Source organism: Mesorhizobium sp. WSM4312 (genome assembly GCF_002294875.1).
Classification (GTDB): domain Bacteria; phylum Pseudomonadota; class Alphaproteobacteria; order Rhizobiales; family Rhizobiaceae; genus Mesorhizobium.
Genome location: NZ_NSFU01000010.1, coordinates 110556 through 305094, shown reverse-complemented (window position 1 = coordinate 305094; position 194539 = coordinate 110556). Strand labels below are relative to the sequence as shown.

Here is a 194539-nt window from a genome sequence, read left to right as displayed (position 1 = left end):
TTGGAGCGCCAGATGGCGCGCGGAAACTTGCCCGCGATGCGCTCGAGGTCGGCGAAGACACGATAGCGCCGCTCCGCGTGGAGCTGGTCAATCGCTTCTTCGAAGAACCGCTGGTAGTTCATGTCCGAACTCCTTTTCTGTGGAACGATCGCAGGTGTCGCCGCACCGGTTCCTCGCTCATTTGGCGGGGCTAGACGTAACCCCTTGCGGGAAGGGGCGACCTTGATTCAGGTCAACTTCAGGGGCGAAGGTGTTTTTGCTCAGTTCGATATGAATCGATGCAGCGATCCGCTGCGCAGCACAGAATGCGTCACGCCGCCAAAGGCCATTTCACGGACACGGCTGTGGCCGTAACCGCCCGCAATGATCAGATCAGCCGTAAATCTCTCGACCAATCTGAAGGGCTGCCTACCCGGCAAAGGTCAAAGGGCTTGATCCTGATCAACGACCCCGAGGCGAATGGCATTAGCGTTGCGGCATCTCGCAACGGAGCAGCCGATCATGCACAGCTATCCAGGACCGCCGCGATCCGGCACGCAGCTGCTGCCAATGGCGGAAAATGGCCAGAAGGCGGTTCTTGCCGCCGTGTCACTCCAGGCGCACGCCTTCAAGGCGATGATGCGTTATCAGGTCGAAACGCTTGCCTTTCTGAGGCATCGTTGCGAGCAGGATATCAAGCTGGCGGACGATCTCATCGGTGGTCCTGAATTCAATGATGCCTTCGAGGTCGTCTCCACCTTCCTGCAGAATGCGGCCTCGGACTATGTCACCGAAGCCGGCAAGGTTGCGACACTGACGTCCAAGCTTGCATCGGAATCGGCCGGGCTGGTGCGCAAGGAAGCCAGAAACGCGATTGAAGGCATAGCGGCGAGGACAGTCGCTTGAGCGGAAATGCGGAGGCTGGCAGCCATGAACACCCGTATGGACAATAGCAGCCGCAGATATTGCGCGTGGATTTCCGTGTTGGTGGCGGCTTGGCTTGGCTGCGCACCGCCAGCCTTGGCAAATAGCACGGTCGAACGCGGCAAGGCATTGGTTGAGTTCAATTGCGCCGGATGCCACGCGGTTGGCAGAACCGACAAGAGCAGCCATCCGGATGCGCCCGCCTTTCGCACCTTGTCGAAGCGCTATCCGATCGCGGATCTCGAGGAAGCTCTCGCGGAAGGCATCTCGACGGGACATCCGGACATGCCCGAGTGGGTTGCGAGGCCTGACCAGATCGAGGCGATCATCGCCTATATCAGCAGCCTGCAGCAACCGTGATCGAGACACCAGCAGAATAGGCACAGCCGGGGTGGATCCGATCAGGAGCGGCAAGAACGACCTCATTCCGACGGCGATCGGGGCGATTCCAGAAAATGATGCAGATCAAAGCGCGGCCCATCGTTTACGGACATCTTGATACGATGTGGAAGCCAATCCTAAACGCTCCGTTTGGTCGCGATCTCGAACTTGCCGTCCTTGACGAGGACGGCGCGCACGCGCTTGTATTTCCCTGCCAAAGGGTGGGGGAGGGTTGGAAGAATGTGACCACCGGCGCGCGTGTCGATATCCGACCGACCCATTGGCGCGATTGGGTGATGGAGAAAACGCTCAACGAGGACGATGGACTTCAGCCTGGCCGATAAGTCTAGGATTTGGACTCCACGATAAGTGCCATGCGCACGAGGTGTGACAGGCTGCCTGCCGCCATCTTGCTCATGACATTGGCCCGGTGGATTTCGACGGTGCGCGGGCTGATGCCCAGATCATATGCGATCGTCTTGTTCGGCAGGCCGGACACCAGCCCATCCAGCACCTGGCGCTCGCGCTCCGACAAGGTGGACAGGCGATCGCGGATATCCGCCGACCGGGGATGCGCCGCATGCGCCTGGTTGCGGTTGGCCAATGCGGAACGGATCGCTTCGATCAGCATCTCGTCATCGAACGGCTTCTCGATGAAGTCGGCGGCTCCCTCCTTCATCGCCTGGACGGCGAGCGCCACATCGGCATGGCCTGTCATGACAATAACCGGAATCGTATGGCCGCCGGCTCTGAGCTGCCGCAGGAACTCGATACCGTCTATACCCGGCATGCGTACGTCGGTGACGATGCAGCCCTCGAGCCTGCCCGTTGCCGTTGACAGAAAAGCGGTGGCCGATTCGTACAGGCGCACCGCAAAATCCGCTGTCGCCAGAAGAAAACCGAGCGACTTGCGAACATCCACATCGTCGTCGACCACGTGCACCAGATCACTATCGGCCATTTGAGACCTCTTCCTTCTCCACGATGCGCAAGGTGAACCGGAAAGCCGTCCCGCCGGTCGGCATTGCCTCGGCCCATATGTGACCGCCATGCGATTCAACGATGGTGCGGCAAATCGAAAGCCCGACGCCCATGCCGTGCTTCTTGGTGGTCACAAAGGGCTGGAAGAGTTGCGCCGAGACCTCCGGGGCAAGGCCTGGGCCAGTATCGATCACGCTCACTTCGGCCATTCCATCATCGCGGGCGACAGTTGTGACCGTCAATTCGCGGCGCGGCGAGCCTTGCATTGCCTCTACGGCATTGCGCATCAGGTTGAGCAGAACCTGCTGGATCTGGATGCGATCGGTCAACACCAGTTCGGCGGCACGGTCGAGCTTGTAGCTGACGAGGACGTTTATCTCCCGTGCTCCGACCAGTGCCAGGGACGAAGCTTCCTCGATCAGCGTCGGCAGTCGTTCGACCTGGCGCTCGCTTTCGCCTCTTGCAACGAAATCCCTCAGATGCCTGATGACGTTTCCCGCCCTCAGGGCCTGCTCGGCGGCTTTATCCACGGCATCCCGCAGCATGGGCGCATTTTCTTCCTTGCTGTTCTCGAGAAGTCGCCGGCTGCCTTTCAAATAGTTCGTGATCGCCGTAAGCGGCTGGTTGATCTCATGGGCCAAGGTCGAAGCCATTTCGCCGAGAGCGGTAAACCGCGCCATATGGAGAAGCTCCTGCTGCTGCTCCTGGATTCTCGCTTCCGCCCGGTGGCGTTCGGTCAGGTCGCGGCAGAAGCCCGTGAAGAAGCGTCCGGTTCCCGGGTGCATCTCGCCGACGGAAAGCTCCATCGGGAAAGTCGTGCCGTCCTTGCGTGCCCCGGTAACGGTGCGGCCGAGCCCGATGATCCGACGCTCTCCTGTCGTCAAATAGCGAAGCAGATAGGCATCATGCTCGTCGCGATAGGGCGAGGGCATCAGCAGATTGACGTTTTGCCCGATGACCTCGCTTGACTGGTAGCCGAACAGCGTTTCGGCAGCGGTGCTGAAGGACTGGATCCGCCCCTGTTCGTCGATGACGACCATGGCGTCGGGCACAGTGGCCAGGATCGAACGCAAATGATCCTCACGCAACCGAAGGGCGGCGTTGGCAAAGGAGAGTTCGCTGACATCCGTGCCTTCAATGAAGATCGCGGTGATCCGCCCGTCATCGCCCTTGATCGGCTGATAGACGAAATCAAGGATGCGCTCTTCGATCGGCCCGTCTTCATGGTTGCGGAGGCCGACCTTCACACCTTGTCCCCTGTAGGGCACGCCGGTCTTGTGCACCTGATCCAGATGTTCGAAAAATTCGTGTCCCTCGAGTTCCGGAAAGGCATCGCGGATGGACTTTCCAATGACTTGCCGGTCTCCGATAAGCCTTTGGTAGGCCGCATTGGTCAGTTCGAAGACATGGTCTGGTCCTTGCAGCAGCGCCATGAAGCCCGGGGCCTGCTCGAACATCTGCGACAAGACGGATTTCAGCATCGTCCCGTCGGCCGACAAAATAAGCGCTTCGTCTTGGCTCACCTGCTGACGCCCCTGGATTCGAAAGACTTGCCGAAGGCGTAGTTATCACTTCTCGCCACACACGCAAAACGGATCGGGGCTTCCGCGTGGAATGCCAGCGTCGGGCCATTTGATGCGCATCAAGGTGCCGGGCGCCCGCGAATGCAATTCATCGCGCATTCCTGCGTTTCAGAAAAGAGGCCGGCAATGTGCTACAAGTCGATCATCGTAAACCTTGCGGTGGATGCACCTCCCGCACCGATCGTAAACGTTGGGGTCGAACTGGCGGAACGGTTTGGAGCCCGTCTCATCGGTCTGGCGGCAGCGGATGTTCCGCCCCTGGTCGCGACTGGCCAGGGCATGGTCTACGAAGGCGAGATCATGCAGATCCAACGGACGGAAATCGAAAAGCGGCTTGCAGAACTGCGAGCCGAGTTCGAAAGGCTGGTTCCGGCTTCGATCTTCAGCGAATGGGGGCAAGCTGTTTGCAGCCCGACCCGGTTCCTCTGTGTTTCCGCCAGAGCGGCCGACCTCGTCGTTACCGGCCAGGCAGGAGACAATGTGTTTCGCGCCGTGGATGTCGGCAGCCTGACACTGGGCACCGGGCGTCCGGTCCTGGTCGCCGCAACCAACGTCGAGCACGTCCTTGCAAAAACCGTTCTTGTCGCGTGGAAGGACACCAGGGAGGCGCGGCGGGCGATGGCTGATGCGTTGCCTTTCCTGGCCAAAGCCAGCGAAGTCGTGATTGCCACGATTGACACCGACCGCGACGAAAGCATTCGCGACAGCCTCGCCGATGTCGCGGTCTTTCTCGAGCACCATGGCATCAAGGCGCGAACCGAGCTGATCGCCGGTGAGGCTGATGGCGACCGGTTGCTGACATTCGCACGCTCGATCCATACGGACCTCATCGTCTCGGGCGCCTATGGCCATAGTCGCTTGCGGGAATGGGCGTTCGGCGGCGTTACCCGCACGCTGATCGAAGCGAGCGGCATCAACCGCTTCATGTCGTATTGATGATAGGCGAGGCTGACCAGCAATCCGTCTCACCAGAGGACGGTGCCTATTGGTCGATCGAGACCAATGACCTCCTGCTACGCCTTGAGACCTCAGTCTCGGGGCTTGCTTCGTCCGAGGCGGCATCGAGGCTCGCAAAATTCGGCCGAAACACACCCGCGTCGACGTCAAGCGCGTCGGCCTTGGCAGTGTTTGCCCGCCAGTTCCGCAGCCCGCTGGTCCTAATCCTCATTTTCGCGGCGTGCGTATCGGCCTTCGTCGGGGATGGCCAGGAGGCTGCGATCATCGGCGCGATCGTGCTGGCAAGCTGCGTCCTGAGCTTCACCCAAGAGTACGGTGCGTCGCGGGCGACCGAAGCACTGAAACAGCGTATTTCGCGCAAGGCTATTGTGTTGCGCGACGGCGCCGAGTGCTCGGTCGCCGCCGACGACATCGTGCCGGGCGACGTGATCCGGCTTTCGGCCGGAAACCTCATCCCTGTCGACGGTATCATTCTGGAAGCGCGCGATTTCAATGTCAGCGAGGCCGTGCTGACCGGCGAGACCTTTCCCGCCGTGAAGACACCGGGACGCTCGGCGCCGGATGCCGCGCTCACGCTGCGCACCAACGCGGTCTATACGGGAACATCCGTCCGTAGCGGCACCGCAACCGTGCTTGCAGCAGCAACCGGCCCCCGCACGGAATTTGCGTCGATCGCCGCGGCCCTGGAGCGACAAATCCCCGAAACAGGGTTTGCCCGGGGCATCAGGCTGTTCGGCTATCTGATGACTGAGATCATGCTGGCGATTGTCATTCTGGTGTTCTTCGCCAACCTGATGCTGCATCGGCCGCTCATTGAATCGCTGCTGTTTTCGCTGGCACTGGCGGTTGGTCTTACGCCCGAACTTCTCCCGGCCATCATCAGCGTGACGCTGGCTCGAGGGGCTCGCGCGATGGCAGTCAATGGCGTCATCGTGCGCCGTCTCGATGCCATCGAGAACCTGGGCAGCATGGATTTGTTGTGCACCGACAAAACGGGGACGCTGACTGAAGGCGTTATCCATCTGGATGGATGGCTCGATGTCGACGGCAATCCATCAACCGATATCCTGCTCTGGGGACGTCTCAACGCGACCCTGCAGACCGGACTGAAGAATCCACTGGACGAAGCAATCGCCGGTGCGCCAGGCGAGGGCGCATCATTGGCGGCCTTCACGAAAGTCGACGAAATCCCCTACGATTTCATTCGCAAGCGACTATCGGTCGTGGTGCGGAACAAGGACGCCCAGGATCTTCTGATTACCAAAGGTGCCGTACAAAATGTCCTCGAAACCTGCAGCTTCGTCCGAACAGCCAAGGGGCTGGAACCTCTCAATGAAATGGACCGGGCGGCAATCGAGGAAAAATTCCGACGCTGGAGCGCGGACGGCTACCGCGTTCTGGGCTTGGCAATCCGTCGGTTTGAGCGCCAGAAAACGTTCAGCAGGAAAGACGAGATCGATCTCGCCTTCGCGGGCTTCCTGCTTTTCCTCGACCCGCCAAAGAGAGGCGTCAAGGAGACGCTTGCCGAACTCGCCCAGCGCGGCATCGCGGTAAAGGTCATTTCTGGCGACAACCGTTACGTTGCCGCGCATCTCGCCCAGGCGATCGGCTTGCGGGCCGACAGGATCATGACCGGCGAGGAGCTTTCGAAATTGACGAAGAGCGCGCTCTTCGCAGGCGTGCAGCACACCGACCTCTTCGTCGAGATCGACCCCAACCAGAAGGAGCGCATCGTTCAGGCGTTGCGGAGCAGGGGCCGTGTCGTTGGTTACCTGGGCGACGGCATCAATGATGCGCCCGCCCTTCATGAGGCAGACATAGGCATCTCGGTCGACAGCGCCGTCGATGTCGCGCGCGAGGCGGCCGATATCATCCTTCTCAAGCAGGATCTCGGCGTGCTGGTGCGCGGCGTCGACGATGGCCGCAAGACCTTCGCGAACACGATGAAGTACATTTCCATCACCACCAGCGCCAATTTCGGCAACATGATCAGCATGGCTGTCGCCTCGCTGTTCCTGCCTTTCCTGCCGCTTCTGGCCAAGCAGATCCTGCTCAACAATTTCCTTTCCGACGTTCCTTCACTCGCCATTGCAAGTGACAACGTCGATCCCGACCAACTGCACAGACCTCGCCACTGGGATATCCGTTTTGTGCGGCGGTTCATGATCAGCTTTGGCTTGGTCAGTTCGCTGTTCGACTTCGCGACCTTCGCATTCCTTCTGTTCTTCGCGCATGCCACGGAGGCCGCATTCCAGACCGCCTGGTTTGTCGAGTCGTTGCTGACGGAGCTTGCCATCGTGCTCATTGTGCGCACGCACAGGGCTTTCTGGGCGAGCCGTCCAAGCCCGTTGCTTGCCTGGCTTACATTGGCTGTCGGGATTATCGCGATCATGATCCCCTATCTGCCGTTTGCGGCCTGGTTCGGCTTCGTGCCCTTGCCTCTGCCCGTACTTGCCGGACTTATCGCAATTACCGCGCTCTATCTACTCGTCTCGGAGGCGACCAAGCGCTGGTTTTTCGGACAAGAGAGTCAGGCCCGCAAGAAGTTGCTTGCCCGTCAGCGGTCCTTTCTCGATCGCCTTGTGGCCAAGGTTTAGCGCCATGCTTCCTGTTGGGGGCTCAGGGATCGGCAACGATGCCGCCTGTTGATCGAGATCAACGCCGCCTGCCGCCAACATGCCAATGATGGCCAGTAGGCAGGAGTGATCACCATGACCTTTCTCGATTACCTGATTTCAATTGATGCCAGAACCACCTTGATGGACCGCATGATGCGGAAGCTGGGCGTCGACAGACAATTGAAGGTCGTGGCAGACCATACCGCCGTCACCAACCGGGCGGTGGACCGCTGCCAATCCTGCGGGCACCAGGACGAATGCTCGGTTTGGCTCGACGAACATCAGCAAGCCGATAACCCGCCAGACTATTGCCGCAACAGCGACCTGATCGCTCGGTTGCGGCATGCGGCCGGTCAACGGTAATCATTCGAATACTCAGCCTGGACGATGTCGTGCTGTCCGTGTTTTTGACGAGAGTCAACGCGAGCCACGTGTTGCAGTTGATAGGTTTACGTTCCACCGGGTGTGGCTTTTGCTGGGGCGGCGCTTCTGCGGAGGCAAAACACTGGCAGAAAAAGTTGCGGGCGCGGCGCTTATTGCCTTTGCCCTGTTGCTCCTTCGACCATTGATACCCATGGTCGCGCCCTAGGCGCGGCGAAGCCTTGGGCGAGGACTGGCAACACAGAGAGGCAATGGTGCCTTGCTGCGGATCAATGTCAGCTCCGCTACGAAACAAGGACGACCGACACGGGATCGGCGCAGAAGAGATTGTCCTTGACTGCATTGACGCCGGCGACGTTTTCGGCGGCGACTATCGCTGCCTGGCGCTCGCGTTCGTCGAAGATGGCGCCGCTCAGTGTCACCACGCCCTTGTCCACGATCACGTTGATCAAATCGTTGCCAGCCCATTTCTGCCTCGCAAGCTCGGTAGCGATGTTCTGCCGAATCTGTTCGTCATCGATGACCGTAGCGCCTCCATCCGGAAGGACGCCGAGCAATGCCCGCAGAAGATCAGAGCGGGTGATGATGCCAACGACTTTCTCAGCTTCTACGACGGGAATGCGTTTGACATGGTGACGCGTCATGAGCTCGACGACTTTCGCGAGTGATGCCGCAGGGGATGCCGTCACGACATCCTGCGACATCACCTCTTCAACCCGTCGACCATTGGCGCGGACATATTCGTCGGCGGCCTTTCCTGGGCTGACGAGAAATTCCAGCCAGCGCGAGCGCTTGCGCTCCGTGCCCAGTTCCCCGCGTCGCAGGAAATCGCCCTCGCTGACGATCCCCACCAGCCTGCCGTCGTTGCGAATGACGGGGAGGCCGCTGAGCTTTTTGGAGAGCATCAACCCGGCGGCCTCGGCGATCGATGCTGACGGGCCTATGCCGACGACTGGCTTGCTCATTATGGCTTCGGCTTGCATCTTCGCTCTCCGGAGTTTCTCCAACGTCCGGCTTCTTTAGCTTTCATATGCACGAAGCGCCTTGATCTGAATCATTTGTCGGTGGAGGCAAATGGTCCAAGGCTGGAGCCGTGAATGACAGGGCGCGAACCGGTCAACCAGCTATCGCGGTCTTGGCGACGTTCACGCCAAGTTCGTAGACAAGCAGTCCACCGTGGTAGGCCGTCGCAGTGACCAGAAATGCACCGCAAATTTCGATCAGAGGAATGGCGATCGTTACAACCCGCGTGTCACGGTTCCGCGTCCAAAGCCAAGGCGCACAACCAGGCCGCGCTTGTGGCATTGCTGCGATCAAAGCCGGCCGGCACGTGGTTCACATCCCAAAGCGTGCTACTTGGTCTTTGGAGATTGTGGACTCGATCTTCGACACGAAGTCCTCCACCAGAAGCGAATTGGCATAGGCCGTGACATGATCGCCGTCGAAGAACAACGGGTGTCCGTTCCTGAATGCCGAACATGTAACTTGTGGGCACAGCGTAGGCAAAGGGTCCCAGACGTGAACATTCGGCACAGCCGCTGATATCTCAGCGTAGCCCTTCAAAATTGGTGATCGAAGATTTTCTATCAGCTTTCGATCGATGTCGAATCCGTTGGTACAGGACGGGTTCATTGAATTGAACCAATCACTGCATCGAAAGGCCGGGGCCCTGAAGATTGGCTTTGGGCCTTCGAAAACAATCGACAGTCCCGCCTTGGAGAGGGGGGTAAGTTGATCGATAGCGTTCTTGACGGCTTGTTCCCTCTGCTGCTCGCTGCTCTGCGGGCTGCTGTCGGGGCCAGAAGCCCATTGAAGGCTAAGTCGAGTCAGCCGGAGCGAGGGCAGGAACAGCAGGTCGCGAGGCTTGGCAAGCTTGGCTATGTAGGCCGCACCGGCAGCCGTGGCATGAGCGCACGTCGGCTCAGTGTCGTGGCGAAGATCCAAGCTGACAAACGGGCAACCGGCGGTCGACACCACCACTGTTCGGATACCGGTTTCGAGCGTGAAGCGCTTCAGGAGAGGAATGTAGGCTCCCGCGTGAGAGTCGCCCAGCACGAACATGGTCTCGCTACGCTCTTCGGCCGGGCACCCACCTTTGGTGAAGAACAGCGCTTCTTCCACAGTTTCCGTGACGACGGCGCAACCAGGAGACTGGGGAGAGGTGTCTGGTGAGGTCGCATACCATTCGCCTCGATTCCTCATGACCGTGCTCAAGGCGACTTCATATCGATTGTCGCGCATCAGTTTGAAGCTAAAAAATGCAGCAACGATGACAGCCAGAAAGAGGGCGACAACGGCTATGTCGGGGGCGGTTCTCAGAAGCCGCATTCGACGCGTCGGTGTTTCGATCCAGAAATACGAGCCGAGGCTGAACGCCACGGCGACCAGCAACGCCGCCAATTTTGTGGCGGTGGTTTCGGTGCCCATCGTCCATCTTGCGATCACGAAGACTGGCCAATGCCACAGGTAGAGAGAATAAGAGATCCATCCGACGAACCTGACGGGCTTTATTTCCAACACCGCAAAGTGTGGCGCACGGTCGCTTCCCAGGTAGTAGAGGCATCCGATCAAGACTGTTGTGCAGGCAACCGCAGCGATGTTCTCAAGCCCTTCGGAGCCCTGGCCAAAGTCGAGCGCGAACGTTGCCACGAGTCCTATCAACGCGGTCGTGGCTGCAAGATTGCAATGCCTTTCGAAGCCCGTCCGTTCCCCTATCCGGCTGACAAGCTGAAAGCACAATATGCCGCATGCCAACTGCCAAAAGCGAGCATGGGGCATATAGAAGGCCTGAAGCGGATTCGCATCCAGTAGATGAAGCCATATCGCCACCGACGCGACGGCGAGCGCACCGTATACAAGCGCCGAGAATCTCTTCCCGCGCGGTCCCATGACCCAAGGAAAGAACAGCAGCGGGAAGACGACGTAGAATTGTTCCTCAACCCCAAGAGACCACGTGTGGGTGAATGGGTTAAACTCGGTCACGGGTGAAAAATAGTCGGTTCCCTTGGCCAGGAAGATGTTGCTCAGGCCGACGAAGGCCGAAGAAGCGGTTTTGCTGATTGATGTGCTCAGCCATGCGTCCGGAACAAACAGAAAGGTGGCGAGTGCACTGACCAATAAGCACAGCAACAGGGCCGGCATGATTCTTGTGAATCGGCGCGCATAGAATTCCAAGACAAAATGAAAAGCGGACTGGCCGCGGTAGCGCCTCGACACGGTATAGCTGACGACGAAACCAGAAATTACGAAGAAAACATCAACCCCTAAAAAACCATTGGGGAAGCGGTCGCCATACAGATGGTAGAACACTACTGACAGGATCGCGATGGCCCGGAGCCCGTCAAGGAAAGCCAGGTAGTCCTTCGACGAGCGTTCCGACGTCGAACCAAAATTATCGGCCATTGGACGAAACACACGTTCTTGCAGGTAAGAAATCCGATCGGATAACGTTCCGGTTAAGGCCAGCCAGACGCCAGTTGAAGCGCGGCAGCCTGAACCTGCGGGCAATTACAGGATGTGCCGATCATGGGAAAGGCCGGACACAGGATTTGTTTCGTTCGAGGGCGTTGTGGGGCCGGTCCGTGGCTTTCGGCTGCAACCGAATGTCGCGAGGGAGGACATTCGCCTCGCTCGCAGGCCTCCGCAGCGCGTTGCGACCGACCGTTCAGCCGTTCCGCGACAAATGCACGTCCAGGACGGCAGCCTTCTTGGCGATCAGGCCTTCCAGATCCGCGTCCGATCGCTTGGTGCCGGTTCGTTCGCGCAGCAACGAGATCACTGCGTTCATTGAAAGCGGGGTAATTTGGGAAAGCGGGGTGTTTTGGGAAATCGGGGCGGTCTGGGTGGCCAGAATGGCATCCACCGCGCCGGCAACATCGGGAGTCTCCCTTGGTGCTCGCATGGTCGGTTCCTTTCTGCTCAGGTCGGCCACGGTGCCATCGGTCGGTGCTCTGACGCCACGATCGAAGACGACCGCAAGGCCGTTCTTGACGGCGACGGCGGCGACCATATCGTCGAGCTTACGGTCGGAGAGGGCTGGGTCCGCGGGTTTCAGGACCTTGCGGATCACCCTGGCGGCCAGATCCGTCGACACGAAGTCATAACTCCGTTTTCTGGCCTCGACATATTGTTCGATGATCATCCTCAGGCGGCGGGCTGCAATGTCCCTGGGTTCCTGCACATCCTTGGGTTCCACCGGAGCCTCCCTGGCCTGCCGTGCGCGCAAATTCGGCGGCCAAAAGGAAATAGGGCGGCTTGATCGGACATCAAACGTCCTTCGATCATTTCGTCGCACCCGCCAATGGGCCGGAACGATCCTGCGGCTGAAGCATTTCGTTCCATGACCAGTGCATTGAGGGAAGGCCGGGCCATGAAGATCGCTCATGTCGCGCCGCTGTACGAATCCGTTCCGCCAAGGCTCTATGGCGGCACCGAGCGCATCATCTCCTACCTGACCGAAGCCCTCGTCGACCTCGGCCACGACGTGACCCTGTTCGCCAGCGGCGACACGAAGACCTCCGCCAAACTCGTGCCATGCCGCGAGCGGGCGCTTCGTCTCGATCCGCGCCCGCTGAAGTCCGAGATCGCGGCGCATCTGTCGATGCTCGACGAGGTGAGGAAACGCGCCGACGATTTTGACGTAATTCATTTCCACCTCAGCCATTTTCTGCATTTCCCGTTTTTCCGCGACATGCCGCAGCGCACGGTGACGACGCCGCATGGCAGGCTGGATTACGCGGATCTCGCGCAGGCCTATGACCGGTTCCCACGCTTCCCGATGGTTTCCATATCGCGCAGCCAGCGGGCGCGGTTTGCGTCCGCCAACTGGCTTGCCACGATCCATCACGGCCTGCCCGTCGATCTCTACGAACCCGATTTCGAGGCAGGTTCGGATGGCGGCTATCTTGCCTTTCTCGGCAGGATGTCGCGCGACAAGCGGCCGGACCGGGCGATCGACATCGCCCGCCGCACCGGGCTGAAACTCAAGCTAGCGGCTAAGATCGGCGATGGCGACCGCGCCTATTTCGAGGAAGTCGTGCAACCGATGATCGATGGCGACCGGGTCGAATATGTCGGCGAAATCGGCGAGGACCAGAAGAGCAGGTTTCTTGGCAATGCTGCCGCCCTGCTGTTTCCGATCGATTGGCCCGAACCCTTCGGTCTTGCCGTGATCGAAGCCATGGCCTGTGGAACTCCGGTCATGGCCTGGAGTTGCGGCGCCATGCCCGAAATCGTCGACTATGGGGTTACCGGCTTCGTCGTCGAGACCATCGAGGATGCGGTCGCCACGATGCCGGCTCTCCTGCAGCTCGACAGGCGGCGCATAAGGGCGGTGTTCGAAAGGCGGTTTTCAGCCGACAGAATGGCCAGGGACTACGTCGAGGCTTATTCCCGGCTGCGCAACGGCCATGAGCAAAGCAGAGCTTCGTAGGCCTTCACCCGTCCGAAAAACCCAGCACGGGACAATCCTGTTGACCATCACCCAACTCGACGAGCGCAAGCTTGATCCTGCCATAGCTCTGGCTTCCCTGGACGAAACCGCGCCGAGGGAGCCGCATCGGCTGTTCGCCCTCAAGCATGGCGATTGCTTTGCCGTAGCCGATGCCTATGGCGACATACGCGGTGTCGGCGATGGGTTCTTCCGCGACGACACGCGCGTGCTCTCCGAATTTCGCCTCACCGTCGGCGGGCGGTCGACGTCGTTGCTGGGCGCGTCGCTCAGCCAGGACAACGTGCTCTTCACCACCAACCTCACCAATCTGCCGATCGAGAGCGCCGCTGGCCGCCAGATTCCCCAAGGCGCTATGCATATCGAGCGCGTGCGGCTGTTGTGGGAGGAAAGGCTGTATGAGCGCATAACACTGTCCAACTACAGCCGCGAGCATTCGACGATCCTGCTATCGCTGCGTTTTGCCGCCGATTTCCGCGACATGTTCGAGGTCCGCGGTTCGACCCGCTCGAAGCGTGGAACCGCCCATACGGCCGAGATCACAGGGAATGCGGTCGTGCTTCGCTACGAAGGCCTGGACAAGGTCGTGCGGACATCGGCGATTTCCTTCTCACAGACGCCCGATCAACTGACTTCCGAGCGCGCCGATTTCGTCATCGCCGTCACCAAGCGCAGCAGCCAGACGCTTTATGTGGAAGTGGGCAACGCGACGGACGATCGCCCCGAAAGCCGCCGGTTTCGCGCGGCTGCCGCCCGCGCTCGCTTCGGCATGCGCGCCAAGCGCCGGCATGGCGCGACGCTGCACAGTTCCGGCCGCGTCTTCAACGACTGGATGGAGCGGGCGCGCGCCGATGTCGCGCTGCTCACCACGGAACTGGCGACCGGGCCCTATCCCTATGCCGGCATTCCCTGGTTCTCCACAGCCTTCGGCCGGGATGGCGTGATCTCCGCCTTGCAGATGCTTTGGCTCAATCCCGGCCTGGCGCGCGGCGTCCTGGCGTTTCTCGCTCAGCACCAGGCGACCGAAACCTCTCCGTTCAGCGATTCCGAACCTGGCAAGATCATGCACGAGACCCGCAAGGGCGAGATGGTGGCGCTGAGCGAGTTGCCGTTCGGCCGCTATTATGGCGGCGTCGACACGACGCCGCTCTATATCCATCTTGCCTGCGCCTATGCTGACCGCACGGGCGACACGGCCTTCCTTGATACGCTGTGGCCCTCACTGTGCGCCGCGGCCGAATGGATCGAAACGGCGAGCCGTTCGACTGGATTCCTCACCTACCAGCGCGCCGCGGAATCCGGCCTTGCCAACCAGGGATGGAAGGACAGTTTCGATTCCGTCTTCCACGCCGATGGCCGCATCCCGAAGGGGCCGATCGCGCTGGTCGAGGTGCAGGGCTACGTCTTCGCAGCGTTCCAGGGGTTGGCGAAGCTGGCACGGCTGCGTGGCGAGGCGGAACGCGCCGAGAGCTGGGAAATACGCGCCGACGCCATTCGCCAAGCAGTCGAGCGCCATTTCTGGATGGAAGACCTCGGCTACTATGCGCTCGCGCTGGACGGCGATGGTCAACCTTGCAAGGTGCGCACGTCCAATGCCGGTCACCTGCTCTACGTCGGCCTTCCCGACCCGGATCGCGCGCGCATGGTCGCCGACCAGCTGCTGTCGGCCTCGTTTCATTCCGGCTGGGGGCTGCGGACGCTGGCGGACGATGCGATCTTCTTCAATCCGATGTCCTATCACAACGGCTCCATCTGGCCGCACGATACAGCGATCTGCGCTGCCGGACTGGCGCGGTACGGCAGCCGCGACAGCGTCGTGCGGCTGATGAGCGGCACCTTCGAATCCGCCGTCCATTTCAACATGCGGTTACCGGAACTGTTTTGCGGTTTCACGCGCGCGGCCGGCGAAGCGCCGATCGCCTATCCGGTGGCTTGCCTGCCGCAAGCCTGGTCCGCCGGCTCGGCCTTCATGCTCATGCAATCGTGCCTCGGCCTGCAGATCGACGGCTGGACAGGCGAGATCCATGTGACCCGGCCGCGCCTGCCGATCGGCATCGACAACCTCGTCATCCGCCATCTTTCGGTGGGGCAGGCGGCAGTGGATCTGACGTTCCAGCGCGTGGGAGATCGCGTTGGCGCCTTCCTTGCCGAACCGCATGAGGGGCTGGTGCCACTCGTGGTCAGGAGCTGAAAAATCGGAACCATCCTGCACCGTGAGCGTTGGACCACCACGCCATGGGATGCCGAAACTCCAGTCCATAAAGCCGCAGCAGTATCCCATTGAAAGGTAATCGATTTCAATGCCCGATAACAGTTCGTATCTAGTCGTTCCCGTATTCGCATTGTGGCTCTTTGTTGTTGCAGCCCTCGGCGTCCTGGTTATTGTGCTGGTGACGATGGTGTTGCGGGCGCGCAAGGGCGGCAGGTTGGCCGCTGCGGAGGTTGACCCTGCTCGCGGCCCATTGCCGGAATTCGCGAAGAACGGGCAGTCGGCGGCCGCGGCACTGGTACAGTGGTCGCCCGAAACGCTGCGTCACATCCTGGCGACCGAACTTCCCGATGCCCAGGTGATCGTCGTCTCAAACCGCGAGCCGTATATCCACAACCGCGAGGGCGACGACATCCAACTGGTCGTACCCGCGAGCGGGCTCGTCTCGGCCCTGGAGCCGATCACGCGCGCCTGTGCGGGCACGTGGATCGCCTATGGCGGCGGTTCGGCCGACAAGCTGGTGGTCGACAAGAACGATCGGATCGAGGTGCCGCCGGACAATCCTTCCTACACGCTGCGCCGTGTCTGGCTGAGCGAGGAAGAACAGCAAGGCTATTATCTCGGCTTTGCCAATGAAGGACTCTGGCCGCTGTGCCATATCGCCTTCACCCGGCCGATATTCCGCGCCTCGGATTGGGAGGCCTACGAGGCGGTCAACCGCAAATTCGCCGACACCGTCATCGCGGAAGCCCGCAACGAGCGGCCGATCGTGCTGGTCCAGGATTATCATTTCGCGCTGCTGCCGCGAATGATCCGTGAGCGTCTGCCGGAGGCGATCATCATCACCTTCTGGCATATCCCGTGGCCGAATTCCGAAGTGTTCAGCATCTGCCCATGGCGCGAGAGGATTCTCGAGGGCCTGCTCGGCAGTTCGATCGTCGGTTTCCACACCCAGTTCCATTGCAACAACTTCATCGACAGCGTCGACCGTTTCCTGGAAAGCCGGATCGAGCGCGAGGATTCGGCCATTTCCTATGGTGGCCAGATCAGCCTGGTCCATGCCTATCCTATCTCAATCGAATGGCCGCCGGCGCAACTGGGCAAACTGCCTGACGTGGCGCAGTGCCGCCGGCAGGTTCAGGAGAAATTCGGCCTGGCCGAAGATGTCAAACTGTGCGTGGGCGTTGAACGTCTCGACTACACCAAAGGCATCCTCGATCGCTTCAATGCACTTGATGAACTGCTGACGCTTCATCCCGAATGGATCGGCAAGGTGGCGTTCCTGCAGATCGCCGCGCCCAGCCGGGGCACCTTGCCAGCCTATCAGCAACTCTACGAGGAGTGCCTGCGCCATGCCGGGGATCTCAACCGGCGCTATGGTCGCGACGGCTACACACCCATCCTGATGATAACGGAACATCACTCGCAGCAGCAGGTCTACGAAATCTACCGTGCCGCCGACGTTTGCATGGTCACCAGCCTGCATGACGGCATGAACCTGGTCGCCAAGGAGTTTGTCGCGGCGCGCGAGGACGAACAGGGCGTGCTGCTGCTCAGCATGTTCGCCGGCGCCTCCAAGGAGCTTCTGGACGCACTGATCGTCAATCCCTATGACGCGGCGATGATGGGCGATGCCTTGCTGCAGGCCTTGACCATGTCGCCGGAAGAGCAAAGCCAGCGCATGCGACGCATGCGCGAAATCGTGCGCGACAACAATGTCTATCGGTGGGCGGGCAGCATGCTTCTCGATGCGGCGCGCTTGCGCAAGCGCGACGCCGTCGATCGCGCCGTTGCCACCGCTCCAACGGCCCCAGGCAATGTGATATCGCTGCTCGATCGCAGACGCGTGGCGGCGCTATGATGTCGATCTCGCCGAACCTCGCCGTGCCTGTCGTTCCGCAAGGGCCATGGAGCCTGTTCCTCGATATCGATGGCACGCTTCTCGAACATGCCGCGCATCCCGATGCGGTGGTCGTCGGTGACGAATTGCGCACGCTGCTGGTGCGGCTCGAAGCGCAATTGGATGGAGCGCTGGCGTTCATCACGGGACGGTCGATCGCTGCCGTCGACCATCTCTTCCAGCCTCTCAGATTGCGCGCCGCGGGGCTTTATGGCCTCGAGCACAGGCTGGCGCGCGATGGTCCGGTCGAGGCGGCCGACGAACCGGCTGATATTGCCGCGCTCGCCAACGAAATCGCTACGGAACTGGACAATGCGGATGTCTATATCGAGCGCAAGGGACCAATCCTGGCCATTCATACGCGCGCGGCACCGCATCTGCTGCAGCGAGCGACCGAGTTGGTCGAACAGGCACTGGACAGATTGCCTGCGGGATATCGGATCCTGGCCGGAAATGCCGGTGTGGAACTGATGCCGCTGGAGGCGGCGAAGGGAGCGGCCATCCGGCGCTTCCTGCAAGTTCCGGCCTTCAGGGGACGGCGCCCGGTGTTCCTTGGGGACGATACATCCGACGAGAACGGGTTCGAGACCGTCAACGAATTGGACGGCATTTCGGTTCGCATAAAGCCGCAGGGATCGACAGCGGCGCCTTTTTCGCTGGCTGGCGTGGATGCGGCCCTGGCCTGGCTGAACGAGATGAGCAGACGCGAGACCGCGAAAGCGGCGACGCTTGCCGCAACGTCCAAATGAACCGGACTGCCCTAATTGCCGGTTCACGCGCATGGAAGAAGTTGCAATGACCCAACTGACCAGCCTCATCGAGGAAATCATGCCCGTCTGGCTCCGGCGGCAATCCAAGACGAACAGCCGAGATCGCCAGGCGACAGCTGAGCCGCTGCGTCCCGAAGATGCGGACGCAGTCTGGCGCAAGGCCGTCGAAAACGATCTGTTTGGAGCCAACACGCCGGATTATGCCGACACCGGGGAGAAGAAGCCTAACCGTCATTGACGGCTGTGCTCAGCCTTCCCCGAAAATCAGCGAAACATTACCGCCGGCATGGCGTTCGAGCCGGCCAGCGAGGTCGAGTTCCAGCAGAACCATGAAGACCTGGGCCGGGTGAAGGCCGGTGTGGCGGATGATCTCGTCGACTGGCACCGGTGTCGGGCCTAGCGCTTCGATGACCTTGGCGCGGTCGCTCTCGCCGGGTGGCGGTGTGGCCGAAAAGTCGGGCGGGTCCTCGAATGGTGGCACGGCAGGCGCCCGCATGCCGGTCAGCGGCGCGATCGCCCTGGAAATGTCCGATGCCTCGGTGACCAGCGTGGCGCCGTCCTTGAGCAGGCCGTTGGTGCCTGCGGCGCGCGGATCGAGCGGGGAGCCGGGCACGGCAAAAACCAGCCGGCCCATTTCGCCGGCAAGCCTGGCGCTGATCAGCGAGCCCGAACGCTGGGCGGCCTCGACCACCACCAGCCCGAGGGCCGCGCCAGCGACAAGACGGTTGCGGCGTGGAAAATCCTGGGCGCGCGGCTGCCAGCCGAATGGCATTTCGGAGATGATGGCGCCACGCTCGGCGATTTCCGCGCACAGGCCGGCATTTTCGGGCGGGTAGGGAAGGTCGAGGCCTCCGGCCAGCACACCGACTGTGCCGGTTTGCAGGCTGCCCTGATGCGCCGCCGTGTCGATGCCGCGCGCCAACCCCGAGATAATGCCATAGCCGTCGCCGCCAAGCTCGGCCGCCAACATGCGCGCCATCTTGATGCCGGCAAGCGATGCGTTGCGGGCGCCGACGATGGCGACCCCAGGTAGCCGGAACACAGCGGCATTGCCCTTGACCGCCAGAAGGGGCGGAGGATTGTCCATGCTTCTCAGCAGCGGGGGATAGTCGGGCTCGCCGATGCCGACAAAACGCGCGCCTACCCGGCGGGCCGCCTCGAGTTCGGACTCGGCCTCGGCGATTGACGGAATGCGGGCGATCCGGCTGGCGCCGCCCGAAATCATCAGTTCCGGCAGGATTTCCAGCGCCACTTCGGCCGACCCGAAGCGGTTGATCAGGTCGCGAAAGGAGGCGGGGCCGACATTCTGGGTGCGGATCAGCCGCAGCCAGCTCAGCCGCTGCCGGTCGCTGAGGCGCGGCCCGGCGGCCGGCTCGCTCATCCCTTGGCTCCGATCTTGCCCTCTGTGCCGGCAAGCAGCCGCGAAATGTTCGCCCTGTGCTTGATAAAGACGATGATGCTCATCACCACGAACAGAACGGCAATCTGCGGTGCGCTCATAAAGTAGAGGGCTATCGGCACGACGACGGCCGCTGCAAGTGCCGCAAGCGACGAGTAACGGAACAGGAATGCCATCGCCAGCCAGATGACGGCGAAGATCAGCGCCACCTGCCAGGCAAGGCCGATCAGCACCCCGAGATAGGTCGCGACGCCCTTGCCGCCCTTGAAGCCAAGCCAGACCGGGAAGAGATGCCCGAGAAAGGCGCCGAGGCCGGCCCAGACCGCCGTTTCCGGCGCGAAATGGCCTGATATCACCACGGCGGCGGTGCCCTTCAGCGCATCGAGCAGCAAGGTCGCGGCGGCCAGGCCCTTGTTGCCGGTGCGCAGCACGTTGGTGGCGCCGATATTGCCGGAGCCGATCTTGCGCACATCACCAAGGCCGGCGGCGCGGGTCAGCAGCAGCCCGAAGGGAATCGAGCCTAAGAGGTAGCCGAATACCAGCGCCAGGATCAGGCCGTAAGTCATTGTTTCCCCCGCATTTCCCCCAACTAAACCCGATCGGGCGCGACGCCCGTTGCCGGTCTATGCCGAGAACACTGTGCGGCCCGCCACCAGCGTTTGCAAGACCTTGCCTTGCAGGCGCGCGCCTTCGAAGCAGGTGTTCTTCGAGCGCGAGCGGATGCCGCCTTCACTGACGATCCAGGGTTCGTCGAGATCGACGAGCGCGAGGTCGGCGACTGAGCCCGGCTTCAGCGCGCCGCCGGGCAGTCCGAACAGCCTTGCCGGCGCGGTGGACAGCGCTTCGACCAGCCGCAGCAAGGGCACGTCGCCATTGTGGTAGAGCCGCAAGGCGGCACCCAGCAGCGTCTCCAGCCCGATCGCGCCGGCCGCGGCATCGGCGAAGGGCAGGCGCTTGGTGTCGACATCCTGCGGATCGTGCGAGGAGACAATGATGTCGACCGTGCCGTCCCTGACCGCCTCGATCATCGCCAGCCGGTCTTCCTCGGCGCGCAATGGCGGCGTCAGGCGGAAGAAGGTGCGGTACTCACCGACATCGTTTTCATTGAGCGACAGGTTGTGGATCGACACGCCCGATGTCACATCAGCGCCATCGGCTTTGGCGCGCGTCACGGCGTTTGCGGCCATCGCCGTCGAAATCTTAGCCGCGTGATAGGAGCCGCGCGTCAGTCGCGCCAAAGCCAGATCGCGCTCGAGCGGGATCGATTCGGCTTCACGCGGAATGCCGGAAAGGCCGAGCCAACTGGCGTAGAGACCTTCATTCATCACGCCGGACGAACCGAGATCTGCATCCTGCGTCTCGTGCACGATGGTGGCGCCGAAATCGCGGGCATAGGTGAGCGCCCGGCGCATCACCAGCGAACTGGCGATGGTGTGGCGGCCATCGGTGAAGGCGACGGCGCCGGCCTCGCGCAGCAGGCCGAACTCGGTCATCTCGCGGCCGTCGAGCCCCTTGGTGATCGCCGCCGCCGGGAAGATGTTGACGATCGCCGTGTCCTTGGCGGTGCGCAGCACGAACTCGACCAGCGCGACATTGTCGATCACCGGATCGGTGTCAGGCATCATGACGACGGAAGTCACGCCGCCGGCGGCTGCGGCGACGCTTGCCGAGGCGATGGTTTCGCGATGTTCGCCGCCCGGCTCGCCGATAAAGACGCGGCCATCGATCAGTCCGGGAATGATCGCCTTGCCGGCGCAATCGATTGTCGTGGCGCCATCGGGCGCGCCCTGGTTCAACGCCGCTTTGCCGGCGGCAACGATCTTGCGGCCCTCGACGATGACGGAGCCGACTTCGTCGAGGCCGCGCGAGGGGTCGACGATGCGGGCGCGTTCAAAGACTGTCGTGCTCATGCGCCGCGACCCTCTTGATTGCGGCCCTCTTGGTTGCGACGGGGGTCGAGCAGTGCTTCCATCACCGCCATGCGCACGGCGACGCCCATCTCCACCTGCTCCTGGATCACGCTTTGCGGGCCGTCGGCTATTTCCGAGGCGATTTCGACGCCGCGGTTCATCGGGCCGGGATGCATCACCAGCGCGTCGTCCTTGGCTGCTTTCAGCTTTTCGGCGTCGAGGCCGAAATAGCGGAAATATTCGCGCACCGAAGGCACGAAGGCGCCTTCCATGCGCTCGCGCTGCAGGCGCAGCATCATCACCACGTCGGCGTCCTTGAGGCCTTCGGCCATCGAGCGCGTGACGATAACGCCCATCTTCTCGATGCCGGACGGCAGCAGCGTCGAAGGCGCCACCACGCGCACCTGCGCGCCAAGCGCGTTGAGCAGCATGATGTTGGAGCGCGCCACGCGCGAATGCAGGATGTCACCGCAGATCGCCACGATCAATTTCGACAGCGGCCCCTTGGCGCGGCGGATGGTCAGCGCATCGAGCAGCGCCTGGGTCGGGTGTTCATGCGCGCCGTCGCCGGCATTGACCACCGAACAGCCGACCTTCTGCGCCAGCAGGGCGGCGGCACCCGCCGACTGATGGCGGATGATCAAGATATCGGGCCGCATGGCGTTCAGCGTCATCGCCGTGTCGATGAGCGTTTCGCCCTTCTTCACCGAAGAACTCGCCACCGACATGTTCATGACATCGGCGCCGAGCCGCTTTCCAGCCAGCTCGAACGAGGACTGCGTGCGGGTCGAGGCCTCGTAGAAGAGATTGATCTGGGTGCGGCCGCGCAGCGTCGAGGTCTTTTTCTCGGACTGCCGCGAAATCGCGACGGCCCGATCAGCCCGGTCGAGCAACAGCTCGATGTCGGCGGGCGAAAGATCGCTGATGCCTAGAAGATGGCGGTGAGGGTAGAGTGGCAGGGACGAAGCGTCGGTCATCTCAAGGCGCTGCTATAGGGTGCGGATTTTGCGCCCGCAAGCACCAGCTTTGGATTGGCGCCTTTCTCCCCGGTATTTTCGTCGCGCACGCGGCAACGCTTGGCTATATCTAGCCGGTGGCCCCGGATTCGAGGCTTTCCGACGATAGGGACGAATTGTGACCGACGACGTGACGAACCAGCCGCCGCCGCTGACGGGCGGCAACGCCTGGCGAGGCGATCCGTTGCTGATCCAGCTTGCCGAGCGCTTTTCCGACCCGGTGCGCAAGGACCTCGACGGTCTCGGCCGTTTCGTCCTGACGCAGGAGGCGCAGGAGCTGGCGCGCCTGGCCAATGTCGAGACGCCGAAGCTCAGGACCCATGACCGCCAGGGACGGCGCATCGACCTCGTCGAGTTCCACCCCGCCTACCACGCCTTGATGCGCCGCTCGGTGGCGAACGGGTTGCATTCCTCGGTCTGGGAAAATGGCGACGCGGAGATCGGCCGCCGCCACCAGGTGCGCGCCGCCCGTTTCTACCTGACCGCCGAACTCGAGACCGGGCATCTCTGCCCCATCACCATGACCAGCGCCTCACTGGCGGCGTTGATGGCCAGCCCAAAGCTGTTTCGCGAATGGGCGCCGCGCGTGACGACGCGCAAATACGACCAGAGCCAGAAGCCGCCGGTCGAGAAGACCGGGCTGACGCTCGGCATGGGCATGACCGAAAAACAGGGCGGCACGGATGTGCGCGCCAATGTGACGAGGGCCGAGCGCGCCGGCAGCGGCTTCTATCGCCTGACCGGCCACAAATGGTTCATGTCGGCACCGATGTCGGACGCCTTCCTGGTGCTGGCGCAGGCGCCGGAGGGATTGTCGTGCTTCCTCGTGCCGCGCGTTCTCGGCGACGGGTCGGGCAACGGCTTCCGATTCCAGCGGCTGAAGGACAAGCTCGGCAACCGCTCCAACGCCTCTTCCGAGGTCGAGTTCGTCAACGCCATCGGCGAGATGGTCGGCGAGCCCGGCGCCGGCGTGAAGACGATCATGGACATGGTGACCTTGACCCGGCTCGATTGCGCCGTGGCGTCCTCGGCGATCATGCGGGCAGGGCTGGCGGAAGCGGTTCATCATGCCCGCCATCGCCAGGTGTTCGGCTCTACCTTGATCGAACAGCCGCTGATGCAGCGCGTGCTGGCCGACATGGCGCTGGATGTTGCGGCCGCAACCGCTCTGTCGTTCCGGCTGGCGCGCTCGTTCGACGAGGCGGCGAGCGATCGCGGCGAAGCGGCGTTTGCCCGCGCCATGACACCGGTCGTCAAATACTGGGTGTGCAAGCTCGCGCCGCCGCTGATCTATGAGGCGATGGAGTGTCTCGGCGGCAATGGCTATGTCGAGGAGGCGCCGCTCGCCCGCTATTATCGCGAAGCGCCTGTCAACGCGATCTGGGAAGGGTCGGGCAATGTCATGGCGCTCGACGTGCTGCGCGTGCTCGGGCGCGCGCCCGGCCTGTTCGAAGAGGTGCTGGCCGGCATCGACCGCGACCTCGGCGCCGGCGGGCGGGGAACGATCGGCGTTCTGAAGGCGGCGATGCAGGTGGCTTCGACCGACGAGGGCTCGGCACGGCTGCTGACCGAACAGCTGGCTTTGTCGGCCGCCGCGGCGGAGCTGCGCCGGCTGGGGGCAGGGCGGATTGCCGATGCCTTCGTCGAGACCCGCCTGGCCGGCCAGTGGCGCAACACCTACGGCATGATCGATTCGCGCCATGACGCGCGCATGATCATCGACACGCTCTATCCGCCGGTGACCTGAGCCGGGAGCGGCCGCATCGCCCGATTCTTCGATGAGTTGAGCGCATCTGAGAACAGGGGGTGCGTCCTGTGGATCGCCGTTAACCTTAACAAATGGTTTCCATTGCGGCGGCGGGCGGCAAAGCCCACTGTCATTCCTGCCGAAGCAGGAACCACGATGCGACACGTACTGACCTCCTTTCTGTCTGTGCACTGGGCGATCGTCTTCGCCCTGCTGGCGCTGATCTGCATCGATGGAGACCGCGGTGTGACGGCAGCCCTCGGCGTGCTTGGAGTGACCGTCGAGAGCGCCCGGTTCGTCGATCTGCAGAACGTCGTCGTGGTCGCGCCGCTGGCGATCGCCTTGCTGGTCGTGGCGGTGCTGTTCTTCTGGGCCTTTGTCGATACGTTGATCAACGATCCGGCCAGCCCGGGCGCCGACAGCGTCGTTCGCATCGCCTTCATTTCCGCGTCCGGCGTCCTGTCGATGATCCTGATCGGTGGCGCCGCGCAAGGCATCAACGGGCTGTTCATGGTCGTTGCGGTGCAATTGGCGGCGCTTCTGGCCTCCTATGTCGCGATGCTCGCCGAGCGGCGCTCCGCGGCCGCGTCGGATGACGCTGATTTTCGCGCCACGGCGCACGGCATGGCGAAGGCAGCGGCGCATAATTCGCTGCTTTCCCTTATATCGGGCCGGACCGGGCCGAACGGGAAGGGAGGCCGCTGATGCGCTATATCTTCGCATTGTGGGCGGCCCCGATGGCGCTGTTCTGGGGCTGGTTCTACCTGTCGCTCAACGACATGAATTTCGGCTATGTGATGCTGACCCGGCAGCTGCACGATTTCGTATTCCAGCTCTATGGCCAGATGCTCGGCATCGATCCGGCAATCATCCCGGGGATGGTGGCGAAGGCCTGCATCTTCGACGGTTTTTTGCTGATGGCGATATGGGCTTTTCGCCGTCGCCGCGAAATTCTGGACTGGGTCAGGCGGCGTCGGTCGGGCCCGGTCCCGCTTGACCGCCCAATTCCCTTCGATCGCCTGAATCGAGCGACTGAAGCCGGTCCAAGACTCCCTGCAGAATAAAGGCCGCGGCCGCCGAATCGATCTTGCCGGCACGTTTGGCGCGCGAGAAATCCATTTCGATCAGCGTCCGCTCCGCCGCCACAGTCGACAGCCGTTCGTCCCAGAACACGAAGGGCAGGTCACTCAGCTGCGCCATGTTGCGCACGAAGGCGCGCGATTTCTGCGCACGCGGACCTTCCGACCCATCCATGTTGATCGGCAGTCCGATCGCCACCGCGCCGACATTCTCCTTCTTCAGCAAGGCCAGAAGCACGGCGGCATCGAGCGAGAATTTCTTCCGCATGATGACCGGGCGCGGGTGAGCGAAGGCGAATCCCCGGTCGGAAACCGCGACGCCGATCGTCTTGTCGCCGAGATCGAGCCCCGCCAGCGTCCTGCCGTCGGCGAGCCATGCCGGCAATTGCTCAATCGTGATGATAGCCAACGGTTTTTCCTTGTCTTTTTCAGCAGCATGCGTCCTTCCGGATGCGCGGCGGACACTATACCCTTTGATATCGGGGTCATCGGCGTTTTAACCTCTGGCCCGGCAATAATCGAGGAATGCATTTCATGAAACTGACCTGGTACGGCCATTCGGCCTTCCGTATCGAAACCGGCGACGCCAAGATCCTCATCGACCCCTATCTGATCGGCAACCCGTCCTGGACGGGCGGCTGGGAAGGGCCGGCGGAAGGGATCACGCATGTCCTGCTGACGCATGGACACAGCGACCACATCAGCGGCGCGCTGGAAGTGCTCGGCAAGAGCGGCGCGCAGCTGGTCGCCAATTTCGAGATCTGCATGTATCTGGTCGGCAAGGGCGCCGACGGCAGCAAGATCAATCCCGGCAATATCGGCGGCACGGTCGATTGCGGCGGCTTCACCACCACTTTCGTCCAGGCGCTGCACTCTTCCTCGTTTGGCGAAGACGGCGGCAAGAACGTCTATCTCGGCAATCCGGGCGGGCTGGTCCTGCATTTCCCGGAAGACCCGACGCTCTACCATATGGGCGATACCGACATCTTTTCCGACATGGCGCTGATCAACGAATTGCATGAGCCGAAGATCGGCATCGTGCCGATCGGCGATCGTTTCACCATGGGCGGCGCGGTGGCGGCACTTGCCTGCCGGCGCTTCTTCAAGTTCGACACGGTCGTCCCTTGCCATTTCGGCACGTTTCCGATGATCGATCCGACGCCCGAGAAATTCGAGGCCGGCCTCGAAGGGTCCGGTGTGAAGGTCGCGTTGCCGAAAATCGGTGAAACGATTACGATCTAGAAACAGCCAAAGCGGAACAAATCCATGGCGTTGGGGCGATCTCTTTGTGTATCGATGTTTGTCGCGGCATCGCCCGCGCTCGCCGCGGATGACTTCATCGAAGGCGTCTACCTGCAGTCCGAGGAGCTTTGCACGCAGGCCAGGAAGGACACGCTGCAGACGCTGATCGATGCCGGCAACGTCGTGCTTTCCGTGCATGGCCTGCAGGGCGTTGAATATAATTGCGAATTCGTGCAGGTCAGCAAGGCGACACGCTCGCCGAGCTGGGCGGTGACGGCCATCTGCCAGGAACCGGGCTATGTCTTTCCCGATGTCCTGTCGGTGACGCGGATCAGCCCGACGCAGATCGATCTCGTATCGGTCCGGCCGATCGATGACGAAAGCGAAGCGAGCGGCAACAGCGGCAGCTATTATCTGTGCGAGGGCGTTGCCTTGCCATAGACCTGTCCTTGGACCGATGGCCGAGACCAGGCCGCCATCACGCCTGGTCTCTCGCATGATGCATGTTGCGCCGCGCGCGCGGCGCCGCTATAGCCCGGACTGGTTTTCCCCGAGGCAAAATCTATGTCCGTTGATCTTCAGACAGTGAAGCGCGTCGCGCGTCTCGCCCGCATTGCGGTGAGCGAGGAAGATGCCGAACGCATGACCGGCGAACTGAACGCCATACTGGGCTTCGTCGAGCAGCTGAACCAAGTCGATGTTTCCGGCGTCGAGCCGATGACCTCGGTGACGCCGATGGAGATGAAGAAGCGCCAGGACGTCGTCACCGACGGCAGCAAGGCGACCGACATCGTCGCCAATGCGCCTGCGACCGAAGAGAATTTCTTCCTCGTGCCGAAGGTCGTGGAGTAGGGCGCCGATGGCAATCGAGATCGCCATCGAGACACCGTTGCAGGACGATGTGCGCGGCCTGGTCAAGGAACTCAACGAGACCTTGCTCGAATTGACGCCGCCGGAGCACTGCTATCATCTGACCGTCGAGCAGATGGCCGGCCAGGACACGACCGTATTCATCGCCCGCGACAATGGCATCGCCATCGGTTGTGGCGCGCTGAAGCGCCATGGCGGTGCCATTGGCGAGGTCAAGCGCATGTATACGCGGCCTTCGCATCGCGGCCAGAAAATCGGCGCCAGCATCGTTGAGCGCGTCGAGGCACTGGCGAGGCAGGAAGGGCTGAAGCGGCTGGTGCTCGAGACGGGCGACCGCCACCCCGCCGCCTGGACCGTCTACGAACGTGCCGGGTTTTCGCGCTGCGGCCCGGTGCTGGATTATCCCGATTCCAAGTGGTCGGTGTTTTACGAAAAGAGCCTTTGATGAGCGACCTGACCAGACTGACGATTTCGCAGGCCCGCGCCAAGCTGCGTGGCAAGGAAATCACCGCGACCGAGATCACCGAGGCCTATCTCTCGGCGATCGATCGCGCCAATCCGGCGCTCAATGCCTATGTCGCGGTGACCGGCGACAGGGCGCGCGACATGGCCAAGGCGTCTGACGCCAGGCTGGTCAAGGGCGAGGGCGGTGCGCTGGAAGGCATTCCGCTGGGCATCAAGGATTTGTTCGGCACCGAAGGTGTCCATACCCAGGCCTGCAGCCATGTGCTCGACGGCTTCAAGCCACGTTACGAATCGACCGTCACCGCCAATCTGTGGGCGGATGGCGCGGTCATGCTCGGCAAGCTCAACATGGATGAGTTCGCCATGGGCTCGTCCAACGAGACGTCCTATTATGGCCCGGTCATCAACCCGTGGCGGCGTTCGCGGCTCGACACGGTGGTGATGCCAACGACGCATCAGGGCGATGGCGGCTTCGTGTCGGCCGGCGGTACGAAAACCCAGCGCACCCTGGACAATGCGCAGTTGGTGCCAGGCGGCTCTTCCGGCGGCTCTGCGACCGCCGTCTCGGCGTTCCTGTGCGCCGGCGCGACGGCGACCGATACGGGCGGCTCGATCCGCCAGCCGGCCGCCTTCACCGGCACCGTCGGCATCAAGCCGACCTATGGCCGCTGCTCGCGCTGGGGCATCGTCGCCTTCGCCTCGTCGCTCGACCAGGCCGGCCCGATCGCGCGCGACGTGCGCGACGCCGCGATCCTGCTCAGGTCGATGGCCTCGGTCGATCCGAAGGACACCACTTCCGTCGACCGGCCGGTGCCGGACTACGAGGCTGCGATCGGCAAGCCGATCAAGGGCATGAAGGTCGGCATTCCCAAGGAATACCGCGTCGACGGCATGCCGGAAGAGATCGAGGCGCTGTGGCAGAAGGGCATTGCCTGGCTCAGGGATGCCGGCGCCGAGATCGTCGACATTTCCCTGCCGCATACGAAATACGCGCTGCCGGCCTACTACATCGTGGCGCCCGCCGAGGCTTCGTCCAACCTGGCGCGCTATGACGGCGTCCGCTACGGCCTGCGCGTGCCGGGCAAGGACATTGTCGAGATGTATGAAAAGACCCGCGCCGCCGGTTTCGGCCGCGAGGTCAAGCGCCGCATCATGATCGGCACCTATGTGCTGTCGGCAGGCTATTACGACGCCTACTACCTGCAGGCGCAGAAGGTGCGCAATTTGATCAAGCGCGACTTCGAAAATGTGTTCGCCGCCGGCGTCGATGTCATCCTGACCCCGGCGACGCCGTCCGCCGCCTTCGGCATCGCGGATGAGGACATGGCCGCCGATCCGGTGAAAATGTACCTCAACGACATTTTCACGGTCACCGTGAACATGGCCGGCCTGCCGGGCATCGCCGTGCCTGCCGGCCTCGACCCCAAAGGGCTGCCGCTCGGGCTGCAGCTCATCGGCCGGCCGTTCGAGGAAGAGACGCTGTTCCAGACTGCCGCCGTCATCGAGCAGGCGGCTGGCACATTTCAGCCTGAGAAGTGGTGGTAAGGGTATCGATCATCTGAAGGGGTGCGATGTTCTTTCTTCTTTCCAAGGTCTTCTGGTTCTTCATCCAGCCGCTCAACCTGACGATTTTCCTGCTTCTGGCCGGGTTGATCGCCGGCCTGATCGGCCGGCGGCGGCTGGCCGTCACCGGCAGTGTCCTGGCGTTTCTGATCCTGGCGCTCTCAACCTGGACGTCGCTTGGCGCTATGATGCTCAACCCGCTCGAGGAGCGCTTTGCGCGCCCGCCGCTGCCGCAAAAGGTTGACGGCATCGTCGTGCTCGGCGGCGGCTTCGAGGGCGCCATCAACTTCGCGCGTGGCGGCTATGAACTGAGCAGCAGCGGCGATCGCATGGTCGAGACCGCAATCCTCGCCCGGCGCTTCCCACAGGCCAAGGTGGTTGTATCAGGCGGTCACGGCGCGTTTTTCATCGACGCCGAGGGGGACGCCGACACCGCGTCCCGCCTGCTCGTTCCGCTCGGTGTATCGGCCGATCGTCTTGTCCTGGAGGACAAGTCCCGCAACACCTATGAAAATGCCGTCTTCAGCCGCAAACTTGTCGACCCGAAGCCGGGCGAGACCTGGCTGCTGGTGACCTCCGCCTTCCATATGCCGCGGGCCAAGGCGCTGTTCGACAAGGCTGGCTTTCCAACCATCCCATGGCCGGTCGATTATCACACCTCCGGCAAGGAAGGTGTCGGCTTGTTTCGCGACAATGCGATCGATTCCGTGCAAAACACCACCATAGCGCTCCGCGAATGGATCGGGCTTTTCGCCTATTGGCTTTCCGGCCGTATCGATCGGCCTTTCCCAGGACCGGGCGGCTGACCGATGACGGCGCGCCGCGCCGCCGAGAAGAACTGGCGCCGCACCAGCACGGCCAGCAGCAGAAGCGTCGACAGCACGAACACCACCGGATCGACGAACCAGCCGAGATAGCCGATCGAGAAGAACACGCCGCGCAGGCCCGAGTTGAAATGCTTGCCGGCCAGCATGTTCATCTGCGCCGCGCGCCACACCGCGGTTTCCGTGACCGGATTGCGCGAGGCTTCGCCATGCGGGATCGGCACCGCGCCGATCAGGATCGAGCAATAGTTGAACAGCCGGTAGGCCCAGCCGAATTTGAAGAAGGCGAAGGCGAGGATCAGCACCAGTCCCAGCACCTTGATCTGAAAGGCCGGGCGCGATGGCGCGCCGCCGAGCGGTAGGTTGCTCAGCACTTCCAGCACCCGGTCGGACGCGCCGAGCAAGGCAAAGCAGCCGCCGAGCGCGATCAGCGAACTTGAGGCGAAAAAGGCGGTTCCTTGCTGCAGACCGCTCATGATGGCGGTGTCGACGATGCGGATTTCGCGCTCGGCCATGGTGCGCATCCAGGCCTCGCGCTGTGCATTCATCGCCGTCGTCAGCGACATGCGGCTGACCAGCTTGCCGTCCGAGGCGAGCGTGTGCAGCAGCCACGCGATCAGGAAGAAGGCCAGCGCCCCGAAATCAGCCATCGAAAGATAGAAGGAATCGCCCATGGCTGAATTTATCACATCCAGCGTGGTTGCTTCGATGCCGGCTCCCGCGATCGGCAGCAATGTCGCTGCCGGAGCAAACAAGGTCGGCAGATGCTGCGCCGCGACCGTCAAAAGAGCGGAAACATTCCTTGGAATTCCTATATGTAGGATCCTCGACGCGACTCCAGGAGACAGCGTGTTCCTTTCGGTTTTCGACCTGTTCAAGATCGGCATCGGCCCCTCGAGCTCGCACACGATGGGGCCGATGACGGCCGCGCGGCGGTTTCTCGACGAGGTCGCGGGCGACGACTGGCCGCGTCCCGCCGGCGCCAAGGTCGCCCGCATCTGCGCCAGCCTGCATGGCTCGCTCGCCTATACGGGCATCGGCCATGGCAGCGACCGCGCCGTCATCCTCGGCCTTGCTGGCCAGACCCCGCAGACGGTCGATCCGGACCAGGCCGACGGCATCATCGGCCGCATCACCGCCGACAAGATGATTTCACCGCCAGGTCACCCGTCCTACCATTTCGACCCGGCCACGGATCTGGTGCTCGACCGCAAGACACCGCTTACCGGCCACGCCAACGGCATGGCGTTCCATGCCTATGACGCCGGCGGACGCCTGCTGCTCAAGCGCATCTACTATTCGATCGGCGGCGGCTTCGTGGTGTCGGAAGAAGAGCTGCAGCGCATGAAGGCCAAGGGGTCGGTGACATCGGAAGGCAAGAAAGTGCCTTATCCCTTCAAGAACGCCGTCGAGATGCTGAAGATGGCGGCCAAGAGCGGGCTTTCCATCGCCGAAATGAAGCGCGTCAACGAGGAAACGCAGATGTCGCGCGAGGAGCTCGACGCCGGCCTCGACGCCATCTGGGGGGCGATGAAGAGCTGCATCGACCGTGGCCTGTCGCAGGACGGCATCATGCCGGGCGGGCTGAAGGTGCGGCGCCGGGCCCGGCAGTTGCACGACAAGCTGCAGGAACAGTGGCAGCAGAACCGGCCAAATCCGCTGCTCGCCAATGACTGGCTGTCGATCTACGCCATGGCGGTCAACGAGGAGAATGCCGCCGGCGGCCGCGTCGTCACCGCGCCGACCAACGGGGCGGCCGGCACGCTGCCGGCAGTGCTGCGCTACTGGCTGCATTTCCATCCCGAGGCCGACCAGCCCAGTATTCGCGACTTCCTGCTGACGGCTGCCGCCGTCGGCGGCATCATCAAGACCAATGCGTCGATCTCGGGCGCCGAGGTCGGCTGTCAGGGCGAGGTCGGATCCGCCTCGGCGATGGCCGCGGCCGGCCTGTGCGCCGTCATGGGCGGCACGCCCGAGCAGGTCGAGAATGCCGCCGAAATCGCGCTCGAACACCATCTCGGCATGACTTGCGATCCGGTCGGCGGGCTGGTCCAGGTGCCGTGCATCGAGCGCAATGCGCTCGGCGCGGTCAAGGCGGTGACGGCCGCGTCGCTGGCGATCAAGGGCGACGGCGTCCATTTCGTGCCGCTCGACGCGGCGATCGAGACCATGCGCCAGACCGGGCTCGACATGAACGAGAAGTACAAGGAAACCAGCCTCGGCGGTCTCGCCGTCAATGTCGTGGAGTGCTGAGCAACGCTGGCCACTGTGGAGAAGCCCCTTCATGCCGTTGACGTCCCGGCGCTCCGGACTAACCTTAGCGAATGGCTCTCAATCTCCTAAAACTGTGCGTCGGCTGCGACAGCGTCGAGGATCTCGAGGAATGGATCGAGTTCCGTCTCGACGAACGGCGCCGGGCCGGCGAGCCGGCCGAACACTGGCACACCACCCGCATGGTGCCCACGCGTGGCGCCGAGATCACCGATGGCGGTTCGCTCTACTGGGTGATCAAGGGCAATGTGCAATGCCGGCAGCTGATCACCGAGATCCGGCCGTTCATTGACGACGAGGGCATCGGTCGCTGCCACCTTATGCTTGATCCGCATGTCGTGCGCACCGACTGGCAGCCGCGCCGGGCCTTCCAGGGTTGGCGCTATTTGAAACCGTCGGATGCACCACCTGATCTCGGCAAAGGCAAGGCGGGACTGGTCGAGATGCCGCCGAAACTCAGGCGCGAGCTTGCCGATCTCGGCTTGCTGTAGGCCGTCGCACGCAGGCGCTGCCTGTTTTGGCGCGGGCTTTTCTGGCCCTCCATCTTGCTTCGCACTGGACTTGCAAGCGGCGCGACAACGCCACATCTTGAAATTCATGCGCAATGAAAAGCTGACGAAGCCGACAAGGGCCAATGGGCTGGAGAGCCAGCCCGCGTGGCGGTTCTCGTCCTGTCCAGGTGAAAGCCATCATTCCGGCGCAGAAAAAGTGTTGGATGACATCACGCGGCTGTCCAGGCGGACAGGGCATCTGCGGGGCGGTGGGAAATGTTAGCAGCAATTATCGGTCTGGTCGCATTGCTGCTGGTGCTCCTGGGCATAGCCTCGGCCTTCCTGCGGGCCGATCCGGCCCGGCTGGCAACCGGCATGAGAACACTGGGACCGATCCTGCTGGCGCTGGTAGGCACCGCCGTGCTTCTGGTCGGCCGAAGCGGAATCGGCAGCATCATGCTGTTCGTGGCGATCGGCTGGTATGCCGCCACGCGCACGAACCGGCCTGATGCCAGGCCGGCGCCGGGAAAACGCTCAACGGTGCGGACGGCAGCGCTCGAAATGGAGCTGGATCACGATACCGGCGGCCTCGAAGGGCTGGTTCTGGCCGGCCGCCATGACGGCAAGATGCTTGGCGCTATGGGCCTTGCGGAGTTGCAGCATCTCTACCGCGAACTCTCCGCCGATGCGGAGAGCCGCCAGCTGCTAGAGACGTATCTTGACGGCAGATTTCCCGTCTGGCGCAAAAACACTGAGACGAACGGTGGCGAAGGGCTGGGTGTTGCGCCAGGTCCGGGCGCCATGACTAAGGAGGAGGCCTACAAGGTCCTTGGTCTTGAAGCGGGGGCCGCCGCGGCGGATGTCCGCAAGGCGCACCGCCGCCTGATGCAGCGCCTGCACCCCGATATCGGCGGCACGTCTTTCCTGGCGGCGCGAATCAACGAAGCCAAGGACGTCTTGCTCTCCAATCACAACTAGTCTCCTTCGACGCGAAAAATTTTCCGGGAGATGCTTCCACGCCGCCCTATTGCTGGACGGCGTAGCACTCGATTTTCTTCTTCTTCAAAGCGGTACAGGCCTTCCAGGCGGCGTCTTTCGAGCCAAAGCCGCCGAAACGGGCGCGGTAGTAGGTGACGCCGTCCTTGTCGAACGCGACGGTGAAGCCGGAAGCATCCGCCAGCGCTTTTGGTGCCTGCTTGCTGGTCTTGTCGAGGACGGCCTGGGCTTCCGACTGCTTCGGTGAAGAGGCGACCTGGATGGCCCAGCCCGACGGCACTGAGGCGGTGTTGACCGGATCGACGCTTGACGCCGGCTCGGCAGCCTGCGTCGGCTCGGCATAGGCGGCCACGACCTGCGCCGTGGCGACCTTGGGGGCGGAGACGATGACCGTCTTCACCTTCTTTGCCGGGGCGACCAGCGTGGGCGCTTCGGCCTGGGCATTGCTGTCGGCGGTGTCATCCTCGGCAACCGTTGCGTCGTCGGCGACGGCGTCATCGGCGCTGGCCACAGCGACCGGCTTCTCGTCCGGGGTCGGCGCGTCGTGCTTGGGCAGGAGAACCTTGGCAAGGGCCTTGACCGGGTTGCTGCCGTCGGCCTTGGCGACCAGGTCACCGCCGCCGCGGGTCGAGGCCCTCGGCAGGTAGGTGTTGATCAACGATGCCATCTGGTTGTCGCGGCTGCCGCCCGACGTGCCGCCCATGACAACGGCGACGAGGCGACGGTTGCCGTCGGCCACGGATGAAACGAGGTTGAAGCCGGAGGCGCGGGTGTAGCCGGTCTTGATGCCGTCGACGCCCTTGATGCGTCCGAGCAGACGGTTGTGGCCATTGATGCGCTGGCGGCCATAGAGAAAGGAACGCTGCGAGAAGTAGCCATAATACTGGGGGAAATGCTCCCTGAGCGCGATGCCGAGCGTCGCCATGTCGCGCGCGGTGGTGAACTGGCCAGGGTCGGGCAGGCCGTTGGCGTTGCGGAAGACGGTGCCGTTCATGCCGAGCTGCCGCGCCTTGGCGGTCATCATGCGGGCAAAAGTGGTTTCATCGCCGCCAATCATTTCACCAAGTGCGGTGGCCGAGTCGTTCGCGGACTTGGTGACGATCGACAGGATCGCGGTTTCGACCGAGACCGAACCGCCCGGCTTCACGCCGAGTTTCGTCGGCGCTTCGGCGGAGGCCTTGGCGGAAAACACGACAGGCGTGTTCCGGCTGATCTTGCCCTTCGCCATCGCTTCGAAGGTCAGATAAAGCGTCATCATCTTCGTCAGCGACGCCGGATAGCGCCTGCCGTTGGCATCCGCGGAGTAGAGCACCTTGCCCGTCTTAGCGTCCACGACGATGGCGGCCGGCCGTGCTGCCAGCGAGGAGGTAACGTCGGCGCAAACGAACGTCATCGCCAGGGCGAAGACCATCATCGCTTTGAGGGGGGAGGTGGATTTGGAAACGATGCCCAACAACGCCTTACGCACTGATATTTCCCTTGAATTCTTCGTTGCGTTGGAGGCGGCAAAGGGTCCTGCCTCACTTTCAGCCAAGCTAACGGGGCAGCGTTACCAATCCGTTTATGGTAACCGCCGCGTTCACCATTTTCTTCGGGCTTGAAACGCACTTTATTTGATTTTTAGCCATTGCCTGCGCAGGCGGCGCCGCTCGCCGGCGAAATATTGACTTTTGTGCGGCGCACAATATACTCTAGTGCATTGCACAAGGGCGCCCCGAAGAAGGACGCCTCAACCGTCAAGGGAATCGTGAAATGACCCAGACCTATGAGGACTTCAGCAAATACGGTAAGGAATTCGCCGACACCGGTTTGAAGAGCTTCGCTTCGCTCTCCAAGGGCGCTCAGGCGATCGCCACCGAAGCCGGTGAATACACCAAGAAGAGCTTCGAAGCCGGCAGCGCCGCTTTCGAGAAGCTGTTTTCGGCCAAGTCGCTGGACAAGGCGATCGAGATCCAGTCCGACTACGCCAAGCAGTCCTACGAGGCGTTCGTCGCCGAGGCCACCAAGATCGGCGATCTCTACGCCGAACTCGCCAAGGAAGCCTACAAGCCGTTCGAATCGATCGTTGCCAAGGCGAAGTAATTTCGGCCAATAGTTTTAGATCCGGCCCCCTTTGGGCCCGGGGCAAAACCCGGTCGCGGAAACGCGGCCGGGTTTTTTCGTGCTAATTTCCGGTTTGCGGCGGCGTGGCGCTTCACGATTGCGAAAATCCGCCAAGTTTGGTCACCTAGCCATATTGTCAGCTAACCAGAAGGGCTTAAAATCGTCCATCGAACACCTACATGTTGAACTCGCATGGGGATTCGAAAGAGGCAGGATTACGTGACGATCGGTTTGACTGCCATGAGACAAGTGGCGCGGATGCAAAACGGCGGCGGCGACGGCAATGAGGCCGGCCGCGGGACGGCCGTCATCACGCGCACCAAAACCAAGACCAAGAAGCCCAGCCTTTATCGGGTCCTCATCCTCAACGACGACTACACTCCAATGGAGTTCGTGGTTCACGTGCTGGAGCGTTTTTTCCAGAAGGACCGCGAAGCCGCCACACGCATCATGCTTCATGTTCACAATCATGGAGTGGGCGAGTGCGGGGTCTATACATTCGAGGTGGCCGAGACCAAAGTGTCTCAGGTCATGGATTTCGCCCGACAGAATCAGCATCCGCTGCAATGCGTGATGGAGAAGAAGTGAGGTAACATGCCGGCTTTCTCCCAAGGCCTGGAAAAGGCGCTTCACCAGGCGCTGACGCTCGCCAATGAGCGGCACCATGAATACGCAACCCTTGAACATCTGCTGCTCGCGTTGATCGACGACACCGAGGCGGCCGCCGTCATGCGCGCCTGCAACGTCGATCTCGACGAGCTGAAGCACACTGTTCTGACCTATATCGACACCGAGCTCGACAATCTGGTCACCGGCTACGACGAGGATTCCAAGCCGACCGCCGGCTTCCAGCGCGTCATCCAGCGCGCGGTGATCCATGTGCAGTCGTCCGGCCGCGAGGAAGTGTCGGGCGCCAACGTGCTCGTCGCCATCTTCGCCGAGCGCGAAAGCCACGCCGCCTATTTCCTGCAGGAACAGCAGATGACGCGCTACGACGCTGTCAACTACATCTCGCACGGCATCGCCAAGCGTCCGGGCGCATCGGAGACGCGCTCGCCGCGCGGTGCCGATGACGAGCAGGGCGGCCAGAACGGCGCCGAGCCGCAGGAGGAAGGCGGCAAGAAAAAGCAGCAGCAGGATGCGCTGACCGCTTATTGCGTCAACCTTAACAACAAGGCCAAGGCCGGCAAGATCGATCCGCTGATCGGCCGCGAGTCGGAGATCAACCGCACCATCCAGGTGCTGTGCCGCCGCTCCAAGAACAACCCGCTCTATGTCGGCGACCCGGGGGTCGGCAAGACGGCGATCGCCGAAGGTCTGGCCAAGCGCATCGTCGAGGGCGACGTTCCCGAAGTGCTGCACAACGCCACCATCTTCGCGCTCGACATGGGCACGTTGCTGGCCGGCACGCGCTACCGCGGCGATTTCGAGGAACGGCTGAAGCAGGTCGTCAAGGAGCTCGAGGATTATCCGGGCGCGGTACTGTTCATCGACGAGATCCATACGGTGATCGGAGCAGGGGCCACCTCGGGCGGCGCCATGGACGCGTCGAACCTGTTGAAGCCGGCTCTGTCGTCGGGTGCGATCCGCTGCATCGGCTCGACCACCTACAAGGAGTTCCGCCAGTTCTTCGAGAAGGACCGTGCTCTGGTGCGGCGCTTCCAGAAGATCGACGTCAACGAACCGACCATCGAGGATGCCATCGAGATCATGAAGGGCCTGAAGCCCTATTTCGAGGAGTTCCACAAGGTCCGCTACACGAGCGAAGCGATCAAGGCCTCGGTCGAGTTGTCGGCGCGCTACATCAACGACCGCAAGCTGCCGGACAAGGCGATCGACGTGATCGACGAGACCGGTGCCTCGCAGATGCTGGTGCCGGAAGCCAAGCGCAAGAAGACCATCGGCATCAAGGAGATCGAAGCAACGATCGCCACCATGGCGCGCATCCCGCCGAAGACGGTTTCGGCCGATGACGAGAAGGTGCTGCAGGGCCTCGATATCGAGCTGAAGCGCGTTGTCTATGGTCAGGACACCGCCATCACGGCGCTGACCTCGGCGATCAAGCTGGCCCGTGCCGGCCTGCGCGAACCGGAAAAGCCGATCGGCTCGTATCTGTTCTCGGGTCCGACCGGCGTCGGCAAGACGGAAGTGGCCAAGCAACTCGCTGCCTCGCTCGGCGTCGAGCTGATCCGCTTCGACATGTCGGAATATATGGAACGCCACACCGTTTCGCGGTTGATCGGCGCGCCTCCCGGCTATGTCGGCTTCGACCAGGGCGGCCTGCTCACCGACGGCGTCGACCAGCATCCGCACTGCGTGCTGCTGCTCGACGAGGTCGAGAAGGCGCATCCGGACCTGTTCAACATCCTGTTGCAGGTGATGGACCACGGCAAGCTGACCGACCACAACGGCAAGCAGATCGACTTCCGCAATGTCATCCTGATCATGACCACCAATGCGGGCGCATCCGATGCGCAGCGCGCGGCGATCGGTTTCGGGTCGACCAAGCGCGAAGGCGACGATGTCGAGGCGATCAACCGGCTGTTCACGCCGGAGTTCCGCAACCGTCTTGATGCGATCATCCCGTTCGGTTCGCTGCCGGTGCCGGTCATCCATCAGGTGGTGCAGAAGTTCGTCATGCAGCTCGAGGCGCAGCTCTCCGAGCGTGGCGTCACCTTCGACCTGTCGCCGGATGCGATCGCCTGGCTGGCCGACAAGGGCTATGACGAGCGCATGGGCGCGCGGCCGCTCGGCCGTGTGATCCAGGAGCACATCAAGAAGCCGCTGGCTGACGAGGTGCTGTTCGGCAAGCTCAAGAAGGGCGGCACGGTGCGCGTCACCGTCGAGAAGAAGGAAACCGGCGAGACCGGCCTGAAGCTCGAATCGCTGGCCGACGAGGCGCCTGTCAAGCCGAAGAAGGAAGAGCCGGAAGACGCGCCGAAGCCGCGCAAGGCCGCGGCCAAGAAGCCAGCCGCCAAGAAGGTCGTGGCGCAGAAGCCGGAGCCCAAGGGCAAGGATGGCGGCAAGCGCAGCCTGGTCCCGCAACTGCCCCGCAAGGGCTGATCGGCACGCACCCGAAAAAGCCCCGGCAACGGGGCTTTTTCATTTTGAGCAATGGGGTGGCTATGCCCGGCCAGATCGTCATCCTCAACGGCGCGCCGCGGTCGGGAAAATCGAGCATCGCTCGCGCCATTCAGGAAAGCTTCGATGGCGCATGGATGAATCTGGGCGTCGACAGCTATGCCCAGATCATACCGCCGCGACTTCGCCCGGGAATAGGGCTGCGACCCGGCGGCGAACGCCCCGACCTCGAAGTGTTCGTGCCACGCCTTTATGCCGCCCTTTACGAATCGATCGCGGCGCATAGTCGGCTGGGGCTGAACGTCGTGACGGATGTCGGCCATCACGATGCCTATTCGAGGCCGCTCGATTGCCTGGCCGATTGCGCGCGCCGTCTCGCCGGCCTGCCGGTGCTGTTTGTCGGCGTTCTCTGTCCGATTGAAATCATCATGGAAAGGCGAGCCGCCAGCGAGGCGGGCAGGGGGTATGTCACCGGCTCTTCGGACGATCCCACCCCTTTGCCCGTGCGTCTGTGGCAGGAAGCGGTGCACCGGCCGGGCGTGTATGATCTTGAGGTCGACACCTCGGTCCTCAGCCCTGAACAGTGCGCCCAAGCGATCCGCCGGCGCCTGCGTGATGGCGCCCAGCCGGGCGCGATCGAGCGGTTGGCTCGAGCCGCCAGCTAGACTTTCTCCTGCCCGCGAAACGAGTTGCGGCTCAGCTTCCCAGCGCCGCCCGTATTTTCTCGGCATTCCCGGCAAGCACTTCGGGTTTCTCCATCACGCCGCTATGCGGCTTCAACGGGATGCCGTCGAAACGCGGAATGACATGGACGTGCAGGTGATAGACGGTCTGGCCGGAGGCCGGCTCGTTGAACTGCAGGATGGTAACGCCGTCGGCATTATGCGCCTTCTTGACTGCCCGCGCCACTTTCTGGACGACGTTGAAGAGCGGGCCGAAGGTCGACGGGTTGGCGTCGAGCAGATTGCGCGACGGGGCTTTTGGCACCACCAGCGTATGGCCGGGCCCTTGCGGCATCACATCCATGAAGGCGACGACGGCATCGTCTTCGTAGACGCGGTGCGAGGGAATTTCTCCGCGCAGGATCTTGGCGAAGATGTTGTCGGTCTCATAGGCGGTTTCAGCCATGGCGAACACTCCGGATTGTGCCTCGCGTCCCGTGTAGCGAAGCTGTCCCGGACCGGCAAGACGATGGGACGGGCGATCGGGCGAGATCGGCCATGCCAGAAGGCCTGCTACTCGTCGAGATCCTTGCGAAACGGCGTGTGTTCTTCGAGATAGCCGCTCATCCGCTCCACCTCGCGCCGCTCGCGCTGGAGATAGTCGGCCACCGCATTGCGCAAGCCGGGATGCGAAATGTAGTGGGCCGAATGCATCGTTACCGGCCGGTAGCCGCGCGCCAGCTTGTGCTCCCCCTGGGCGCCCGCCTCGACCACCTTCAGCTTGCGTTCGATGGCGAAGTCGATGGCCTGGTGATAACAGACCTCGAAATGCAGGAAGGGGTGATCCTCGATGCAGCCCCAGTTGCGGCCGTAGAGCGCGTCGGAGCCGATGAAATTGATGGCGCCGGCAATGTAGCGCCCGTTTCGCCTGGCCATCACCAGCAGGATGTCGTCGGCCATGCGTTCGCCGATCAGCGAGAAGAACTGGCGGTTCAGATAGGGGCGGCCCCATTTGCGGCTGCCGGTGTCCATGTAGAAGGCGAAGAAGTTGTCCCACGCCTTTTCCGTCAGGTCCTTGCCGGTCAGCCAGTCGATGGTGATGCCATCGGCGAGCGCCTCGCGCCGTTCCTTCTTCATCGCCTTGCGCTTGCGCGAGGCAAGCGTGGCGAGAAAGTCGTCATAGGTCGAAAAGCCTTCGTTGAAGAAGTGGAATTGCTGGTCTGTGCGGTGCAGGAAACCGGCGGCCTCGAGCGTTGCGACATCGCTCTCCCGCGCGAAGGTGACATGCGCCGAGGACACGCCGAGCTTGTCGGTCACCATTTTGAGGCCAGCGGCAAGCCCGGCCTTCACCGCATCCGGATCCTCGCCCTTGCCGACCAGCAGGCGAGGACCGGTGACCGGCGTGAACGGCACGGCGCATTGCAGTTTTGGATAATAGCGGCCGCCGGCGCGCTCGAAGGCGTCAGACCAGCCGTGGTCGAACACATATTCGCCCTGGCTGTGCGATTTGAGATAGCAGGGGACGGCGCCCAGCAGCCTGCCTTGCGCGGTCTCCAGCCGCAAATGATGCCCCTGCCAGCCGGTGCGTCGCACGGCGCAGCCGGAATCTTCCAGCGCGCTTAAAAAAGCGAATGAAACGAGCGGGTTATAACCATTTTCCGCATCGCCGCGCGTGGTGCCGGCAAAGCCGTTCCACTCATCGCAGGTGAACGCGCCGATGCCTGCGGCGATACGGATCGAATAATCCGCATTTGCAATTTGCCCGTCGCCATCGTCGCCCTGATCCATGAGGCTTATTTAAGCTCCATCCGGGCCGCTACAAGTCACATTTCAGACACCCCGCTCAAGCGACCTTGACCAGCTCGGGTTCGAACCCTTCGAATGTCATCTGATCGGCATATTTGAAGGTCAAGTCGATCGCTGGCTGATCATGCACCGTCCAGGTGATGACAGGCATTTTGAGCTTTTCACGCACGAAGCTGACGAACGGGTTCGGCAGGTCGCCGGCGGCGTAGGAGGTGAAGGATAGCTCATGCGCCAGCATCGAAAAATGCGCCTCGATCAGCTTGAGGTCCTTGCCGTAGGCGGTCAAGCCAGCGGGAATGCCGGCTGCATGTTTCGGGAAATCGCGGATCAGCCAGTGATCGAACGACATGATCGCCGCCTTGCCCTTGTAGCGCTTGAGCATCTTGCCGACGCGCGCCACCAGGCCTTCGTCGCGGCCGGGAACCCCTTTCAGCTCGACGACCATGGGCACGCGGCCGTCGACGAGGTCGAGCGCTTCCTGCAGCGTCGGCACACGGTCGGATGTGCCGCCAACCTTGAGCGCGGTCAGTTCGGCCGCGCTGCGCTGCCAGACGAAACCGTCCTCGCCGGTCAGCCTTTTCAGGTCGCCATCATGGATGATGACGGGAACGCCATCAGACGACAGATGCACGTCGCATTCGATGGCGTAGCCCCGTTCGGCCGCGGCGGTGAAAGCGGACAGCGTGTTTTCCCAGCGCGTCTTGTTCATGTCGTGGAAGCCGCGATGGGCAACGGGCCGGGCAGTCAGCCAGGATAGGTCGGTCATGTCAGGCCTTCGTTCATTCGACTTCGAAGATGGCTTCGATTTCCACTGCGGCATTAAGCGGCAGGGAGGCAGTGCCGACGGCGGAGCGGGCATGCTTGCCGCGCTCGCCAAGGGCGGCGACCAGGAAATCGGAAGCGCCGTTGGCTACCAGATGCTGCTCGACAAAGTCGGGGGCAGAGGCAACGAAGACGGTGATCTTCACCAGCCGGCGGATCTTCTCCAGGTCACCGAGCGCGGCCTTGGCCTGCGCCAGAATGTTGATCGCGCAGTATTTCGCCGCGTCCTTGCCGCTTGCCGTGTCGACGTCGCGGCCGAGCAGGCCGCTCGCCTGCAGCTTGCCGTCCTTGAGCGGCAATTGCCCGGCGGTGAACAGCAGAGTGCCCGACCTGCAATAGGGGACGTAGTTGGCGGCAGGTGCGGCGGCGACAGGAAGCGTCACGCCGAGATCGCTTAGCCGCTTTTCGATTGTTTCACTCATTGCTTTTCCCTATTGCTGGAAGGCGCCGCGCTGGCGGGGCCGAAATTGCTATTTTTGCCTCGCTTCCGCCACGACTTTTTTTAAGCTGGACCATCTTTCCCTGCGGCCTGCCATCAGCCGCGACGATCGGAGTACCCCATGCGCGCAGCGCGCCTTGCATTCCATGCCGTTCTGTTGTCGGCGGTGTTCCCGATAGTTCCCGCCTTCGCCGTACCGGCGCTGCAGGCGCATCGCGCCGTGTATGACCTTACCCTCAAAAAGGCCTCAGACCGCTCCGGCATAACAGGCATATCCGGTCGCATGGTCTACGAATTCAACGGTTCGGCCTGCGAAGGCTATACGGTGAAATTCCGGTTCGTCACCCAGATCGTCACCAACGACAATACGCGATTGACCGACCAGCAGACGACGACTTTCGAGGATGCCGAAGGCAAGACCTTCTCATTTGTGACCAAATCCTTTGTCGACCAGAACCTCGACAAGGAGGTCAAGGGTATCGCCACGAAAGATCAGAAGGGGCTCAAGGTCGATATCGACAAGCCCGAGAAGAGCAGTCTGGAACTCGCCGCGACCCAGTTTCCGACCCAGCATTTGGTCGAACTGATCGGCAAGGCCGAAAAAGGCGAGAATTTCTACCAGACGAACCTGTTCGACGGGTCGGAGGACGCCAACAAGGTAATGGCGACCACCGTCGTCGTCGGCAAGAAGACCGAAGCCGACAAGGCCGATCCGGAGGCTCCGGCGCTGGCCAAGCTCGCCACCGACAAATACTGGCCGGTCGACATCGCCTATTTCGACGACAGCGCCCAGAACGGCGAAGAAGTGCCGGAATACCGGATCAGCTTCAAGCTGCACGACAACGGCATCACCCGCGATCTCACCATGGACTATGGCGACTTCTCGATGACCGGCAAGCTGGTCAACCTGTCGCTGTTCGACCAGACCAAGCCTTGCCCGGTCTCGAAATAGCAGGGTTGCGCAATTGAACTGGCCGCGGCGGGCTTGATGGCGGTCTACGTCGATGCGGCGATCTGGAAATGGGCCGGCCATCGCTGGTGCCACCTGATGGCCGACGACACTGACGAACTGCATCGTTTCGCCGCGGCGCTTGGCGTCAAGCGTTCATCCTACCAGGGGCCGCCCAAGACATCGGCTCCGCATTATGACATAACCGGCTTGGAGCGCGACCGCGCGGTGCGGCTCGGCGCCATCGAATGCAGCCGCGAGGAGATCGTCGCGATCTTCCGGCGGGTGCGGGTGCCCAATGGAAAGGCCAAACGATGACACCAACGGCATTTCTCGCGTATTGCGCCGCCGTCACACTCGCTGCCGCCACGCCTGGGCCTGCTATGTTCACGGTCATCACCAATGGTGTGTCGCGCGGTTTCCTGCGTGCCTTCATGGCCGGCGTCGGGGTCGCCGCCGGCGATGCCGTGCTGGTCACCCTGGCGCTGCTCGGCCTGGTGGCGCTGGCGCAAACCTTCGAATGGATCTTTCTCCTGCTGAAATATGCCGGCGCCGCCTACCTGATCTTTCTCGGCATCAGGATGTGGCGCGCCTCGACCGCGCAATCGAATGGGCCGCGGACGGCCGAGGCGAGATTGTCCCGGTCTTTTTTCCTTGGCGCGTCCATTGCGCTGGGCAACCCCAAGGCGATCCTGTTCCACGCCTCGATCATGCCGCTGATCCTCAACCTCGACACGCTGACATTTGTCGACGGCCTGCTGGTGGTGGCCACCGTCATCAGCGTCAATATCCTGACCATGGGGGTCTATGCGGCGCTTGCCGGCCGGGCGTCTAGCTGGTTCAGGACACCGAAGCGCATGCGGCTGATGAACCGGTTTGCCGGCAGCGCGATGATCGGCACCGGAGCGCTGATTGCCGCACGTTGAGCGGTAAAACGCCGCCCCGCTTGCGTTTGTCGCGCTTCCCCTCTATATGCGCGCTCATTCCACACACGGACTTTGGTGTCTGCCCGGGAGAAATCCGGCTGAAACCCCCGGTGGCGTTAGAGGACATCGTCCAAAAATGCCTGTGTCCGTGGAGGCTAACCGGAAAGGAAAATGAGAATGGCTCTGCCTGATTTCAGCATGCGCCAGCTTTTGGAAGCTGGCATTCACTTCGGCCACCAGACCCACCGCTGGAACCCGAAAATGGCGCCCTACATCTACGGCGCCCGCAACAACATCCACATCATCGACCTCTCGCAGACGGTGCCTTTGCTGCACCAGGCGCTGAAGCAGGTTTCCGACACCGTTGCCAAGGGCGGCCGCGTGCTGTTCGTCGGCACCAAGCGCCAGGCGTCCGACATCGTCGCCGATGCGGCGCAGCGTTCGGCCCAGTACTATGTCAATTCGCGTTGGCTCGGCGGCATGCTGACTAACTGGAAGACAATCTCGAATTCGATCCAGCGCCTGCGCAAGCTCGACGAGATGCTGGCCGGCGAGGCCCAGGGCCTCACCAAGAAGGAGCGCCTGAACCTCGACCGCGAGCGCGAGAAGCTCGACAAGGCTCTGGGCGGCATCAAGGACATGGGCTCGACGCCTGACCTGATGTTCGTGATCGACACCAACAAGGAAGCGATCGCCATCCTAGAGGCCAAGCGTCTCGGCATCCCGGTCGTCGCCATCATCGATTCGAACTGCGATCCGGACAAGATCGACTTCCCGATCCCTGGCAATGACGACGCGGCCCGCGCCATCCAGCTCTATTGCGACCTGATCGCCAAGGCTGCGATCGACGGCATCGCCCGTCAGCAGGGCGCGCTCGGCGTCGATATCGGCGCTTCGGTCGAAGCCCCGGTCGAGCCGGCGCTCGATCCGGCTCCGTCGACCGAGACCCCTCAGGCGTAAAACGGCGAGGCCGGTTCCGGCCTTCATCTTTCTAATATTTTGGCACGCTAAACGGACGCATCATCGAGTAGCGGTGGTGCGTCGGTGCATTTAAAACAAAGAGGCGACAATGAGCATTTCGGCTGCACAGGTCAAAGAACTCCGCGACTTGACCGGCGCGGGCATGATGGACTGCAAGGCGGCGTTGAACGAGACCAACGGCAACATGGAAGAAGCCGTCGACTGGCTGCGCAAGAAGGGCATTTCCAAGGCTGACAAGAAGGCCGGCCGCACCGCGGCCGAGGGTCTGATCGGCGTCGATGCCGGCGTGCGCGAAGCTGCCGTCGTCGAGGTCAATTCCGAGACCGACTTCGTCGCCCGCAACGCCGCGTTCCAGGAGATCGTCGCCAACGTTGCCAAGGTTGCTCTCGCCTACGGCACGACGGAAGCCGTGGCTGCCGCGAAGTATCCGGGTTCGGACAAGTCGGTCACCGACACCATCAAGGATGCGGTCGGCACCATTGGCGAGAATCTGGGCTTCCGCCGCTCGGCCAAGCTGACGGTTCCTCACGGCGCGGTTGCGACCTATGTCCACAACGCGGTCGCCGACGGCCTCGGCAAGCTCGGCGTGCTGGTTGCGATCGAAACCACCGGCAACGAGCATGCCGCCAATGCTTTCGGCCGTCAGGTCGCCATGCATGTCGCCGCCACCAACCCGATGGCGTTGACGGCGGAGCAGATCGATCCGGCAGCGGTCGAGCGTGAGAAGGCGATCTTCTCCGATCAGGCGCGCCAGTCCGGCAAGCCGGAAGCGATCATCGAAAAGATGGTCGAGGGCCGCATGCGCAAGTTCTACGAGGAAGTCGTGCTCCTGAAGCAGGCCTTCGTGCTCAATCCCGACATCACCGTCGAGAAGGCGCTGAAGGATGCCGAGAAGGAAATCGGCGCGCCGGCCAAGATCACGGCCTATTTGCGCTTCGCGCTCGGCGAGGGCATCGAGAAGGAAGAGACCGACTTCGCGGCGGAAGTCGCGGCGGCGGTCAAGAAGTAGACTTCCTACCGCTTTATTCCGAAAGCGTTTTTCGGCCGGATATCCGCAGGGATGTCCGGCCGATTTCTTGTGCGCTGTCGATAAAGGCCCGCAGTTTCGGCGCCATCGCCGCACGGCGCGGGAAATAGAGGAAAAGGCCGGGTTCCTCGATTGCCGATTGCGGCAGGACCTGCACCAGGCGGCCGGCCGCAAGATCGGCGCGCGCCAGCGGTTCGAACATATAGGCAAGGCCCACTCCGGCTAGCGCCAGGTCAATCGCCGCGAGCGAATCCGTGACGACGACCGTACCGCCGGTCTGCATCACGACATCCTTGCCGTCTTCGGTCAAATCCCAGCGATAGAGGGCACCGGAGCGGACAAGCCGGTAGCCGATGCAATTGTGGTTGGCGAGATCGGCGACGCTGCGCGGACGGCCGCGGCGCCCGATATAGGCGGGAGAAGCGACGATGACGGTTTTGAACGGAGGCGTGAGCCGCACGGCCACCATGTCCTGCGCGATCATCTCGCCCAGCCGGATGCCGGCGTCAAAGCCTTCGCCGACGATGTCGACCAGCCCCTGATCGGCGAAAATCTCCACCGTAACGTCCGGATAGCGCTCGGCCATCGCCGCGACGACAGGTGTCACCGCCAATGGAATCGCGATGGTGGAGGCGTTGATCCTGAGCAGGCCGGAGGGCCTGCCCTTGACGCTGCGGATTCGATCGATCCGCTCGCAAATATCCTGAAGGGCAGGAGCCGCGGTCTCCACCAGCGCCTTGCCGGTTTCGGTCAGTGAGACGCTGCGCGTCGTGCGCGCGAACAAGGGCTGGCCGATGCGCTCCTCGACCAGCCGCACCGCATGGCTGACCGCTGACGGGCTCATGCCAAGTTCGGCGGCGGCAAGCGCGAAGCCGCCACGCCGGGCAACGGCCACGATGACTGGCAGATGCGTGAGGAGATCCCGATCCATTCATGCACGATATCGCATGGTGTTTGCAGACAATGCAATCTTATCGATGCCGACGCGGTGATCCACATTGTCGCCAACACGTCGGCGCCCCCACACATCGGCAATCGGCCGATGGCATCAAGGAGAAGAGACATGAATGCATTGAAGCACGTAACGTTCGCGGCAGGCATGGCGCTGGCGCCGATCGATGCCGGCGGGGCCGAACCTTCCGGCTGGCAGGCGCTCGCGGACGAACGCGCGGTCATCCGCATTGCGGACGCCATCGACCGCGCCGTCGACGCGCAGGACTGGAAACTGGCGCGCAGCTACTTCGCGGATCGGGTTATCGCTGATTTCAGCAGCCTGTCCGGGCAGCCTGCGGCCAACATCGCCTCCGACGAGCTGATCGGCACCTGGGCCGGCAATCTCAAGGGCTCGAAGAGGAGCCTGCATTTGCGCACCAATCACCAGGTCGTTCTCAAGGCGGACACGGCGACCGTCTGTTCGAATGGCTATGCCTGGAACCGGATGGAAGGCAATGGCGACCCGCTTTGGGAAGTCTGGGGCACCTATGAGCATCACCTGACGCGCTCCTCCTCCGGCTGGAAAGTCGACGGCTTCACGTTCCGCATGACGCATGAGCGCGGCAATCCTTGGGTCAAGGCGACCCCAGGCCTGTGAGGCCACAGCTTTCACCAGCAAGTATTGGAAAACGATCATGACCATGACCTATTACACCCTCGGCAATAGCGGCCTCAGGGTCAGCCGGCTGGCGCTCGGCACGATGACTTTCGGCAAGGAATGGGGCTGGGGAGCTGACAGGGAGACAGCCCGCGCGATGTTCGACGCCTATGTCGAGGCGGGCGGCAATTTCTTCGACACGGCGGACCTCTACACCGGTGGCACGGCCGAAGCCTGGCTTGGCGAATTCATCGCCGAGCGGGGCTTGCGCGACACCGCGGTAATCGCCAGCAAGTTCACCATGAACATGCAGCCGGGCAATCCGAATGCCGGCGGCAACGGCCGCAAGAACATCATGCGGGCGGTCGATGCCTCGCTGAAGCGGCTGGGCACCGACTATATAGATCTCTATCTCATGCATGTGTGGGACAGGCTGACGCCGGCCGAGGAGGTCATGCGCTCGCTGGACGATCTCGTGCGCGCGGGGAAAATTCGCCATGTCGGCCTGTCCGATGTGCCGGCCTGGTATGCGGGACGGGCACAGGCGATCGCCGAGCTGCGCGGGTATGAGCCGGTTTCTGCCCTGCAGCTCGAATACTCCCTGGCCGAGCGCTCGATCGAGAACGAGTTCGTGCCTTTCGGCACGCGCCATGGCGCCGGCATCATGGTCTGGAGCCCGCTCGCCAGTGGGCTGCTCAGCGGCAAGTATCGGCCGGCCCAGGCCGGAAATGCCGGCCGGCTCGACGGTTTCCGCAATTCGGCTCATCCGGGATTCCAGAAATTCACGGAGCGCAACTGGTCCATCGTGGCCGAACTCGAAAAGGTCGCGTCCGAACTCGGCCGCAGCATGCCGCAGGTCGCGCTCAACTGGGTGGCGACGCAGCCGGGGATCGCCACGGTCATCCTCGGTGCGACGACGCTTGCCCAGATCAAGGACAATCTTGGCGCGCTGGATTTCGAGATTCCGCTAGGGCTTCGCGACCGCCTGGATGCGGTCAGCAGAACGCCGGCGCCGTTTCCCTATTCCTATTTCGGATCGCTGATACAGGCGCGCGTCACCGGTGGTGCGGCAACCGGCGACAAGCCCTCCGGCTACGCAACGCCGGTGCTTGTCGAGGGCGAGCCGGCCAGCGTGTCGACCGACTGATCGATCCCGCAGCTTGCCACCAATTTGCCGGTCGGGCGCCGCGTGACATCGCGGCGCCCTTCGTGTATCGGAACTCGGCATCATGCCAATGTTCGGGCGCGGCGCCTGCGCGAGGGCGGCCAGCCCAGGCGCGACCACATGAAAAATGACGAGGACCAGATGACGGTGAAGCCCCTCTACCGACGTGTCTTGCTGAAAGCGTCGGGCGAAGCGTTGATGGGCGAACAGCATTTCGGCATCGATGTCTCCGTCGTGGATCGCATCGCCGCTGACATCGCCGAGGCCCGAGCGCTTGGCATCGAGGTCGGCGTCGTCATCGGCGGCGGCAATATCTTCCGTGGTGTGGCTGTCGCCTCCAAGGGCGGAGACCGCGTTACCGGCGACCACATGGGCATGCTTGCCACGGTCATCAACTCGCTGGCGCTGCGCACCTCGCTGAACAAGATCGGCGTCGACGCCGTGGTGCTGTCCGCGATCGCCATGCCGGAGTTGTGCGAAAGCTTTTCGCAGCGCCAGGCCACCGCCTACATGAACCAGGGCAAGGTGGTGATCTTTGCCGGCGGCACCGGCAATCCGTTCTTCACCACTGATTCGGCGGCGGCGCTGCGCGCGGCCGAAATCGGCGCCGATGCGCTGTTCAAGGGCACGCAGGTCGATGGCGTCTATTCGGCCGACCCAAAAAAGGATCCGAATGCGACGCGTTTCGAGCGCATCAGCCATGCCGAAGTCATAAATCGAGGCCTTTCCATCATGGATACGGCTGCGATTGCACTTGCGCGCGAAAACAACATTCCGATAATCGTCTATTCGATCCACGAAAAAGGTGGTTTCGGCGATATTCTGAGGGGCGGCGGCCGCTGCACGGTCGTCGCGGACGGTTGATCCGGAGCCTGATCCCTGGAAAGGGAGACCGGCTTTTCGAAAATCAGGCTCGAACGGGGCCTTGCCCCGAGGCAGTGAACCCGCGGCAGACGGGTCGAGGAGACTAAGATGAGTGGTGAGTACGACGATCTCAAGCGGCGCATGGATGGGGCAATCGCCGCGTTCAAGCATGATTTGGCTTCGCTGCGGACCGGCCGCGCCTCCAGCAATCTGCTCGATGCCATCCAGGTGCAGGCCTATGGCACCACCATGCCGATCAACCAGGTGGCCAACGTCACGGTGCCGGAGCCGCGCATGATCTCGGTGTCGATCTGGGACAAGTCGATGGTCGGCGCCGTCGATCGCGCCATCCGCGAATCCAACCTGGGCTTCAATCCCATCGTCGACGGCACCAATCTGAGGATTCCGCTGCCGGAGCTCAACGAGCAGCGCCGCAAGGAACTGGTCAAGATCTCGCACGGCTATGCCGAGAATGCGCGTGTCGCCGCGCGCCATGTGCGCCGCGACGGCATGGACTTCCTGAAGAAGGCCGAGAAGGACGGCGTTATCAGCGAGGATGATCAGCGCAAGCGTTCGGATCAGGTCCAGAAGCTTACAGACGAAACGATCAGCACCATCGATCATCTGCTTTCCGACAAGGAAGCTGAAATCATGCAGGTTTAGGGTTGGCGGCCGGCTGACCCGAAAGCGAGATCATGACAACGCCCGCGCATGTCGCGATCATCATGGATGGAAATGGACGCTGGGCCAAGGCGCGCGGCATGCCGAGGCTTGCCGGTCATCGCGCCGGCGTCGAGGCATTGCGCAAAACGGTGCGCGCGGCGCCCGATCTCGGCATCTCCTACCTGACCGTCTATGCGTTCTCGTCGGAAAACTGGTCCCGGCCGAAGGCCGAGGTCAGCGACCTGATGGGACTGTTGAAGCTGTTCATCCGCCGTGATCTCGCCGAACTGCACCAGAGCGGCGTGCGGGTCAGGATCATCGGCGACAGGGCAGGGCTGCAGGCCGACATCCGAGGGTTGCTCGAAGAGGCCGAATCGCTGACCGCGCGTAACGCGTCCCTGACGCTGGTGATCGCCTTCAACTATGGCGGGCGCGACGAGATCGTCCGCACGGCGCGCAAGCTTGCCTTGGCCGCGGCGCGCGGCGAAATCGACGCCGAATCGATCACAGCAGAGAGCTTTGCCGGCTGTCTCGACACGCAAGGCATTCCCGATCCGGAACTGGTCATACGCACCAGCGGCGAGCTTCGCCTGTCCAACTTCCTCTTGTGGCAGGCCGCTTACAGCGAGCTCGTCTTCCTGCCTTGCTATTGGCCTGACTTCAGCCGCGAACACCTTGCCGAGGCGTTGCGCGAATTTGCCGGCCGCGAGCGCCGTTTCGGCGGAGTGGGCCCGCAAGACGTCGCTTCGCGACCGGCCGCGGGATGAGCAACCTTCAGCTCCGCGTCATTTCAGCGGTCGTGCTTGCCGTCATCGCCCTCGGCCTGACCTGGCTTGGTGGCCTGCCATTCCGACTGCTGTGCGCGGCCATGTCGGCGATGATCTTCTACGAGTGGACACGCATGTCGCGGCCAGCCGCGGCCCATGGGCTGGGCTTCCTGCCCGAGGCGCTGGCCGTCGTTTTCATCGGCGCGTTGATTGCCGGGCTTGCCGCATCGTGGCTGGTGCTGCTCGTCGCGATTCTGATCGCCGTTACGGCGACTGCCGCCCTGGTTCGCCAGGCCGGGCAGTGGGAGGCAAGCGGTCTTGCCTATGCCAGCGTGTCCGGCCTGTCGCTTGCGTTGTTGCGTGATGGCGACCATCCGGGCCTCGTCGCCATCCTGTTCCTGTTCGCGGTCGTCTGGGCGACCGACATTTTTGCCTATTTCGTCGGGCGCGCCGTCGGTGGTCCCAAGCTGGCGCCGTCGATTTCGCCCGGCAAGACGCGCAGCGGCGCGGTCGGCGGCGCGGTTGGCGGCGTTGTCGCCGGGGTCGTGCTGGCAGCAGCCGCCGGTGCCGGCAATCTGGCCTTGCTTGGCCTCGTGGCGCTTGTGCTTTCGATTATCGCTCAGGCTGGAGACCTGTTCGAATCCTGGGTCAAGCGGCGGCATGGCCGCAAGGATTCGGGCGTGCTCATTCCAGGCCATGGCGGTGTCATGGACCGTGTCGACGGGCTTGTCGCGGCGGCTCTTGCCCTATACGTCATTGGCTGGATTTCGGCGGGCGCCGATCATCCGGCGCAGGGGCTATTTCCGATTTGAACGGTGTCGTTTCACGATCTGGTGCGGGCGTGCCTTGGATTCGCCTGGATTGATGTCACAGTCACCGCGACAGCGGAAGAATTTGAGGACATGAGTTGAACGGGATTCTTCACGCGATTTTCAGCACCGAAGGCTTTTTTCTCGGCACGCTCGTGCCGTTTCTCTTCGTGCTGACCGTGGTCGTGTTCGTCCACGAGATGGGCCACTACCTCGTCGGTCGCTGGTGCGGCATCGGGGTCAGGGCCTTCTCGATCGGCTTCGGTCCCGAACTCATCGGCTTCAACGACCGGCATGGCACGCGCTGGAAGCTTTGCGCCATACCGCTTGGCGGCTATGTCAAATTTGTCGGCGACATGAACGCCACCTCCAGCCAGCCCACCTCGCAAGAGCTCGAAACGCTGACCGACGAGGAGCGCAAGGTTGCCTTCCACACCCAGGCCATCTGGAAGCGTGCGGCGACCGTGGTGGCTGGACCCCTGTTCAATTTCCTTCTGGCGATCGTCGTCTTCTCCGTGCTGTTTGCGTCCTATGGGCGTTATGTCGCAGAGCCCATGGTGGCGGAAGTCACAGCGGACAGTCCGGCGGCAAAGGCCGGCATCCAGCCTGGCGATCGATTCGCCAGTGTCGACGGCAGCAAGGTCGAAACCTTTGGCGATGTGCAGCGGCTGGTCTCGGGCCGCGCCGGCGATACCATCACCTTTGTCATGCTGCGCGGCGGCAAGGAAATCACGGTGACCGCGACGCCGCAGTTGATGGAGCAGCAAGACGCGCTCGGCAACAAGGTCAAGGTCGCAGTGATTGGCGTTGTCAACAACAAGGAACTCGGTCAGCCGCGTCTCATCACCTACACACCGGTCGGGGCGGTTGCGGCGGCAGTTGAGGAAACGGGCCACGTCATCGAACGCACCGGCCAGTTCTTGCAGCGTTTCGCCGTCGGGCGCGAGGACAAGTGCCAATTGGGCGGTCCCGTCAAGATCGCGGACATGGCCGGCAAGGCGGCGAAACTCGGTTTCGAATGGCTCGTGCAGCTCGTCGCGCTGCTCTCCGTTGGCATAGGTATTCTAAACCTTTTGCCGATTCCCCCCCTCGACGGCGGCCATCTGTTGTTCTACGGGGTGGAGGCCGTCATTCGCCGGCCGGTGTCGGAACGGATGATGGAAATGGCCTATCGGGCCGGTCTGCTCCTGGTCTTGTGCTTCATGGGTTTCGTATTCTGGAACGATCTGTTTGGGTGCTGAAATCATGAAGAAATTTGGCTTTGGCATGGTCGATGTTGAGACGCCGTTTACCATGCACGGGGATATGAGTGACGCGAAAGCCACGCACCAGGGTTAAGTAAATACAAATTAACCAGAAGCCTTGCGTGTAGGGAAAATCCGGTTAATACGGTAGGGGAAATTACCGCACGTCCGGTTTTCTCGCCGTGGGGACTACGAGAAAAGGTTATTAAGCCCGATGAAGGCAGCATCCAAGTTTCTGAGCGCCGCGTCAGCGGCGGCACTGTCCGCCGCTCTGGTCGTGCCAGGTGCGCTCGCAGTACAATTCGTTGCCACATCGGCGGCTGAAGCCGCTGTCGTCAGCAGGGTCGAGGTGAGCGGCAACCAGCGTGTCGACGCCGATACCATCCGCAACTACATCACCATCAAGCCCGGCAAGGCCTTCTCCAGTTCCGATGTGGACGCGGCCGTCAAGGCGCTGTTTGGCACTGGCCTGTTCTCGGACGTGCAGATCAATCAGGTCGGCTCGACGCTGGTGGTCAAGGTTGCCGAATACAAGGTCGTCAACCAGGTGCTGTTCCAGGGCAACAAGAAGCTCAAGGACAACGCGCTCCAGGCGGCGGTCCAGCTGAAGCCGCGTGGCACATTCTCGCAGGCGACGCTCGATTCCGACGTCGAGGCCGTGAAAGCCGCTTATAGGCGCATTGGCCGCGATGATGCAGGCGTGACCACGCAGATCATGGAACTCGGCGACAACCGCGTGAACGTGGTGTTCCACATCACCGAAGGCGACCGTACGCAGATCGCGGCGATCAATTTCGTCGGCAACAGCGCCTATTCGAGCCGCCGTCTGTCGGACGTGATCAACACCAAGCGTTCGTCCTGGGTGTCGTTCATCCTGCGCGACGACGTCTATGACGAGGACAAGCTGCGCGCCGACCAGGAGCTGCTGCGCCGCTTCTATTACAACCACGGCTACGCCGATTTCCAGGTCGTGTCGGCCGTCGGCGAACTCGACAATGCGACGAACAAATACACGGTCACCATCACCGTCCAGGAAGGCGAGCGCTACAATTTCGGCGATATCAGCGTCGAAAGCACGATCCCGGAAGTCGACTCCAAGTCGCTTGAATCGGTGGTCGAGACCCACAAGGGCGATGTCTACAACGCCAAGGATGTCGAGGACTCCATCATCGCTCTCACCGAGAAGGTGGCCGGTTCAGGCTATGCCTTCGCGCAGGTAACGCCGCGCGGCGATCGCAATTTCGAGAACCATACGATTTCGGTGGTCTATACGGTCGACCAGGGCACCAAGGCCTATATCGAGCGCATCGAGATCCGCGGCAATGACCGCACGCGTGACTATGTCATCCGCCGCGAATTCGATGTCAGCGAAGGCGATGCGTTTAACCAGGTGCTCATCCAGCGCGCGAAGAAACGCCTGGAAGACCTGAATTATTTTGACAAAGTCGAAATCTCGACGGTGCCCGGCTCGCAGCCCGATCAGGTCGTGCTTGTGGTCGACGTGGTCGAAAAGTCGACGGGTGAATTCTCCGTTGGCGCCGGCTATTCGACCGGCGGTGACTCGGCAGGCCCGTCCGTCGAAGGATCGATCACCGAGCGCAACTTCCTCGGCCGCGGCCAGTTCATCAAGCTGTCGGCGGGCGGCGGCAAGAATTCGCGCGACTACAGCGTGTCATTTACCGAGCCGTATTTCCTCGGACGGCGCATCGCCGCCGGCTTCGACATCTACAAGTCGACGAGGCAATACAACGACAACTATGACAGCGATACCGTAGGTGCGACGGTTCGCTTCGGGCTGCCGATCACCAACAGCATCACGACCCAGCTGGCGTATAATATCTCTCAGGAGAAGTATAAGGTCGACGACAGTTGCGGTCCTACCAGTGTCGGAGACCCAGACGGCGCCTGTACGATTTCGCCAGCCATCCTGGATGGCATCGCAGAAAGCCCCTGGATCAAGTCTTCGGTCAGCCTGGGATTGGTCTACAACACCATCGACGACATGAAGAACCCGCATGAGGGTATCTATGCCAACACGACGGTGGAGGTCGCGGGTCTCGGCGGCGATGCCAAGTTCGTGAAGATCACCGGTCGCGGCAGCGTCTATCAGACTCTGTCCGAACAGCTCGACCTTGTCGGCCTCATTTCAGGTGGCGCTGGCCACGTCGAGGGTTACGGCAACGAAGGTGGTCTGCGCATCTTCGATCAGTTCCAGAGTACCGACCGCATGATCCGCGGCTTTGCCTATGGCGGCATCGGTCCGGTCGACTCCTCCGGTGTTGGCGACCACCTGGGCGGCACGACCTATTTCAACGCCTCTGCCGAGGCCCAGTTCCCGCTGCCGGTCGTTCCCGAGAGCTTCGGCCTGCGTGGAGCGGTCTTCGCCGACGCTGCAACGCTCTACGGCAACAAGATTGCTGATCAGACACTGGTCGATCAGGACTCGACCGGCATGAAATTGCGCGCTTCGGTCGGCGTCGGCCTAATGTGGGCCTCGCCGTTCGGTCCGATCCGTATCGACTATGCGATCCCGGTCAAGAAGGAAGCGAGCGACGACGTGCAGGAATTCAACTTCGGCATATCGACCCGCTTCTGATCGGCGGCCAACGATGCTCCCGGATTTCTTTGGATCCGGGAGAAATGTTCCGACCTAGCTGGATATAGCTTCTGGAATGACCGATCCGGTGTTCTTCGCGCCATCACGCCGGTATACGGCGGCCGAAGTCGCGAATCTGACCGGCTCGGTGCTTGTCGATTCCGGCCAATCCGACGTTTCGATCGAGGCGCTGGCGCCGGCCCACGAAGGCGGCGCAAATGCGCTCGTCTTCGTCGACGGCAGGCGCAATTCCGCGCTGATGTCGTCATTGCGGGCGGCTGCGGTGCTGTGTCCGGCGGAATTCGCCAACAAGGCGCCGTCCGGCGTCGCCGTATTGATCCATCCGCGTCCGCAACAGGCATTCGCGCTGGTCGGCCGGCTGCTGTTTCCGACAGCCGCCACGCCGGGCCCAATGACCGGTGAAACCGGTGTTTCAGCGCATGCCCATATCGATCCGACCGCCCATGTCGAAGCTGGTGCTATCATCGAGGCCGGTGTGGTCATCGGGCCAGGCGTCTCGATCGGCAGCGGCACTGTCATCGCGCCAAACGCGGTCATTGGACAATCCTGCCAGATCGGCCGTGACGGCTATGTCGGCCCGGGCGCCAGCATCCAGTATGCGCTGATCGGCAACCGGGTCATCATCCATGGCGGCGCCAGGATCGGCCAGGACGGCTTCGGCTTTGTCGGCGGTGCCAAGGGCCCGGAACGCGTTCCCCAGATCGGACGGGTCGTCATCCAGGATGATGTCGAGATCGGCTCCAATTCCACCGTCGACCGCGGCGCCATGTCCGATACGATCATCGGTCAGGGCACCAAGATCGACAATCTCGTGCAGATCGCCCATAACGTCCGCATCGGCCGCAATTGCATAGTGGCGGGGCTTTCAGGTATTTCCGGTTCCGTGGTCGTGGGTGACAACGTTACGATGGGCGGTGGCGTCGGGCTCGCGGATCACTTGACCATCGGCTCAGGGGCCAAGCTTGCCGCCAGAAGTGGATTTATGAGCAATGTTCCCGCCGGCGAGATCTGGGGCGGTTATCCGGCACAGCCGATGGCGGAAGCCATGCGGGAGATAGCCATGTTGCGCACGATGGCCAGGGCACGCAAGCAGGGCAAGGACAATGGCTGATATGGTGGCGGCGACGACGCTGGAAGCGGTCGACATACTGGGGCTGATGAAGCTCCTGCCGCACCGCTATCCTTTCCTGATGATCGACCGCATCGTCGACATCGATGGCGACGATTCCGCCGTCGGCATCAAGAACGTCACCATCAACGAGCCGCATTTTCAGGGGCATTTCCCGGAGCAGCCGGTGATGCCGGGCGTGCTGATCGTCGAGGCCATGGCGCAGACGGCAGGCGCCATCTGCATCCGCAGCCTTGGGGCGTCGAAGCCGTCGCTGGTCTATTTCCTGACCATCGACAACGCCAAATTCCGCAAACCGGTCGTTCCCGGCGACCAGTTGAAGATTCACGTCAAGAAAATCAAGAAGCGCGGCAACCTGCTCAAATTCGCCTGCGAAGCCCTGGTCGATGGCACCAAGGCGGCCGAGGCCGAGATTTCAGCCATGATGGTCACCGGCGACTGACGATCGAGTGCTTATGAAAATCAAGACTTCAATCCATCCTTCCTCCGTCGTGGAAGAGGGCGCTCAAATCGGTCAGGGCGTGCGCATAGGGCCGTTCTGCCACATCAGCGCCGAGGCCGTGATCGGCGATGGTGTCGAACTGGTCAGCCATGTCTCCGTCATAGGCGCGACCACCATCGGCGCCTTGACCAAGGTCTATCCGATGGCGACATTGGGCGCACCGCCGCAGAACACCAAACACAAGGGCGGCCGCACGACGCTGGTCATCGGCGCCAACTGCACCATCCGCGAAGGCGTCACGATGCATGTCGGCACCGACACCAGCCGCGGCGAAACGACAGTGGGCGACAATGGCAATTTCCTTGCCTACGCCCACATCGCCCATGATTGCGTTGTCGGCAAGAACGCCACCTTCGCCAATGGCGCGACGCTGGGCGGCCACTGCGAGATTGGCGACAACGTCTACATAGGCGGCCTCAGTGCCGTTCATCAATTCGTGCGCGTCGGCGACAATGCCTTTCTTGGCGGGTGCTCGGCCTTCGTTGGTGACGTCATTCCCTATGCCATTGCCGTCGGCAACCGCGCCAGCTTGCGCGGTTTGAACATCATCGGCCTCAAGCGCGCCGGTCTGCCGCGTTCCGAAATCCATCTGTTGCGCAAAGCCTACAGGACGATTTTCGACCGCTCCCGCACCGTCGGCGAGAACATCGAATTCGCCAAGGCCGAGTTCGCCTCTTCGCCGACCGCCATGAAGATCGTCGACTTCATCAGCAGTCGCGGCAAGCGGCACTATGCAGTGCCATCGCTAAAAGGCAGCGATACCGACGATGAAGACTGAGGCCGCTTCCGCCGGTCTTGATCTCCCGCCAGATGCCAGGGTCGGCATCATCGCAGGCGGCGGCAGTCTTCCGGTCGAAGTCGCGGCCGGCTCGGCTGGGCAAGGTTATCCGCCCTTCATCGTCCTCATGGAGGGCGAAGCCGACCGTCTGCCGGAATTGTGCCGGTACGAGCATGAGACCCTTGCCCTGGAGGCGATAGGCTCGCTTATTCCTTTGCTCAAACGCCACCGGATTACCCATCTGGTGCTTGCCGGCGAGATCAAGCGCCGGCCAAGGCTGACGCACCTGCGCCCAAGCCTTAGCCTGCTGGCGGTGATACCAATTGTTGTCATGGCGCTGGCGCGTGGCGACGATGGCTTGCTGAAGGTGGTGGCGCGCGGTCTTGAGGCGCGAGGGATTAAGGTCATGGGCGCCCACGAGATCGTGCCGAGCCTGGTCGCCGCCGAAGGCGTCTTGACCAAACCGGCGCCGCAGAAATCGGATTGGCGCGACATCGAGGCAGGCTTTGCGGCGGCGAAGGCCATCGGGGCGCTGGATATCGGCCAGGCGGCGATCGCGGTCGGCGGCCGGGCCATCGCGCTCGAGGGTATCGAGGGTACGGCCGGATTGCTCGACCGCGCCAAACTGCTGCGTGGCCACGGCCGCATCGCCGGCAAGACCCGCGGCGTCCTGGTCAAATGCGCCAAGCCTGGCCAGGAACTGCGCGCGGACCTTCCGTCCATCGGGCCGCAGACGGTCGAAGCCGCCCATGCGGCGGGGCTTGCCGGCATTGCCGTCGAAGCGGGGCGCTCGCTGATCCTCGAAGGCCCCGCGACTCTGTCGTGCGCCAATGAACTTGGCCTGTTCATCGTCGGCCTGGCCGCAGCGGAGCCCACGCATGGCTGACAAGGGCCTGAAGATCGCGATCGTCGCCGGCGAGGAATCGGGTGACCTGCTTGGCGCCGACATCGTGCGCTCGCTCCGCCAGATAACAGGTCGCGAGGTGCAGCTTGTTGGCCTCGGCGGCCGGCATCTCGGCGAATTGGGCCTGGTGTCCCCCTTTGATGCCGGTGAGATCGCGCTGATGGGTTTCAGTGCCGTCCTGCGCGATCTGCCGCGTCTCATCAGGCGGATCGGTCAACTGGCCAAAACCATCGCCGAGGAAAAGCCGGACTGCCTGGTCACCATCGACAGTCCGGACTTTTCCTTGCGCGTCGCCAGGAAGGTGCGGGCGGCCAATCCGTCGATACCGATCATCCACTATGTCTGCCCGAGCGTCTGGGCCTGGCGGCCGGGCAGGGCGGTGGCGATGAAGCCCTATGTCGACCACATCCTCTGCATCCTGCCGTTCGAGGTGAAGGAGCTCGACCGGCTGGGCGGCCCGCCGGGCACCTATGTCGGGCATCGCCTGACGCATGATGCGGGCGTTCTTGCCGCCCAGAAGGCGCAGGCCTTGCCGCGCGATCTTACCCAGGACCGGATCAAGACATTGCTCGTCCTGCCGGGCTCGCGGCGCGGCGAGGTACGGCGGCTGATCGAACCATTCGGCGAGACCGTGTCGATGCTGCGCGCGCGCGGGAATCGGCTGCGACTGCTGCTACCGACGGTTCCGCATGTCGCCGATCTCGTCAAATCCTCGGTCAACCGTTGGGACGAAAAACCCGAAATCATCGTTGATCCGCAACGCAAATGGCAGGCTTTCGGCAAGGCCGACGCCGCGCTGATCGCATCGGGAACCGTATCGCTGGAACTGGCTTTGGCTGGTGTGCCGATGGTGTCGTCCTACAGGCTCGATCCGGTCGCCCGTGCAGTTGCGCCGTATCTTGTTTCGGTCTGGTCGGCGCTGCTGCCCAATCTCATCTCGGATCGCGCCCTTATCCCGGAGTTCTACAACGAGTACGTCAAGCCGAACAATCTGGCTCGCCAACTGGAAGCGTTGTTCGCCGACAGCGGCATGCGCGCCTGGCAGAAGGACGGCTTTGCCGAGATCGCGCGGCGCATGGCGACGGACAAGCCATCGGGTGAGATCGCGGCGGGCGTGGTGCTGCGCCATCTAAAAAAGGCGCCCTGAGAGGCGCCTTTTTTATGATCTAGACAGCTTCGGTCAGCGCTTGGCGATCGGCACGTAGTCGCGCTCCGGCGCACCGGTGTAGAGCTGGCGCGGGCGGCCGATCTTCTGGCGCGGATCCTCGATCATCTCCTTCCACTGCGCGATCCAGCCGACGGTGCGGGCGACCGCGAACAGCACGGTGAACATCGTGGTGGGGAAGCCCAGGGCCTTCAGCGTGATGCCGGAATAGAAGTCGACATTCGGATAGAGCTTCTTCTCGATGAAATAGGGATCGGTCAGCGCGATCTTTTCCAGTTCCATGGCGATGTCGAGCAGCGGATCGTCCTTGATGCCGAGTTCGCCCAGCACCTCGTGCGCCGTCTTCTGCATGATTTTCGCTCGAGGATCGTAGTTCTTGTAGACGCGGTGGCCAAAGCCCATCAGCCGGAACGGGTCGTCCTTGTCCTTGGCGCGGGCGATGAACTCCGGGATGTGATCAACATGGCCGATCTCGCCCAGCATGTTCAGCGCCGCTTCATTGGCGCCACCATGGGCCGGGCCCCACAGGCATGCAATGCCGGCGGCGATGCAGGCGAACGGGTTGGCGCCCGAAGAGCCGGCGAGGCGAACCGTCGAGGTCGAGGCATTCTGCTCGTGATCGGCGTGCAGGATGAATATGCGCTCCATGGCGCGCGCCAGCACCGGGTTGATCTTGTACTCCTCGCACGGCACGGCAAAGCACATATGCAGGAAGTTTGCCGCGAAACCGAGATCGTTCTTCGGGTAAATGAAGGGCTGGCCGATGTGATACTTGTAGGCCATGGCCGCGATCGTCGGCATCTTGGCGATCAGACGCATCGACGCCACCATGCGCTGGTACGGGTCCGAGATGTCGGTGGAGTCGTGATAGAAGGCCGACAGCGCGCCGACCACGCCGCACATGACGGCCATCGGGTGCGCGTCGCGGCGGAAGCCGGTGAAGAAGCGCGACATCTGCTCGTGCACCATGGTGTGGCGCGTCACGCGGTAGTCGAAATCGTCCTTCTGCGCCTTTGTCGGCAGTTCACCGTAGAGCAGGAGGTAGCAGACTTCGAGGAAGTCACCGTGTTCGGCCAGCTGGTCGATCGGATAGCCGCGGTGCAGGAGAATACCGGCATCGCCGTCGATGAAGGTGATCTCGGACTCACAACTTGCCGTCGAAGTGAAGCCGGGGTCGTAGGTGAAGGCGCCGGTCGTGCTGTAGAGCGAGGCGATGTCGATGACGTCGGGTCCGACGGAGCCGCTTCGCACCTTGAATTCATGGGTCTTGCCGGCGAATTGAAGCGTTGCGATAGCCTCTTGGTTCGCGCCGCCCACATCCAGTTTTTTCGCAGCTTCGGTCATTGCAAACTCCTTGTTGTTTCCTCATGCCGGCAAAGGCAAATTCTGCAGAGCGACACGTCGAAATCACCGCAATGCGCGTATTCGCCACCGCATTTTAGGAGGTGCGTGCCAGATTGGGCCAAGGCCTAATGTTGCACTGCGAAACGCCCCTTTCAATGCCAATCTTCTTGGGCCAGTTTGCTCCTAATCGATTTGATCCGCTATGCGCGCCAGGCTTTCCTCGCGCCCAAGCACGGCAAGCACGTCGAACACGCCGGGCGAGGTGCTTTTGCCGGTCAGCGCGGCCCGCAACGGTTGGGCCACGGCGCCAAGCTTGTGGCCACCGGCCAGCGCATAGTCGCGGATCGCGGCTTCCGCCGCGGCCGCCGTCCAGTCGCTCGACAGCCCATTCAAAGCTTCGTGAGCGCCGCGCAGGATTTTGCGGGCACCGTCATTGAGCAGGAGGGCCGCCTTCTCGTCGACCGGCAGCGGGCGCGTAGCGAACAGATAGGCCGCGCCATCGACGAGTTCGACCAGCGTCTTGGCGCGCTCCTTCAGGCCCGGAAGCGCCGCCAGCAACTGCGCCTTGTTGTGTTCGTTGAGGCGCGCGGCCATCGCCGGGCCGCCCTCGAGATAGGGCAGGGTGGCGATGAAGATGTCCAACAGCTCCGCGTCGGCCATGCGCCGCATATGCGCGCCGTTGATGGCTTCCAGCTTGGCGAAATCGAAGCGGGCAGCGCCCTTGTTGACGTCGCCGATATCGAACCAGGAGATCATGTCCTTGATCGACATGATCTCGTCATCGCCATGACTCCAGCCCAGTCGCGCCAGATAGTTGAGCAGTGCCTCCGGCAGGTAGCCCATGGCCCGATAGGCTTCGACGCCGAGCGCGCCATGGCGCTTCGACAGCTTGGCGCCATCGGCGCCATGGATCAGCGGGATGTGCGACATAGACGGCACGTCCCAGCCCATGGCGTTGTAGATCACGGTCTGGCGGGCGGCATTGGTCAGGTGGTCGTCGCCGCGGATGATGTGCGTGACACCCATGTCATGATCGTCGACGACGACGGCATGCATATAGGTCGGGTTGCCGTCCGAACGCAGGATGATGAAGTCGTCGAGATCCTTGTTGGGGAAGCGCACCTCGCCCTGGACGCGGTCATGGACGATCGTCTCACCTTCGGTCGGCGCCTTGATGCGGATGGCGCCCTTGACGCCCGCAGGCGCCTCCGAGGGGGCGCGGTCGCGCCACTGGCCGTTGTAGCGCGGCGGCAGGCCCTTGGCCCGTGCTGCCTCGCGCATGGCTTCGAGCTCGGCCGGCGTTTCGTAGCTGTAATAGGCCTTGCCCATGCGAACGAGTTCTTCGGCGACCTCGCGGTGGCGCGGCGCGCGCTCGAATTGCGAGACCGCGTCGCCGTCCCAGGTCAAGCCGAGCCAGGTGAGGCCGTCGAGGATGGCGGCCGTCGCGGCGGCGGTCGAACGCTCGCGATCGGTGTCCTCGATGCGCAGCAGCATCGTGCCGCCGGTGTGTTTGGCATAGAGCCAGTTGAACAGCGCCGTGCGCGCGCCGCCGATGTGCAGATAGCCGGTGGGCGAGGGGGCAAAACGGGTGACGACCTTGTCGGACATGAAACTCTCGGAAACCATCTGAAGCGGGGTGCGGCTGCGCGGACTTTCGCGCGTCGCGCGTTCATGTAGCATAGGGCGTCAGCGGTGCAAGGGGCAGACCCGATGGCTGGACGAGGCCGGGGCTCGGAACAGGGCGAGGACGCTGGTGTTGGCGTCAGCGAACGGTCCCTGTTTGCGATTCCGCCGCCAGTCTCGCAGCCGCTATCGCCTCTGGTGCCGGGCTCCGATCGTCAACCGCCGCAGGCGGATATGCCGGCGACACTTCCGCCGCCTGCTTCAGGCCGGATTGTGCGTGTCCGGCGGCGACTCGCCCGGGTTTCCTGGCCTCGCCTGCGCCATGGTGCGGCGACGGCAGCGGAGCTCGAGCTTGACCGGGGCATCGCCTTCCTGCTGGTGCCGGTTTGTCTGGCCGCTGGAGCGATCGGCTATTATTCGCTCGCGGCGGAGCCTGATTTTGCAAAGCCTGTCGCGGTCGTCGTGCTGATGGCGGTCTGTGCGCTTGTTTCGCGCTCCTGGCCGAAAACCCATCTGGGCTTCATGGCGGCATTGTTGTGCGCGCTTGGCCTGCTTGTCGCCAAGGTCGAGACATGGCGGGCGGGTACCCAGATGCTGGGTTCGGAAATCTCGACGCAAGTGACCGGCCGCGTCGTTTCGCTCGACCGGATGGAGACCGGCCGCATCCGGCTGACCATCGACGTGACGTCGACCGCACGGCCGAAACTGCGCTATGCGCCGGAAAGGGTCAGGCTTTCGGCGCGGGATATCCCGGCGGAAATGACCGCCGGCTCCATGGTCACCGGCTACGCCAAACTGTTGCCGCCGACCGGCCCGGTGCGGCCGGACAGCTACGATTTCTCCTTCGACAGCTATTTCGCCGGTATTGGCGGCAGCGGCTTCTTTCTCGGCAATCCAAAGCTTGTCTCAGCCACGGACGACGAGGTGCCGCTCACGGCCCGCCTTTTCTCCGGGATAGAAAATGCTCGTGAAGCCATTGCCGACCACATCAGGGCCAGGGTTGGCGGTGCCGAGGGTGAGATCGCGGCGGCGCTGATCGTCGGTGTGCGGGCCGGCATTCCCGATGAAATCAACGAGGCGATGCGGCGCACCGGCATCTATCACATCATCTCCATTTCCGGGCTGCATATGGCGCTGGTCGCCGGCACCATTATGGGGCTGCTGCGCGGTGCCTTTGCGCTGTTTCCGGACTTTTCCGCGCGTCGGCCGGTGAAGAAATATGCGGCCGCCGCCGCCCTGTTCTCGATCGCCGCCTATCTCGTCATTTCCGGTGTCGTCGTTGCCGCCGAACGCAGCTTCATCATGCTGGCGGTGATGCTTGTTGCCGTCCTGTTCGATCGCGCGGCACTGACCATGCGCAACCTCGCCATCTCGGCGATCGCCGTCATTGTGGTGTCGCCGCATGAGGTCGTCGGCCCAAGCTTCCAGATGTCGTTCGCTGCGACCGCCGCGCTGGTCGGCGCCTATGCCGGCTGGGCGGATCACCATGCGGGAAAAGCAAGACCGCCACCGCCAAAGCGAACTCTGCCGGGTTTTCTCACGCGAAAATTCCTGCTGGCGACGGGCGGGCTGGCGATGACCTCCATCATCGCCGGCTGCGCCACGGCGCTGTTTGCCATCTGGCATTTCCAGCGTGTGTCGCCGCTCAGCCTGTTCGCCAATCTGGCCGTCATGCCGATCGTGTCACTGATTGTCATGCCTTTCGCTGTTCTCAGTTCTCTTGCGATGCCCTTTGGTGCCGACGGCCCCTTCCTTTACGTGATGGGCAAGGGCCTGACCGCAATGATCGCCATATCGGCGTGGATATCGGAACGCTCCCCGGTCGATGCGGTCGGGCTGATTTCGCAGCGATCCGTGCTGCTGGTGACCATCGCCCTGGTCATCGCGACGATGGCGACGACCTGGCTGCGGCTCGCGGCAGTGCCATTCGCGCTTGCCGGCCTGCTGACAGTATCGGATACGCGCACCCCGGATGTGCTGATTTCCGAAGATGCGCGGTTGGTGGCGCTGCCGATCGGCGGTGGAGAACTCGCGGTCAGCCGGGCTCGCCCGAACGAGTTCACCGTCGACAATTGGAAACGCGCGCTGGTGTCCGAAACCATCGTCGTGCCGGAGATGTTCGACAGGGCGGACGGGCAATTCGACATTGCCGATGCCGTCAATCTGCCGCCGGGAGCACCGTTCTACTGCACGGATGGCGTCTGTCTTGCACGGCACCCGTCGGGTGCGATCATCGCGCATGTCGAAGACCGCAAGGATACCTGGAAAGCCTGCGGTTTCGCCGACCTGATCGTCGTCAATGACGCGACGGGCTATGATGCCTGCCACAATCCGCTGGTTCTTGTCGTCACCAAACGGCAACTTGCCCGCAAAGGCAGTGCCGCCGTGTTCTTCGACCGCCAATCGGCAACTGGCCCGCCAACCGTCAGCTTCGCGGTGGACGGGCCGTATCGGCCTTGGCACGAGCAGCGAAAATTTTCGCGTGAGGCGAGGGGGCTGGCGCCCTATCAAAAACCCGAAAAGACGGCCGCTCCTGCTCAGTAACGCCGGATCAGCCCGACAAGCTTGCCCTGCACCTTGACCCTGTCTGGCCCGAAAATGCGCGTCTCGTAGGCCGGGTTGGCGGCTTCAAGGGCGATCGAGGCGCCCTTGCGGCGGAACCGTTTCAGGGTTGCTTCCTCCTCGTCGACTAGCGCCACGACGATCTCGCCCGGGCTCGCCGTGTCGGCGTTGCGGATGATGACCGTGTCGCCGTCGAAGATGCCGGCGTCGATCATCGAGTCGCCCTTGACCTCCAGCGCATAGTGCTCGCCACCCATGATCATGTCCGGCGGCACCGAGATCGAATGCGTCTGGTGCTGGATGGCATCGATCGGCACACCGGCGGCGATGCGGCCCATCACTGGGATCGACACGGCGGAAACCGCATCGTCATCATTGCCGGCCGCAGGCAAACGCGACTGCGCCGGCTTGATCTGGCGGCCAAGACCGCCCTGGCCGAGGCTGCCCTGGATGACGCTTGGCGAGAATTTCTTTGCCGCGTTAAGGCCGGGCGCGATCGAATCCGGCAGCCGCAGCACTTCCAGTGCCCGCGCCCGGTTGGGCAGCCGGCGGATGAAGCCGCGTTCCTCCAGTGCCGTGATCAGGCGATGGATGCCCGACTTGGAGGCGAGATCGAGCGCTTCCTTCATTTCGTCGAAGGACGGCGGAATGCCGCTTTCCTTGAGCCGTTCATGAATGAACATCAGCAGTTCATGTTGCTTGCGTGTCAGCATGGCGGCCCCCCGAGGCGTTGAACGACGGATTTGAATCAGAATCGAAAAACAAACCCAGAACAAACACTATCTGTTCCAGTTGTGTTCCGCAACTGTTTAAAGTTTAATGAATTTGTTAACGCGCCTGAAATTTTTTGACCGGGGCAGAGGCTCGCGATCAATCGTTTCCCTGCCGGTGCACGCATTGAAATCGTTTCGGTTAATGGCCTGTGGCCTAGCCTGAATGCCGTTTGGCATCAGGTATCTGGGAGGCGTCCACGGGGCGGATTTGAGCGGTGTATCGCTCCATTTCCGGCAGAACGAAACGAAACCAAAACGCCAACGATCGTGAGTTCAGGGTCGGCACGGCCACGTGGATCCGGACGCGGCGGAAGCATCATCCGGAAACCGCTTTCAGGCTGCCGGCGCGCGCGGTGTAAGTGTTGGCGCCGTTGTCTTCGCTGTGGACATAGACATGCAGCGTGTAGCCGATATGCCCCGTCATCAGCGCCTTTGCCCGCTCTACATCTCGATCGAGCGCCGCTTCCATGATCGCGGTGTGATGTTCTATGGCGATCGCCTCGCGCAGCGCGTCCATTGCCTCGCCATAGCCGTCCTTCAGGCCGGCCGCCGCTCGCAAAGTCGGCGCCAGGCCGAGAAACCGATGATGCCGGCGCAGCTGATCGGCGATCGTCGAGCGGAAGCGCAACAGCCAGTTTGACGTCGCCGCGCTCAGCAGCGCCGCATGGAAGGCCTCGTGGCTCTCGTCCCATTTGTCGACGGCGGCATCGGAAGGGTCATCGACCGCGGTCTTGCAGCGGGAGAGCCGGTAATGAGCGGTAACGACCGCGTCCTCCCATTCCCTGCCGCCGTTCGCGATCGATTCCAGGAACAGCGGCATTTCGACAACCATCCTGGCGCGCGCCAGGTCCTCGAGCTCGGCGCGTGACACGGGAGCGACGGCAAAGCCGCGATTGCTGATGGCGGTGACCAGGCGTTCGGCTTCAAGTCGAGACAAGGCTTCACGCAGCGGCGTCCAGCCGACGCCGTATGTGCCACGCAGCGCGCTCAGCTTGAGCGGCGCCCCCGGCATGAGGCGGGTGGTCAGGATATCGCGCCGTAGCAGCTGATAGGCCGCTTCGGTCTTCGTGGAATTGTTCTGATCCTGCATCGCGGTCGGTCCATCATCAGCCTGTGAAAATTATATATGAAGGGGAAGTATGGCAAGAATTATATATAATGTTTGACACGCGGCGAGGGACTGACCATGATCGCCGCAGTTGCCGTCCTTGAGAGCGGCGCTGATCAAATCTGGGAGGAAATGATGTTGAAGTCGAAATCCGCTTGGCTGTCGGGATTGGCCCTGGCAGGCGCGTTGATGGTCAGCGTCGGCAGCGCCGCGGCCGATCAGATACGCATCGGCATCGCCAATTTCGGCGAGCATCCGCAGCTCAATGCCGCCATAGCGGGCTTCAAGAAGGCACTGACGGACAACGGCTTTGTCGAGGGCAAGGACGTCGTCTACACCGAAAGCCATACCAACTTCGATGCATCTCTGGTGCCGCAGATGATCGCCAAGCTGCAGGCGGAGCAGCCCAAGCTGATCTACACCATCACCACGCCGGTCTCGCAGATCGCCAAGAAGGCGCTCGCCGGTTCTGGGATTCCGATCGTCTTCGCCGCGGTCACCGATCCGGTGGCGGCCAAGCTGGTGCCGTCGTGGGAAGCCGGAGACGAAGGCATGACCGGCGCCAGCGATCTGCAGGATGTCGCCGCGGTGATGGCCTTCACCAAGAAGCTGCTGCCGAACGCCAAGCGCTTCGGGGTGCCCTACAATCCGGGCGAGGCCAATGACGTTGCCCTGATCGAAAAGATCAAAGCGGCGGCACCCGCCGCCGGCTTTGAGGTCGTCGAAGTCGGCATCGACAACGTCAATGACATCCAGCAACGCATCGCTTCGCTCGCCGGCAAGGCCGACGTGATCTACGGTCCGGCCTCGAACCTGATCCAGCCGGCGATCGCCGCCGTCTCCGCGGCCGCGCGCCAGGCGGGAATCCCGGTCGTCAACTCCGATGACAGCGCGGTCCGCAACGGTACCGTGCCGGCGAGCTTGGCGGTCAATTACACGCAGGTCGGCATGAATGCCGGCAACATCGCGGCCGAGATTCTCAAGGGCAAGGATCCCAAGACGATCGCGCCGTCGCGTCCGGCCTATAAGGACCATATGGCAACGATTTCCCGCAAGGCGATGGCCGCGTTCGGCATCGAGATACCGGCTTCGATGGCCGATTGCGGCTGCATCGTCGACTGATATCGGGCTGGACGGGCGACGGCGCCGTCGCCGTCGCCCATCAGGCCAGGGAGGAACGATGCTCGATATCCGATCCGCGCGCAAAGTATTCTACAAGGGGCAGGCCGACGAGAAGGTCGCGCTGGACGGCCTCAGCCTGTCATTGGCCACCGGCGATTTCGGCATCGTCATCGGCTCCAACGGGGCCGGCAAGAGCAGCATGCTCAACGCCATTTCCGGAGCTCTTGTCCTGGATTCCGGCAAGATCCTGATCAACGGCGCGGACGTGACGGCCATGCCGGTGCACAAGCGCGCCACGCGATTGGCGCGCGTCTTCCAGGATCCGATGCGCGGCACCGCCGCCAGCATGACCGTGGCGGAGAACATGCTGCTGGCCGATCTGCGCAGCCGAAAACGCACGCTGCGACAAGGGCTGAACGCCGCGAGGCTCGCGTCCTACAAGGAGCGCCTGTCGATATTGGGCCTCGGCCTTGAAAATCGTCTCGACACCCGTGTCGACCTACTCTCGGGCGGGCAGCGTCAGTCGCTGTCGCTGATCATGGCTGTCGGCGGATCGCCGGACCTGCTGCTGCTCGACGAGCATACCGCGGCACTCGACCCGCGCACGGCCGAGATCGTCATGCAGGCGACGGTGCGCGCCGTCAACGCGCTGAAACTGACCACGCTGATGGTGACCCACAACATGCAGCACGCCGTCGACTATGGCAGCCGGGTGATCATGCTCGATGCGGGCCGGGTCCTGCTGGAGGTCACTGGCGAGGAGAAGGCCAGGGTCACGGTTATCGATCTGATCGGCCATTTTTCCATCAAGACCGACCGCATGTTGCTGGCGAGCTGATCACCATGGGCTTTATTCAGGACGTTCTCACCAGCTTTGTCGCGATCATGCCGGTGACCCTGGCGCAGAGCCTGATCCTGGCCTTTGTCGTGCTCGGCATCATGATCCCGTTCCGCATGCTGAATTTTCCCGATCTGACCAGCGAAGGCGCCTTTCCGCTGGGCGGCTGCGTCTGCGGCGTGCTTCTTGCCGCCGGCGTATCGCCGCTGACCTGCATCGTCGTCGCATTCGCGGCGGGCTTCGCGGCGGGCTGCTGCACCGCCTTCATCCATCTGCGCTTCCGCATCCACACGCTGCTGGCGGGCATCCTGATGATGACGATGCTTTACAGCATCAACCTGCGCATCATGGGCAAGTCCAACCTCTCGGTTTTCGGCTCGCCGACCGTGTTCGACTGGGTCCCGTTCGCACGGCCGGGTTTTCCGGCCAGCAAGATCGTTGTCGCCGGCCTTCTCGCGCTCATCGTCTTCGCGGCGCTCTACATGTTCTTCAGGACCGAGAAGGGGACTGCCGTGCGCGCCGTCGGCGCCAATCCCGACATGGCCGAGGCGCAAGGCATCAATGTCTGGGCGGCGACCATCGGCGGTGTCGGGCTGGCGAGCGCGTTTTCGGCGTCGAGCGGCGCACTGATGGTGCAGTCGCAGGGATTTGCCGACGTCAATATGGGGCTGGGCATCCTCATCAACGGCCTGGCCGCGCTGATGATCGGCGAGGCGGTCGTCGGCAAGCAGACGGTCTGGCGCCAGCTGCTGGCACCCTTTGCCGGCGCGATCATCTACTACCAGCTGGTGTCGTTCTGCCTCGCCGCCGGCATGCCGCCTCCCGACCTGAAGCTTGCCACGGGCCTGTTCGTGCTCGCCATGCTTGCCCTGCCGAGCCTCAAGCGCGGCCGGGGATCCGCGCCGGCCCGCGAAGCCATCCGTGAATAATCAGGACCTAAACAACCAGGGAATGTCACAAATCATGCGTGCACCGCTCGATCTCGCAGCAGTCGAAGCCATGGATGCGGCCGATCCGCTGCGTGCCATGCGCGACCGCTTCATTCTGCCGGAAGGCGTGATCTACCTCGACGGCAACTCGCTGGGTGCGGCGGCGCCCGCCGTCTTCAACGAACTGCAGAAGGCGGCGACGCAGGAATGGGCGCAAGACCTCATCCGCGCCTGGAACACCGCCGGCTGGTTCGACATGCCGGTCGCGCTCGGCGACCAGATCGGACGGCTGATCGGCGCCGCTTCCGGCCAGACGGTGGTCTGCGACACGACCTCGATCAACATCTACAAGGTGCTGCATGCGGCCCTCGGCATGCGGCCGAATCGCTCGGTCATCGTCGCCGAGGGCGACAGTTTTCCAACCGACCTCTACATGGCCGAAGGCGTGGCCTCGACGCGGCCGGGCACGGTGCTGCGGCTCGAAGGCGTCGATGCGCCCACCATCGAGGAACTGATCGACGAGCGCGTCGCCGTCATCCTGGTCAACCACGTCAACTACAAAACCGGACAATTGCGCGACATGGCCGCCCTGACATGCAAGGCCCATCAGGTCGGCGCGCTGATCGTCTGGGATCTCTGCCATACGGCCGGTGCATTGCCGGTCGAGCTCGATGCCGCGAACGCCGATTTCGCCATCGGCTGCACCTACAAATATCTCAATGGCGGTCCGGGTGCGCCCGCCTTCATCTATGCCGCGAAACGCCATCATGATGATGTCCACCAGCCGCTGAGCGGCTGGTGGGGCCATGCGCGGCCCTTCGCTTTTGAACAAGGCTACACGGCCGGCACCGGTATCCGCCGGTTCCTGTGCGGCACACAGCCGGTGCTGTCGATGCGGGCGCTGAAAGGGGCGCTGGATATCTGGGATGATGTCGACATGGCGGCGGTGCGCAAGAAGAGCATCGCGCTCACCGACCTGTTCATCCAGCTCGTCGAAGCCAGATGCGGCGCCTACGGCCTCGAACTCGAAGGCCCGCGCAACGGCAATGCGCGCGGCAGCCAGGTGTCGTTCCTCCACCCGCACGGCTACCAGGTGATGCGGGCCTTGATCGAGCGCGGCGTGATCGGCGATTTCCGTGCGCCGTCGACCATCCGCTTCGGCTTCACGCCGCTCTATGTCGGCTACAAGGACGTCTGGCAGGCGGTCGAGGTGCTTGAGGACATCCTGCGCACCGGCGCCTGGCAGGAAGCCCGTTTCGCGGTCAAGACGGCGGTGACCTGAGAGGTCAACGCGATTCCAGGAAAAGTGTTGGCGGTTTTCCCACAGGAAATGCGCCAAAGCAAAAAGTCAAAGTCGGGTGCGAACCGTCCACAGTTCGGGAAACAGCACAACCTCGAGCATCTTCTTCAGGTAGGAAGCGCCCGAGGTGCCGCCGGTGCCGCGCTTCAGGCCGATGATGCGCTCGACCGTGGTGACATGGTTGAAGCGCCAGCGGCGGAAATAGTCCTCGAAATCGACCAGTTTCTCGGCCAGTTCATAGAACATCCAGTAGCGCTGCGGATCGCGGTAAACGGTCTGCCAGGCGACCAGGACTTCTTCGTTTTCGCTGCGCGTCTCGCGCCAGTCCGTGCGTCTGGCGTCGGCGCCGATGTCGAACCCATTGCGCGCCAGAAGCAGCAATGCTTCATCATAGAGCGACGGCTCGGCCAGGATTGCCTCCAGCTTGCCGGTGAGGTCCGGCCGGTGCTTGTGGGGTCCGAGCATTGCGAGGTTGCGGTTGCCCGCCATGAACTCGATGGCGCGGTACTGCCAGGACTGAAAGCCCGAGGACTGGCCGAGCGCATCGCGGAATTCGGTGTATTCGCTGGGCGTCATCGTGCGCAGCACGTCCCAGGCATTGTTCAACTGCTCGAAAATCCGGGCGACGCGCGACAGCATCTTGAAGCTCGGCTCGAGCCGGTCGGCGCGAATGGAGCGGATGGCGGCGCCGATCTCATGCAGAGCGAGCTTCATCCAGAGTTCCGAGGTCTGGTGCTGGATGATGAACAGCATCTCGTCATGCGCCGACGACAGCGGCGTCTGTGCGTCGAGCACTTTTTCCAGGTGCAGATAGTCGCTGTAGGACATGCGTTCCTTGAACGACATCTGTGCGCCTTCGGACGCCGGATCGTAGGGCTCGCTCAATTGATTTTCTCCGTGCGCAGCCGGAAGCGCTGGATCTTGCCGGTCTGGGTCTTGGGCAGGGCGGCGATGAATTTGACCGAGCGCGGATATTTGTAGGGCGCAATCGTTGCCTTGACGTGGTCCTGCAGGCGCTTGACGGTTAGCGCGTCCGCCGCCACGCCTTGCACCAGCACGACATGCGCCTCGACGATCTGGCCGCGTTCGCCATCCTCGGCGCCTATCACGGCGCATTCGGCGACATCGGGATGCGACAGAAGTGCCGCCTCGACCTCGGGCCCGGCAATGTTGTAGCCGGCGCTGACGATCATGTCGTCGGAACGCGCGGCGAAATGGAAGAAACCGTCCTCGTCCTGGGTAAAAGTGTCGCCGGTGAGGTTCCAGCCGTCGCGCACATAATCCTTCTGCCTGTCGTCGGCCATGTAGCGGCAGCCGGTCGGGCCGCGCACCGCCAGCCGCCCGGTCTCGCCGCGCGGCACCTCGCGCATCGTGTCGTCGACGATGCGCGCCTCATAGCCGCCCACCGGCTTGCCGGTCGATGCAGGCTTCATGTCGCCAAAACGGTTGGAGATGAAGATGTGCAGCATTTCGGTGGCGCCGATGCCGTCGAGGATCGGCTTGCCGGTCTTCTCGGTCCATTCTTCGAAGACCGGAGCCGGCAGGGTCTCGCCGGCCGATACGGCGACGCGCAGCGACGACAAATCGGCACCTTCATCCATGGCTTTCAGCATGGCGCGATAGGCGGTCGGCGCCGTGAAGGAAATGGTCGCTTTGTAGGTCTCGATGATGTGGACCATGTTGGGCGGCGTCGCCTGTTCCAGCAACGTCGCCGCGGCACCGAAGCGCAAGGGGAAGATGGCGAGGCCACCAAGGCCGAAGGTGAAGGCGAGCGGCGGCGAGCCGACGAAGATGTCGTCCGGCGTCACCTGGAGAATCTCGCGGGCATAGGCATCGGCGATGATCAGGAGATCGCGGTGGAAATGCATCGTCGCCTTCGGCACGCCCGTCGTGCCCGAGGTGAAGCCGAGCAGCGCGACATCGTCCCGGCCGGTGTTGACGGCGGTGAAGGTGACCGGCTTGTCGAGGGCGGCGCGGTCGAGTTCGGCATCATGGTTGGCGGTGCCGTCGAAGCCGATCACCTGCTTCAGGAAGGCGCTGTCCTTGGCGCAGGCGGTCATCTCGTCCATCAGCCTGGTGTCGCAGAGCGCGGTCGTGATCTCCGCCTTGTCGACGATCTTGGTGAGTTCGCCGGCGCGCAGCATCGGCATGGTGTTGACGACGACGGCGCCGACCTTGGTGGCGGCCAGCCAGCAGGCGACCATTGCGGGATTGTTGGCGGAGCGGATCAGGACCCGGTTGCCCGGCTTGATGCCGTAATTCTCGACCAGCGCGTGGGCCAGCCTGTTGGTCCAGTCCGACAGTTCCTTGTAGGTGCGGCGGCGGCCGTTGCCGATCAAGGCGGTGTGGTCGCCGAGGCCCTTCTCGACCAACCTGTCGGTCAATTCGACGCCGGCGTTGAGATGCTCAGGGTAATCGAAGCCGTCGAGCAGGAAATCCGGCCATTGATCCGGCGGCGGCAGATGATCGCGCGTGAACGTGTCGATATGCGCTGAAGGCCCAAGCATGTCGCCGCCATCCCATTTGCTTGCCTGGCCAGTGCGCGAAGCATCTGGCCGAGGTGGTAGATATGAAGTTCCCGTCGTTCGCGAGAGGCTTCGTGCAGCCAGCTACACCTGTTTGTCGACGCCACGGAAGGGTGGCATCCGCAGGCTTGGACAGCACAGCAGACCTCCCATTGTCGGCTGTTCTTCGGGCAGGATCGCACCAGTCGAAATTTGTTTCAAGCCTAAAATGTTTTTGCCCTGGAGCATTGACGCATGGCATGGTGGCGGCCATTGCTAGCGCCAAACGGATGCGCTTTTGAGGGAGGGTACGGATGCTCGAACATCGCATTGCCGATTGGAACAACGCCTACGCCAATGGCGCGAATATCGCCGGCAGCGACCGCTGGCCGGCTGCCTGGGCGGAGCCGGCGCAGGCGTTTCGCGACGCGCTTTCGGCGGCGGGCCGGGCACGACTGGACATCGTCTATGGTGAGCGACCGCGCAATCGCTTCGATCTTTTCCTTCCCGACGCCGCGCCCAAGGGGCTCGTCGTGTTCATCCATGGCGGTTACTGGCTCGAGTCCGACAAGAGCGACTGGTCGCATCTGGCCAAGGGCGCTGTCGGCAGCGGCTTTGCCGCGGCGATGCCGTCCTACACGCAGTGCCCGGACATACGCATCGCCGGCATCGTCCGTGAAATCGGCGCGGCGATCGAAGAAGTGGCGGCGATGGTCGACGGACCGCTGATCTTGACCGGACATTCGGCCGGTGGCCATCTCGCCAGCCGCATGGTGACCACATCAACGCCGCTGCCCACCGATGTGGCAAAGCGAATACGTCATGTCGTTTCGATCTCGGGCCTGCACGACCTGCGCCCGCTGATGCGCACCGCTATGAACGCCGCTTTGGCAATCGACGAGGCCGAAGCCCAGGCCGAAAGCCCCGCGCTGCTGCGGCCCCTCGATGGCACGCGCATCACCTGCTGGGCCGGCGGCGGCGAGCGTTCGGAGTTCCTGCGGCAGAATGCGCTGCTGGCCAATATCTGGACCGGACTTGGCGCCGCCACCAGCTGCGTGGTCGAGCCCGACCGGCACCATTACGACATTGTCGATGGCCTCGCCGATCCGGCGCATGCGCTGACGCAAACCTTGATCTCGGAATAGGTGAGATCGTTTTTGTCCTGTTATCAGTCAGTTATGGGATAACTCTTCAGCGCAACATTAGAACGCTGCAAGAATCCCCGGCGGCGGATGCGGGGGCAAATGGCGCCCGTACGATCAGTCCGTTGGCGTCGGCCAGCATCCTCAGCATGGACGAATCCTGGATGCTGAACGGCGTCGCCACCAGTTCGCCGTCGTCTTCCCTGACCACCGCCCGCACATAGTCCTGGCGCAGATCATTGGCCGGCATTGCGGCGTCCAGCCGCGCCGGACGGATGTCCTGACGATGATTGCGGCCGCCGAGCCTCGCCAGAAGCGGCTTCAGGAACAATTGCGAGCAGACGAGGCTGGCCACCGGGTTGCCGGGCAGGCCGATACATCTGATAGCGCCGAGGCGTCCGAACATCAGCGGCTTGCCGGGGCGCATGGCGATCTTCCAGAAGCCGAGCGTCATGCCTTCGCCGGTCAGCACGTCATGGATCAGGTCATGGTCACCGACCGAGGCGCCGCCAAGCGTGACGATGACATCCGCACCGGCCGCGACCGCCTTTTTGACCAGCGCTGCGATGGCTTCCTTGCGGTCGGCGGCAATGCCAAGATCGAGCGCGCGGGCGCCGACCGATTGCGCGGCAGCGACGACGCCATAGGCGTTGGACGAGATGATCTGGTCCGGTCCGAGTTCGCTGCCGGGCGGCAGCAGCTCGTCGCCCGTAGCGATGATGGCGACCAGCGGCCGTTTGACCACGTTCACTCTGGGATGGTTGGCCGATGCCGTCAGCGAGAGCGCCGCCGCATCGAGTAGCCGACCTCTTTCAAGCAGGACATCGCCTTTCGAAAAATCGAGGCCGATGCGGCGGATGTTGCGCCACTCCGCCGTCGGTTCGATCACCTCGATGCGTCCGCCGCCGAGATCGCGGACGTTTTCCTGGATGACGATGGTGTCGGCGCCCTCGGGCAGCGGCGCGCCGGTGAAGATGCGCACCGCTTGGCGCTCGCCGACGGAACCGTCAAAGCCACGCCCGGCCGGCGCCATGCCGATCACCGAGAGTTTCGACGGCACGGACGCAACATCGGCGGCGCGGACTGCGTAACCATCCATGGCCGAAGCGTTGAAGGGCGGTTGAGTGCGAAGTGCCGCGACCGGTTCCGCCAGCACCCGATCGACTGCCTCGAACAGAGGCACGCTTTCGCCGGCCAGCGGTGCTGCACCATCCAGCAGGCGCTCAAGCGCCTCGGTCACCGGAACCAGCGCCATCAGGCGCCAACCTTGTAGTCGCCGGACTTGCCGCCGGTCTTTTCCACCAGGCGGACACCGGAGATGATCATGGCGCGGTCCACGGCCTTGGCCATGTCGTAAATGGTCAGGCAGGCAACGGAGGCAGCCGTCAGCGCTTCCATCTCGACGCCGGTCTTGCCGGTGACGCGCGCCAGCGCGGTGACTTTCAGGCCGGGCAACGCGTGGTCGGGCTCGATGTCGACGGAAACCTTGGTCAAGAGCAGGGGATGGCAGAGCGGGATCAGCTCATGCGTCTTCTTCGCCGCCATGATGCCGGCGATGCGGGCAGTGCCGAGCACATCGCCCTTCTTGGCGTTTCCGGCGAGGATGGTCTTCAGCGTCTCGGGCTGCATCGAGACGAACCCTTCGGCGATCGCCGTGCGCGTCGTCTCTTGCTTGTCGCCGACATCGACCATATTGGCCTCGCCCTGCGCGCCGAGATGGGTGAGGGCGGCCTTCATCGTCAGACGGCCTCGGCCAGAGCCTTGCCGGTCAACAGAATGCGGGTCGCCGCGGTGACATCGTGTTGCCGCATCAGGCTCTCGCCGACAAGGAAGGTGCCGATGTCCTTCTTCTGCAGCCTGAGGCAATCATCATGTGTGAAGATGCCGCTCTCACTGACCAGCAGGCGGTCGGCCGGCACCATCGTTGCCAGCCGCTCGGAGGTTTCGAGGCTGGTCTCGAACGTTCTCAGATTGCGGTTGTTTATGCCGATCAGCCGCGACGACAGTTTTAGCGCTCGTTGCGTCTCGGCCTCATCATGCACCTCGATCAGCGCATCCATGCCGAGTTCGAATGCGGTCGCTTCCAATTCGCTCGCCAGGGCATCGTCGACGCTGGCCATGATGATCAGGACGGCATCCGCGCCCCAGGCGCGCGCCTCGTAGACCTGGTAGGGGTCGAACAGGAAATCCTTGCGCAACGCGGGCAGGGCGACGGCTGCGCGTGCCCTGGTGAGGAATTCCGGCGCGCCCTGGAAGGACGGCGCATCGGTCAATACCGAAAGACAGGCGGCGCCGCCCTTCTCATAGGCCTGCGCCAGTGCCGGCGGATCGAAATCGGCACGGATCAGCCCCTTGGAAGGACTTGCCTTCTTGATTTCGGCGATCAGGGCAAAGCGACCCGATCTGCGCTTCGCCTCAAGGGCTGCAAGAAAGCCGCGTGGCGCGTCGGCGTCCTTCGCTCGCACCTTGATCTCGGCCAGCGGCACGCGTGCCTTGGCGGCGGCGATCTCGTCGCGCTTGTAGGCCTCGATCTTGCGCAAAATGTCAGACACGGTTCACCCGTTCGAAATTTCGACCAGCCGGTCGAGCACCTGCAGCGCCCGGCCGCTGTCTATGGCTTGCGCTGCGAGCGCGATGCCATCGCCAAGCGTCGTCGCCTTGCCCGCGATCACCAGCCCGGCGCCGGCATTCATCAGCACGGTGTCGCGATAGGCGCCGGCAGCACCACCCAGCATGTCGCGCAAGGCCTTGGCATTGTAGGCGGCGTCACCGCCGCGCAGCTCGTCCTTGGTGTGGCGCTTCAATCCAACCTCTTCCGGGGTCAGTGTGAAGCTGCGGATCTCACCGCCGATCAGTTCCGCCACCTGCGTCTGGCCGGTGGTGGTGATTTCGTCATAGCCGTCGCCATGAACGACCCAGGCATGCTCGGTGCCCAGCGCCTTCAATGTCTCGGCCACCGGCATGATCCATTCCGGCAGAAACACACCGACCATCTGCCTGACGACGCCAGCCGGATTGGAGAGAGGCCCGAGCAGATTGAAGATGGTGCGGGTTCCGAGCTCAACGCGGGTCGGGCCGACATGTTTCATGGCCGGATGGTGCGCCGGCGCGAACATGAAGCCGACGCCGGCTTCATGGATGCAACGGCCGATCGTCTCCGGCGGAATGTCTATCTTGACCCCAAGCGCGATCAGGACATCGGCAGCGCCGGTCAGCGAGGACAGGCCGCGATTGCCGTGCTTGGCGACCGGCACGCCGGCGGCGGCGATGATGAAGGCCGAGCCCGTCGAAATATTGACGCTATGGGAATTGTCGCCGCCCGTGCCGACGATATCAATGGCGCCCGCGGGCGCCTCGACGCGCAGCATCTTGGCCCGCATCGTGGCGACAGCGCCCGAAATCTCGCTGACCGTCTCACCGCGTACGCGCAGCGCCATCAGGAAGCCGCCGATCTGCCCGGGGGTCGCGTCGCCCGACATGATGATGTCGAAGGCCTCGCGCGCTTCCTCGAAGGAAAGCGCGGTGCCGGCCGCCACCTTGGCGATATGGGTTTTCAGCGCGCTCATCTTGTCGAGGCTTGGGCAACGGCGGCCTGGTCGATGCGGACGTCATACTGCGTCTGCAACTGCGCCACCAATTGGTCGAGCAGATCGTCCGACATGCCGGAAGTGAAGGATTTTTGCGCATCCTCCGGCACTGAGCTGGCATCGGCTCCGGCGGGCTCGAACACTTCGGCGACCTTGAACAGGATCTGCCCGTCGCCGGTGGGCGAGGGGATCAAGCCGGTGCCGCCTTCGCCGACGCCGAACATCACGGCAGCGCCTTCCTTGCCGAAATCGGCATCGTCGGCTTCGCGCTTCAGGCCGCGCTTGGTCTGCTTCTCCAGCTTGAGATCGCCGGCGATGACGTCGAGCGTGGCGCCCGCCTTGAGCCGCTTGTCGAGCTCGCTCGCCTTGGCGGCAAGCCGCTTGGTGGTCTCAGCCGCCGTCCAGTCGGCGACTACTTTCTGGCGGACCTCGTCAAGTGTGCGGTCGCGAGCCGGCGTGATCGAAGCGACCTCATAGAAGATGAAGCCGTTGTCGGCCGTGGTCAGCGCTTCGTTTTCGGTTTTGGGTTCGGCGTCAAAGACCGCCTTGATCAGCGCCGGCGATTCCGGCAGGTCCTTGACGATGGAGCCGTCCGGCCTGAGGCCGCTGCGATCGATGGCGTCGATGGTGACGTCCTTCAGCTTCAGCTTGGCGGCCGCCTCGGCCAGCGAACTGCCGGAGGCGCGGGTGTCTTCGTAATTGTCGTGCACATCCAAAAGGATACGGCTTGCCTCGCCCAGCGCCAGGTCCTTGCGGATCTGGTCGGACACTTCGGCGAGCGGCTTCACCACCTCGGGCTTGATCTCGGTAACGCGCAGCAGCACCGGACCGAAGGCCCCCTGAACGACCTGGCTGACTTCATTGGCGTTGAGCGCAAAGGCGGCATCGGCAACCGCCTTGTCGGCGATCTTGTCCTTGGCCAACGTTCCAAGCAGCGTGTCGGCCGGGGTCTTGCCTTCGGCTGTCACCAGCTTTTCGAAAGTGGCGCCGGCCTTGAGCGAATCGAGCGCGGCCTTGGCCGCATCCGGTGTCTTGAACACTAGCTGCTCGATCGTGCGCATTTCGGGCGTCGTGTAGCGCGCCTTGTTCTTGTTGTAATCGTCATTGACCTGCTGATCGGTGACGGCAGTCGGATCCATGATGTCCACCGGCTCGAGGCGGACATAGGAGAATTTGCGGTACTCGGGTGCGGCGTAGCTCTTCTTGTTGGCCTCGAAATAGGCCTTAAGCACGCTGTCGCTCGGTGCCTCGATCGGCTCGACGAGCTTCTTCGGCAACACCAGATAGTCAACGGTGCGGTCCTCGCCGCGATAGAGCGCGACCGCCTTGAAGAAAGCGTCCGGCGCCTTGAGGCCGTCCGAGACCGCCTCGACGATCTGCTGGCGCACCGCCACCTGGGCGCGGTTCTTAAGGTAATCCTCGGGCCGCATGCCGACCTGGCGCAGCATGTACTCGAATGTTCTCCTGTCGAACTCGCCGCCTGGGCCCTTGAACGCCGGGTCCTCTCGCGTCAATTCGGCCAACCGGTCCTTGGACAGGCCGAGGCCAAGCTTGCGGGCCTGTTCGTCGAGAACGGCGCCGGAGACAAGCTGAGCCAGGACCTGGTTATCGATGCCGAGCGCCTTTGCCTGTTCGTGGGTGAGGCGCTGACCGAACTGCTGCGACATGACGGCGAGCTGGCGATCATAGGCGAGGCGGTATTCGTTGATCGACACCTTGGTGCCACCCGCTGTTATCACCGAATCGTGGCCGGCAAAGCCGCCCATCAGCCGCCCGGAGATGCCCCAGGCGGCGAAACTGACCACCAGCAGCGAAAGCAATGTCTTCGCGACCCATGTACCCGCCGCGCTTCTCAATATACCAAGCATCGTTACTTCCGATTTATGCGCATTTTCGCATGCGCCGAGTCTGAAACAAGCGCAATAGCGCCCTTCCGGCCCACTGTCGATTGCTTTGTGGCCTGATTTTGGTAGTGAGGGCCAGAGCCTGATATTGCCCGGAGAAGCAGACCATGACGCCAGGAATTCGCCCGCTTGTCGCCGGCAACTGGAAAATGAACGGCACCAGCGCTTCGCTGAACGAACTCAGGATGATCGGCAACGGGTTCATGAGCGGGCTCGACGCGGAGACCGAGGCCCTGGTCTGCGTTCCCGCGACGCTGCTCTCTCATGCAGCGGAGATTTTGTCGCGCACGCCGGTCCATGCCGGCGGCGAGGATTGCCACACCAAGGAAAGCGGCGCCTACACCGGCTGCATCTCGGCGGAGATGCTGAAGGATGCCGGCGCGAGCCATGTCATTGTCGGCCATTCCGAATGCCGCGAACAACGCGGCGAGGACGATGCGACGGTCCAGGCCAAGGCCGCCGCGGCATGGCGTGCCGGGCTCGTGGCCATCATTTGCATCGGCGAGACACAGCAACAGCGTGAAGCGGGCGCCACGCTCGACGTGCTGTCGCGCCAGGTCGCCGGCTCGGTGCCGCCGAGTGCCACGCCATCCAACACCGTCATCGCCTATGAGCCGGTATGGGCGATCGGCACCGGCCTGACGCCGACCGCGGCCGATGTGACCGAAGCGCATGCGCATATCCGCGAAAAGCTCTCCGAGAAACTTGGTGCCGCTGCCGCCAGGATGCGTATTCTCTACGGCGGCTCGGTCAAGCCGTCCAACGCGGTGGAACTGCTGGGCGTCAGGAATGTCGATGGCGCCCTGGTCGGCGGCGCCAGCCTGAAAGCAGCCGATTTCCTCGGTATCGCCGAGGCTTATCGCAGCATTTCAGGCTAAGTTTCACGACGAAGGACGGGGCTCGTCCCGTTCAAATTCGTTGCAAAGGGCGCGTTGCTTCCCATATTCCGGCCACGGGCTTGGAAATGCCGTGAAAGCATTGTATTGAGCCGCCTCCAATTCACCGGTCGTGTCCGCGGCCGGGCAAGGCCTTGCCAGGATAAACTATGCAAACCGTACTGATCGTCATCCATCTCATGGTCGTGCTCGCCCTCGTAGGCGTGGTGCTGCTGCAACGCTCCGAAGGCGGCGGCCTTGGCATTGGTGGCGGATCGGGCTTCATGACGGCGCGCGGCGCCGCCAACGCGTTGACCCGGGCAACGGCGATCCTGGCGGCGGCCTTCTTCGTCACGTCGCTGACCTTGTCGATCATTGCCCGCTACGGCGAAAAGCCGATCGATATTCTCGATCGCGTCCCCGCCGGGAAGGGCGTGCTCAACCAGTTGCCTGGCACGACGACTCCGGCACCGGCCGGCAGCACCACCCCGACCCCGCCTTCGGGCAATGGCGCGGCGACGACGCCTGCGCCGGCAGCTCCGGCCACCGCGCCCGCCTCTGGTGCGACGCCGCCGGCAAAGAACGGCACCAACAACACGGCGCCCGCGGCACCGCAGGTCCCGAACCAGTAACCTCCATCTGGTCCAAAACGCGACCTGTGATCGTTTGAACACAGTCGCGGCAAATGCTGCGCGATCACGAAGATTCAACGGGCAGCAGCGTGGTCTCGTGCTTGAGGCATCCGCGCTTATTCGACTATAGATTGCGCGCGGCATTTTCGGTGTCCTTGGGGGACGCCGGGCGACGCCGTGGGCAACAAGCATTGAACGATCGGATCTTCGCCATGCAGCTTCGCAGCTTCATTTTCCTGGGACTTTGCGCCGTACTCGGCTTGAGTTCCCCGGCTTTCGCCGGCGTACCGGCCAATTTGGCCGCCAATCAGTCGGTCGACAAAACCGACGCAATCAACGTCGCAGTCAAGAGCGATGCGGCGCAGTTGAAGGCTCTCAAGAAGAAGAAAAGCCCGACACCGGACGATCTCGCCCAGATCAAGAAAATCGAGGCCAAGATCGCCGCCGACAAGGAAGACGCCAAGGCCAAGGCGCTCGAAGCCAGGAAGCTGGCGATGCGCGAGGCGGCCAAGGCCAAGGCCGACGCCGAACGGCAGGCCTTCCTTGCTAAGAGGGGGAAGAGCGCTTCTGCAACCGCCGAAGTGACTGACGCCAAGCCCGCCAAGAAGACCACAAAGGTCATCGAGCCGATCGAACCGATCACACCAATCCAGTCAGCCGAGCCGCTTCCGGCAGAGGCGATGAATGTCGCTCTGAGCGGCAACAATGGTGAGCTTCGAAGCGAGGTCATCGGCCAGAAGCAGCCGAGTCGCGGCCTGTTCGCCGGCCTGTTCGGCGGCACCTCGTCCGGCTCGTCGATCAGCTATCTGCCCGAGACGCGGGCTCTCGACCAGGCTCTCGCCCAGAAGGACGCCAAGAAGCCGTTCAAGGTGAAGCCGGAATTCGTGCCGCAGGATGTGGAATTCACCGGCTATGAGCCGGGCACCATCGTCATCGACACCAGCGCGCGCCGGCTCTATCTCGTCGAATCGTTTTCGACCGCGCGTCGCTACGCGATCGCGGTCGGCCGTGAAGGCCTGCAGTTCAAGGGCACGGTCGCGGTCGGCGACAAGCAGGAATGGCCGCGCTGGATCCCGACGCTCGACATGCAGAAGCGCGAACCCAAGCATTACGGGCAGTACAAGGACGGCATGCCCGGCGGCGGCCAGAACCCGCTCGGCGCCCGCGCCATCTACCTCTATGACGGTAAGAAGGACACGCATCTGCGCATCCACGGCACCATCGCGCCGCAGTCGATCGGAACCAGCGCTTCCAATGGCTGCTTCCGCATGATCAACGAGCACGTCATGGATCTCTACAGCCGCGTCCGGGTCGGCACCAAAGTCGTCATCATCTGACGGTTCCATCATCCTGCCGAAAGGGCCGGCTCAGCCGGCCCTTTTGTTTTGCCTCGTTCACGACCAAGCCTGTCCGGTCGTGATCCCTGGACAAACGGAAACCGTTTGTCCGAGAAACCGGGTTCCACTCTTCGGGATCATGGTCCGACGCCTTTTTGGGAAAAAACCTTCGCGGTGGTTTTTTCTCTGGCGGAATCAATCCAGCCGCGTTAAGCGATGACTCCCATGGCGCGATATGTATTCATCACAGGCGGCGTGGTTTCCTCACTTGGAAAAGGCATAGCCGCAGCGGCCCTTGGGGCTCTCCTGCAGGCGCGAGGCTATCGCGCACGCATCAAAAAACTTGACCCCTACCTCAATGTCGATCCCGGCACGATGTCGCCGTACCAGCATGGCGAGGTGTTCGTCACCGATGACGGTGCGGAGACCGATCTTGACCTTGGCCACTACGAGCGCTTCACCGGCCGCTCGGCCAATCAGCAGGACAACATCACCACCGGCCGCATCTACAAGAACATCATCGAGCGCGAGCGGCGCGGCGACTATCTCGGTGCCACTGTGCAGGTCATTCCGCACGTCACCGACGAGATCAAGAATTTCGTCCTCAACGGCAATGACGACTATGATTTCGTGCTGTGCGAGATCGGCGGCACGGTCGGCGACATCGAGGCGATGCCGTTCCTCGAGGCGATCCGGCAACTCGGCAACGACCTGCCGCGCAACAATGCCGTCTACGTGCATCTGACCTTGATGCCCTACATCCCGACGGCGGGTGAGCTGAAGACCAAGCCGACCCAGCATTCGGTCAAGGAACTGCGCGGCATCGGCATAGCGCCCGACATCCTGCTGGTCCGCGCCGACCGCGCCATTCCCAAGGAAGAGCGCAGAAAGCTGTCGCTGTTCTGCAATGTCCGGGAAAGTGCCGTCATCCAGGCGCTCGACGTGCCGCACATCTACGACGTGCCGATGGCCTACCACAAGGAAGGGCTCGATTCGGAAGTCCTGGCCGCCTTTGGCATCGACCCGGCGCCGAAGCCGCGCATGGAGCCCTGGCAGAAGGTGTCGGACCGCATCCACAGCCCCGAAGGCGAGGTGACCATCGCCATCGTCGGCAAATACACCGGCCTCAAGGATGCCTACAAATCGCTGATCGAAGCGCTTTCGCATGGCGGCCTGGCCAACCACGTCAAGGTCAAATTCGACTGGATCGAATCGGAGATCTTCGAAAAGGAGGATCCAGCGCCGTGGCTGGAAAAGGTGCATGGCATTTTGGTTCCCGGCGGCTTTGGCGAACGCGGCTCCGAAGGCAAGATCCTTGCGGCGAAATTCGCGCGTGAGCGCAAGGTGCCGTATTTCGGCATCTGCTTCGGTATGCAGATGGCTTGCATCGAGGCGGCGCGGTCGCTGGCGGGTGTCGAGCATGCCTCCTCGACCGAGTTCGGTCCGACCAACGAGCCCGTCGTCGGCCTGATGACCGAATGGCTGAAGGGCAACATGCTGGAGAAGCGGCGGGAAACCGGCGATCTCGGTGGCACAATGCGTCTGGGCGCCTATCAGGCCGACCTCGCCAAGGGCTCCAAGATCGCAGAGATCTATGGCGACACGCAGATTTCCGAACGCCACCGCCACCGCTACGAGGTCAATATCGACTACAAGGAGCGGCTGGAGGATTGCGGCCTGGTGTTTGCCGGCATGTCGCCAGACGGCGTGCTGCCGGAGACGGTCGAATATCCCGACCATCCCTGGTTCATCGGCGTGCAGTATCACCCTGAGCTGAAGAGCCGGCCGCTCGATCCGCATCCGCTGTTCGCCAGCTTCATCGAGGCTGCTGTGGAACAGTCTCGCCTGGTGTAGGCGCCCGCCAGGGCGGAGCCTGTCATGCAGACCTATGTCGCGCTCCTCTACAGCATCATCCTGGGCGAGGGGCGCCGGGTCGTCATGGCAGACCTCAAGGCGATGGCGGAAGGCCTCGGCTTGAGGAATGTTCGCACGCTGGTGGCGACGGGCAACCTGGTCTTCGAGGCTGAGAGGACCGCGACTGCTACGCTTGAGAAGCGGCTGGAGGCCGCCTTCGAAACGGCCTTTGGCCGCCACGTCGACATCATTGTCCGTGGCGCTGGAGATTGGCGAAAACTCGCTTCGCGCAATCCGTTCCCAACCGAATCGGAGGAAGCCGGCGATCAGGTCGCGGTGCGTGTGATGCGCAAGCCTGTGGCCGAAGATGTCCTGTTGGGGCTTCAGGCCTATGCCGCCGAGGACGAGAAGGTGCTCCTGATCGGCGGCGACATATGGCTTGTGTTTTCGCGCGAACGGCCAAGCTCGCGGCTGCTTGCGGCCGCCAATCACAAGCGCCTTGGCAAAGGCACGTCGCGCAACTGGAACACGGTGCGCAAATTGGCTGAGATGGTAGGGCAGTAGGGCAGTATTTCCCTACTCACCTACTGCCCTATTGCCTTATTCCCTTGTTTAGGCCTTCGCTATCTTGGCGCCCGCACCCACGGCGGCGGTGCGCAGCACGTAGTAGATGATGCCGGCAATCGCGACGCCGAAGAACCAGCCATAGACGCCCCACCAGGACGGCAGCCAGTTGGTGAAGTTCGGCAATATCGACGAGAAGACAGCACCGATGCCGGCGGCGATGAAGGCATTGACGTGCCAGCCGCCCTGGAAGCGGAACTCGCCGTCCTCGCGATACAGCGCCTCGACGTCGACCTCGCCTTTGCGGATCAAGTAATAGTCGACCATCATGACGCCGAAGATCGGCCCCATCGTCGCTCCGATGATGCCGACGAAATGCGCGGCACTGCCTTCCCACGGCGCGAAGGGATAGAGCACAAGTGCGATAAGTGCTGCAATGTAGCCGCCCTTCTTGAAGTCGATCTGACGCGGGAAGACGTTGGAGAAGTCGAAGGCTGGCGAGACGAAGTTGGCGACGACGTTGATGCCGAGCGTGGCAACCGCGAAGGTCAGGGCGGCGAGCGCCGCGAGGAACCAGCTGTCGAATTTGGCCGAGATCTGGTCGGGATGCAGCAGCACTTCGTGGTAGACGTCGTAGGCGGCAATGGTGGTGACGCCGGCGACCAGTGAGAACAGGATCAGATTGACCGGCAGCCCCCAGATGTTGCCTTTGCGCAGTGCGGCCTTGTCCGGCGCGTAGCGGGCGAAGTCGCAGAAATTGAGATAGAGCGCTGAGAAATAGGTCACCCAGATCGCCGCGACCCCGAAGAGCGCCGTCCACGATCCGGGATCGCCCGGAATGCCGGCATCGGCGGTCTTTTCGCGCAGCACGTCCATCGGAATATCGCTGGTAAAGGCGAAGCTCCCCGATTTGACGCAGAGATAGATGGCCAGGAGCAGCATCATCACCCAGACGGCAGGCCCCGCCCAATCCTGGAAGCGGCGCACTGTCTCCATGCCCTTCTGGATGATCAGCAGCTGCAGCGCCCAGATGATGACGAAGCAGATCACCTCCAGGGTGGAATGGCCGAGAAGATGCGAGGTCTTGTTGAATTCGTCGAACCATTGCAGACGGGTCAACAATGCCACGATGGCGCCGGAGGCGGCGGCCGTTTGCGCGCCGTACCAGAAGCAGGCGACGATGGCGCGCACCAATGCCGGGATGTTGGCGCCCCAGATGCCGAAGGACGCGCGAGCAAGCACGGGGTAGGGCACGCCGGTCTTGACGCCGGCATAACCGACCATGTTCATCAGCGCGTAGATGATCAGCGAGCCGATGCCGATGGCGATGATGAAATTGACGAAGCCGCCGCAGAACAGGAACAGGCTGGCGGCGAGATAGTAGCCCCACAGGCTGTGGACGTCCGATGTCCAGACGTTGAAGATCGAGAATGGTCCCCAGTTTCGAACTTTGGCCGGAGCGAGATCCTCGTTGTACAGGTCAGGCGATGCGCCTTGTATGGTCACTGCAATGTCCTCCCCTTGATTGGCCACGCGCCTCCACGCGATAGCCGTGCAGGTTAAGCCTGACGTTGGGGAACCGGCAACCGATCCATTTGCCGGCTTTGGCCTTAAAGATATTCAATGCGAACCGCGATTATCGAGGGGGCGCAATGGTGGGCCGCAGTTGAATACCAACAGTTCTGGTGATTCGAATTCGGGTGCCGCTTCTCCGCCTAGGCGATGGCCATGACCCGCTTGTGGTCCTCGACTTCGGACAACAACCAGTCCTGAAACAGGCCGGTGCCGGGCTTGTTGCCGATGCTGCGGCGCTGATGCAGGTAGATGCCGGCCGGATAGGTATGGCGGGCCTGAAACGGCGCAACAAGTTTGCCTTGCTGCAGAAGATCCTGTGCCATCATCGTGTCGGCGAGCGCTATTCCGGCACCATTGATCGCCTCGCGCATGATCAGCGTGCAGTCATCCAGCGTCGTGCTGGACTTCGGCGTCGTGTCCAAAACGCCTTCCTGCTCCAGCCAACGCTTCCATCTCATGCTCTCGCATTCGTGGATAAGATGATGGTTGACCAGATCGGCGGGCGATCGCAGCCGCACAGGCCCATCCAGCAATGAGGGTGCACAGACCGGCGTCAGAACCAGCGGGATCAAAAGCGTCAAGGCCGGGCCGGCCTTGTAGACGAACTCGTCGACAATGGCCAAATCGAAGTTGGCGCGCTTGCCTGACGTCGAGATCTCCAACTCCACGGTCGGATGCAGCTTGCGAAAGTTCGGCAACCGGTCCGCCAGCCAAAGGTTCAGGACCGCCGGGACGCACAAGACCCGGACGCGCTGGGTCCTGCCGTGGCTTGGGCCATCGGCGAGGCTGACGTCGTCGGTGGCGCGCCAGATGGCCTCGAACGCTTCGGAGAGGCCGCGTGCATAGTAGGAGCCCCTGATGGTCGGCGTTATCTGGCGGAAGCCGCGTTCGAACAGATCCTGGCCGAGATTTCTTTCGAGCGCACGGATATGGCGGCTGATGGCCGAGGGTGTCAGGTGCAACTCTTCCGCTGCATCCTTGATGCTGCCGAGACGTGCGGCGGCTTCGAAAGCGCGCATGCCATTGAGTGAAGGTAGGGCCATTGGCCGATCATGAATTGTCAGTTGAGTTTTTGTCAATCGACTTGGGCAAAATTGGCGTTTGATCGCCTGGCCTGTTCGGCGCTACCCAAAAGGCAAGAGCGGCTAAGTCGCCATCGGAAAACGATTTTTTGGGGCCTCCGGCACCATTCACCAACGGCAGAGACTGGCAACAGGTTTTCGCCATTGGCGGGCGAAGCGATGCACGCTGAGCCGAGGCCGGAGTCGTCAGCGAATGGGAGAATGCCAGCCTATGCCTCAATCGCCAGTGCCGGTCTTTGAAACGGCGGACGGGATTTCCGCGGAAACCGCAGTCGTCGTGATCTTGCGAACTGCCCAGGCAGGCTTTGGCCCGCGGGCAGCGGCACTGGACGCCGAGATGAGCGGGATCCTGTCGCGTGCCTGCTCCGATCCGGCCACCCTGGCCGAATCCGGCGCCTGTATCGATCTCATCGCCCCCCAGGGCCTATCGGCCCGGCGGGTGATCGTCCTGGCCCTTGGCAAGGCCGAGGCCGTAACCGCCCTGTCACTGGCGCGCGCCGGCGGTTTGCTTGCCGCGCATCTGGAAGGCAAGTGCGAGTGCGCCGCGACGCTTGTCCTCGACCCCATTGATGGCATCGACCTGCCCGCAGCCGAGATCCTGGCTCGCGTCGCGCTGGGCATGCGGCTGCGGCGCTATCGTTTCGACATGCGCAACCGGCGCCAGGGGGCGGGAGCGGACCGGACCTTGCGGGTACAGCTGGTCGGACCAAGCAGCGCGGAGCTGACCCCGGCACTGGCGCGGATCAATGCCATAGCGGACGGTGTCGAATATGCGCGCACGCTGGTCAACCTGCCGCCGAACCATCTCCATCCCGACAATTTCCACGATCATCTGGAGCCGCTGCGCGAAGCCGGCATCGATGTCGAGATACTCGATCCGGCGCGGCTGAAGGAACTCGGCATGAACGCGATCCTGGCCGTAGGCTCAGGGTCGGTGCGGCCGCCGCGCGTCGCGGTGCTGCGCTATCGCGGCAAGGGGGCTCCTTCCCAACCGATGGCTTTCGTCGGCAAGGGCGTGTGCTTTGACTCCGGCGGCATCTGCATCAAGCGCGGCGAGCAGATGTTCGACATGAAGGCCGATATGGGCGGCGCGGCTGCCGTGGTCGGCCTGCTGATCGCGCTTGCCCGGCAAGGCAGCCCTGTGCATGCCGTCGGTGTTCTCGGCATTGCCGAGAACATGCCGTCCGGCACCGCGCTCAAGCCGCGCGACATCATCACCACGGCGTCAGGACAAACGGTCGAGGTGTTCGACACGGACGCGGAAGGGCGCCTGATCCTGGCCGATTGCCTCTATTATGCCGCCTCGCGCTTCAACCCGTCGGTGATCGTCGATCTGGCGACGCTGACCTATTCGGTGATGCGCGGCCTGGGATCGGTCTTTGCCGGTCTTTTCAGCACCGACGATGCCATGGCGTCGCAGATGATCGCTGCCGGAGAAACGGTTGGCGAGCGGTTCTGGCAACTGCCGCTCGACAAGGCCTATGACGAGGGCCTGCAATCGCCCTTCGCTGACATCCGGCACCACGCCAAGGACATGGAAGACGGTGACGCGCCTTACGCGGCGGCGTTCCTGCGCCATTTCACCGAGGATCGTCCCTGGGTGCATCTCGACATCGCCGGCAAGGAAATGGCCGACGCGGATCGTCCGCTCGGCCGCGAAGGCGCGACGGCGTTCGGCGTGCAGATGCTGGAAGAGTGGGTGCAGACCAGGCTGAACTAGGCGCCTGCTGTCGGGGACGGAAACGAAATGCGTTCAAACGTGGTGGGAACCGGGATGTCGTCAGAGGTCGCTAGCAAGGAGGGACGAGCCGCGTTCGGCAGTTACGAGACCTGGTATCGTATTTCTGGCGATCTCGATGCCGACAAGGCCCCGGTGGTGGTCCTGCATGGCGGGCCGGGCGCCGCCCACAACTACGTCGATGCCTACAAGCATCTCGCCCGACGGGACCGCGCCGTCGTCCACTACGACCAGTTGGGCTGCGGCAATTCCACCTTGCTGCCGGAGAAAGGCGCCGATTTCTGGACGCCACGGCTTTTCATCGACGAGCTTGAAAACCTGATCGATCATCTCGGCATCCGCGCGGGTTTCCATGTGCTGGGTCAGAGCTGGGGCGGCATGCTGGGCGCCGAGTATGGGGTGACGCGGCCGAAAGGCCTGAAGTCGCTGACCATCGCCAACTCGCCGGCTTCCATGAGGCTTTGGGTCGAAGAGGCCAACCGGTTGCGCGCCGACCTGCCTGGGGACGTGCAGGAGACACTGACCCGGCACGAGCAGGCCGGCACGACGGAAGATCCGGCCTACCAGGCTGCGACGATGGTGTTCTACGAGCGGCATGTCTGCCGGGTCGTGCCTTTCCCACCGGAGGTGACGGAGACCTTCGACCAGGTCGTGCGCAACCCGACGGTCTATCATCTGATGAACGGGCCGAACGAGTTCCATGTCATCGGAACGCTGAAGAACTGGAGCATCGTCGATCGCCTGCAGGCTGTCGATGTTCCCACGCTGATCATCTCCGGACGCTACGACGAGGCCACGCCCGCGACCGTGCAGCCCTTCAAGGACGGCATCAAGGGATCGCGCTGGGAGATATTCGAGCATTCCAGCCACATGCCGCATGTCGAAGAGCAGGACGCGTGCATGCGGGTGGTGGGCGACTTCCTGGACGACAACGACAACTGAGAAAAGGGGAACCAAGACATGAAGAAACTGCTTTTGGCCGCATCAGCCGCGGCACTGCTGGCCGGCACGTGGCTCGCTCCGGCACAGGCTGAATATCTCAAGGAGCACCGAGGTGGCACCATCCGCCTTCTGGCCCGCTCCGCGGCGGGAACGCTCGATCCGCACATCAACTATACCGACCAGGGCTGGCAGATGTACCAGCCGATCTATGACGGCCTGGTGGCCTTCCGCAAGGCCGAGGGCATGGACGGCTTCACCATCGTCCCCGATCTGGCCGAGGCGCTGCCGCAGGTCAGCGATGACGGCAAGACCTTCACCTTCAAGCTGCGCAAGGGCATCAAGTTCTCCAACGGCCAGGATATGGGCGTCAAGGACGTCGTCGCCTCCTTCCAGCGCATCTTCAAGGTTTCCGGGCCGACTTCCGGCACCTTCTATGCCGGCATTGTCGGCGCCGACAAATGCCTGGCCGATACCAAGAACTGCACGCTGGAAGGCGGCGTCGTCGGTGATGAAGCGGCCGGTACCATCACCCTCAATCTCACCAAGCCGGACGCAGAGATCCTCTACAAGCTTGCCTTGCCGCATGCCGTGGTGCTGCCGGCGGATACGCCCGCCGAAGACATGGGCTCCAAGCCGATTCCCAGCACCGGTGCCTACATGATCTCCGCCTTCGACCCCAACAAGGGCATGACGGTGTCGCGCAACCCGAACTTCAAGCAGTGGAGCGAGGAAGCGCAACCGGACGGCTACCCGGATGTCGTCCAGTATGATTTCGGCCTCTCCGAGGAAGCGGCCGTGACGGCGATCCAGAACGGCGAAGCGGACTGGATGTTCGACGCGCTGCCGAGCGACCGCCTGGGCGAACTTGGCAGCAAGTCCATGGACCAGCTGCACATCTCGCCGCTTTCGGCATGGTGGTATGCACCCCTCAACAACCGTCTCGCGCCGTTCGACAACGAAAAGGCGCGCCAGGCCGTTGCCTATGCGATCGATCGCAACACGCTGGTCAAGCTGTTCGGCGGCAAGGTGCTGGCCTCGCCGGTCTGTCAGGTCCTGCCGCCGGATTTCCCCGGCCATGAGGACTATTGCCCCTTCACCAAGAACCCCGGTGCCAAATGGTCGGCGCCGGATCTCGACAAGGCAAAGCAACTCGTCGAGGAGTCGGGCACCAAGGGCCAGAAGGTGACCATTATCGTCGAGGACACCGCCATTTCGCGGTCGATCGGCGTCTACCTGCAGAGCGTTCTGACCACCATCGGCTATGTCGCCGACGTCAAGCCGATCTCGTCCAACATCCAGTTCACCTACATCCAGAACACCAACAACAAGGTGCAGATGTCGGTCACCCAATGGTACAAGGACTATCCTGCGGCTTCCGACTTCCTGAACATCCTGTTCAGCTGCGCCTCCTTCCGTGAGGGTTCGGATGCCTCGATCAACATCGCCGGCTTCTGCGACAAGGACATCGACGCCAAGATGCAAAGGGCGCTGGATCTCGGCGTGACCGACCAGAAGGCCGCGGACAAAATGTGGGCCGAAATCGACAAGCAGGTCACCGACAAGGCACCGGCAGTCGGCCTCTTCACGCCGAAGCGGCTTGACTTCGTCAGCAAACGGGTTGGCAATTTCAAGTTCAACCGGCAGTTCAACTGGATGATCACCCAGTCCTGGGTGCAGTAACGAACTGCGGAGGGGCACGTCCGTGTCGAACCAAGCCGTCGCCATGCCACGCAAGACGCGAGGGCCCTGGGCCGTCGCGTTTGCGAAGCTGGCAAGGGACAGGGCTGCCATGGCATCCCTGACCGTGTTCCTCCTCATCGTGCTGGCCTGCCTCAGCGCGCCTCTCTATGCGAAGTGGGCCGGCGTGGACCCCTTCGCCTCGACGCTCGACGCCGTCATCCAGATCGACGGCGCCGACGTTCCGGTGATGGAACAATCGACCGAGGGGCTGGGGCTCGGCTACACGCCGCTCGGTCCGACCTGGCGGCTCGGCAATTATTTCCTCGGCGCCGATAGCCAGGGGCGCGACGTCATGGCCCGAATGCTCTATGGCGGGCTGAGCTCGCTGCTGATCTCCGGGGCGGCCACCATCTTCACCCTGATTATCGGCACGGCGGCGGGATTGATCGCAGGCTATTTCGGCGGCATCACCGATACGGTGCTGTCGCGCCTGCTGGATGTCCTGTGGGCGTTCCCGATCTATCTGCTGGCGATTTCGCTTTCCATCGTCACCATCGCGCAAGGCATCAGGATCGGGCCGATCGATATCGAGTCCGGCAGCCTATGGTTGCCGGTCATCATCATCGGCATCGTCTATGTGCCCTATGTGGCGCGCCCGATACGCGGGCAGGTGCTGTCGCTGCGCCACAGCGAATTCGTGCTGGCCGCGATCAATCTCGGCGTGCCGGGATGGCGCATCCTGTGGCGCGATATCCTGCCCAACATCACCACCACGCTCATCGTCTTCGTACCGTTGATGATGGCGCTGAACATGCTGACGGAATCCGCACTTTCCTTCCTGTCGATCGGCGTGCAGCCGCCCGCCGCCAGCTGGGGCACCATCATCCAGGACGGACAGGCGCTGCTCTACACCAGGCCGCTGGTGGCGCTGGTGCCGGGCCTGGCCATCGCGGTGTCCGTCATGGCGCTCAATGTCTTCGGCGATGGCCTGCGCGACGCGCTCGACCCGCGCTCCAAGGTTCGGTTGGGGCGCGACTGATGATCTACGCCATCCTGCGCCGTTTCGGTCAGATGCTGTTCGTGATGTTCGGTATCTCGGTCATCGTCTTCCTGATCTTCTTCGCGACGCCGGGCGCCGACCCGGCGGCGCGCATCGCCGGGCGCAATGCAACGCCCGAAGTGCTGGACGCGGTGCGCCACAATTTCGGCTTCGACCGGCCACTCTACGTGCAATATGTGAAGATGATGGAGAAGATCTTCGTCACCGGCGACCTGACCTCCTTCGTCAATCGCGGCTGGAAGGTGGTGCCGGCGGTCATGGATTCGATCCCGGTCACGCTCTCACTGGTGTTCGGGGCGGCGATCCTTTGGGTGGTTGTCTCCATCATCATCGGCATCGTTGCCGCCGCCACCCGCGACAGCTGGCTGGACAAGCTGTTGATGGCTTTGGGCCTGCTCGGCATCTCCATGCCGGTCTACTGGCTGGGCGAGGTGATGAACCTGATCACCCAGAGCCGCTACCACGACAGCTGGGCATTCTCATGGGTCCCGCCGCTTGGCTACAAGAATTTCTCCGACGATCCCAAAGGCTGGTTCCTGACGCTGATCATACCGTGGATCACGTTGGCCATTCTCTACATAGGCATTTACGGGCGGGTGCTGCGCGCCGCCATCATCGAATCCCTGCAGGAGGACTTTATCCGCACGGCCCGGGCCAAGGGCCTGTCGGAGACGCGCATCCTGCTCCGCCACGCCTTGCGCACATCGCTCATCGCCTTCGTCACCTTGTTCGGCCTGGACTTCGGCGCGCTGGTGGGCGGCTCGGCCCTTTTGACCGAGGTGGTGTTCGGGCTGCACGGCATCGGCAAGCTCACCTATGACGCGCTGCAGAATCTCGACCTGCCGATGATCATGGCAACGGTGATGTATGCGTCCATGTTCGTGGTCATCGCCAATGCGGTCGTCGATTTCGTCTACATCCTTCTCGATCCGCGCCTGAGGACATCATGATACTGTCGGTGCGCGACCTCAAAGTATCCTTCCGCACCAATGACGGTCTGGTCCGGGCCATCGATGGTGTTTCGTTCGACCTCGATGAAAGCGAGATTCTCGGCGTCGTCGGCGAATCCGGGTCCGGCAAGACGGTGTCGCTGCTGGCGGTGATGGGCCTCATCACCGATCCCAACGCCAGCATCGAAGGCTCGATCCGCTACAAGGGCCGCGAGCTCGTCGGACTGCCCGCGCGGGAGCTTCGTCGTTTACGCGGCAACGAAATCGCGATGATCTTCCAGGATCCGATGACGGCGCTGACGCCGGTCTACACGATCGGCTGGCAGATCGCGGAACAGATCCGCGCGCACCAGAATATCAGCAAGGCCAAGGCGATCGTGCGCGTAGAAGAACTGCTGGCCGAGGTGAATTTTCCCAATCCGCACGAGGCGATGTCGCGCTACCCGCATCAGCTTTCGGGCGGCATGCGGCAGCGCGCGGTGATCGCGATGGCATTGTCCTGCAATCCGGCGCTGCTGGTGGCGGACGAGCCGACCACCGCGCTCGACGTCACGGTGCAGGCCGGCATACTCGACCTCGTGAGAAAACTGCGCGCGACGCACAAGTCGGCGGTCGTGTTCATCACGCACGATATGGGCGTGGTCTCCGAACTCGCCGACCGGGTGATGGTCATGTATGCCGGCCGCGTGGTGGAACGTGGCAGCCGCACGGATCTGTTTTCCGACCCGCGGCATCCCTATACGCGGGCGCTGCTGGGTTCGATCCCGCCGCTGACCGGCGAAAAGCCGCGCCGCCTGCCGGCCATTCCCGGTTCGCCGCCATCGCTGCTGCGATTGCCGCAGGGTTGCGCCTTCGGCCCGCGATGCCCGGTGCACTACGAGCCCTGCGTGGCCGGCAAGCCAGAGCTTGGCATCGGCACCCATGCCGCGGCGTGCTTCCGGGTGGCGCGGGCATGAGCGGACCTATGATCGACAGCCCTATCCTCGAAACGCGTTCACTCGGCAAGCGCTTCTCGATCGGCACCCGTTTCTCCGCCGACGGCAAGCGAACCGTCCATGCGGTCGACAATGTTTCGCTGATCGTGCGGCGCGGCGAGACGATCGGCCTGGTCGGCGAATCCGGCTGCGGCAAGTCGACGCTGGCGCGCTGCCTGGTGAGGCTCTACGACATATCCGACGGAGAGCTGCTGTTCGAAGGCGAGGACATCACCTCGAAATCGCTGTCCGAGTTGAGGCCGCTGCGCCGCCGCCTGCAAATGGTCTTCCAGGACCCGTCGGCCTCGCTCAACCCGCGCCGGCGCGTCGGTGATCTGGTGGCCGAGCCGCTGCGCATCCATGGCAAGCTTTCGTCGCGCGAGATCACCACACGCGTCGCGGAATTGTTTGAGCTCGTCGGCCTGCTGCCGGACCATGCCATCCGCTATCCGCACGAATTCTCCGGCGGCCAGCGCCAGCGGGTCGGCATCGCGCGGGCCATCGCGCTCAATCCCGATCTGGTCGTGCTGGATGAACCGGTCTCCGCGCTCGACGTCTCGGTGCAGGCGCAGATCGTCAACCTGCTGGCCGACCTGCAGGAGAAGCTGAATCTCACCTACATCTTCATCGCGCATGACCTGTCCGTGGTACGCCAGGTGTCGACCCGCATCGCCGTCATGTATCTCGGCTCGATCGTCGAGGAAGGGCCGGCGGAAGATGTGTTCGCGACATCAGCCCATCCCTACAGCCAGGCGCTGATCTCGGCGGTTCCAGTCGTCGAGACCATGCCCAGCGGGACGCGCAAGCGCATCATCCTCACCGGCGACGTGCCGAGCCCGCTCAAGCCGCCATCAGGCTGCCGTTTCCATCCAAGATGCCCGATCGCGGTCGAGCGATGCCGCACCGAGCGGCCGGAGCTGAGGGAGTATCGACCCGGCCGCAAAGTGGCCTGCCACTTCCCCACGGTTTAGCTGGCGACCATCGACCAAAAGATTTTTTAAAGGTTCCGCTTTCTGTATGGAACCAACCGCAAGACTGTGCGTTTCATAAGGTTCGATCGGGCGGCATCGCGATCGACCGGGAGGAAACGATGGACTACCTGCATTTCTTTGCGCCCGTGCGGATATCGCGCGGGCAGGGGTACCCTGTAGAAGAAGTGGATAGTGTCGCCGAGGCGATGGTTTTCTTGCGTAAATGGCCGACGGGACGACGTGGGCCAGTGTATCAGTGCGCGCTGAATTGCTGCGCGGCAGCTTTGGCGGGGCAGATGTCGGCGGAGGAGGCCAGGAAGGCATTCACCGGCTTTGCCCGGATCACGCGACTCCTGGACGACGACACGGCGCTGCCCGTCCCCGGCGAACCCATGGCGGGCGTGTACGCGCTGCGGCGCTAGCCGCACCCGGATTGCCGAACGCAAGGACTGCGGCCATGACGGCCGCAGTGTGTTGACGTGCCCGGGGCGACGTGGCCGGCCGGTTTCCCGGAAGGCCTAATCCCAAGCGACCGAATAGCGATCGATCACCCAAAGCCAGGAGCCGTCGGCCTGCCGCCGGGCAACCTCGCTGGTGACGTCGCCGTCGGCAAGTCGGGTCGAGGTGAGGGCAAGTTTGCCGCAAATAAGCGCCGGCCGCTGTCCTCCGACCGCAAACTTTCGTCCAGACGCAACGATCTCCGCATAGTAGTCACGAATGGCTTCATGACCGCGCAGAGAACGTCCACAGCCGCAGTCGATCACGGCATCCGCCTCGAAAAGCGCGACCATGCCATCGATGTCGCCCGCATGCTGTCTCGCTACCAGCATGGGCTCCAGCTGCTGCGGGTCGGAGGCGGGCTCTCCCGCGCTCGGATCGTTCATGGCGCGGCCTATGACGCGCTGATCGCTGGTCAGCCGCGACGAGACGTTTGCTTGTGAATGTCGGCGCGCCAACCGGCGGAGTGATCCCGGAAACTTTGCCTGTTGACGCCTCGCGAATATCGTATCGTGAGGAAGACCGGATGGCTCAGGGGATGAGCAGAAGCTTTCCCGTCGTGCCACGGCTTTCCAAATCGGCATGTGCGCATGCTGCTTCGGCGAGCGGGTAAACGCCGCCGATCCGGATCTTCAGGTCGCCGCTGGCGATCCAGTCGAATAGTTGTCCGGTGCGGGCGCGAAGCAGTGCCGGCGTGTGGATATGATCGAAGAACCTTGCGTAGCCGATCTTGATGCTTTTCGGCAGGCTCATGATGTCGAGCGGTCCGGGACCGCCCAGCACCGGGCCGTACCAGCAGAAGGTGCCGGAGCGGCGCAAGGAGTCGAGCGAAGCCTGAAAGGTCTTCGGACCGGAACCGTCGTAGACGACGTGCACGCCTTCACCGGACAGGCGAACGACTTCCTCGGCGAATCGCCCCTCGGTGTCCACGATCACATGGTCTGCTCCGGCCTCTCTTGCCACGGCGGTTTTGTTTGCGGACGAGACGCGGCCGATCACGTGCCCGCCCCTCAGCTTTATGATCTGGGTGAGCAGCAATCCGACGCCGCCCGCCGCCGCATGGACCAGCGCCACGTCGCCGGGTTGAACGGGATAGAAGTCGGTGGCGAAGTGGCTGGCAGTCAGCCCCTGCATCATCACGGACGCCGCCGTACGATCATCGATCCCGTCCGGAATCGGCACGAGCGCGTCCGCCGGTACCATCGCTCGATCTGTGTAGCTTCCAGGCGCGTACACCCAGGCAACCCGTTGTCCGGGCCGGAAATGCTCGACTCCATCGCCCACGGCGAGTACCCGCCCGGCACCCTCTACGCCCAGAACCTTGGGATTGGGCGTTTCCGTCCAGGCCATGCCCTGGCGGACGCCGATGTCCATGAAGTTCACGCCCGCCGCGGCGACCTCGACCAGAACTTGTGCGCTCGCGGGAGCAGTTTCGGGGCGCTCGACGATTTCGAGCGCATCAGGTCCCCCGGTGCGGTTCATGACGACGGCTTTCATCGCGATATCTCCCTGGCGGCATTCTCGATCAGCCGCGCTACGGGCCCAGGATTCGACACCATCACCACATGCGAAGCACCCTTAATCGCGATCGTTTCGCGGGCGTGAGCCCGTTCAGCCATGTAGGCAGATGCTCGCGGCGGGATGTTCTTGTCCGCGTCGCCGTAGATGAACCAGCTTGGAATGCTCTTCCAAGCAGCCTTGGCCTGAGCTTCGTTGAGGGCGGCTTCCGCGATCGGCCGCTGCGTTGCGGCCATCAGTCTGGCTTGCGCTTCGGGAACGTCGGCGGCAAACTGATCGTGGAACTTGTCCTGCTGAATGTAGAGATCCTTTCCACCGCCTGACAGCGCGACAGGAGGAGCAAGTGTCGGACCCAGCGTGCTGCCTGGAAACTTTCCGGCAAGTTGCGCAGCGGTTTCACCCGCCTCCGGCGCAAATGCGGCTACATAGACCAGCGCCTTCACATTGGCATGACCATCGGCAGCGTCGCTGATCACCGACCCGCCATAGGAATGGCCGACGAGAACGACCGGGCTTTTTATCGAGGAAAGCACGCCGGCGACATAGTTTCCGTCGCTTCTGACGCCTCGTAGCGGATTGGCTGCCGCCACGACGGAAAAGCCGTCCTTTTCAAGAATCTCAACGACACCGTTCCAACTCGAAGAGTCGGCGAAGGCGCCGTGAACCAGGACGATGGTGGGTTTGTCGGGCTGCGCTTGTGCGTTACCGAACGTGGCCGCGATAATTGCGAGGCCTGCGAGCAAGATTTTCATTGGAACATCCTTTCGTTGTGGGGTGCGGTCTTCACCGCGTCGAGCGCAGGGGAGGGGCTGGGATGCCGCAAACTCGCCCTCGTGTTCGCCCTGCGTTTCTCTGCGTGGGAACCGAGTTACGGCGCGTAGCGGGTAAAGACGTAGTCGTGTCCCTGGACACGCGCCTCGTGGCAGGCGAAGCATGTGTCGTGCTGCGCTTCGTCGACTGGCTTGCCATTAATGAACCGCGCGAAACCCCAGCCGCCGCTCGACGCGTATTTCTTCGAATCCTTGACCATGACCTGCACCGTTGTGGCGGCGCCAGGAACCGAAGCGGGTTCGAACTCGGCCGACTGCATGCGCTTCCAAGCGAGCTTGACCAGCACGCTACCGTCCGGGAACGGCAGCGTGCTATTTCGATAGGCATCCATTGCGACTGTATTTCCCACGACAGCGCGAAGCTCGTTCAGCGGGTCGCCTTCCAGGGCTGGCGCGATGAGCTCCCACCTGCGGTAACCGTCCGGGATCGTCACGCCATAGATCGGCGAGGCTTCCGTGTTGTTCTGAGCTCGAACGATGTCGATCTCCACGCAGCCGATAGCGAGAGCGATCGACACGGTGATGACGGCTGCAATTACAAGATTGCGTCTCATGCGCTCGCTCCGTCCGCACTCAGAACTTGTCGACGTCGATGACGGCCTTTGCGAACGCCTCGGGCGCTTCCTGCGGCAGGTCGTGCCCGATGCCGCCAGTGATCAGCCGATGCTCGTATTTGCCAGAGAATTTCTTCGCATAGGCCGTGGGAACGGGATGTGGGGCGCCGTTCGCGTCGCCCTCGAGCGTGACCGTTGGCACATTGATCACCGGGCCTTTGGCGAGCTTTTCCTCTAGCTCGTCATAGCGGCGCTCGCCTTCTGCAAGGCCGAGCCGCCAACGGTAGTTGTGGATAACGATATCGACGTGGTCGGGATTCCGGAACGCGGCGGCGCTTCTGGCGAAAGTCGCGTCGTCGAAGTTCCAGTGCGGCGAGGCGAGTTTCCAGATCAGCCTGGCGAAGTCATCCGTGTATTTCGCATAGCCGGCGCGGCCGCGGTCTGTCGAGAAGTAGAATTGATACCACCATTGCAGTTCGGCCTGCGGCGGCAACGGCGCCTTGTTGGCCGCCTGGCTGCCGATCAGATAGCCGCTGACTGACACCATGGCCTTGCAGCGCTCGGGCCAGAGCGCGGCAAGGATATTTGCCGTCCGTGCGCCCCAGTCGTAGCCGGCGACGATCGCCTTTTCGACGCCCAGGGCATCCATCAGGTCGATGATATCGACCGCCAGCGCGGCCTGCTGCCCGTTGCGAAGCGTGGCATCCGACAGGAACCGCGTCGTGCCGTGGCCGCGCAGATAAGGGATGATTACCCGATAGCCGGCTCCCGCAAGCAGTGGCGCGACATCGACATAACTGTGGATGTCGTATGGCCAGCCATGCAGCAGTATGACGGGAGGCCCATCCGCTGGGCCATCCTCGGCATATCCAACGTTCAGCAGACCAGCATCGATCTGCTTTAGCGCCGCGAACGCGGTGCGCGATCCTGTTGCGCTGACCACAGCGGTCTGCTCTCCGTCCTGAGCATTCGAGCTTCGGACCGCCCCTAGCTGAGCTAGGGCGACGGTAGCCGCAGCGATGCCGAACAGGCGCCGGCGGTGATGGTCTATGACTTCCGGAATCTTGATTGCGTTCATGGGAGTATTGCCTTTGCTTACGGGGCAGTCGCGGCAGCGCGATTGCCAAGACCGAGGGACTAGATCAGGTTGATTTCGACTTCGATGTTGCCACGCGTGGCCTTTGAATAGGGACATGACTGATGCGCTGCATCGACGACCGCCCTGGCGTCATTGGGATCCATCCCTGGCAGGCTCACATTGAGCCGGGCGCTGAGAAAGAAGGCGCCGTCGTTGCTGTTGAGATCGACCTCCGCATCGATCGCAAGATCCGCAGGCAACACGATGTTCATCTTGCGCGCGGCGATCGCCATCGCGCCTTCGAAGCATGCCGACCAACCTGCAGCAAAAAGCTGCTCGGGATTGGTGCCGCCGCCCGCACCGCCAGGCGTCGAGAGCCTGATGTCCAAGCGGCCGTCGGAGCTGCGTGAAGCACCGTCCCGACCTCCTGTGGTACGCACTTTCCCCGTGTAGAGTCGTTTCGCTTGAGTCGTCATGGTATGCATTCCCGTTATGAAATCGGATGTTCGATCAGCGCAATGATCTGAAGGCCGCGCGGACTTCCTCCGTGAAGAGCAGGGGCTGCTCCCATGCCGCAAAGTGGCCTCCATTGTCGGCTTCGTGGAAGTAGATAAGGTTGTGGTAGCAGCGCTCGGCCCAGCTTCGCGGCGCGCAGTAGATTTCGCCTGGAAACACCGTCACGGCGACGGGGAGATCGGCAATGTCCACGGCATTGAAATTGTTGGAGTGGTCTTCCCAGTAGATCTGCGCCGCCGACGCTCCGGATTCAGTGAGCCAGTAGAGCGAGATGTCATCGAGCATCTCGTCCTTGCTCAGAACCCGCTCCGGCTCCCCGCCGCTGTAGGTCCACTGCGCGAGCTTCTCGTAGATCCATGCGGCTAGGCCGACCGGCGAATCCACTAGGGAGTAGCCGATGGTCTGCGGCCGTGTGACCATCATGGCGGCATAGCCGGAACTGTCCTTGTAGAAGGTGTCGAGCGCATCGAACGCCGCGCTTTCCTTCTCGGTCAGATCACTTGGCGCTGGTCCGCCGGCAGTGAGGATCGCCGCGATCTCTTTCGGAACGGTACCTGGCATGTTGACGTGTATGCCAATGAGCCCAGGCACGTTCTGCTGCGCCATGCGATGAGAGATGACCGAACCGCAGTCGCCGCCCTGTGAGACATAGCGGTCGTAACCCAGCCGCCCCATCAGCACGCCCCAGGCACGGCCGATATGGTCTGAGCCCCAGCCGGTCTCCGTCGGCTTCCCGGAAAAGCCGAAGCCGGGGATTGACGGTACCACGAGATGGAAGGCGTCTCCGGCAGCACCGCCATGAGCGGTGGGATCTGTCAGGGGACCGATGACCTTCATGAATTCCAGGATCGAACCGGGCCAACCATGCGTCATGATCATCGGCATAGCATTCTCATGGCGGGACCGGACGTGGATGAAGTGGATGGCAACGCCATCGATTTCGGTGACGAACATAGGCAGAGCGTTGAGCTTCGCTTCGACCTTCCGCCAGTTGTAATCGGTCATCCAATAGCGAAGGAGATTCTGGAGCTTTGCGAGTTGCACGCCCTGCGACTGATCCGTGACGGTTTCCCGCAGGGGCCAGCGCGTCGTTGCCAGACGTCGACGAAGATCGACGATTGCCTCTTCCGGAATGTCGGCGCGAAAGGGATGGACGGCTTCGATGTCGGCACTCGCGCGCGCCCTCGCGGGAAGCAGGCTCAAGGCGCCTGCCACCGCTGATGCGGCAAGCAGGCTTCGCCGCGTGAGCGATGACGATGATGCGGGCATGGTCGTTCTCCTTGGGTCCGTCGGCAGAGAGGTTCTTGCTGTTTTCGACACATAGAAGGAGATCGCCCGAAGCGCCCGTTATGCATTATGATGCAACGTTAGCGCTCGTCGGCGAATGCAGGCTTGCAGCGAAGCCCCCACTTTTGTTCTTCTCATAGGTGAGTGGTCGCCTGCATGAGCAGGCCGCCAAGGGAGTGTCATGATAGGACCTGCAAGCGACACGATATCATTTGGTCCCTTTACGCTTGCCGTCCGCGAACGGCTGCTCTTGCGGCAAGGCACCACCGTCGATCTGGGCGGGCGCGCGTTCGATATCCTGGCTACTTTGGCTGCCCGCTCCAACGAGGTGATCAGCAAGAAGGATTTATTGGCGAACGTCTGGCCCGACGTGACCGTCGAGGAGGGTAGTCTGCGGTTTCACATGGCTAATCTCAGAAAGGCGTTGGGCGATGGCAAGGACGGCGCGCGCTACATCGCTACCTTGAAGGGCCGGGGCTATTGCTTCGTGGCGCCGGTCTCGCGATCGGGTGGTCGCGACGATGCGCGAAGCGAGGCCGCCGCCAGCTACCCGCAGGCCAACCTCCCGAGCCGACTAGCCCGCATGGTTGGGCGAACCGACGAAACGGCCGCGCTTTCCGCGGAGCTGGCGGCCGCGCGCTTCGTCACGATCGTCGGCACGGGTGGGGTCGGCAAGACCACCGTTGCGGTGGCGACCGGGCATCACGTGGTCGATGCGTTCTCGGGCGCCGTGCATTTCGTCGATCTTGGGGCGCTGAATGATCCCAACCTGGTTGCGCCGACTGTAGCCTCGATGCTGGGGCTGTCGCTTCAGTCTGACGACGCCACGTCCGCTCTCATTACATACCTGGCTGACAAGAGAATCCTCCTGATCCTGGACACCTGCGAGCATGTCATAGTCGCGGCGGCGGACCTGGCCGCCCGTATCTTCGCTTCCGCGCCGCAGGCCCACATCCTGGCGACGAGCCGGGAGGCTCTCCAGGTCGAAGGCGAGCATGTCTATAAGCTCGCGCCGCTTGCTTACCCGCCAGACGATCTGGAACCCACCGCGGCAGTCGCGCAAGCGTTCCCTGCGACCGAGCTGTTCTTGGAGCGCGCAGCAGCGAGCGGTGCTCGTCTTGACCTCGACGATTCGGAAGCAGGGGTCGTGGCGCACATCTGCCGGAAGCTTGATGGCGTACCGCTTGCCATCGAACTGGCAGCAGGACGGGTTGCGAGCTACGGCCTGCAGAAGACCGCAATGCTTCTCGACGAACGCCTGGCCCTCGTGTGGCCGGGGCAGCGCAGCGCACCGCCGCGCCAGAAGACACTTCAGGCCACTTTGGACTGGAGCTTCGGACTTCTGTCCGAATTCGAGCGCCTGGTGCTTCGCCGGCTTGCCGTTTTCGTTGGTCATTTTTCGATCGATGCCGCGCTGACAATAGTAACAAGCCCGACCGTGGACGATACGCTCGTATTCAGCGCCATCGACAGCCTCGTGGCGAAGTCGATGGTCGCGGCGAGGCCAGCCGGTGCAACGATGCGCTACCGGCTGCTCGATACGACGCGGGCTTATGCCCTTCAGTTCGAGGTCCAGGATGCGGAACTCACGGAACTGGTCGCCCGGCACGCGACCTACTGTCTGCGATGGCTGGAGGATACGGGGAATGAGTGGCCTACGTTGTCGAGCGCGTCGCAACGATCACAGCACCTCGCCGGCCTTGCCAATGTGCGTGGTGCTCTGGATCGGTGTTTCGGATCCAACGGGGATGCCAGGCTCGGCATTCGTCTTGCCGCCGCCGCTGCTCCGCTTTTCCTATCGATGTCCTTGCTCACCGAGTGCCATCGCTGGACCTCCCTCGCAATTTTCGCTCTCCACGACTCCATGCGCAGCGGACGCGAGGAGATGCACCTTCAGGCGGCCCTCGGGATCTCCCTGATGTTCACGCACGGGGGAAGGGATGCAGCACGCGTGGCGCTGAACAGAAGCTTCTCCATTGCCGAGCAGCGCGGCGATGCGCTGGATCAGATTCAGGTTCTCGGGCCACTGCAGATGTTCCATTTGCGTACGGGAGATTTCAAGACCGCGCTCCGCTACGCGGAGCGTTGCGCCGTTATTGCCGGCGCGCTGGAAGACTCCGTCTCCACGACATTGGCGCATTCGTTGATGGGAATATCGCTTCACCTCAAAGGAGAACTAGGCCGCGCACAGACCTCGCTTGCGGCAGCATTGCGATACGGGCCGAATTCCGGCCGGACCACGACCAACTATCTCGGTTTCGACGGAAGAATCCTCGCCGGCGCGATCCTGGCAAGAACGCTTTGGCTGCAAGGCCATCCGGATCGGGCGGTGGAACGTGCGCTGCTGACGATCAAGGACGCCGAGATCCTGAACCATCCGCTGACGCTTTCGATCGCTCTTGTTTGGGCCGTTTCCGTGTTCATTTGGGTCGGCGATCTCGACCGCGCGGACGAGCATATAGACCGTCTCTTCTTGCGTGCGGAACCCCACTCGCTCGGACCGTATCTGGCGCTAGGACGAGGCTTCAAGGGAGAACTGGCCATTCGTCGAGGCGATGCGGAGAAGGGAATCGAGAGCCTGCAACGCAGTCTCGCGGAGCTCCACGCAGCGCCCTACGAACTGCTCACCACTCCGCTCAACGTCGCCCTCGTTCAAGGCCTTGCCGCCACGGGCCGGCTCGCGGAGGCCCTCCCACTGCTCGACGACACGATTCTGTCGGTCGAGGCAAACGGAGATCTCTGCTATATGCCGGAGTTGCTGCGCGTGAAGGGCTGCCTTGTTTTGGCGTCAGTGCAGTCTGGCACCGACGAGGCTGAAACCTGCTTCACGCGGTCACTCGAAATGAGCCAGGGTTGGGGCGCATGGGGATGGGAGCTGCGCGCCGCGATCGACCTGGCTACCCTTCTGATCGATCGCAGACAACACGAAACCGCCCGGGCGCATCTCCAGCCGCGGTTCGAGCGCTTCGTTGAGGGTTTGGATACTGCTGATCTGAAGTCAGCTGCACGTCTGCTCGCGACGCAGAGTTAATCTGGCTGCGCTACAATCGGAGCGAGAGCGCTCCGGAGGTCACATAGCCATACGTGATGCAATCGGCGAGTCAAGCGATGCCGAGTCCTGCCGCCGCGGCAGCGGCAAGCGCCGTAGCGTTATCGGCCTTGAACCTGCCCTGCGGCTGAATCGCAACGATCTTGTCGCCATCCATGAACTGCCAGGCTTCCGCCCTGCATGAGTACCTGATAGGTGACGAGTGCACTCAGTTCCAACCGCTCATCTCCCTCTGGGCCGCCTGTCTGCGCTTATCAAGGTAGTCTGCCAAATCCTGCAAATGGACACCCTTGGCAAATTTCTGACTTGTTTCTATTCGCATGAGCGGCAGGGCGATGTCGCCTGAACTGAGCTTGCGGAGAAATTTCGGGAGCGTCAGGTGGCAAAGAAATCGCGCCGAACCTCATCGAGCGGAATTATAGCCTTACCGTTGTATTGCGCCATGAACAGAAAAGCGGTGTTGAGTGACATTGGTGGTTACGCTTTGAAAAATAGAATGAAACGAGCCACATATCATAGAGGCCGGCAATGTCAGTCTGCCCAACCTAAATGCAGTTTAAATAATGCTGATAAATGATTGACAAGTATATGAAATTTGCCATTGCGCCTATGATGGACTGGACATATAGATAAATGAAATCAGATGTTCACGGGGCAGTGTGTGCAAAAATCGCACACGAAAGTTCTGCTTCTCTTCTTTTTTCGTTCCCACGACGGAGCCGCCGGTAGCCCTTTTCTGACGTTCTTCTGCCGACGATATTGATCGCTCCAACGCGAATGTTCGCCGGGATATCCGTGAACATCATTGTCCGCCCCGGCGTTCACTTGGCCTGGGATTCCTGGAAGCTTTTCGAACTTTCTGGGTCGCGCCTCAGCACGAATTGCGGGTACTCATGGACAAAGCGGGACACTAAATTCGGTTTTTTGGGGCGAGTTTGGCCGGCATCGACTTCCTGGCGCGTTTGCCCTCCTGATGATGCGCGTCAACAGGAGTCCAAATGTGAGTGGCAGCTTTGCGCCTCAGGCACGAATCCGCTTCGCGGGAGTGCCGCCTAATATCGATGAGGTCGATGATCGAGTCGATAAAAGGCCGCGTGGATCGAGCGCTGCCGGTAGTCAGGTCAAGACTGAGTCGACGTTGAGTTTTGCAGGCGAACCCCGCCTCAAGTGAGGCCATGCCGAACGAGATGGCGAACAACCGGCGGAAACATCTGCTGGCCGATATATGATCCCATGTTCGTGTTCTCGAAGAGTGCTTCGGCAAGGGCGTTGTCCTCGACCGCCGGAATACCGGCCTGGCGCGCTTGAGCTGTTATCTCGTTAGCAACGCGCCCCAGACCCTTGGCGACAACCGTCGGCACCGGCGTTTCGCCCCTGATGTAACGCAACGCCACGGCCCGGTCGCCGGATACGAAGACGATAACCGCATTTTTCACGCCCAGCTTCGCCGGCCGTATCACCGCTTCGCGCCGCTGCCGCTGCTGTTCATGGCGTATCAAGGGGTCGCCTTCGAGATCCTTGTGTTCACGCTTATACTCGGTTGTTGTCATGCGCATGTCGCGAAGAAACAGCCAGCGTTGAATAGGGACGTCGATCACGCCGATGACGACGAAAGCCAGGCCGGCGGCGATTCCCAGCGGCGTCAGGACTGCTTGGATCACCGGCCCCAGGCATGACGGACCGCAACCCGGCGCATCGAATAGCGGCTGCAGCCATATGATCAGCACAAAGACGAAGAGGCATGCCAGTAGCACCAGTTTGATCAGGCCCTTGGCAAACTCGATGACGTTGCGGAGCGACAGGATCTTCTGCAGGCCCTTGGCTGGATTTATGTGGTCGAACTGCGGTTTGAGCGGCTCGAACGAGAGGACTGGCCCGAACGTCCCCAGCATGCCGAAGACCGCGGTGAGAACGACAACGATGCCGACCAACGGCAGAGTGGCAAGTATCAGCAGCGAGAAGAATTGATGGATGGCGCGCAGGCTGACATCCCCGAACGAACCGCCGGTCACGGTCACGGTCTGCACCAGTTCCGAAAGGTGCCTGAAGAGCATCGGCCAGGAAAAATAGAGATATGCGAGCGCTGCGAAGAAAGTGAAGCCGGAGATAAGGTCGCGGCTCTGCGGAACCTGGCCTTTGCGGCGCGCGTCGCGCAGCTTCTTGTCGGATGCCGGTAGTTTCTTTTCCTCAGCTTCTTCGGCCATGTTGCAATCTTACCGCACTGTTGTGGTTCCAGTCCGCCCATGCGCTGTGTAAGGTGGCGCCGGGCTTGAATACGGAGAGGTGGATATGCGGTTGCATGTCGTATTCTTGCCTGTGGCCCTGGCCCTGGCGCTGTCCGCTTGCCAGACGGCCAAAACAGCCTCGATCGACGCGAAGGCCCAAGGTCCGTCCTCGCAGTCGGATCGGTTGATCAAGCTTGCCGACGATATCGATGCGCGCGGGGAAAGTGATACCGCGATAGCGCTCTATCAGCGTGCGGCAACGATGCCGGACGCCAACGCGGGCGCGTTCGTCAAGGCGGGCGACGCCTATATGCGGGCCGGATATCCGACCGATGCGACCAAGGCCTACCAGGCCGCGCTCGCAAAAGCTCCCAACGACGGGAAGGCGATGCTCGGCCTTGGCTCGGCGATGATAGAGGCTGGCGACATCGATGCCGGCATGCGCGCGCTCGCGCAGGCAGCGCCTCTGGTCAACACCAGCGCTGCCTATAACCGTCTGGGCGTGGCGCAGACATTCGCCGGCCAGACCGCCGAAGCGCAGACGACTTTCGCCCAGGCGTTGAAACTCGCTCCCGGCGATCTCGACGTGGAGACCAACATGGTATTGGCGGCAGCCCTTGAAGACAATTCCGCGGCGGCACTGCCGCTGGTGCAGAAGATTGCTGCCGCACCCAATGCGCAATTGCACCAGAAGCGCAATGTCGTGATGGTCTATGGACTTCTTGGCCAAGCCGATCAGGTCAAGGGGTCGCCGCCTATCGGTCTGACGACCAAGGAGGTGGCCAGCTTGCTCGCGCGTGCCAGGACCATCCGTTCGAAGGGCAGCACGCAGGCCAAGGCCAAAGCGCTCGGCTCCATCCTGGGCTGAAGCAGTTCCAGGAAAAGTGCGGAGCGGTTTTCGGTCCGGAATTGCGTTGAAACAACGAGATGAAGTGGCTCGCCGTTTCCGTGAAACTGTGACCTGTTCCAACGCGTCGGAGCGTAAGACCTGGGCCGATCTCGCACCAAGCTTGACGCCTGGAGCGGTGCTGCGGGCGAGGAGTTGGCAGAGGCTCACTCGACGGACTGCGTCGTCTGCGGCGTCGCCGGCGCAGTTGTGTTGGCTCCGCCTGTCGGAGCCTCCTCGCCATCGAGGTAACGACGGGCCGCGCGCGACGTCGGCGCCGCAGGCGCGGCTCCCATGCGCCGGCCTTCGACCAGGTCGCGTTGGCTTTCGGCCATGCGCTGCAGATTATAGGCATTAGCGCAGCCGGACGGCAGGTGGAAGCCGACGCCGGAGACGATCGTCAGATTGGTTCTGGCGGCCGAATTGTCATCATCGGCCGGTTCGGCCAGGCATGCGTTGGGAGCCAGAACGGAGCCGCTGACGCCTTTCTCGGAGTCGTCGGTATCGGTCGAAACATAGCTGTAGCCGGGCGAGTAATCCTGCCGCTGTTGCGGACTGCTCATGCAGCCGGCCAGAAACAACGGCGGAAAAACGGAGCTGAAAGCGATGCGCAATATCATGGTCGTTTCTCGCTATTTGATGATCAGACCGGTCGATGACGCGTCGTTGGCGTGCTTGCGACTGAGACGCTTGGCAGCCGGGCGGTCGAGCGGCGTGGCGAGGCTGTCACGCACCGGTGCCACCAGATAGGGCGTGATCAAGATGACAAGTTCGGTTTCTTCGTGCTGGAACCGCTGCGACTGAAAAAGGGGCCCAAGCACGGGGACATCGCCGAGAACCGGAAATTTCTCCAGGTTGCGCGAGGTTCGCTGCTGGAAAAGGCCGGCGATCGCAAAGGTCTGACCGCTTGCCACCTCCACCGTGGTGTCGGCTCGTCGCACCACGAAGCTCGGCATGGCAAAGCCGTTGGCGCTTACGGAGCCGGAATCCGATAAAGAGCTGACCTCCGGCTGGACGTGCAGCGCGATGCGATTGCGGCCGATGAGCGTTGGGGTGAAACCGAGGGACACGCCGAAAGGCTTGTATTGAATGGTGGTCACGTCGGATCCCTGCGCGATAGGCACGGGAATCTCGCCACCAGCCAGAAAGTTCGCCGTCTGTCCGGTCACTGCGGTCAGGTTCGGCTCGGCCAGTATCTTGACGACGCCATTGCGTTGCAGGGCTTCGATGAGGACATCGAAATTGAGGCCGTGCGCCTGGTTGAGGCTCAGACCAAAATTCCCATCGCTGGCCGAAGGCACGCCATTGTCCTGGAACATGTTGAATTCGAAGCCGCCGCTCTTGTAGCCGACGGACCAGTCGACGCCGTATGACTGCAACTCCGTGCGCGAGACTTCGGCAAAGCGGACCCGGATGTTGACCTGCTGCGAGCCCTGCACGGTCATGTTGTTCAGCGGCGGCTGTTCTGGCGGCGAGAACGTTCTTGCGACATTGTCCAGATCCTTTGCCTCGTCGACGCCTCGTGCTTCGCCTGTGATGGCGATGCGGGTTCCGAAAATGTGCAGATTTGTCGCCGACTTCGGCTGCATTGCGTGCTTGGCCTCATTGGCGGGCGTGATGTCGGGCGTGACGCGGAATTGAGCGGTTGCCTCGATCCGCTCATCGGCCGTGACCGCAATGAGATTGGTGAGGCCGGGTTTGAGGCCAAAGACATAGACCAAACTTGGCGATACGACCTGCAGGTCCGCGATCGTTGTGTCCGCGACCAGCACGGATTCGACCGGCTCATTGAACCGCAGCAAGCGTCCTTGCCCGACCGGCAGATCGAGACTTGGCTTGCTCGGCAGCGGCGACGCTTTCTGCGCCGCCGAGCCTGCGATCGTGAACAACAAGGCCAGCAAAACGCCAGCCGTCGCGATCGCGAGCCAGCGCATATCCGTCCGCCCAGCTGCGGATCGGACGCTTGCCGCTGTATCGTGGATCGTCATGCCGTTCCTCTCCTGATTCCCCAGATGTCCTCATTCGTCCGGCCGCCGTCATGAGACTGTCTCCTGCGAGGCTTTCGCCTGAGCCGACGGCAGCGCGTGGGCGCGCCCGCCGGCTCTTCCGCTGCGGCCGGTGATCGTGGCCAGCGGCTGGACGTTGAATTCCTGCGCAAGTTCCTGGAAGGACAGGACCGGAAGCTCGATCGCATTGTGCGCGAGCAGGCTGCGCATGTGACGGCGCACGTCCATGGCTGCAAGGACGACCGGCGAGGCGTCGGTGGAATTGTGCGACAGGGCTCGCTCGACTTCGCTTACCAAGGCCTGCGCATCGTCGTCCGAGAGGTTCAGGAACGTGCCTGACGATGTGCTTTGCACCGCGTTTCGCAGAATATCCTCGGCGGAGCGTTGCAGCACATAGGCTGCGATGATGTTGTTGCGGCCGGCGGAACGGAAGCTGATCTGGCGCTTCAGGGACGTGCGGACATACTCCGTCAACAGGACAACGTCCTGTTCGCGTTGACCCCATTCGATCAGCGCTTCGAGGATGAGGCGCAGATTGCGGATCGGCACGTTTTCGCCGACAAGCCGGCGAAGCACTTCCGCGATTTTCTGCAGCGGCACGATCTCCTGCGCCTGTCGGACAAGATCCGCATAGTCCGGCTCCATGTCCGACAGAAGCCTGCGCGTCTCCTGGATCCCGACGAAATGTCCCGCATACAGCCGGAGTGCATTTGCGGTCCATCTGGCCGCCGTTTCGGCGGGTGTGGCGAAAGCGAAGCCCGCTTCTTTCAGTATCGATATTTGGCTGTCATCGACCCACGCGAACCTGCGCTGGCCGGCGATTGAAGCAGCTTTTTCGTAAGTCAACTCGAGCAGATCGAGATGCGTCGGGTCGGCTTCGACGAGAACACGGCCGGCAGGGATTTCGGCGTCCAGGATGGGCGCGCCTTCCAGATCGATGCGGATGCTTCGCGGGGAGAGCATCTCGTCGGCCTGCATGCCGATGACCGGCACGTCGACACCGAGATCGCCGAAGAGTTCGCGGCGAACGCCGTCGGCAAGCGCAGCAAATTCGGGCTCTGGAACCGCCGCCGCGAGTTCGGCTCCGAAGCGCACGACGACGCGGTAGGAAGCACTCAGCGTTCCGGTGGAGATAGCTGAAAGCGAAGCCGAATCACCGCGTTGTTCCTGCGCCGCGATCTGGCCGATGTCCTGGGGTTCGGAAACACCGGCGTCGCGGCGATTGATTGCATAGGCGCCCGCGCCGAAGCAGGCGCCAAGGGCCAGGAACACGATAAAGGGGAAACCTGGCACCATGGCAAGGCCAACCATGATCACCGCCGCGAGGGCCAGTGCTCGCGAGTCCCTGAGGAGCTGGCTGGTTATCTGCCGGCCAAGGTCGCCCGTTCCGTCCGCGCTGCCGACGCGAGTCACCATCGTGCCGGCGGCGATCGCGACCAGCAGCGCCGGGATCTGGGCCACCAGCCCGTCGCCCACGGTGAGCAACGAATAGGTCGCGGCCGCGTCTCCCAGCGACATGTCGTGCTGCAGCGTGCCGACGGCGAAACCGCCGATCAGGTTGACCAGGATGATGACTATGCCGGCAATGACATCGCCCTTGACGAATTTCATGGCGCCGTCCATCGCGCCGAACAGCTGGCTCTCGCGCTCCAGCTGCTGGCGCAGGCGGCGTGCTTCAGCCTGATCGATATCGCCGTTGCGCAGCTCGGCATCGATGCTCATCTGCTTGCCCGGCAACGCATCGAGCGTGAAGCGCGCGGCCACTTCGGCGACGCGTTCCGCACCCCGTGCGACCACGATGAACTGCGCGACGGTAATGATGAGGAAGATGACCAGCCCAACCGCGATGCTGCCGCCGACGACGAAGGTGCCGAAGGCGGTAATGATCTCGCCGGCGTCGGCCTGCAGCAGGATCAGCCGCGTGGTCGTGATCGTGATCGCCAGCCGGAACAAGGTGGCGATGAGGATGACCGACGGCAGCGACGAAAACTGAAGCGGGTGAGAAACGTAAAACGACGCCAGTAGGATGAGCACGCTAATGGCGATATTTGCGGTGATGAGGAAGTCAACGAGAAAGGTCGGCAGGGGAATGAGCATCATCACCACTGCAACCAGCATCAGGACGGCGATGATCAGGTCGCTGCGGCGTGACAGCCTGGCAAGGAATTGCAGAAGTCGCTCCGACGCGGTCATCAGGCAGCCCGATGCGACAGGAAGCTGAGCAACGCGCTGTGCGCCTCGCTTTTGCGCCCGGCAACGAGCAGGGCCCGACTCTTCAGCAGTGCAAGCACCGGGTGGTCCATTCCTTCCAAAGTCTCCAGCCTGGCAATCGTCGAAAGCGCCTTTTCGGCCTCGCCATCCAGTATGAGCAGGTGCGCCAGCGTCCTGAGAACGCCGGCATTTCCCGGCGAGAGCTGCGCGGCGATAAGCAGGTACGCCGCGCCCCGCTTGGCCTGCCCATGACAACCGTGGAGATAGCCCAGGACATGCAGCAGATGGACGGTGTCATGCGGGTCGGTCAGATTTCGATTCCTTCCTGCATGCGGCCAAGCAGGTCGCGATGACGTTCGATTTCATCCTCGATCAGCGTTCTGGCGAGCGTCTTGAGTTGCTCGCCGCCCTCAAGGTCTGGGACCAGGTTCGCTATGAAATGCTGCAGAATAGGCACCGAGCGGCGCAAGATGGCCGGCTCCGGAATGGCGGGCATGACGAAGTTGCTGAGTATTTCATCCAGCGATTCGCCGGCGGCCTCTCCAGAGGCCTGGAATTCCGCCGTCTCAGGCCTCTCGGCGGCAGCGGCCGATTTCGTCCCCGGAGCACCCTTCGCGGCTTTGTCGGCGCCATTCATCCGTCGCCGGCTGATCGTTTGACCGCGCACGCCTTCGGCCTGATGCACGTCGCGGCCGGCAGTCTCCATCCTCGCCGAATCGAGGCGCGGCCCTTCGAGCCGGCGGTTCACGGATATTTCAGCGCGACCGTGGCGCCGCCCTTGGTCAGCAGAAGTTCCGTCTCGCCGATATGTTTGATGGTCCAGCCGTCATCGGTGAATGCGCCTTCGTGATAGCGTGCGCCGTCGGCTGCGATGACGTAGGGCCGGTCGCCATACCAGATCGCCTGCAGCATCAGGCGCGGCGCCTGCACTGCGTTGCCGGTCATGACGTTGGACACGAGAGTAACTTGACCGCCGAAGGTCTGGTCGAACCAGGATTGGGTCTCGGTCCAGACGCCGCTCTTGTCATCTGGGATCACGCCGGAAACCACGAGGCGCCCGGGCGATCGCTGGACGGTGACGGTGCTTATGCCGGACTGATCGAGACGTTGTTTGAGCTGGCTTTCCGCATCGGCGACTGTTTGAATCTGCGCCGGCGATGAATCGTCCAGCACTTCCTGCCCGCGCTCACCGGCGAACGCCATTCTGACCGGTTGATCGTCCCGAGAAGATGCCTGTGAGCCAATGTCTGACTTGGCGAGCGAGAACCCGTTGGCAGCGACAGAAACGGCAAAAACGGCAAGGAGAACGCTGCCGGCAACCAACATGGAGCGGTTGCCGAGCGACCACCGGCTCGATGGGCGTTCCGGATTGACCAGCCGGATTCGGGCGTCGCCGATACCGATGACGAACGGCAACCTGCAGCGACTGCCCTGTCCTTGACGAATGATTTCGCCTGTGAGGAGTGCAACATCGCCGCCGACGGCTTCGATTTCAAACTGGTTGCCCTTGCGCCGCAGCCTGGCGTGGATTGGAGCGATGCCGGCATCCCTGAGGACGATGTCAGATTCGGTGCTGGAGCCGATCGTATACAGCGCCTCAACCAGACTGAGTTCAGCGCCGGCATGAAAACCGTGGGTTACGCTGAGCGCGATGGACTGTGCGGATGACGGCGACGGGGCGATAATCGATCGCAGCCGACGCGCCGGCACAGCGTCCAGATATCTGCCGATAGGACTAGCGGTCATGCCACTTCATCTCCCGCCGATGGCGATTTCAAATGCAGCCGGACGATGGGCTTCCGCCATGCAACTGCGCCGCCGGTTGCTGTCGGCGGCGCATAGATTTGAGCATGCTTCGCGTCAGGCCTTCTCAGCCGACTCGCCGAGCGTCTTGGCGGTGCTCATCAGCATGTCATGCTGTGATTTCGCGATATCTTTCGTGATCTCCAGGTTAAACATGCGTTCCTGTTGCTTGATCATCTTGTCCAGGTTTTGTTCCGGTGACCCTGCAGAACCGGATGTAATGGGAGGGGTGGCAGCCATCATTGTCTCCTTGAGGGGCTGTTCAGGTTGCAAGCCCAGGCTCGTGCATGCGGTCCAGGACCTTGCAGTCGCAATCTAGGGCAGGGCGATCGAAAATGAAAGTCCGTTTGGAATATGTGAGCCATTTTTGTTCCAACTGTTGCGTTCGAGGCGTTCGCGGAGTAGCCTGAGCGATGGGGTGAATGGGGTGATTGGGAATGGAAAAAGGTCCTTTGGCGGAGCTGTTGGCCGAACGGTTTGAGACTATGCCGCCGCAACTGCGGATCGCGGCGCGTTTTGTGCTGGATCATCCCAAGGATGTGGCGCTGATGTCGATGCGCGAGCAGGCCCAGCAGGCCGGTGTTTCGCACAGTACGATGATGCGATTGGCACGGTGGCTCGGCCTTGAAGGCTATGAGGACATGCGCAGCCTTTATGCGCGCGCGCTGCGCGAGACGACAGGAGGATTGCCGGCACGACAGGGCATCGAACGGGACGGCGGTTCGGGATTCTCGACGGTCGGCGTCGTTGCCGACGCCCTCGCCGCGCAGGTCTCAAGTCTTGGCGAATACGGTAGCGCCATGCAATTCATCGCAGCCGCCGACCTCGTTGCGGGATCGCGCAATCTTTTCGGCCTCGGCCTACGCTCGGCGTATCCGGTCACGAGCCATTTCGTTGACATCATGTCGTTCGCAGATAGCGGCGGCCGCAAGGTGATGCTGGTCGGCGAGATGGCCGGACAAGGTCTGGAGGCCCTTCAGCGCGCGGGACGCGGCGACGTGCTCCTTGCCGTCGGCATGTCGCCGTACGAGCGCACGACGATAGAGGTGGCGCGCCAGTCGGCCCGGCAGGGCGTCGGCGTGGTGGCGATCACCGACAGCAGCGTGTCGCCGCTGACCCGGATTGCGCGGGAAGCGATCATCGTCACCTCCAATTCGCAATCATTCTTCCGAAGCATGGCGCCGGCATTCGCCGCCGTCGAGATCCTGGCGGCGCTGACGGCGGCGCGCTCCGGAATGGATGCCGCGGAGCGCGTGAAACAGTCGGAAGAACAGCTTGCTGCTTTCGGCATCTATTGGAAGCCCCCTCGATAATAGCGGAAGGCTGCGATCGGGGCGGGTGTGACGGCGGCCGGGCTGCCGGCAACAGTGATTTCCGGAGGTCGTCCAGATGGTTCGCCCGATAACGCTCACCAAGCCGCCCCTCCAGACACAGAAGGTCAATGCCAACGCGGATGCCGCCCAGGTAGCACGGCTGGAGGCGCAGGCGGCGGCACTGCGCGATCAGATCAGGCTCGCCAACAGAATGGGCGAGCGCGATTGGGCGGCACAGGCTCGCCAGGAACTGGCGCATGTAAACACGCAATTGAGTTCCCTTCAGCCGAAGCCGGCAACGGCACCGGCGACACCGGGCGTCAATGTTGCGAACGCCGGCAATGGCACATCCGGCAATGGCACGACGGTGACGCCGGCACTCTACGTGAACACCAATCTCGCGACGCCGGCCGTGACTCTGGTGGACCTCGATGGGAGTCCGACCAGGGACGATCCCGCAGCAGCAAACACCGCCCGCGATATCGTCAACGACGTCACCGGAGGCAAAAGCATCGACCAGATCGCGTCTGACCGCCATATGACACGCGAGCAGGTTATCGCCGCGCTCAGGTCCGGCGGGATGACCGTGTCGGATGGAAGCGCGCCGAACGGCGACACGCAGACGACGAAAATCACGGATGCCAGCGGCCGCACCGTCACGCAATTTTATGATTACCAGCACGACAGCTATTATGCGACCGTCCAGGAACAGCCCGGCGGCGCGACGACCACCTCGCCGGTCCGGGATGGGCTCGGACGCAAGGAAACCACCAGCTACAATTCAGACACCGGCGCCCTAACGACGCGCTATGAGGACGACCTCGGGACCGGAACCGTTACCGAGCGGACGTCGCTGCCCAATGGAGCGTCGGTGGAAACCGTGACGCCGGGCGCCGGTCCTTCTCTTCCCGTGACCACGGTCACAGGTCCGGACGGCCGCAAAACCATATTGGCGCCCGCCCAGGATCCAGGCGGATCCGACACGTCGAACATCAGGCAAGGCCTTGCCGACGGAAAAAGCATCGACCAGATCGCAAAGGAAAATGGCCTCACCGACCAACAGGTGATCGCCGAGATTGAAGGCGCCGGCTATCAGGTCAAGGCCACCGACAGCAGCGACGCGCAGTCGGTCGAGATCGTCGATCCGCGCAGCGGCGACAGGACCGTCTACTCCCACGACTATCAGCACGACGTACGCACCGTCACCACCACGGCTGACGGCAAGCAAACCTCGCAATCCGTCGATGGTAACGGAACCGAGACCAAGACCGTCACCGACAAGGACGGCCGGGTGACGACGACGATCACCGAGAAGATCAATGGCGGCAAGCCTGTCGAATACGAGGTCAAGGCGGGCGACAACCTGACCCTTATCGCGCAGCAATATGGCGTGACGCTGGATGATCTCAGGCGCGCGAATCCGGAGCTTTTCAGCTCGCACCGCGATCCGGACATCATCGACACCGGAGAAAAGGTCACCATCGATAACGGTACGCGCACGACCGTGAAGGTTACCTTCAACGGCTATACCCTGACCACCAAGCCCGATGGCAGTTCGACGTTGCACAACAACACCACCGGCACCGACCTGCAGATCGAGGCAGGAAGCACGGAGGAATCGCTGGCCAAGACACTGCTGGCGGCAAACCCCAACAGCAGCGATGCCAAGGAGGCAAAAGAAAGCCAGGTCGTGAAGACCTTCGTCGAGGGGTTGTTGGCCGGGGAGACCTTGCCCAGCCTGATCGCCGCCGCGCAAAAAGCCGGACATGACAAACAGGACCTGATCGACAAATACCACCTGGGTACGCCCGTCACGCCCAAGCTTGACGGACAGAACAGGGTTGTCGATCCACTCGGCGACCCACCGCAGGGCAACGCGCCCTCCGGGGGAAAGTGGATGCCGATGAAGATGGACGGCGTCTGGACCTGGGTCGATCCCCAGGTTGCTCAGGCCATCATCGACGAGAACATCGCGCTGTCGCGCGTCACCGAGACGCGGGCTCTGGCGGGCCAGGAGCAGGAGCAGCTCAACGTCGATATGCTCGATCCCGCCTACAAGGATGGCGTCGGTGGCGCGCAGACCATCCTGAATAAGGCGTTGGCGCCGCACGGCCTGCAATGGAACGCTCAGAAACCGAAAGGCACGCTTGCCGATGCGCGCGAGCGGCTGACCAAGGCCAACACCTTGCTGCAGAACGCGCGGGATGCCCGCGGCGAATATGAGAACGCCGGGCGCGTCCTTAAGGACGCCATCGCCGGGCAGGGTCCGCTAACCCCGCTGGGCGATCCGAACGCGCCGGCAGTCAGCGCGCGGGGCACTCCCGACCTTCATCCGCAACGCGATCAAAGCGTCGCCGACCACTCTGCCGTCGACAAGCTGTTTTCCGAGGTCGGCCTGCATCTGAGCAAGGGCGACAAGCTCACCGTCGACTTCCTGGTAGGGCAGGCCGAGCTCAACGGCGTTCCCAAGGACTCGAAGGAATACAAGGAGCTCACGAGCCTACAGACGACGGCAGGCAGCCAACTCGAACTGGCTCAGGCCTACCAGAACTATTTCGACGCCCATGCCGACGCAACCAAGGTCAATGCGCGGCAGACGGATCTTGAGCAGAAGCTGTCCAACGAGTATCTTGGCGAGCAGAAGTTTAATTTTGACGAGAAGTACAATCGCATCAGCGGCGATTACCTCGGGCACTACAAGAGCTCGACACTGGAGATCCGTGACGGCCAGCTCTGGGTGGTCAACCATTTCGACGAGGGAACCACCGAACAGCAGCTCACCTACAGCCTGACCGACAAGAATGTCCGGGACGAATATCGCGATCGCCAACTCAACAAGGACTGGCAGACGCTTCTGGCCGGCTACGATGCCAACGCAAAAGTCTGCACGGCAAATGGTCTGCAATCGGTAAAGGCCAGCGAGGAACAGGCGGCAAAGAGCCTGAACGACGTCCTCGACAAGCAACTCGGCAACAGCATTGCCGACCTCAAGACCCAACTGCCGACGCTGCAGACCAATTTCGACAATGCGCTGACGAACCACAAACCAGGAACGGTCGATGCTCCCGCGGGCACGCTACCCGATGGCGCGCAGCCGGTCGAGATCGATGTCGGCGGGCAGAAGATCAAGGTGGCGCCCGACGTTGCCCAAAACTACGCCAAGACGGGGATCGATGCGCTGACCAAGGGCGGGAAGGCGGTTTGGATCGATCTTGACACGGAAGATGACGATACCAGCGGCCGCTGGGTCGACCCCGAAGTCGCGGTCGCCAGGCTCAAGCTGGGTGCCGTCAGGCTTCAGATATCGCAGGCCGAGGATCTGCGCAGGGTGGTGCAAGGCTTCAGCGACTATCATGAGCTTCGGCTCAGCGAGCCTTCGCTGCTGGTGGATGACAACACCACGGTCGACAAGACCTATCTGGACAAGCATGAGCCGCAGGCGCTCGACGGCATGTATCAGCCGAGGTTCCAGCAGTTGCTCGCCAACGGCTACGACAACGAGTTCAGGCAACAGCCGGGCGCGGCCCTTGATGAAACGGTCGCCAAGAAGCTCGGCCTGGACAGTTCGACCGATGATGGGCGCGACGCGATAGACAATGTGACGGACGAGATCCGCGATATCGGCGGCAACAATCCGTATGTGCGCAGCGTGCCGATCTTCTATGTCGACGACCAGGTCGGAACGCAGCAGGTTACTCTCTTTGCGGTGCGCGACGGGGACGGCAACACCCGCTATGTCGATGCCACCGGCAAGAAGTTCGATGACCTTGGTGATTTCCAGGACAACAACAGTCAGTTTGGCGAGAACGGCAAGCTTGTCGTTCCCAAAAACCTGGAGATGAAGGCCGGCGCCGACGGCAAGATCGCGCTTGAGGTGGTGAAAGCGCGAAACGTCTCGGTCTGGGATAAGGTCGTCGATCCGCTGGTTGGCATCGGTACCGGCATTGCCACCATCCTGTCATTCACGCCAGCGGCGCCGGTCGCCGCGCCGCTGGCCTATACGGGCGCGGCCTATCTCGGAGCCAGAGCCGTTATAAACGAGGCCAACCACCTGGATCACGGTGGCGAGTGGTACGACACCGAATCGCTCACGAATATCGCAAGCGCCGCGACAACAGTTCTGCCCGTGGCCTCCAGCGGCCTGCGCACCATCGGCATGGCAGCGAAGAGCGAGTCATTGTTGGCAGGCCTTGCTGCCAGCCCCCGCGCCTTCGCCGGAAGCATAGGCGCGACACGGTCGAACTGGGCGTTGGCGTCAGAAACCCGCACCTACATGCAATCGACCGCCAAACTGAACAAGACGGCGTGGGGGCTGGACGTCGGCTCGGTGATTGTCGGCACACCTTTGCTGGCGACATCCGCGTACGATCTCGCCGCCAACGGGGACCAGATGAACGGTCTCCAGCTTGCCAACGCGCTGACGGGTCTTGGCACTGGCGTCACCGGCACGGGGCTCGGCATCCACGGTCTGCGCACCATGCGGCCAGGAACGGAAACACAGGCGAGCTCCAACGGCCCCGGCGCCAACCCGCCGCCGGGCAATGGCGGTCCGCATCAGCAGCCGCCCGGTGGCAAGCAACCGCCCGGCGGCAAGGGACCGAGGCAGTCGCCGCCGGCGCTTGGCCCCGGCTCCTCCGGACGCCCGATGAATATCTATGAAATGGGCGCCGATGGCGTTTACCGGCCGACGGGAGAGCAGGTCTTCCATGACCCCAGCCACCCGGTGATCCCGGGAGAAGCGATCAAGGGCGATGACGCCGGCGGCAATGATCCGACGGTACTGACGGGCCGCGATTCTGATGGCTCGACTGCCCAAGGCACACCGCATCCCGCTGATGGCGACCCCATCGTGGTGCCGGGTGAGCCGACAGGAAAAGACGGACCGGTACGCCTGGTCTGGGATCCGCAGACACGCAGCTTTGCCGGCATGCCCGAACGCGACACGAGCGGCTACGTCTACACCAGCGGCAAGGATCCGAAGACGTCCTCGGCCTATCTCGACGGCCTGAGCGCCGAGCAGCTGGTGGCTCGCTACGAGCAGGAGAAAAGCTATTATTCCAGCGCCGAGATGGCCGAGCGCTATGGCCCGGACGGCGTCCAGGTTCCACGCACGCCGCTTCGTGACGTACTGCCGGACTTCCGCGCCGGCCTCACCTTCCGGGTCCGGTTGAACACCGGCGACGCATTCGGGATAGGCTCGCCGACAATTGCGGCCGTTGGCTTCGGTGTCGGAACCAAGACCGATTTCGGCATGATCGGGTGGTCGATCGTCGACAGCGTCAGCCAACGCAGCCTGACGCCGTTCAAGGACGCGCTCGGCACCCAGGGCGTCGTATCCTACCGGGCACGCGAATACAGGAATATCACAAGCCTCCAGGCCGGCGTGTGGCCGGTGTCCAACCAGACGGCCTTCCCGGTTCGCAGCAGCGATCTGTCGGCGGCGGCGAGCAAGGCGATATTCCACGATGCCAGCGGCTATGAGGCCAATCCGGTCGATGCCGCTATCGTCGGGGTGACACCCGACGGCGAAGGCACTGTGATCGAGATGATCTACACGCCTTCGCTGACTGGCAAGGAGGCTACCCTCGCGCCCGGCCAGCATGATTTCTTTGGGGTGCCGGCGGAAAACAGCTCCGGCCATGTCACGCTGCAAGGCGCGCTTCCGTTCGATCGTGTCATGACCGAGACCAAGGCCGGCATACGCCTGCCGATCGTAGCCAATCACGTCGCGGCGGTGGGCGAGATGCCGCGCGTCGGCTTCGAGAGGCGCCCGGAACTGTCTGTCAAGGACACGTTGCAGCCGGGCGACATAGTGTCGACGCAGGCATTCGACCAGATCCAGTCCGCGCTCGGCTCGACAAGCCTGAAGATCCAGTTCGCGGTCAAGGACCCGGCGAAGGCGTCCGAACTGATCGCAGCCATCGGCCAGGGCGATGGCATCCGCTCGATCCGTGACCTCGTCAAGGCCGGTCAGATCGATCCGTCGAACACGGTTTCTCTGGTCGATGAGCCGACGCTGAGCGGATTGCGTCTTTCGGCAGTGCCGGGCAAGGCGGCCAGGGCAGACATCGTTTTGCTGACCGGCGAGAAGGCTCGCGTTGTAAATCCCGAGGCGATGCTGGTCGACGTCATCTTCAACGATCACAACAACCTGCCGGGCGTGCTGGGTTTCAATCCCGACCGGATGGTCACGTCCGCGACCTACAAGGTGAAATCGACAGTACAATCATGGCTTCCGGCACGCTTCCAACCCGACGGACCGCCTCAGTCCCGGTACATGCCGAGCGCCGGCAACATCTACAAGAACCTCTACGGTTCGCATGGCAGCCCGGCCACGCGCTACACGGTTTCACTGTCGACGCATCCACTGCCTGCGGGTGCGCTGACTTTCAGCGCCGAGGTGAGGGTCCAGTACAAGTCCAAGGCGGCCAGCATGGCTCCTTCGATCGCCAAGAACGAAACCGCGACACTGACCTTCGATCGCGCCGACGGGCAAACCGAGGAACTGACGGTCCCGGCCTGGCTTGCCCATGCCGTGGAAACCTCGCATGACGGCGCGGCGACAGGCATCCCGAAGGGCGGCAAAGCCTCCCTGGAGCAGTTCCTCGGCGGACTGGAAAAAAACGCAAGACCTGATCAGCGCGCCGCGATCGAGCAGTTCCGGACGGAATTCGGCCCGTCGATCGTCGATGGCGGCTTCATGCGCCAGAACGTTGCCGACGGTGTGCTGACGTTCCTCTCCTCGCAGGTGGGCAGCCGCCGAAACGGCCCGATTCAGATCAGGGACGAGCACGGGCAGTCCGTGACCGCAACCCGTTATGGACCGCTGCCGAAGAGCGCGGAGAATGTCTATGTGCCACCCGCCGACGGACCACCGGCGCGTGGCGACGAACCGGAGTTGATGCACAAGTCGCATATTTTGTTCCGCGATCCGGAGACCGGAGAAGCATACGTCCTGCCATGGATGCGCGGCGCCTCCGAGGACCATGTTCCGGGCAGTCGGCCGGAGGGCGAGGCCGTGCCGGCGGCGGCAACGCCGGTCAGGAAGGCGATCGAGGCGGCGCCTCCAACGACCTATTCGCTGCAACAGGTCCGCAACATGCGGCAGCCCGAGAAATGGAAGGCCGGCGAGATCTATACGCGCGAACTCAATGGGTCGCCTGGAGAAGCGCATTTTCCGGTCGATGCCAACCCGGGTGGAGCCCACCCCGTCTCAGGCGCGGGTGGCCGGTATGTGGATGCGCCCGTCTTCAAGAGCGACGACGTGATCGAAGCCATCGAGGTCAAGACCTACCATCGCTGGACGACGATCAACGGTGTCGCGCAGATGCGCGAAGTGCCGCTCACGCCGAAATTGCAGGAGCAGATCAACAAGGATGTGGCGCTGCGGGATGAGAACCCGGGCTATCAACCGCGCTGGGTTTTCCTTGACGCGCCGCCTTCGCCCGAGTTGCAAGGGGCGCTCGATGATGCCGGGATCGTCGGCAACATCTTCGGACACAACAAACCTGCCGCTGCAACTTCACCATCCCAGTCCGCGGCGACCAAAAGCAGTTCGGGCCGAACTATCCAGCTCGAAGACGAGAGCGGCAAGGTGATCACGGCGGCGATGCTGGGCACCGAGCCAAGGGGACCGGAACGGGTCTATGTTCCGCCTTCCGACGGTCCACGGGCGTGGGGCGACGCCCCGGAGCTAGCGGACAAGACGCACATACTGGTGTACGACCCCAGTACGGGCGAAGCTGTGGTGCTGCCCTGGATACGCGGTGCTTCCGACGAACACGTGCCGGGAAGCCTGGATCGTCCGGAAGAGGGCGATCAGCCCGCTGGTGTAGACGAGGGAGCAAGCAATGCCGACCGACCGTTGCGCGGCAATGTCGGCCCCTATGTTTTCCGCGCCGACACGCGCGCGCCGGGCGAGATCAGGGACGCGGGAGGCTTCTCGCCGCCGCTGCCGACAGGGATCTGGGTGGACAACCCGCAAGGCATCGCGCTGAGCAATTATGTCATGGGCAATACCCATGGCCGTTTCGTTGGCACGAGCCAGTCGGTCTCAGGGGCGAAGGCCTTCGTCTCGGAGGAGTCGCGGGCCGCGCGCCAGCAAGGCTACACCTATCTCTACACATTGAATCCGAGCCGGCCGCGCCTCCACGTACCGACCGAGTTCGAGGCGATGGGCCGGCCTGTCGGCGACAGGATGGCCCGTGTCGACGAGACCGCAGTCGACGGCAGCATACCGTGGGGCGAGGTCCATGGTTGGCGGATGATGGGCCCAGACGGCACCTTCGTCAGCGGATTTACCCGCAACGAGGATGCCGTTGCTCCAGGCGCATCGACGCCGAAACGCCCGCAGATCATCTTGCGGCCAGCCGACGAATTCTGGGATGTCGGCGCTCCGACGGAGGCGCCGGTAACCGAAGCGGTGGTCGACGAGACGCCATCCGTGACGGCCAACGAAACGCCGCAGGTGGTGGACACTTCGGCCGAAACGTCCTCGCCGAGCGTCACTTGGCCGCCCGCGTCCGACGACGGCAGGGCGGTTTTTGACCCGGCAAGCGGAAGGATCGTCAGCCTTGAGCTTCCGGCGAGTTCCGCAGCGCAACCGGGATATGCCCAACCGGTACGGGCGCCGACCGGGCCGGAAGTCAGGGCATTTTCCACCGATCAGATTTCAGGGCTGACCGGCGCGCAGTTGCACGCCATCAAGCCGGAGCACATCGCCAAGCTGACGCCCGAGCAGGTTGCCACACTGAGCCCAGAGCAGATCGGGCAACTAACGATTGATCAACTTGCGGCGCTGCGGCCGAAGCAGTTGCGGGCGCTGAGCAGCGAACAGCTCCAGGCGATCAGGCCAAGCAGATTACAGGCCATTGCGCCTGGCCGCATCAGCGGCTTGCGACCGGATCAGGTTGCCGCCTTCTCGCCCGAGCAGCTCGCTGCCTTGAACTTGGAGCAAGTGCGCAAGCTGACGCCTGACCAGATCGCCAAGCTCAGCGATGAGCAGCGCAACGCCTTTACGTCAGAACAGTTCGCGGCCATGAGACCTGCCCAGTTCGGCCATCTCGATGGGACGCAGTTCGCGGCGTTCAATCCCGACCTTGTCGCGGCACGCAATCCCGCGACAACGGCAAAACTGTCGCCGGACCATATATCGGCGCTGACGCGTGAGCAGCTAGGGGCCTTGACCGTTCATCAGATCGAGGCGCTGACCAGGCAACAGATCGGCGCCCTGACGCCGAAGCAGCTTGGCGAACTGAGCCCCGGCCAGTTGCGCAAGTTCACGCCCACGCAGTTTACCTGGATGTCGACGGAGCAGACGAATGCGCTTTCCGTGCTGCAGCTGACAACCTTTCGGGCGACCCATAAAAAGGCGCTGACGCCGGATCATGCGGCCGGCGTCGATCTGGCGCTGAGCCACGCCAGGATGCGCGAAAACGCTCAGGCTCTCGCCACCTTTGGCGGCATGTCGACCACATCCTACGTGCTGTGGAGCTCGTTGCCTCCGACCTGGACCGCCACCGCCGGAGCGGTTGCGTTTGGCGTGCGGGGCTTCGTGTTCGGCACGCAGGCGATCTTTCCCAACGCGACGGCAAGCCACAGGCCGTTCGGGCGGTTCCTCAATGCGCTTGGCGGCGCCACGTTCATTGCCGCGGCGCCAGGGGCCGCGACCGGAATGGTCCAGGGCAAGGATCTTGTCGTCAACAGCACGTTCTCGCTCGGCAACGTCGTCTATGGCACGAAGTCAATGCTGCAGTCGTTCACCGGCAGGCCGGTGATCCGGAACCTGGCCGAGCATCTGGCTGGCCCCGGTTATGTGCTCGGCTGCGCTGTCTATACACTTCACTCCTGGCCGGCGCCGATCGCCACGGTCGCCGGCACCATGTTCACGTTCGGCTGCGCGGAGTTCTGGGCGTCGGCGATAAGGACGGACCGGATGAACCGCCGTTCGGTGCCGCGAACCGATGCCGATATCGCGGCCGCTGCGAAGTCCGACAAGAAATGGGCTGCATGGGATCGCTGGACGCTGGGCATCACTTTCGGCATCGGAATGCTTCTCTTCTCACTGGACTCGCTGCTCGCCCAACCTTGGGACCCCAAGACGGTCGCCCCGCCCGATCCGAACAAGCCGGATGGCGATGCGTCCTCCCAGCAGCCCGACGATCACCCGGATGTCCCAGACGAACCGAAGACCCCGCCCGAACATTTCCCGCAACTTGTGGTGTCGGCGGACGATGGCCTGAATTTGCGGAGCCAGCCCGAGGGCGACGCCGCCGTGGTGACGGTGCTGCGACCCGGCTCATTCGTCGAACAGACCGCGAGGCCTTCGACCGACCCGTCGGGAAAGGCCTGGATAGCCGTCGAAGGTTTCGGAACGGATGGCAAAATGCACAGCGGCTGGGCTTCCGGCAATTATGTCGAGGTTCATCCCGAAGGCAGCAGCAATCCGCAGGGCCGCACGAACCCGACATTGGAGCAGGACGGCTATCAGTGGGTCGAGGTCAGGAACGGTGACAGCATCCGCCTGATCGCCAAGGCGCATTCAGCCGATGTTGCCGATACGGTGGTGCTGAACATGGATCATATTCTAAGCCCGGATATGATTTTCTCCGGCGACCGCATCTACCTGCCGATTGCGGCGGTTGGCTGAGACGGCGCGGGTTCTAATCGGCAGGTTGGGCCTTGCCGATTCTTGCGGCGAATGCATGTGCGATGCAGCCGGCCAGCTTTGCCGCACGCTCCGCTATCGGATTGGACGGTTCGGAGGAGTATGAAGCGGTGAACCGCAGGTCGGAGGGATGCCATTCGCAATCGACGATGCGCAGCGAGCCGCTGGCAGTATGATCCTGAACGACTTCCCTGGGGAGGGAGGCGATACCGATCCCGTTCAGCGTCATCGTGATGGAGGCGGCCAGCGAATTGGCCGGAAAGATACGCGGCGTCGCTTCAAGCTCGCCGGTCAGCTTGCGGTAAAGTTCGCTGTAGGGTCTCGTCGTGCGCGCATAGCTGATAATCGGAAATTGCATCAGGTCGCTTAGCGTCAGCTTGCCTCGATTGGGCAATTTCAAGGACGGCGAGCAGACCCATACGAGCGGAAAGGAGGGCAGCTCCATATTCTCGATGCTGTATTCCTGAATGGGGCCCATCAGCACCGCAAGATCAAGCCGGTGGGACATGAGCTCATTGCGCAGCGTCGTCGTCGTGTCGACGACGATGTCGGTATCGACGAGCGGATAGTTCGCCTGCAATTCCTTAAGGAAATCCGCCAGCCAGGTGTGCACGATGGTCTCGGCAACCCCGAGCCTGAGCACGCCCGCTGTTTCCGAAAGGGAGCTTGCGGTCAATTGCAGCCGTTCGGCGACACGCAGGACCCGCTGCGCCGGCGGCAGCAGCCTTTGTCCCTCGGCGGTCAGCCTTACGGTGCTGCTCTGCCTTTCGAACAGCTTGGCGCCGAGCGCTTCTTCCAGACTGGCTATCCGGGTCGATACCGCCGGCTGCGTTGTGTTCAAGCGTTCCGCAGCCTTTCGGAAGCTTCCGAAAGTCGCCACCAGGAGAAAGGTTTCAAGCTGCTTGATGTTGAAAGGGATCACGATTCAATGCCGGACAATAATCTGGGCGCCGATCTTCACTCGGTCATATAGATCGATAACGTCTTCATTGGTCATTCGAATGCAACCGGAGGAATTGGCCTGCCCGACGGTCCATGGCTGATTGGTGCCATGAACGCGATAAAGCGTGTTGCCGATGTAGAGCGCGCGTGCGCCCAGCGGGTTGTTCGGTCCTCCTGCGACGCGCGCCGGCAGCAAATGGCCCTTCGATGCTTCCCTGAACCGCATGTCGGCCGGTGGTCGCCAATCCGGCCAGTCCTTCTTGCTCGAAATCGTGTCGCGACCGGACCATTCCAGACCCTCCTTGCCGACGCCGACCGCATATCGCAGCGCCTTGCCGTTTCCCAATATGTAATAGAGGCGCCGCTCCCTGGTGTTGATCACGATTGATCCCTTCGGTTGCGTCTCAGCGAAATCGACGATCTCCCTCGGTATTGCCGACCATGCCGGCCGTATTTCGCCATCCGAGGCCTGGCCGGGGGCGGATGGCGAGACAAGCACATTTCGGGCTTGATCGTAGCTCCAGCTTCTCGGGTCGTAGCCGCTGTTCGATTGACCTTGCGCCGGCGCCATCGCGGCAGTCAACGTGGCAGCGACCAGAACCGATTCACCCAAGCCCTTGCCGAGCCGCTCCCCGATCAGGGGCCATTGCCAAGCAATGCCGGTCGGACCATTCAGGCTCAAGAGCAGGTTCTTGCGTGCCGCCACCTGGGCTGATCCCTTCAAATCCGAGCAACAAACCGGCGACCGCGAGCCTTCGCTGCCCGATTCCAGCCCGCACCATATCGCTTTGCTCACTGACCGCAACATTTGGAACTAACTACGTGAGTTCAATCCAATTGGACTTCCATTTTAGCAACGCACGCGATAGGGTGAAATTGGCGGGTAACCCATGAGACGGGCGACGCGGGCTAGCTCCGCGCGTCCGTGATAGGATCAATTTTGACGGGTCGCGTTACCTGCCTCGTGGACCGGTTATCGGGAGCCAACGCTGCCTTCATGGCTGGTGTGATCCTGCTGTTCACGCTTGCTGCTTCGCAGGCGAACGCCGCCGAGCCGCGCTGGCCCGCGGGCCCCTACAAATATATCACCATCGACCAGTCGGTGACGGATGCGCTCGCCGAGCTTGGCCGCAACATGCGGGTGCCGATGCGCGTCAGCAAGCTCGTTAAGGGACGTTTGAGCGCCGGTATGCAAGTTGGAACGGCGCGCGAATTTCTGGAAGATATTTGCAATCGATACGGTCTGGTCTGGCATTTCGACGGTATCGTCATGAACGTCGCCACCGAAGCTGAAATCCAGACCGAACTGATCCCGCTCGATGCCAACACGGCCGCCGGCGCGGAAGATCGGCTTTCGCGGCTGGGCGTCATCGATCCGAGGTTTCCGACCAAGGTCTCCAGGCAAGATGACATCGTCTCGGTGTCGGGGCCGCCCTCCTACATCGAACTGGTCAGGAAAACGCTCGGAGTTCCTGCGGCGACGGGCACCAAGCAAGAGTCGGGCAAAGTTGTTTCGGTCCGCGTTTTCCGCGGAACGCAGGCGGAGGTGTATAATGTCCCCTCCGCCCAACCGAACTAGGAAAGAGGAGGGCAGGTCCATGCAAATCGCGCCGATTGGAGCTCTGGAAGCTACGCTTGCAAACTTGACCACCAGCATAAGCTCACAACAGCAGATCACCGCCGGCGCTGCAGCGCAGCCTGGCGACGGAATGGTCGGAGCCAAGCAGGAAAAGCACGACGCAGCGAAGGTCAACACGCCTGAGCGCGGTGATGTCGCCACACGTGCGGGTCAGCAGGTGGCACAGGCATCGTCCGGCGCCAGTCCGGCAACGGCTGGACAGTCCTCAAAACCGGGAAGGACGGAGCCGATCGTTGAGCGCAAACTCTTCGACTATCTGGCCGAGGTGGAAAAGACCGGAGGGGGCCCGGCCACGGATCCCTCGGCCTTGTTCGGCTCCGCTGTCCAGTCGCTGGAAGGAACCATGCAGCAGGTCCAAAAGGCCCTTGGCAAGGCGAACATCCCGGCGCAAGCCGAAACCGCCGCCACGCCGGATGCCGCCGCGGCAGGCAAGGAAGCCGAAAGTGCGCCGACAAAGAATGCCCAGCACCTGCTCGAGCGATCCATTTCGGTGATGTGGGCAGCAGCCAATCTGGAAGTCGTGACCAGCAGCGTGAAGGCCGTGACGTCGTCCACCAGCACGTTGATCAAGCAACAGTAGGCGCCGCGGAATGCTCGTGCCCGAATTGTTCCAGTCGCGACGGTCGGCGCTGTTCAATCGATGTGCCGCACGGTGCCGCGTGGCGCTTGTCGTCGCCGGCATGCTGATGCTCCAGGCGTGTTCGGTGGAACTCTATTCCAACCTCGATCAGCGGCAGGCCAACGAAATCGTGGCCACGCTAATGCGTCACGGGATTTTGGCCCAGCGCGAGGCCGGCAAGGACGGCAAGATGACGGTTTCGGTGCAGAAGGGCCGCTTTGCCGAGGCAATGGCCCTTCTCGACGAAAGCGGTCTACCCAAACAGGAATTCCAGACGCTCGGCGACGTATTCAAGAGAGGCGGGCTCGTATCCTCGCCGGTGGAAGAGCGGGCAACGATGATCTATGGCCTGAGCCAGGAGCTGTCGCAGACAATCTCCGAAATCGACGGCGTGCTTTCCGCGCGGGTTCACCTGGTCCTGCCCGAGAATGATCCGCTGAGGCAGCAGTTGGTGCCGTCGTCCGCGTCGGTATTCATCAGGCATCGCGCATCGGTGCCGATGAACGAGCTGATCCCGCAGGTCAAGATGCTGGTGGCCAAGGGCATCGCCGGGCTGACCTACGACAATGTCTCCGTCACGCTCATTTCGGTCGCCGCGACCGCCCCGGAGCAGGAATCCGAGCCAGGGTTCATAACTTTCCTTGGTCTCTGGCTGCATCCGGACAGCGTGGCGGCGGCGATGTGGCTGTTCTACGGCATGGCGGCCGCGATACTCGCGCTGGCCGCCCGGTTGGCGTACCTGCAGTGGTACCGACGGCCTAATGTCTACGCCCTTGAAGCTTCCGCAATCCCCGCGAGGAAGGCATGACCGGGGCCGGCTCGGAGCAAGCGGCCAGCCCGGAATGGCAGGCCTTCATCTCTAGCCTCGCATCCTATGCGGACGCGGCCCGACTCGCCGAATGCTTTGACGATGCGATCAGCGAAGCTGCGTGCCAGCGCATGTTGCAGTCGCAACGCCTGCATGAGCGGTTGTCGAAGCTTCTGCTCGATCACTACCGGCTCTCTTGCGCGACCGATGAACCGTCGGACGACGTGGATCGGGCGATTGCCTTGTCGTCGGGCGAGGAATTGGAGGACCTAGCTCTTCGCTCGGGTGCGATCTACTGGGCCGGCAATCTTGCCGCCGCCATTGACGGGCGCGAAGCCGATGCGTTGCAGACTGCGCTGGGCGCGGATCTCTGCACTTTTGCGGTTGCCAATCGCGATCTGGCCGGTCCAACGCGGCCGTTGCACCCGCTTGAGGATATCCGCGGTCGTGTCTATGCCGATGGTTTGAGCTGCCTTGGCGGATGGTGCCAGGCGATGCCCGGCGAGACAGGCGCGCGCGTCCGCATCAAGCTCATGCCGCACGAATTCGTCGACCGGACCGCCAAGCCGTTCATCGAGGCCGGTCCGGCAATTGTGCGGCGAGCGATGGGTTAGCGCGATGGCCGAAGCGGACACCGCGACCGTTGAGATACCAAGGCGCCCCTATGCCCGCATCCTGCGCGCCGCTGAAGCGCGGGCCTGGCAGGATGGATATGCATTTCTCGATGCCGCGAGGCGTGATGCCCAGCAAATGCGCGAAGCCGCCCGGCGCGCCTACGCAGCCGAATACGCTCAGGGTTATGAGGACGGCAAGGCGCAAGGCGACGCGGATGCCAGCCGGCTGATAAGCGAAACGGCAGTCAAGGTGGATCGCTATCTGGGCGGGCTCGAAGCCGAAGTCACCGGGCTCGCCCTCGAGGTCGTCAGGCGAATTCTGGGGGAGTTCGACGTCGGCACGCTTGTCGCCAGGGCTGCTGGACAGGCCGTGACCGAAATTCGCCGTGCCAGATATCTGAAAATCCGTGTCCATCCCGCTTCCGTGGACCGGGTCCGCGAGGAGCTGGACACGGTCTTGCGCAACAGCGATCTGGGTATGATGGTTGAAATCGATGCGGATGATGCGCTGGCGCCGGCGGCCTGCATCCTCTCGACCGATATCGCCGTCATTGACGCCAGCATCGACGCCCAGCTCGATGCCGTCGCCGCCGCAATCCGGTCAAGGGCCGAGGCGCCGGCATGACAGGTCCCGCCATCGATATCGAAAGCCGTCTGGCGTCCATCATTCCAAACCTCCGTTCTGGCCTTCGCGACGATTCGAGCCGTCCCCGCAAAGGACGTGTCCGGCGGGTCACCGGAACGGTCATTCATGCGACCGTCGAAGAAGCCAGGATCGGTGAGATATGCGAGCTGGTCGACCCCAGAACCGGCCGGACGACCAAGGCGGAAGTCGTAGGCCTCATGGATGAGATGGCGGTCCTTGTTCCACTGGGCGATCTGACCGGGCTTTCAAGCCTAACCGAAGTCGTTGCGACCGGGAAGGACCAGCTGGTGCCCGTCGGCCCCGGCCTTCTGGGCCGGGTGATCAGCGCGTTCGGCGAACCTTTGGATGGCAAGCCGCTTTCGCCGGACGGCATTGTCGGCAGCTATCCGGTCAATGCCTATCCGCCATCCCCGCTGGAGCGCAGTCTGATTTCCGAGCCGATCCAGCTCGGAATCCGCGCCCTCGACGGGCTGCTCACCTGCGCACGCGGGCAGCGCGTCGGTATCTTCGGCGAGCCAGGCGTCGGCAAGTCCATCCTGCTTTCCGATATCGTCAGCGGCACCGACGCCGATGTCGCCGTGGTCGCCCTGGTTGGCGAGCGCGGGCGCGAGGTGCGTGAATTCCTCGAACACCAGCTTGGATCGGAAGGGCGCGAGCGGGCGATCGTCGTCGTCGCAACTTCGGACCGGCCCGCCATCGAGCGTGTCAAGGCCGCCTATGTGGCGACAACCATAGCCGAATTTTTTCGGGACCAGGGCAAGCATGTGCTGCTTGCGATGGACAACATAACGCGGTTTGCGCGTGCGCAGCGCGAGATCGGCCTGGCCTCGGGCGAGCCGCCGACGCGCCGTGGTTTCCCGTCTTCGCTGTTTGCGGTCCTGCCGCGTCTGCTCGAGCGCTCGGGCCCCGGTCGAGTCGGGTCCATCACAAGCCTCTACAGCGTTCTCCTGGAAGGCGACGGCACGCTGGATCCGGTCGCCGAGGAAATCCAGGCGCTGCTCGACGGCCACGTCTTCCTGTCGAACGAGCTTGCGCAACGCAACCATTTTCCCGCCATCGACGTCCTGCGCAGCCGAAGCCGCCTGATGGATGCCGTCGTGCCGCCGGCACATCGGGCTGACGCCGGCCGCTTGCGCGAACTGCTCGCCCGCTATGCCGACATCGAACTGCTCCTGCGCGTCGGCGAGTACGAAAAGGGCAACGATGCCGTGGCGGACGAGGCGGTAGCGAAGATCGATGCCATCAACGCCTTCCTGCGCCAGCCGTCCGCAACATATGAGACCATCGACGGGACACGCCAGCGCATGCGGGAGATCGTCAATGAAGGAGCCTGACATGATCGCTCGACTGCGCGACCTCAGACGCCGCCGCCAGGAGCGCGCACAGGAAGAGGTGATCATAAGGCGCGCCGCCGCCAACCAGGCCGCGAGGGAAGTTCAGGAGGCGGCCGCGGCCGTCACGGAACACCTCCTGCGCACTGCTAACGCCGAGGATGCGGCCTTCGATGCGCTGGTCGGGCAGCCGGTGAATGCCGCCAGCCTCCACCGGCTGCAGGGACGGTTCGAGGTCGCCGCCAGGAAAACCGGGCAGTTGCGGGAAGGCGAGAAAATGGCCGGCGTCGTCGAGAAGCGACGGAAAGTCGAGCTGTCGGCAGCCCGCAACGACCACCGTGCGAGCATCAAGGCTGTGACCAAGCTGGACAGGCTGTCGGAGCAATTGGCCAAACGCAACGCGCGTCGCCGCCAGGCCCTCGCCGAGCTTTCCGAGGAAGAGGAGCGCGGCCAGCCGCGCTTGTCCACAGAACGATAGCCCAATCCGTGATTGATATGGATGTGATGCCTCAAGACTTCGCGCCGGCAAGAACGAAAGCGCGGGCAAAACCGGCGAAACGCGCGGCGGCACAGTCGAGCAGCGGAGAGCCACTGACTTTAGTAACCGTAGCGACCGCGGATGTCGGGGCGTTGAACGCCTTCTACCGTCGCCGCACTGCCGCGCAGATCACGATTGCCGGGAAGGCCATGGCGATCGCGGCCGCCTGGCCGGGGCTGAATTCCGCGAACCAGCCGCTATGCGCTGTTGGCTTCACTGTCGGGGACATGGCCGGGCAATTGCGCCTGCCGCTTTCTGTTGTCGAGCGAGGTCTCGCCAGGGTCGACGGGGCGGTCGATATGAAACGGCTTGCGCCGGCCCACGCCGCGCTCCTGTTGGAGGCCACGTTCGAAGACGATCTCGAATATATCGAGGCCAGACTGGGCGAGAAGATCGCGATCACCTCGCTGGCACCGGCAGATGCCGTTTCGGGGGAAACTCCATTCGCTTTCGCCCTGACCGACAAGGATGACACCATAGGCTGCGTCCTGACGACGAATGACACCGGTCTGCCGGTACGGATCGGCCGCCTTCTCGACGAGCTCGGCAAAACCAGGCCGCCGATCCCGGCCGAATTTCCGCTGTCGGTCCGTCTTTGGCGCGGTCCGCTTGCGATCACCATTGGCGAGCTTCAAAGCCTGCAGACTGACGATGTGGTGCTGTTCGACGACACGGCGGAAGAGGGCGTGGCGACGCTCATCATTGCCGAGCGCCTTTTCGCGCCGGTGGGCCTGACCGCCGGCGGCCCGCAATTGCTTGCCGCGCCGACCGCAATCACTGGATCGAACTGGGAGTGGGCCATGAACCAGAATACGCCGCCGCCGGACACCTTGGAAGAATCGACTTTGGACGAATTGCCGGTCGTCCTTGCCTTCGAGGTCGGCCGCACGGCAATGCCTCTTGGAGAAGTAAGGCAGCTTGCGCCCGGCGCCATCATTCCGCTCGTCGAGGTAACCGAGGCGACTGTCGACATCCTTGCCAATGGCAGGCGTGTCGGCCGCGGCGAGATCGCGCGGATCGGAGAAAGCCTGGGCGTGCGGGTCCTGCGCATGTTCGACAATGCTTGATAACTCGCCCAACCTGCTTGGAATCCTTATCGCCGTCGGTGTGGTTGGGTTGCTGCCTCTGGCAGTCGTCACGATGACGGGCTTCCTGAAGATATCGGTCGTGCTGTTCCTCATCCGCAACGCGCTCGGCGTTCAGCAGATGCCGCCCAATCTGGTGCTCTATGGCATAGCGCTCGTGCTGACGGTCTATGTCACCACGCCATTGCTGAGCGAAATGTCGAGCCGGCTTCAGGAAGGGCAGGTGCAGTTCCAGACGACGGATGACCTTGCCAGGGCAGCACAACTCGTCAGGGAGCCGTTGCAGCGCCACCTCATGAAGTTCACCCAGCCGCAGGAGCGGCAATTCTTTCTCGACGGAACGAACCGCCTTTGGCCGGAACAGGCGCGGCAAAACCTCAAGGACGACGACCTGTCAATCCTTGTCCCTGCCTTTGTCGCATCCGAGCTTACCCGTGCCTTCGAGATCGGCTTCCTACTTTATCTGCCTTTCCTGATCATCGATATCGTCGTTGCGAACGTGCTGATGACGCTCGGCATGATCATGGTTTCGCCGGTCCTGATTTCGATCCCGCTGAAACTGTTCCTTTTCGTCGCGATAGACGGCTGGTCGCGGCTGATGCATGGCCTCATCCTGAGCTACTCATGACGCCGCCGGGGGTTTTCGCATGAGCAATGATTTTATTCTGGCGAAGGTCCAAGGCGCGCTTCTCACGGTTTTGCTGGCCTCCAGCCCGGCCATCGTCGCGGCACTGGCCGTCGGCGTGCTCGTCGGCCTTGCCCAGGCACTGACACAGATTCAAGATCAGTCGCTGCCGCAGACGATAAAGCTCGTCGTCATCCTTCTGGTTATCATCGTCTTTGGTCCATTGCTCGCGCAGCAGATTGCGCAACAGGCGTCGACCGCGCTGGACGAGTTTCCCATCGTCACCCGCTGAGATACGAGGATGCCGGTCGAACCGCTCTTCACCTCGGTCAAAGAGCTCCAGTTCTATCTTCTGGCAGGTGCTTTCGCGCTCGCGCGCATGACCGGGTTCATGCTGCTCATGCCGCTTTTTTCGCGTGTGCCCCTGTCAGGACTTCTGCGCAATGGTGTTGCGTTGGCGCTGGCGGTTCCGGTCTTTCCGATGATCGTGAGCAAGCTGACGACCACCGATCTGCCGATGACGATGATCGTGCTGTACATGCTCAAGGAGGTCGTGGTCGGGGTGACACTCGGGCTGGCGATGGGCATACCGTTCTGGGCGGCGGAAGCGGCGGGCGATATACTGGATCTGCAGCGCGGCTCCTCGATGGGTGCGCTGATCGATCCGATGATGACCCATGAGACAGGGGCCACGGGCACCTTGCTCGCCATCATCATGGTCACGATCTACCTTGCAGCCGGCGGCCTGCAGCTTTCGCTGACAGGCCTCTACGACAGCTATGGTCTTTGGCCGATCGATCATCTTCTGCCTGTGTTCAGCAAGGACGCGGCTGGAATCTTTCTCGATCTCATGAACCGCATCCTGGTGATGGCGCTGACCCTCGTTTTCCCGCTCATCATCAGCATGCTCTTGTCTGATATTGTGCTGGCCTTCCTGGCGCGTGCCTCACCGCACCTGAATGTTTTTGCGCTTTCGCTGGTCGTCAAGACATTGGTCTTCAGCCTCGTCTTCGTCCTCTACGCGGCTTTCCTTCTCTCTTACATGAATCGCGATCTCGCCTTTCTGCACGAAGCGGGCCGGCAGATCGAAGCGATCGGCTGCCGCGATTGTCAGTGAGAGTCAGTATGTCTATGCAAAACTGCTAATAACTTAGACTTTGCCATCTAAGCAATAAATACAATTTATCGACGAGGAAAGATTCTGTTGATTTGACAATCCGCTAGGTCGCCATGATCCTACACTCTTTCCTGAAACGTGCGTATTTTCGGAAACCATGCCTCGCCAAGTCACTTCATTGTTCTATGACAATTTGCGGCTAGTCGATGCAGACAAACTGCGGACACTGGTCAGGACGGGCGAATATGAAGGGCGCACAGGAGGGCTTGCAAGAGGCAAGCTTCAAGCCAACGTCGTGATTGTGCCCCGTCGCTTTGCAAGCGATTTCCATCAGTTTTGCGTCCGCAACCCTAAAGCCTGCCCCTTGGTCGCGGTAAGCCGCGCCGGCAGCCCATTGCTTCCAGCGCTAGGCGATATCGATATCCGCACCGATGCTCCGCAATACAATATCTATCACTTTGGGGAGGTGATCCGTCAGAGGACAGATATCATCGACCTTTGGCGGGACGATTTTGCCGCCTTCGCGCTCGGCAGTGCGCTTACCGTCGAAGCGGCCCTCGTGGAAAAGGGCGTCAAGCTCCGCAGCATCGGCCACGGCAAAGCCCTCCCAAAGTTTCGGACCAAGATCATGACGCGCGGCGCGGGACCTTTTGGTGGCGAGATGGTCGTGTCCATGCGTCCCATGAGACGCTGCGATGTCGACAAGGTTCGCGCCCTCACCGCACGCTTCCCGCTTGCCCACGGTTCTCCCATCCATGTCGGAGATCCATCGATTATCGGAGTAAGAGATCTGACCGCTCCCGATTGGGGCGATGCGGTCGAAATCCTGGAAGGGGAGGTCCCAGTGTTCTGGGCCAGCAGCCTGACCGCGCAAGATGCACTTGCTCGCGCCGAACTCGCGATCTCGATCACGGTATCGCCAGGGCATATGTTGATTACCGACGTCGACGCCAAAGCGGATGCGGGCACTTTCAAGGTGTGATAGCAGCGGTTCTGGCATCCAGCGATACCGTTGTCCTCATGTTCGGAAGTTGACGACCGAGACATGTTGGGAGCATCCGTCGGCTTTTCAGGTCTAGCCCCGAACCCGTCAGTCCGCTTGCGACCCCAAAAGCGGTTCTGCAATTTGGGGGTTCCTGGAAGCTTTTCGAACTTTCTGCCTTGCGCCTCCAGGTGAATTGCGTTCGCTTATGATGGAAGTTCGATGTCTCTATCCGCAGCTATGCGAACTTGAGCAATACGAATTCTGGGGTTCGAGTCGGTAGACCGCTACATTCCGAGACCCACTATCGAGGAAGCACTCTTCTACTATCGGCGATGCTCAGTCGAGAATTTAAACGTCGAAGAGCGCCTGGTATAAGGTGGTGCGCCCCCGGCACGTCGCCGGTGGGTCGTTTTGGTCGAAAAACCAGAGCGCCCAAGGTGGGACGCTCCAGAAGCTTGTCTCTACTAGGCCCTGGACTTGCGCTTGGCAGGGACTTTTTTAGCAGAGACCGGCTGCGGTTTGCGTCCTAGCCCCGCCGCCTTCGCAAGTGTTGATCTTTGAGCCGCGTAATTCGGCGCAACCATAGGGTAATCCTGCTTCAATCCCCATTTCTCGCGATATTCATCCGGAGAGAGTCCGTAGTGTACCGAGAGATGCCGTTTTAGCGATTTGAATTTCTTCCCGTCTTCGAGGCAGATGATGTAGTCCGGCGCTACCGACCGTTTCGGATTGATGGCTGGCTCCTGTTTCGGCAGCTCGGCCACATTCGGCTGGCCAAGGCCTGTCAGTGACGAATGGATCGACGCGATGAGATCTGACAACGCAGCAACGGGTAGTGGATTTTGGCTTACATAGGCAGAGACAATGTCTGCAGTCAGCCCGACGAGATCGGCCGTTTGGGCTTCGTTTTGATCGCTCAAGTATCAGCTCCTACGATAGGGATAAAGCTCGCCCCACGCATCTGTCGTATACCGCAATTTTGAGCGATGCCGAGAGAAATTCCACCAGCGGATACTGTTAGATGGATGTCACGGAGACCAAGCCACAGAGCGCATCCAATTCGCCTGGAGTTCTTGGAAGCTTTTCGAACTTTCTGGATCGCGCCGCAGCCCGAGTTGCATTTGCTTATGGACAAGGTGGGTCAGTAGATTCGATTTTCAGATAAGAGGTGTCGACCTCTGGCACGTGTGCCTTGCTGATAGCGCGCGTCAGCACGAGCGCCTAAGTATTCCCAACGACAGCTTTGCGCCCATGCAGGCAGCGGCATACGTCAAAACAACGCTTAAAGCGTGTCGTCTGAATCCGTTGAGACGTGACGCTCGGTTCTGCCGCCCCATTCCTCGGGCGCGACATCGGCGATCGTCTGCGAGAAAGTCCAGGCGTGGCCGGCGAGATCGCGGCAGGGATATTGCCGTTCGCCATAGGGGTAGCTCGTCGGCGCGGTCAGCGCCATGGCGCCGCGGCGCATCGCGCGGCGGTGGTGCGCATCGACATCCTCGACACGCACCATCACCGAGAATCTCTCGTCGCCGGGCGACAGCGCGGATCCGCCGCTCTTCAGGGTCGTGACCACGACGCCCCCGTCGCCGAAGCCGAGCTGGACGCGATGATTGCCGATCGTCAGCCGCAATTCGAATCCGAAGGCTTCGCAGAGCCAACGACTCGCCGCTTCCACATCTGGGTAGGCAAGCACCGGTATGACCGTATTGGCAGGCATGGAGCGGTTCTGCATGGGCGAGCCTCCTTCCGGGGTCGATGACGGCAGCGCCGCGTTTCAATTATAGGGCGACCGGCATTGCTGTAGAGGGCCGTCATAGGGCTGGTAGCTGTTATCCCAGGCGCGGTAGGAGCGGTAGTGGTCAAAGCACCAGCGCACATGGGCGGCCGCCAGGCGCGCCGCGGGGGGCGGGGGTGGCGCTACCGTGGCGGCCGCCACGCCGGCCGCGAAGGCGGCGGCCGGGAACCAGTAGCCATTGTAGTAGCGGTAGCCGGGCCGTACACGCCAATAACCCCGGTAACCATTGTAGTAATAGGCGCCGCCGACAACGTAGAAACCGCGCCGGTACCAGACCGGCGTTGCCTGGCTGGTCACGGACGCCGGAACTGCCGGCGCCGCAAGCGGCATGGCCTCGGCCGGCGAGGCCAAGATCACGGCGCCGAGCATCAGGCCGCAGAAAGCAGTGATCATTCTCTTCATCGATAGTCTCCTCTGATTTGGTTTGGCATGGATCACGGGCGCTTCAGCGCCCGCAGTTCGGAAATCGAAAGCGCGCCGTCGCCGTCGGTGTCTGCCTGCAGCAGCCGGTCGGGAATGGCGGCCGTGAATTCGTCGCGCGAGATTTTGCCGTCGCCGTTGCGGTCCATGCGCCCCGCCTCGGCCTGCAGCCCCGTGAACCGTGCGGCCTGCACGTCGCGCTTCGCCTTGACCTGTGCCATGGCCGCCTGCACCTCGTCGGGGTCGAGCACGCCATTGTGGTTGGCGTCCAGCCGGTCGAACATCAGCGCCCGCGCTGCCTGGATCTCGCTGAATTCGAGCTTTCGGTCGCCATTGGTGTCGATGCGCCGGAACGCCTCCCTGGCGCCTTGGTCGGCTGCGAATGCGCTGCAGCCGCACAGAAGCAGCCCCGCAAAGGCGGTCACGATCTTGGTCATCTGGGTCTCCGCTGAAATCGACGGCCCGCCGCGGACCGTCCTTGCAGCGTCTCCTACGCAAGAGTTCGCCGGCTCCTACGCGCCGTCTTCGAATTTTTCGGAAGGTCGATGCACGGGGCACCGCGGTATGGCGGCCGCCAAAAAAATCCGGACGTCGGCGTAGGAGCACGAACCGGGCTGCGTATTGGCCGACAGTCGCTCCCCCGCGACGTCACAATCGAAAGGAACCACCCATGAAATGCTCAGCGATCCTTGCGGGCCTGCTTCTAGGCCTCACGCCGATCTGCGCCGCCGCGGCGCAGGACATGCCCGGCCAGCGCATCCTCCAGCGCCTCGACACCAATGGCGACGGCGCGATCTCGAAGGACGAGATGCTCGCCGCCCGCGGACGTCCCTTCAAAAGGCTCGACCGCAATGGCGACGGCGTCATCGACGAGAACGAGATCGAGACCGCCCGCCAGGCCATCGATGACCGCGCCCTGGCAGCCGAGGCCCGCCTCGGCAATCGCTGGCGGCGCATGGACAGGAATGGCGACGGCAAGGTCACCGAGAGCGAGTTCCAGGCCAGCACGCCGCTCTTCGATCTCGCCGACCGCAATGGCGACGGCAGGCTCTCCGCCGACGAGATCGCGGCGATCCGCAAGATCGTGGCTGCTCACGCCAACTGACCAACCTGCCTGCCAGAAAGGAAATGACATGCTTTCAAGACTCAAACTTCCGCTGCTTTGCCTTGGCGCAATGGTCGTCTGGTCGGCCGCTTCCCCGGCCTCCGCCGAGGAGTGGACGCGCAAGACCGCGCATGGCGGCGAACTAAGCCGCAGCGTCGACCGGGACGGCAATATCTACACCGGCTCGACCACGCGCACCGGACCGAACGGCGGCACCTACACGTCCAATTCAACCTGCAAGGCCGGCGTTGTTGACCGCTGCTCCAGGAGCTATTCTGCCACCGGGCCGAACGGCAAGACCGTTTCAGGTCAGCGCTACAGCGCGGCCGGACCGTTTGGCGGCCGTTCTGTCGGCAGCTTCACGGGCCCGAACGGCAACACGGTTCACGGCTTCCGCCGTTGGCGCCGCTGATATCTGGTGGTGGACTTGACGTCGGAATTCGTTCTTCTCCCGAGCCGGATCGTCGCAGATTTCTCCCTCGCCGCCGGGGGCTCCTCGACCGGTGCCCGCCGCCGTGCGGGATGAAGCCTCCAATGGCGACGAGGAGCTTCTGGCCCGCATCGCCGCGGGCAGCCAGGCGGCTTTGTCCGCGCTCATGGCCCGTCACGGCCGTGGGCTGCGGACATTCGCCACGCGTTATCTCGGCCATGCGGCCGATGCCGAGGACGTGGTGCAGGAGGTGTTCGTGACCGTCTGGAAACAGGCCGCGCGCTTCGATCCCGGCAGGGCGCGCGCCTCGACATGGCTCTACCGGATCACGGCCAACCGGTGCATCGACCAGCGCCGGCGCCGCGCGCTGCGCAATTTCTTCGGCCTGGACGACATCGGCGAGGAGCCGGCCGCGCTGGAAGCGAATGCCGAGACCGCGACGGCGGCAAGGCAGGAGCTGGCGATCGTGCGCGATGGCCTGTCGCGCCTGCCGGAGCGCCAGCGGATGGCGCTGCTTCTGCGGGCGGTGGGCGAGCTTGACATCGCGGCGATAGCCGAGGTGATGGGCGCCAGCGCGGGCTCGGTCGAGCAGTTGCTCGTGCGCGGACGCCGCGCGCTCAGGGATCATTTGGCAGATGCGGCCGGGGGCCGCGAAAGGAAGTCCTCATGACACGCGAGGAATTCGAGAACAACCGGCGCCGCTTCGGCGACGACATCGACGCCTGGCCGGCGTCCTTGAAAGGCCCGGCCCTGGCATTCATGGCGCTGGAAGGCGATGCCGGCGCCGACGCGGCGCTCGACAGGCTCGTGCGGCAGGCCGCGCTGGTCGAGAGCGACGACCGCGCTTTGGCGCGCAAGGTGATGGCGCGCATCGATCGCGGCGCGGCGCGTCCTTCGCTGGTGCCGCGCTTCCTCTTTGCGCCGACGGGCCTCGCCGCTTGCGCCGCCGCCTTGCTTGTCACTGCGACAATCGCCGGCTACCAGGTGGCGCGCTTTCAGGACCAGTCCCAGGATTCCGAACTTCTGGCGCTCGCTGCGGGCGCCAGGCTTGCAGATGACGGAGGGTCGGCGATCACGGCCGATCCGGGCGAGGGGGATCCGCTATGACCAGGCGCTCATGGACCTGGGCGGCCGTGCTGGTTGTGCTCGCGCTGTCGCTTGCCCTCAACTTCTTCTTCATTGGCTATGCCACGCATGGCCTGCGCCAGGCGGCCGTTGCGCGCGGGCTGCTGGCGGAGGTCGCGGGCGCCTATTCACCTGAGGTGCGCAAGGAGTTCCGTGCGGTCATGCGCGACAACCGCGCCCGCACGTTCGAAGCGCTGCGGCAGCTGCGCGCGGCGCGCGCCGACCTTGCGGCGGCCGAGCAGGCCCGACCCTTCGACGAAGCGGCGGTCAGGCAGGCGATGGTCGCGGTGCGCGCCGCCACGACCAATCTTCAGGCAACGGTCCAGGATTATCTGCTTGCCGCCATGAAGAACGTCAATGCGAAGCCGGCCGGCGGCGGATGAGCGGTCGCCGCACTCGCGGCACAGTTGCCGTGACCTATTTCAACATCGGAAACATGCTGACGGACCGATGCTGCACGACAGGCTTGTCCTGATATTGCTCTGGCGAGAGCTGGTCGCCGGCCTGCGCGCGGTGCGACGCCGCGATCTTGCCTGGATTGCGTTCGGCGGCGGCGGGCTGCTCGTTTATGCACCTTTAAAGGCGGGTTAGTCGCGCGTCGTACACCGCGCACATGGTTGGTTCATCCAAAAAGGGAACGGACGCGCGACGGAGGCCGCTCGATGAATCGGGTCAAGTATCTGAAATGGGCCGAAAGTCGCAGCAGCAACCGACGCCAGGCCAGCCCCCTTTTTACTGTTTCTGCAAGCCGGACGCCCCCAGCAGAGACTAGACTAGACGCCTCACCTAGCGCCATGACGCATCGCGTCGGCAGTCTGGCCGTCGACGACATTGCCGCCGTCGCAGCGAAATAGCTTCCCGGGCTGCTTCTTCGAAACAATCCTGACCGCTGACTCGTCTGACGGGTAGGTTCTCGTGCCTCAGTCCGTGGCTTCGACAATGACAGCTAACCTCAACGTGCCAGGCGAGGCGCAATGTTAGCGGTCTGGCGGATGGAACTCGCGTAGAATCCGCCAGAACTCGCGTAGATTTCGCCAGCGATCCGTCCAACTTGGGTTGCAGCTACAGCGCGTACGGCCATTCGGCGGCCACGAAACGGTAGCTGCCATTTTCGGAAGCGATGTGGCCAAAACCGGGAAACGGCATGTGCATCCCCGCTAGAAGGATGCGATCGTAAGCTGCCTGGTCAAACGCGCGCTTGCGGGACGCTGCAGCTTGGTTTCCATCAACGTCAAAGGCAGGACCCCATTCGGGATGGGCGAACTGAAATGCGGCATGGTGTACAATATCGGCCCAAATGAAGAGGGCATCGTCTCCGGAACGGACCATAACGCCGGTGTGGCCGGGTGTATGGCCGGGGAGCGGCACGGTCCTTAGCTCGCCGAATACCTCGGTTTCATCGGAAAACTGTGTCAGACGCTTTTGGTAAGCTTTGGCGACGGCGCGAGCTCCAGAGAAAAATGGCTTGAATGCTGCTGGAGCCTGGCCAAGAGCGCCATCGTCGTGCCAGTAGCGAAAGTCAGCTCCCGAAACAATCAGCTCCGCGTTTGAATACACGGCCTTCCCATGCGGATCGATGGCGCCGCCAACGTGATCCGGATGCATATGGGTGAGCAGGACCGCATCAATCTGCTCGGGTTTGACCCCGACCGCGGCAAGTGCTTGCGACACCTTTCCGAGCGTTGGACCGAAGAGATCAGCTGCCCCTGTGTCGATCAGCACAAGGCGGTCGCCCAGGTTGATTAGATAGGCGTTGACCGGGCTCAAGCGCGGCGAGGGCGGCTGGAATTGTTCGCGGGCGAGGCGGGCAGCTTCTTCCTCCGGTGCTTTGAATAGGGTGGCGGGCATTTCCATATAACCGTCAAGAAGAGCGGTCACCTCGATCTTTCCGACCTTCCGGCGGATCACGCCGGGCACCGGGGTTGCGGCAAGGGGAACTGCGGCAAGAGCGGCAGGGGAGCCGGGGAGAACGGCGAGCGAAGCGAGGCCGGCAGAGACGGCGAAAAGGTTTCGACGTGAGATAGACATGTCAGCTCCTGGAAGTTTCGGACGATTGGCTGAAGTGCTATATCGCGATTATCGCCGCTGATTAATTCCGCCAAACTTGATAACATTTATCTCGGCTACTTATAAATGGGACCGCCACCTTGGATCGTCTTTCGATGTTGTCGTGTTTCGTGCGCGTCGCAGAAAGCGGCAGCTTTTCGGCTGCGGCTCGTGATCTTCAGCGCGCGCAGTCTGCCGTAAGCCAGCAAATCCGGGCTTTAGAAACCCAGCTGCAGACTCGGTTATTCGATCGAACAACGCGAAAAGTTGCTTTGACGGAGGCGGGTGCTCTTTATCTGCAGCATGTCAGAGGCGTACTGGAGCGCATGGAGGAAGCCGACCAGATCGTCAGTGATCTAGACGCAGGAATCACGGGTCGATTGGCCGTTAGCGCGCCTGTTAGCTTTGGGACCCAAATTCTGGGCGCATACCTTTTTCAGTTCAGGGAAGAGCACCCGGGCATCGATTTGGACGTCTCACTCTCCGATCGCTTCGTTGATCTGGCCGCCGACGGTCTCGATCTCGCGGTTCGGATGGGACCGGTTACGGAAAGTCAGCTGATCGTGCGAAAGATAGGGCTACTGAAGCGCAGTCTCGCGGCGACGCCTCAATATCTTGATGGGCATGGACGGCCGAGCCATCCTGCGGATCTGAAGCATCACGATTACGTCGTACGCTCGTATCTAGAAGGCGCCGAACAGATCCGTCTGACGCGATCCGCAGAGGTCACGGAAGTTCTCGTAAAGCCAGTACTCCGATCTGACAATTCACATCTTATATGCGAGGCGATCGTCGCAGGCATGGGTATTGGACTCGTCCATGACGTCCTTCTGGATCCGATGATTGCGTCGGGCACACTTGAACGCGTGCTTCCCGATTGGCGGCACGAGCCACAGGTCATTCAGGCCGTCTATCTTTCGAATCGCTATGTTCCTAGAAAGGTGCGCGCCTTCGTCGAGGGTCTGGCAAGATTTCTGCGGACACGTGGAGCGCTCGCAGAATGAGGGCACAAGCCGATCTTAGCGACAAGGTCGTCGCGGATAAGATCGATTCCGCGATTTTGATGGAGACGCATCCAGCCGTGCCAGCGACAGATTTCGTTCTTGCCGCTTCTGACCAGAAAATGATTCTCTCGCAGTCGCTTTGGCCGGCGATGCCTGGCGCCGGTCGTCTTTCTCTGGGCGCTCGTCTTGGTTCTTGCAGAGCTGGTGCTGAGCCGGACTTGGTTCGGCCGGGCGCTTTATGCCGTCGGAGGTCACCGGACGGCTGACTCCGGATTTCGGAATTCCGGATCTGGGTTCGCTGCCTATGCTGCCAGCGGCGGCATTTCGGCAGCGGCGAAGATCATCGTCTCCAGCGGCCGGGCGCTTGGCTCGCCGGAAAAGTTTGCCGAAGTGACCGCCGGCAGGCTCAGCGCCGCCGTCGGCGTCTCGAGCCGCGGTAGACGCGGGCTACGCGCCGAAAGACTTGCAAGTCGGCCAGACCGGAAAGATAGTCGCCCCGGACCTTTACATCGCCTGAGTGATTTCCGGCGCCGTACAGCATTTGGCCGGCATGAAGGATTCTAGGGTGATCGTGGCGATTAACACCGACGCCAACGCGCCAATCTTCCAAGTCGCCGATTACGGAATCGTTGCCGATCTTTTCGAGATCTTGCCCGAGCTCCAACAAACCCTCTGACGACAAGACGGACGACCGCAGCAGGGACCGTATCCAGCCGAGCACCGGGTCGCCATCTCTTTGCGCGAGCCACATCATATTGGCTGTGAAGCCAGCAACAGGCAGCGGCAGCTCGCGCAGTCCTAGCGGCCAATGTGCCGCCGCCATCTTGCTGAAGCGCCGGCCGAGAGCGATGACGAGCCCTGTTTCGGCGACGATCTGCGGAGCGTGGAGGAAGTTCGGAACCGTGAGAAGGACTCGGCGCATTAGCCCCAAGGGCCGAAGTGCATCGTCGACCTGTCCGACCGGACCCCAGAAGAGGAAACCAAGGCCCACTCGAAGCCCGTCATGTCGCGCGGCGCGAGGGTTTCCGCAGCCAGGATCGGATGGCCCTGATGCGCGACGATGACAAAGTCGTCCTCAAACAGCTGCTCGGTCCATGGAGCGCTCAACGCGGTCCCGACTGATGCTGCCACCCCTCACCACCATCATGCAGCCTTTGTCGCGTGGATGGTATGAAGCATCTCCGGCTTTAGATGAGTGTATCGCCGTAGCATCTTCCAATCTTTGTGCCCTGTGACCAGCGCGACCTGTTCAATTGTGAACCCAGCTTCAAACAGACGGCTCGTTCCTTCGTGCCGCAAGTCGTGAAAATGAAGGTCCTGGATGCCAAGGTCAGCGCATCCTCGGCGGAAAGCGGTGCCGATTGACCTATGATTGAACGGGAAAATGCGATCATCGTCATTGCTGCGCCTTGCACGCTGCTCCTCGACAATAGCCCACGCATCGTATCCGGTCGCGGCGAATAGCGGTATGCGCTGATTGTTGCCCTTCTTGTTCCGAGGATCTTTTCGGTCGCGGATGAGGAGCATTCGCATTCGAGAATCAACGTCGGACCAACGCGCCTTGCAAATCTCCTCCTGCCGCATGGCCGTAGCGATGGCAAAGCGTATGATGCGACCGACAGGCGCTATCTGCAGGGGGTTTGAATTGAAGTGGGCGATCAGCCTATCGATCTCATCTTGGGTGGGACGTCTGTCTCGCTCGTTCCCTTTACCCACAAGGCCAAGCCTTGTCGGAGCGATACGCGCCAGATCAACCGGTTCGACCTTGACTGGCAGACCGTGAACCGCCGCAGCATGAGAGAGGACAAGTTTTACAAAGCCGATATCGATACCAAGAGTCATCGGCCCGGCGCCCTGGACGGCCCGCTCTCGGCCGAAACGAATGATCCGTTCGCGATCGAGAGCCGCTATGTTGCACTTCCCCAGATGTCTTCGCAGCATATTGAGGGCTGCGGCCTTGGAGCGGCGAGGGGACTTGCCTACATCGCTCATGTCGCCGATATGAAGGTCGATGAGGTCGCCGAAAGTTTTCAGGCGCGCTATGCGGGACTTGGTCGGCGTCTCACCGCGATCGACCTGGCGCTCGGTGTCGGTCGCCCAGCGCCGTGCGTCGTCTCGGCGAAGGAAGGTCTCGCTAACGTAGCGTCCTTTGCGACGGACCTGGACACGCCAGGAACCGGACGAGAGCTTTGTGTAGGTGGCCATTTTTTCGTGTGCGCTCGGTGTGCACTGAGAGATCGAAACGTGGCGAAAAGGGTCGTATTCTGGCGTAAATTCGGGTTGGGCCGCTAGGACCTAAGAATTTGATGTTAAAGAAAAAATGCTGAAAAATCAAGATCATAGAGTCGCCGTCGCCCCGATGATGGACTGGACGGACCGGCATTGCCGGTTCTTCCATCGCCAGCTGACGAGCCATGCGCTGCTCTACACCGAAATGGTGGTGGCCGACGCGGTCATACAGGGCGCGCGCGAGAGGCTGCTCGGTTTCGATGCGGTGGAACATCCGGTCGCGCTGCAGCTCGGCGGCTCGGATCCGGCGAAACTTGCCGAGGCGGCGCGCATTGGCGAAGCCTTCGGCTATGACGAGATCAACCTCAATGTCGGCTGCCCGTCCGACCGCGTTCAGTCGGGCACGTTCGGCGCCTGCCTGATGAAGGTGCCCGACCTCGTCGCCGACTGCGTCGCGGCAATGAAGGCGACCGTGACAATCCCCGTCACCGTCAAGTGCCGAATCGGCGTCGACGAACAGGATCCGGAGCTGGCGCTGGATGCGTTGGCGAACGGGGTTTTCGCGGCCGGCGCCGACACCCTGTGGGTGCATGCGCGCAAGGCGTGGCTGGAAGGGCTGAGCCCCAAGGAAAACCGCGACATCCCGCCGCTCGACTATGACAGGGTCTATCGCCTGAAGGCCAAAAAGCCGAACGAATTCATTGGGATCAACGGCGGAATTCAGTCGCTTGAAGAGGCGCGCGCGCATCTCGATCATGTCGACGGCGCCATGCTCGGCCGCGCCGCCTACCACACGCCAGGCATACTGGCCGGCGTCGACGCAGCCTTCTACGGCGCAAGGCCCGAGGCGTTCGATTTCGCTGGGCTGATCGATGCCATGGCGGACTACGCGGCGCGCCACATCGAACGGGGCGGGCGGCTCGGCCATGTTACCCGCCATATGGTCGGGCTGTTCCATGGGCTGCCCGGTGCACGCCGCTACCGCCAGATCCTGTCGACCGACGCAAACCGGCCTGGTGCCGGGCCCGACGTGCTGAAGACGGCTTTCGCGGCCGTCGAATTCGGTGGAGGGGCCGCCGAGGCGGCCTGAGCTCAGTCCCTGAGGATCATGCGGTCGCCACGCACGTCGAAGCCCGACAGCGAGCCGATGAAGTTCATGCCGAGCAGGCTTTGGCTCAGCATGCCGGGTGCCGCGACCATCACCGGCATGTCCTTGCGCACGATGCCGCCGATCGCCACCGAGTCGGTCTTCACCGCGGCGGCGCGCGCCATGCCGTTGGCTGTCGAAACCGGTATCGTGTAGTTGAGCGCCGCCGGATTGAAGCCGGCGGCCTGCGCATCTTCCGACGTCAGCACAGTGCTGGTCGCGCCTGTGTCGACAACGGCCCGGATCGGGTTGCCGTTGACCAGGATGCGCGCTTCGAAATGGCCATTGTCGGCCTTGTCGAGGGTCACCGTGGCGTGGCCGTCTTCGACACCAAGCGCCAGCGGGCTGCCGGGAACGAGGCCCGCGGTCACCCGGCTGGCGACGTCTTGCAGTTCGTAGCGGTACTGGTAGCCGGCGATCAGCGCCAGCACGATTGCCGCCCAGGCGCCGAAATTCCGTGCCATGTCGCCCAACGGGCGGCCCGATCGCAGCAGGCCGGTGGCGATCAGGGCGCCGAAGGCGCCAAGCCATATCAGCCTGCCAAAATCGTAATTCTCGACGCCAAGCGTGCTGCCGGCGGAATCATTGAGCACGAGCAGGGCCGCTCCAACGCCGATCACCGCCATCAGAATCCAGAACAGTCGGCTGCTCATCCGTGCCTCGCTAGGGCAATTCCAGGAAAAGTGTGAAAACGGTATTCCATAGGAATTGCGTTAAAACAAAGAGTTGGAGCGGTTCGCCGTTTCCGTGAAACGGTGAAGGCTCTAGAGTACGTCGCGTTCGCGCGCCATGCGGGTGCGGCGCGTTTCGCGGCGCGGCCGGCGCTCGACCGTTTCCAGTCGGGCCGGCAGTTCGGCCATCACATTGCGGCGTGATTCGGGCGTCATCCCCATCCAGGCGCCGATTTCCTCGCGCGTGCGGCCGCAACCGAAGCAGAAGCCGGTTTTCATGTCGATCGAGCAGACCAGGATGCAGGGGGATTCGATGGCCGTCATGACTTTCTCTCGAGGGATCCGTGCGGACTCCGCTCTTCCACCTCCACATGGTGCAACGGCAAAGCCAATGCAAGCCCTCGCGATCGCGCCTTCCCGGGCCATCTTTGCGGCAATCAAGGCTGATGTTTGGGAGAGGTTGTGCCGATCACGCAACGCGGCTATGCCGCTCACCAAATCCAGGAATGATTGCTCACGACATGACCAGCGCTCTGCCTTTCGACGATTTTCGCAACCTGCTCGACAATCTGCCGGCAGCCGACCTGAAAGCCGAAGCGCGCGTGCGCGCGCTGTTTGCCAAGGCCGACAAGCCAGCGCATTCACTCGGCCGCATCGAGGACATCGCGGCGTGGCTTGCCGCCTCGAGCGGCCGGGCTCCGCCCGCGGTGACACGGCCGCTGATGGCAATCTTTGCCGGCAATCACGGCGTGACCCGTCATGGTATTTCGCCGCGTCCGGTGGCGGCAACCGCCAACGCGGTCGAGCTTTGCGCGGCGGGTGGTGCGGCGATCAACCAGATCTGCATTGCCTGTGATCTCGGATTGAAGGTGTTCGATCTTGCCCTGCATATCCCGACCGGCGACATCGCAGAGGATGCCGCGCTCGACGAGCGCGGCTGCGCGGCGACCATGGCCTTCGGCATGGAAGCGATCGCGGGCGGCACCGACCTGCTTTGCCTCGGCGATCTCGGCGTCGGCAATTCCGCCGTCGCCGCCGCCCTGCTCGCCGCGCTGTTCGGGGGCAGGGGCGCCGACTGGGTCGGTCCGGGATCCGGCGCCGACGCGGCGATGCAGGTCCGCAAGGCCGATGTGGTCGATGGGGCGCTGGCCTTTCACCACGGCCATCTCGACGACCCGCTGGAAGTGCTGCGCCGGGTCGGCGGCCGCGAGTTCGCCGCGATAGCCGGCGCCATTCTCGCCGCGCGGATGCAGAAGATACCCGTGCTGCTCGACGGTTTTGCCGCAACGGCTGCCGCGGCGGTGCTTTATGTCGCAAACCCCGCTGCGCTCAAGCATTGCCTTCTCGCCAGCCTGTCGCCGGAGCCCGCGCATGCAAGGGCCGCAGAACTGCTTGGCTTGCGCCCACTGCTAGACCTCGGCATAAGCCATGGCGAGGGGGCGGGGGCGGCACTTGGCGCGGGCCTGGTCAAGGCGGCGGCGCTGACCAGTTCAGGCATGGCGGCGGCGGTTCGGATCTAGAGGCTTCCCGCCCGGCGCATCACCGCCTGGGATTGGGGAGACGATAGACGACCGAGGTGTATTTCGGATTGGAGCGGGTCTCGACGATCGAGCCGCCGAGGCTTTCCGCGATTCTTCGGCTCGCCATATTCTCTTCGGCGACAGGATATTCGAAGCCATCCGGATCGAGTTCCTCGGACGCCCATGCCACCACGGCGGCGACGGCCTCCCGGCCGATGCCGTTTCCATGGACGTCCTCCCTTATCCAAATTCCGATTTCTGGACAGGCCGTCTTCGCCGCATGCAGGCCGACAAGACCCAGACAGCGATCGTCCGCCAGCGAGCGCACAACAAAATGCAGATCCGATCCGTCGAGGATCGGCGCCAACCAGGATCGCCATACCTCGGCAAAGGCCGTTGATGATCGAGGTGGTTCCCACTGCATGAAACGGGTGATTGCGGGCGTGATGGCGGCAAAGACCTCGCCAGCATCAACGGCCGCAAACAACTTGAGGCGAAGTCGGTGCGATTTGATTTCGACGCTGCCGGCATCCCAGTCTGCGGTCATTGCGGTCCGCGTTCCCCTTTGAGGCCGGTCGCCTAACGCCTTCGCGCCGCCACCGCCGCGGTTGGCAACGCCGGCAGCTCTTCCATCACCCGGCTCAGCGGGAAGATGGCAATCGCCTCCGTGCCTTCACGCAGCTTGGAATGCAGCTCGAATTCGCCGCCATGCATGGCAAGCAGGCCTTGCACGATCGGCAGACCGAGCCCGGTGCCTTGTTCGGCGCTCTTGATGGCGATCGAGCCCTGGCCGAAAGCCGAGAGCACGACCGGGATCTCGTCCTGGGGAATCCCCGGGCCATTGTCCTTGACGGAGATGTATTGCCCGCCGCCCGCCGTCCAGCCGACGCGGACGCGGATCTCGCCGCCGGTGGCGGTAAATTTGATGGCGTTGGAGAGAAGGTTGAGCGTGATCTGGCGCACGGCACGCTCGTCGGCGAACAGCCGCGGCAATGTCTGTTCGAAATCCTGGATGACGCGGATATCCTTGTTGCGCGCCTTCAACTCCATCATGTGGCAGCAATCCTCGACGATGTTGAGCAGCATCACCGGCTCTTCGTTGAGCTGGTAGCGACCGGCCTCGATGCGCGACAGGTCGAGGATCTCGTTGATCAGGTCGAGCAGGTGCTGGCCGGAATCATGCACGTCATGGGCATAATCGCGATAGGTGGGATTGCTCATCGGCCCCAGCACCTCGTTCGCCATCACCTCGGAAAAGCCGAGAATGGCGTTGAGCGGCGTGCGCAATTCATGGCTCATCGAAGCGAGGAACCGCGACTTTGCCAGATTGGCGTCCTCGGCCCGCCGCCGCGCCTCGTCCGACATGGATTTCGCTGTTTCCAGTTCGGCGATCAACGCATCCTTTTCGGAGCGGAACGACAACAGCATCAGCGAAGCGCGGTTGAGCTGACGGGCGACATAGACGAAGAAAGGCAGCGACAGGACAAGCAGCCCGGCCATGACCGCCTCGACCGGCATCCACAGCCTGGTGCCGACATAGGCGTAGAGCGCCACCGGCACGGCAAAAGTCGCCAGCAGCGCGCCGCTCAGCGATGAAGCCATGAGCGCCGTCCCGGCCATGGCAAAAAGCAGCACCACCGCCTTGACTACCTGAAACTGGTCGACCGCGCAGGCGCCGCAGCCGAGCACGACGAACCAGCCCCAGCCGAGGCCGCAAAGGAAATGACCGACCAGGAATTCCCGTCGCGTTTGCAAGGGGTTAAGCTCCGACGCTTCCGTGCGCTCGATGCGCCGCGCCATGAAGGCGACGATCGTATAGCAGGTGAGCGTGAACAACGCCCAGAGCCCGATCTCATTACCGACGCCGGCGAGCCAACCGCCAGCGGCGATCGCCAGGACGAACAGCGGGATCGCCACGGCGCCGCTTGTCATGGCGCCGGCGTGGAGTTTCAACAATTCGCGGTCGAAATCGGGATTGCCGGCTTGCTGCGAAAGACGGTCGCGCGTCTTGCGCACCGCACGCGCGACATCGCTGTTGCGATGCCGTTTCCTGCGGTCCACAATGAACTTGTCCGCTGTGTTCGAGCGTTGCAAGGGCATCAAAAACTTCGATTTATGCGTGCAGCGGTTCCAAGGTGTTAAGCTACGTTCGAATGATTAACCAACCGTTTGCCATATGAGCCGTTCCTGGTCGCCAAGATCGCGCCGGCGGTACGCGGCGCCGCGCCCGAGAAGCCTGTGGCGCAAGGTGCTGGACTATGGGCTGGCCATCATCATTCTGGGGCTGCTGATCCTGTTGGCGGCGCGCCTCGATCGGGTGGAGACGCGCCAGACCCAAGGCGCTGCCATCATCAATGATGGCGACTCGATCACGCTCGGCACCGAGCGCATCCGCATGCGCGGCATCGACGCCCCGGAATACACGCAGACCTGCCGCAGGAACGGCAGCGACTATGCCTGCGGCACGCTTGCGCGCCAGTCCCTGGTGCGCCTGATCGCCGGCAGGCCCGTTACCTGCAGCGGCTGGCAGCGGGATCGCTATGGCCGGTTGCTTGGCGACTGCAAGGCCGGCGGCACCGACCTCAACCGCGCTCAGGTCGAGGCGGGTTGGGCGGTTGCCTTTGGCGACTTCGAAAGTGAGGAGGCAACCGCCCGGGCCGCCAAGGTCGGTATCTGGGCTGGTACGTTCGATCAACCGCAGGACTGGCGCGACAGCCATCACGGCGAAGTGGTGGCGCGAAAACACGGCACGCTGGCGTCGATCGGCGACGCCGTGCGGGAGATTTTTCGCTTCTGGTGAGGCGTATCGGCTTGGAAGGAAAGGGAGGATCGAAATGAAGCTCTTCGACGGTGGCCGGGCGCCCAATCCGCGGCGGGTACGCGTCTTTCTCGCCGAAAAGGGGATCGCGGTTCCGCTGGTGTCCGTCGACATGGGCGCGCTGGAGCACAAGGGCCAAACGGTGAGCTCTCGCAACCCTTTGCAGCGCCTGCCGGTGCTGGAGCTTGACGATGGCACCGTCATCACCGAATCCGTCGCTATTTGCCGGTATTTCGAGGAGTTGCATCCGGAGCCGGCCCTGTTCGGACGCGGCGCGCTCGGCAAGGCACAGGTCGAGATGTGGCAGAGACGGATGGAGTTCAACCTGCTCAGCTGCGTCGCGCAGGCGTTTCGCCACATTCATCCGGCCATGAAGGAATGGGAAATCCCACAAATCCCCGAATGGGGCGAGGCCAACAAGCCGAAGGCGTTGGAGTTCCTGAAAATCCTCGACGGCGAGTTGGCGAAGCGGGAATTCGCTGCCGGCGACAGCTATTCGATCGCCGATATCACCGGCCTGATCGCCATCGACTTCATGAAGCCGGCGCGCATCAACGTACCGGAGGAATGCACCAATGTCCTGCGTTGGCATCAGGCGATCTCCAGCCGGCCGAGTGCCGCCGCTTGACCCTGGAACTGGACAATTTTGCCGCAGAAGTCCGGGCCTGCCGCATCTGCGTCGAAAACCCCGCCGGCAGGCCGCTGCCGCATGAGCCGCGGCCGGTGCTGCGGCCTTCGTCCAGTGCCCGCATCCTGATTGCCAGCCAGGCGCCGGGAACCAAGGTTCACCTGTCGGGCATGCCGTTCACCGATGCTTCGGGCGACCGCCTGCGCAACTGGCTCGGCGTGACCAGCGACGAATTCTACGACATCGAGAAATTCGCCATCGTGCCGATGGGCTTCTGCTTTCCCGGCCAGGATGCCAAGGGTGGTGACCTGCCGCCAAGGCGCGAATGCGCGCCGGCCTGGCGCACGCCCTTGATGGCGCTGATGCCGCGGATCGACCTGGTGCTGACTATCGGCATCTACGCGCAGTCCTGGCATATGGGCGCCGCGCGCCGGCCCTCGCTGACGGAGACGGTTAAGGATTGGCGGGCCATCTGGGAGAATTCCGTCGGCGCAAAGGTGCTGCCGCTGCCGCATCCATCCTGGCGCAACAGCGGCTGGCTGAAGCAGAATCCGTGGTTTGAAATGGATTTGCTGCCTTTCCTGCGCTCGGAAATCCGCTATCGCCTCGGCTAGGCATTCAGCAAGAAATCACTCGCTTTCATAGCGATTGGCAGAATTTCTTTCTTGTGAAAGCCCGAAATAAAGGGGAATATAGCCAAACTATTCCTCAGGAGCCTCTAATGGACCGCCTTGACCGAAAAATTCTCCGCCTCCTGCAGGAGGACGCGACACTCGCGGTGGCCGATGTCGCCAAGAAAGTAGGCCTGTCGACCACGCCCTGCTGGCGCCGCATCCAGAAGCTCGAGGAGGAAGGCGTCATCAAGCGTCGCGTCGCCATTCTCGACCATGAGAAGGTCAATGTGCGGGTCACCGTCTTCGTCTCCATCCGCACGAATTCGCACAGCCACGAATGGCTGCGCCGCTTTTCCGAGGTCATCCAGGAGTTTCCCGAGGTGGTCGAGTTCTACCGCATGAGCGGCGACGTCGACTATCTCTTGCGCGTCGTGGTACCCGACATCGCCGCCTACGACGCCTTTTACAAGCGGCTGATCGCCAAGATCGAGATCCGTGACGTGTCGTCGTCCTTCGCCATGGAGCAGATCAAGTACACCACTGAAATCCCGCTCGATTACATGGTGCTGGACAAGGAATCGGGCGCCAACGCCGCCTGAGCGCAAGCCCGATTAGTTCTTCTTTTTGTTCAGGAACGTCCAGGGCGAGTTCACCGGCAGGGTGATGGCATCAGGCACGGTATCGACCCCAACCACCTCTGCTCTGCGCACGCTATAGCCCGACTGGATGACGCTGACGCCATCCAGAATGAACAGCTGGCTTTTCTCCATGTCCGGCTTCAGGGCGCCGGTGATGGCGACCGACTGGTAGGCTTGCGACATCTTGTAGGGATGGGTTGGCGTGACCAGCACGATCTGATTGGCTGGTGGCGTCGGCATGTGGCTGCACGCGCCGGTCCATGGCACCAGCAGGAACTGATAGACGAGGTCGCCATCGCGATCGACCGGCAACGCGTAGCCGGCTAATTGTACCGTCTTGTCCTGCAAGCCGAGCGACAGCGTCTCACCATGATCGGGTAGTTTAGCCGCAATCATCGGCAGGCCGGCGTCTTCCGCGACGGCCTGGCTCGCCGGGCGCAAATCCTTCCAAAAGATGTGCATGGTTTCGGCCGAAGCGCCGGCAGCCCAGAGGGACAGCGCGGTCGCCAGAGCCAGGATTGATTTGAGATGAATGCTCATGCCGCTTCCTTTGCGGCCAAGTAAAGACGCCGCGGCCAATGACGTCAATGCGCGAGCCGCATCACATGTCGGCGAGAACCAGCCATGCCGACTTCACGGAAGCCGCGCGACGCGAACATGTCGCGAAAGCCCATGAAACGGTAGCTCGGCGACGCCTCCGCCACGGGATAGGCCTCGATGATGCGCGCGCCCTTGGCGAAAGCATGATCGATGGCTGCATCAAGCAAGGCCGAAGCTAGGCCGCCGCCGCGCAAGGCCCTCGGCACATAGAAGCAGGCGATCGACCATACGCCCGTCTCGCTGTCGTCCTGCCGCCTTGAAAGCCTGCGATAGGTCTCGCGCGGAGCGACCGAACACCAGGCAATGGTGTTGCCGTCGATCTCGGCGAGGATGCCGACCGGGGTGCCGGCATCGATGAGCGCCATCATCTGACGCTTCTTTTCATCGTTCTTGATGTGCTCGCGGTCAGAGTTCCGCCAGGCCATGCACCAGCAATATTTTGGCGCACCCGGCTGCTCGAACAGGGTCTCAAAGCTGCCGCGTGTTGCCGGCGTCACCTCGGTGAAGCGGATGTTGGCGAGGTCAAACGTTTCTGCCGGCGAGGCGTTCGAGCGTTTTGGCATCCGACAGTTCCTTCACGGCATCCTTGCCGATCCAGCGCGCGGTCTTGTCTGGGGAGTCGGCGAGTTTCTGTGCCAGGGTCAGGGCAGGGGCGTGCAGGCTCATCGATCGCTTGCCGATCTGCCGCAGCGCCCAGTTGACGGCTTTCCTGACGAAGTTGCGCTGATCGCCGGCATGGACTTCGATCAAGGGCAGATAGGACAGGAAAGTCGCGTCCGGCTCCTTTTTCAAATGCACGGCCGCCCATGCCAACATGGCAAAGGCCGTGCGGCGGACGAATTCGCGCTCGTCGACCGCAAACTCCTCGATCAGCGTGCGCCAGAACGGCGTATCGACGAACAGGTCGGAGACGGTATCGACGACTTCCCAGGAATCGAAATCGTCGGCCCAGCTACGGCATTCCTCAATGGTGATCTTCTTCGGTTCGCCGGTGAAAGCCGCCAGCATCCGCGCTTCGCGAATGCCGCTGGTCCACAGCGCCAGGGATCGTTCGTGGTTGCGCTTCAGCTTGCGCGCCAAGGGCCGCAAATCCGTGTTGCCGACACCGAGCGCGGTCGCGATGTTGATGCCGAACCGCGCCATGCCGGCGCGGTTTTCCTCGGTGCCGATCGAGCGCAGATGCGCGACGATGTCCTGCGCGGTCCAGCCTGGAGCGGGCAGGGACATGATCGCCTACTTCTCCAGGCGCGCCAGCAGCGAGGAGGTGTCCCAGCGCTTGCCACCCATGGCCTGCACATCCTTGTAGAACTGGTCGACAAGCGCGGTCACCGGCAGCTTGGCGCCGTTGCGGTCGGCCTCCGCCAGGCAGATGCCAAGATCCTTGCGCATCCAGTCGACGGCAAAGCCGAAATCATACTTGCCGGCACTCATTGTCTTGTGGCGGTTTTCCATCTGCCAGGAACCGGCGGCTCCCTTGGAAATCACCTCGATCACCTTCTCGATATCGAGCCCGGCCTTCTTGCCGAAATGGATACCTTCCGACAGTCCCTGCACGAGCCCGGCGATGCAGATCTGGTTGATCATCTTGGTGAGCTGGCCGGCGCCAGCCGAGCCCATCAGCCCGACCATGCGGGCAAAAGCGTCGATAACGGGCCTCGCTCTGTCGAAGGCAGCCTGATCGCCGCCCACCATGACGGTCAGCACGCCGTTCTCGGCGCCGGCCTGGCCACCGGAGACCGGCGCGTCGAGAAATGAAAATCCACCTGCCTCCGCTGCTGCCGCCAGTTCGCGCGCGACTTCCGCCGAAGCCGTGGTGTTGTCGATGAAGACCGAACCTTTCTTCATCGATTTGAAGGCGCCTTCGGGACCTGTCGTCACCGAGCGCAGATCGTCGTCATTGCCGACGCAGGAAAAGACGAAGTCCTTGTCCTTGGCTGCCTCTGCCGGCGTCATTGCAAAGCCGCCGCCATGCTGGCCGACCCATTGCTCGGCCTTGGCCTTGGTGCGGTTGTAGACGGTGACGTCGTGACCACCCTTGTTCTTCAAGTGGCCGGCCATGGGATAGCCCATCACGCCAAGACCGAGAAATGCCACAGATGCCATGAACTTGCCCTTCAGACGGAAACGAAATTGCTGCGGAAGCTCTAGAGCAATTCCAGGAAAAGCGTGAAGCGGTTTTCCGTCCGGAATTGCATCAAAACAAAGAGATAGAGCGGTTCTGCGTTTCTGCGAAACGGTGAACCGTTCTAGGCCCTGCGCTCAATTCGTCAAGACGCCTGCGGACTGATCGACTGGAGCAGGCAATATGGAAATTTTTCAACGCTTCAGGTGGATGGTGATCCGGCGCTCGATCCATTCGATCGCATGGCGCAACAACTCGACCATCACAAGGTACACCAGGGCGACCCAGATATAGGCCTGGATGTCGAAGGAATTGGCAAAGGCGAGTTTTGCATTGCCCATCAGGTCGTACACAGTGATGATGGCGACGATGGCGGACGCCTTGACCATCAGGATCAGCTCATTGCCGTAGGGCCGCAAGGCGACGATCAGAGCTTGCGGCAGGATGATCTTGCGCAGCGTCTGCAATTTGTGCAGGCCGAGGGAGGCGGCGCCTTCCCATTGGCCCCTGGGCACGCTTTCGACGGCGCCGCGCAGGATTTCGGCCTGGTAGGCAGCGGTGTTGAGCGCAAAGGCGAAGACGCCGCAGTTGAAGGCGTCCTTGAAGAAATCCCAAAGCCCGATCATCTGGAGTTCCGGCCTGAACGACCCCAGCCCGTAATAGACCAGAAAGGTCTGAACCAGCAGCGGCGTGCCCCGGAAAAAATAGACGTAACAGTAGGCAAGACCGGCCAGGATCCGGTTCCTGGACATACGCCCGTAAGCAACCGGCATCGACAGGACGGCGCCAAGCACCATCGAAATGGCGACCAGCGACAAGGTAACGCCCAGCCCGCTCAGATAGGCCGGCGCATATTTGGCGAAGAAGGCCGGGTTCCAGGCAAAAAACAGATAGCCGACGATGCCGAGGCCAAAGGCGATCCACAGGCAGACCAGCGCGTAGCCGACGATGCGCGGTCGCGGCCAGCCGCGGGTCCGCGGTGGCGGCCGCTCGACCATGGCGGCTGTGGCGCTCATCGTTGTGCCTCCCGTTTGCCAAGCGAGCGCAAAATGGCGCTGGTGGCGAAGGATGACACGACGGCCAGACCCAGAAAGACCAGAGCCGCAATGCTGTAAAACAGGAACGAATGCTTGGTGACGCGAGCCGCCACACCGGCGTTGCGCAGCGTCTCGGCAAGACCGACGACCGAAACCAGCGACGTGTCCTTGAGAAGGCTAAGCCAGCAATTCTCGAGACCGGGGAAGGCAATGCGCAGCAGCTGCGGCAGGATCACCAAGCGCATTGTCTGCCATCTGGACAAACCAATGGAATAGCCACCCTCATACTGCCCCTTCGGGATGGCGCGGAAGGCCGAGAGGAAAACCTCGCTGGCATAGGACGAGAAGATCAGCGAGAGCACGATCATGCCGGCCACGAAACTGTTGACGTCGATGGTCGCTTCGGGGCGAAAATACCGGATGAGATGTTGCAGCAGGATCGGCATGCCGAAGAAGAACAGGAAAAGCGTCACCAGTTCCGGCAGGCCGCGAAAGACCGTGGTGTAGATATTGGCGGCGAGGCGCAGCGACGGCTCCTCGGATTGCTTGCCCAGCGCAATGAAAAAACCGATCGTCAACCCAATGGGGAGCGTCGCCAGCGCAAGCAGAACCGTTACAATGACGCCATAGGCAATGTCGTCACTCCAGCCATCAGGTCCCCAACTGAGAAGTGTCCATATGCTTTGGGCTGGCATTGACAGGTGTTATCCCCACGACGTTCCCAGGATGAATAGAAAGACGGCGGGGAATTTCCCCGCCGTCTTGATCCTGTCTATCAGGACTCGGCGCCGAAGACGTCGAACTTGAAGTACTTGTCGTTGATTTCCTTGTATTTTCCATTGGCGCGGATGGCGTCGATGGCCTCATTGAGCTTGTTGACCAAATCGGTCTCGCCCTTGCGCACGGCAATGCCGGCGCCCGGTCCGAAGATCTCGACCGGCTGCGGCGAGGGCTGGCCGAGAATCTTGCAGCAGGCACCATCTGGCGTGTCCAGCCATTGCTGCAGCACCACGATATCGTCCTCGATGGCGTCGAGGCGGCCGTTGGCCAGATCTGCCTGCTCCTCGGGGCTGCTCGGATAACCCTTCACAGTGCTGTCGGTGTAGGTCTTCGAGGCATAGTTGAAATGGGTGGTCGTCGTGGCGACGCCGATGGTCTTGCCGGCGAGATCTTCCTTGGTCACACCCTTCAGCGTGCTGTCTTTCGGCACTGCGAGAGCCGAGGGGGTGTTGTAGTATTTGTGGGTGAAGTCGACCTTCTCCTTGCGCTCCGGCGTGATCGACATCGAGGCGACGATAGCGTCGAACTTGCCGGCCTGAAGTGCCGGGATGATGCCGTCCCAATCCTGGGCGACGAAGGTGCACTTGACCTTCATCTGATCGCAAAGCGCCTGGGCGATGTCGATGTCGAAGCCGACGAGCTTGCCGTCGGAGGTGAGGTTGTTGAACGGGGGATAGGCGCCTTCGGTGCCGATCCGCAGGGTCTTTTCCTGGGCCTGGGCTACGCCGAGCGTCAGCAGCGCAGCCGATGCGGCGAGCGCGATACGCAGTGCAATACGCATGATAGTCCTCTCTTTATGGTCCCGGCCGTCGTTCCGAAACGGCTCTATGGGGCGGTGCTTTTGACCGCCCGCTGAGGCGATACTCCCACTCTTTCCAAGAAAAAAGCAACTGCAAAACCACCGAAATCGGCAATGGGGTTCTGCCGTTACGTTACATCCCAAGCAACGAGGCCGGTGATGCGCTCGATGAAGTCGACTATCGATTTTACGTCGTCGAGGTCGAATACCGGCAGGCTCTCGTCCGTGACGGCGAAATCGGCGGCGATGGCGACAATATTGGGATCGCCTGCCGAAAGCGGCGCCCGGTCCCTCGCTTCCAGGCGCCGCGTTTCGATCTTGCGGTGTGATTCGCGCTTGTAGCCTTCGACCAGCACGATGTCGCATGGGGCGAGTCGCGAGAGGATGCTCTCCAGTGGCGGCTCATCCTCGCCACGCAATTCATGCATCAGCGCCCAGCGGTTGCCCGACACGATCGCGACCTCGGTGGCGCCGGCCTGCCGATGGCGGAAGCTGTCGGCGCCCGGCTTGTCGATGTCGAAATCATGATGGGCGTGTTTGACCGTCGAGACCTTCCAGCCGCGCCGCACAAGCTCAGCGACCAGCTTTTCTGTGAGGGTGGTCTTGCCGGAGTTTTTCCAGCCGGTGATGCCGAAGACGTTCATGATGTCATGCTCTGCAACAGGCGCCCTGCCTGGGCAAGATCGTCCGGCACATTGATGTTGAAGAAAGGATCGAGCGGCCGGCCAGCGAATTGCACGACCTGGAATTCCACCTCGACATGGCCATGTCGCTCGATGAAGGCCGAAACGCGCCTGTTGTCCTCATCGACCAGGAAATGCCGCAAGGCGTCGCGACAGTCCGTCGGCCACAGCGCGAAGGTCGGGTGGAGCCGGCCGGCCGAGGAGGCGACGGCAATTGAACCTGGATGTTCGCCGGCTGCCGCCGCCAGACGCGCGACGAGGTCTAGCGGCAGGAAAGGCGTGTCGCCGGCGGCGGTGACGACCGCTTTGCAAGGTGTGCCAGCGGCCGCCCATTCGAGGCCGGACAGAATGCCGGCAAGCGGCCCGGCAAAGCCTTCGACGGTGTCGGCAAGCACGGGCAGTCCGAAACGGGAAAAGCGTTCGGGATCGCCATTGGCGCTCAGCGCCAGGGTTTCGATCTGCGGGCCAAGGCGCGACAGGACCTGCTCAAGCACGCTGCCGCCGCCGAGCGGCAACAGGCTCTTGTCGCCGCCTCCCATCCGCCTTGACTGGCCACCGGCCAGAACGATCCCTGCAATATCTCGCCTCATGCATCGAGCCTGTACGCCAGCCGCCGGAAATCACAAGACCCGGCTAGATTCCATCCGGCGCCATGGCCGGCCCGGTGGTTTCGGCGACGATCCTTCGCCGACCGACCACGCGCTCGCGATAGAGCGCGTAGAGACCCGAACCGACGACGATTGTCGCGCCGACGATCATCGGCATGTCCGGAATGTCGCCGAAGACGATCAAGCCAAGCAGGATGGACCAGAGGAGCGCTGTGTAGCGGAACGGCGCGATGAAGGAGATCTCGCCCGAGCGCATCGCCATGATGATGAATTGATAACCGATGAGCACCAGCACCGCGGCCAGCGCCAGCAGCGCCGTGCTTTTGCCGGTCATGGGCGTCCAGCCACCCATCGGCGACAACAGCACCACGCCGACGCCGGTCATTGCCAGCGCGGTCGCGGTCGAGACGAGCATGGTCGGTATGGTTTGGGGAATGCGCTTGGTGGCGAGGTCGCGCACGGTGCAGCAGGCGACGCTGGCCAGCGCCCAAAGGGAATAGATGCTGAAGCCATCAAAGCCGGGCCGCACGATGACCAGTACGCCGGCAAAACCGACTGCGATCGCCAGCCAGCGTCGCCAGCCGACCGCTTCGCCGAAAAACAGCGCGGCACCCATCGTCACCGCCAGCGGCAGCGCCTGAAGAACGGCCGAGACACTGCCGATCGGCAAATGGGCAAGCGCCACCAGGAACGACACGGTGGCGCCAGCTTCGCCCAGCACGCGGATTGCCACCAGCGGCTGCAGCATCAGGCGCGGCCGCAAAAGCGCGCCGCGTTGCCAGGCCAGCAGGCCGACGAAGAGCGAGGCAAAAGCTCCTCTGATCAGCATGACCTGCGCCATGTTCATCGATTGCGAAGAGTATTTGGTGATGGCGTCGTTGAGCGTGAAGCCAACCATCGCCACCATCATGAACAACGCGCCGCGAAGATTTGGGGAAAGAGGCAAGACATCCACCGGTTGCTTGGGAAGCAAGCCTGTAACAGCCCGCCACGAAACAGCAATGGCAAAGGGCTGGGCCAGGACCGGGGCATTCGTCATCGCCGGCGTGAAATCACGTCCTCAATCCGGCGCGGATCTGGTCAGGAGGCGGCTTCGCCTCCCGGAACGTACCGGCTGCCGATGTCTATTGCTTCGGCGTCAGCACTTCGGTGCCGTTGCCTTCCTTGCCGGCGATGGTCCACAGGCCATGCAGCGACCCGTCATCCTCGACCTTGTAGACGACGAGGCCGATGTCCTTGCCCATGACATAGCCGGCGGAGAATGCATCGTCGTTGCGCATGCAGATGCCATCGGATGAAGAACCGCCAGTCTCCCAGTGGATCGCGCAAGTCGTCCCGCTGGTCAGCGTGATGGTGGCTTCGCCATCATATTTCGATCCGTCGAAATTGGTGCCGGCGACGGTATAGGTTCCACCGATCGACTGCGCTGCCGCCGGCACGGCCGCAAGGCCGAGCAATGCAAGAGAAAGAATGAGTTTGCGCATGACGTTTCCCCCTATCTGCGAAAAGCCGCTTTCAGGGGAAGGCTAGGCCGGAACAGCGTGGCCGTAAATCCGGCGGCGGTTCGCGGACAAGACTTTTTCTGGGGTGTGATCCGAAATACTCACTGTCCCTTCAGACTGCCGGCAATCGCGCCGACCAGCGGGTCGTATTTCGACTTCAGGGCTGGCGGGTAATCGATCCAGACCGTTCGGATGACGCCATCTGTGCCGAACAGGCGCCGCTCATAAAAGATCTTTCCATCCTTCATGCCCGACAGCACCGCCCAGCTCTTGCCGGTCTTGCTGTAGGTAACGGTGTAGTCAGGTTCCTTGCTTGCCTTTTCATCGGCGACAAAGCCTTTCGGCGTGTCGTTATCGACGTTGAGGATGCCGGAGCAGGTCAGGCTGGCGCCATCCGCGCTCAGCCAAACCTGTCCGTCGCCATTTTCCGGCTCGGGCTGACGATCGGTGAATATCTCGTCGGGAAAGGTGCAGACGGTGCCGAAGCGCGCGTTCACATAGGTGAAGGGCTTGGCGTTTGCACTTGTTGTGACGGGCGTCGCCAAGGACAGAACTGTGGTCAGCGACGACAAGCCTATACGATAAAGACGCAGCACGATGCCCCCTTGGCCTTGTGACCAAAGATAGTCTTGCACCAAATCGGACAAAAAATCAGCCGCCGGTGACGCTCATATGCCGGGACACCGACGGACGGCTGGTGCGGCGGTCGATGATGAAATCATGGCCTTTCGGCTTGCGGCCGATGGCCTCGTCGATCGCGTCGGCGACAAGTTCGTTGCCTTCGGATGCACGCAACGGCGCGCGCAGGTCGGCCGCGTCTTCCTGGCCGAGGCACATATAAAGCGTGCCCGTGCAGGTCAGCCGGACGCGATTGCAGCTTTCGCAGAAATTATGCGTCATCGGTGTGATGAAACCGAGCTTTCCGCCGGTCTCGGCGACGTGGACATAGCGTGCAGGGCCACCGGTCTTGAAGGGAATGTCGGCCAGCGTGAACTGGCGTTCCAGCGAGGCGCGCAGCAGCGACAGCGGCAGATACTGGTCGGTGCGGTCTGCGTCGATCTCGCCCATCGGCATGGTTTCGATGACAGTGAGATCCATGCCGCGGCCATGCGCCCAGCGCATCATGTTGGGCAGTTCGGCGTCGTTGAAATCCTTCAGCGCCACCGCGTTGAGCTTGACCTTGAGCCCGGCCGCCTGAGCGGCATCGATACCTTGCATGACCTTGTCGAGATGGCCCCAGCGGGTGATCTGGTGGAACTTGTCCGCATCCAGCGTGTCGAGCGAGACGTTGATGCGCTTGACGCCGCAATCGGCGAGCTCGGCGGCGAAGCGCGACAGCTGCGAGCCGTTGGTGGTCAGCGTCAGTTCTTCCAGCGCGCCGCTATCGAGGTGGCGCGAGAGCTGGCGCACCAGATGCATGATGTTCTTGCGCACCAGTGGCTCGCCGCCGGTGAGGCGCAGCCGTCTGACGCCCTTCTCGATGAAAACGGTGCAGAGCCGATCCAGCTCTTCCAGCGACAGCAGGTCCTTCTTCGGCAGGAAGGCCATGTCCTCGGCCATGCAGTAGGTGCAGCGAAAATCGCAGCGGTCGGTGACCGACACTCTGAGATAGCTGATCGTGCGACCGAAAGGGTCGATCATGTTCATGTTCGAGCGTTTCCCGTGGCCGTTACCGGCGTCGTTATATACAGCTATGTGATACGATCCAGCCCACCATTCAAGATACCGCTTCTCGATCTTTGGTAACATCCCGGAGCCGACACCGTGCGTCGGTCGTCTACCAGGACTTTTCCCCTGTCGCGAAGCGGCGTAGGGAAGGGCAATCGATACGGGATCAAACAGCATGACCGCGCCAAAAGAACTCCGGGTCTCCAAGGACCGCAAGCTGCTGTCGGTCACCTTTCCCAATCACCAGCCATTTGAACTGCCGGCGGAGCTTTTGCGCGTCGCCTCGCCATCGGCCGAGGTGCAGGGCCATTCGCCCGACCAGCGTGTGACGGTTCCCGGCAAGCGCAATGTGGCCATCCTGAAGATCGAGCCGGTCGGCAACTATGCGGTGCGCATCACCTTCGACGATTTCCACGACACCGGCATTTTCACCTGGAACTATCTGCACACGCTTGGCCACGAGAAGGATGAGCGCTGGAATGCCTATCTGGCGGAGCTTGCCGAAAAAGGGCTGAGCCGTGATCGCTAAGCCGACGTCGTAAAGGCGTCACACATCTGGAGTAGCGCCGGCCAGGGTTCGGAGACGAAAAAGATGTCGCTTATCACCACGGTCGAACAGCTCGAGGCGCTCTACGGCGTTCCAGGCGAAGCCTCGCTGGTCAAGGAACTCGATCACGTCATTCCCGAATATGCCGCCTTCATCGAGGCGTCGCCCTTTGTTGCGCTTGCCACCAGTGGCCCGGAGGGATTGGACTGTTCGCCGCGCGGCGATCTCGCCGGCTTCGTGCGTATCGTTGATCCGAAGACGCTGATCATGCCGGACCGGCGCGGCAACAATCGCGCCGATTCGCTGCGCAACATCATCCGGGATCCGCGTGTCGGGTTGCTGTTCCTGGTGCCGGGCTCTGGCACGACGCTGCGCATCAACGGCCGCGCGCGCATCACCACGGACGCCGAACTTTGCGCATCCTTCATGGTCGACGGCAAGGCGGCGCGCTCGGTGACTGTCATCGACGTCGATTCGGTCTATTTCCAGTGCGCCCGCGCCATTGTGCGGTCGGAGCTTTGGAACCCGGCAAAACATGTCGATCCAAAATCGCTGCCGACGCCGGGAAAAATCCTGGAAATCACCAGCCGCAAGAACATCGACGGCGAGGCCTACGACAAGGAATGGCCGGAGCGGGCGAAGAAAACCATGTGGTGAGTGACCGAAAAGGCCGTCAGGCCTCCTTCAGCACCTCATAGATCTTGCGCATCTGTTCGCCGATCATGTCGCACTGCTCCGGCGTCGACTGGCTCATCGCTTTCTCGATCAGCGCCATATGCACTTTCAGCGCCTGCATCAGCAGCGCCTCGCCAGCCTCGGTCAAGGCGAGCCGCAGGATGCGCTTGTCCTTCTCGTCGCCTTCGCGGCGCAGCAGGCCGCGCGTCTCCAGCTGCGGCAAAAGCATGGTGATGTTGGAGCGGCCGACGAGCAGCTTGCGGGCAAGATCGTGCTGCGACATGCCGGGGTGGCGGTAGAGGTTCATCAGCACGTCGAGCTGCGCCGGCTTCAGGTCGAGCGGCGCGAGTTTCACCGCCAGCGTGCGCTCCAGCACATGGCAGGCACGCGCCACCGCGACCCAGTTGCGAAAACGCGGGTTGTCCCAGGGTAGCTCTTGTTTATTGTTCATCTTTGAACTATTATGTTCATGCTTGAACGTATGGATGGATTCTCACTATGGCATCAATCGGGCTGAAGGTCATCCGGAGCGTATTTGGTGCGGCCGAGCATATTGCGCCACGCATCACCGGGCGCGCGGCTTTCGAACTGTTCTGCCGCACGCCGAGCACAAAGGCGCTGACCGATGGCGAGCGCCGCGCCATCGGCCGGGCCGCCGAGTTCATGACCGAGGCGCGCCATCATCGGCTGAAGACGGCAACCGGCTGCGTCATGGTGCACGAATTCCGGCCGGAACCGGGCGGGGCCGCACTTGGCACGGTGCTTGTCGTTCATGGCTGGCGTTCGCGCACCGAATATATGCGCGCCTTGATCGAGGGCTATCGCGCCGCCGGCTACAGGGTCGTTTCCCTGGACCTGCCGGGGCACGGCCATTCGCAGGGCCGGCACCTGAACATGGTCAACGCGGTCGACGCGGTGCGGGTCGCCGGCGAATGGTTCGGCCCGTTCGTCGCGGCGGTGGGTCATTCCTTCGGCGGCGCCGTTGCCGCCAATGCCATTGCCGGTTCCGTCAAGAACATTCCGCCGCTGGCGGCCGGACGTCTCGTGCTGATCGCCGCACCCAGCTCCCTGCCGGCTATCTTCGCCGATTTCAGCCGCATGCTCAACGTCGGGCCGCGCTCGCAGGTGGCGATGGCGGACCGCGTCCAGCACCTGTCCGGCCGGCCGCTGCATGAATTCACCGGTGACCGCCAGCTCGCCCAGGCGCCGGTGCCGACGCTGGTCATCCACGCGCCTGACGATCGCGAGGTGCCGGCCGAGCACGCGAAACGCTACGCCGGCGCTGGCGGCCATGTGCGGCTGCACTGGGCCGACGGTCTCGGCCACCGCCGCATCCTTGCGGACAAGGGCGTTGTCGAACGCGCCGTTGCCTTCGTCGCGGAACACCGCGAGCCGTCGCGGCTGCATTGAGACGCAATCCTCGTTCCAGGCATGTCGTTGTCTCAAAACCGGGACCACTCTCGAGCGACATGCATTGGGGCTATTTCTTCTTCTCGCCGGGCTCGACAGGCAGTCCGGCCGCCTTCCAGGCGGTGTAGCCGCCAAGGATGTGCTTGACGGGCACAAGCCCCATGTCCTGCGCCGTCTTGGTGGCGAGCGCTGAACGCCAGCCGCCGGCGCAGAAGAACACGAAGCTCTTGCCCGAGGCGAAGAACGGCTTGTGATAGGGACTTTCCGGATCGATCCAGAATTCCAGCATGCCGCGTGTCACATGTTTGGCGCCGGGAATCCTGCCGTCGCGTTCGACCTCGCGCGGGTCGCGCAGGTCGACGAAGATGGTGCCTTCGTCCTCGAGCAGTCCCGCGGCTTCTTCAGGTGAAACCACTTCGATCTCGGCGTTGGCTTCATCCAGCAGTTCGCGATAACCCTTTTTCACAGCTTGTTCCTCCCGACCGCGCGTTTGGCTGGATTTCCACCATAATGGCCAGCGTTTGTCACGCTCAGTCGGGGCCTGCCAGAGTTTGCCAGGCAGCCATCGCGCCAGTGACGGTGGCCATCAGCGCTGGGCGCGACGCGCCGTCGCGCGCCTGGATCGACATGCCGTGCTGCACCGCGATTCGGCAAGGCCGATGACATCGCCGGCATGGTTGCCTGGCTCGCCGGTCCGGAGGGGCGTTTCGTTACCGGTGCCGCATTGACCATCGATGGCTGCGCCAACGCCTGAATTTTGGGGATTTCTCCAGGCTGGAGCGAAACGCCCGCGCTCCAGCCGACACGATCTTGTGAAACCGTTCTGCAACAGGCTTTCCAAAATTTATGAAAGCTTAACCAAATCGGTATGAATCGGTATAGTCGCGCCTTACATCCGCCATGCGGTGAGCGAGACGGTCTAGCGTGCGGAACGGGAACCGGTTGCGACCGGAGCGGGTGATCCATGAAATTCCTCGGTAAAAAAGCAACCGCGATGCCGCTTGTGGCGATCGCGGCAACGCTCGCCCTGGGCGCGCCTCAGGCAGGCGCCCAGGGGCTCTTCGACATGCTGTTCGGCGGCGGCATCAGGCATGAGCCGCAGGGCGAATTTCCGCCTCCGCCAACGCACAAACCCAAAGCCCCGGCTGGCGGCGGCGGCGGCGCAAAGATCAGCGGGCCGTCCTATTACACCTACAAGGCTGACAAGCTTATTCGCGTCGACTTCTCGACGCTGTCCGCCGCGCCGCAGCCGGCGACGGCGCAGGACGCGGCGTTCGTTCCGTCAGCAACGGGGGCTGCTTTCCACGATGCCATTGCCGGTCTCAGCGACTACGAACTCTACGCCGAGCCCGACATCGCCAAGGCGTTGATCGCCTATTACTCGGCCAATCCGGACTTCATCTGGGTGAACGGACCCAGCCCCAACAACCGCGCCCAGGATGCGGTGCGGGTGCTGGGCGAGGCCGCGAGCTACGGCCTGACGCCCACCGACTACACCGTCGATGTGCCGGCCACGACTTCGGCGTCGACGGATGACGCGGCCAAGCTCAGGGAACTCGTGCGCTTCGAGATGGCGCTCTCGGCACGCGTCCTGCGCTATGCCCATGACGCCCAGAACGGCCGTGTCGAGCCCAACCGGATGACCGGTTACTATGATTTCCCGGCCAAGCCGCTCGACATGGTCGGCGTGCTGAAGACGCTGGCGCATACACAGGAAGTGCGCACCTACCTCGAATCGCGGCATCCGCAGAATGCGGAATATCAGGCGCTGCGCGTCGAGCTGGAGGCCCTGCAGGCCAGTGCCGAAAATGAGATCGTCGTCGATCCCAAGCTGCTGCTGAAGCCGGGCGAGACCAGCCCCGAACTGCCGAAGCTGCTGTCGCTGATCGCGCGCAATCTCGATGACGGCATGGGCGGCACCTATGGCGAGCTCTTGTCGCGGCTGGCGACCAGCGAGGTTTATGTCCCCGAGCTGGTGCCGCTGATCAAGGCGGTGCAGGTGAAGGAAGGCATGAAGGGCGACGGCGTCATCGGTCCGCGCACTGTCGCCTTGCTGGCCGGCACGTCGAAGGCTGACAAACTGCTCAAGGTGCAGGTGGCGCTGGAGGAGCTGCGCTGGCTGCCTTCCGATCTCGGCAGCCCACGTGTCTTCATCAACCAGCCGGCGTTCACTGCGAGCTACATCGACAACGGCGAGGAGAAGCTGAAGACGCGCGTCGTCGTCGGCCGGGTGACCAACCAGACGGCTTTCTTCTACGACCAGATCAAGCAGGTAGACTTCCATCCCTATTGGGGCGTGCCGCAGTCGATCATCGTCAATGAGATGCTGCCCAGATTGCGCAGCGATCCCGGCTATCTCGATCGGGCCGGCTACGAGGTGACGGATTCGCGCGGCAAGCGCATTCCGTCGTCGGCGGTCAATTGGGGCGGCTATGGCGCCAACATTCCCTACAGCGTGCGCCAGCAGCCGAGCGAGGCCAATGCGCTGGGCGAACTGAAGATCCTGTTCCCCAACAAGCATGCGATCTACATGCACGATACGCCGCAGAAATCGTTCTTCAAGCAGGACATGCGCGCGCTCAGCCATGGCTGCGTGCGCCTGCAGGATCCGCGCGGCATGGCGGCGGCGGTGCTCGGCACCACGGTCGACTATGTCGCCGAAAAGCTGAAGCACGGGCATTCGACCGAGGATGTGACGCGCAAGATTCCGGTCTATGTCGCCTATTTCACCGCATGGCCCGACATGTCCGGCAAGGTCGAGTATTTCAGCGACGTCTACGACCGCGATTCGCGGTTGAAGCAGGCATTGGACGCCACCGAGGCCGTGCGCTCGCCGTCGAGCTGATCGTTTAGAATTGCGACAACGGGCGGCGGAACCCCGCCTCCCGCCCGGCGATCAGCCAGTAGATCAATCCGGCGACGAGGCCGGCCGCGGCGATGATGCCGATATCGGCCCAGCGCTCCGGGTCTATGTCTTCCGCTGAGCTCGGCCAGATCAGGAAGAAGCCGCCGGCGGCGGCAGCGGCGCCGAAGACCATGTGCATCAGGGCATTGCGCAGCGAGAAGAACTCGGCGATCAGCGCGAAGATCAGTGTCTGCAGCCCGGTCACGACAATCGTCAGGAAGTAGACGAACATGCCGAGCGGCGGCACCACCAGGACGGCGATCGGGCTGACGCCCATGATGTCGAAATAGGCCGGCGCGTTGGGCAGCGAACTGAGCGCGGCGTAGATCGCCGCCACGGCGACCAGGCCGACCAGCACGGCGACCAGATAGCCGGCCAGCATCATCAGGATGCGTTTCATCACATGCTTCGCCGTCGCCATGCCCATCCCCCATGCGGCGCAGTCAACCGTTCCAATCAGCCATCAAAGACGATCCGGCGCAAGGGCAGGCACAGAGCGGATGCTTTGGCAGGCTTCGTGGATTGGGAAGCACGCCGATCAGGCGCCGCCGCACAGATGCTCGGAGTCCGGCAAGGCCCAGGAACCTTTTGCAACCAGATCGATCGAATAATAGACCCGGCCGCGGTCGTCATCCCTGGGACAATCCCTGGGAATCGCGATCAGGCAAGTCACGACGGGTTCGCCGACCTTCGAGGCGGCAAGGCCCGGTTCGCGATCATAGGAGACGGCCCCACCGCCATTGGTGAAGGTGGCTGCGCTGCCGGCGTCGGGCGAGGCGGTTTCCAGCGGATCGTCGCCAAGCCGCGTGGTCAGCGTCTTGATGTGCGTGGACGCGCATTGTCCGACGGCCGAGGGCAGGGGCTGATCGTTGTTGCCGGGATTGCCCGCGGCGGTATCCAGAGCCTTCTTGCCGATCAGGGCGATGTTGTAGTCCTGTACCCATGAGGGCGCATTGCCATAGGTCTGCAAGGCGTTGTTCAGCGCGCTGACGATGCAGGCTGTATCGCTCCTGCAGGCATTGCGGTCGGCAATCAGCCCGCGGGCGATCTTGCGCTTGTCGCCGCCAAAGGCCGGCTCGAACCCCTTGTAGGCCTTGGCGACCAGCAGATCGATCGCCGACAGCTGCGGATCGGCGCAGATCGCCTTCTCCGCCGGCAGGCTGGCCTTGGCGCAATCGAAGGATGGCCCGTCCGCGCGCGCCGAAGGCGCCGCAAGCATGCCGCCAGCCAGGATGACAGCAAGCACAAGCAAGACTTTGGTTTGGATGGAAGATCGCATCGGTGCCCCCAAGCATCAGGATAGCGCAAGGCACGGCCGCGCCTCGGCGTACATATCACACGCCAAGGATGGACAATTTGCGGCACGCCGATTGGTCCATCGAGCGTGTGCAAAAGCGGATCCGTCTATCGGATATCTGCCGGCGGCTCCTACCTGGGCTCGGCGGTCACCGGATCATAGGTGATTTCGACCTTCGCCTTGTCCGACGTGTAATAGGTGACGGTGTAGGCGCCATCGTCCCAGTCGACCTCTTTCACATAGCGAAAACCGTCGCGGTGCTCGACCTTGGCGAGGATCTCCGACAGCTTCTTGGCATTGGGCGGCGGCAACGGCTTGTCATCCGCCGCCAGGGCCGGTCCGGCGGCGAGAAGAACGGCAACGCTGGTTGCCACGAGAAATCTGGACATGGTTTTCCCTCAAGTTTCGACGCAAGGAAACGAGCTGGTGCGGTGGTTGGTTCCGGATGGGACGCCATGCGTGCCCGGCCATGTCCGCACAAGCTGCAATTCGCCGCGCCGCTGCCAACAGAGCGTCAACGGGCTAAGGCTGGAAAACCATTTGGGAAAATGGTGGGCGATGCAGGGATTGAACCTGCGACCCCACCCGTGTGAAGGGTGTGCTCTCCCGCTGAGCTAATCGCCCGCTCGTTGCCCGAAGGCCAAGCGAGCCGCGATATAAGGGAGGCCGGCCGGTTAAGTCAAGGCGCTGTCTGGCGTTCTCACAGCGATCGGATTCTTCGCTCCTCGGGCCGTCCCGATGGGATGCCGGTCGCCGTCGGCTCAGTGGCCCGCGGCGCGGATCAGCCGCTCCGCCAGTTCCACGGTCAGAGCGTCGAAATGCGAGATCACCGCCGAAGGTTCGAATTCGCGGACATGCCGGTCGGTGTAGCCGAAATCGACGGCCACCACCGGAATGCCGGCGGCCTTGGCGGTGTCTATGTCGGTCTGCGAATCGCCGACCATCAGAGCGCGGTGCGGATCGCCGCCGGCCAGCTTGATGGTTTCGGTCAGGTGGCGTGGATCGGGCTTGCGGAAGGCGAACGTGTCCTGGCCGGCGATGGCCGCGAAATGCCTGGTCAGGCCGAGCGCTTCGATCAGCGCCAGGGAATTGGCCTCGTATTTGTTGGTGCAGATCGCCAGGAGATAGCCCGCCTTCTCGAAACGCCCGATCGCGTCGACGACACCGGGGTAGGGGCGCGATTTGCCGGGAATGTTGTCGGTGTAGTGATCGAGGAACAGTTTTAGCAGCCGGTCATGCTCGGCGACGTCGAGCGAGCGCTGCTGGGCGGCGTGCGCCCGTTCTATCATCACGCGGCCGCCATGGCCGACGAAGCGCCTGAAGCCGGCCGCGTCGACGGCCGTGAGTTCGCTGGCGGCCAGGCTGTGGTTGAGGCTGTCGAGCAGGTCCGGCGCTGTGTCAACCAGCGTTCCGTCCAAGTCGAACACGATGATCGGGCGACTCATGATCCATCCTGCGCAGGTTTGTACCTGTGGAGGCGATAGCGGCTGCGGCGCGTCAAGGCAAGCAAAGCGGTGGATAGGTGCCCCAACGGCTTTGACCACGGTCAAAGGTTTTGACCCGGTCAAAAGCTTTGACCGGGCCGGCAAAAATGCTAGGAGCCCGAACACAAGGTTCCCCGGGGCAGCAAGCAGCAGCATGGATGCAAGACAGTTGAAGGTCGAGGCCGCGCGGGCCGCCCTTGCCCATGTCAGCGATGGCATGCGGCTCGGCATCGGCACCGGCACCACTGCGGAAGAGTTCGTGCGGCTGCTCGCCGACAAGGTCGCCACCGGCATGACCGTCATCGGTGTGCCGACTTCGGAGCGCACCGCAGCACTGTGCCGCGAGCTTGGCGTGCCGCTGTCGACATTGGAGGAAACCCCCGAGCTCGATCTCACCGTCGACGGCGCCGACGAGGTCGATCCGGAACTGACCCTGATCAAGGGCGGCGGCGGCGCGCTGCTGCGCGAGAAGATCGTTGCCGCGGCCTCGCAGCGCATGATCGTCATCGCCGACCGCTCGAAGATGGTCGAGACGCTCGGCCGGTTTCCGCTGCCGATCGAAGTCAACAAGTTCGGCCTGCGCGCCACCGAGATCGCCGTAGCCAAGGCGGCTGCAGAGCTCGGCCTTTCCGGTCCGATTACATTGAGGATGACGGGAGGCCAGGCTTTTGTTACAGACGGCGGCCATTTTATCCTCGATGCATCTTTTGGCCGCATTCCGGATACAAGAGCGCTTTCGAATGCTCTCCACGCCATTCCGGGCGTGGTCGAGCATGGTCTTTTCATCGGGCTGGCGTCAGCGGCCATCATCGCCGGCGGCGACGGTATCCAAACCGTCCATGCCGCCCGAAAACCAGGGAGTTCTACCAACCATGATGTTGCATAACCGGGTTCGCGGCCTTTGCGTCGTTCTGGCGGCTTCGGCCGTTTTGGCCTTGTCGTCGCCGGCGTTTTCGCAGGACGTCACCGAATCGCACCTGAAGGCGGCCCGCGCCGCGGTCGCGGCGATCCATGCGACCGACCCGTTCGACAACATCCTGCCGCAGGCGGCCGCCGCGCTCGAATCGCAGCTCATCCAGAAGAACCCGGACATGCAGGAACTGATCGGCAAGACGATCAGCGAGAAGGCGCTGGCGATGGCGTCGCGCCGCGCCGATCTCGAGAAGGAAGCGGCCCTTGCCTATGCGAAGGTGTTTTCCGAGAAGGAACTCAACGACATCGCCGCCTTCTACAGCTCCGAGTCCGGCAAGAAGCTGCTCGACAGCGGGCCGACCGTGACGCGTGACTTGGTCAAGGCAGCCGACATCTGGCAGAACGGCCTTGCCCGCGATCTCGCCCAGCAGGTCGGCCAAACGCTGGCCGCGGCCGCCAAGGCAAAGGCTCCGGCTGCGCCTGCTGATGGTGCTGCTCCGGCCGACAATGCGGCTCCGGCGGATGGCGCTGCACCGGCCGACGGTTCGGCTCCCGCCGACGGCACGCAGAACTGATCCTGCGTTTTCAAATGCGGCCTTGCGGCCATCTGCGAAGCCCGGCTTGTCCGGGCTTTTCTTTTGGCCTTTGGCGGCCTACCTGTCACTCGCATTTTCCGACATTCAAGGAGCCGCCTCATGGCCGGTTATGACTATGATCTTTTCGTCATCGGCGGCGGCTCCGGCGGGGTGAGGGCGGCGCGCGTTGCCGCCGCACTCGGCAAGCGCGTCGGCATCGCCGAGGAATACCGTTTTGGCGGTACCTGCGTCATCCGCGGCTGCGTGCCGAAAAAACTCTATGTCTACGCCTCGCAATTTCCGGAGCATTTTGCCGATGCCGCCGGCTATGGCTGGACGGTGCCGGAAGCCAGTTTCAACTGGCAGACGCTGGTGGCCAACAAGGACCGCGAGATCAGCCGGCTGGAGGCGATCTACAAGAAGAATGTCGAGGGCGCCGGCGGCGAGACCTTCCATTCGCGGGCGATGATCGTCGACCCGCATGTGGTGCATCTCCTGGACGACGACCGCACCGTCACCTCCGACCAGATCCTGATCGCCACCGGTGGCCGTCCGGCGGCCCACCCAGCGCTTCCCGGTCATGAGCATTGCATCTTTTCCAACGAGGCTTTCGACCTCAAGGAACTGCCGAAGGCGATCATGATCGAGGGCGGCGGCTACATCGCGGTCGAGTTCGCCAACATCTTTCACGGGCTCGGTGTCGACACCACGTTGGTCTATCGCGGCAAGGAGATCCTCAGCCGCTTCGACATGGATCTGCGCCGCACGCTCCACGAGACCATGGAAAAGAAGGGGATCAAGATCCTCTGCCACGCCGTATCGGAGTCGATCCGCAAGCGGCCGGACGGCCGGCTCGATGCCCTTCTCACCAGCGGCCAGACGCTGACGGTGGATCAGGTCATGCTGGCCATCGGACGCATCCCCAACACCGAGAATATGGGCCTGGAAGGCATCGGCCTCGAGATGACCCAGGTCGGCGCGATCAAGGTCGACGCGTATTCCCGCACCAACATCGACAATATCTGGGCGATCGGCGACGTCACCAACCGCGTGCAGCTGACACCGGTGGCGATCCACGAAGCAATGTGCTTTGTCGAGACGGCATTCAAGGGCAACCCGACCGCGCCCGACCACGACACGATCGCGACCGCGGTCTTCTCGCAGCCGGAAATCGGCACTGTCGGCCTGTCGGAAGACGAAGCCGTCAAGCGTTTCGCCGATGTCGAAATCTACCGCGCCAGCTTCCGGCCGATGCGGCACACGCTTTCGGGCCGCGACGAGAAGATGCTGATGAAGCTGGTGGTCGACGGCGCTTCCCGCAAAGTGCTAGGCGCCCACATATTGGGGCCGGATGCCGGCGAAATGGCGCAGCTGCTAGGCATTCCGCTGAAGGCCGGCCTGACCAAGGATGATTTCGACCGCACAATGGCCGTGCACCCGACCGCGGCGGAAGAACTCGTCACCATGTACAAGCCGACCTACCGCGTGAAGGACGGCCAGCGCGTCCAGTGACGGGCGCGTTTTGCTCGATGAAGGTCGACTGAACCACCTAAGGCAGGCAGCCTAGGGCGGAAGCCGCCGCCGGCCATGGCCAGCGGAGGAGACAGCAATGCGCTACAGCAGCGTGCCGCGCAGGATGACCAGCGCCACCGAGAAATAAATCACCAGCCCGGTGACATCGACCAGTGTGGCGACAAACGGCGCCGATGCGCTGGCGGGGTCGAAACCGACCCGTTTCAGCGCGAAGGGCAGCATCGATCCCGAGAGTGAACCAAAGGTGACGATGCCGACCAATGCGGCCCCGACCGTCGCGGCAATCAGCGGCCAGTGCGGACCGTAATCGTAGAAACCGAAATACTGCCACAGCGTGATGCGGCAGACGCCGACCACGCCAAGGATCGATCCCAGCACCAGGCCGGTCGGCAGTTCGCGCAAGGCAACCCGCCACCAGTCGCCGAGCCCAATCTCGCGCAGCGCCAGCGCCCGGATGACCAGCGAGGTCGCCTGCGAGCCGGAATTGCCGCCGGAGCTCATGATCAGCGGGATAAAGAGGGTGAGCACGATCGCTTTTTCCAGTTCGCTTTCGTAGCTCTGCATGGCGTTCGCTGTCAGCATTTCGCTGAGGAACAGCGCGCACAGCCAGCCGGCGCGCTTCTGGATCATGGCGAGGAAGCTCATCTTCATATAGGGCTCGTCGAGCGCTTCCATGCCGCCGAAGCGATGCACGTCCTCCGTCGTTTCCTCGATCATCGTGTCGATGATGTCGTCGATTGTCACGATGCCGAGGATCTTGCCGTGGTCGACGACGGGTACGGCGAGCAGATCGTATTTGGAGATCGTCTGCGCCAGGGTTTCACGATCGGTCAGCGGGGTGACCGTCACCGGCACACGGTCCGGCGCCACAGACAGGATCGGGTCGTCCGGCTCACCGGTGATGAGCCGGCGCAGGCCGGTCGACCGCACCAGGAGGTGCGTTTGCGGATCGACGATGTAGATCGCGTAGACGGTTTCGCGCGTCCGCTCGACCTTGCGGATGTAGTCCAGCGTGCGTCCGACGGTCCAGTCGGAGGGAACGCTGACGAATTCCGTCGTCATGATCGATGCGGCGCTGCCTTCGGGATAGCCCAGAATGGACAGCAGGGTGGCGCGCAGCGGCGGCGCCAGTGCGCCGAGCAGTTCGGAGCGTGCCGGCTCATCGAGCTCGCGCAGTATGTCGGCCGCACGGTCGACCGACATGGCGGTGAGCAGCTTGCTTGCCTTGGCGCGGGGCAGGGCCTCCGCGAGTTCGGGCGCGCCGTCGAGTTCAGGCTGGTCGAAGATCTCGACCAGCCGCTCGAACGGTACGGCGCAAAGCAGATCCGTCGCGGTTTCGCGCGATTCATGGTTGAGCCCCTCGACCACGTCGGCGACATGGTCGTTTGCAAGGATGCGGGCGATGGCGACGGCCTCGTCGTCCGCTACGGGGAAAAAATCGTTCATGGTTCACTCCTTGCCGTCCGGCAGGACATGAACCATGTCAGGTCACGTCTAGGCGGACGGCGGTTGCGTTCGACTAATACTGTCGCCAGGCATGGCGCGGTGACCTTTCCGCTTGCGGGTTCGCGTTTGACTGTCAGCAAGCCGGCGCAACATAGGAGCGCGCCTTGCCGAGTCAATCGCAGTGAGTGAGGAAAACGGCGCCTGATGGCTCCGATCGCGATACTGTGATCGCCGACTGCCGCGCTGCCCGGCAAGTCGCGGTGAAATCAACGTTATTTCTGCTTCAGCCGACGTGAGAAACGCAGCCATTTGTCCTCGACCGGACGTGGCTGGGTCAGAATCGTCGTGAGTTCGACCGGCAGGGTCGGAACCAGCGGCTTCTTGGTGGCGACGCCGTCGGCGATCAACACGATCGAATGGTAGAACTCGGTGCCGGCAGCCGATCGTGGCGCCACCGCTTCGTGCATGACGCTGATCACAGTGACATCGGGGCAGTTGTCCTTGATCGCCTGGTGGAAGGCAATCTTGCCTTCCGGGTCAAGGGCGCCGGTCGCCTCGTCAAGGAACAGCAGCCCCGGCTGCTGCAGGATGATGCGGGCCACCACCAGCTTCTGCTTCTGGCCGCCCGACAGGACCTGATCCCAGCTTTTGCCTTCACGGCTTTCATTGGCCATATGCTCGATGAAGTCGCCAAGGCCGGCCTTGTGCAGCGCGGACGCGACCTGCGCATCGCCGTGGTCGTGCTCGGAGCCCGGCAGGCAGACCAGCTGCTTCAGCGACACCTGCTGGAGCTTGACCTCCTGGGCGGCATAAAAGCTCTTCACCCCGTCGGGGAAGACAATGGTACCGCGGCCATAAGGCCAAAGACCGTTGATCGCCTTGATCAGTGAAGTCTTGCCGCAACCGGATTCGCCTTTGAGGAACGTCCACTCGCTGCGCCGGAAGCGCAAATTGGCGGCGCTGAGGAACGGTGTCGCGTCCTCTCCCTGATGCGCCAGTTCGAGCTTCTGGATGGTCAGGCCGAAAACCGGGTTCTGGCTGGCATAATGGAAGTCGGACTGACCGGTCTGGCTGTAGAACGCCTGCGGATGCTGAACGTTCTCGATAGCGTTCGCCAGTTCCGTGACACGCTGGCTGTTGGCGCGCAGCGTGGCGATGGCGGGCATGACATGAATGAACCACGAGCACTGGCTGATCAGCTGAGCGACCATTTCGGAGCCGGTTATGTAGCCCTTGTAGTCCAGGCGATTGTGTATGAACGACACCAGACCGGGGCCATAGGCGACGATCCGGGCGCCGAGGAAGTTGTAGATCAGCTCGAACGACGTGTAGCCATTGTTGACGACATTGAGCTTGCCCCAGGTCTTGTCGATATCGACGTAGAGCTTGTCGTGCATCGACTTTTGCACGTCTTCGCCATGCGAGGCGGCGACATGGAAGCTGCGGCGCAGGAACGTCGTCAGTTCGCTGCGGTAGCTGCCCTCGGCCTGCTGCATGCGGATATTGAGCCGCTCGAGCAAGCGGCCGAGCTTGACCGCGATCCAGGTGTTCAGCGGCACGTAAATGGCGACGGCGAGGAAGGCCAGCACGGCGCTGCCATAACTGCCGAGGAACTCCAGTCCTTTGACCTCAACCGAGGATCCGATCAGATTTTCGCCGATAAAATAGAGCGAGGTCGCGACACCCAGAACGCCCATGGCGAGACCGATCGCCCCGCCCGTCATGTCCTTGATCGATTCCTGGATGCGCTGGTCGATGTTGTCGGGCGCGACGATACCGCCAGCCGCCGAACCATGCTGAGCATGGAAGTGGGTGTGATTGCCGTCGAGCAGAGCCTTGTTGAACTGGCTATTCAGCCAGCCACGCCACTTTCGGTGCAGGGTTGCCGAGACAAGACCACGCACGCCTGTGAAGCCGGCATCCTTGAGCACGACCAGCAGAACCAATATGCCGGCATTGGTCAGGATTGCCTGCAGCGGGCTGGTGTTGGCTGCATCGTGGAAGAAGGCAATCGAATTGCCCAACTCGCCCAATGCCAGGGCAAACCAGACGCCGGCCTTGCTGGAAAGCGCTGTCAGCAGAGCGATGACGATGGTGAGCGTCCAGGCTTCCTTCCAGCGCTCGGAGAACCAGTAGGCCTTCATCAGCCCCCAGAAACTGCGCATCGAGGATACCGGCGTCAAATGCGACCGCCCTGCGGCGCCGCGGTGTAGTCTATCCGGTACTGACTCCTGCGATCGTCTGCCGATCCGAATCACGATCCCGCCCAAACCTTTTTTGTTTTGTTACGGATGGTAACACCAATTGATCATTTTCCATTAATTTTTATAGGGGGTCAGCGAGATTTGAAGATCCGGCCGTGTCGGGAAGGCAACAGAGCAGGCTTTCCAACTGCTTCGCGTAAGCCGGCAGGAAGGCGATTTAACATAACAATGTCAGATGGTTACTTGGTTACGACGCGGTGAGCCACGACCTTCCCTTAGGGAAGGCGTCCACACGATTTCGTGACTCATTTTGGCTTGTCCGGCGAGCCGATTTTTCGTTGGGGCTAACCAAATTCCCGAAAACCGGCCGTCCTTTGACGTCTGATTCCTGGCGCGATCGGCCTTTCCGGGAGCCGAGAAGTGACCTGAAACGGTCTCGTCGCAGGCGAAGGAATGACCGGCTTCAGCCGACCTTGTCCAATTCGCCGCGCGCCTTCGCCGCCGCCACCTGGCGGATGGCGTCAGCCAGCGTGTCGACGTCCTGAGCGCCCATCACGGCATATTTGCCCTCAAGCAGGAAGCACGGCACGCCCGATATGCCCATGCGCGACGCCGTGGCGATCTCGGTGCGCACCGCCTCGACATCGGCATCGGTCGGCAACAGCGTGGCGACCACGGACGCGTCCATGCCGGCCTCGCGGGCGGCTTCGACCAACACGGCATGGTCGCCGATGTTGACGCCTTCCTCGAAATTCAACTGGAAGAGACGGCGGACCAGCCTGTTCTGAACGGCTTCACCGGCAGCACCCGCCCAACGGATCAGGCGGTGCGCATCCAGCGTGTTCGACGCCACCTTGATGGCATCGAAGGCAAAGGAGATGCCCTCTGCCTCGCCGAGCGGCTCGATGCGGGCATGAATCTCGCGAATGCGCTCATCGCTGCCGAACTTGGCCCGCATATACTCCCGGCGGTCCTTGCCTTGCGGCGGAATGGTCGGATCGAGCTGGAACGGCCGCCAGCGTATACGCACATCGACGTCGCCGGCCGCGGCAACGGCCTTGTCCAGCCGCTTCTGACCGATGAAGCACCAGGGGCAGACGACATCCGACACCACATCGACGGTTATGGCGTTCGCTTCGCTCATCTCGATCTCCGGATTTTCAGTTCGGTTTGCGCCACCATGTCGGCAGCTGATAACCGAATATGGGCGTCTTCTTCGGATGTTCCAGATAATTCCAGTAAGCAAGCCACTGCTGCGTGTTGTACTGCATCGGCACCATGTAATTGCCCGAAATCAGCAGCCGGTCGAGAACGCGAACGGCGGCGACATAATCCTCCTTCGAGCGCGCGCGCAGCATCGCTTCGATCGCCGCATCGACTGCCGGATCGGCAACGCCGGCGAGATTGAACGAACCTTCGGCCCTGGCCGCCTCGGAGCCCCAGCGCCCGAGTTGTTCGAAGCCTGGCGACAGTGAATTGCTGAAGCCGCTGGATCCGATCAGAGCCTCGAAATCGAAGCGCTGCTTGCGTGACTGGATCTGGTCGCCGTCGAGGCTACGGATGCTGACATTGATGCCGATCTTCTCCAGCGTGCGCTGATAGATGCCGGCCAGGCGCTCCTCGTCTTGCGAAGCGGTCAGGATCTCGAACCCGAAAGGTTTGCCGTCGGGATCGAGCATCGTGCCGTCCTGCACGTGGTAGCCGATGCTTTTCAGGAGATCGAAGGCTTTCTTCAAAACCTTGCGGTCCTGGCCCGAACCGTCGGTCACGGGCGGTTTCCAGGTGCCGTCCATGACGTCAGGCGGCACACGGCCGGGGTAGGGGGCGAGCAACGCCTTTTCCCTATCGTCGGCCGGATGGCCGAGCGCGGAAAGCTCGGAATTCTGCCAATAACTCATCGTGCGGGTGTATTTGCCGCCGAACAGGTTCTTGTTCGCCCATTCGAAATCGTAAAGCATGCCGAGCGCGCGCCGAACCACCGGATTGGAGAACTTCGGCAGCCTGGTGTTGAACAGGAAACCGGTCACCACGGGCGGAATGCCGGTATCGAAGGTTTCGGAAACCACCTCACCTCTATGGAAGGCCGGGAAATCCAGATCGCGCTCCCGTTTGACCGGATCGCCGTCGTCGTCGATGGCGCAAAGGCCTTTCTTGAAAGCCTCGAGCTTGGCGTTGGCGTTGAGGAAATATTCGATGGTGATCTGTTCGTAATTGTCGAAGCCGCGCTTGGCCGGGACATCCTTGCCCCAATAGTCGGGGTTGCGCTTAAACACGATGCGCTGGCCCGGAGCCACCTGGGAAATGGTATAAGGTCCACTGCCAATCAACGGCTTGAGCGTTGTCTTGTCGAAAGTCTCCTTGTCGAAGGCATGTCTCGGCAGGATCGGCGTCAGCGCGATGATCATGGGCGTTTCGCGATTGGCCTTGTCATTGAAGGTGAAGCGCACGCTGTGATCACCGGTCTTTTCAAGCTTGGCGATCAGGCTCATGCGTGCGTTGTAGGGCGGGCGGCCCTTGTCGGTGAACACATCGTAGGTGAACAGCACATCCTCCGGCGTCACCGGCTCGCCGTCCGACCACTTTGCATCGGGATTGAGATGGAATTCGATCGACTTGCGCTCGGAATCCATGTCCGCGCTGTCGGCGAGCAGGCCATAGAGACTGAAGGGCTCGTCGTAGTTGCGCTGCATCAGCGGTTCGAAAACGAGGTTGCCGTAGGTCAGATCCATCATGCCGCGCGCCGTCGTGCGCAGGCTTTTCAGGATGAAAGGGTTGAGGTTGTCGAAGCTGCCGACAACACAATAGGTGATGTTGCCACCCTTCGGCGCATCGGGATCGACGTAGTCGAAATGGGTGTAGTCGGGCGGCAGTGCCGGCTCGCCCTGCATGGCGATGGCATGCTTCGGTTCCGACATGGCCGGTCGCAGCGAAAGGGTGAAAAGCGATATCGCGGTGACCAGCCAAACAAGAACGCGGCCCATGACCGTCTCCTTAACAGGTCGGCTTGATGATTCGGTGCGCAGCCTAGCATGAGGCAGCCGCGTGCCGGCCAATCGTGTCATCAAGAATTAGAAGTGAGCGGGGCTGGATTCGGCACCGCTTGCAGTGTAACACGCCGTCCGAAGTCATTCTGTTGCCTCATTTCGGCAACAGGTAGCTGGACCACACGGCGTAGAGAAGCCGGTTCCGGGATTATTTGAGAGGAAGTGCACGACATGACGAGCCTGAACAGCAATGCGTACCGCCTTTCGGTCATGGCCGCGGGCGTGGTCGGCTTTCTGGGCGCAGGACTTCCCTCTGCTTCCGCACAGCAGCAGCAACAGATCCCTCAGGGCTGGTTCAAGGCCTGCACCAAGCAGGAAGACGTCGATATCTGCAACGTCCAGAACATCGTCACTGCCGGCAACGGCCAGCTCGTCACCGGTGTCAGCCTGATCGAACTCAAGGGCAAGGTGAACCGCAAGGTGTTTCAGGTGACGGTCCCAACCGGCCGCCTGGTGCCTCCCGGCATCGGCCTGCAGATCGACACCGGCAAGGCCGTAAAGCTCGACTATGTCATCTGCTTTCCGGATCGTTGCGTGGCCGAAGTGCCGCTGACCGACCAGCTCGTCGCCTCGTTCAAGAAGGGTCAGGGGATCACGCTGACCTCGATCAATTTCCAGAATCAGGCCAACCCGATCAAGATCGCGCTCCAGGGCTTCAGCGGCGCCTATGACGGCCCTCCGCTGCAGCAGTCGGACATCGAGGATCGGCAGAAGAAGCTCCAGGACTTCGTTGCCAAGAACAACCAGGACTTCGCCAAGAAGCTCAAGGACGAGCAGGACAAGGCCAAGACCGCCAACTGATCACCGGTTTCGGTCGCTCCCAAGCCAATGAAAAAGCGGGGTCATGCCCCGCTTTTTTCGTGTCTGGCCTTTCCTGACGGCGGCCGGAATGCCGGAAGGTCAGTGCCTGGACTGGCGTTTCGGCTCGTAACGCCCGTCCGGCCTCTTGTCGAACATCTCCTTGATCTGCGGATGGCGGACCGGCTCGCCTGACCGATCCTCGAGGAGATTCTGCTCCGACACATAGGCGATGTATTCGGTTTCCGAATTCTCGGCGAGCAGATGGTAGAATGGCTGATCCTTGCGCGGCCGCGCATCGGCGGGGATGGCTTCGTACCATTCGTCGGTGTTGGCGAATTGAGGGTCGACGTCGAAAATGATGCCTCGAAACGGAAACAGCCGGTGGCGAACCACCTGTCCGATCGCGAATTTGGCCGTTTTCATCGTACTCACCACTGAATTCCTTGACTTCATTTGGCGCAGACTCCGAGTCAATTCAATCCCGAAGCGTTCGAGCGCCTTCAAGCTACGCAGAATGCGACGCAAAGGTTTTGATTGATGTCGCGATGTCGCGATAAAATCCGCAAAATCGCTACTGCTGCCGCATGGGTTTCCGCAGGCCGCCCGCGAGTGCTGCAAAACCACTGCCGGGGCGAAGCCCTTCGCGCATGAAGAAGGCGCGCAGCGGTGCAAAGCCGCCGAGCACGCCGAGACCGGCGCCGCGTGCCATCTGCGCCGGCAGCATGTCGGAGAGCAGCGACATGTTGAGCAGGTTGACCGCGCTGCTGCGCGCCAGAATGTCGGGACGACGCTTGAAATCGTAGGCGGCAAGGACCTTGGCCGCGCCTGGATCTCCGCTATTTTCTTTTGCAATTCCAACCAGATCGTCAATATCCCTGATGCCAAGGTTGAGGCCTTGCGCACCGATCGGCGGGAACACATGCGCGGCTTCGCCGACAAGCGCCACCCTGTCCCGTGCGAAACGCAGGGGCGTCACGGTCGAAAGCGGATAGATCTGGCGGCCCGGCTCTACCGTCACCCGACCCAGCATCGACTGCATCTGCTGCTCGACCCGCAACGAGAGCGTTGCGTCATCCAGGGCGGCAAGCTCCTTGGCGGTCTCGGGCTTCACCACCCAGACGAGGCTTGAGCGATTGCCGGGCAACGGAACCTGAGTGAACGGACCGGTTTCGGTGTGGAACTCGGTCGAGGTGGAGGCGTGCTCACGGCTATGGCCAAAATTAAGCACGAGCGCGGCCTGCGGATAGGCGTGCGAGCCGGTCGAAATGCCTGCCGCCTCGCGCGCAGGCGACTGGCGACCATCGGCGGCGACCGCCAGTGACGCGCCAACCTCGCTGCCGTCGGCGAGGACGGCATGGGCCCGATCGGCATCGAGATGCCAGGTCTTCACCATCGACCTGCGCCATTCGATCCCGGAATGGGCGGCGACCTTGTCGGCAAGCGCCGGGCTAAGCACGCTGTTGGGCAGGTTCAGCCCGAACTGGTTCTCATCGATCTCGCTGGCGCGGAAGGTGACGACGGGGCTGCGGATCAGCCGGCTGGTCGCGTCGACGATGCGCATGACTTTCAAGGGAGCGGCCTTGGGCCTGATGACTTCGAGGACCTCGAGCCGCTCAAGCACTTTCAGGGCAGGGTTCATCAGCGCCGTGGTGCGGCCATCGGGGGCCGACGCCTCGGGCCCCACCAGCGTCACCGGGAAGCAGGCATCGGCAAAAGCAAGCGCCGCGATCAGTCCTGCCGGACCAGTGCCGGCAATCAGTATCGGCGCTGTTTCGTGATGCTCCAAGATCGGTTTCCGGCTTGCGATGCGAGGCGGGCCACCAGACCTGCCAGTCGAGAAGCATATAGGTCAGTTCATGCGGCTTGATCAACGCGGCGATTCGGCTCATTCGGGTGTCATGACCGGCCCCCAGGACGATTTCAGCCATCTCGACCGCGCCGGCCGCGCCACGGCTGATATTGCGCGCAACCCGCGTTTGACGGTCAATATCGTCGTCGGCGCCAGCATTCTGCTCGCCTGGTCGTCGCTGGCCACGATGGCGATTCGCGGCGCCGAGGCCAGGGGCAGCGCGCCCGGCGACATGCTCCTGCGCGGTCTGCCGCAGCTGCCGCTGCCCGATTTCCTGGAGCGGTTCTTCGCGCTCTGCCTGTCGCCGGCGCCGCTGGATGCAAGCATCGTCCCGCATGCCCTGGCGCTGATCCTGATGTGGTTCCTGATGGCGGTCGCCGCGATGCTGCCGTCGGCGGCACCGATGATCCGCACCTATTGTGAGATCGCCGATACGGCCCGGATCAAAGGCGAGCCGGTCGTCCATCCGCTGGTACTGGTTGCCGGCTATCTCGGTGTCTGGCTCGCCGCCTCGATGCTGTTTGCGGCGCTGACATTGGGCGTGCATGCATTCGCCGCGTCCGGCGAAATCTACGATCCGCTGCTTGGCGTTGCCGGGGCGCTTGCACTGCTGGTTGCAGGCCTCTACCAGTTCAGCGGCCTCAAGGAGGCCTGCCTGAAAAAATGCCGCAACCCGTTCTCGATCCTGTTTTCGAACTGGAGCGCCACGCCGATCCGCGTCTTCCGTCTTGGTGCCGTGCAAGGCGTCTGGTGCCTCGGCTGCTGTTGGGCGCTGATGCTGGTGATGTTCGCAGTCGGCGTGATGAACATCTTCTGGATGGCGCTGATCGGCGTGTTCACCCTGATTGAAAAACAAACCACGGGCCGTCTTCCAACCCGGCTGGCCGGTGCGATACTGCTTGTCTGGGCAGCCGCGCTGTTAGTAATCTCGTTGTGAGTGGGGGAAATTCAATGACAGATCAGGGCTGGGCAATGAAAGGAGAGCTCGTACTCTCCTGCAATTGCACGGTTTTTTGCCCTTGCGTGCTGTCGCTCGGCAGCCACCCTCCGACCGAGGGCTACTGCCAGACCTGGGCAGGTTTCCGTATCGATGCCGGCCATTTCGGCGAGGTCGACCTGTCCGGCCTCAACCTTGGGCTGATCATGGAAATCCCCGGCTACATGAGCCGTGGCAACTGGACCGCGGGCCTCTTCATCGACAAACGCGCCTCGATCTACGCGGTAAAGGCCTTGACGAAGATTTTCACCGGCAAGGCCGGCGGAACCACATCGCTGCTGTCGATCCTGGTCGGAAAATTCCTGGGTGTGGAACAGGTGCCGATCACCTATGAGACACGGGACAAGACGCGTATCTTCCAGATACCGAAGATCATCGATGGCGCGGTCACGCCAATCGCGGGCAAGGATCGCGAGAAGGATACGGTGATCACCAATTCGGAATACTGGATTGCACCGGAGATCATCGTGGCGAGGTCCGACAAGAGCAAGATGCGAGCCTTTGGCCGCAACTGGAATTTTGCCGGCCGCTCGGCCGAAATCTGCAAGCTGGATTGGCGGGGCCCGTGAGCAAGAACACATCGGCCAGGAACATGGCGGCACGGAAAGCCGCCAAGAAGCTCACGGACCGGATTCCGCGACCGAAGAAGAAGGTCACCTGGCCGCAGGCGAGGGCGTTCTCGGTCCATCTGCTGACGGCGTCAGGCTCGTTCCTCGCGTTCCTGTCGCTGGTGGCGGCGAGTGAGGAACGCTGGACGGCAATGTTCTGGTGGCTTGGGCTGGCGCTGTTCGTCGACGGCATTGACGGGCCTATCGCCAGGAAGCTCGAGGTCAAGGAAATCCTGCCGACCTGGTCGGGCGAGCTCCTCGACAACATCATCGACTACGTGACCTACGTGCTGATCCCGGCCTTCGCGCTCTACCAGCGCGGCTTCATGGGCGAGGGTCTGTCGTTCCTGTCGGCGGCAATCATCGTCGTCTCCAGCGCGATCTATTACGCCGACACCGGCATGAAGACGAAGGAGAATTTCTTCAAGGGCTTCCCCGTGGTCTGGAACATGGTGGTGTTCACGCTGTTCGTCATCGAGCCCGGACAATGGGTATCGTTCGCGGTGGTGGTGGTAGCCGGTATTCTGACCTTCATCCCCATCAATTTCATTCATCCGGTGCGGGTCGTGCGGCTGCGGCCCATCAATCTCACAATGACCCTTTTGTGGTGCGCCTTCGGCGCGCTTGCTCTCGCACAGGCGGCACTTGCCGCCTTCTACGACCAGATCGGCGTGTTGGGCGCACAGGTCAGCACCTTCATCAAGATCGGCATCACCATTACCGGGCTTTACCTGGCCTGTATCGGTGGCATCATGCAGTTCTTTCCAAATCTCGGCGCCAAAAAGGCCTGACGAGCCGCTCCCAGAGGAATCCCGGTCCATGTCCAAAGCTATCCGCATCCACGCCCATGGCGGCCCGGAAGTTCTGACCTATGAGGACGCCGATCCCGGCCAACCGGGTTCCGGGCAGATCCTGGTCAGGCATACGGCGATCGGCCTCAACTTCATCGATGTCTATCATCGCTCCGGCCTTTATCCGCCGCCCGGAGGCTTTCCTCTCATTCCGGGCAGCGAGGCCGCCGGCGTGGTGTTGCAGGTGGGCCAGGATATCGACTGGCTGAAGCCGGGAGACCGGATCGCCTATGCCGTAACGACAGGCGCCTATGCCGAGGAACGCGTCATCGATGCCAGCCGGGTCGTCAAGGTTCCGGACGGCATCAGTGACGAACAGGCGGCCGCAATGATGCTGAAGGGCATGACCGCCGAATATCTCCTGCGCCGAACCTTCAAGGTGAAGGCGGGCGACACGATCCTGTTCCATGCCGCTGCCGGCGGCGTCGGGCTCATTCTCGGCCAATGGGCGAAACATCTGGGCGCAACCGTCATCGGCACGGCAAGCTCGACCGACAAGATCGAGCTCGCCAAGGCGCACGGCTTCGATCATGTCATCAATTACAGGGAGCAGGATTTCGTCGCCGGCGTCGCAGCCATCACCGGCGGCAAGAAATGCGACGTCGTCTACGATTCGGTGGGCAACGACACATTCCCGGCCTCGCTCGACTGCCTCAGGCCGCTCGGCATGTTCGTCAGCTTCGGCCAGTCGTCGGGACCAATCCCGCCCTTCTCGATGTCATTGCTGGCACAGAAGGGCTCGCTGTTCGCCACCAGGCCGACGCTGTTCGTCTACAACGCGAAACGCGAGGACCTCGACGCCTCCGCGGCCGCGTTGTTCAAAGTGGTGCTCAGCGGCGCCGTCAAGATCCAGATCAACCAGCGCTATGCGCTGAAGGATGCGGGCAAGGCGCATGCCGACCTCGAGGGGCGCAGAACCACAGGGACGACCATTCTCATCCCTTAGTCCCGCCGGGCTTGCTATCCCTTGAATTTCCGCTGAAATTCTTGAAGCTCTTTCAAGACGCGTGCCGCTTTCCGTTGAGAGCCGGCGGCGCCTACCATGTTTGCGGGAACACAGAACATATCTGGTGAACCAGATGGGAGGCACTGTGAGTGCAAATCACGATGGGGCGAACCTGCTCGAGGTTCGTGGCCTGACCAAGATATTCGGCACGCTGACGGCGTGCGACCATATCGATCTCAACATCGCCAAAGGTGAAATCCACGCGCTGCTCGGCGAGAACGGCGCCGGCAAATCGACGCTGGTCAAGATGCTGTTCGGCTCGCTGGAGCCCAATTCCGGCGAGATTTTCTGGAACGGCCAGGCGGCGCGGATCACCAGCCCGGGTGTCGCCAAGAAGCTAGGCATCGGCATGGTGTTCCAGCATTTTTCGCTCTTCGAGGCGCTGACCGCGGCCGAGAACATCGCGCTTTCCCTGGACGACGGCTCGCCCATCAGCAGCATCGCCGCCAAGGCGAGGGCGCTTTCCTACAGCTACGGCCTGCCGCTCGATCCGGATTCGCTGGTCGGCGACCTGTCGGTCGGCGAACGCCAGCGCATCGAGATCATCCGCTGCCTGCTGCAGACGCCGCAGCTCATCATCCTGGACGAGCCGACCTCGGTTCTGACGCCACAGGAAGCCGACAAGCTGTTCGAGACGCTGGAGCGGCTGCGCTCGGAAGGCAAATCGATCCTCTACATTTCGCACAGGCTGGAAGAGGTCAAGCGCATCTGCGACCGCGCCACCGTATTGCGGCACGGCAAGGTGGTCGGCCATTGCAATCCGCGCGAGGAGACAGCCGCCTCGCTCGCCCGCATGATGGTCGGCAATGAGGTGCAGGCCGTGGTGCGTGCCCCGGTCGAGGGGATCGAGACCGCGCAGCCGCTGCTTGAAGTCCGCGGTCTCACCCGCAAGCCGGCAACGCCGTTCTCCATTCCGCTCAAGAACATCAGCCTCAATGTCCGGGCCGGCGAGGTGATCGGCATTGCCGGTGTCGCCGGCAACGGGCAGGGCGAGTTCTTCGAATCCGTTTCAGGCGAAGTGTTGCAGCAGGATGCCGCCTCGGTGCGCATCCGCGGCAAGGATGCGGGTGGGCTGACCATCACCGGACGGCGCTTGCTGGGTGCCGCCTTCGTGCCGGAAGAGCGCCTCGGCCATGGTGCGGCGCCGCGCATGAAACTTTCGGAAAACCTTTTGCTGTCGCGCCATGCCACTGACGGCAAGGCGTTTGTCGGCACCGGTGGAATGGTCAAGAGCGGCGCCATTTACGCTGCCTCCCAACGCATCATCGAGGCGATGGACGTGCGCAAGAGCGCGCCGGATCCGGAAGCTGCGGCTCTTTCGGGCGGAAACCTGCAGAAATTCATCGTCGGCCGGGAACTCGACCGCCGGCCCAGCGTCATGGTGGTGAACCAGCCGACCTGGGGCGTCGACGCCGGCGCCGCCGCACACATCCGCCAGGCGTTGATCGAACTGTCGCGCAGCGGATCGGCGGTGCTGGTGATCAGCCAGGATCTCGACGAGCTGTTCGAAATTTCGGACGCGATCGCGGTCATGCACAATGGCGAATTGTCCAAGCCGATGCCGATCGCCGAAGCAACCTTCGAGAAGGTCGGCCTGCTAATGGGCGGCGCCGAGCCCGGCCACGCCGAACATACGCTGGAGACGGCATGATGCGCCTCGAACTCGTCAAACGCCCGCAGCGCTCCGCGCTGTTTTCAGCCCTGTCGCCGTTCATCGCCTTCGCCCTGACGATCATCGCCGGTGCCATTCTGTTCGCTCTGCTCGGCGTCAATCCGCTGACCGCGTTCCGGATCTATTTCATCGAACCGATCAGCCAGGTCTGGCAGTTGCATGAACTGGCGATCAAGGCGGCACCGCTGATCCTGATCGCGGTCGGCCTGTCAGTCTGTTACAAGGCCAACATCTGGAACATCGGCGCCGAGGGCCAGTTTATTTTCGGCGCCATCTTCGGCTCGGCCATTCCGGTGCTGTTTCCGCAATTCGAAGGCCCGCTGGTGTTGCCGCTGATGCTTTTGCTCGGCATGGTCGGCGGCGCGGCCTATGCGGCGATACCCGCGTTTCTGAAGACCCGCTTCAACACCAACGAGATCCTGACCAGCCTGATGCTGGTCTATGTCGCCCAGCTCTTCCTCGACTGGCTGGTGCGCGGCCCATGGCGCGATCCGCAGGGCCATGGTTTCCCGCAGACGATCCAGTTCGGCGACTCCGCCGTGCTGCCGGAACTGATGCCGGACGCCGGACGTGCCAACTGGGGCTTTGTCTTCGCGCTGGTTGCCGCGGTGCTGATCTGGATCCTGATGGGTCGCATGCTCAAGGGCTTCGAGGTGCGTGTGCTGGGTTCCAGCCCGCGGGCAGGGCGCTTTGCCGGTTTCGGCCTCAGCCGCATGGTGTTCTTCGCCTTCTTGCTGTCGGGCGCGCTGGCCGGACTTGCCGGCATTTCTGAAGTCTCCGGCGCCATCGGGCAATTGCAGCCGGTGATTTCGCCCGGATACGGCTTCACCGCCATCATCGTGGCGTTCCTCGGCCGCCTCAATCCGCTCGGCATCATCGCCGCGGGCCTGGTTCTGGCGCTGACCTATCTCGGCGGCGAGGCGGTGCAAAGCGCACTCGGCATTTCCGACAAGGTGGCGCGGGTGTTCCAGGGCATGCTTTTGTTCTTCGTGCTCGGCTGCGACACGCTCATCCACTACCGCATCCGCCTGATCGGCCTGGCGCTGACGGAACAAGAAGGCGCGGCAAAGCTCGACGCTGCACCGAAGTTGAAGGAAGCCCGCTGATGGACATCACCGTCAACATCCTCCTGACCATCGCGACGGCGGCGACACCGCTGTTGATCGCTGCGATCGGCGAACTGGTGGTCGAGCGCTCCGGCGTGCTCAATCTCGGCGTCGAAGGCATGATGATCATGGGTGCGGTCGGCGGCTTCGGGGCCGGCTATCTGACTGGCTCGCCCTGGATCGGCCTTTTGGCGGCGATCGCCATGGGGGCGCTGTTCTCGCTGCTGTTCGCCGTCATGACGCTGTCGCTGGCCACCAACCAGGTGGCGA

188 protein-coding genes, 1 tRNA gene and 6 pseudogenes (1 of these 195 running past the window's edge) are annotated in these 194539 nt (G+C 62.5%); 109 read left to right on the top strand and 86 right to left on the bottom strand.

From position 1 onward, the window contains the following. Window positions 1-501 precede the first annotated feature (501 nt). From CK228_RS19240 to CK228_RS19230, 3 genes are all read left to right on the top strand, one after another. Window positions 502-885 carry a phasin family protein gene (locus tag CK228_RS19240; RefSeq protein WP_245438068.1) on the top strand — a complete coding sequence of 128 codons (384 nt, stop codon included), beginning with the start codon at window positions 502-504 and terminating at the stop codon, window positions 883-885. Window positions 886-966: 81 nt separating this feature from the next. Further along, window positions 967-1263: a cytochrome c gene (locus tag CK228_RS19235; RefSeq protein ID WP_245438069.1), complete on the top strand. Its 297-nt coding sequence runs from the start codon at window positions 967-969 to the stop codon at window positions 1261-1263. A gap of 95 nt (window positions 1264-1358) precedes the next feature. Then, a complete protein-coding gene (locus CK228_RS19230) occupies window positions 1359-1628 on the top strand; it encodes a hypothetical protein (RefSeq protein ID WP_245438067.1) in 270 nt (89 codons plus the stop codon). Between the two features lie 2 nt (window positions 1629-1630). Here CK228_RS19230 and fixJ read toward each other — a convergent pair whose 3' ends face one another. Both fixJ and CK228_RS19220 read right to left on the bottom strand, forming a co-directional pair. Then, on the bottom strand, window positions 1631-2245 hold the full coding sequence (fixJ, locus tag CK228_RS19225) for a response regulator FixJ (RefSeq protein ID WP_095788842.1): 615 nt from the start codon (window positions 2243-2245) through the stop codon (window positions 1631-1633). Beyond that, the gene (locus CK228_RS19220) at window positions 2235-3788 is read right to left on the bottom strand and encodes a PAS domain S-box protein (RefSeq protein WP_095788841.1); all 1554 of its coding nucleotides are present in this window, start codon (window positions 3786-3788) and stop codon (window positions 2235-2237) included. The genes fixJ and CK228_RS19220 overlap by 11 nt, the downstream gene beginning before the upstream one ends. A 186-nt stretch (window positions 3789-3974) precedes the next feature. Between CK228_RS19220 and CK228_RS19215 the strand changes: the two genes are divergently transcribed. From CK228_RS19215 to CK228_RS19205, 3 genes are all read left to right on the top strand, one after another. Beyond that, complete coding sequence (locus CK228_RS19215; RefSeq protein ID WP_179295969.1) at window positions 3975-4784, top strand: universal stress protein; 810 nt, start codon at window positions 3975-3977, stop codon at window positions 4782-4784. Continuing rightward, window positions 4715-7402: a magnesium-translocating P-type ATPase gene (gene mgtA / locus CK228_RS19210; RefSeq protein ID WP_095788839.1), complete on the top strand. Its 2688-nt coding sequence runs from the start codon at window positions 4715-4717 to the stop codon at window positions 7400-7402. The genes CK228_RS19215 and mgtA overlap by 70 nt, the downstream gene beginning before the upstream one ends. 114 nt (window positions 7403-7516) lie before the next feature. Then, window positions 7517-7786 carry a DUF6455 family protein gene (locus CK228_RS19205; RefSeq protein ID WP_095774464.1) on the top strand — a complete coding sequence of 90 codons (270 nt, stop codon included), beginning with the start codon at window positions 7517-7519 and terminating at the stop codon, window positions 7784-7786. 302 nt (window positions 7787-8088) lie between these two features. Here CK228_RS19205 and CK228_RS19200 read toward each other — a convergent pair whose 3' ends face one another. The 3 genes from CK228_RS19200 to CK228_RS19185 form a co-directional block, all read right to left on the bottom strand. Further along, complete coding sequence (locus CK228_RS19200; RefSeq protein ID WP_095788838.1) at window positions 8089-8787, bottom strand: CBS domain-containing protein; 699 nt, start codon at window positions 8785-8787, stop codon at window positions 8089-8091. A 352-nt stretch (window positions 8788-9139) separates the two neighbouring features. Continuing rightward, on the bottom strand, window positions 9140-11206 hold the full coding sequence (locus CK228_RS19190; RefSeq protein WP_095788836.1) for an acyltransferase family protein: 2067 nt from the start codon (window positions 11204-11206) through the stop codon (window positions 9140-9142). 262 nt (window positions 11207-11468) lie between these two features. After that, window positions 11469-11999, bottom strand: coding sequence for a hypothetical protein (locus CK228_RS19185; RefSeq protein ID WP_245438066.1), 531 nt, complete (start codon window positions 11997-11999; stop codon window positions 11469-11471). Between the two features lie 174 nt (window positions 12000-12173). Here CK228_RS19185 and CK228_RS19180 point away from each other — a divergent pair, with 174 nt between their 5' ends. From CK228_RS19180 to CK228_RS19160, 5 genes are all read left to right on the top strand, one after another. Next, complete coding sequence (locus CK228_RS19180; RefSeq protein ID WP_095788835.1) at window positions 12174-13235, top strand: glycosyltransferase family 4 protein; 1062 nt, start codon at window positions 12174-12176, stop codon at window positions 13233-13235. A 46-nt stretch (window positions 13236-13281) separates the two neighbouring features. After that, window positions 13282-15444: an amylo-alpha-1,6-glucosidase gene (locus CK228_RS19175; RefSeq protein ID WP_095788863.1), complete on the top strand. Its 2163-nt coding sequence runs from the start codon at window positions 13282-13284 to the stop codon at window positions 15442-15444. A 109-nt stretch (window positions 15445-15553) separates the two neighbouring features. Continuing rightward, the gene (locus CK228_RS19170) at window positions 15554-17323 is read left to right on the top strand and encodes a trehalose-6-phosphate synthase (protein WP_095788834.1); all 1770 of its coding nucleotides are present in this window, start codon (window positions 15554-15556) and stop codon (window positions 17321-17323) included. Further along, window positions 17320-18111 carry a trehalose-phosphatase gene (gene otsB, locus CK228_RS19165; protein ID WP_095788833.1) on the top strand — a complete coding sequence of 264 codons (792 nt, stop codon included), beginning with the start codon at window positions 17320-17322 and terminating at the stop codon, window positions 18109-18111. Before CK228_RS19170 ends, otsB begins: the two co-directional genes overlap by 4 nt. A 46-nt stretch (window positions 18112-18157) precedes the next feature. Beyond that, the gene (locus CK228_RS19160) at window positions 18158-18370 is read left to right on the top strand and encodes a hypothetical protein (protein WP_095788862.1); all 213 of its coding nucleotides are present in this window, start codon (window positions 18158-18160) and stop codon (window positions 18368-18370) included. A gap of 9 nt (window positions 18371-18379) precedes the next feature. Here CK228_RS19160 and dprA read toward each other — a convergent pair whose 3' ends face one another. The 4 genes from dprA to CK228_RS19140 are packed head-to-tail and all read right to left on the bottom strand — an operon-like array spanning window position 18380 to window position 22418. Further along, window positions 18380-19513, bottom strand: coding sequence for a DNA-processing protein DprA (gene dprA, locus CK228_RS19155; RefSeq protein ID WP_095788832.1), 1134 nt, complete (start codon window positions 19511-19513; stop codon window positions 18380-18382). After that, window positions 19510-20097: a glycerol-3-phosphate 1-O-acyltransferase PlsY gene (plsY, locus tag CK228_RS19150; protein ID WP_095774308.1), complete on the bottom strand. Its 588-nt coding sequence runs from the start codon at window positions 20095-20097 to the stop codon at window positions 19510-19512. Before plsY ends, dprA begins: the two co-directional genes overlap by 4 nt. A gap of 57 nt (window positions 20098-20154) precedes the next feature. Beyond that, complete coding sequence (locus CK228_RS19145; RefSeq protein ID WP_095774309.1) at window positions 20155-21441, bottom strand: dihydroorotase; 1287 nt, start codon at window positions 21439-21441, stop codon at window positions 20155-20157. Then, window positions 21438-22418 carry an aspartate carbamoyltransferase catalytic subunit gene (locus CK228_RS19140; protein ID WP_019858236.1) on the bottom strand — a complete coding sequence of 327 codons (981 nt, stop codon included), beginning with the start codon at window positions 22416-22418 and terminating at the stop codon, window positions 21438-21440. Before CK228_RS19140 ends, CK228_RS19145 begins: the two co-directional genes overlap by 4 nt. A gap of 157 nt (window positions 22419-22575) precedes the next feature. On the opposite strand from CK228_RS19140, the gene CK228_RS19135 reads away from it, so the two are divergent. The 3 genes from CK228_RS19135 (at window position 22576) to CK228_RS19125 (ending at window position 25268) form a co-directional block, all read left to right on the top strand. Further along, entirely contained in the window at window positions 22576-24204 is a 1629-nt protein-coding gene (locus CK228_RS19135; RefSeq protein ID WP_095788831.1) for a DNA alkylation response protein, read from the top strand. Between the two features lie 156 nt (window positions 24205-24360). Further along, window positions 24361-24909: a hypothetical protein gene (locus CK228_RS19130; RefSeq protein ID WP_095774311.1), complete on the top strand. Its 549-nt coding sequence runs from the start codon at window positions 24361-24363 to the stop codon at window positions 24907-24909. Beyond that, window positions 24909-25268: a DUF6105 family protein gene (locus CK228_RS19125; RefSeq protein WP_095774312.1), complete on the top strand. Its 360-nt coding sequence runs from the start codon at window positions 24909-24911 to the stop codon at window positions 25266-25268. Before CK228_RS19130 ends, CK228_RS19125 begins: the two co-directional genes overlap by 1 nt. Here the strand turns inward: CK228_RS19125 and ruvX are convergent. Further along, on the bottom strand, window positions 25168-25692 hold the full coding sequence (gene ruvX / locus CK228_RS19120) for a Holliday junction resolvase RuvX (RefSeq protein ID WP_095774313.1): 525 nt from the start codon (window positions 25690-25692) through the stop codon (window positions 25168-25170). The genes CK228_RS19125 and ruvX overlap by 101 nt on opposite strands. A 125-nt stretch (window positions 25693-25817) precedes the next feature. On the opposite strand from ruvX, the gene CK228_RS19115 reads away from it, so the two are divergent. From CK228_RS19115 to CK228_RS19090, 6 genes are all read left to right on the top strand, one after another. Next, window positions 25818-26525: a metal-dependent hydrolase gene (locus tag CK228_RS19115; RefSeq protein WP_095788861.1), complete on the top strand. Its 708-nt coding sequence runs from the start codon at window positions 25818-25820 to the stop codon at window positions 26523-26525. 24 nt (window positions 26526-26549) lie between these two features. Next, window positions 26550-26966 carry a hypothetical protein gene (locus tag CK228_RS19110; RefSeq protein WP_095774314.1) on the top strand — a complete coding sequence of 139 codons (417 nt, stop codon included), beginning with the start codon at window positions 26550-26552 and terminating at the stop codon, window positions 26964-26966. Window positions 26967-27089: 123 nt separating this feature from the next. After that, window positions 27090-27377, top strand: coding sequence for an Asp-tRNA(Asn)/Glu-tRNA(Gln) amidotransferase subunit GatC (gene gatC / locus CK228_RS19105; protein WP_095774315.1), 288 nt, complete (start codon window positions 27090-27092; stop codon window positions 27375-27377). Window positions 27378-27384: 7 nt separating this feature from the next. Then, window positions 27385-27840, top strand: a complete 456-nt coding sequence (locus CK228_RS19100) for a GNAT family N-acetyltransferase (RefSeq protein WP_095788830.1) — start codon at window positions 27385-27387, stop codon at window positions 27838-27840. Beyond that, window positions 27840-29405, top strand: a complete 1566-nt coding sequence (locus CK228_RS19095; protein ID WP_095774317.1) for an amidase family protein — start codon at window positions 27840-27842, stop codon at window positions 29403-29405. The genes CK228_RS19100 and CK228_RS19095 overlap by 1 nt, the downstream gene beginning before the upstream one ends. Window positions 29406-29431: 26 nt before the next feature. Continuing rightward, window positions 29432-30229, top strand: a complete 798-nt coding sequence (locus tag CK228_RS19090; protein WP_095788829.1) for a YdcF family protein — start codon at window positions 29432-29434, stop codon at window positions 30227-30229. Here CK228_RS19090 and CK228_RS19085 read toward each other — a convergent pair. Continuing rightward, a complete protein-coding gene (locus tag CK228_RS19085) occupies window positions 30178-30921 on the bottom strand; it encodes a DUF599 domain-containing protein (RefSeq protein ID WP_095788860.1) in 744 nt (247 codons plus the stop codon). The two genes, CK228_RS19090 and CK228_RS19085, sit on opposite strands and share 52 nt — an antisense overlap. Window positions 30922-31096: 175 nt before the next feature. Between CK228_RS19085 and CK228_RS19080 the strand changes: the two genes are divergently transcribed. The 3 genes from CK228_RS19080 to CK228_RS19070 all read left to right on the top strand — a co-directional run bounded on the left by CK228_RS19080 (window position 31097) and on the right by CK228_RS19070 (window position 33987). Next, the gene (locus CK228_RS19080; RefSeq protein ID WP_095788828.1) at window positions 31097-32500 is read left to right on the top strand and encodes an L-serine ammonia-lyase; all 1404 of its coding nucleotides are present in this window, start codon (window positions 31097-31099) and stop codon (window positions 32498-32500) included. Window positions 32501-32571: 71 nt separating this feature from the next. Continuing rightward, window positions 32572-33009 (top strand): DUF1489 family protein, encoded by a 438-nt coding sequence (locus CK228_RS19075; RefSeq protein ID WP_095774321.1) that lies wholly within the window; start codon window positions 32572-32574, stop codon window positions 33007-33009. Between the two features lie 276 nt (window positions 33010-33285). Then, entirely contained in the window at window positions 33286-33987 is a 702-nt protein-coding gene (locus CK228_RS19070; protein ID WP_095788827.1) for a DnaJ domain-containing protein, read from the top strand. A 46-nt stretch (window positions 33988-34033) separates the two neighbouring features. Here CK228_RS19070 and CK228_RS19065 read toward each other — a convergent pair whose 3' ends face one another. Continuing rightward, window positions 34034-35473, bottom strand: coding sequence for a D-alanyl-D-alanine carboxypeptidase (locus tag CK228_RS19065; protein WP_095788826.1), 1440 nt, complete (start codon window positions 35471-35473; stop codon window positions 34034-34036). Between the two features lie 284 nt (window positions 35474-35757). Here CK228_RS19065 and CK228_RS19060 point away from each other — a divergent pair, with 284 nt between their 5' ends. From CK228_RS19060 to CK228_RS19045, 4 genes are all read left to right on the top strand, one after another. Continuing rightward, window positions 35758-36087 carry a phasin family protein gene (locus CK228_RS19060; RefSeq protein ID WP_095774324.1) on the top strand — a complete coding sequence of 110 codons (330 nt, stop codon included), beginning with the start codon at window positions 35758-35760 and terminating at the stop codon, window positions 36085-36087. Between the two features lie 279 nt (window positions 36088-36366). Next, window positions 36367-36696 (top strand): ATP-dependent Clp protease adapter ClpS, encoded by a 330-nt coding sequence (gene clpS, locus CK228_RS19055; protein ID WP_010909565.1) that lies wholly within the window; start codon window positions 36367-36369, stop codon window positions 36694-36696. Window positions 36697-36702: 6 nt separating this feature from the next. After that, window positions 36703-39171: an ATP-dependent Clp protease ATP-binding subunit ClpA gene (gene clpA / locus CK228_RS19050; RefSeq protein WP_095774326.1), complete on the top strand. Its 2469-nt coding sequence runs from the start codon at window positions 36703-36705 to the stop codon at window positions 39169-39171. A 62-nt stretch (window positions 39172-39233) separates the two neighbouring features. After that, entirely contained in the window at window positions 39234-39854 is a 621-nt protein-coding gene (locus CK228_RS19045; RefSeq protein ID WP_095788825.1) for a chloramphenicol phosphotransferase, read from the top strand. Between the two features lie 31 nt (window positions 39855-39885). On the opposite strand, the gene CK228_RS19040 is transcribed toward CK228_RS19045, so the two are convergent. The 4 genes from CK228_RS19040 to CK228_RS19025 form a co-directional block, all read right to left on the bottom strand. Continuing rightward, on the bottom strand, window positions 39886-40317 hold the full coding sequence (locus tag CK228_RS19040; RefSeq protein WP_095774469.1) for an HIT family protein: 432 nt from the start codon (window positions 40315-40317) through the stop codon (window positions 39886-39888). Window positions 40318-40424: 107 nt separating this feature from the next. Then, the gene (locus CK228_RS19035) at window positions 40425-41639 is read right to left on the bottom strand and encodes a GNAT family N-acetyltransferase (protein WP_095788824.1); all 1215 of its coding nucleotides are present in this window, start codon (window positions 41637-41639) and stop codon (window positions 40425-40427) included. Between the two features lie 55 nt (window positions 41640-41694). Beyond that, window positions 41695-42423 carry a glycerophosphodiester phosphodiesterase gene (locus CK228_RS19030; RefSeq protein WP_095788823.1) on the bottom strand — a complete coding sequence of 243 codons (729 nt, stop codon included), beginning with the start codon at window positions 42421-42423 and terminating at the stop codon, window positions 41695-41697. 13 nt (window positions 42424-42436) lie between these two features. Continuing rightward, the gene (locus tag CK228_RS19025) at window positions 42437-42901 is read right to left on the bottom strand and encodes a RidA family protein (RefSeq protein WP_095788822.1); all 465 of its coding nucleotides are present in this window, start codon (window positions 42899-42901) and stop codon (window positions 42437-42439) included. 138 nt (window positions 42902-43039) lie between these two features. Between CK228_RS19025 and CK228_RS19020 the strand changes: the two genes are divergently transcribed. From CK228_RS19020 to tsf, 5 genes are all read left to right on the top strand, one after another. Then, entirely contained in the window at window positions 43040-43870 is an 831-nt protein-coding gene (locus CK228_RS19020) for a cell envelope integrity EipB family protein (protein WP_095774331.1), read from the top strand. A 36-nt stretch (window positions 43871-43906) separates the two neighbouring features. Beyond that, window positions 43907-44185: a DUF4031 domain-containing protein gene (locus CK228_RS19015; protein WP_095774332.1), complete on the top strand. Its 279-nt coding sequence runs from the start codon at window positions 43907-43909 to the stop codon at window positions 44183-44185. After that, entirely contained in the window at window positions 44182-44793 is a 612-nt protein-coding gene (locus tag CK228_RS19010; protein ID WP_095788821.1) for a LysE family translocator, read from the top strand. The genes CK228_RS19015 and CK228_RS19010 overlap by 4 nt, the downstream gene beginning before the upstream one ends. Window positions 44794-44970: 177 nt before the next feature. Continuing rightward, window positions 44971-45753, top strand: coding sequence for a 30S ribosomal protein S2 (rpsB, locus tag CK228_RS19005; RefSeq protein ID WP_019858207.1), 783 nt, complete (start codon window positions 44971-44973; stop codon window positions 45751-45753). Between the two features lie 109 nt (window positions 45754-45862). Then, window positions 45863-46783, top strand: a complete 921-nt coding sequence (tsf, locus tag CK228_RS19000; RefSeq protein ID WP_010909555.1) for a translation elongation factor Ts — start codon at window positions 45863-45865, stop codon at window positions 46781-46783. Window positions 46784-46796: 13 nt separating this feature from the next. Here tsf and CK228_RS18995 read toward each other — a convergent pair whose 3' ends face one another. Continuing rightward, window positions 46797-47732: a LysR family transcriptional regulator gene (locus CK228_RS18995; protein WP_095788820.1), complete on the bottom strand. Its 936-nt coding sequence runs from the start codon at window positions 47730-47732 to the stop codon at window positions 46797-46799. A gap of 132 nt (window positions 47733-47864) precedes the next feature. Between CK228_RS18995 and CK228_RS18990 the strand changes: the two genes are divergently transcribed. From CK228_RS18990 to lpxB, 13 genes are all read left to right on the top strand, one after another. Then, the gene (locus CK228_RS18990; RefSeq protein ID WP_095788819.1) at window positions 47865-48392 is read left to right on the top strand and encodes a nuclear transport factor 2 family protein; all 528 of its coding nucleotides are present in this window, start codon (window positions 47865-47867) and stop codon (window positions 48390-48392) included. A gap of 37 nt (window positions 48393-48429) precedes the next feature. Continuing rightward, window positions 48430-49539, top strand: coding sequence for an aldo/keto reductase (locus tag CK228_RS18985; protein ID WP_095788818.1), 1110 nt, complete (start codon window positions 48430-48432; stop codon window positions 49537-49539). A gap of 159 nt (window positions 49540-49698) precedes the next feature. Then, window positions 49699-50421, top strand: a complete 723-nt coding sequence (gene pyrH, locus CK228_RS18980) for a UMP kinase (protein WP_095774470.1) — start codon at window positions 49699-49701, stop codon at window positions 50419-50421. 108 nt (window positions 50422-50529) lie between these two features. After that, window positions 50530-51084, top strand: a complete 555-nt coding sequence (frr, locus tag CK228_RS18975; RefSeq protein ID WP_010909550.1) for a ribosome recycling factor — start codon at window positions 50530-50532, stop codon at window positions 51082-51084. Between the two features lie 32 nt (window positions 51085-51116). Then, window positions 51117-51851, top strand: a complete 735-nt coding sequence (locus CK228_RS18970; RefSeq protein WP_095788817.1) for an isoprenyl transferase — start codon at window positions 51117-51119, stop codon at window positions 51849-51851. Then, the gene (locus CK228_RS18965) at window positions 51848-52663 is read left to right on the top strand and encodes a phosphatidate cytidylyltransferase (protein ID WP_095788816.1); all 816 of its coding nucleotides are present in this window, start codon (window positions 51848-51850) and stop codon (window positions 52661-52663) included. The genes CK228_RS18970 and CK228_RS18965 overlap by 4 nt, the downstream gene beginning before the upstream one ends. 95 nt (window positions 52664-52758) lie before the next feature. Then, window positions 52759-53901, top strand: a complete 1143-nt coding sequence (gene rseP / locus CK228_RS18960; protein WP_095788815.1) for an RIP metalloprotease RseP — start codon at window positions 52759-52761, stop codon at window positions 53899-53901. 217 nt (window positions 53902-54118) lie between these two features. Then, complete coding sequence (gene bamA / locus CK228_RS18955; RefSeq protein WP_095774340.1) at window positions 54119-56500, top strand: outer membrane protein assembly factor BamA; 2382 nt, start codon at window positions 54119-54121, stop codon at window positions 56498-56500. A 76-nt stretch (window positions 56501-56576) separates the two neighbouring features. Then, window positions 56577-57632: a UDP-3-O-(3-hydroxymyristoyl)glucosamine N-acyltransferase gene (lpxD, locus tag CK228_RS18950; RefSeq protein ID WP_095774341.1), complete on the top strand. Its 1056-nt coding sequence runs from the start codon at window positions 56577-56579 to the stop codon at window positions 57630-57632. Further along, window positions 57625-58092 carry a 3-hydroxyacyl-ACP dehydratase FabZ gene (gene fabZ, locus CK228_RS18945; RefSeq protein ID WP_020628878.1) on the top strand — a complete coding sequence of 156 codons (468 nt, stop codon included), beginning with the start codon at window positions 57625-57627 and terminating at the stop codon, window positions 58090-58092. Before lpxD ends, fabZ begins: the two co-directional genes overlap by 8 nt. Before the next feature lie 13 nt (window positions 58093-58105). Further along, window positions 58106-58930 carry an acyl-ACP--UDP-N-acetylglucosamine O-acyltransferase gene (gene lpxA / locus CK228_RS18940; RefSeq protein WP_095788814.1) on the top strand — a complete coding sequence of 275 codons (825 nt, stop codon included), beginning with the start codon at window positions 58106-58108 and terminating at the stop codon, window positions 58928-58930. Further along, entirely contained in the window at window positions 58920-59816 is an 897-nt protein-coding gene (locus CK228_RS18935) for an LpxI family protein (protein ID WP_095788813.1), read from the top strand. The genes lpxA and CK228_RS18935 overlap by 11 nt, the downstream gene beginning before the upstream one ends. Further along, on the top strand, window positions 59809-60981 hold the full coding sequence (gene lpxB / locus CK228_RS18930; protein ID WP_095788812.1) for a lipid-A-disaccharide synthase: 1173 nt from the start codon (window positions 59809-59811) through the stop codon (window positions 60979-60981). Before CK228_RS18935 ends, lpxB begins: the two co-directional genes overlap by 8 nt. Before the next feature lie 33 nt (window positions 60982-61014). On the opposite strand, the gene gltA is transcribed toward lpxB, so the two are convergent. After that, on the bottom strand, window positions 61015-62343 hold the full coding sequence (gene gltA / locus CK228_RS18925) for a citrate synthase (RefSeq protein WP_095774346.1): 1329 nt from the start codon (window positions 62341-62343) through the stop codon (window positions 61015-61017). 183 nt (window positions 62344-62526) lie between these two features. Then, complete coding sequence (gltX, locus tag CK228_RS18920) at window positions 62527-63951, bottom strand: glutamate--tRNA ligase (protein WP_095788859.1); 1425 nt, start codon at window positions 63949-63951, stop codon at window positions 62527-62529. A gap of 102 nt (window positions 63952-64053) precedes the next feature. On the opposite strand from gltX, the gene CK228_RS18915 reads away from it, so the two are divergent. After that, window positions 64054-66510, top strand: a complete 2457-nt coding sequence (locus tag CK228_RS18915; protein ID WP_095788811.1) for a ComEC/Rec2 family competence protein — start codon at window positions 64054-64056, stop codon at window positions 66508-66510. Here the strand turns inward: CK228_RS18915 and lexA are convergent. Together lexA and CK228_RS18905 are read right to left on the bottom strand one after the other, a co-directional pair. Continuing rightward, window positions 66504-67241, bottom strand: a complete 738-nt coding sequence (gene lexA / locus CK228_RS18910; protein WP_095774348.1) for a transcriptional repressor LexA — start codon at window positions 67239-67241, stop codon at window positions 66504-66506. The genes CK228_RS18915 and lexA overlap by 7 nt on opposite strands. 376 nt (window positions 67242-67617) lie before the next feature. Next, window positions 67618-68391, bottom strand: a complete 774-nt coding sequence (locus CK228_RS18905; RefSeq protein WP_095788810.1) for a GntR family transcriptional regulator — start codon at window positions 68389-68391, stop codon at window positions 67618-67620. A gap of 153 nt (window positions 68392-68544) precedes the next feature. Here CK228_RS18905 and CK228_RS18900 point away from each other — a divergent pair, with 153 nt between their 5' ends. From CK228_RS18900 to kynU, 4 genes are read left to right on the top strand one after another with little or no spacing between them, the layout of a single operon-like run. After that, window positions 68545-69531: an ABC transporter substrate-binding protein gene (locus CK228_RS18900; RefSeq protein WP_095788858.1), complete on the top strand. Its 987-nt coding sequence runs from the start codon at window positions 68545-68547 to the stop codon at window positions 69529-69531. 58 nt (window positions 69532-69589) lie between these two features. Next, window positions 69590-70369 (top strand): ABC transporter ATP-binding protein, encoded by a 780-nt coding sequence (locus tag CK228_RS18895; protein ID WP_095774350.1) that lies wholly within the window; start codon window positions 69590-69592, stop codon window positions 70367-70369. A 5-nt stretch (window positions 70370-70374) separates the two neighbouring features. Further along, complete coding sequence (locus CK228_RS18890) at window positions 70375-71298, top strand: ABC transporter permease (RefSeq protein WP_095774351.1); 924 nt, start codon at window positions 70375-70377, stop codon at window positions 71296-71298. A gap of 34 nt (window positions 71299-71332) precedes the next feature. Continuing rightward, window positions 71333-72580, top strand: coding sequence for a kynureninase (gene kynU / locus CK228_RS18885; protein WP_095788857.1), 1248 nt, complete (start codon window positions 71333-71335; stop codon window positions 72578-72580). Window positions 72581-72646: 66 nt separating this feature from the next. Here the strand turns inward: kynU and kynA are convergent, their stop codons facing one another. Both kynA and CK228_RS18875 read right to left on the bottom strand, forming a co-directional pair. After that, window positions 72647-73483: a tryptophan 2,3-dioxygenase gene (gene kynA / locus CK228_RS18880; RefSeq protein ID WP_095774352.1), complete on the bottom strand. Its 837-nt coding sequence runs from the start codon at window positions 73481-73483 to the stop codon at window positions 72647-72649. Continuing rightward, window positions 73480-75105, bottom strand: coding sequence for an AMP-binding protein (locus CK228_RS18875; protein ID WP_095788809.1), 1626 nt, complete (start codon window positions 75103-75105; stop codon window positions 73480-73482). The genes kynA and CK228_RS18875 overlap by 4 nt, the downstream gene beginning before the upstream one ends. A 311-nt stretch (window positions 75106-75416) precedes the next feature. Between CK228_RS18875 and CK228_RS18870 the strand changes: the two genes are divergently transcribed. Beyond that, the gene (locus tag CK228_RS18870; protein ID WP_095788808.1) at window positions 75417-76247 is read left to right on the top strand and encodes an alpha/beta hydrolase; all 831 of its coding nucleotides are present in this window, start codon (window positions 75417-75419) and stop codon (window positions 76245-76247) included. Between the two features lie 46 nt (window positions 76248-76293). Here the strand turns inward: CK228_RS18870 and glp are convergent, their stop codons facing one another. The 5 genes from glp to CK228_RS18845 are packed head-to-tail and all read right to left on the bottom strand — an operon-like array spanning window position 76294 to window position 81699. Beyond that, the gene (glp, locus tag CK228_RS18865) at window positions 76294-77499 is read right to left on the bottom strand and encodes a gephyrin-like molybdotransferase Glp (protein ID WP_095788807.1); all 1206 of its coding nucleotides are present in this window, start codon (window positions 77497-77499) and stop codon (window positions 76294-76296) included. After that, window positions 77499-77981 carry a cyclic pyranopterin monophosphate synthase MoaC gene (moaC, locus tag CK228_RS18860; protein ID WP_095774356.1) on the bottom strand — a complete coding sequence of 161 codons (483 nt, stop codon included), beginning with the start codon at window positions 77979-77981 and terminating at the stop codon, window positions 77499-77501. The genes glp and moaC overlap by 1 nt, the downstream gene beginning before the upstream one ends. Before the next feature lie 2 nt (window positions 77982-77983). Further along, a complete protein-coding gene (trpC, locus tag CK228_RS18855; RefSeq protein WP_095788806.1) occupies window positions 77984-78796 on the bottom strand; it encodes an indole-3-glycerol phosphate synthase TrpC in 813 nt (270 codons plus the stop codon). A gap of 3 nt (window positions 78797-78799) precedes the next feature. Beyond that, the gene (trpD, locus tag CK228_RS18850; protein WP_095788805.1) at window positions 78800-79810 is read right to left on the bottom strand and encodes an anthranilate phosphoribosyltransferase; all 1011 of its coding nucleotides are present in this window, start codon (window positions 79808-79810) and stop codon (window positions 78800-78802) included. Continuing rightward, entirely contained in the window at window positions 79807-81699 is a 1893-nt protein-coding gene (locus CK228_RS18845) for a SurA N-terminal domain-containing protein (protein WP_095774359.1), read from the bottom strand. The genes trpD and CK228_RS18845 overlap by 4 nt, the downstream gene beginning before the upstream one ends. Before the next feature lie 143 nt (window positions 81700-81842). Here CK228_RS18845 and tpiA point away from each other — a divergent pair, with 143 nt between their 5' ends. The 5 genes from tpiA to CK228_RS18820 all read left to right on the top strand — a co-directional run bounded on the left by tpiA (window position 81843) and on the right by CK228_RS18820 (window position 86997). After that, window positions 81843-82613 carry a triose-phosphate isomerase gene (gene tpiA / locus CK228_RS18840; RefSeq protein ID WP_095774360.1) on the top strand — a complete coding sequence of 257 codons (771 nt, stop codon included), beginning with the start codon at window positions 81843-81845 and terminating at the stop codon, window positions 82611-82613. A gap of 167 nt (window positions 82614-82780) precedes the next feature. Beyond that, window positions 82781-83242, top strand: a complete 462-nt coding sequence (gene secG, locus CK228_RS18835; RefSeq protein ID WP_095774361.1) for a preprotein translocase subunit SecG — start codon at window positions 82781-82783, stop codon at window positions 83240-83242. A gap of 212 nt (window positions 83243-83454) precedes the next feature. Next, window positions 83455-84579, top strand: coding sequence for a L,D-transpeptidase (locus tag CK228_RS18830; protein WP_095774474.1), 1125 nt, complete (start codon window positions 83455-83457; stop codon window positions 84577-84579). Between the two features lie 216 nt (window positions 84580-84795). After that, window positions 84796-86433, top strand: coding sequence for a CTP synthase (locus tag CK228_RS18825; RefSeq protein WP_095774362.1), 1638 nt, complete (start codon window positions 84796-84798; stop codon window positions 86431-86433). Window positions 86434-86457: 24 nt separating this feature from the next. Next, on the top strand, window positions 86458-86997 hold the full coding sequence (locus CK228_RS18820) for a DUF1697 domain-containing protein (protein ID WP_095788804.1): 540 nt from the start codon (window positions 86458-86460) through the stop codon (window positions 86995-86997). 48 nt (window positions 86998-87045) lie between these two features. Here CK228_RS18820 and CK228_RS18815 read toward each other — a convergent pair whose 3' ends face one another. Together CK228_RS18815 and CK228_RS18810 are read right to left on the bottom strand one after the other, a co-directional pair. Then, on the bottom strand, window positions 87046-88503 hold the full coding sequence (locus CK228_RS18815) for an NCS1 family nucleobase:cation symporter-1 (protein WP_020628874.1): 1458 nt from the start codon (window positions 88501-88503) through the stop codon (window positions 87046-87048). Window positions 88504-88712: 209 nt separating this feature from the next. Further along, window positions 88713-89615: a LysR substrate-binding domain-containing protein gene (locus CK228_RS18810; protein WP_095774364.1), complete on the bottom strand. Its 903-nt coding sequence runs from the start codon at window positions 89613-89615 to the stop codon at window positions 88713-88715. A 250-nt stretch (window positions 89616-89865) separates the two neighbouring features. Here CK228_RS18810 and CK228_RS18805 point away from each other — a divergent pair, with 250 nt between their 5' ends. The 8 genes from CK228_RS18805 (at window position 89866) to CK228_RS18770 (ending at window position 98391) form a co-directional block, all read left to right on the top strand. Continuing rightward, window positions 89866-91374: a leucyl aminopeptidase gene (locus CK228_RS18805; protein WP_095788803.1), complete on the top strand. Its 1509-nt coding sequence runs from the start codon at window positions 89866-89868 to the stop codon at window positions 91372-91374. Between the two features lie 54 nt (window positions 91375-91428). Further along, a complete protein-coding gene (locus CK228_RS18800) occupies window positions 91429-92334 on the top strand; it encodes a proline iminopeptidase-family hydrolase (protein WP_095788802.1) in 906 nt (301 codons plus the stop codon). Window positions 92335-92352: 18 nt separating this feature from the next. Next, complete coding sequence (locus CK228_RS18795; protein ID WP_095788801.1) at window positions 92353-94014, top strand: ABC transporter substrate-binding protein; 1662 nt, start codon at window positions 92353-92355, stop codon at window positions 94012-94014. Window positions 94015-94036: 22 nt separating this feature from the next. Then, complete coding sequence (locus tag CK228_RS18790) at window positions 94037-95053, top strand: ABC transporter permease (protein WP_095788800.1); 1017 nt, start codon at window positions 94037-94039, stop codon at window positions 95051-95053. Beyond that, window positions 95053-96024 (top strand): ABC transporter permease, encoded by a 972-nt coding sequence (locus CK228_RS18785; RefSeq protein WP_095788799.1) that lies wholly within the window; start codon window positions 95053-95055, stop codon window positions 96022-96024. Before CK228_RS18790 ends, CK228_RS18785 begins: the two co-directional genes overlap by 1 nt. Further along, window positions 96021-96980 (top strand): ABC transporter ATP-binding protein, encoded by a 960-nt coding sequence (locus CK228_RS18780; RefSeq protein ID WP_095788798.1) that lies wholly within the window; start codon window positions 96021-96023, stop codon window positions 96978-96980. The genes CK228_RS18785 and CK228_RS18780 overlap by 4 nt, the downstream gene beginning before the upstream one ends. After that, on the top strand, window positions 96977-97969 hold the full coding sequence (locus CK228_RS18775) for an oligopeptide/dipeptide ABC transporter ATP-binding protein (protein WP_245438065.1): 993 nt from the start codon (window positions 96977-96979) through the stop codon (window positions 97967-97969). The genes CK228_RS18780 and CK228_RS18775 overlap by 4 nt, the downstream gene beginning before the upstream one ends. Before the next feature lie 119 nt (window positions 97970-98088). Continuing rightward, window positions 98089-98391 (top strand): DUF982 domain-containing protein, encoded by a 303-nt coding sequence (locus CK228_RS18770; RefSeq protein WP_095774370.1) that lies wholly within the window; start codon window positions 98089-98091, stop codon window positions 98389-98391. Between the two features lie 96 nt (window positions 98392-98487). Here the strand turns inward: CK228_RS18770 and CK228_RS18765 are convergent, their stop codons facing one another. The 7 genes from CK228_RS18765 to CK228_RS18735 all read right to left on the bottom strand — a co-directional run bounded on the left by CK228_RS18765 (window position 98488) and on the right by CK228_RS18735 (window position 104232). Then, complete coding sequence (locus CK228_RS18765) at window positions 98488-98853, bottom strand: nuclear transport factor 2 family protein (protein ID WP_095788856.1); 366 nt, start codon at window positions 98851-98853, stop codon at window positions 98488-98490. Between the two features lie 145 nt (window positions 98854-98998). Continuing rightward, window positions 98999-99964: a quinone oxidoreductase gene (locus CK228_RS18760; protein WP_095788796.1), complete on the bottom strand. Its 966-nt coding sequence runs from the start codon at window positions 99962-99964 to the stop codon at window positions 98999-99001. Continuing rightward, window positions 99961-100737: an alpha/beta hydrolase gene (locus CK228_RS18755; RefSeq protein WP_095788795.1), complete on the bottom strand. Its 777-nt coding sequence runs from the start codon at window positions 100735-100737 to the stop codon at window positions 99961-99963. The genes CK228_RS18760 and CK228_RS18755 overlap by 4 nt, the downstream gene beginning before the upstream one ends. Window positions 100738-100853: 116 nt before the next feature. Next, entirely contained in the window at window positions 100854-101369 is a 516-nt protein-coding gene (locus CK228_RS18750) for a cytochrome P460 family protein (protein ID WP_095788794.1), read from the bottom strand. A gap of 19 nt (window positions 101370-101388) precedes the next feature. Then, window positions 101389-102432, bottom strand: coding sequence for an alpha/beta hydrolase (locus CK228_RS18745; RefSeq protein WP_095774476.1), 1044 nt, complete (start codon window positions 102430-102432; stop codon window positions 101389-101391). Window positions 102433-102506: 74 nt separating this feature from the next. Continuing rightward, window positions 102507-102923 carry an organic hydroperoxide resistance protein gene (locus CK228_RS18740; RefSeq protein ID WP_095788855.1) on the bottom strand — a complete coding sequence of 139 codons (417 nt, stop codon included), beginning with the start codon at window positions 102921-102923 and terminating at the stop codon, window positions 102507-102509. Between the two features lie 34 nt (window positions 102924-102957). After that, on the bottom strand, window positions 102958-104232 hold the full coding sequence (locus CK228_RS18735) for an epoxide hydrolase (RefSeq protein ID WP_095788793.1): 1275 nt from the start codon (window positions 104230-104232) through the stop codon (window positions 102958-102960). 199 nt (window positions 104233-104431) lie between these two features. Between CK228_RS18735 and CK228_RS18730 the strand changes: the two genes are divergently transcribed. Further along, window positions 104432-107281 carry a winged helix-turn-helix domain-containing protein gene (locus CK228_RS18730; RefSeq protein ID WP_095788792.1) on the top strand — a complete coding sequence of 950 codons (2850 nt, stop codon included), beginning with the start codon at window positions 104432-104434 and terminating at the stop codon, window positions 107279-107281. Window positions 107282-107354: 73 nt separating this feature from the next. On the opposite strand, the pseudogene CK228_RS18725 reads toward CK228_RS18730, so the two are convergent. The 3 genes and pseudogenes from CK228_RS18725 to CK228_RS18715 all read right to left on the bottom strand — a co-directional run. Further along, window positions 107355-107502: pseudogene (locus CK228_RS18725) on the bottom strand (LysR family transcriptional regulator); the annotation flags it as partial. A gap of 5 nt (window positions 107503-107507) precedes the next feature. Beyond that, window positions 107508-107770 (bottom strand): annotated as a pseudogene (locus tag CK228_RS18720) (pyocin activator PrtN family protein). A 692-nt stretch (window positions 107771-108462) separates the two neighbouring features. Further along, the gene (locus CK228_RS18715; protein ID WP_095788791.1) at window positions 108463-109503 is read right to left on the bottom strand and encodes an EscU/YscU/HrcU family type III secretion system export apparatus switch protein; all 1041 of its coding nucleotides are present in this window, start codon (window positions 109501-109503) and stop codon (window positions 108463-108465) included. An 85-nt stretch (window positions 109504-109588) separates the two neighbouring features. On the opposite strand from CK228_RS18715, the gene CK228_RS18710 reads away from it, so the two are divergent. Beyond that, the gene (locus tag CK228_RS18710; protein ID WP_095788790.1) at window positions 109589-110392 is read left to right on the top strand and encodes a tetratricopeptide repeat protein; all 804 of its coding nucleotides are present in this window, start codon (window positions 109589-109591) and stop codon (window positions 110390-110392) included. 185 nt (window positions 110393-110577) lie between these two features. On the opposite strand, the gene CK228_RS18705 is transcribed toward CK228_RS18710, so the two are convergent. From CK228_RS18705 to CK228_RS34760, 6 genes are all read right to left on the bottom strand, one after another. After that, a complete protein-coding gene (locus CK228_RS18705) occupies window positions 110578-110973 on the bottom strand; it encodes a hypothetical protein (RefSeq protein WP_245438064.1) in 396 nt (131 codons plus the stop codon). A gap of 69 nt (window positions 110974-111042) precedes the next feature. After that, window positions 111043-112344, bottom strand: a complete 1302-nt coding sequence (locus tag CK228_RS18700; protein WP_245438063.1) for a type II and III secretion system protein family protein — start codon at window positions 112342-112344, stop codon at window positions 111043-111045. Window positions 112345-112446: 102 nt separating this feature from the next. After that, a complete protein-coding gene (sctV, locus tag CK228_RS18695; protein ID WP_095788787.1) occupies window positions 112447-114609 on the bottom strand; it encodes a type III secretion system export apparatus subunit SctV in 2163 nt (720 codons plus the stop codon). Window positions 114610-114934: 325 nt separating this feature from the next. Continuing rightward, window positions 114935-115333, bottom strand: a complete 399-nt coding sequence (locus CK228_RS18685) for a hypothetical protein (RefSeq protein WP_095788854.1) — start codon at window positions 115331-115333, stop codon at window positions 114935-114937. Window positions 115334-115371: 38 nt separating this feature from the next. Continuing rightward, complete coding sequence (locus tag CK228_RS18680) at window positions 115372-116373, bottom strand: EscD/YscD/HrpQ family type III secretion system periplasmic domain-containing protein (RefSeq protein ID WP_095788786.1); 1002 nt, start codon at window positions 116371-116373, stop codon at window positions 115372-115374. Window positions 116374-116487: 114 nt separating this feature from the next. After that, window positions 116488-116673: a hypothetical protein gene (locus tag CK228_RS34760; RefSeq protein ID WP_140541216.1), complete on the bottom strand. Its 186-nt coding sequence runs from the start codon at window positions 116671-116673 to the stop codon at window positions 116488-116490. A 221-nt stretch (window positions 116674-116894) separates the two neighbouring features. Between CK228_RS34760 and CK228_RS18675 the strand changes: the two genes are divergently transcribed. Both CK228_RS18675 and CK228_RS18670 read left to right on the top strand, forming a co-directional pair. Beyond that, on the top strand, window positions 116895-117743 hold the full coding sequence (locus tag CK228_RS18675) for a MurR/RpiR family transcriptional regulator (RefSeq protein WP_245438062.1): 849 nt from the start codon (window positions 116895-116897) through the stop codon (window positions 117741-117743). Window positions 117744-117819: 76 nt separating this feature from the next. Next, window positions 117820-128391, top strand: a complete 10572-nt coding sequence (locus tag CK228_RS18670) for a LysM peptidoglycan-binding domain-containing protein (protein WP_095788785.1) — start codon at window positions 117820-117822, stop codon at window positions 128389-128391. 13 nt (window positions 128392-128404) lie between these two features. Here CK228_RS18670 and CK228_RS18665 read toward each other — a convergent pair whose 3' ends face one another. From CK228_RS18665 to CK228_RS18660, 3 genes and pseudogenes are all read right to left on the bottom strand, one after another. Continuing rightward, window positions 128405-129085, bottom strand: coding sequence for a substrate-binding domain-containing protein (locus CK228_RS18665; RefSeq protein ID WP_245318217.1), 681 nt, complete (start codon window positions 129083-129085; stop codon window positions 128405-128407). 111 nt (window positions 129086-129196) lie between these two features. Continuing rightward, window positions 129197-129289 (bottom strand): annotated as a pseudogene (locus CK228_RS35805) (LysR family transcriptional regulator); the annotation flags it as partial. 45 nt (window positions 129290-129334) lie between these two features. Beyond that, window positions 129335-130057, bottom strand: a complete 723-nt coding sequence (locus CK228_RS18660) for a L,D-transpeptidase (RefSeq protein WP_245438061.1) — start codon at window positions 130055-130057, stop codon at window positions 129335-129337. Between the two features lie 291 nt (window positions 130058-130348). Here CK228_RS18660 and CK228_RS18655 point away from each other — a divergent pair, with 291 nt between their 5' ends. From CK228_RS18655 to CK228_RS18600, 12 genes are all read left to right on the top strand, one after another. Then, window positions 130349-130930, top strand: a complete 582-nt coding sequence (locus tag CK228_RS18655; RefSeq protein ID WP_245438060.1) for a type III secretion protein — start codon at window positions 130349-130351, stop codon at window positions 130928-130930. Between the two features lie 19 nt (window positions 130931-130949). After that, the gene (locus tag CK228_RS18650; protein ID WP_143750605.1) at window positions 130950-131570 is read left to right on the top strand and encodes a hypothetical protein; all 621 of its coding nucleotides are present in this window, start codon (window positions 130950-130952) and stop codon (window positions 131568-131570) included. Between the two features lie 10 nt (window positions 131571-131580). Beyond that, window positions 131581-132417: a type III secretion inner membrane ring lipoprotein SctJ gene (gene sctJ, locus CK228_RS18645; RefSeq protein ID WP_095774386.1), complete on the top strand. Its 837-nt coding sequence runs from the start codon at window positions 131581-131583 to the stop codon at window positions 132415-132417. Beyond that, a complete protein-coding gene (locus CK228_RS18640) occupies window positions 132414-133031 on the top strand; it encodes a SctK family type III secretion system sorting platform protein (protein ID WP_095788783.1) in 618 nt (205 codons plus the stop codon). The genes sctJ and CK228_RS18640 overlap by 4 nt, the downstream gene beginning before the upstream one ends. A 4-nt stretch (window positions 133032-133035) precedes the next feature. Continuing rightward, a complete protein-coding gene (gene sctL / locus CK228_RS18635; RefSeq protein WP_095774388.1) occupies window positions 133036-133656 on the top strand; it encodes a type III secretion system stator protein SctL in 621 nt (206 codons plus the stop codon). Then, entirely contained in the window at window positions 133653-135011 is a 1359-nt protein-coding gene (locus CK228_RS18630; protein WP_095788782.1) for a FliI/YscN family ATPase, read from the top strand. The genes sctL and CK228_RS18630 overlap by 4 nt, the downstream gene beginning before the upstream one ends. Further along, window positions 134998-135486: a hypothetical protein gene (locus CK228_RS18625; RefSeq protein ID WP_095793050.1), complete on the top strand. Its 489-nt coding sequence runs from the start codon at window positions 134998-135000 to the stop codon at window positions 135484-135486. Before CK228_RS18630 ends, CK228_RS18625 begins: the two co-directional genes overlap by 14 nt. 152 nt (window positions 135487-135638) lie before the next feature. Further along, window positions 135639-136613: a type III secretion system cytoplasmic ring protein SctQ gene (sctQ, locus tag CK228_RS18620; protein ID WP_179295967.1), complete on the top strand. Its 975-nt coding sequence runs from the start codon at window positions 135639-135641 to the stop codon at window positions 136611-136613. After that, a complete protein-coding gene (gene sctR / locus CK228_RS18615) occupies window positions 136606-137259 on the top strand; it encodes a type III secretion system export apparatus subunit SctR (protein ID WP_095774392.1) in 654 nt (217 codons plus the stop codon). Before sctQ ends, sctR begins: the two co-directional genes overlap by 8 nt. Before the next feature lie 19 nt (window positions 137260-137278). Continuing rightward, window positions 137279-137548: a flagellar biosynthetic protein FliQ gene (locus tag CK228_RS18610; RefSeq protein WP_095774393.1), complete on the top strand. Its 270-nt coding sequence runs from the start codon at window positions 137279-137281 to the stop codon at window positions 137546-137548. A 9-nt stretch (window positions 137549-137557) separates the two neighbouring features. Beyond that, a complete protein-coding gene (sctT, locus tag CK228_RS18605; RefSeq protein ID WP_095788779.1) occupies window positions 137558-138373 on the top strand; it encodes a type III secretion system export apparatus subunit SctT in 816 nt (271 codons plus the stop codon). 157 nt (window positions 138374-138530) lie between these two features. Continuing rightward, window positions 138531-139355, top strand: a complete 825-nt coding sequence (locus CK228_RS18600) for a DUF1445 domain-containing protein (protein ID WP_095788778.1) — start codon at window positions 138531-138533, stop codon at window positions 139353-139355. Between the two features lie 467 nt (window positions 139356-139822). Here CK228_RS18600 and CK228_RS18595 read toward each other — a convergent pair whose 3' ends face one another. From CK228_RS18595 to CK228_RS18580, 4 genes are all read right to left on the bottom strand, one after another. Next, the gene (locus tag CK228_RS18595) at window positions 139823-140278 is read right to left on the bottom strand and encodes a MucR family transcriptional regulator (RefSeq protein WP_095774396.1); all 456 of its coding nucleotides are present in this window, start codon (window positions 140276-140278) and stop codon (window positions 139823-139825) included. 362 nt (window positions 140279-140640) lie between these two features. After that, on the bottom strand, window positions 140641-141090 hold the full coding sequence (locus CK228_RS18590; protein WP_095788777.1) for a VOC family protein: 450 nt from the start codon (window positions 141088-141090) through the stop codon (window positions 140641-140643). Window positions 141091-141132: 42 nt separating this feature from the next. Next, on the bottom strand, window positions 141133-141555 hold the full coding sequence (locus tag CK228_RS18585) for a BA14K family protein (RefSeq protein ID WP_095774398.1): 423 nt from the start codon (window positions 141553-141555) through the stop codon (window positions 141133-141135). Between the two features lie 32 nt (window positions 141556-141587). Further along, window positions 141588-142010 (bottom strand): EF-hand domain-containing protein, encoded by a 423-nt coding sequence (locus tag CK228_RS18580; protein ID WP_095774399.1) that lies wholly within the window; start codon window positions 142008-142010, stop codon window positions 141588-141590. Window positions 142011-142243: 233 nt separating this feature from the next. Between CK228_RS18580 and CK228_RS18575 the strand changes: the two genes are divergently transcribed. The 5 genes from CK228_RS18575 to CK228_RS18555 all read left to right on the top strand — a co-directional run bounded on the left by CK228_RS18575 (window position 142244) and on the right by CK228_RS18555 (window position 144616). Continuing rightward, window positions 142244-142678 carry an EF-hand domain-containing protein gene (locus CK228_RS18575; RefSeq protein WP_095788776.1) on the top strand — a complete coding sequence of 145 codons (435 nt, stop codon included), beginning with the start codon at window positions 142244-142246 and terminating at the stop codon, window positions 142676-142678. A 28-nt stretch (window positions 142679-142706) separates the two neighbouring features. After that, complete coding sequence (locus CK228_RS18570) at window positions 142707-143090, top strand: hypothetical protein (RefSeq protein WP_095788775.1); 384 nt, start codon at window positions 142707-142709, stop codon at window positions 143088-143090. Between the two features lie 91 nt (window positions 143091-143181). Continuing rightward, entirely contained in the window at window positions 143182-143778 is a 597-nt protein-coding gene (locus tag CK228_RS18565) for a sigma-70 family RNA polymerase sigma factor (protein ID WP_095774402.1), read from the top strand. Then, window positions 143775-144215 carry a hypothetical protein gene (locus tag CK228_RS18560; protein ID WP_095788774.1) on the top strand — a complete coding sequence of 147 codons (441 nt, stop codon included), beginning with the start codon at window positions 143775-143777 and terminating at the stop codon, window positions 144213-144215. Before CK228_RS18565 ends, CK228_RS18560 begins: the two co-directional genes overlap by 4 nt. Continuing rightward, a complete protein-coding gene (locus CK228_RS18555) occupies window positions 144212-144616 on the top strand; it encodes a periplasmic heavy metal sensor (RefSeq protein WP_095788773.1) in 405 nt (134 codons plus the stop codon). The genes CK228_RS18560 and CK228_RS18555 overlap by 4 nt, the downstream gene beginning before the upstream one ends. 679 nt (window positions 144617-145295) lie before the next feature. Here the strand turns inward: CK228_RS18555 and CK228_RS18550 are convergent. Then, a complete protein-coding gene (locus CK228_RS18550) occupies window positions 145296-146261 on the bottom strand; it encodes an MBL fold metallo-hydrolase (protein WP_095788772.1) in 966 nt (321 codons plus the stop codon). 119 nt (window positions 146262-146380) lie between these two features. Here CK228_RS18550 and CK228_RS18545 point away from each other — a divergent pair, with 119 nt between their 5' ends. Then, window positions 146381-147283, top strand: coding sequence for a LysR family transcriptional regulator (locus tag CK228_RS18545; RefSeq protein WP_142875980.1), 903 nt, complete (start codon window positions 146381-146383; stop codon window positions 147281-147283). Window positions 147284-147475: 192 nt separating this feature from the next. Then, a pseudogene (locus CK228_RS18540) lies at window positions 147476-147959 on the top strand (FAD-binding protein); the annotation flags it as partial. Window positions 147960-148426: 467 nt separating this feature from the next. Here the strand turns inward: CK228_RS18540 and CK228_RS18530 are convergent. Next, window positions 148427-149488: a site-specific integrase gene (locus CK228_RS18530; protein ID WP_095788770.1), complete on the bottom strand. Its 1062-nt coding sequence runs from the start codon at window positions 149486-149488 to the stop codon at window positions 148427-148429. A gap of 115 nt (window positions 149489-149603) precedes the next feature. On the opposite strand from CK228_RS18530, the gene dusA reads away from it, so the two are divergent. Further along, window positions 149604-150602: a tRNA dihydrouridine(20/20a) synthase DusA gene (gene dusA, locus CK228_RS18525; protein WP_095788769.1), complete on the top strand. Its 999-nt coding sequence runs from the start codon at window positions 149604-149606 to the stop codon at window positions 150600-150602. A 2-nt stretch (window positions 150603-150604) separates the two neighbouring features. Here the strand turns inward: dusA and CK228_RS18520 are convergent, their stop codons facing one another. Next, window positions 150605-151312 carry a TIGR02281 family clan AA aspartic protease gene (locus tag CK228_RS18520; protein ID WP_095788768.1) on the bottom strand — a complete coding sequence of 236 codons (708 nt, stop codon included), beginning with the start codon at window positions 151310-151312 and terminating at the stop codon, window positions 150605-150607. Between the two features lie 111 nt (window positions 151313-151423). Next, a complete protein-coding gene (locus CK228_RS18515) occupies window positions 151424-151654 on the bottom strand; it encodes a DUF1289 domain-containing protein (RefSeq protein ID WP_064988667.1) in 231 nt (76 codons plus the stop codon). A gap of 197 nt (window positions 151655-151851) precedes the next feature. Here CK228_RS18515 and CK228_RS18510 point away from each other — a divergent pair, with 197 nt between their 5' ends. Continuing rightward, on the top strand, window positions 151852-152850 hold the full coding sequence (locus tag CK228_RS18510; RefSeq protein ID WP_095788850.1) for a nicotinate-nucleotide--dimethylbenzimidazole phosphoribosyltransferase: 999 nt from the start codon (window positions 151852-151854) through the stop codon (window positions 152848-152850). Between the two features lie 19 nt (window positions 152851-152869). Here the strand turns inward: CK228_RS18510 and CK228_RS18505 are convergent, their stop codons facing one another. After that, window positions 152870-153397, bottom strand: a complete 528-nt coding sequence (locus tag CK228_RS18505) for a GNAT family N-acetyltransferase (RefSeq protein WP_095788767.1) — start codon at window positions 153395-153397, stop codon at window positions 152870-152872. A gap of 32 nt (window positions 153398-153429) precedes the next feature. Next, window positions 153430-154950: a HAMP domain-containing sensor histidine kinase gene (locus CK228_RS18500; protein WP_095788766.1), complete on the bottom strand. Its 1521-nt coding sequence runs from the start codon at window positions 154948-154950 to the stop codon at window positions 153430-153432. A 76-nt stretch (window positions 154951-155026) separates the two neighbouring features. Here CK228_RS18500 and CK228_RS18495 point away from each other — a divergent pair, with 76 nt between their 5' ends. The 4 genes from CK228_RS18495 to CK228_RS18480 all read left to right on the top strand — a co-directional run bounded on the left by CK228_RS18495 (window position 155027) and on the right by CK228_RS18480 (window position 157509). Continuing rightward, window positions 155027-155650: a thermonuclease family protein gene (locus tag CK228_RS18495; RefSeq protein WP_095788765.1), complete on the top strand. Its 624-nt coding sequence runs from the start codon at window positions 155027-155029 to the stop codon at window positions 155648-155650. Window positions 155651-155684: 34 nt separating this feature from the next. Continuing rightward, window positions 155685-156296 carry a glutathione S-transferase gene (locus CK228_RS18490; RefSeq protein ID WP_095774414.1) on the top strand — a complete coding sequence of 204 codons (612 nt, stop codon included), beginning with the start codon at window positions 155685-155687 and terminating at the stop codon, window positions 156294-156296. Continuing rightward, a complete protein-coding gene (locus CK228_RS18485; protein ID WP_095774415.1) occupies window positions 156236-156910 on the top strand; it encodes a uracil-DNA glycosylase family protein in 675 nt (224 codons plus the stop codon). The genes CK228_RS18490 and CK228_RS18485 overlap by 61 nt, the downstream gene beginning before the upstream one ends. A gap of 107 nt (window positions 156911-157017) precedes the next feature. Next, entirely contained in the window at window positions 157018-157509 is a 492-nt protein-coding gene (locus CK228_RS18480; RefSeq protein ID WP_006205209.1) for an Lrp/AsnC family transcriptional regulator, read from the top strand. A gap of 12 nt (window positions 157510-157521) precedes the next feature. Here CK228_RS18480 and CK228_RS18475 read toward each other — a convergent pair whose 3' ends face one another. The 13 genes from CK228_RS18475 to moaA all read right to left on the bottom strand — a co-directional run bounded on the left by CK228_RS18475 (window position 157522) and on the right by moaA (window position 167326). Next, entirely contained in the window at window positions 157522-158088 is a 567-nt protein-coding gene (locus CK228_RS18475) for a DUF3299 domain-containing protein (RefSeq protein WP_095788764.1), read from the bottom strand. 44 nt (window positions 158089-158132) lie between these two features. Beyond that, a complete protein-coding gene (locus tag CK228_RS18470) occupies window positions 158133-158711 on the bottom strand; it encodes a GNAT family N-acetyltransferase (protein WP_095788763.1) in 579 nt (192 codons plus the stop codon). Next, window positions 158671-159375 (bottom strand): DNA alkylation repair protein, encoded by a 705-nt coding sequence (locus tag CK228_RS18465; protein ID WP_095774418.1) that lies wholly within the window; start codon window positions 159373-159375, stop codon window positions 158671-158673. The genes CK228_RS18470 and CK228_RS18465 overlap by 41 nt, the downstream gene beginning before the upstream one ends. A gap of 6 nt (window positions 159376-159381) precedes the next feature. Continuing rightward, window positions 159382-160251 carry an NAD(P)-dependent oxidoreductase gene (locus tag CK228_RS18460; RefSeq protein ID WP_095788762.1) on the bottom strand — a complete coding sequence of 290 codons (870 nt, stop codon included), beginning with the start codon at window positions 160249-160251 and terminating at the stop codon, window positions 159382-159384. A 213-nt stretch (window positions 160252-160464) separates the two neighbouring features. After that, the gene (locus CK228_RS18455) at window positions 160465-161286 is read right to left on the bottom strand and encodes an ABC transporter permease (protein WP_095788761.1); all 822 of its coding nucleotides are present in this window, start codon (window positions 161284-161286) and stop codon (window positions 160465-160467) included. Beyond that, on the bottom strand, window positions 161283-162002 hold the full coding sequence (locus CK228_RS18450; RefSeq protein ID WP_095774421.1) for an ABC transporter permease: 720 nt from the start codon (window positions 162000-162002) through the stop codon (window positions 161283-161285). Before CK228_RS18450 ends, CK228_RS18455 begins: the two co-directional genes overlap by 4 nt. A gap of 80 nt (window positions 162003-162082) precedes the next feature. Then, complete coding sequence (locus CK228_RS18445) at window positions 162083-162868, bottom strand: ABC transporter substrate-binding protein (protein ID WP_095774422.1); 786 nt, start codon at window positions 162866-162868, stop codon at window positions 162083-162085. 146 nt (window positions 162869-163014) lie between these two features. Continuing rightward, a complete protein-coding gene (gene mobB / locus CK228_RS18440) occupies window positions 163015-163530 on the bottom strand; it encodes a molybdopterin-guanine dinucleotide biosynthesis protein B (protein WP_095774423.1) in 516 nt (171 codons plus the stop codon). Next, the gene (gene mobA, locus CK228_RS18435) at window positions 163527-164159 is read right to left on the bottom strand and encodes a molybdenum cofactor guanylyltransferase MobA (protein ID WP_095774424.1); all 633 of its coding nucleotides are present in this window, start codon (window positions 164157-164159) and stop codon (window positions 163527-163529) included. The genes mobB and mobA overlap by 4 nt, the downstream gene beginning before the upstream one ends. 43 nt (window positions 164160-164202) lie before the next feature. Further along, the gene (locus CK228_RS18430; RefSeq protein ID WP_095774482.1) at window positions 164203-165123 is read right to left on the bottom strand and encodes a DMT family transporter; all 921 of its coding nucleotides are present in this window, start codon (window positions 165121-165123) and stop codon (window positions 164203-164205) included. A 178-nt stretch (window positions 165124-165301) separates the two neighbouring features. After that, on the bottom strand, window positions 165302-165661 hold the full coding sequence (locus tag CK228_RS18425; protein ID WP_095774425.1) for a hypothetical protein: 360 nt from the start codon (window positions 165659-165661) through the stop codon (window positions 165302-165304). Window positions 165662-165780: 119 nt separating this feature from the next. Beyond that, complete coding sequence (locus tag CK228_RS18420) at window positions 165781-166275, bottom strand: hypothetical protein (RefSeq protein ID WP_179295966.1); 495 nt, start codon at window positions 166273-166275, stop codon at window positions 165781-165783. Between the two features lie 55 nt (window positions 166276-166330). Next, window positions 166331-167326, bottom strand: coding sequence for a GTP 3',8-cyclase MoaA (gene moaA / locus CK228_RS18415; protein WP_095788759.1), 996 nt, complete (start codon window positions 167324-167326; stop codon window positions 166331-166333). A 196-nt stretch (window positions 167327-167522) separates the two neighbouring features. Between moaA and CK228_RS18410 the strand changes: the two genes are divergently transcribed. Together CK228_RS18410 and CK228_RS18405 are read left to right on the top strand one after the other, a co-directional pair. Then, a complete protein-coding gene (locus CK228_RS18410) occupies window positions 167523-167876 on the top strand; it encodes a DUF971 domain-containing protein (RefSeq protein ID WP_010909462.1) in 354 nt (117 codons plus the stop codon). Between the two features lie 63 nt (window positions 167877-167939). After that, complete coding sequence (locus CK228_RS18405; protein WP_095774429.1) at window positions 167940-168551, top strand: pyridoxamine 5'-phosphate oxidase family protein; 612 nt, start codon at window positions 167940-167942, stop codon at window positions 168549-168551. A 16-nt stretch (window positions 168552-168567) separates the two neighbouring features. Here the strand turns inward: CK228_RS18405 and CK228_RS18400 are convergent, their stop codons facing one another. Next, a complete protein-coding gene (locus tag CK228_RS18400; protein WP_019858112.1) occupies window positions 168568-169020 on the bottom strand; it encodes a MarR family transcriptional regulator in 453 nt (150 codons plus the stop codon). 47 nt (window positions 169021-169067) lie between these two features. Here CK228_RS18400 and CK228_RS18395 point away from each other — a divergent pair, with 47 nt between their 5' ends. Continuing rightward, entirely contained in the window at window positions 169068-169979 is a 912-nt protein-coding gene (locus tag CK228_RS18395) for an alpha/beta hydrolase (protein WP_095774430.1), read from the top strand. Between the two features lie 70 nt (window positions 169980-170049). Here CK228_RS18395 and CK228_RS18390 read toward each other — a convergent pair whose 3' ends face one another. Next, complete coding sequence (locus CK228_RS18390) at window positions 170050-170445, bottom strand: rhodanese-like domain-containing protein (RefSeq protein ID WP_032930276.1); 396 nt, start codon at window positions 170443-170445, stop codon at window positions 170050-170052. A 64-nt stretch (window positions 170446-170509) separates the two neighbouring features. Further along, a pseudogene (locus tag CK228_RS35800) lies at window positions 170510-170620 on the bottom strand (TetR/AcrR family transcriptional regulator); the annotation flags it as partial. Window positions 170621-170625: 5 nt separating this feature from the next. Between CK228_RS35800 and CK228_RS35795 the strand changes: the two are divergent. Both CK228_RS35795 and CK228_RS18375 read left to right on the top strand, forming a co-directional pair. After that, window positions 170626-170733, top strand: a pseudogene (locus CK228_RS35795) (oxidoreductase); the annotation flags it as partial. A 210-nt stretch (window positions 170734-170943) separates the two neighbouring features. Continuing rightward, window positions 170944-172824 carry a murein L,D-transpeptidase gene (locus tag CK228_RS18375; RefSeq protein WP_095774431.1) on the top strand — a complete coding sequence of 627 codons (1881 nt, stop codon included), beginning with the start codon at window positions 170944-170946 and terminating at the stop codon, window positions 172822-172824. 4 nt (window positions 172825-172828) lie between these two features. Here the strand turns inward: CK228_RS18375 and CK228_RS18370 are convergent, their stop codons facing one another. The 5 genes from CK228_RS18370 to CK228_RS18350 all read right to left on the bottom strand — a co-directional run bounded on the left by CK228_RS18370 (window position 172829) and on the right by CK228_RS18350 (window position 175626). Next, complete coding sequence (locus CK228_RS18370; RefSeq protein ID WP_179295965.1) at window positions 172829-173311, bottom strand: hypothetical protein; 483 nt, start codon at window positions 173309-173311, stop codon at window positions 172829-172831. Between the two features lie 111 nt (window positions 173312-173422). After that, window positions 173423-174163, bottom strand: a complete 741-nt coding sequence (locus CK228_RS18365) for a lysozyme inhibitor LprI family protein (protein ID WP_245438059.1) — start codon at window positions 174161-174163, stop codon at window positions 173423-173425. 149 nt (window positions 174164-174312) lie between these two features. After that, on the bottom strand, window positions 174313-174570 hold the full coding sequence (locus CK228_RS18360; RefSeq protein WP_095774432.1) for a PepSY domain-containing protein: 258 nt from the start codon (window positions 174568-174570) through the stop codon (window positions 174313-174315). A 160-nt stretch (window positions 174571-174730) separates the two neighbouring features. Next, window positions 174731-174805: transfer RNA gene (locus tag CK228_RS18355), tRNA-Val, on the bottom strand. A 137-nt stretch (window positions 174806-174942) separates the two neighbouring features. Next, window positions 174943-175626 carry a phosphoglycolate phosphatase gene (locus tag CK228_RS18350; protein ID WP_095788758.1) on the bottom strand — a complete coding sequence of 228 codons (684 nt, stop codon included), beginning with the start codon at window positions 175624-175626 and terminating at the stop codon, window positions 174943-174945. Window positions 175627-175819: 193 nt separating this feature from the next. On the opposite strand from CK228_RS18350, the gene rpiA reads away from it, so the two are divergent. From rpiA to gor, 3 genes are all read left to right on the top strand, one after another. After that, on the top strand, window positions 175820-176551 hold the full coding sequence (gene rpiA, locus CK228_RS18345) for a ribose-5-phosphate isomerase RpiA (RefSeq protein ID WP_095774434.1): 732 nt from the start codon (window positions 175820-175822) through the stop codon (window positions 176549-176551). Beyond that, the gene (locus CK228_RS18340) at window positions 176538-177152 is read left to right on the top strand and encodes a DUF2059 domain-containing protein (protein ID WP_095788757.1); all 615 of its coding nucleotides are present in this window, start codon (window positions 176538-176540) and stop codon (window positions 177150-177152) included. Before rpiA ends, CK228_RS18340 begins: the two co-directional genes overlap by 14 nt. Window positions 177153-177272: 120 nt before the next feature. Further along, window positions 177273-178664: a glutathione-disulfide reductase gene (gene gor / locus CK228_RS18335; RefSeq protein WP_095774436.1), complete on the top strand. Its 1392-nt coding sequence runs from the start codon at window positions 177273-177275 to the stop codon at window positions 178662-178664. 102 nt (window positions 178665-178766) lie between these two features. Here gor and mgtE read toward each other — a convergent pair whose 3' ends face one another. The 4 genes from mgtE to CK228_RS18315 all read right to left on the bottom strand — a co-directional run bounded on the left by mgtE (window position 178767) and on the right by CK228_RS18315 (window position 185316). Continuing rightward, window positions 178767-180131 carry a magnesium transporter gene (mgtE, locus tag CK228_RS18330; protein ID WP_095788756.1) on the bottom strand — a complete coding sequence of 455 codons (1365 nt, stop codon included), beginning with the start codon at window positions 180129-180131 and terminating at the stop codon, window positions 178767-178769. 272 nt (window positions 180132-180403) lie between these two features. Then, window positions 180404-182296, bottom strand: a complete 1893-nt coding sequence (locus tag CK228_RS18325; RefSeq protein WP_179295973.1) for an ABC transporter ATP-binding protein/permease — start codon at window positions 182294-182296, stop codon at window positions 180404-180406. Window positions 182297-182798: 502 nt separating this feature from the next. Beyond that, the gene (locus CK228_RS18320; protein WP_095788755.1) at window positions 182799-183479 is read right to left on the bottom strand and encodes a DsbA family protein; all 681 of its coding nucleotides are present in this window, start codon (window positions 183477-183479) and stop codon (window positions 182799-182801) included. Window positions 183480-183495: 16 nt separating this feature from the next. Further along, window positions 183496-185316: an extracellular solute-binding protein gene (locus tag CK228_RS18315; RefSeq protein WP_095788754.1), complete on the bottom strand. Its 1821-nt coding sequence runs from the start codon at window positions 185314-185316 to the stop codon at window positions 183496-183498. A gap of 234 nt (window positions 185317-185550) precedes the next feature. On the opposite strand from CK228_RS18315, the gene CK228_RS18310 reads away from it, so the two are divergent. Continuing rightward, entirely contained in the window at window positions 185551-186180 is a 630-nt protein-coding gene (locus CK228_RS18310; protein WP_027046833.1) for an invasion associated locus B family protein, read from the top strand. Between the two features lie 99 nt (window positions 186181-186279). On the opposite strand, the gene hspQ is transcribed toward CK228_RS18310, so the two are convergent. After that, the gene (hspQ, locus tag CK228_RS18305) at window positions 186280-186603 is read right to left on the bottom strand and encodes a heat shock protein HspQ (RefSeq protein ID WP_179295972.1); all 324 of its coding nucleotides are present in this window, start codon (window positions 186601-186603) and stop codon (window positions 186280-186282) included. A 148-nt stretch (window positions 186604-186751) separates the two neighbouring features. Then, complete coding sequence (locus tag CK228_RS18300; protein ID WP_095788753.1) at window positions 186752-187966, bottom strand: UbiH/UbiF family hydroxylase; 1215 nt, start codon at window positions 187964-187966, stop codon at window positions 186752-186754. A gap of 112 nt (window positions 187967-188078) precedes the next feature. Between CK228_RS18300 and CK228_RS18295 the strand changes: the two genes are divergently transcribed. The 7 genes from CK228_RS18295 to CK228_RS18265 all read left to right on the top strand — a co-directional run. Then, on the top strand, window positions 188079-188966 hold the full coding sequence (locus CK228_RS18295; protein WP_179295964.1) for a DUF2182 domain-containing protein: 888 nt from the start codon (window positions 188079-188081) through the stop codon (window positions 188964-188966). Between the two features lie 14 nt (window positions 188967-188980). Further along, entirely contained in the window at window positions 188981-189595 is a 615-nt protein-coding gene (locus CK228_RS18290; RefSeq protein ID WP_095788751.1) for a DUF1326 domain-containing protein, read from the top strand. Window positions 189596-189618: 23 nt separating this feature from the next. Further along, entirely contained in the window at window positions 189619-190425 is an 807-nt protein-coding gene (pcsA, locus tag CK228_RS18285) for a phosphatidylcholine synthase (RefSeq protein WP_179295971.1), read from the top strand. A 28-nt stretch (window positions 190426-190453) separates the two neighbouring features. Next, window positions 190454-191431, top strand: coding sequence for a quinone oxidoreductase (locus tag CK228_RS18280; RefSeq protein ID WP_095788750.1), 978 nt, complete (start codon window positions 190454-190456; stop codon window positions 191429-191431). 133 nt (window positions 191432-191564) lie between these two features. Further along, window positions 191565-193142: an ABC transporter ATP-binding protein gene (locus tag CK228_RS18275; RefSeq protein ID WP_179295963.1), complete on the top strand. Its 1578-nt coding sequence runs from the start codon at window positions 191565-191567 to the stop codon at window positions 193140-193142. Then, window positions 193139-194269 carry an ABC transporter permease gene (locus CK228_RS18270; protein WP_095774445.1) on the top strand — a complete coding sequence of 377 codons (1131 nt, stop codon included), beginning with the start codon at window positions 193139-193141 and terminating at the stop codon, window positions 194267-194269. The genes CK228_RS18275 and CK228_RS18270 overlap by 4 nt, the downstream gene beginning before the upstream one ends. Further along, window positions 194269-194539, top strand: the 5' end (the start) of a protein-coding gene (locus CK228_RS18265; protein WP_095774446.1) for an ABC transporter permease. 650 nt of this gene lie beyond the right edge of the window; only the first 271 of its 921 coding nucleotides appear in the window; the start codon lies at window positions 194269-194271; its stop codon lies beyond the right edge, outside the window. The genes CK228_RS18270 and CK228_RS18265 overlap by 1 nt, the downstream gene beginning before the upstream one ends.

Excerpts from the sequence above, each read along its gene's own strand:
- CK228_RS19240 (WP_245438068.1), top strand. The coding sequence starts at position 502 with ATGCACAGCTATCCAGGACCGCCGCGATCCGGCACGCAGCTGCTGCCA.
- CK228_RS19230 (WP_245438067.1), top strand. The coding sequence starts at position 1,359 with ATGATGCAGATCAAAGCGCGGCCCATCGTTTACGGACATCTTGATACG.
- fixJ (WP_095788842.1), bottom strand. The coding sequence starts at position 2,245 with ATGGCCGATAGTGATCTGGTGCACGTGGTCGACGACGATGTGGATGTT.
- CK228_RS19215 (WP_179295969.1), top strand. The coding sequence starts at position 3,975 with ATGTGCTACAAGTCGATCATCGTAAACCTTGCGGTGGATGCACCTCCC.
- mgtA (WP_095788839.1), top strand. The coding sequence starts at position 4,715 with ATGGGCGTTCGGCGGCGTTACCCGCACGCTGATCGAAGCGAGCGGCAT.
- CK228_RS19205 (WP_095774464.1), top strand. The coding sequence starts at position 7,517 with ATGACCTTTCTCGATTACCTGATTTCAATTGATGCCAGAACCACCTTG.
- CK228_RS19200 (WP_095788838.1), bottom strand. The coding sequence starts at position 8,787 with ATGCAAGCCGAAGCCATAATGAGCAAGCCAGTCGTCGGCATAGGCCCG.
- CK228_RS19190 (WP_095788836.1), bottom strand. The coding sequence starts at position 11,206 with ATGGCCGATAATTTTGGTTCGACGTCGGAACGCTCGTCGAAGGACTAC.
- CK228_RS19180 (WP_095788835.1), top strand. The coding sequence starts at position 12,174 with ATGAAGATCGCTCATGTCGCGCCGCTGTACGAATCCGTTCCGCCAAGG.
- CK228_RS19170 (WP_095788834.1), top strand. The coding sequence starts at position 15,554 with ATGCCCGATAACAGTTCGTATCTAGTCGTTCCCGTATTCGCATTGTGG.
- otsB (WP_095788833.1), top strand. The coding sequence starts at position 17,320 with ATGATGTCGATCTCGCCGAACCTCGCCGTGCCTGTCGTTCCGCAAGGG.
- CK228_RS19160 (WP_095788862.1), top strand. The coding sequence starts at position 18,158 with ATGACCCAACTGACCAGCCTCATCGAGGAAATCATGCCCGTCTGGCTC.
- dprA (WP_095788832.1), bottom strand. The coding sequence starts at position 19,513 with ATGAGCGAGCCGGCCGCCGGGCCGCGCCTCAGCGACCGGCAGCGGCTG.
- plsY (WP_095774308.1), bottom strand. The coding sequence starts at position 20,097 with ATGACTTACGGCCTGATCCTGGCGCTGGTATTCGGCTACCTCTTAGGC.
- CK228_RS19145 (WP_095774309.1), bottom strand. The coding sequence starts at position 21,441 with ATGAGCACGACAGTCTTTGAACGCGCCCGCATCGTCGACCCCTCGCGC.
- CK228_RS19140 (WP_019858236.1), bottom strand. The coding sequence starts at position 22,418 with ATGACCGACGCTTCGTCCCTGCCACTCTACCCTCACCGCCATCTTCTA.
- CK228_RS19130 (WP_095774311.1), top strand. The coding sequence starts at position 24,361 with ATGCGACACGTACTGACCTCCTTTCTGTCTGTGCACTGGGCGATCGTC.
- CK228_RS19125 (WP_095774312.1), top strand. The coding sequence starts at position 24,909 with ATGCGCTATATCTTCGCATTGTGGGCGGCCCCGATGGCGCTGTTCTGG.
- CK228_RS19115 (WP_095788861.1), top strand. The coding sequence starts at position 25,818 with ATGAAACTGACCTGGTACGGCCATTCGGCCTTCCGTATCGAAACCGGC.
- CK228_RS19110 (WP_095774314.1), top strand. The coding sequence starts at position 26,550 with ATGGCGTTGGGGCGATCTCTTTGTGTATCGATGTTTGTCGCGGCATCG.
- gatC (WP_095774315.1), top strand. The coding sequence starts at position 27,090 with ATGTCCGTTGATCTTCAGACAGTGAAGCGCGTCGCGCGTCTCGCCCGC.
- CK228_RS19100 (WP_095788830.1), top strand. The coding sequence starts at position 27,385 with ATGGCAATCGAGATCGCCATCGAGACACCGTTGCAGGACGATGTGCGC.
- CK228_RS19095 (WP_095774317.1), top strand. The coding sequence starts at position 27,840 with ATGAGCGACCTGACCAGACTGACGATTTCGCAGGCCCGCGCCAAGCTG.
- CK228_RS19090 (WP_095788829.1), top strand. The coding sequence starts at position 29,432 with ATGTTCTTTCTTCTTTCCAAGGTCTTCTGGTTCTTCATCCAGCCGCTC.
- CK228_RS19085 (WP_095788860.1), bottom strand. The coding sequence starts at position 30,921 with ATGGGCGATTCCTTCTATCTTTCGATGGCTGATTTCGGGGCGCTGGCC.
- CK228_RS19075 (WP_095774321.1), top strand. The coding sequence starts at position 32,572 with ATGGCTCTCAATCTCCTAAAACTGTGCGTCGGCTGCGACAGCGTCGAG.
- CK228_RS19070 (WP_095788827.1), top strand. The coding sequence starts at position 33,286 with ATGTTAGCAGCAATTATCGGTCTGGTCGCATTGCTGCTGGTGCTCCTG.
- CK228_RS19060 (WP_095774324.1), top strand. The coding sequence starts at position 35,758 with ATGACCCAGACCTATGAGGACTTCAGCAAATACGGTAAGGAATTCGCC.
- clpS (WP_010909565.1), top strand. The coding sequence starts at position 36,367 with ATGCAAAACGGCGGCGGCGACGGCAATGAGGCCGGCCGCGGGACGGCC.
- clpA (WP_095774326.1), top strand. The coding sequence starts at position 36,703 with ATGCCGGCTTTCTCCCAAGGCCTGGAAAAGGCGCTTCACCAGGCGCTG.
- CK228_RS19045 (WP_095788825.1), top strand. The coding sequence starts at position 39,234 with ATGCCCGGCCAGATCGTCATCCTCAACGGCGCGCCGCGGTCGGGAAAA.
- CK228_RS19040 (WP_095774469.1), bottom strand. The coding sequence starts at position 40,317 with ATGGCTGAAACCGCCTATGAGACCGACAACATCTTCGCCAAGATCCTG.
- CK228_RS19035 (WP_095788824.1), bottom strand. The coding sequence starts at position 41,639 with ATGGATCAGGGCGACGATGGCGACGGGCAAATTGCAAATGCGGATTAT.
- CK228_RS19030 (WP_095788823.1), bottom strand. The coding sequence starts at position 42,423 with ATGACCGACCTATCCTGGCTGACTGCCCGGCCCGTTGCCCATCGCGGC.
- CK228_RS19025 (WP_095788822.1), bottom strand. The coding sequence starts at position 42,901 with ATGAGTGAAACAATCGAAAAGCGGCTAAGCGATCTCGGCGTGACGCTT.
- CK228_RS19020 (WP_095774331.1), top strand. The coding sequence starts at position 43,040 with ATGCGCGCAGCGCGCCTTGCATTCCATGCCGTTCTGTTGTCGGCGGTG.
- CK228_RS19015 (WP_095774332.1), top strand. The coding sequence starts at position 43,907 with ATGGCGGTCTACGTCGATGCGGCGATCTGGAAATGGGCCGGCCATCGC.
- CK228_RS19010 (WP_095788821.1), top strand. The coding sequence starts at position 44,182 with ATGACACCAACGGCATTTCTCGCGTATTGCGCCGCCGTCACACTCGCT.
- rpsB (WP_019858207.1), top strand. The coding sequence starts at position 44,971 with ATGGCTCTGCCTGATTTCAGCATGCGCCAGCTTTTGGAAGCTGGCATT.
- tsf (WP_010909555.1), top strand. The coding sequence starts at position 45,863 with ATGAGCATTTCGGCTGCACAGGTCAAAGAACTCCGCGACTTGACCGGC.
- CK228_RS18995 (WP_095788820.1), bottom strand. The coding sequence starts at position 47,732 with ATGGATCGGGATCTCCTCACGCATCTGCCAGTCATCGTGGCCGTTGCC.
- CK228_RS18990 (WP_095788819.1), top strand. The coding sequence starts at position 47,865 with ATGAATGCATTGAAGCACGTAACGTTCGCGGCAGGCATGGCGCTGGCG.
- CK228_RS18985 (WP_095788818.1), top strand. The coding sequence starts at position 48,430 with ATGACCATGACCTATTACACCCTCGGCAATAGCGGCCTCAGGGTCAGC.
- pyrH (WP_095774470.1), top strand. The coding sequence starts at position 49,699 with ATGACGGTGAAGCCCCTCTACCGACGTGTCTTGCTGAAAGCGTCGGGC.
- frr (WP_010909550.1), top strand. The coding sequence starts at position 50,530 with ATGAGTGGTGAGTACGACGATCTCAAGCGGCGCATGGATGGGGCAATC.
- CK228_RS18970 (WP_095788817.1), top strand. The coding sequence starts at position 51,117 with ATGACAACGCCCGCGCATGTCGCGATCATCATGGATGGAAATGGACGC.
- CK228_RS18965 (WP_095788816.1), top strand. The coding sequence starts at position 51,848 with ATGAGCAACCTTCAGCTCCGCGTCATTTCAGCGGTCGTGCTTGCCGTC.
- bamA (WP_095774340.1), top strand. The coding sequence starts at position 54,119 with ATGAAGGCAGCATCCAAGTTTCTGAGCGCCGCGTCAGCGGCGGCACTG.
- lpxD (WP_095774341.1), top strand. The coding sequence starts at position 56,577 with ATGACCGATCCGGTGTTCTTCGCGCCATCACGCCGGTATACGGCGGCC.
- fabZ (WP_020628878.1), top strand. The coding sequence starts at position 57,625 with ATGGCTGATATGGTGGCGGCGACGACGCTGGAAGCGGTCGACATACTG.
- lpxA (WP_095788814.1), top strand. The coding sequence starts at position 58,106 with ATGAAAATCAAGACTTCAATCCATCCTTCCTCCGTCGTGGAAGAGGGC.
- CK228_RS18935 (WP_095788813.1), top strand. The coding sequence starts at position 58,920 with ATGAAGACTGAGGCCGCTTCCGCCGGTCTTGATCTCCCGCCAGATGCC.
- lpxB (WP_095788812.1), top strand. The coding sequence starts at position 59,809 with ATGGCTGACAAGGGCCTGAAGATCGCGATCGTCGCCGGCGAGGAATCG.
- gltA (WP_095774346.1), bottom strand. The coding sequence starts at position 62,343 with ATGACCGAAGCTGCGAAAAAACTGGATGTGGGCGGCGCGAACCAAGAG.
- gltX (WP_095788859.1), bottom strand. The coding sequence starts at position 63,951 with ATGTCCGACAAGGTCGTCACCCGTTTTGCCCCCTCGCCCACCGGCTAT.
- CK228_RS18915 (WP_095788811.1), top strand. The coding sequence starts at position 64,054 with ATGGCTGGACGAGGCCGGGGCTCGGAACAGGGCGAGGACGCTGGTGTT.
- lexA (WP_095774348.1), bottom strand. The coding sequence starts at position 67,241 with ATGCTGACACGCAAGCAACATGAACTGCTGATGTTCATTCATGAACGG.
- CK228_RS18905 (WP_095788810.1), bottom strand. The coding sequence starts at position 68,391 with ATGCAGGATCAGAACAATTCCACGAAGACCGAAGCGGCCTATCAGCTG.
- CK228_RS18900 (WP_095788858.1), top strand. The coding sequence starts at position 68,545 with ATGTTGAAGTCGAAATCCGCTTGGCTGTCGGGATTGGCCCTGGCAGGC.
- CK228_RS18895 (WP_095774350.1), top strand. The coding sequence starts at position 69,590 with ATGCTCGATATCCGATCCGCGCGCAAAGTATTCTACAAGGGGCAGGCC.
- CK228_RS18890 (WP_095774351.1), top strand. The coding sequence starts at position 70,375 with ATGGGCTTTATTCAGGACGTTCTCACCAGCTTTGTCGCGATCATGCCG.
- kynU (WP_095788857.1), top strand. The coding sequence starts at position 71,333 with ATGCGTGCACCGCTCGATCTCGCAGCAGTCGAAGCCATGGATGCGGCC.
- CK228_RS18875 (WP_095788809.1), bottom strand. The coding sequence starts at position 75,105 with ATGCTTGGGCCTTCAGCGCATATCGACACGTTCACGCGCGATCATCTG.
- CK228_RS18870 (WP_095788808.1), top strand. The coding sequence starts at position 75,417 with ATGCTCGAACATCGCATTGCCGATTGGAACAACGCCTACGCCAATGGC.
- glp (WP_095788807.1), bottom strand. The coding sequence starts at position 77,499 with ATGGCGCTGGTTCCGGTGACCGAGGCGCTTGAGCGCCTGCTGGATGGT.
- moaC (WP_095774356.1), bottom strand. The coding sequence starts at position 77,981 with ATGAAGGCCGCCCTCACCCATCTCGGCGCGCAGGGCGAGGCCAATATG.
- trpD (WP_095788805.1), bottom strand. The coding sequence starts at position 79,810 with ATGAGCGCGCTGAAAACCCATATCGCCAAGGTGGCGGCCGGCACCGCG.
- CK228_RS18845 (WP_095774359.1), bottom strand. The coding sequence starts at position 81,699 with ATGCTTGGTATATTGAGAAGCGCGGCGGGTACATGGGTCGCGAAGACA.
- tpiA (WP_095774360.1), top strand. The coding sequence starts at position 81,843 with ATGACGCCAGGAATTCGCCCGCTTGTCGCCGGCAACTGGAAAATGAAC.
- secG (WP_095774361.1), top strand. The coding sequence starts at position 82,781 with ATGCAAACCGTACTGATCGTCATCCATCTCATGGTCGTGCTCGCCCTC.
- CK228_RS18830 (WP_095774474.1), top strand. The coding sequence starts at position 83,455 with ATGCAGCTTCGCAGCTTCATTTTCCTGGGACTTTGCGCCGTACTCGGC.
- CK228_RS18825 (WP_095774362.1), top strand. The coding sequence starts at position 84,796 with ATGACTCCCATGGCGCGATATGTATTCATCACAGGCGGCGTGGTTTCC.
- CK228_RS18820 (WP_095788804.1), top strand. The coding sequence starts at position 86,458 with ATGCAGACCTATGTCGCGCTCCTCTACAGCATCATCCTGGGCGAGGGG.
- CK228_RS18810 (WP_095774364.1), bottom strand. The coding sequence starts at position 89,615 with ATGGCCCTACCTTCACTCAATGGCATGCGCGCTTTCGAAGCCGCCGCA.
- CK228_RS18805 (WP_095788803.1), top strand. The coding sequence starts at position 89,866 with ATGCCTCAATCGCCAGTGCCGGTCTTTGAAACGGCGGACGGGATTTCC.
- CK228_RS18800 (WP_095788802.1), top strand. The coding sequence starts at position 91,429 with ATGTCGTCAGAGGTCGCTAGCAAGGAGGGACGAGCCGCGTTCGGCAGT.
- CK228_RS18795 (WP_095788801.1), top strand. The coding sequence starts at position 92,353 with ATGAAGAAACTGCTTTTGGCCGCATCAGCCGCGGCACTGCTGGCCGGC.
- CK228_RS18785 (WP_095788799.1), top strand. The coding sequence starts at position 95,053 with ATGATCTACGCCATCCTGCGCCGTTTCGGTCAGATGCTGTTCGTGATG.
- CK228_RS18780 (WP_095788798.1), top strand. The coding sequence starts at position 96,021 with ATGATACTGTCGGTGCGCGACCTCAAAGTATCCTTCCGCACCAATGAC.
- CK228_RS18775 (WP_245438065.1), top strand. The coding sequence starts at position 96,977 with ATGAGCGGACCTATGATCGACAGCCCTATCCTCGAAACGCGTTCACTC.
- CK228_RS18770 (WP_095774370.1), top strand. The coding sequence starts at position 98,089 with ATGGACTACCTGCATTTCTTTGCGCCCGTGCGGATATCGCGCGGGCAG.
- CK228_RS18765 (WP_095788856.1), bottom strand. The coding sequence starts at position 98,853 with ATGAACGATCCGAGCGCGGGAGAGCCCGCCTCCGACCCGCAGCAGCTG.
- CK228_RS18760 (WP_095788796.1), bottom strand. The coding sequence starts at position 99,964 with ATGAAAGCCGTCGTCATGAACCGCACCGGGGGACCTGATGCGCTCGAA.
- CK228_RS18755 (WP_095788795.1), bottom strand. The coding sequence starts at position 100,737 with ATGAAAATCTTGCTCGCAGGCCTCGCAATTATCGCGGCCACGTTCGGT.
- CK228_RS18750 (WP_095788794.1), bottom strand. The coding sequence starts at position 101,369 with ATGAGACGCAATCTTGTAATTGCAGCCGTCATCACCGTGTCGATCGCT.
- CK228_RS18740 (WP_095788855.1), bottom strand. The coding sequence starts at position 102,923 with ATGACGACTCAAGCGAAACGACTCTACACGGGGAAAGTGCGTACCACA.
- CK228_RS18735 (WP_095788793.1), bottom strand. The coding sequence starts at position 104,232 with ATGCCCGCATCATCGTCATCGCTCACGCGGCGAAGCCTGCTTGCCGCA.
- CK228_RS18730 (WP_095788792.1), top strand. The coding sequence starts at position 104,432 with ATGATAGGACCTGCAAGCGACACGATATCATTTGGTCCCTTTACGCTT.
- CK228_RS18715 (WP_095788791.1), bottom strand. The coding sequence starts at position 109,503 with ATGGCCGAAGAAGCTGAGGAAAAGAAACTACCGGCATCCGACAAGAAG.
- CK228_RS18710 (WP_095788790.1), top strand. The coding sequence starts at position 109,589 with ATGCGGTTGCATGTCGTATTCTTGCCTGTGGCCCTGGCCCTGGCGCTG.
- CK228_RS18705 (WP_245438064.1), bottom strand. The coding sequence starts at position 110,973 with ATGAGCAGTCCGCAACAGCGGCAGGATTACTCGCCCGGCTACAGCTAT.
- CK228_RS18700 (WP_245438063.1), bottom strand. The coding sequence starts at position 112,344 with ATGCGCTGGCTCGCGATCGCGACGGCTGGCGTTTTGCTGGCCTTGTTG.
- sctV (WP_095788787.1), bottom strand. The coding sequence starts at position 114,609 with ATGACCGCGTCGGAGCGACTTCTGCAATTCCTTGCCAGGCTGTCACGC.
- CK228_RS18685 (WP_095788854.1), bottom strand. The coding sequence starts at position 115,333 with ATGGAGACTGCCGGCCGCGACGTGCATCAGGCCGAAGGCGTGCGCGGT.
- CK228_RS18680 (WP_095788786.1), bottom strand. The coding sequence starts at position 116,373 with ATGACCGCTAGTCCTATCGGCAGATATCTGGACGCTGTGCCGGCGCGT.
- CK228_RS34760 (WP_140541216.1), bottom strand. The coding sequence starts at position 116,673 with ATGATGGCTGCCACCCCTCCCATTACATCCGGTTCTGCAGGGTCACCG.
- CK228_RS18670 (WP_095788785.1), top strand. The coding sequence starts at position 117,820 with ATGGTTCGCCCGATAACGCTCACCAAGCCGCCCCTCCAGACACAGAAG.
- CK228_RS18655 (WP_245438060.1), top strand. The coding sequence starts at position 130,349 with ATGGCTGGTGTGATCCTGCTGTTCACGCTTGCTGCTTCGCAGGCGAAC.
- CK228_RS18650 (WP_143750605.1), top strand. The coding sequence starts at position 130,950 with ATGCAAATCGCGCCGATTGGAGCTCTGGAAGCTACGCTTGCAAACTTG.
- sctJ (WP_095774386.1), top strand. The coding sequence starts at position 131,581 with ATGCTCGTGCCCGAATTGTTCCAGTCGCGACGGTCGGCGCTGTTCAAT.
- CK228_RS18640 (WP_095788783.1), top strand. The coding sequence starts at position 132,414 with ATGACCGGGGCCGGCTCGGAGCAAGCGGCCAGCCCGGAATGGCAGGCC.
- sctL (WP_095774388.1), top strand. The coding sequence starts at position 133,036 with ATGGCCGAAGCGGACACCGCGACCGTTGAGATACCAAGGCGCCCCTAT.
- CK228_RS18630 (WP_095788782.1), top strand. The coding sequence starts at position 133,653 with ATGACAGGTCCCGCCATCGATATCGAAAGCCGTCTGGCGTCCATCATT.
- CK228_RS18625 (WP_095793050.1), top strand. The coding sequence starts at position 134,998 with ATGAAGGAGCCTGACATGATCGCTCGACTGCGCGACCTCAGACGCCGC.
- sctR (WP_095774392.1), top strand. The coding sequence starts at position 136,606 with ATGCTTGATAACTCGCCCAACCTGCTTGGAATCCTTATCGCCGTCGGT.
- CK228_RS18610 (WP_095774393.1), top strand. The coding sequence starts at position 137,279 with ATGAGCAATGATTTTATTCTGGCGAAGGTCCAAGGCGCGCTTCTCACG.
- sctT (WP_095788779.1), top strand. The coding sequence starts at position 137,558 with ATGCCGGTCGAACCGCTCTTCACCTCGGTCAAAGAGCTCCAGTTCTAT.
- CK228_RS18600 (WP_095788778.1), top strand. The coding sequence starts at position 138,531 with ATGCCTCGCCAAGTCACTTCATTGTTCTATGACAATTTGCGGCTAGTC.
- CK228_RS18590 (WP_095788777.1), bottom strand. The coding sequence starts at position 141,090 with ATGCAGAACCGCTCCATGCCTGCCAATACGGTCATACCGGTGCTTGCC.
- CK228_RS18585 (WP_095774398.1), bottom strand. The coding sequence starts at position 141,555 with ATGAAGAGAATGATCACTGCTTTCTGCGGCCTGATGCTCGGCGCCGTG.
- CK228_RS18580 (WP_095774399.1), bottom strand. The coding sequence starts at position 142,010 with ATGACCAAGATCGTGACCGCCTTTGCGGGGCTGCTTCTGTGCGGCTGC.
- CK228_RS18575 (WP_095788776.1), top strand. The coding sequence starts at position 142,244 with ATGAAATGCTCAGCGATCCTTGCGGGCCTGCTTCTAGGCCTCACGCCG.
- CK228_RS18570 (WP_095788775.1), top strand. The coding sequence starts at position 142,707 with ATGCTTTCAAGACTCAAACTTCCGCTGCTTTGCCTTGGCGCAATGGTC.
- CK228_RS18560 (WP_095788774.1), top strand. The coding sequence starts at position 143,775 with ATGACACGCGAGGAATTCGAGAACAACCGGCGCCGCTTCGGCGACGAC.
- CK228_RS18555 (WP_095788773.1), top strand. The coding sequence starts at position 144,212 with ATGACCAGGCGCTCATGGACCTGGGCGGCCGTGCTGGTTGTGCTCGCG.
- CK228_RS18550 (WP_095788772.1), bottom strand. The coding sequence starts at position 146,261 with ATGTCTATCTCACGTCGAAACCTTTTCGCCGTCTCTGCCGGCCTCGCT.
- CK228_RS18530 (WP_095788770.1), bottom strand. The coding sequence starts at position 149,488 with ATGGCCACCTACACAAAGCTCTCGTCCGGTTCCTGGCGTGTCCAGGTC.
- dusA (WP_095788769.1), top strand. The coding sequence starts at position 149,604 with ATGCTGAAAAATCAAGATCATAGAGTCGCCGTCGCCCCGATGATGGAC.
- CK228_RS18520 (WP_095788768.1), bottom strand. The coding sequence starts at position 151,312 with ATGAGCAGCCGACTGTTCTGGATTCTGATGGCGGTGATCGGCGTTGGA.
- CK228_RS18515 (WP_064988667.1), bottom strand. The coding sequence starts at position 151,654 with ATGACGGCCATCGAATCCCCCTGCATCCTGGTCTGCTCGATCGACATG.
- CK228_RS18510 (WP_095788850.1), top strand. The coding sequence starts at position 151,852 with ATGACCAGCGCTCTGCCTTTCGACGATTTTCGCAACCTGCTCGACAAT.
- CK228_RS18505 (WP_095788767.1), bottom strand. The coding sequence starts at position 153,397 with ATGACCGCAGACTGGGATGCCGGCAGCGTCGAAATCAAATCGCACCGA.
- CK228_RS18500 (WP_095788766.1), bottom strand. The coding sequence starts at position 154,950 with ATGCCCTTGCAACGCTCGAACACAGCGGACAAGTTCATTGTGGACCGC.
- CK228_RS18495 (WP_095788765.1), top strand. The coding sequence starts at position 155,027 with ATGAGCCGTTCCTGGTCGCCAAGATCGCGCCGGCGGTACGCGGCGCCG.
- CK228_RS18490 (WP_095774414.1), top strand. The coding sequence starts at position 155,685 with ATGAAGCTCTTCGACGGTGGCCGGGCGCCCAATCCGCGGCGGGTACGC.
- CK228_RS18485 (WP_095774415.1), top strand. The coding sequence starts at position 156,236 with ATGCACCAATGTCCTGCGTTGGCATCAGGCGATCTCCAGCCGGCCGAG.
- CK228_RS18480 (WP_006205209.1), top strand. The coding sequence starts at position 157,018 with ATGGACCGCCTTGACCGAAAAATTCTCCGCCTCCTGCAGGAGGACGCG.
- CK228_RS18475 (WP_095788764.1), bottom strand. The coding sequence starts at position 158,088 with ATGAGCATTCATCTCAAATCAATCCTGGCTCTGGCGACCGCGCTGTCC.
- CK228_RS18470 (WP_095788763.1), bottom strand. The coding sequence starts at position 158,711 with ATGCCAAAACGCTCGAACGCCTCGCCGGCAGAAACGTTTGACCTCGCC.
- CK228_RS18465 (WP_095774418.1), bottom strand. The coding sequence starts at position 159,375 with ATGTCCCTGCCCGCTCCAGGCTGGACCGCGCAGGACATCGTCGCGCAT.
- CK228_RS18460 (WP_095788762.1), bottom strand. The coding sequence starts at position 160,251 with ATGGCATCTGTGGCATTTCTCGGTCTTGGCGTGATGGGCTATCCCATG.
- CK228_RS18455 (WP_095788761.1), bottom strand. The coding sequence starts at position 161,286 with ATGAGCGCCACAGCCGCCATGGTCGAGCGGCCGCCACCGCGGACCCGC.
- CK228_RS18450 (WP_095774421.1), bottom strand. The coding sequence starts at position 162,002 with ATGCCAGCCCAAAGCATATGGACACTTCTCAGTTGGGGACCTGATGGC.
- CK228_RS18445 (WP_095774422.1), bottom strand. The coding sequence starts at position 162,868 with ATGCGTATTGCACTGCGTATCGCGCTCGCCGCATCGGCTGCGCTGCTG.
- mobB (WP_095774423.1), bottom strand. The coding sequence starts at position 163,530 with ATGAACGTCTTCGGCATCACCGGCTGGAAAAACTCCGGCAAGACCACC.
- mobA (WP_095774424.1), bottom strand. The coding sequence starts at position 164,159 with ATGAGGCGAGATATTGCAGGGATCGTTCTGGCCGGTGGCCAGTCAAGG.
- CK228_RS18425 (WP_095774425.1), bottom strand. The coding sequence starts at position 165,661 with ATGCGCAAACTCATTCTTTCTCTTGCATTGCTCGGCCTTGCGGCCGTG.
- moaA (WP_095788759.1), bottom strand. The coding sequence starts at position 167,326 with ATGAACATGATCGACCCTTTCGGTCGCACGATCAGCTATCTCAGAGTG.
- CK228_RS18410 (WP_010909462.1), top strand. The coding sequence starts at position 167,523 with ATGACCGCGCCAAAAGAACTCCGGGTCTCCAAGGACCGCAAGCTGCTG.
- CK228_RS18405 (WP_095774429.1), top strand. The coding sequence starts at position 167,940 with ATGTCGCTTATCACCACGGTCGAACAGCTCGAGGCGCTCTACGGCGTT.
- CK228_RS18400 (WP_019858112.1), bottom strand. The coding sequence starts at position 169,020 with ATGAACAATAAACAAGAGCTACCCTGGGACAACCCGCGTTTTCGCAAC.
- CK228_RS18395 (WP_095774430.1), top strand. The coding sequence starts at position 169,068 with ATGGCATCAATCGGGCTGAAGGTCATCCGGAGCGTATTTGGTGCGGCC.
- CK228_RS18375 (WP_095774431.1), top strand. The coding sequence starts at position 170,944 with ATGAAATTCCTCGGTAAAAAAGCAACCGCGATGCCGCTTGTGGCGATC.
- CK228_RS18370 (WP_179295965.1), bottom strand. The coding sequence starts at position 173,311 with ATGGGCATGGCGACGGCGAAGCATGTGATGAAACGCATCCTGATGATG.
- CK228_RS18365 (WP_245438059.1), bottom strand. The coding sequence starts at position 174,163 with ATGCGATCTTCCATCCAAACCAAAGTCTTGCTTGTGCTTGCTGTCATC.
- CK228_RS18360 (WP_095774432.1), bottom strand. The coding sequence starts at position 174,570 with ATGTCCAGATTTCTCGTGGCAACCAGCGTTGCCGTTCTTCTCGCCGCC.
- CK228_RS18350 (WP_095788758.1), bottom strand. The coding sequence starts at position 175,626 with ATGAGTCGCCCGATCATCGTGTTCGACTTGGACGGAACGCTGGTTGAC.
- rpiA (WP_095774434.1), top strand. The coding sequence starts at position 175,820 with ATGGATGCAAGACAGTTGAAGGTCGAGGCCGCGCGGGCCGCCCTTGCC.
- CK228_RS18340 (WP_095788757.1), top strand. The coding sequence starts at position 176,538 with ATGATGTTGCATAACCGGGTTCGCGGCCTTTGCGTCGTTCTGGCGGCT.
- gor (WP_095774436.1), top strand. The coding sequence starts at position 177,273 with ATGGCCGGTTATGACTATGATCTTTTCGTCATCGGCGGCGGCTCCGGC.
- mgtE (WP_095788756.1), bottom strand. The coding sequence starts at position 180,131 with ATGAACGATTTTTTCCCCGTAGCGGACGACGAGGCCGTCGCCATCGCC.
- CK228_RS18325 (WP_179295973.1), bottom strand. The coding sequence starts at position 182,296 with ATGCGCAGTTTCTGGGGGCTGATGAAGGCCTACTGGTTCTCCGAGCGC.
- CK228_RS18320 (WP_095788755.1), bottom strand. The coding sequence starts at position 183,479 with ATGAGCGAAGCGAACGCCATAACCGTCGATGTGGTGTCGGATGTCGTC.
- CK228_RS18315 (WP_095788754.1), bottom strand. The coding sequence starts at position 185,316 with ATGGGCCGCGTTCTTGTTTGGCTGGTCACCGCGATATCGCTTTTCACC.
- CK228_RS18310 (WP_027046833.1), top strand. The coding sequence starts at position 185,551 with ATGACGAGCCTGAACAGCAATGCGTACCGCCTTTCGGTCATGGCCGCG.
- hspQ (WP_179295972.1), bottom strand. The coding sequence starts at position 186,603 with ATGAAAACGGCCAAATTCGCGATCGGACAGGTGGTTCGCCACCGGCTG.
- CK228_RS18295 (WP_179295964.1), top strand. The coding sequence starts at position 188,079 with ATGACCGGCCCCCAGGACGATTTCAGCCATCTCGACCGCGCCGGCCGC.
- CK228_RS18290 (WP_095788751.1), top strand. The coding sequence starts at position 188,981 with ATGACAGATCAGGGCTGGGCAATGAAAGGAGAGCTCGTACTCTCCTGC.
- pcsA (WP_179295971.1), top strand. The coding sequence starts at position 189,619 with ATGGCGGCACGGAAAGCCGCCAAGAAGCTCACGGACCGGATTCCGCGA.
- CK228_RS18280 (WP_095788750.1), top strand. The coding sequence starts at position 190,454 with ATGTCCAAAGCTATCCGCATCCACGCCCATGGCGGCCCGGAAGTTCTG.
- CK228_RS18275 (WP_179295963.1), top strand. The coding sequence starts at position 191,565 with ATGGGAGGCACTGTGAGTGCAAATCACGATGGGGCGAACCTGCTCGAG.
- CK228_RS18270 (WP_095774445.1), top strand. The coding sequence starts at position 193,139 with ATGATGCGCCTCGAACTCGTCAAACGCCCGCAGCGCTCCGCGCTGTTT.